This window comes from Streptomyces sp. NPDC050856 (assembly GCF_040653855.1).
Taxonomy (GTDB): Bacteria; Actinomycetota; Actinomycetes; order Streptomycetales; family Streptomycetaceae; genus Streptomyces.
On record NZ_JBFAGV010000001.1, the window covers coordinates 1 to 227,172 of the forward strand.

Sequence of the window (227,172 nt, forward strand, 5' to 3'; positions counted from 1 at the left end):
GGGCGGCCGCGCGCGCGTGCGGGGGGGGTGTGCCGGCGGGCCTGTCGCGGGCGGGGGGGGGCGCGCCCGGTCCGGGGCGCCCCGCCCCACTGGCGTACGTGGGTGCGGGGCGACGGCTACCAGGCGGGCTTCGCGGCCTTCTCCGACGGCAGGAGCAGCCACAGCGCCACGTAGAGCAGGAACTGCGGTCCCGGCAGCAGGCAGGAGACCAGGAAGATCACCCGCATCGTCGTGGCCGAGGTGCCGAAGCGCCGTGCCAGCGCTGCGCACACTCCGCCGATCATCCGTCCGTCGCGGGGGCGGGTCAGTGCGGCCATGGTGGGCTCCTTAGTCGGGCGGTGCCGAGGGAGCCGCGGTGTCGGGCTCCCGATGACTCCATAGTCACCCCTGGGGCCCGGACAAAACGTCGGACTACGGGGCGATACCGACCCTGGGAATCGTCGGGGTCGCACCCTGAGGCGTGTCCTCCCGCAGCAGGGCACCGCCCCGTCCGCGGCTCCCTGACAAGGCGGACCCCCGGTCCCTGCGGCGCAGCCGGGCCCGCCAGGCGGGCACCACGGCCAGATGGGCGAGCGCCACCCCCAGGGTGTTGAGCAGCAGGGCGTCGACGTCCACCACCCGGCCCGGCACCGCGGTCTGCAGCAGCTCGATGCCCAGCGACACCAGGGCGCCGGCGGCCGCCGTACGGACCAGGGAGGCCCAGGGGGCGACGTCCAGGCGGCCGTCCGCCATGGGCAGCAGCACCCCCAGGGGGGCCAGCAGCAGCAGTCCCTCACCGATCCGCCGGACCGCCTCGGCCCAGCCCAGCGCCAGGTCCGCCCTGATACCGGCGAACGGCTCCAGATTGGCCGCCGTCACCCACATCACGTCCAGTGGCCGGAGCGTCAGCCATCCCACGAGCACCAGATGGATGAGGAGGAGGACGAGCCCCGCCGCACGGAAGTGGAGAGCGGCACTGCCGCCGGAACCTTGACGCTGCACGCCCCCCAAGACGCGGCCCGCGGCGGGATCGGTTCCGTCTCCCCGGCACCGGCCGGGACGGGCGGTCAGGGCGACCGGGTCGGCACGGCCGACTCCGGACGCTCCCGGATCCCGGCGCTGCACTGGTAGTGGCGCACCGGATAGTCGCCGGGCCCGCCCAGCACCACGGTCCCGCCGGTCACCGCCGTGCCGTGCGTGGTGCCGTTCTCCGCGTAGGTGCAGACGATCTGCGACAGCGCGGCCGGCGGCAGGTCCTCCGGCTGGCGGCTGAGCCGCAGGGCCCCCGCCGGGTCACCGTCCCGGCTGCCCGACACGGTCAGCGGCGGCCGCACGTACGTCGTGAAGCCCGCCTCCCGCTCGGACCGGGAGGGCTCCGCCCGCAACTGGCCGAGCAGCGCGCGGGCCGCCGCGACACGGGCGTCCGCGCCCCTGCCGTCCGGTGCCGGAACCTGCCGGTCCACCGCCTCCAGACCCGACGCGCACATCAGGTACACCCGCACGGACACGCCCGGCCCGGGCGTCCGGCTCCCGCCGCCCTCGCCGGAGACGCTGCACGGCAGCCGGGAGGGGGCGGCGCCCCCGTCGACCGGCACCGTGGTGGTCCTGATGCCGCACCCGGTCACCAGGGCCGCGGCCAGCACGCCACCCACCAGGACGCCCGCCCCCCGCCGTCGGTACACCCTCACCGCGCGCCGCCCTCCTGGTCCTTGCCGTGTTCCTTGCCCTGGTCGCTGCTGGTCTGCAAACAGCGGGCGATGCCCGAGGCGTCGCGCGGCAGCCGCAGGACGAACACCGCGCCGTCGCCGTCCGGCGAGTTGGCCGCGGTGATGTCGCCGCCGTGGATGTGGGCGTTCTCCATGGCGATCGACAGGCCGAGACCGCTGCCCTCGGAGCGCGGGCGCGACGCGCTCGCCTTGTAGAACCGGTCGAAGACATGGGGCAGGACGTCCTCGGGGATGCCGGGGCCGTGGTCGCGCACCTCGATGATCAGGTCCTCGTCCCCGGTGCGCACCGAGACCCGCACCGGGGAGCCGCCGTGCTTGAGCGCGTTGCCGATGAGGTTCGCCAGGATCACGTCGAGGCGGCGCGGGTCCAGCCGCGCCATGATGCCGCGCTCCGCGTCCAGCTCGACCGCGTCCAGCCAGGCGCGCGCGTCCACACAGGCGGTGACCTGGTCGACGACGTCGACGTCGTCCAGGACGAGCCGGGCCGTGCCCGCGTCGAAGCGGGTGACCTCCATCAGGTTCTCCACCAGGGTGTTGAGCCGGCGGGTCTCGCTGACGACCAGCTCGACGGCGGGGGCGATCATCGGGTCGAGCGTGTCCCGCTCCTCCTCCAGCACCTCCGTCACGGCGGTCAGCGCGGTCAGCGGGGTGCGCAGCTCGTGCGACATGTCCGCGACGAAGCGGCGGCTGGACTCCTCCCGGGCGCTCATGTCGGCGACCTGCTTCTGCAGGCTCCGCGCGGCGTCGTTGAAGGTCCTGGCCAGCTCGGCCAGCTCGTCCGTGCCGGACACCCGCAGCCGGGTGTCCAGCTTGCCCTCGCCGAGCCGGCGCGCCGCCTCGCCCAGCCGGTGCACCGGACGCAGCACGGTGGTGGCCGCCGCCTGCGCCAGCAGCGCGGAGCCGATCAGGGCCAGCGCGGTGGCGATGGCCAGCGACCAGGCCAGCGAGCTGAGGTCCTGCCGCTCCGGCTCCAGCGACTTGTACATGTAGCCGGTCGGACCGCCGCCCACGATCCGCGTACCGCCCACCAGGTAGGGCGAGTTGCCCCGGGTCGTGCGCTGCCAGAAGAGGTGGTACGGGTAGGGGTTGGCGGAGTCGACGTCCTGCCGCTTGTTCACCGCGGCCCGCAGCGAGGCCGGTACGTCGTCCAGCGTGAACCGGTCCGGATCGGACACCCCGACGATCGGCTTGCCCTTGTCCCGCTCGCCCAGCAGCACCACGCCGTACCCCACGCCGCCGGAGGACATCTCCTCGGCGGTGCGCTGGAGCTCCTCCGGGGTCGGCCGCGGCGGCAGGGCGGCGGCCCGGTTCTGCATCTCCTGCCGGAAGTCGTTGAGCGCCGCTTCCTGGGTGCGGGTGAGCACCGCCTCGCGGTTGAGCCAGTAAGCGATGCCGGACGCCGAGACGGCGGCGAGCAGCGCGACGAGGGCGAAGACGACGACGAGCCGCAGCCTCAGGCTGGTCCACCGGACCCCCGCGCCCGGCGACTTCCTGGGTCCGTCGGTCACGAAGGTACGTCCAGCCGGTATCCGACGCCCCGCACCGTGCGGATCAGCGTCGGCGAGGACGGCACATCCTCCACCTTCGCCCGCAGGCGCTGCACACACGCGTCCACCAGACGCGAGTCGCCCAGGTAGTCGTGCTCCCACACCAGCCGCAGCAGCTGCTGCCGCGACAGCGCCTGGCCGGGCCTGCGGCTCAGCTCCAGCAGCAGCCGCAGCTCGGTGGGCGTGAGCTGGAGGTCGTCGCCGTTCTTGGTGACCGTCATGGCCGACCGGTCGATGACCAGCGAGCCGAACGTCGCCGAGTCCGTCGACTCCCGCTCGCCGCGCCGCAGCACCGCCCTGATCCGGGCGTCCAGGACCCGGCCCTGCACCGGCTTGACGACGTAGTCGTCCGCCCCGGACTCCAGGCCGACCACCACGTCGATGTCGTCGCTGCGCGCGGTCAGCAGGATGATCGGCAACTGGTCGGTGCGCCGGATGCGGCGGCACACCTCGAAGCCGTCGATGCCGGGCAGCATCACGTCCAGCACGATCAGGTCGGGCCGCTGCTCGCGCAGCAGTTTCAGGCCGTCCTCGCCCGTCGCCGCGGTGGCCACTCGGTGGCCCTGGCGTGACAGCGAGAGTTCGAGGGCCGTGCGGATGGCGTCGTCGTCCTCGATCAGCAACAGGAAAGGCACAGCGACATTCTGTCCCATGGTGGAGGGGGAGTTCGCCGGCCCGGAGCATTCCCACCTCTCCGGGAGGCCTGTGACACGCCTGTGACAGTCGGCGGACACCGCTATGAAGTGCCCCCGCCAAGCTGATGAGCACACGGACCGACCAACACTCCGACCGATGGGGGGCGCGAGATGAACGCACTGCACAGCACCACCTCAAGCGCAGTTGTCACGCGTCTCCACGACGTCGTGCGGAGCACCGGGAAGTCCGGCGCGGAAGGCGGCACCTCCCTGCTCGAGCGGAACAGGGAGCTCGGGGGAGGGCGGGGGTGTGTCCGCGGCGCCGGGCGTCAGCCCAAGGCGACCTGCATGGTCGCCGTCGCTGACGGGGGAGCGCCGTACGGGGAGGCAACGGGGGAGCGGACGAACCTCACGGAGGCGGAGTTCACCGCCTACGTGCGGGAACGCCGCGCCTCCCTGTACGCGACCGCCTACCACCTGACCGGTGACCGGTTCGAGGCCGAGGACCTGCTGCAGAGCGCGCTGTTCTCGACGTACCGGGCCTGGGAGCGGATCAGCGACAAGGCCGCGGTCGGCGGTTACCTGCGCCGCACCATGACCAACCTGCACATCAGCGCCTGGCGGCGCCGCAAGCTCAACGAGTACCCGACGGAGGAGCTGCCGGAGACGGCGGGCGACACCGACGCCATGCGCGGCACGGAACTGCGCGCGGTGCTCTGGCAGGCGCTGGCCCGGCTGCCCGAACTCCAGCGCACCATGCTGGTGCTGCGCTACTACGAGGGCCGTACGGATCCGGAGATCGCGGAGATCCTGGACATCAGTGTCGGCACGGTCAAGTCGAGCATCTGGCGTTCGCTGCGCCGGCTGCGCGAGGACGAGGTCCTCGGCTTCGGCCGTGACGAGGAGGAGTCCTTCGGCCAGTTGGTGGCCTGAGGACACGGGGGACGGCCGGGGCGGTGTCGGGGGACACCGGCGCGGCCGGCACGGGGGCAGGGCGCGGGGCCGGACAGGTCGGGGGGACTTGTCCGGCCCCGCGCTCCTGTGTGCGGCGGGCCCGCCCGTCAGGCGGCCTGCCGCACCGCCGGGGCACGGCAGCGCCCCGCCGCCGCGGCGGCCAGCCGGCCCAGGGCCTCGGCCTTGTCGCAGGGGTGGGCGCCCAGGGCGGCCTGGCGGGCCACGATGGAGCGTTCGGCGCGCATCAGGCGCCAGCCCCTGCGCAGCAGCAACGGCACCGACTTGCGGCCCTCGCGCAGGTCGCGCAGGAACCGGCGGCGGAAGGTGGTCGAGGGGCGGCCGCGCAGGCACAGGGCGTCCGCCAGCACCCCGTGCTCCTGGCACCGGGCCACGATGTCCGCCGCGAAGATGCCCTCGGCCACGAACAGCGGGGTGCGCTCCACGTCGAGCAGCTCGGTGCCCACGCGCGTGCTGGTGGCGATGTCGTACACCGGCACGGACGTGCGGCCGGTACGGCACAGCTCCACGATCGCGGCCACCGCCGCGTCCGCGTCCCAGGACGCGGGGGAGTCCCAGTCGGTGTCGGCGCTGCCCGGTACCACCGGGAGCGTCGGGTCGCCGTCCTCCTTGTAGAAGTCGTCGAGGCGCAGCACCGGCAGGCCGGTGCGGGCCGCGAGGGAGGACTTACCGGAACCGGAGGGGCCCGCGAGCAGCACGACGCGGGTCGGGAAGGGTTGGGGACTCACGGGACACCAGTCTGAACCATTCACCCGGTAGGGGGACCCCCTCCGGTACCCGTTGGTATCGAGCATCACATCTCCCATACGCTGCGTGCCCGACCCGTCACGTACGCGCAGGAGCTCTCATGGCACGTCACCCCTTGTTGCAGGCCGGGCTGACCGTATCCGCCCTCGGCGCGGTCCTCGGTGCCGCCGGAGGCACGGCGCACGCGCAGGACCTCGACACGGAGGCGGCCCTGCGGAGCACGGCGGGCGCGGTGCCGCACGCGGCGGCGCCCGTCAAGCAGCTCAAGGTCAACCCGCTCGCGCAGACCGGGGTCGACCCGCTCGACAACGGCGTGGGCACGCAGGTGGCCGACTTCAGGCCGGTCGACACCACGTCGGTCACCGGCTCGATGACCAGGCTCCCCGAACTGCCGGTGGCGGGCCCGCTGCTGGGCGGCGCGCTGCCCGGCTGAGCGGCATGCCCGGCGGAACGGCCGTACGGGAACGGCCCCGCTCCCCCCGGACGGAGGGGAAGCGGGGCCGTTCGTCACGGGCGGGTCCGCCGGTGGCGCGGGCCCGTCAGTAGGCGGAGCCGGAGGCGCCCAGGGAGCCCGTCGGATGCCAGACCGTCTTGGTCTCCAGGAACGCCGTCAGGCGGCGCGTGCCCGGGTCGGCGGCGAAGTCCTCGCCGTCCACGGCCTGGGGACGCAGCACGCGCTTGAGGTTGTCGGCGGCGGCGATCTCCAGCTCCCGGGCCAGCCCGGCGTCCGCGCCGGTCAGGTCGATGGCGTTGACGTCCTGGTGCGCGGCGAGGGACGGGGCGATCTCGGCCGCCCGGCCGGACAGGATGTTCACCACACCGCCCGGCAGGTCGGAGGTGGCCAGTACCTCGCCCAGGGACAGCGCGGGCAGCGGGGCCCGCCCGGAGGCGACCACGACCGCCGTGTTGCCGGTGGCGATCACCGGGGCGATCACCGAGACCAGACCCAGGAAGGAGGAGTCCTGGGGGGCGACGACGGCGACCACGCCCGTCGGCTCGGGGGTCGACAGGTTGAAGAACGGGCCCGCGACCGGGTTGGCCCCGCCGACGACCTGCCCGATCTTGTCCGTCCAGCCCGCGTACCAGACCCAGCGGTCGACGGCCGCCTCGACGACCTCGGCCGCCTTCGACTTGGACAGGCCCTCGGCGTGCGCCACCTCGTGCGCGAACTGGCTCCTGCGGCCCTCCAGCATCTCGGCGACGCGGTAGAGGATCTGGCCCCGGTTGTACGCGGTCGCGCCCGACCAGCCGCCGAACGCCTTGCGGGCCGCCACGACCGCGTCCCGCGCGTCCTTGCGGGAGGAGAGCGGCGCGTTGGCCAGCCACTTGCCCTTTGCGTCGGTCACTTCGTACACCCGGCCGCTCTCGCTGCGGGGGAACTTGCCCCCGACGTACAGCTTGTAGGTCTTGAGGACGCCCAAACGGTTGCCGTTGCTGTCAGACATCGAGGTACGCCTCCAGGCCGTGGCGGCCGCCCTCGCGGCCGAAGCCCGACTCCTTGTAGCCGCCGAAGGGCGAGGTCGGGTCGAACTTGTTGAACGTGTTGGCCCACACCACACCCGCGCGGAGCTTGCCCGCCACCGCCAGGATGCGGGAGCCCTTCTCCGTCCAGATGCCGGCGGACAGGCCGTACTGGCTGTTGTTGGCCTTGGCGACGGCCTCGTCGGGGGTGCGGAAGGACAGCACCGACAGGACCGGGCCGAAGATCTCGTCGCGGGCGATGGTGTGCGCCTGGGTGACGTTGGTGAACAGCGTCGGGGCGAACCAGTAGCCGGTGGAGGGCAGCTCGCAGGCGGGGGACCAGCGCTCGGCGCCCTCCGCCTCGCCGGTGTCGGCCAGCGCCTTGATGCGCGCCAGCTGCTGCGCGGAGTTGATCGCGCCGATGTCGGTGTTCTTGTCCAGCGGGTCGCCCAGGCGCAGCGTGGACAGCCGGCGCTTGAGGGCGTCCAGCAGCTCGTCCTGGATCGACTCCTGGACCAGCAGGCGGGAGCCCGCGCAGCAGACCTGGCCCTGGTTGAAGAAGATGCCGGTGACGACACCCTCGACGGCCTGGTCGATGGGCGCGTCGTCGAAGACGATGTTGGCGCCCTTGCCGCCCAGCTCCAGGGTGACCTTCTTGTCCGTTCCGGCGACCTGGCGCGCGATGGCCTTGCCGACGGCGGTGGAGCCGGTGAAGGCGACCTTGTTCACGTCGGGGTGCTCGACGAGTGCGGCGCCGGCGTCCCCGTAGCCGGGAAGGATGTTGACGACGCCCTTCGGCAGACCCGCCTGACGGCAGATGTCGGCGAAGAACAGCGCGGACAGCGGGGTCGTCTCGGCGGGCTTCAGCACGACGGTGTTGCCGGTGGCGAGCGCCGGGGCGATCTTCCACGCGAGCATCAGCAGGGGAAAGTTCCACGGGATGACCTGGCCGGCCACGCCCAGCGGGCGCGGGTTCGCGCCGTAGCCGGCGTGGTCGAGCTTGTCGGCCCAGCCCGCGTAGTAGAAGAAGTGCGCGGCGACCAGCGGGAGGTCCGCGTCGCGGGTCTCCTTGATCGGCTTGCCGTTGTCCAGGGTCTCCAGGACGGCCAGCTCACGGCTGCGCTCCTGGATGATCCGGGCGATCCGGAAGAGGTACTTGGCCCGCTCGGCGCCCGGCAGCGCCGACCACTTCTCGAAGGCCTTGCGGGCGGCCCGCACGGCCCGGTCCACGTCCTCGGGCCCGGCCTGGGCGACCTCGGAGAGGACCTCCTCCGACGAGGGGGAGACGGTCTTGAAGACCTTGCCGTCGGCCGCCTCGGTGAACTCGCCGTCGATGAACAGGCCGTAGGACGGCGCGATGTCGACGACCGAGCGGGACTCGGGTGCGGGTGCGTACTCGAACTTGTCCATGGTGATCAGTCCACCGTCACGTAGTCGGGACCGGAGTATCGTCCGGTGGCCAGCTTCTGACGCTGCATCAGCAGGTCGTTGAGCAGGCTCGACGCGCCGAACCGGAACCAGCGGTTGTCCAGCCAGTCCCCGCCGGCGGTCTCGTTGACCAGGACCAGGAACTTGACGGCGTCCTTGGTGGTGCGGATGCCGCCCGCGGGCTTCACCCCCACCTGTACCCCGGTCTGCGCGCGGAAGTCGCGCACGGCCTCCAGCATGAGCAGGGTGTTGGCGGGGGTGGCGTTGACCGCGACCTTGCCGGTCGAGGTCTTGATGAAGTCCGCCCCGGCCATCATGCCGAGCCAGGAGGCCCGGCGGATGTTGTCGTACGTGGAGAGCTCGCCGGTCTCGAAGATGACCTTCAGACGGGCGTCGCCGCAGGTCTCCTTCACGGCGCGGATCTCGTCGTGGACCTTCAGGTAGTCGCCCGCGAGGAACGCCCCGCGGTCGATCACCATGTCGATCTCGTCCGCCCCGGCGGCGACCGCGTCACGGACGTCCGCGAGCTTCACGTCGAGGGCGGCGCGGCCGGCCGGGAAGGCGGTGGCGACGGAGGCGACCTTCACGTCCGTGCCGGCCAGACCGGCCTTCGCGGTGGCCACCATGTCGGGGTAGACGCAGACGGCGGCGGTGCGCGGCGTGGTGCGGTCGGTCGGATCGGGATTGACGGCCTTGGCGGCGAGCGCCCGGACCTTGCCCGGGGTGTCCGCGCCTTCCAGCGTCGTCAGGTCGATCATCGAGATGGCCAGGTCGATGGCGTACGCCTTGGCCGAGGTCTTGATCGAACGGGTGCCGAGCGCCGCGGCGCGCGCTTCGAGGCCGACCGGATCCACGCCGGGCAGCCCGTGGAGGAAGCGGCGCAGCGTGCTGTCGGACGCCGTCACGTCAGCGAACGCGTGGGTGGGAGTGCCACCCTGCTCGAACGGAGTCGAGGGCTTGGGGGAGGTGGGCATGGTCACCAGAGGAGCATATCTACGCGCGTAGCGGCCTGTACAGCCCCGGATTCGGGCCACCCGCGAACCCGCTGGTGAGCGCCGGTACGAGGGGCTCCGGTGAGTCCGGTCACACGCCCGTGGCGGGACCGTCGGGACCCGCCACGGGGGCGGTGCGCCGCCCGCGCGACCGGGGGCGTCCGCTTCCCGCCGGGTCCGGTCCGCCGCCGTCCGCTTCCCGCCGGGTCAGGTCCGCCGCCGGGCGGGCCGGACCGGCCGGTACGACAAGGGGGCCCGTGCCGCCCAGTACGGCACCGGCCGGTGCCGTACTGCTCGGCCACCGCGGCACCGCCGACGGCCCCGCCGTCGCCGGGCCGGGCGCCGGGCCGGTGGCCGGTCCCGGACGGCGCCGCAGCCCAGCGCCGCGGTGGCCGCCGGGCGGGGGCGCCGTCTTCCGGGCGCGGCCGACACCGGCCGCCCGCCCCGGTCGGCGCGGCGGCCGGTCGGGCCGCCCGGTGGCGCCCGGCGGCCGGCGGCAGGACGGGCGGGAGACAGCCCGCCAGCCGGCAGGGGACACGTCGGCCCCGCCCGCCCCGTGCCATTGCCGGTGCCCCGCCGCGACGGGCCGGGCGGCGGGGACGGGGACCGGCACCGTCGTCCCGTACGCGGAGCTGATCGGCGGCTGAGGCACAATCTGCCCCATGACGACGCCTGAGCAGCCCGCCTACGCCGACCGCGCCTATCGCTCCCCCTTCGGGATGGTGGGCGGAGTGCTGTTGCTGGCCCTGGCCCTCTGGATCGGGATCGACGCGTTGATCCGGGGCGAGGGCCGTACGCCGTGGCTGGCTCTGGCCGGGCTGCTGCTGGTGGTGCCGCTGGTGGTGGCGTTCACCCTGCGGCCGGCGGTGCTGGCCGGGGAGGACCGGATCAGGGTGCGCAACCCCTTCCGTACGGTCGTCCTGCCCTGGGCGGTGGTCGCCGACGTGCGCGCCGGGTACTCCAGCGAGGTGATCACCAAGGACGGCGCCAAGTACCAGATGTGGGCCGTGCCCGTCTCACTGCGCGAGCGCAAGCGCGCCGCCCGCCGCCAGTCCCGGGCCGGCCGGGCCGCCCCCGGGGACGCGGGCGGGTTCCCCGGGGGCGCCGAGCCCGCCGTCCCGCTGGCCGTGGCCGACCAGGCCGTCGCCGAGCTGCGGGAACTGGCCGAGCGGTGCGCCTCCCGGCCGACCGCCCGGGGCGAGGTGAGCGTCCGCTGGGCCTACGAGCTCATCGCGCCCGCCCTCGCCGGGCTGGTCCTCGGCGTGGTCCTGCTGGCGGCCACCAACGGCTGACCCGACTCACGGGGGGCCGGGCCACACCAGCAGCATGTAACCGCCCAGCCAGGCCGACGAGGCCGTCGCCGCGCCCAGCACCAGCGCCGCGACCACTGGCCTGGCGCGGCACACCGCCACGGCGACCGGCAGCAGCAGCGGGAAGCCCGGCAGCAGGAAGCGGGCGCGCGGGAAGTAGACACCGCCGCTGCCCAGCACCACCAGCAGCAGCACCCCGCTGAACACCAGCAGCGCCGGCGGCTGCCGGTCGGCCAAGCAGACCACGAAGAGCGCCGCCGACGCCACCAGCACCACCGAGACGGCCACCAGGAACAGCTGGGGGTTCCTGTCGTACGCCAGGAGCCCGCGCAGCTCGCGCAGGGTCCCCGCGCCGCCGTCCCACTGGTTGCGCCACAGCCGCTGGACGGCGAAGTAGCCGTCCCAGCGCCCCACCCGGGCGCCCACCCACATGACGTACCCCAGCCAGCCCAGCGGAGCGGTCAGCGCCGCCACCAGGGCGGCCCGGTGTCGGTGGCGGACGGCCGCCAGCAGGCCGGTCACCGTCACCGCCGCCGCGACCGCGATCCCGGTGGGGCGGGTCAGGCCGGCCAGCACCGCGAGGCCGGCCGCCCACGGCCAGCGCCCGGTCAGCACCGCGTACAGCGCCCAGGCGGCGAGCGCCGTGAACAGCGACTCGGTGTAGGCCATCCACTGGACCACCGCGACCGGCGCCGCACCCCACAGGACGGTCAGCGCCGTCGCGGCGCGGCGCCCGTACAACCGGTCGCCGACCGCGAACACGCCCCACGCCGCGACCAGCGAGAAGCAGACCGCGAGGACCAGCCCCACCGAGGCGCGCGACCCCGGTGTGACCCCCGCGACGGCCTTCACCAGCAGCGGGTAGAGCGGGAAGAACGCCAGGTTGTTGGAGTCCGTCCGGGTGCCCAGGTCGTCCTGGTAGCCGTGGTCGGCGATGCCCAGGTACCAGTTGGAGTCCCAGGACCTGGCGAGGGTCGGCCAGACGCCGTGGTCCTTGAGGTGCGCCCAGCGGGCCAGCACCAGCAGCCCGGACAGCCGCACGGCCAGGTAGCCCACCAGGGCGGGCGCGGCGTACCGCAGCGAGCGGGCGGTGCGCCGCCGTACGCCGGAGCGCACCGGGGACGGCGGCCGCCGGGAGGCGGGGACGGTCGGGCGGTCGGTGATCACCGGCGGCACGGTGGCGGCTCCAGGGACTCGGCTGCGCGCTACCGGCTCACCCTGCTCGGCTCCCGGGTGAACGTACCGGGACCCTGCGTCAAGTGACCTACCGGATTCACCCGTACGGGAGAAGCCGAGGGCCCGTACGGCGAGTTCCCCGTACGGGCCCGGAACCGCGGCGGCGCGGTGGGGTGCGGCGCGGCACCGCGACCGGCGCGGTGCGGCGCGCTCAGATGCCGGCGGCGGCCGCCAGGTCCCGCTTGACCGCGGCCAGCACCTCGGCGCCCTTCGCGCGGGCACCGGCCAGCTCGGCGGCCCCGCCGACCGGGACCACGACCTCCAGGTAGCACTTGAGCTTGGGCTCGGTGCCGCTCGGGCGGACGATCACCCGCGCCTTGTAGTCGCCGTCCAGGTAGTACCGCAGGCCGTCGGTGGGCGGCAGCGTCTCCGTGCCGCGGGTCAGGTCCTCGGCCACCGTGACGGTCAGCCCGGCCAGCGCGGCCGGCGGCCGCTCGCGCAGCCGGCGCATCGCGTCCGCGATGACGCTCAGGTCCTCCACCCGGACGGAGAGCTGGTCGGTGGCGTGCAGCCCGTGCGCGACCGCCAGGTCGTCCAGCAGGTCGGAGAGGGTACGGCCCTCCTCCTTGAGCTCCGAGGCCAGCTCGGCGACGACCAGCGCCGCCGTCACGCCGTCCTTGTCGCGCACGCCCTCGGGGTCGACGCAGTAGCCCAGCGCCTCCTCGTAGCCGTACCGCAGGCCCGCCACGCGGGCGATCCACTTGAAACCGGTCAGCGTCTCCTCGTGGCCGAGCCCGGCCGCCCCGGCGATCCGGCCGAGCAGCGACGAGGACACGATCGACTCCGCGAACGTACCGGTGACCCCCCTGCGCACCAGGTGCGCGGCGAGCAGCGCGCCCACCTCGTCACCGCGCAGCATCCGCCAGTCGCCCTCGTGCGGGACCGCGACGGCGCAGCGGTCGGCGTCCGGGTCGTTGGCGATGACGATGTCCGGGCGGACCTCGCGGGCCTTGGCGAACGCCAGGTCCATCGCCCCCGGCTCCTCCGGGTTGGGGAACGCGACGGTCGGGAAGGCCGGGTCCGGCTCCGCCTGCTCCTCGACGAGGACGGGGGCGGGGAACCCGGCGCGGGCGAAGGCGGCCAGCACCACGTCCTTGCCGACGCCGTGCATGGCCGTGTAGACGACGTTCGCGGTGCGCGGCGACCCCTCGGTCAGGACGGCGTCGGTACGCTCCAGGTACGCCTCCAGGACCTCGTCGCCGAGCGTCTCCCAGCCCGCCTCGGCACGCGGTACGTCGTGCAGCGACCGTACGGCGGCGATCTCGGCGGCGATCTCCGCGTCGGCCGGCGGCACGATCTGCGAGCCGTCGCCCAGGTAGACCTTGTAGCCGTTGTCGCGCGGCGGGTTGTGGCTGGCGGTGACCTCGACGCCGGCCACCGCGCCCAGGTGCCTTATGGCGAACGCCAGCACCGGGGTCGGCAGCGGCCGCGGCAGCACGGCGGCGCGCAGGCCCGCGCCCACCATCACGGCGGCGGTGTCGCGGGCGAAGTCGGCCGACTTGTAGCGCGCGTCGTACCCGATGACGACCAGCCCGTCGCCCTGCCCCTTGCCCTTCAGGTACGCGGCGAGCCCGGCGGCGGCCCGGACGACCACCGCGCGGTTCATCCGCATGGGCCCGGCCCCCAGCTCACCGCGGAGCCCGGCCGTCCCGAACTGCAGGGTGCCGCTGAACCGCGCGGCCAGCTCGTCCAAGTCCTGCGCCTCGATGAGCTCGGCGAGCTCGTCGCGGGTCTCGCTGTCCGGGTCCTCGGCCAGCCACGCCTCGGCCTGCGCGATGAGGTTCTGCTGCACGGTGGTCTGCCTCTCTGGGAGTCGGGTGTGGGATGTCGGGTGCCGTACGGGTCCCCGTGCCCTTCGGCCACCCGGCCGGGCACCCGCCGGCCCGGGACCTCGGGCCCGGATGGCCTAACGCCCACCGGATGACCGGTGGGCGCCGGGCCGTGCCGGGGGCACGAGGGATCAGATGCGGTCCAGCACGCGGGTGAGGAGCTCGCCCATGCGCGCCGCCGAGTCGCGGCCCGCCTGGAGGACCTCCTCGTGGTTCAGCGGCTCGCCGGAGAGCCCCGCCGCCAGGTTGGTGACCAGGGAGATGCCCAGCACCTCGGCGCCCGCCTCACGGGCCGCGATGGCCTCCAGGACGGTGGACATGCCGACCAGGTCGCCACCGAGCACGCGGACCATGTTGATCTCGGCCGGGGTCTCGTAGTGCGGGCCGGGGAACTGGACGTACACGCCCTCCTCCAGCGTCTCGTCGACCTCCTTGCACAGCGCGCGCAGCCGCGGCGAGTACAGGTCGGTCAGGTCGACGAAGTTGGCGCCCACGATCGGCGAGGTGGCGGTGAGGTTGAGGTGGTCGCTGATCAGGACCGGCTGGCCGGGGCGCATGCCCTCGCGCAGGCCGCCGCAGCCGTTGGTCAGCACCACCGTCTTGCAGCCGGCGGCGACGGCGGTGCGCACACCGTGGGCGACGGCGGCGACGCCGCGGCCCTCGTAGTAGTGCGTACGGCCCAGGAAGACCAGCGCGCGCTTCTCGCCGATCGTGTACGAGCGGATCCTGCCCCCGTGGCCCTCGACGGCCGGCGGCGGGAAGCCGGGCAGCTCGGTGACCGGGAACTCGGCGTCGGGGGCGCCGAGCGCGTCGACGGCCGGCGCCCAGCCGGAGCCCATCACGAGGGCGACGTCGTGGGTCTCGGCGCCGGTCAGCTCGCGCAGGCGCGCGGCGGCGGCGTCGGCGGCGGCGTAGGGGTCGCCCTGGAGGTGGTCCGGGGTGGCAGTTGCGTTCACAGAGTCTCTCGCCTCGCGAAGGAACGTCGCCCCGGTCCGTTCGCTGCCCGGCCCGGGGGTCCGGGGGTGGGCCCCGGAAGGAAATTCGGTACGCGAAAGAGCGTAGCCGCAGATTGCCTACGCGCGTAGATGACGATGCTCACGGACCTGCGATCGTTGTCTTGTCGTTTCCGACGAAGCGCCCACGGCGGGGTGCCCGGCGCCTTCTCTAACAAGGGCGCTTGCGCAGTTCCATCACATAGTCGTGCGGCGCGCCCGCGGACTCGGCCGCGTCGGCGATCTCACCCAGGTAGCGGGCGGACGGCAGGCCGCCCTCATATCCGTTGAGCACGTACACCCAGGCGGGTTCCTCGCCGTCCAGGGTGTCCACCCGCACCCGCATCCGCCGGTAGATGTCCAGGCCGACACCCTCCCAGCGGTCCATGGAGTCCTCGTCCATCGGGGCGATGTCGTACAGGGCGACGAACACCTGGGAGCGCGGCGCCTCCACGATCGTGGCCAGGGCGCCCTCCCAGCCCATCTGCTCGCCGCCGAAGGTGAGCCGCCAGCCGTTGAGCCAGCCGGTGCCGCGCAGCGGGGAGTGCGGGGCGCGGCGCGTCATCAGCCGCGCGTCGAGGTTGCCGGCGTACGCGGCGTAGAGCGACATGGGATCGAGGGTACGGGAGGGTCGCGGGTGGACGCCGTTCCCCGATCGAGGGCCCCGGGGCGAACCTGGTTGAACGGTGCGGGACAATGGAGTACGTACTCCATCCATCGGGGGCAACCCCCGAACCCCCGGCCCACCCTGTCCTGGGGGTTGCCGTGACGAGAGCGCGAGGCGTGACCCCAGTGACCCGGATCGTGATCATCGGTGGCGGACCCGGCGGATACGAGGCGGCCCTGGTGGGCGCCCAGCTCGGCGCGGAGGTGACCGTCGTCGACTCCGACGGCCTCGGCGGAGCGTCCGTCCTGACCGACTGCGTGCCCTCGAAGACCCTCATCGCGACCGCGGAGGTGATGACCACCTTCGACTCGTCGTACGAGGAACTGGGCATCATCGTCGCCGACGACACGCCGCACATCGAGCAGGCCGCCCGAGTCGTCGGTGTGGACCTCGGCAAGGTCAACCGGCGCGTCAAGCGGCTCGCGCTCGCCCAGTCCCACGACATCACCGCCTCCGTCACCCGGGCCGGCGCCCGGGTGATGCGCGGCCGGGGCCGGCTCGACGGCCGCCAGGCCCAGGACGGCTCCCGCCAGGTGGTCGTCACCGCCGCCGACGGCACCGAGGAGACGCTCACCGCCGACGCCGTGCTGATCGCGACCGGCGGTCACCCCCGGGAGATCCCCGACGCCCAGCCCGACGGCGAGCGCATCCTGAACTGGACGCAGGTCTACGACCTCGACGAGCTCCCCGAGGAGCTCATCGTGGTCGGTTCCGGCGTCACCGGCGCCGAGTTCGCCGGCGCCTACCAGGCGCTCGGCTCGCGGGTCACCCTGGTGTCGTCCCGTGACCGGGTGCTGCCCGGCGAGGACCCGGACGCCGCCGCCGTCCTGGAGGAGGTCTTCCGGCGCCGCGGCATGAACGTCATGGCCCGCTCGCGCGCCCAGTCCGCCAAGCGGGTGGGCGACCGGGTCGAGGTCACCCTCGCCGACGGCCGGGTCATCTCCGGCTCGCACTGCCTGATGGCGGTCGGCGCCATCCCGAACACCGCCGGGATGGGCCTGGAGGAGGCGGGGGTCCGGCTCAGGGAGTCCGGCCACATCCGGACCGACAAGGTCTCGCGCACCTCCGCGCCGGGTGTGTACGCCGCCGGTGACGTCACCGGGGTCTTCGCGCTCGCCTCGGTCGCCGCCATGCAGGGGCGGATCGCGATGTACCACTTCCTCGGCGACTCGGTGACCCCGCTGAACCTGAAGACGGTCTCCTCGAACGTCTTCACCGACCCCGAGATCGCCACGGTGGGTTACACCCAGGCCGACGTCGACGCGGGCAAGATCGACGCCCGGGTGGTCAAGCTGCCGCTGCTGCGCAACCCGCGCGCCAAGATGCAGGGCATCAGGGACGGCTTCGTCAAGATCTTCTGCCGGCCCGGCACGGGCATCGTGGTCGGCGGCTGTGTCGTCGCGCCGAAGGCCAGCGAACTGATTCACCCGATCTCGATCGCGGTCGACAACAATCTGACGGTCGAACAGATCGCGAACGCCTTCACCGTGTACCCGTCGCTGTCGGGCTCGATCGCCGAGGTGGCGCGGCAGTTGCACACCCGGAAGACGACGGCCGAGGCGTAGGCGCCCGCCGGGGCGGGACAACCCCCGGCAAGCCCCGGCAAGTCGGGACAGCGACCGGTCAAAGAACGTTCCTGGACGGGGCCACCCATACCACTTGGGGGCCCCGTCTGTTCGCAACTTCTCTTAATGGGCGCATACCGCTGCAAAGAAACGGTCTGCCACGTTACTGTCAGTTTCGTGTTCGCTGCAGAACGTCGCCAATTGATCCTTGAAATGGTGCGCGCCAACGGAGCGGTGTCGCTCCGCGAGCTCGCCCGCGTCGTCCAGACCTCCGAAGTGACCGTACGGCGGGACGTGCGGGCGCTGGAGGCAGAAGGACTCCTCGACCGCCGGCACGGCGGTGCGGTGCTGCCGGGCGGATTCACGCGAGAGTCCGGCTTCCCGCAGAAATCCCATCTCGCCACCGCGGAGAAGACCGCCATCGCGGACATCGCCGCGGGACTCGTCGAAGAGGGCGAGGCCATCGTCGTCGGCGCGGGCACGACCACCCAGGAGCTGGCCCGCCGGCTCGCCCGGGTGCCCGGACTGACCGTGGTCACCAACTCCCTGCTGGTCGCCCAGGCACTCGCCCATGCCAACCGGGTCGAGGTCGTCATGACCGGCGGTACCCTGCGCGGCTCCAACTACGCGCTGGTCGGCAGCGGTGCCGAGCAGTCCCTCCAGGGGCTCCGGGTCTCCAGGGCGTTCCTGTCCGGCAGCGGCCTGACCGCCGAGCGGGGCCTGTCCACGTCCAACATGCTCTCCGCGAGCGTCGACCGGGCGCTGGTCCAGGCGGCCGGCGAGGTCGTGGTCCTCGCGGACCACACCAAGCTCGGCACGGACACCATGTTCCAGACCGTGCCGACGGACGTGATCACCCGCCTGGTCACCGACGACCCGCCCGCCCATGACGAGCGGGCGCTCACCGAGCTCCAGGCCCTGGCCGACCAGGGGGTCCAGATCACGGTGGCCGGGGCCACCGCCGTCCCGGGAGCCGACGGCGCCCCGCCGGGCCGGCAGCCCCGCCGGGAGGTGCCGCTGCCGGGCCAGCGCGGCCGCCACCCGGGCGCCCCGTTGCGCAGCGCCGCGCTGACGGGCGAGGCGCAGGCCCAGGAGCGGGGCGCGCGCGTGGCCGATCTGCGCCGTCGCTGAGCACCGCCGGATCCGTCCGGGCGCGGGGCGCCCCGGTCACCGGGGCGCCGGCCGTCAGGGCCGCGACGGTCACCGGCCGCCCGGCCCGGCGACCCGGCCGCCGTACCCCGCTCGCGAACCCGGCCCCCCGTGGACCCGGCCGCCGGCGACTCCCCGGGCGGCCGGGCACCGGGTGCCCGGGGAGTCGGGTGCCCGCATGTGCCCGCCCGGGTCCGGCCCGGCCGTGACCCGGCCGCCTGCACCGGGGGCCCGGGCGCTTCCACCGGCGGCCCGGCCGCCTCCCGCCGCGGCCCGGCCGTTCCGGCTCGTACGGCCGGGCCCCCGGGGAGGTCAGGCCTTCAGCCCGAGCAGCGTCAGCGTCAGCAGCCGGTCGGCCAGCTCCGGGTCGTCGGGGGACCGCTCCGCGGCCAGGGCGATGGCGTTCGTCAGCTGCAACAGGTCGTCGATGGACACGCCCGCCCGTACGGCGCCGCAGTCCACCGCCCGTTCCAGCAGCCGGGAACCGGCCTCGCGCATCGGCACACTGCACTGCGACAGCGCCGAGCTGCGGTCGTGGGACGCCGACATCAGCGCGCTCGCCAGGCCCCGGTATTCACCCGCGTGAGTGATGATGGCGCGCAGCCACTTCACCAGCGCCTCGCACGGCTGGTCCGTTTCGGTGAGCTGCCGAGAGCGCTCCAGCAGCGCCCCCAGTGCCTCCTGGAAGACCGCGTTCATCAGCGTGTGCCGGTTGGGGAAGTGCCGGTAGAGCGTGCCGATGCCCACCCCGGCGCGCCGGGCGATGTCCTCCAGTGAGGCATCCGTGCCGTGCTCCGCGAACGCGGCCCGGGCCTCCCCCAGCAGCCGTTCGTAGTTGCGGCGGGCGTCGGCCCGCATGGGACGCGGCACGTCCGGAGCCGTACCCGCTGCCGTACCGGTCACCATGGCCGCGTCCTCCCTGCCTCCGCCTCGATGACTCCAGAATGCCATCGCACAGGCGGCGGAACCCCGCGTGAGGACGCGGGAAGGGGCCCGCCGGTGATGCCCGGCAGGCCCCTTCCCGTACCGCGGGGGGCGCGTGGCGCCGCTTCCGGCGCGTCAGTCCTTGATGTCGCAGATGACGGCGCCGGAGGTGACCGAGGCGCCGACCTCGGCCGTCAGGCCCTTGACGGTGCCCGCGCGGTGGGCGTTGAGCGGCTGCTCCATCTTCATGGCCTCCAGGACGACGATGAGGTCGCCCTCCTTGACCTCCTGGCCCTCCTCGACGGCCACCTTGACGATGGTGCCCTGCATGGGGGAGGCCAGGGTGTCGCCGGAGGCGGCGGAGGCGGACTTCTTGGCGGCGCGGCGCTTGGGCCTGGCGCCGGCGGCCAGGCCGGTGCGGGCCAGGCTCATGCCCAGCGAGGACGGCAGGGACACCTCGAGGCGCTTGCCGCCGACCTCGACGACGACGGTCTCGCGACCGGTCTCCTCCTCGTCGGCCTCACCGGCGGCCGGAGCGGCGAAGGGCTTGATGTCGTTGACGAACTCGGTCTCGATCCACCGGGTGTGCACCTGGAACGGGTCTGAGGTGAACGCCGGGTCGGTGACCACCTTGCGGTGGAAGGGGATGGCGGTGGCCATGCCCTCGACCTGGAACTCGTTCAGGGCCCGGGAGGCCCGCTGGAGCGCCTGCTCACGGGTGGCGCCGGTGACGATCAGCTTGGCCAGCAGCGAGTCCCAGGCGGGACCGATCACGCTGCCGGACTCCACGCCCGCGTCCAGCCGGACACCGGGGCCGGAGGGCGGCGCGAACGCGGTGACCGTGCCGGGCGCGGGGAGGAAGTTGCGGCCGGGGTCCTCGCCGTTGATACGGAACTCGAAGGAGTGCCCGCGCACCGGCGGGTCGTCGTAGCCGAGCTCCTCGCCGTCGGCGATCCGGAACATCTCCCGCACCAGGTCCAGGCCGGTGACCTCCTCGGTGACCGGGTGCTCGACCTGGAGGCGGGTGTTGACCTCCAGGAAGGAGATGGTGCCGTCCAGGCCGACGAGGAACTCCACGGTGCCCGCGCCGACGTAGCCGGCCTCCTTGAGGATGGCCTTGGAGGCGCGGTAGAGCTGGGCGTTCTGCTCGTCGGACAGGAAGGGCGCCGGCGCCTCCTCGACGAGCTTCTGGTGGCGGCGCTGGAGCGAGCAGTCACGCGTGGAGACCACGACCACATTGCCGTGCTGGTCGGCCAGGCACTGGGTCTCGACGTGCCGGGGCTTGTCGAGGTAGCGCTCCACGAAGCACTCGCCGCGCCCGAAGGCGGCCACGGCCTCGCGGACGGCCGAGTCGTACAGCTCGGGGACCTCTTCGAGGGTGCGGGCCACCTTCAGGCCGCGCCCGCCACCGCCGAACGCGGCCTTGATGGCGATCGGCAGCCCGTTCTGCTCGGCGAAGGCGACGACCTCGTCGGCGCCGGAGACCGGATCCGGGGTGCCGGCCACCAGGGGCGCGCCGGCCCGCTGGGCGATGTGCCGGGCGGCGACCTTGTCACCCAGGTCGCGGATGGCCTGCGGGGGCGGGCCGATCCAGGTCAGCCCGGCGTCGATGACGGCCTGGGCGAACTCGGCGTTCTCGGAGAGGAAGCCGTACCCGGGATGGATGGCGTCCGCGCCGGAGTCCTTGGCGGCCTGGAGCACCTTGGCCATGTCCAGATAGCTGGCGGCCGGGGTGTCACCGCCCAGGGCGAACGCCTCGTCGGCCGCGCGGACGTGCAGCGCGTCCCGGTCCGGATCGGCGTAGACGGCTACGCTGGCGATCCCGGCGTCCCGGCAGGCACGGGCGACACGGACAGCGATTTCGCCACGGTTGGCGATGAGCACCTTGCGCACGATGGCTCCCTCCTTGAAACAAGCTGAGTTTAGGGACTGCCGACACGGCCTCACGACCCGTCCCCAGTGGTGAGCTTGCCCACACGGAGCGTGACGCGAGGCTCGCCCGGGCGGCAAAAACCCTTGTGGCACCACGGTACGCAGGGTTTCTTCACCGCACAGTAACCCCGGGGTGTGGCCAAGGTCTCTGTCTGCCCGGCCAGTGCGCCGTCCGGATTCTTTGTGGAGTCCCTACGAATGGGCGAATGATTCTTTGCGGTGGCGTCCGGACCCTTGTCCTCGCCGTTACCCGTTAGTAGCGTGCACGGCGTCGGCCGTACCGCAGGTAACAGGCAGGGGAGAACCCATGGTGGCCCGCAGAACGACAGGGCTGGTGGCCGGAATGGTGCTGCTCGTCGAGGCGGTCGGCTTCGTGGTGGTGCACGGGGTGCTCGCCACCGCCGTCGGCGGCCAGCGGATGTCCATGGCCGACCTGGATCCGGACGCCATGGTGGCCGGCACCTGGGCGATGGGCGGCGCCATGGGCCTCTTCCTCGCCCTGTGCGGTGTGGCGCTGCTGGTGGTGGCGGTGCGCGACCGCGCGCCGGGCCGCGCGGCCCGCGTCCTCCTCATCGCCTGCGCCGTCACCCACGGCGTGCTGGGCGCCCTGGCGGTGGGCCTGGTGGGCTGGGGGGCCTTCGCGTTCATGATGGTGGTGCTGGGGCTGGTGGTGCTGTCCCTGCTGGCCTACGCCCCGGACGTCATCGCCCGGGAGGCGGCGGAGCCCCGGCCGCCCGCGACCGGGCCGGCGCCGGTGTAGGGCGCGCCCTCGGCGGGGCTCACCGCCGTGGCCCGGCTCACGCCCACAGGTCGGTGATCGACACGTCCAGCCGTCCCAGCAGCCGCCGCAGCAGCGGCAGCGAGAGGCCGATGACATTGCCCGGGTCGCCGTCGATGCCGTCGATGAAGGGGGCGGAGCGGCCGTCCAGGGTGAAGGCGCCGGCCACGTGGAGGGGCTCGCCGCTGCCGACGTACGCGGCGATCTCCGTGTCCGTCGGGTGGCCGAAGCGGACCAGGGTGGAGGCGGTGGCGGAGGCGTACCGCTTGGTCGCCGTGTCGTGCACGCAGTGGCCGGTCTGCAGGACGCCCACCCGGCCGCGCATGGCCATCCAGCGGGCCGTGGCCTCCTCGGCGTCGGCCGGCTTGCCCAGCGCCCGGCCGTCCAGTTCGAGCACCGAGTCGCAGCCGATGACCAGCGCCCCGGACACCTCGGGGCGGGCGGCCACCACGGAGGCCTTCGCCTCGGCCAGGGCGAGCGCCAGCTCGGCCGGGGTCGGGGCGGTGACCTTGTCCTCGTCGAAGCCGCTGACGATCACCTCGGGGGCGAGCCCGGCCTGGCGCAGCAGGCCGAGGCGGGCTGGGGAGGCGGAGGCGAGGACCAGGCGGCGGCGCTGAGCAGTCATGGTCGTCATCGTACGGACAACGGGTCAGTGCAGCCCCGTCACGAACATCGCCAGCACCATCGCCAGCGCCAGCAGGATCCCCGCCCGGCGCAGCATGGCCTGCATGTCGCGCATCTCCTCGGGGGGTTCGTTCTCCGGGTCGGACCACAGCATCCTTCGATGGTGCGGGCCCGCCGGACGCGACGCCTGAGTATCCGTACTCATGCGTGGCAGTGCCAACGGACTACCCCCGCCCGCGCCCGGCGACCGCCCCCGGCGTCCCGCCCGCACGACGGCCGGCCGGCGCCCGGCGACCGCCCGCACGACGGCCCCCGCGCCGGCGGGGGCCGTCGTACCGCTTGCCGGGCCGGGCCGGTGGGCCTAGGCCGGCCAGAAGGAGCGCGTCCACGCCCGCGGCCCCGGCTGGGGACGGCGGGCACGGGCGATCCTGGCCGGGTCCGACCAGCCCTCCGGGAGGCGCGGCGCGCCGTCCGTGCCGGCCGCGGCGGCGGCCGCGGCGCGCGCCCGGACCACCGCCAGGGCGGCGGCCAGCTCCTCCGGGGTCGGGTTGCCCCGTACGACCTTGATCACCAGGACTCCTTAGAGGGGGATGTTGCCGTGCTTCTTCGGAGGCAGGTTTTCCCGCTTCGTACGGAGCTGACGCAGGCCCTTGACGATCTGCGCCCGGGTCTCCGACGGCATGATCACCGCGTCGACGTAACCCCGCTCGGCCGCCGTGTACGGGTTGAGCAGGGTGTCCTCGTACTCCTGGATCAGCCGGGCCCGGGTGGCTTCCTGGTCCTCGGCCTCCGCGATGGTGCGCCGGTGCAGGATGTTCACCGCGCCCTGCGCGCCCATCACCGCGATCTGCGCGGTCGGCCAGGCCAGGTTCAGGTCGGCGCCCAGGTGCTTGGAGCCCATCACGTCGTACGCGCCGCCGAACGCCTTGCGCGTGATCACCGTGATCAGCGGGACGGTGGCCTCCGCGTACGCGTAGATCAGCTTGGCGCCGCGCCGGATGATGCCGCCGTACTCCTGGTCCACGCCGGGCAGGAAGCCCGGTACGTCGACGAAGGTCAGCACCGGGATGTTGAACGCGTCGCAGGTGCGCACGAACCGGGCGGCCTTCTCCGAGGCGTTGATGTCCAGGCAGCCGGCGAACTGCATCGGCTGGTTGGCCACGACACCGACCGGGAAGCCCTCGACCCGTCCGAAGCCGGTGACGATGTTGGGCGCGAACAGCGCCTGGGTCTCCAGGAACTCGCCGTCGTCCAGCACGTGCTCCAGGACGGTGTGCATGTCGTACGGCTGGTTCGCCGAGTCCGGGATGAGGACGTCCAGCTCCCGGTCCTCGCCGGTGGGCTCCAGGTCCGCCTCCTCCGGGAAGGCCGGCGGCTCGGAGAGGTTGTTCGACGGCAGGTAGGACAGCAGCGACTTGACGTACTCGATGGCGTCCTTCTCGTCCCCCGCCATGTGGTGCGCCACGCCCGAGGTGGTGTTGTGGGTGCGGGCGCCGCCCAGCTCCTCGAAGCCGACGTCCTCACCCGTGACCGTCTTGATGACGTCGGGACCGGTGATGAACATGTGCGAGGTCTGGTCGACCATCACCGTGAAGTCGGTGATGGCGGGGGAGTAGACGGCGCCGCCCGCGCACGGGCCGACGACCAGCGAGATCTGCGGGATGACACCGGAGGCGTGGGTGTTGCGGCGGAAGATCTCGCCGTACATGCCGAGCGCCATCACCCCCTCCTGGATGCGCGCGCCGCCCGAGTCGTTGATGCCGATGACCGGGCAGCCCGTCTTCAGGGCGAAGTCCATGACCTTGACGATCTTCTGTCCGAAGACCTCGCCCAGGGCGCCGCCGAACACCGTGAAGTCCTGGGAGAAGACCGCGACCGGCCGGCCGTCGACCGTGCCGTACCCGGTGACGACCCCGTCGCCGTACGGACGGTTCCGCTCCAGGCCGAAATGGGTCGAACGGTGCCGGGCGAACTCGTCCAGTTCGACGAACGAGCCTTCGTCCAGCAGCAGGTCGACCCGCTCGCGGGCCGTCAGCTTGCCCTTGGCGTGCTGCTTCTCGACGGCACGCTGGGAGCCCGCGTGTGTCGCCTCCTCGATACGGCGCTGCAGGTCCGCGATCTTTCCCGCGGTGGTGTGGATGTCGGTCTTGTGGAGCTCTTCGGGCTCTTGGGGCTCTGCCGGCTCGGACATCGGGATGCGGCTCCCTGCCTGGTCACGGGTTCGTTGGCTACTGATCCGTAGCGTATCGGCGCCGATACCGTTCGGCAGTGCGGTGTTTACCACACCTACGCTGGCTTGCATGACGCCCACACATGGTTCAGGAAGCCGTTGGTCGGACCTGGAACGGCCCCCGCTCAACGCCGCCGCGCTCCGCCGCGGCCTGCTGGTCCCCGGGGGGCTGTGGACCTCGCTCGACATCGTCACGGCGACCGGCTCCACCAATTCCGACCTCGCCGCCCGCGCGGGCTCGTCGCCCGAGGGCGCGGTGCTGGTCGCGGAGGAGCAGACGGCGGGACGGGGGCGGCTCGACCGGGTGTGGTCGGCCCCCCCGCGTTCCGGACTGTTCTTCTCCGTCCTGCTCAAGCCGCGGGTACCCGCCCGGCGGCTGGCCTGGCTGCCGTTGCTGACCGGGGTGGCCGCCGCGGCCGGCCTGACCCGTGCCGCCGGAGTCGACATGTCGCTGAAATGGCCCAACGACCTGCTGGTGAAAGTGGCGGGCGAGGAACGCAAGGCCGGCGGGATCCTGGCCGAGCGGGCCGGCGAGGAGGGCGTCGTCGTCGGTGTCGGCCTCAACGTCACGCTCCGCGCCGACGAGCTGCCCGTCCCCACGGCCGGTTCGCTGGCGCTGGCCGACTCCGTCTCCACCGACCGCGACCCGCTGCTGCGCGCCGTCCTGCGCTCGCTGGAGCACTGGTACGGGAAGTGGACGGCTGCCGACGGGGACCCCGACGCCTCCGGAGTGCGGGAGGCCTACGAGGCGGGCTGCGCGACCCTGGGCCGCCGGGTCCGCGCCGAGCTGCCCGGCGACCGCGCGCTCGTGGGGGAGGCGGTGGCGGTGGACAGCGGCGGACACCTGGTGGTGGCCGCCCCGGACGGCGGCCGGGAGGCCGTGGGGGCGGGCGACATCGTCCATCTGCGCCCGGTGGCCTGAACGCGCTGGCCGGCCGGGACGTGAGCCAGGGCACACCTGCCGTATCGTTGAGGCGATCCAGCGACAGATCGGCAGGGCAGTGCGCAGGGAACGGGCAGGAGGCGGCCGGTGAGCGTCGACGACGCGAATGCGGGCGGGGCCGAATACCCGACCCCCCACCATGTCGTCGACCACACGGCGGAGCCGACCGACGACCCTCTGGCGATCCGCCTCGAACAGCTCATCCTGGGCGCCGAGCGGCGCTACACCCCCTTCCAGGCGGCCCGTACCGCCGGCGTCTCGATGGAACTGGCCTCCCGGTTCTGGCGGGCCATGGGCTTCGCCGACATCGGCCAGGCCAAGGCGCTGACCGAGGCCGACGTGCTGGCGCTGCGGCGGCTGGCCGGTCTGGTCGAGGCGGGCCTGCTCAGCGAGCCGATGGCGGTGCAGGTGGCGCGCTCCACCGGGCAGACCACCGCCCGGCTGGCCGAATGGCAGATCGACTCCTTCCTGGAGGGCCTGACCGAACCGCCCGAGCCCGGGATGACCCGCACCGAGGTCACCTATCCGCTGGTGGAACTGCTCCTGCCGGAGCTGGAGGAGTTCCTGGTGTACGTGTGGCGGCGCCAGCTCGCCGCCGCGACCGGCCGGGTGGTGCAGGCCGCCGACGACGAGGAGATGGTGGACCGGCGTCTGGCGGTCGGCTTCGCGGACCTGGTCGGCTTCACCCGGCTGACCAGGCGGCTGGAGGAGGAGGAGCTGGGGGAGCTGGTCGAGGCGTTCGAGACCACCTCCGCCGACCTGGTCGCCGCGCACGGCGGCCGGCTGATCAAGACGCTCGGCGACGAGGTCCTGTTCGCCGCTGACGACGCGGGCACGGCGGCCGAGATAGCGCTGCGCCTGATCGAGACGCTCCGGCACGACGACACCATGCCCGCGCTGCGGGTCGGCATCGCCTTCGGCACGGTCACCACGCGCATGGGCGATGTGTTCGGTACCACGGTGAACCTGGCCAGCCGGCTCACGTCGATAGCGCCCAAGGACACGGTCCTGGTCGACGGGGCGCTGGCCGAGGAGCTCTCCCGTACCGGCGAGGCACCGGCCTCCGAGACCCGGGCGGCGGAGGAGGCGGCCCGCGCGGAGAAGGAGGGCGAGGAGCCGCCCTCGTACCGCTTCGCGCTCCAGCCCATGTGGCAGCGGCCGGTGCGTGGCCTGGGAGTGATCGAACCCTGGCAGCTGAAGCGGCGGGAGCCTAGGATCACCGGATGACGATCGCTAACGCTCGTTAACCGGGAGGGTGTCACGCATGTCCGAGCAGCGCTTCGGGGAGTTCGTCGCCGTACGGCGCCATGAGCACGTGGCGGAGCTGGTCCTGGACCGGCCCAAGGCCATGAACGCCGTCTCCACCGGGATGGCCCGCTCCATCGCCGAGGCGTGCGACGCGCTCGGCGCCGACCCGTCGGTCCGGGTGACCGTGCTGACCTCCTCCAACGACCGGGCCTTCTGCGTGGGCGCCGATCTCAAGGAGCGCAACTCCCTCACCGACGCGGAGCTGGTGCGGCAGCGGCCGACCGCCCGCGCCGCCTACACCGGGGTCCTGGAGCTGCCGATGCCGGCCGTCGCCGCCGTGCACGGCTTCGCCCTGGGCGGCGGGTTCGAGCTGGCACTCGCCTGCGACCTGATCGTCGCCGACGACACGGCGGTGGTCGGGCTGCCCGAGGTGTCGGTCGGGGTCATCCCGGGCGGCGGCGGTACGCAGCTGCTGCCGCGCCGGGTGGGGGCGGCCCGGGCGGCGGAGCTGGTGTTCACCGCGCGGCGGCTGGCGGCCGGCGAGGCGGCGCGCCTGGGGCTGGTCGACGAGCTGGTGGCCGACGCCCGGGACGGGGCGCTGGAGCTGGCCGCCCGGATCGCGGCGAACTCGCCGGTCGGGCTGCGCGCCGCCAAGCGGGCCATGCGGCTCGGGCAGGGGCTGGACCTGCGGGCCGGGCTGGAGGTCGAGGACGCGGCGTGGCGGTCGGTGGCGTTCTCGGGGGACCGGGCCGAGGGCGTGGCGGCGTTCAACGAGAAGCGGAAGCCGCGGTGGCCCGGCGAGTGAGCGCCCCGGCGGCGGTCCGGACCGGGCCCGTCGCGGACCGGGGCGGTGCGGGCGGGGCCCGGGCGGGCCGGTCCGGTGGCGGCCCGCCGGGGTGCGACTGGGCGGGCGGGGACCGGGTATGCGCGAATCCGGGCCGTGCGACGGTCCGGCGGGTCAAAAGTTATGGATCGTCCCTAAGCTTGAGGAATGGGTGAGGATGTCCGGCTGCGTGCCGTAGTGGGGCTGGCGCAGGCGATGGCGGCGGCGCACACCCCGCGCGAGTCGTGGCGTGCGGCCGCGCTGGGCGCGCGGGACGCGCTCGGTGGCACGTTCGCCGCGCTCTCGGTCTGGGAGCGGGACCACGGCCGGCTGAGGGTGCTGGTCAACGCGGGTGACCGGGCGGCCGGGGAGGAGGAGTTCCCCGAGTCGGAGACGTACCCCGTCCACCAGTTCTCCGAGATCACCGAGTTCCTGCACGAGAAGTGGGCGGGTGGCGGGGAGCCCAACGCGTGGGTCGAGACGGCGGCGGGGCCGGGGCCGGGTGCCCACGGTTACTGCCAGCAGCGCGTCGCCGCGCTGCGGCGGCGGGGCCGGGGCTGCTGCGTGGTCGCGCCGATAGTGATGCACGGACGGGCCTGGGGAGAGCTGTACGTGGCCCGGCCGGCCGGGGCGCCGGTGTTCGACCGGGGCGACGCCGACTTCGCCACGGTCCTGGCGTCGGTGGTGGCGGCCGGGATCGCCCAGACCGAGCGGCTGGAGGAGGTGCGCAAGCTCGCCTTCACCGATCCGCTGACCGGCCTGGCCAACCGGCGGGCGGTGGACATGCGGCTGGACGAGGCGGTCGAGCGCTTCCTGGCGGACGGGGCGGTGGTCAGCCTGGTGGTGTGCGACCTGAACGGCCTCAAGCAGGTCAACGACACCCATGGCCACGCGGTGGGGGACCGGCTGCTGGAACGATTCGGCTCTGTGCTCTCGTACTGCGGGGCGATGCTGCCCGGGGCCCTGGCGGCGCGGCTGGGCGGCGACGAGTTCTGCCTGGTCTCGGAGGGGTCGGAGGCGGACGAGGTGGTCGCGGTGGCGGAGGAGCTGTGCGTACGGGCCGGGGAGCTGGAGCTGGGCGAGGGCGTGGCCTGCGGGGTGGCCTCCACCGGTGACCCGATCGGTCCGGTGGCCTCGGCGCGGCGGCTGTTCCGGCTGGCCGACGCGGCCCAGTACCGGGCCAAGGCGGCGCGTTCGCCGAAGCCGGTGGTGGCCGGGCGGGACGGCACCGTGATCCGGCTGGCGGACGCCCCGCCCACCGCGTCCCGGGACCGCCGGCGCTTCCGGGACGCGCACCCGGAGGCGTGAGGGCCGCCGGGCGGGGGCGCGTAAGGGGCTCCCGGGAGACTGGGTAGTGACATGCTGGGATTCAGTCCGTAGGGTGCTGAATATGGATATGCACACAGTCGTGGTGGGGACGTCCGGCACCACCGCACAGGACGTCATCGCCGTGGCCCGTGGCAACGCGCGGGTGGAGCTCTCGCCGGAGGCCCTCGCCGCGCTCGCCCGGGCCCGGGAGATCGTCGATGCCCTCGCCGCCAAGCCGGAGCCGGTCTACGGCGTGTCGACCGGGTTCGGCGCCCTCGCCTCCCGGCACATCAGCACCGAGCTGCGCGCCCAGCTTCAGCGCAACATCGTGCGCTCGCACGCCGCCGGCATGGGCGCGCCCGTGGAGCGGGAGGTGGTGCGGGCGCTGATGTTCCTCCGCCTCAAGACGGTCGCCTCCGGGCACACCGGCGTACGCCCCCAGGTGGCGCAGACCATGGCCGACGTGCTGAACGCGGGCATCACCCCCGTGGTGCACGAGTACGGTTCGCTGGGCTGCTCCGGGGACCTGGCGCCGCTCAGCCACTGTGCCCTGACGCTCATGGGGGAGGGCGACGCCGAGGGCCCCGACGGCATCGTCAGGCCCGCCGGGGAACTGCTCGCCGCGCACGGCATCGAGCCCGTGGAGCTGCGCGAGAAGGAGGGGCTCGCCCTCCTCAACGGCACCGACGGCATGCTCGGCATGCTGATCATGGCCCTGGCCGACCTGGACAAGCTCTACAAGTCCGCCGACATCACCGCCGCGCTGTCGCTGGAGGCGCTGCTCGGCACGGAGAAGGTGCTCGCCCCCGAGCTGCACGCCATCCGCCCCCACCCCGGTCAGGCCGCCGCCGCCGCCAACATGCTCGCCGTCCTCAAGGGCTCCGGACTCACCGGCCACTACCAGCAGGACGAGGCGCCGCGCGTCCAGGACGCCTACTCGGTGCGCTGCGCCCCGCAGGTCGCCGGCGCCGGCCGCGACACCATGGCCCACGCCCGCCTCGTCGCCGAGCGCGAACTCGCCTCGGCCGTCGACAACCCGGTGGTCCTGCCCGACGGCCGGGTCGAGTCCAACGGCAACTTCCACGGCGCGCCCGTCGCCTACGTACTGGACTTCCTCGCCATCGCCGCCGCCGACCTCGGCTCCATCGCCGAGCGCCGCACCGACCGGCTGCTGGACAAGAACCGCAGCCACGGCCTGCCGCCGTTCCTGGCCGACGACGCCGGCGTCGACTCGGGCCTCATGATCGCCCAGTACACGCAGGCCGCACTGGTCAGCGAGCTGAAGCGGCTGGCGGTCCCGGCCTCCGCCGACTCCATCCCGTCCTCCGCCATGCAGGAGGACCACGTCTCGATGGGCTGGTCGGCGGCCCGCAAGCTGCGCACCGCCGTCGGCAACCTCAACCGGATCATCGCGGTGGAGCTGTACGCGGCGACCCGCGCCATCGAGCTGCGCGAGGGCCTCACCCCGGCCCCCGCGTCCCGCGCCGCCATCGAGGCACTGCGCGCGGCCGGCGTCCAGGGCCCCGGGCCGGACCGCTTCCTCGCGCCCGACCTGGAGGCCACCGACGCCTTCGTGCGGGAGGGCGGGCTGCTGGCGGCCGTCGAGGCGGTCACCGGCCCGCTGGCCTGACCCGGCTCCCGGACCGGCCCCCGCCCGCTAGGACGCGGCGGGGGTCCCCCGGCGCACCGCGAAGCTCACCAGCCCCGCGCCGGCCGCCAGGAACGCCACGCCGCCCATCAGGTACGGGGTGGTGTCCACGCTGCCGGTGTCGGCGAGGACCAGCCCCTGCCGCGAACCGGAGGGGCCGGCCGGCAGGCCGGACCGCTCGGAGCCGGCCCCGGTGACCGCAGCTCCGGCGGTCGCGGTGCCGGCGTGGGTGGTGGCTCTCGTCCCCTGCTCCGCGGGCGGCTGCTCGACGGTGGCGTTGGCCGAGGGAACGAACCACAGGGCGGCCAGCAGGGTCCCGGCGGCGGTGGTGGTCAGCAGCGGTCGGCGTGCGACGGACACGGATTCAGATCCCCTTGCGGAACCGAGAATTGGTGGGTGCGCCGATGCTAATGAACTCAGCGGGTCGCGGGAAAGTCGCGTGCCCCGGGAGCCTACGCTCCGTCATATGAACCCTGTTGAGACATCACGTTATGTACGGCTTCGCGTCGACCTGGTGCTGGAGATCACCGACACCGCAGAGCTCACCGCTGCCGCTGTGGAGCGGATCGACGAGGACGAGTTCATGCCGGACGACGAGCGGGCGCACGCCCGGTCGGCGGTGCGGGAGGACGAAGCGGAAGCTCTCGCGTACCTCGTGGAACCGGTCGAGCTGGTCGGCGAGGTGCCCGGCGTGGAACTCGTCCAGGCGTCCTGGACCAGCGAGCAGGCCGCGTACGAGCCGGGGGCGGCGGAGGAGTGGGACATGGACGAGGACGATGAGGGGGATGATGGGGAGTACCCCGGCGGCGAGGACGACGGCGCCCGGCGGCCGTAGCGCGGAACCCTGACGCGGTTCCCCGCCCGGCCCCGGTCCGCCGCCCGTCAGGCGCGCGCCCGGGGCCGGCCCGTTGCCGGGAACCGCCGGCGGCCCCGCGTGCGTCGATCAGTGGTGTTCCCCACATCTCCGGGGCATGTGGAACCGGACGGGTCGGTATGGGTGTTGTTGGAACAGTGGGCAGGGAATCGGCGACGATGGAGAAGCGTGTGATGACGGACAGCAAGCGGCGCAAGGGCCTGGCGGCCGCGTCCGCACTGCTCGGCGGCGTGCTGGTGCTTACGGCCTGCAACGACGGTGAGGCCAAGGGCGGCGGCGCCGACAGCTCGAAGAAGTCACAGGCCCAGGTGGACGAAGCGGCGGCCAAGGACGTCTCGCAGGCCCGAATAGCGATCTCGCCCAAGAACGGCGCGGACAACGCGGGCATCAACGACGACGCCAAGGTGACCGTGAGCGACGGCACTCTCACCCAGGTGACGATGACCACCGCCGACGGCACGACCGTCAAGGGCGAGATGGCGGCGGACGGCAAGAGCTGGAAGCCCTCCGCGCAGCTGGAGCGGGCGACCACCTACAAGATCTCGGCCAGCGCCAAGGACGCCGAGGGCCGCGAGGCCCACGAGAACTCCTCCTTCACCACCGTCTCGCCGGACAACAGCTTCATCGGGAACTACACGCCCGAGGACGGCTCCACGGTCGGCGCCGGGATGCCGGTCTCGATCACCTTCAACAAGCCGATCACGGACAAGAAGGCCGTCCAGACCGGGATCAAGGTCTCCTCGACCAGCGGCCAGGAGATCGTCGGGCACTGGTTCAACTCGCAGCGCATCGACTTCCGGCCCGAGCAGTACTGGACCGCCGGCTCCACCGTCACGGTGAAGCTGAACCTCGACGGTGTCGAGGGCGCCAAGGGCGTCTTCGGCGTCCAGCAGAAGACCGTCACCTTCAAGATCGGCCGCAGCCAGGTCTCCACGGTCGACGTCGCCGCGAAGACCATGAAGGTCGTCCGGGACGGCAAGCCGCTCAAGACGATCCCGATCTCGGCCGGCTCCCCGGACAACCCCACGTACAACGGTCAGATGGTGATCTCCGAGAAGTTCAAGGAGACCCGGATGAACGGCGCGACGGTCGGGTTCACGGACGACGACGGCAAGGGCGAGTACGACATCAAGGACGTGCCGCACGCCATGCGGCTGTCCACGTCGGGCACCTTCATCCACGGCAACTACTGGGGCTCCGACTCGATCTTCGGCAGCGCCAACACCAGCCACGGCTGCGTGGGCCTGAACGACGCCAAGGGCGCGAACGACCCCAACCAGCCGGGTGCCTGGTTCTTCGACAACTCGATCGTCGGTGACGTGGTCGTCGTCAAGAACTCCAAGGACGAGACCATCAAGCCGGACAACGGCCTCAACGGCTGGAACATGAGCTGGTCGCAGTGGAAGGCCGGTTCGGCGGTCTGAACCCGCGCGTGACCGCGTGAGCGCGTGAGCGGGGAAGGCGGCGGCACCCCACCGGGGTGCCGCCGCCTTTCCGTACCGTCACAGGCCGTGGGTCCGCAGGTCCTTGCGCCGGGCGTACCGCAGCCCCGGCAGGTCGGCGCCGTACGGCTCGCCGTCGTCGTCCGCCATGGGGCGGCCGCCGGCGCGGAGGGCAGGAAGCGGGCCAGGGCCAGGTCGAGCACCACGGCGGGCACCCGGCGGCCCTCCTCGGCGGGCCCCGGTACCCGCCGCGCGGCGGTGTGCGGCGGCCACCCGTGGGTCTCCTGGCCATGGGGCGGCCGGCCGTGGCGGGGCGGTGGGTGGTCCGGCTGCCGGTACGGCGGCGGAACGGGCGCCGGGTGGTACGGCGGCGGTGCGGCGTGGGGCTGCCGCCCGTACGGCGCCGGCGCGTACGGCTGTCGTCCGTGCGGAGGTTGTCGGTGCGGTGGTCGTCCGGACGGCTGCTGCGGCGGCCACCGCTGCCGGGTCCCCCGTGGTGTGTCCAAGCGCGAGATCATGCCGCGCACCACCCACCGGGAGCCGGCCACCCGTGCGGTGACCGGCTGCGGGGCCTCGGCTCAGCCGTCGGCCTTCGCGACGCCGATCGGGCAGGACAGCCCCGTGCCGCCGATGCCGCAGTAGCCGCCCGGGTTCTTGTCCAGGTACTGCTGGTGGTACGCCTCCGCCGGGTGGAAGGGGCGGTCCCGCGCGGGGAGGATCTCGGTGGTGATCGTGCCGTGGCCGGCGGCCGTCAGGACCTTCTGGTAGGCGTCGCGGGACGACTCGGCCGCGGCGGCCTGGGCCGGGGAGTGGGTGTAGATCGCCGAGCGGTACTGGGTGCCCACGTCGTTGCCCTGGCGGAAGCCCTGGGTGGGGTCGTGGGACTCCCAGAAGAGCTTGAGCAGCGACGCGTACGGCACGACCGACGGGTCGAAGACCACGCGGACGGCCTCGGTGTGGCCGGTCAGGCCGGAGCAGACCTCCTCGTAGGAGGGGTTGGGCGTGTAGCCGCCCTGGTAGCCGACGAGGGTCGTCCAGACGCCCTCGGCCTGCCAGAACGCGCGCTCGGCGCCCCAGAAGCAGCCCAGGCCGAAGTCCGCGGTCTCCAGGCCGGCCGGGTAGGGGCCGAGGAGGGGGTTGCCGAGGACCGTGTGGCGCTCGGGCACGGTGAACTCCGGCTCGGGGCGGCCTTTCAGGGCTTCTTCGGGGCTGGGCAGGACGGGCGTACGGCCGAACAGCATGACGCGGACTCCTTCGCGGTGGCGCCGAGGGCGGCTTTCGGTCAACGTGCGAGCGCCGCCCGGAATTCCGGGCCGGCGGCGGGCCGGGTGACCCCGGCCCGGTCGGCCACGACGCGCGTCCCCGGCCCGGGTCATCCCGGCCCCGGGTCGTCCCGGCCCGGTCAGGACGGCCCGGTCAGGACGGCCGGGTCAGGACGGCCGGGTCAGGACGGCCGGGTCACCTCGGCAGGGTCGCCGGGCTGCCGCCGTTCGCCTCGTAGCCGGCCACCGCCAGCGCGCGGTACACCGCGTACTCCGCCGCCGGGTCCTCGCTCAGCGTCCACGGCAGGGCGCCGACGTGGCCGTCCACGTGGACGAGCTGGTGCATCGCCTCGGACCAGCGCTCCGCGCGGACCAGGAAGTGGACCAGCAGGTGCCGGACGTGCGCCAGCATCGGGTCGTCGGGCCGGGCCGAGTGCACCGCGTACAGCGCGCCCTCCATCGCCCTGGCGACCACCTCGGTGGCGTAGAAGTCCCGTACCAGCGCGATCTCCGGAAGGTGCTCGAAGACCGCGAACAGCGGCAGCGCGGCGAGCAGCGAGCCCTGCGGGGCGCGCGCGGCGGCGGCGGTCGCGAACTGGTCCGCGTCCTTGCGGGAGCCGTGCCACTTCTCGCACCAGTAGTGCAGGGCCGCCAGGTGCGCCCCCATGTGGTGCGGAGCGCGGTCGATGATCTTCGCCCACACCTGGTCGAACTGTTCCGGCGAGTACCCCAGGCCCCGGGCGACGGCGAGTTCGACGATGTACGGCACCGGGTCGCCGGGGGCGAGCAGCGCGGCCTCGCCGCACACCGTACGGGCCTCTTCGAGGATGATCCGGAAGTCGTCCGTGCCGGCCGACGACGAACGCCACGCCTGCTGCACCAGGAACTCCGCGTGCACGGCCGCCCCGCCCGCGTCCTTGGGCTGCTCCGCCCGCCAGGCCCGCAGCCACGCGCCCCCGGCGCCCGGCCGCTGCTGGAGCTCCAGCGACGCGGCGCCGGCGAAGGCCTGCACGCGCTGCCAGCGGACCTCGCCCTCCTTGCCGGTGCCCGCCAGGAGCTGCGACGCGGCCCGCCAGTCCTGCGTCCGCTGCACCACGTCCAGGACGTCCACCAGGTCCTGGTCGGGGCCGGGCATCCGGACGTCGAGCTGCTCCTGCCGTACGAAGCCGTACGCGCCGGGATCGGCGGCGTCCGGCGCGCCGGGCTCGGCCAGGCGGATACCGGCGCGGCGGCGCGTCAGCCACGGGACCACCACGACGGCGATCAGGCCGACCGCGAACAGGAACCAGAGAATCTCCATACGCACATTGTCCCGGACTCGATGGCCACGGTTGCCGCCCGGACTACGCTCGGACCTCATGAGCGACCACACTCACCAGAGTTTCGAGACCCGCGCCATCCACGCGGGCAATACCGCCGACCCGCTGACCGGCGCGGTCGTGCCGCCCATCTACCAGGTGTCCACCTACAAGCAGGACGGCGTGGGCGGCCTGCGCGGCGGCTACGAGTACAGCCGCAGCGCCAACCCGACCCGTACCGCCCTGGAGGAGAACCTCGCGGCCCTGGAGGGCGGCCGGCGCGCGCTGGCCTTCGCCTCCGGCCTGGCCGCCGAGGACTGCCTGCTGCGTACGCTGCTGGCGCCCGGTGACCACGTGGTCATCCCCAATGACGCCTACGGCGGAACCTTCCGGCTGTTCGCCAAGGTCGTCGCCCGGTGGGGCGTGGAGTGGTCGGTGGCCGACAGCTCCGACCCCGCCGCGCTGCGCGCCGCCGTCACCGACCGTACGAAGGCCATCTGGGTCGAGACCCCCTCGAACCCGCTGCTGGGCATCACGGACATCGAGGCCGCCGCGGACGTGGCGCGCACCGCCGGTGCCAAGCTGGTGGTCGACAACACCTTCGCCAGCTCCTACCTCCAGCAGCCGCTGGCGCTGGGCGCGGACGTCGTCGTGCACTCCCTGACCAAGTACATGGGCGGCCACTCGGACGTCGTCGGCGGGGCGCTGGTGACCAGCGACGAGACGCTGGGCGAGGAGCTGGCGTACCACCAGAACGCGATGGGCGCGGTGGCCGGGCCGTTCGACTCCTGGATCGTGCTGCGCGGCATCAAGACGCTCGCGGTGCGCATGGACCGGCACAGCGAGAACGCGGCGAAGGTCGCCGAGATGCTGGTCAAGCACCCCAAGGTGGCGCAGGTCTACTACCCGGGCCTGCCGGAGCACCCCGGCCACGACATCGCCGTCAAGCAGATGAGGGACTTCGGCGGCATGGTGTCGTTCCGCGTCGAGGGCGGCGAGGCGGCGGCGGTGGAGGTCTGCAACCGCGCGCGGCTGTTCACCCTGGGCGAGTCCCTGGGCGGTGTCGAGTCGCTGATCGAGCACCCGGGCCGGATGACGCACGCCAGCGCCGCCGGTTCGGCGCTGGAGGTTCCGGCGGACCTGGTGCGGCTGTCGGTCGGCATCGAGAACGTCGACGACCTGCTGGCGGACCTGCGCCAGGCACTGGGCTGAGCCCGCCCCCGCCGGCGGGGAACGGGGCCCGTGGGCCGGGCGCCCGACTTCCGGACGGTGGGCGGCGGGCCCGTGGGCCGCGCTTCCGGCACCGGGTCACCAGCCCTCGAAGGGCGGCGCGGTGTCGGACGGCGGCGGTCGCCACGGCTCGGCGACCACCGCCCAGCAGGTGAACGCGAGCGCGAGTGCGGTGAGCAGCGCCCAGAGCGCCCGGCGCAGCGCCCGCGCCCGGCGCCGGGCGCGGGCGCCCCGGGCGAGTGCCCGGCGCGGCAGGCCGGCGGGCAGCCGTGGGCACGGCCCCGCCTGAAGCAGACGCCGTACCTCGTCCTCCCCGCGCTCGGGCCGGCTCACCCGGGCGGCCCGGCGCGCACCGCGCCCTCGCCCGGTGCCGCCGGCGGGACCGGCACCGGTGGCGGGACCGGCACCGGGGCGTCGCGCAGGGCGCGGAGCGCCTGGCGACGCACCGTCCGGACCCGCTCCACCGGGAGGCCGAGCAGCGCCGCCGTCTGCTCGTCGGCGAGGCCCTCGTACAGACGCAGCACCAGGACCAGCCGGGCCCGGGGGGCGAGCCGGCCGAGCGGGTCGCCCCGGCCCCGCCGGCAGCGCCAGGCGGCGCGGGCGAACCGGGCCGCCAGCTCCTGCCGGGCACGGGCGTAGGGGTCCTCGCCGCGCAGCCCGTCCCAGTGGGCGTACGTGGCGGCCAGCGCGGCGACCAGCAGCGCCTGCGCGCGGGGGTTGCGGTCGGGCGGCTCGGCCGTCAGGAGCGTGGCGGCACGCAGCAGCCGGCCGCCCGCGCCCGCGACGAACGCCTCGAAGTCCCGGTCCGCGCCGTCCCCGTCTGAGGCCACGTCCTCATATGAGGGCAGGCGCGCCACGGGGTCAAGAGGGCTGCGCGGCCTCCGGGTCGGTGATGTGCAGATTGGCCTGGCGGACGGTGAGCGCCGAGTTGAAACGGGTGAGCAGCGTGCAGAACGACTCGCGCTCGGCCTCCGTCCAGCCCTTCGTCACCTGTGCCATCAGCTCGCGGCGCGAGGAGCGGACCTCCTCCAGCCGGGCCTGGCCGCGCGGCGACAGCTGGAGCACGACCGCGCGGCCGTCCTCCGGGTGGGAGGTCCTCTTGACCAGGCCGGTGTCGACCAGCGGCGCGACCTGGCGGGTCACGGTGGAGGAGTCGATGCCCATCCCCGCCGCCAGGGCCTTCACGCCCATCGGGCCTTCCTGGTCGAGCCGGTTGAGCAGCAGGTAGGCGGCGCGGTCCATGGAGTTGCGGAGCTGGCCGGTGCCGCCGAGGCGGGTCTGCTCGGCCCGCCGGGCGAAGACGGCCACCTGGTGCTGAAGGGCATCGAGGAGACCTTGGTCAAGATCAGTCGTCATGTCCTGAGATGTGGGCATGGCTGCGGGGCTCTCTCGTGCGGCGGTCGGTTGGTGGGGGACAGAGTACGCGGCCCGGTGCGCGTCCGTACCGGCGCTGCACAAACGTGATGAGCTGCCAGACTTGCGGTCATGAGCTTCCGTACGACTCGCTCCTCACACCCGGTCCTCCTCGACGACGTCCGCGGAGCCCAGAAGATGCTCTCGGGCGTGGCGAGGACGACCGCGATGGAGGGCAGCAGGCACCTGTCGCGCCTGGTGGGGGCGCCGGTGCACCTCAAGTGCGAGAACTTGCAGCGCACCGGCTCGTTCAAGCTGCGCGGCGCCTACGTACGGATCTCCTGCCTGCGGCCCGAGGAGCGGGCGGCCGGGGTCGTCGCCGCGTCCGCCGGCAACCACGCGCAGGGCGTCGCGCTGGCCTCCACGCTGCTCGGGGTGCGCTCCACGGTGTTCATGCCGGTGGGGGCCCCGCTGCCGAAGATCGCCGCGACCCGCGAGTACGGCGCCGACGTCCGGCTGCACGGACAGGTGGTGGACGAGACGCTGGCCGCCGCGGAGCGGTACGCGCACGAGACGGGCGCGGTCCTCATCCACCCCTTCGACCACCCGGACGTCATCGCAGGTCAGGGCACGGTCGGTCTGGAGATCCTCGAACAGTGCCCGGAGGTGCGGACGATCGTGGTCGGCGTGGGCGGTGGCGGGCTCGCGGCGGGCATCGCCGTCGCGGTGAAGGCGCTGCGGCCGGACGTCAGGATCGTCGGTGTCCAGGCGGAGGGCGCCGCCGCGTATCCGTCCTCGCTGCGGGCCGGCCGTCCGCTGTCGGTGCCGTGCGCCCCCACGATGGCCGACGGCATCAAGGTGGGCCGCCCCGGCGACGTGACGTTCCCGCTGGTCGCGGAGCTGGTCGACGAGGTGCGCACGGTCTCCGAGGACGCCCTGTCGTCCGCCCTGCTGCTCTGCCTGGAGCGGGCGAAGCTGGTGGTCGAGCCGGCCGGGGCGAGCCCGGTGGCGGCGCTGCTGACCTCGCCGGAGACCTTCCAGGGGCCGGTGGTCGCCGTGCTGTCGGGCGGCAACGTGGACCCGCTGCTGATGCAGCGCATCCTGCGGCACGGGATGGCGGCGGCCGGGCGGTACCTGAGTCTGCGGCTGCGGCTGACGGACCGGCCGGGGGCGCTGGCGACCCTGCTGGGAGTGCTGTCGCTGGCCGACGCCAACGTGCTCGACGTGGGACACGTGCGCACCGACCCCCGCCTCGGGCTCACCGAGGTGGAGGTGGAGCTGCACCTGGAGACCAAGGGCCCGGAGCACTGCGAGGAGGTCGCGGCGGCCCTGCGGGAGGCGGGGTACACCGTCCTGCCGTGACGCCGCCCTGCCGCCCCGCCGTGGCGCGATGACGCCGTGACGCCGTGACGCCGTTCGGGCCGGGTCGAGGGACGGGCCTCCGGAGAGACGCGACATATCCCGTTCTCTCCCGCTCCGGGCCGCCGGTGTCACTCGTTTGGCGGGCGGACCGCGCCCCGCGTCCCTAAGCTCGATTAGCGAATCGTCCCGAATATCCGATGTCACGCTCGCACCTGCCACTCATGGGAGATCCCACATGCCAGGCGCAATCCACGCCGAAGGTCTCGTCAAGACCTTCGGCGACGTCAGAGCTCTGGACGGCGTGGACCTCGACGTCCCCGAGGGGACGGTCCTGGGGCTGCTCGGCCCCAACGGCGCCGGCAAGACCACCGCCGTGCGCGTGCTGACCACCCTTCTGCGGCCGGACAGCGGCACGGCCCGGGTGGCCGGTGTGGACGTCCTCGAACACCCCGAAGAGGTCCGGCGGTCCATCGGCCTGTCGGGCCAGTTCGCCGCCGTGGACGAATACCTCACCGGCCGCGAGAACCTGCGGATGGTCGGGCAGCTCTACCAGATGACCGGCCGAGCCGCGAAGACACGCGCGGGCGAGCTGCTGGACCGCTTCCACCTCGCCGAGGCCGCCGACCGGCCGGCCAGGACGTACTCCGGCGGCATGCGCCGCCGCCTCGACCTCGCCGCCGCGCTCGTCGTCTCGCCGCCCGTGATGTTCATGGACGAGCCCACCACCGGCCTCGACCCGCGCAACCGGCAGCAGTTGTGGGAGGTCATCCAGGAGCTGGTCGCCGGCGGTACGACGCTGCTGCTCACCACGCAGTACCTGGAGGAGGCCGACCACCTCGCCCACGACATCTGCGTCGTCGACCACGGCAAGGTCATCGCCCGGGGCACATCCGACCAGCTCAAGGCCCGTACCGGCGGCGAGCGCGTGGAGGTGGTGGTCCACCGGCGCGAGGAGATCGAACCGGCCCGGGCCGTCCTCGCCGGGTTCGGCAAGGGCGACGTGGCCGTCGAGGAGCACACCCGCGAGCTCACCGCCCCGGTCACCGGCGGCGCCAAACTGCTCGCCGAGGTCATCCGCGAACTGGACGCCCGGGGCGTGGAGATCGACGACATCGGGCTGCGCCGCCCCACCCTGGACGACGTGTTCATCTCGCTGACCGGCCACGCCGCCGAGCGGGGGGCCGACGACGGCGACGACGGTGGCGGCGACCCCGACGGTGACGAGGGCGACGACGGCGAGCAGGGGGGCGGGGACGGGGGCCGCCGGGACGCCCGGGACGCCCGGGACTCCCGCCGGTCGAACCTCTCCCGCGGGTCCCGCCAACCCGGCTCGTCGCGTGAGGAGGCCGCGAAATGAGCACCGCGACCGGTATCGTCCGCCCCGCCGCACCCCGGCCGCGCGGCGGTATCGCCCGGTCGGTCCGCGACTCCCTGGTGATCGCCCGGCGAAACCTCATCCGGATGAGCCGGATCCCGGAAATGGTCGTCTTCGGACTCATCCAGCCGATCATGTTCGTCGTGCTGTTCAGCTATGTGTTCGGCGGTTCCATGAACATCGGCGGCACCACGGCACCGGGCGTCTACCGCGAGTTCCTGATGGCCGGCATCTTCGCCCAGACCGTCACCTTCGCCACGGCCGGCGCGGGCGCGGGCATCGCGGACGACATGCACAAGGGCCTCATCGACCGATTCCGGTCCCTGCCCATGGCCCGTGGGGCCGTGCTCACCGGGCGGACGCTCGCCGACCTGGTGCAGACCGCGCTCACCGTGGTCGTCCTCGCGGTCGTCGCGCTGCTGGTGGGCTGGCGCATCCACGAGGGCATCGCCAAGGCGCTCGGCGCCTTCGCGCTGCTGCTCTTCCTCGGGTACGCGTTCTCCTGGATCGGCGCGCTGATCGGCCTGTCCGTCCGCACCCCGGAGGCGGCCACCTCCGGCGGGCTGATCTGGCTCTTCCCGGTGACCTTCCTGTCGAACGCGTTCGTCGACGCGTCCCGGATGGCGTCCTGGCTCCAGCCCGTCGCCGAGTGGAACCCGTTCAGCGCCACCGTGCAGGCCTGCCGCGAGCTGTTCGGCAACCCCGGCGTCTCGGACTCCGGCGCCTGGCCCATGCAGCACCCGGTGTGGGCCTCGCTGATCTGGTCGGTGCTGATCATCGCGGTGTTCCGCACGCTGGCGGTGCGCAAGTACCGCTCCGCGGCGGTGTGAGCGGGCGCCGCCGTGCCGGCCCGGCCCCGGGCCGGCAGCCCGCCGGCGGCAGACGCGGACGGGCCGGCGACGGGACGGCACCACGGCCCGCCGGCACACGGCAGGGGCCGGACCGCGCGGCGCGGTCCGGCCCCTGCTCTCGTTCGTCGGGCAGCCCGGGCCGCCCCGGCGGCTCAGCCCTGGTACGGCTGGGCGTCGAGGATCCGCACGGACGCCTTCTTGCCGTTCGGCAGCTCGTACTCCGCGTCCTCACCGATCTTCTTGCCGTTGACGCCGGTGCCGAGCGGCGACTGCGGGGAGTACGTCTCGATGTCGGAGCTCGCGTACTCGCGGGAGGCCAGGAGGAACGTCACCGTGTCGTCCTCGTCCCCGTCGAACGCGATCGTCACGACCATGCCGGGAGCCACCACACCGCTCTCCGCGGGGGCCTCGCCGACCTTCGCGTGCTCCAGCAGCTGGGTCAGCTGGCGCACGCGCAGCTCCTGCTTGCCCTGCTCCTCCTTGGCCGCGTGGTACCCGCCGTTCTCACGCAGGTCGCCCTCCTCGCGCGCCGCCGCGATCTTGGCGGCGATCTCGGTTCGCGCGGGACCAGACAGGTACTCCAGCTCGGCCCTGAGCTGGTTGTACGCCTCCTGGGTGAGCCAGGTGACGTTTTCGCTGGTCTGGGTCACAGGTGCTCCTCGTCGGTACTGGGAATACAAAGCATCGCCCTACCCAGAAGGATTGTGCCTTCCTGGATGGGCGAAACCACGAGCCTAACAATTTCGCGGGGCCAAGGGGAGGACGAAAGTCACGGAATCGGCGTCACCGCAGGTCACAGCCGTGAGCGCGGTGCTCCTGCGGCCTGTCGCCCGGGCCGCCGGCCACCGGCCGGCGCGCTCGGGCCGCTACTCGGCGGTGCAGCCCAGCAGCTGGGCGCTGGTCGCCGGGGCGGTGGTCCGTACGGTGAAGACCTCGTCGATCCGGTCCCGCGCCTGGTCGAGACGGACGTCCCGGCGGCCCACCTCGGCGCCGCTGTCGGCGAGCGCCCGCAGCGTGCAGTAGCCCTTGGCGTCCCGGTCCTTGCGGACCTCCAGGTGCACCCGCACCCGGTCGGGGGCGGAGACGTCGAACTTGATCAGCTCGGCGCTGATCTTCTTCCCGGCGACGTGGTGGTAACCGAACCAGCCGATCAGAGCCAGCAGCGCGACGCCCAGCACGGCCCCGAGGATCTTCAGTCCGCGGTCGGCGCGCTGGTCCGCGGAGCGGCCGTAACGGCCCTCGGGGAGGTCACGCCCCTCACTGCCCGCGCTCATGACGTTCCTCTCGTCCCCGGGGCGTGCGCCGGACGAAGGAATTTTCCGGCCATCCGTTCCGTCACTATAGAAGCCCCTTCCTGCCGCCCGACCACTGCCCCGGACCGACGTCCCCACGGGACGGCTCCTACATTTCGCGACGAATCACTGAGGATCGAGTCTTGACTGAGCAGCTGCGACTGATGGCCGTTCACGCCCACCCCGACGACGAGTCGAGCAAGGGCGCGGCCACGATGGCCAAGTATGTGTCCGAGGGGGTGGACGTGCTGGTCGTGACCTGCACGGGGGGCGAGCGCGGCTCCATCCTCAATCCGAAGCTCCAGGGCGACGCGTACATCGAGGAGAACATCCACGAGGTGCGCCGCAAGGAGATGGACGAGGCGCGCGAGATCCTCGGCGTCAAGCAGGAGTGGCTCGGCTTCGTCGACTCCGGCCTGCCGGAGGGCGACCCGCTGCCGCCGCTGCCGCAGGGCTGCTTCGCCCTGGAGGACGTCGACAAGGCGGCCGGACGTCTGGTGCGCTCCATCCGCGCGTTCCGCCCGCAGGTCGTCACGACGTACGACGAGAACGGGGGCTACCCGCACCCCGACCACATCATGACCCACAAGATCACGATGGTGGCCTTCGACGGCGCGGCCGACGCGGAGAAGTACCCGGAGCCGGAGTTCGGCCCGGTCTGGCAGCCGTTGAAGCTCTACTACAACCAGGGCTTCAACCGGCCGCGCACGGTCGCGCTGCACGAGGCGATGCTGGCGCGCGGCCTGGAGTCGCCGTACGGGGAGTGGCTCAAGCGGTGGGAGGAGTTCCAGCGCGCCGAGCGGACCCTGACCACGCACGTTCCGTGTGCCGACTTCTTCGAGATCCGCGACAAGGCGCTGATCGCGCACCGGACGCAGATCGACCCGGACGGCGGCTGGTTCCGCGTGCCGATGGAGATCCAGAAGGAGGTCTGGCCGACGGAGGAGTACGAGCTGGCCAAGTCCCTGGTGGACACCTCCCTCCCCGAGGACGACCTCTTCGCGGGCATCCGGGACAATGCCTGACATGAGCGCACACCAGGCACTGACCCAGCTCGTCCCGCTCGCGGCCAAGGAGCTCGACGAGAACAAGGTGACCCCGGGCATCCTCGGCTTCCTCGTCTTCGCGGTGATGGCCGTGGGCGTATGGCTGCTGATGAAGTCGATGAACCGCCACATGGGCAAGGTCGACTTCGAGGAGGCCCCGGAGCCGGCCGCTCCGGCGAACCCGGACAAGGGCGCGGCCCGGAAGTAGGGCACGCGGGCCGTTCCCCGGCGAAGGGGCCCGCGCCCCGCTCCGACGCGACTCCATGGCCCCGCCCCGGCCGGCGCGGTCATGGAGCCCCGGCTGCCCGCCGGCCGGCTGCCCGCCCCGCAGGCCGGCGTGCCGGGCGGTGGCCGGACGCCCCTTGACACCGGTGGAGGTGGCGCGGGGCGCGCTGTGTGCTCACGCGCGGGCGGCCAGGCGGTGCGACGGGCCGGCAGCCGATCACCGACGGCCGGTACGACGCCGCCCACGGTGTTCGACCGTCCCCGCGACGTGTTCATCGCCCAAGGACGGAACCTCGTCCGGGACGCCGGCCGCCCCCCGCAGCCGTCTCATCGCTGCCACCGCGATGCTGTGGACCGCCATCGGCCTCGTCGTCGTATCGCGGTCGCGGGCGCCTCGCCGCCCGCCCCGGACCACCCGAGCATCTCAGCGGTTCTCCGCGTCCGCCTCGCCCAAGGCCGCCCAAGGCCGCCCAAGGCCGCCCAAGGCCGCCCAAGGCACAGCACCACCCACGTGGCTCATGCGCGGGGCTCAGCCAGCGGGGCTGTGCCTTGTGAGAGGCTGGGTCGTATGAACCGGTTGGCTGGTGTGACCTCGCCTTATCTGCTTCAGCATGCCGACAATCCCGTCGACTGGTGGCCCTGGACCCCGGAGGCGTTCGCGGAAGCGCGACGGCGGAATGTCCCCGTTCTGCTGTCGGTCGGCTACTCGGCGTGCCACTGGTGCCAGTAGATGAAGACAACCCGGTAGTCCCTACCTGGTTCTTTCACTACGAGTTACCGCGTGAGTACGAAGCCGGACCGCATCGACGCTGAAATCGCGGCCTGGGACGCAGACCAGCTTTCCGCCTCACCCGAGTGGAGCGCCAAGCGCTACGCAACGGTGCGGACGCACCCTGAGACCTCCGAGGCGTCGCTCAGCGAACACAGAACGCCCCCGGACGATGGCCGGGGGCGCTGTCGTGACTCCGAAAGTCGGCCTTGTTGTCGCCAGTGATATCGCGGCCCGGGGTGCTGACCGGTGCCGCTGCCGATGGTTCGGGATCTCCCCCGCACCCTCGAGATGAGTGCGGGGAAGAATCAGAGGTCACCCCTGCCGCTCAGATGATGCGGTAGGGCCCCCAGCTGGTGCCGACCTGGTAGCGGCTGGGGAAGGCGTCCATGCCGGTCTTTCCGGTGCCGGGGTAGACCCACAGCGTGCCGTCGGATGCCTGACGGGTCAGTACATCGGTGAGCCCGTCACTGTTGAAGTCCCCGGTGCGAGTGACGTCCTGGGTCTGCCAGCTTCTGCCGACCTGGTACCGGGTAGCGAAGGTCTCCATGCCGGTCTTCCCGGTGCCGGGGTAGACCCACAACGTGTCGTCGGACGCCTGACGGGACAACACATCAGTGCGCCCATCGTTGTTCATGTCGCCGGTGGTAATGACGTTCTGGCTCTTCCAGCTGGTGCCGACCTGGTAGCGGGTACCGAGGGCTTCCATGCCGGGCTTCCCGGTGCCGGGGTAGACCCACAACGTGCCGTCGGACGCCTGACGGGTCAGTACATCGGTGAGCCCGTCACCGTTGAAGTCCCCAGCGCGAGTTACGTCCTGGGACTGCCAGCTCCTGCCCACCTGATACCGGGTGCCGAGGGCTTCCATGCCGGGCTTCCCGGTGCCGGGGTAGACCCACAACGTGCCGTCGGACGCCTGACGGGACAGGAGGTCACCGATGCCATCGTTGTTGAGGTCTCCGATGGTGATGGCGTCCTGGCTCGTCCAGCTGGTGCCGGCCTGGAAGCGGGTTCCCAGGGTGCCCATGCCGGTCTTTCCGGTGCCTGGGTAGATCCACAGAATGCCGTCGCTCTTGACGGCCGCGAGGTCGGCCTTGCCGTCACCGGTGAGGTCGTCCGGATTGCGCGAGGTGGCGTTATCGACCCAGTCGCTGATGCCATCAACACGGGTGTCGATGGCACCAGTACGGGTTTCGGCGGGATCGATGCCCAAACATCCACCCTGCCAGGAGCGGGAGTTAACGGTGACGAGTTCCGTGGTGCCGTTGACAGTGCGCAGAGCGGGCCCGCCGGAGTCGCCCTTGCAGACGGTCGCGGTGTCGGAGCCGTTGAGGTTCACTGTCGTGTCCGTGGTGGAGGCGACGGTGAACGTGCCGGTGTGGAGCTTGTCGGGCACCCATTCGGTCTTGGTGCGTCCGAATCCGGCCTTCACCAGCTCCTCACCCGCAGCGGCGGGCGTGGTCGCCAACCGGACGGGCGTGATGCTCGGATCCGTGATCCTGGCGGCGAGTTTGACGAGCACCAGGTCCCGGTCGGCATGTGGGACGAGTCGAATGGCCGACAGGACACTGCCGCTGGGCTGGGTCAGGTCCGTTCGGCCGACAGTGACGGTGGTGGTGATGGCGGGTTTGCCTGCGGGGGGGTTGCCGTCCGCAGCGAAGCAGGTGGCCGAGGTCAGGACCCACTGCCGGTCGATGAGGGTGCCGGTGCAGGCGGTCTGTTCACCGACGTTGATTTTCGCGACGTAGTTGAGCTGTGCCGGGGCGTCGGCTCCGGTGAGTGCGGTGGCAGGGGCAGCGCTCAGCACGACGGGGGCCGCGAGCAGGGCAGCGGCCAGCGCGGAGAGACGGGGGCGTCTGGAGAGGTACATGAATGTGGCTTCCTGGGCACGAGGGCCGCGCGTCCTGTGGGCACCGGACCGCGGAGTGGTGAGCATGTCGATGTCGACCTGCGGTTACTTGGAGGACCTGATCTCGACGAGCAGGTGATCGCGGCCCTCGGGGTCCGCGGTTTCACCCACCGAGGTCCAGGCGTTCTTGCTGATGTCGAACGACTTCTCCTCGGTACCTACGGTCATGTCGACCGAGGTCGTGTAGTCGTTGCCCTTGACCGCGTAGACCGCGGGGATCTCTAGGGTCAGCCAGCCGGAGTCGCCCACCACCTTGAAGCAGATCTTGTCCGTCCTGTCACGGGCCAGGATCTCCAGGAGGCCGGTGCCGGCCGCACAGTCGGCCAGGGTGATGTGGCCGTCACCGCGCTTGAGGACGATGTTCTTCTCGGCCAGGATCTTGTCCGCGTGCGGGTAGGTGAAATCCTCCACCGTGTAACCGGGGGCGTCCCCCGCGACCAGTGCGGTGGGGCCCGTCTGCTGCGACGCCCCGCCGGGGATGCCCGTGGTCGCCGTGATCCAAGCCAGGGCGCCGACTGCGGCCGCGCCCAGTGCGCGCCGCGTAAGCCGCTTGCGCTGCGGCTTCACGGGCATTCTGCTGTATTCCTTCATTGCATCCCCAAGTTCGTCGCTGACGGCCGAATATTCATCATCGGGCTCGAAATCGGGTGCACAGGAATGCGATATCAACATCGCCCTGCCGGGCATGCTCCAACTCCTGCGGAAAGCAGTTCCCTTACCTCCCAAAACGAGAGGCCCCCTGTCCCGGCGATCATCATCCGCTTCGCCATACCAACATGAAGTGGCCCTCAGGGCGAGTGAAAAAACCCACGCACACCGGCACAATACCTACGCACGCTTTGTGATCTGCGTCACGCCTTGTAAAGGTTGTGCCGAAAGTTGTGAAGGACATGTAAATAAATACTGAGGGACGGTCAGAAACGGAGCGCGAGCGTCCGTTGGGAGATCGGTCTCTTCAATTGGCTCTTCCTGTATGAGAGGTTGATAAGGTCCGGCACTACAACGAGCTCCGCCAACACGCGACTTCGCATCCATGGGTATTTCATCCCGCGGGCACGTCGGAAACCGGCCTGCCAAGGAAATCCGACATGCCCTGCCCCCAGCTCACACGAGGACAACTCTTCTATGCAGACAACTTTCTGGAGCCGGCGCCGCGTGCTTGGTGCGCTCGCCGCCACCACGGCCGTAGCCTCCACGCCCTCGGTGCTCCTCGCCCCGGTCGCCGCCGCGGTGGAGGGCGCTGCGCCGGATCCCGTCCCCCTGCCGGCCACCGAGCGGGCGAAGGTGGTCAAGGCCTGGATATCGGGCGGAAGAGGCGTCAAGTCCGCAGCCGCCCGAGCCCTGGTCGGCTCCGACAGCGAGATCCAGACCTTCTTGGCCGAAACGCTGCCGAACCAAACCGTGCAGGACAACCGCGTCGCCATCGTCAGCAGCCTGGACCGCGCGGGCAAGGGCCTGCGTCGTGAGGCGGTCGCCGCCCTCGACAACGGTGACGCCGCCATCGCCGACTTCCTGAGAGGTGGCTTCAAACCCGCCATCCTCGAGGACCTCCAGGTGGCCACAACCATCGTGTCGGGCACCGGCGACAGAGCGGTCCGGCGAGCCGCCACCGCCGCCCTGACCGCCGGCACCGAGCAGTCCCTGATCGCGTTCCTCACCGACACCCAGTACGACGCACGCCTGGAGGACGCCCGCGTCCAGGTCGCCACCATGCTGACGCAGGCCGGCCCGGAGGTGCAGAAGTACGCCGACCGCGCCCTCAGCGGCAGCGCGTCCGACGTGGAGTGGTTCATCGAGACCGGGCAGCACATCGCCCGTGCCCGGGACCAGGAGTCGGCGACGATCGAGGAACTCGTCGCCGTCGTCCAGCGGGAGGGCAAGCGCGCCGAGCGCGAGACGAACCTTGCCGTTGAGGCCTCCGCACGCGCCCAGACCGCCGCCGACAAGGCGAAGGAGGCGGCGGAGAAGGCCGCCGCCGAAGCAGCGGCTGCCCAGCAGGATGTACAGAAGTCCGGGGCGGCGGCCCGCAAGGCGGCAGGCGCCGCGAAGGGCGCGGCGGATGCCGCTCGTAACGCCATCAACGCCTCGAACGCCGCTGTGTCGGCGTCCCGTCGCGCCTCCTGGGCCGCCACCGGCGCCGCCCAGGCCGCCGCGAACGCCGGTAGCGCCGCGGCCCGCGCCTTCCATGCCGCGATCGGTGCCTCCAAGGATGCCGGCAAGGCCGAGGCCGCCAAGAACGCGGCGGTCGCCGCCCGCAACGCCGCGGCCAAGGCGCGTACCGCGGCCAAGGCGGCCGACCAGGCCGCCGTCGCCGGAACCAAGGCCGCCGCCGCCGGTTCCGCCGCTGCCTCCGCCGCACGCAACGCGGCCGCCGCCGCGAACGCCGCCGCCCAGGCCGGTGCCGCCGCCGGTGCCGCACAGTCGGAGGCCGCGGAGGCCAAGCGCCAGGCCGCGATCGCGTCCAGCGCCGCGAACCGGGCCACCAATGCCGCCTCCGCCGCACATACCCTCGCCACCACCGCGGCCGCGGCCGCCCGCACCGCCCGGGACGCCGCCAACGCCGCGGCGGACCACGCCGACAAGGCGGCGGCCGCCGCCGAGGAGGCCGTGAAGTACGCGGGTCAGGCCGTCGACTACGCCAACAGGTCCACCGCTCACGCGGCGGCGGCCGTGCTGGCCGCCAACACGGCTACCAAGGCCGTCTCGGACGCCCTCCTGGTGGAGCAGAACGCGCGGAAGGCCGAGGCGGAAACCCTTGAGCAGGACAAACTGCAGGCCATCGAGGAGGTCAGGCTGCTCGCTGAGATCGAGACGAAGGAGGTGACTGCCTATCAGAACAAGGTCGCCCAGGCGCAACAGACCGATCAGGCGACCAAGGACCTGATCGCCAAGGCCGAGCAGGCGCTGACGGTGAACGACATGGAGCTCGCGGCGGTCCAGGGGCGCAAGGCGGCCATCGCCCTGCTCAACTCCCGGGGTGCTTGGACCAGGCAGGCGGCCCAGTACGCTCTTTCCGGCACGGACGACGACGTGTATGCCTGGATCGCCCTCGACCGGCACCTGGCCCAGGTTCAGGACGACCGGGAGACCACGCTCCACGTGGCCACGATCGCCGGCCCCAGGATCGCCGAAGCGGCCCAGGCCGCCCTGGAGAGCTCTGATTCCAAGGCGGTCGGCGACTTTCTCACCGGCGGCATGAAGAGGGCCTCCGACGAGGACAACCGGGTGGCGATCACTCGCATCCTGGACTCGAAGCCCGGCAAGGCCGTCACCGAGGCGGCGAACAAGGCACTCGACCTCAACACCACCGAATCGCTGCAGAACTTCTTCGACCACGAGTACCCCAGGGCGATACGGGAGGACGACGCGGTCCTCACCCTCACGCTGATGAACACCGGGGGTGCCTTCACCCAGGCGTACGCCGAGGTGGCCATGGAGGGGCCCACCTGGATGCGCCGCAACTTCGTCTCCCTGGTGCAGTACCGGACGGCCCAGCTCGACCACGACACCGCCACCCATGTTGCCGCCATCCGGGGCGCCATCGCGGCTGCGGCGAAGATCGCCGAGAAGGCGCAGGAGAACGCCGCCTTGGCATCCAAGGTCGCCGCCGAAGCCCGGAGTGCCGCCGGCGAGGCCAAGGCGTGGGCGGACAAGGCACTTGACTCCGCGGCCAAGGCCGAGGACTACGCCGACGAGGCCAGGCGGAACGCGGACGCGGCCGACAAGTCCGCGGCCGATGCCAAGGCGTCTGCGGCCAAGGCGAGCGCGGCGGCGTCGACCGCCCGTAGTGCCGCCCGCTCCGCGAACTACTCGGCGAACAAGGCGATGGACTCCGCCCGTTCCGCCCTCAAATCGTCGTACAGCGCCCAGGCTTCCGCCGCCAACGCCCGCGCTTCCTCAATCGCCGCGGGCAAGGACGCGGCGACGGCGGCGGCCGCGGCCACCGAGGCCAGGCGGATCGCTGCGGCCAAGCGTGAGGCCGAGGTCAAGGCCGCTGCCAAGGCCGCTGCCGAGAAGGCCCGCCGTGAGCGGGAGGCCAAGATCGACCCGGCCGACAAGGACACCAACGACCAGATCAACCCCAACGGCACCAGCACGGACGCCGACGAGTGGTGGAACGACGCCAGCTTCTACGCCGACGCGTTCAACGCGATCAGCGTCGGCGCCGGATTCCTGGCCGCGGGCTGCGCCCTCGCCGCCCTCGTGTTCCCCCCGGCCGCCGCAGCCGCCGGCTTCTTCGCCGCGGTCTCGATGGGCGCCAGCGGCCTTGGTACCCTCTTCACCGGCATTGAACATGGCTTTACCAGTGGCGAGTTCATCGATTCCGCCATCGGCACCGGCCTGAGCCTGGTCACCTTCGGCCAGTCCAAGTGGATCGGTGCCGCGGACAAGGCTCTCGGCGGCAAGCTCATCAAGCCCGTCGTCGGCAAGATCGCCGACGTCGGCGAGGACGTCGTGTCGGGGGCCACCAAGGTCCTGTCGTCCATCTTCTGACCTGCGCCGCAGCGCTCGGTGCTCGGGCCGACCCGAACGGCCTCGGCCCGAGCCCGGACGAACCCGGCGCCGACGAGCCCGGTGGCCCGGCCGGTCCCCACCGCACGTGAGCGACTCCCACGCGGGCGAACTGCTGACCGTGCCGGTCCGGGTCAGCTCGATGTCCGGCAGTTGTCCGCTGTCCGAGGGGCACCGCTGTGCCGGTGCCCCTCATTGCCCCTTACCGAAGCCGTCGGGGCACCCACGCCAACAAGAGAGGTATGACGAGCATGCATGAGATACGACATGGTCGGCCCGGACGGAGACGTGCCCGGTCGACCGTACTGGCCCTGGTGACGGTGTTGACGGTGGGGCTCACCACGACCGGCATGAGCTCGGCGCAGCAGGGGGCCGAAGAGAAGCCCCAGCGGGTGAGCAGGCTCGACTCGGCGGAGCTGCCGACCGCCGCGCCCCTCACCGGAACCGGCAGGTTCGCGGCCGGCTCCGGTGAGAGATGCACCGCCACCGCGCCGGGCTCCAAGGAGCGCCGCGCGGGTGCCGTCGAGTCCTGTGTGACGGTCACCCCACCCCCTGCGCCCGCGAAGGCGAAGACCCGAACCCGTGTCGCCGCCACCGCCTCCACCGCCTCGCCCACCGGCAGTTGCGCCATCACCAACCCCGGTAACTACCGTTACGAACGCTTCTCGTACTGCGTGACCGGCATCAACGTCACCTACATCCTCCGCGACAGCAGGGGTCTGGAGATCGGACGCGGCATCCTGGAGGTCTCAACCGGAGCTGACCTGTCCCCGACCGCCACGACCTGGAGCGAGCAGGTCACCGTCAAGATGACGGCCGCCTCCGGCGATGTAACCTCCCTGGACGTCAAGTTCAAGGCATCGTGCGACGCCGGTTGCTCGGCCACCAAGACCATGCCCTGGTACGTCGGCGCCATCACCATCGGCAAGCCCCTGACCGGAACCGTCACCTACTCCTCGCCCCAGACGACGGGTTCCTCCGCCTCGTTCTACACGTCCTACGCGATGTACGTGACGTCCCCAGGGGCGAAGGCGACCGACCCGAACGCGTCGTGGAGGAACGCGCGTCAGATCAGGTGCGACCACGCGGTCGGCGGCACCTCGGTAGCGGGATGTGCCGTCCCCTCCGTCATGGCCGTCGTGCCGATGAGCGCGCAGGCTTCGGACCCGGGTGGCGTGGTGGCCGCCTATCAGTGGGCACAGCAGAACCTCAACGACGCCTGGGGCAAGGGTAAGCCGCTGACCCGCTCGACGAGCGGCGTGGCCGGTCGTACCGCCAGCACATGCGGCGGCTTCGTGGCGCAGACTGACCTCGTCGCCAGCGACTCCTGCGGCGACTTCCCCTTCGGCGAGGCGAAGGAAGGCGGTGTCGCCGGCGACCGGTGCGTTGAGGTGATCCCCAACCTCGGCAACGGCGAATGGGACACCTACGTCCTGAATGACGCCAACGTCCTGGACCGTACCTCTCCCTGCGTGCAGGCCCATGTCACGCCCGCCGAGAAGCAGTTCGCCGACATCCAGCTTGCCGACGGCTTCAAGAATCAGCGGGTGATTGACGCCGACCAGTTCGAGCTGACGTTCTCGTTGCCGGACACCGGTCCGCAGGCCAGTTGCCTGAACGACCCCCCGCCGATCAACCACCTTCCCAACGGCGACGGCTGGTTCTACAACACCACCGAGGCGGTTCCTCTCGTCAACCAGAGCGACTCGGCGGGCGGCTCCGGTAAGCGGCCGGCCCAGGCGCAGGCCTGCTTGGGACGCAATGTCGGCGGGGGGACCGGAACCAGCGATCCCGTCACCGGCTGGAAGGACGCGGTGGCGTTCAAGGCGGCGAACAACGTCACCTACGGTCTGGCCCGGTGCCATCTCATCGCGAACATCCTCGGCGGACAGGGCACGAGTGAGCTCACCCGTTCCAACCTCGTCCCCTGCTGGCAGTCCGGGATGAACACGGGCACGCCCAGCATGCGGACATTCGAGTCCAAGGCGCAGAGCCTCATCAAGGGCCCCATCGCCAACTTCGGGCCAAACGACGCGGTCTTCTACCAGGTGACGCCCGTCTACAAGGACGCGAACAGTACCATTCCGGTGGGCGTCACGATGAACGCGACCATCCAACGGGCGAACGGGACAACCGAGGAACTGTTCCCTAACGTCTACGTCACCAACACCCAGGGAAACACCGGGTTGCTCAACCTCGGTAACTGATCCACCAGTTCACGCCAACGGGAGCCGGCATGAGTTTCACCACCCCACCGCGGCCGTTCGACATAACCGCGCTGTTCCCTCGACTGGCCCCGCTGGCGCGCACGGCGACCCGGCTGCACCCGCGGCCGGGCTCGCCGACCGTTCACGACAGCTCCGTCGGCGGACCGCTCCTGTGGCCCGCCGACGAGCCGTGGCCGTATTGCGAAGAGCAGCACGACAGCCGCGTGGAACCGGTGGTCCACTCCCCGGACGACATCCGGATCCTGCGCCGCGACCAGGCCGCGGCGGAGGAACGGCTGCGCCTCGACCCCCGGGCGCCCGCGGCCACCCCCGAGGAACGGGAGAACTGGGAGCGGATCAAAGTCGGCCGCCCGTGGTCCGACGACCCGGTCCCCCTCCTGCCCGTCGCCCAGCTCTACGCCCGCGACGTCCCCTTCCCGCGCCCGTCCGGCGCGGACCTCCTCCAGATCCTGTGGTGCCCCTTCGACCACGAGACGCCCCACCCGAAGACCGCACTCTTCTGGCGTTCCGCCGCCACCATCACCGACGTACTCGACGCACCGCCCGAACCGCCGGTCGTCCAGTCCGTGTACTACCTGCCGGAGCCGTGCCTGTTCTCGCCGGAGCAGGTCACCGAATTCCCGCACTTCAGGGAGCTGGACAAGGAGCTCAGGGACCAGCTCGACGACACGAGCAACTGGGAGACGATCGACCCCGCGCGGTACCAGGCGTACGCCTATGATCCGGGCGAGCTCTACCGCAACAACCTCTCCACCGCCCCCGGCTGGAAGACCGGCGGCTGGACCCGCTGGGACCCCACCGACCCCGTTGACCGCTCCTGCCCCGAGTGCGGCACCGAGGCGGTCCCGCTCCTCACCATCGCCTCATCGGAATGGGACGGCGGCAGCGGGACCTGGATCGCCGAGGAGGAACCGGCGAACCCGTCCCCGCCTCCCCTGGGCGCCCAGAACGGCAACTTCACCTTGATCGACATCGTCGGCGGCTACAACCTCCAGCTCCACGTCTGCCCGGCCAACCCGTCCCACCCCCATATCGAGCTGGTCCAGTAAGCAAGCCCGGCGCCCAAGTACACCGAGACGCCACGAGCGCGCTTCGCGTACCTCGGAAACTGGGCTCTGTCGGCGGGCCGCTGCTGTGGCCCGCCGACGAGCCCCTGGCCGCACCGCGAAGGACCGGACCAGCAACACGTAATTTCGGGCGCATCACACTAGGCTCCACATGCCTGCATGTGCATCTTCTTGGCGGAGACGGTAGTCGTGCAACTGTGGGCCTCGACTCTGCGCCCGCAACAGAGATGGGCCGCAAGCGGAGAGGCCTTGCCTGGTAGCTACTTTTAGCCCTCAGACGGCTACCGCCTGCGACAGCGTCGCCACGAACCTGCTCCAAGGGCTTGTGAGCCGCTCCGGAGCCGAGGAGTGCAGGCGTCTGCCGCTGTCGCGACACATGAACGACGGTTCCGCAGAATGGCACGGTGTGTGTTCTGGCCTCGTCATGACGGAGCCTGCGGTGGGCCGCGCTGCGGCGAGGGCGCCCGCGTATGTCCGGATTCGTACGAGGGTGCTAGTAGGGTAATGTGACTGCCCGTGATAAGCTCCAATGACCTCACTGCTGCTTCTCAGCGCCGAGGAGGCGATGTGGGGTCCTCCGAGACCCGCCGGAGAAAGGGCATACGTCGGTCGCGCCGGTGGATGCTCCCCGCGCTGATCGCCATCGCGTACATAGTTCTCCAGCTCATCGGCAGGCCGACCCTGGCGCCGGCCAATGACGCCTACCGTTACAATCAGGCTGCGCTGCAGTTCCTCGGTAACTCGCCGGAGCAGGCGCACCGGACCGCGTTGAAGGCGTACTGCCACGACAAGGTGCGACGGGAGACCCGCTCTCACGGGCTGAAGCCGGAGAACCTGCGCGATGACGCTGCTCCGTACCCCACACCGGGAAAAGGGTTCTCCGCCTGCATGGCAGAGTCGGCTGACGGGTTGAAACCACTCAGCCCTCGCTATGAGCGCATATTCGATGTCCGGCCGGGGTTCCCGGTGCTGGCCGCGCCGTTTGTCGCCGTGTTCGGCGCGGGTTCGGGACTGCTCGTCACCTCGGTCCTGTTCACCGTTGTCGGCGGCCTCTTTGCCTACCTGCTGCTGCGCGCCGTAGGGGCACCTGCAAGGTTCGCCCTAATCGGACAGGCCTTCTTCTACGCCTGTCCGATCGGCTGGTGGGGTGGATACCCCCTCACAGAGGGCCCCGTCCTCGCTCTTACCATGAGTGCCTTGCTCGGTGCGTGGTGGCTGTTCAATCGTCGCCTTACCGCAGGAACGATCCTGCTCACCGGGTCCATGGTGGTGGGCACAGCCGTCAAGTACTCGACCTTCCTGCTCATTGCGGGGGCATTGGCGGCCGCTGCGATGGTGTGCCTGGCACTGGTGGCCGGCACGAGGCATCGGGGCACGTATCTCATGGCTGCCCTGAATGCGGCCGTGGTTCTTGGGATCGGTGCGCTCAGCATCCACTACAACCTGCCGGGCAGTACCGAGACGTTGCAGGACACTTTCACTGATCACTTTGCCCAGCCCGATGTCGCCGCCCCGTGGCCCATGCTGGTCGAGCTGAACGGCAACTACTGGACCCACTGGATTCAGGAGCAGGTCCGCAGCCCCTGGCTTATCGCTGCTGTCGGCTTCGGCGCCTGGGGCCTGTTCCGGCACAGCCGTGCGCTCGGCTGGATCGTTCTGGCCGTCGGACTGACGGGCGTCGCGGCCGAGATCGCGCACCCCGTCGACAGCCAGGGCGACCGGCTCATGCTCAACGTGTGGGTTATCGCCGTCCTCGGTTTGCCGCTCCTGCTCCACCAGCTCATCCAGGGGCGTGTGAACCGTGAGGGGATTCCGCAGCTTCCTGTTGACGGCACCGCATCCGACAGCCGACCCGTGGCCCAGAGCGCTCACTGATTTGAGGTCCGTCCTGCAGGGCTCCGCAGGACGGACCTCAATTCAGCCGCGTCGCAGGAGCGCCTTGGCCCTGTGGCCAAGGCCCCAGGCAGTCACCCGCCACAGCGCCTCTGCCACGATTGCGCGGCTCATCTTGCTGTCGCCCCGCTCCCGCTCGACGAAGGTGATCGGCACCTCGACGACATGGAAACCGGACTTCACGGTCCGCCATGCCAGGTCAACCTGGAAGCAGTACCCCTGGGAGGCGACCTCGGCGATACCCAGGCCTTCCAGCGTCTCTTTCCGGAACGCCCGGAAGCCGCCGGTCACATCGCGGATGGGCACTCCCAGCATCAGACGGGAGTAGAGGCTGCCGCCTCGCGACAGGAACTCCCGGGACTTGGGCCAATTCACTACGCTCCCGCCGGGAACCCAACGGGACCCGAGCACCAGATCCGCACCGGGCAGCGCCACAAGCAGGCGGGGCAGTTCCTCGGGGCGGTGAGAGCCATCGGCGTCCATCTCGACCAGGACGCCGTAATCGTTCTCGATGCCCCAGCCGAACCCGGCCAGATACGCCGCGCCGAGGCCTTCTTTGCCCTTCCGGTGCAAAACGTGCATATGGTTGTCGTCGGCTGCGAGCTCGTCCGCGATCTTGCCGGTGCCGTCCGGACTGTTGTCGTCGACCACAAGAATGTGCGCATGGGGCACGGAAGTACGGACTCGAGAGGTAATCGATCGGATGTTCTCGGCCTCGTTGTAGGTCGGTATGATCACCAACACCGTGCCGAGCGGGCCTGTGGTCCGCTGACCGCCTTCACTCACTGTGTATCCACCTCGTGTGCTTGCCAGCACGGTACAGAGGCCCGGCTGGTCCCCGTGAGCATACGGACCCGAACGCGAACGGCCGTGCGGGGGGGGGTAAGACCGTGTCCTATGTGGTGAGGCGGACGAGGCGTTTGTGGCAGCAGAGGGCTGCGGCAAGGCCGAGAAAGGCCAGGTAGTTGCGGGGTTGGCGTTCGTAGCGGTGGTTGAGCCGGCGGTAACCGGTCAATCGTTCGCTGGACTCGACGCCTTTGCGGGCAATGCGGACGCCGATCCGCTTGCCACGGAGCCATTTGCGCAGGTGAGGGACGTCGTAGGCCTTGTCGGCGTGCAGGGCGTTAGGGTTAGAAGTGGCGGCCGCGGTGGGGGTGGTGTCTCGTTTGGTGACCGGCGACCATGGGCTTCAGTCCTTCGCTGTCGTGGGTGTTGGCTGCCGAGACGCCGACGAGGAGGGGCAGTCCGTTCGCGTCCGACAGGACGTGCATCTTGGAACCCGGCTTACCCCGGTCCACGGGGCTCGGACCGGTGAGTTCGCCCCCTTTTTAGCGCGAACGTGCGCGGTGTCGAGGACGACGCGGGTGACGTCGATGAGGCCGGCGTCGTCGAGCCGGTGCAGGACCGCTTCGTGCAGCCGACCCCAGACTCCAGCCCGGGACCAGATCAAAAACCGGCGGTGGGCCGTCGACTTCGATATCCCGAAGCGGGGCGGCAGTGCCCGCCAGGCGCACCCGCTGACCAGCACGTAGATGATGGCCGCGAACAGCGTCTCATCAGGCGTGTCCTGCGTTCCGCCGCCCTGCGGCCGCACCTTCGACGGCGGGATCAGCGGCTTCGCGATCTCCCACAGTCCGTCCGGAACAATCCAACTCCACGTACCCCGCCCCATACCGACGTCAATCGCCTCACCACATAGGACACGGTCTAAGAAGCCATCTCAATTGGCTGGTATGTCTCCGCGAGGGAGAAGTCAGTTGCTGTTCGGTTCGCTTGATCGTGATGTGAGACTTGCGGCATGGACATGGGACGTGAGTCGCGATGGGAGAAGGACACGATGACGGTGGAGATCGTTTTCGCTGTGGTGACTGCCGTCGCGCTGGCTGCGGCAGTCTTTGCCGTAGCTCTGGTTCCCGCCCTGGCTCTCGGGGTCTCCAGTCCAGCGGGAGAGGCCACGCTGACAGGGGGCGCCCTGCTTGGAGCGGTGGCCGGAGTGTGGCGTTTGGTTCGGGCACTGCTCCGCTTCGACGCGGAGCGCCGTAAGGGACGCTGACTGCGGGCCCCCTTTGGTCGGTAGCCTGCCGACGTGGGGATTGTTAAGCGGCTGTGCCTGACGAGTTGTGGGAGCTGTTCCAGCGGGTGGTGGCGGAGGCCCCTTCGCGGCCTCAGGGTGGTGGCGGACGCTGGCACGGTGATCGGGAAGTGCTGGCGTCGATCGTGTTCGCCACGTCAGGCTGTACATGGCAGCAGCTGCCCGCCGCGTCGTTTGGGCCTTCCGGGGCCACGGCCCATCGCCGGTTCACCGAGTGGACGAAGGCCCGCGTGTGGGCCAAGCTCTATCGCCTCATCCTGGACGAGCTCGGCTCCCGGGGAGAGCTCGACTGGTCGCGCTGCGCGATCGACTCGGTGAACATGCGGGCGATGAAAAGGTGCCTCTATGGTCTTCGTCAAGCCGTAGCCGGTGTGGATGGCTGTTGCCTGCATGGGAAATGGGCCTGTCGGCCCCGGGGCCGGTACTCGGCGGGCAGATCGCTGGGCTGAGGGGCCCAGCCTGGCCGGCCGTGGGCGGAATCCGCCCGCCCACACCGTGCGCGGAGCAGTAGCGCGGCCGTCCTCCTCGTGGCTCCCGGTGCTGGTGCCAGGTGACGGAGCAGTGCTGCGGGTAGCGTCCCAGGCGAGCAATTGTCAAAAGCTGTCGATCAAGCTTGTATCGCGGCGGGCTTGGGAGAGCCGGTCTCACCGAAAAGCGCCTCCAGGTGCTCCTGATTTCCGATTTCCTTTGTGCTCAGTCACGGAGAAGCCATCTTTTTGGCGCTGTTAGATGGCTCCCAGGTCGACAGTGACAGGGAAGGGCGCGGCAGCCTTGATCGCACCGGTGAACATGTCGCCGTCCCTGTAGGCCTTGGTAGCGGGGTCGAGAACGTAGGTGTAGATGATCGGGACACCGGTGGCGGCCTGTTCGACCCGCCAGTAGAAGGGGATGCCGGCCTTGGCGTACTGGTCCACCTTTACGATCCGGTCGGTGGTTTCCGAGCCGGGCGACACGACCTCGACGACCAGGAGTACATGTTCGGGGCGGGTGGGCGTGAGATCGATGGTCTCCGCCCGGTAGACGACGACGTCGGGACGGCGGTTGGTGAGGGGAACGTCCTGCAGGCGGACGTCGAAGTCCGTGTCGGCGTTCCAGTCCGGGCCTGCGGCGGCGTCCAGGGCGTTGGCCAGGATTCGGGCCAGCCGGTTGTGCCGCTTGGACGCGCTCGGGCTCACCAGCACCATTCCGTCCACGATCTCGATGCCGGCGCACTGCTCCTCGGACCAGGAGTCGTACTGCTCTGCGCTGATCTGCGTACGCATCCACGCCGGCGCCACCATCTCGGCGGTCACGATGTACCTCCTTGGAGGAGCCTCGACAGTTCCAGCGCTGCTGGGCTCAGCCTACTGTCCTGTGAGGCCGGGGCGCCCGATGCGCAGGAGCGCCAGGAGATGTTCGATATCGACCCGTTCCGCTTGCCGTGGCGGTCGCCGCAGGCGACCCCGTCCCGAAGCCGCTGTCCGGCGTCTCGCGGGCAGGCTCCCCCAGGCGGTGCGACGGGCCGGCAGCCGATCACCGACGGCCGGTACGACGCCGCCCACGGTGTTCGACCGTCCCCGCGACGTGTTCATCGTCCAGGGGCGGAACCTCGTCCGGGACGCCGGCCGTCCCCCGCAGCCGTCTCATCGCTGCCACCGCGATGCTGTGGACCGCCATCGGCCTCGTCGTCGTATCGCGGTCGCGGGCGCCTCGCCGCCCGCCCCGGACCACCCGAGCATCTCAGCGGTTCTCCGCGTCCGCCTCGCCCAAGGCCGCCCAAGGCCGCCCAAGGCCGCCCAAGGCACAGCACCACCCACATGGCTCATGCGCGGGGCTCAGCCAGCGGGGCTGTGCCTTGTGAGAGGCTGGGTCGTATGAACCGGTTGGCTGGTGTGACCTCGCCTTATCTGCTTCAGCATGCCGACAATCCCGTCGACTGGTGGCCCTGGACCCCGGAGGCGTTCGCGGAAGCGCGACGGCGGAATGTCCCCGTTCTGTTGTCGGTCGGCTACTCGGCGTGCCACTGGTGTCATGTCATGGCCCACGAGTCGTTCGAGGACGCGACGACCGCCGCGTACCTCAATGAGCGCTTCGTGCCCGTCAAGGTCGACCGTGAGGAGCGGCCCGACGTCGACGCCGTCTACATGGAGGCCGTGCAGGCCGCCACCGGTCACGGCGGCTGGCCCATGACGGTCTTCCTGACGCCCGACGCGGAGCCGTTCTACTTCGGCACGTACTTCCCGCCGGAGCCCCGCCACGGCATGCCGTCCTTCCTCCAGGTCCTCCAGGGCGTCTCGCAGGCCTGGACCGACCGGCGGGACGAGGTCGGCGAGGTCGCCGGGAACATCGTGCGCGAGCTGTCCGGCCGCTCCCTGGCCTTCGGCGGCGACGGCGCCCCCGGTCCGCAGGAGCTCGCCCAGGCGCTGCTGGGCCTGACCCGGGAGTACGACGAGCGGTACGGGGGCTTCGGCGGGGCGCCCAAGTTCCCGCCGTCCATGACGGTCGAGTTCCTGCTGCGCCACCACGCCCGCACCAAGGCCGAGGGCGCGCTGCAGATGGCCGCCGACACCTGCGAGGCGATGGCCCGCGGCGGGATCTACGACCAGCTCGGCGGCGGGTTCGCCCGCTACTCGGTGGACCGCGAGTGGATCGTGCCCCACTTCGAGAAGATGCTCTACGACAACGCCCTGCTCTGCCGGGTCTACGCCCACCTGTGGCGGGCCACCGGCAGCGACCTGGCCCGGCGGGTCGCCCTGGAGACGGCCGACTTCATGGTGCGGGAACTGCGCACCGCCGAGGGCGGCTTCGCCTCGGCCCTGGACGCGGACTCCGACGACGGCACCGGCAAGCACGTCGAGGGCGCCTTCTACGTCTGGACGCCCGGGCAACTGCGCTCGGTGCTGGGCGAGGAGGACGCGGCGTACGCGGCGCAGCACTTCGGCGTCACCGAGGAGGGCACCTTCGAGGAGGGCGCCTCCGTCCTGCGGCTCCCGCAGGACGCGGGGGTCGCCGACGCCGAGCGGGTGGAGCGGATCCGGCGGCGGCTGTTCGAGGCCCGTGAGGAGCGCCCGCGCCCGGGCCGTGACGACAAGGTCGTCGCCGCCTGGAACGGGCTGGCGATCGCCGCGCTCGCCGAGACCGGTGCCTACTTCGACCGCCCCGACCTGGTGGAACGCGCCACGGAGGCGGCCGACCTGCTGGTCCGGCTGCACATGGACACCGGGGCGCGGCTCGCCCGTACCTCCCGGGACGGCCACGTCGGCCCCAACGCCGGGGTGCTGGAGGACTACGCCGATGTCGCCGAGGGGTTCCTGGCACTCGCCGGGGTGACCGGCGAGGGCGTGTGGCTGGAGTTCGCCGGGTTCCTGCTGGACATCGTCCTGGACCGGTTCACCGGCGAGGCCGGGGCCCTGTACGACACGGCCCACGACTCCGAGCAGTTGATCCGGCGTCCCCAGGACCCCACCGACAACGCCGCGCCCTCCGGCTGGAGCGCCGCCGCCGGTGCCCTGCTGTCGTACGCCGCGCACACCGGTTCCGAGGCCCACCGGACCGCCGCCGAGGGCGCCCTCGGTGTGGTCAAGGCCCTGGGGCCCCGGGCCCCCCGGTTCATCGGCTGGGGCCTGGCCGTCGCCGAGGCGCTGCTGGACGGGCCGCGCGAGGTGGCCGTGGTCGGGGCTCCCGACGACCCGGCCGCCCGGGAGCTGCACCGGACGGCGCTGCTGGGCACGGCGCCCGGCGCGGTGGTGGCGTTCGGCCGGCCGCGCACCGCCGACCCGCGCACCGCCGGGGCCGGTGCCGGTGCGCCGGGAGCGGCCGAGCCGGACCCGGGTGACGAGGAGTTCCCGCTGCTCAGGGACCGGCCGCTGGTCGGCGGCCGGCCGGCCGCGTACGTCTGCCACCACTTCACCTGCGACGCGCCCACCACGGACCCGGCGGAGCTCGCCCGGAAGCTCGCCGACTGACGGGCCGTGACCGGATGCGCGTGTCCCGCCGGTGTTCCCCGCGCGGTGAGGGGCGACGGCCGGGGCCGTTCCGGCCGGCCGGCGGGCCACGACCAGGAGCGGTGACCGTTACAGGGTCAGCCCGCCCTTGAGGGTGTCGAAGGTGCGGTTGACGAGCGCGACCAGGTCGTCCTTCCGGTCGCGCTCGGCCCAGTGGATCGTCACCTCGCGCAGCGCGCCCATCACGGCCGCGGTGAAGACCCGTACCTCCAGGTCGTCCGCCGCCCGGCCGGTGCGGTCGGCCAGGGCGCGGGCCAGCGACTGGGAGGTCTCGGCCATCGTCTCGGTCATCCGGGCCCGGACGGCCGGGACCTCGACCATCAGCCTGGTCCGCTGCCGCACCAGTTCGGGGTCGCTGTCCAGGACGGCGCTCACCGCTCCGGTCACGATGCGGCGCAGCGACTCCAGCGGCTCCTCGCCCGCGGGCCGGGCGCGCAGGGCCGCCTCCATGAGCGGGTCGTACTCGTCGGTGAGGACGATGTCCTCCTTGGCCGGGAAGTACCTGAAGACGGTGCTGGGCGAGACCTCGGCGGCCTCCGCGATCTGCTCGACGGTGGTCGCCTCGTAGCCCTGTTCCGCGATCAGCCGGTAGGTGGCCCGGCGGATCGCCGCGCGGGTCTTGAGCTTCTTGCGCTCGCGCAGCCCCAGGGGCGGCTGCGCCCCGGCGGGGCCGGGGGGCGTGTCGGCGGCCATGCGGCTCATTCTCCCGCTCAGGCCCGCTGGTAGGCCACCAGCGAGATCCCCACGTAGTGAACGGTGAACGCCGCGAGCGTCAGGGAGTGGAAGACCTCGTGGAAACCGAACCAGCGGGGGGAGGGGTTCGGCCGCTTCAACCCGTACACCACTCCGCCCACGCTGTAGAGCAGCCCGCCGGTGACCACCAGCACCAGCACGGCGACACCGCCCCGGTGCAGGAAGTCCGGCAGGAAGAACACCGCCGCCCAGCCCATCGCGATGTAGCAGGGGGTGTAGAGCCAGCGGGGGGCGCCGACCCAGAACACCCGGAACGCGATCCCGGCCAGCGCGGCGCCCCACACCGCCCACAGCAGCACCCGCCCGGTGGAGTCGGGGAGCAGGAGCAGCGTCAGCGGGGTATAGGTTCCCGCGATGATCAGGAAGATATTCGCGTGGTCCAGCCGGCGCAGCACGGCCGTGGCGCGCGGTCCCCAGTTCCCCCGGTGGTAGAGGGCGCTCACTCCGAAGAGCAGGCACGCGGTGAGGGCGTAGACACCGCAGGCGACCTTGGCGCGGGTGGAGTCGGCGAGCACCGTGAGCACGGTGCCGGCCACCAGGGCGGCGGGGAACATGCCCGCGTGCAGCCATCCGCGCAGTCTCGGTTTCACCGGCGGGGGGTCGATCTCGGTCACGTCGGAACCGGCTGCAGTCATGGTCGGCATGGTATCGAGGCACCCGTTTTGGCCGGTCGGCGAGTGGTGATGCTCACGTGAGAGGCCCTCTGGACATATGCGCACAGGGCATCGATGATCAGATGAGTGCGGTCGGCACCGGATGAGCGCCTACGAAGCGTCCGGGTCGCAGCCCCCACGGGGCAGACAACCTCAAACCCCTCAACAAGGAGCAATCGTGGCGCGCGGTAATGCGGCTCCCACCACCGTCCCGACCCAGCACCAGGAACTGATCGCCTGGGTCGACGAGATCGCGGCAATCACGCAGCCTGACAGTGTCGTCTGGTGTGACGGCTCCGAGGCCGAGTACGAGCGCCTGTGCGGGGAGCTCGTCGCCAAGGGCACGTTCCGCAAGCTCGACCCCACCTCGCGCCCGAACTCGTACTACGCCGCGTCCGACCCGTCCGACGTGGCGCGGGTCGAGGACCGCACCTTCATCTGCTCCGAGAAGGAGGAGGACGCGGGACCGACCAACCACTGGAAGGCCCCCGCCGAGATGCGGGACGTCTTCACCGGGGACAAGGGCATCTTCCGCGGCTCGATGAAGGGCCGCACGATGTACGTCGTGCCGTTCTGCATGGGCCCGGTCGGCTCGCCGCTGTCCGCCATCGGTGTGGAGATCACCGACTCCGCGTACGTCGCCGTCTCGATGCGCACGATGACCCGGATGGGGCAGGCCGTCCTCGACGAGCTCGGCCCGGACGGCTTCTTCGTCAAGGCCGTCCACACCCTCGGCGCCCCCCTGGAGGAGGGCCAGCAGGACGTGCCCTGGCCCTGCAACTCCACCAAGTACATCTCCCACTTCCCCGAGAGCCGTGAGATCTGGTCCTACGGCTCCGGCTACGGCGGCAACGCCCTCCTCGGCAAGAAGTGCTACGCCCTGCGCATCGCGTCCGTCATGGCCCGCGACGAGGGCTGGCTCGCCGAGCACATGCTGATCCTCAAGCTCACGCCCCCGCACGGCGAGTCGGAAACCCCCAAGTACATCGCCGCCGCCTTCCCGTCCGCCTGCGGCAAGACCAACCTGGCCATGCTGGAGCCCACCATCTCCGGCTGGACGGTCGAGACGGTCGGCGACGACATCGCCTGGATGCGGTTCGGCGAGGACGGCCGGCTGTACGCGATCAACCCCGAGGCCGGCTTCTTCGGCGTCGCGCCCGGCACCGGCGAGCACACCAACGCCAACGCCATGAAGACCCTGTGGGGCAACGCCGTCTTCACCAACGTCGCGCTCACCGACGACAACGACGTGTGGTGGGAGGGCATGACCGAGGAGACGCCGAAGCACCTCACGGACTGGAAGGGCAACGACTGGACGCCGGACTCCGGCACCCCGGCCGCCCACCCCAACGCCCGCTTCACCGTCCCCGCCTCGCAGTGCCCGATCATCGCGCCCGAGTGGGAGGACCCCCAGGGCGTGCCGATCTCGGCGATCCTCTTCGGTGGCCGCCGCGCCTCGGCCGTCCCGCTGGTGACCGAGTCCTTCGACTGGCAGCACGGTGTCTTCCTCGGCGCCAACGTGGCGTCCGAGAAGACCGCCGCCGCCGAGGGCAAGGTCGGCGAGCTGCGCCGCGACCCGTTCGCCATGCTGCCGTTCTGCGGCTACAACATGGGCGACTACATGGCCCACTGGATCAAGGTCGGCAAGGCCGCCGTCTCGCGCGGGGACGAGGCCAAGCTCCCGAAGATCTACTACGTCAACTGGTTCCGCAAGAACGACGCCGGCAAGTTCGTCTGGCCGGGCTTCGGCGAGAACAGCCGGGTCCTGAAGTGGATCGTGGAGCGCCTGGAGGGCAGGGCCGAGGGCGTCGAGACCCCCATCGGCGTCCTGCCGACCAAGGAGGCCCTGGACACCGAAGGGCTGGAGCTGCCCGACGAGGACCTGGAGTACCTGCTGAAGGTCGACGCCGACGTGTGGCGCGAGGAGGCCGCCCTGATCCCCGAGCACCTCAACACCTTCGGTGACCACACCCCGCGGGAACTGTGGGACGAGTACCACGCGCTGGTCGCCCGGCTGGGCTGACCTCGCCGACCTCGCGGCGGGTCAGGCCGACTTCCGCCCTGACCTGTGGGGTCCTTCCTGACCCGCCGCGTGCGGACCGGCCCCCGAAGCCCTCGTGGCTTCGGGGGCCGAGTGCCTTTCCGGGGATGAGTGGCGCCCGGCCCGCGCCCTGATACGGGCGCGGACCGGGGCCGTTCAGGGGGCGCCGACCGGACGGAGCGCGGCCAGGGCGGCGGTGTGGGCGTCCATGCGCTCGGCGGCCAGGATCGCGGCGGCGGTGTCGGCCCGGGAGGCGGCGACGACCAGGGCGCGGCCCGCCAGGGCGTGGGCGCGGCGGTGCAGCCCGGCCGGATCGGTGCCGGACAGGCCCGCGTGCCGGGCGGGCGGCGCGCCGCGCAGCCGGGCGACCTGCTGGGCGATCCGCTCGGCCGCGGCCTCGTCCCGCAGCTCGTCGGTGACGGCGAGCAGCGCGGCGAGGTGGCCGGCGAGCTGGATGTCCAGTTCCTCCTCGCGGGACCGGTGCGGGAACCGGCCTTCGTGGTCGTCGGCCATCCGGTGGACCGACTTGGTGCGGATCGGTTCGTACATGGTGGACGGCCTCCTGCTCTCACAACAGGAGACCATCCTAGCTTGGATTCTGTCTAAAGTTGAGCTGACTTCAAGTGAGCGGGTCAGGGCTGGCTGTAGCCGTCCAGGAAGGTGCCGATCCTGGTCACCGCGTCCGCCAGGTCCTTGGCGTTCGGGAGCGTCACGATCCGGAAGTGGTCCGGCTCGTGCCAGTTGAAGCCGGTGCCGTGCACCACCATGATCTTCTCGGCCCGCAGCAGGTCCAGCACCATCTGGCGGTCGTCCTTGATCTTGTAGACGGCCGGGTCGAGACGGGGGAACAGGTACAGCGCCCCCTTGGGCTTCACACACGTCACGCCGGGGATCCGGAGCAGCAGCTCATGGGCGACGTCCCGCTGCTCCAGCAGCCGCCCGCCCGGCTGCACCAGTGCCTCTATCGACTGCCGGCCCTGGAGCGCGGCGGCGATCGCGTGCTGCGCCGGCATGTTGGCGCACAGGCGCATGTTGGCCAGGATCGTCAGCCCCTCGATGTACGAGGAGGCGTGCGCCTTGGGGCCGCACACCGCCAGCCAGCCGCTGCGGTAGCCCGCCACCCGGTAGTTCTTCGACATCCCGTTGAAGGTCAGCACCAGCAGGTCGGGAGCGATGGCGGCGGTCGGGGTGTGCGTGACACCGTCGTAGAGGATCTTGTCGTAGATCTCGTCCGAACAGACGACCAGGTTGTGGCGGCGGGCGATCTCGGTCAGCCCCCGCAGCATCTCGTCGTCGTACACCGCGCCCGTCGGATTGTTCGGGTTGATGATGACGATGGCCTTGGTCCGGTCGGTGATCCGGCGCTCGATGTCGGCCAGGTCCGGCATCCAGTCGGCCTGCTCGTCGCAGCGGTAGTGCACCGCGGTGCCGCCCGCCAGCGACACCGACGCCGTCCACAGCGGATAGTCCGGAGCCGGTACCAGGACCTCGTCGCCGTCGTCGAGCAGCGCCTGCATCGACATCTGGATCAGTTCCGAGACGCCGTTGCCCAGGTAGATGTCCTCGACGGAGAGCGGGATGCCCTTGGTCTCGTAGTGGCTCATCACCGCGCGCCGCGCCGACAGGAGGCCCTTGGCGTCCCCGTACCCGTGGGCGTCGCCGAGGTTGCGGAGCACGTCCTCGAGGATCGCCGGCGGGCACTCGAAACCGAAGGCGGCGGGGTTGCCGGTGTTCAGCTTGAGGATGCGGTGGCCCGCGGCCTCCAGCCGCATCGCCTCCTCGAGCACCGGCCCCCGGATCTCGTAGCAGACGTTGGCGAGCTTCGTTGACTGGATGACCTGCATGTCCGCGAGCTTACGGCCGCCCCGCCCGGGGCGCCTCGTGTTATCCGCCACGTCACCCGGTCCGCACCGGCCCTCTGGCGCCCCGCGGCCGGCGCGGACATGATCGCCGCATGACGGCTTTACGGCGCTTCGACGGCTACGGCGTGATGATCACGGGCGCGGCGCGCGGCATCGGCGCGGCCACCGCCCGCCGGCTCGCCGCCGAGGGGGCGCGGGTGCTGGTCGCGGACATCGACGAGGAGCGGGCACTGCGGACGGCCGCGGCCACGCCGGGCGCGGTCGGGTACGGCTGCGACGTGGCCGACCGGGCCTCGGTGGAGGCGGCGGTGGCGCACGCGGTGTCGGTCTTCGGCGGCCTCGACGTGCTGGTCAACAACGCGTTCGCCGGCTCGCCCGAGGAGCCGCGCTTCGAGGACCAGACCGACGGGGCCTGGCAGCGGAATCTGGACATCACGCTGCTCGGCGCGTTCCGCTGCGCGCGGGCGGCCCTGCCGCACCTGGCCGTCTCGGGGCGGGGCGCGGTCGTCAACATCGGGTCGGTCAACGGCCGGCAGGACCTGGGCGGCCACGCCTACAGCGCGGCCAAGGCGGGCCTGGCCTCGCTGACCCGGACGCTCGCGGGCGACGCCGCGGGGCGCGGGGTGCGGGTGAACCAGATCGATCCGGGGACCGTCCGTACGCGTGCCTGGGCCGGCCGGGAGCGGCAGCTCGAGGCGCTGGCCGAGCGGGTCTACCCGCTGGGCCGGGTGGGCGAGCCGGAGGACATCGCGGCGGCGGTGGCGTTCCTGGCCTCGGCGGACGCGGCGTGGATCACGGGCACCACGCTGCGGGTGGACGGCGGCCTGCTGGCGGTCAACACCGGCTTCGCCCGCGCGCTGGCCGGCGATGCCGCGCCGGACGCCCCGGTGGCCACCCCGATGGGCGGTCGGGCGGACGCCGCGGTGGGCGGTCCGGTCGACGACGTGGCGGACGAAGCGGCGGCCGGGCCCGCGGGCGGTCCGGTGAGTGGCCGGGACGGCCGTCCGCCGGAGCGAGCAGAGCGGCCTTTGTGACCGGAGCGGCCTCGGTGGCCCGAGTGACCGCAGGGTCGGCTGAGTGGCCGGAAACCACTTCTTGTCCCGCTTCCCGGGGCCCCCAACAATGCGCATGACAAAGTCAGCCGCAAGAGGGGACCCCCCACCCATGAGAAAGCCGCTCGCCGGAGCGCTGCTCGCCCTCGCCCTGTTCACCGCCGGCGCCGCCCCGGCGGCCGCCGCCACCGGCCCCACCGCCGCTCCCGGCGCGACGCCCGGCACGGTGGCCCCCGCCACCGCCCCTGCCGCCCCCGCCGCACCGGCGCTCCAGGCGGTCGACTTCGCCGGCACCGTGGCCCTGAGCAACTGCTCCGGCTCCGTGGTGCGGGTGCCGGACTCCCAGCCCGACGACCCCGCCCTCGTCCTGTCCAACGGGCACTGTCTCGAGTCCGGCATGCCCGGGCCCGGCGCGGTCGTGGTGGACAAGCCCTCCAGCCGGACCTTCAGCCTGCTGAACTCCGCCGGCGGCAAGGTCGCCACCCTGCGCGCCGCCAAGATCTCGTACGCGACGATGACCGACACCGACGTCTCGCTGTACGAGCTCACCAGCACCTACGCCCAGATACAGAGCCGCTACAACATCAAGGCCCTGGAGCTGAACACCGCCCGCCCGGCACAGGGCAGCGCCATCAAGGTGGTCTCGGGTTACTGGAAGCGCATCTACAGCTGCGCGGTCGACGGGTTCGCCTACCGCCTGAAGGAAGCCAACTGGACCTTCAAGGACTCCGTCCGCTACACCGCGGCCTGCGACATCATCGGCGGCACATCGGGCTCCCCGGTGGTCGACAGCACCACCGGCAAGGTCGTCGCCGTCAACAACACCCGCAACGAGGCCGGCCAGCGCTGCACCATGAACAACCCCTGCGAGGTCGACCAGAGCGGCAATGTGACGGTGCGATCCGGCATCGGTTACGGGCAGCAGACGTACACGATCGTGCCCTGCGTCGGCATCGGCAACAAGATCGACCTCGGCCGGCCGGGGTGCGTACTGCCCAAGCCGTAGCGGGCCCCGTCCGACCCGCCCGATAGGTTGGCGGGTCATGTGGGCATGGAGCGCTGTCGGGTACCGCCATCTGGGCACGGCCGGGTCGGTCGCCGCCGCGGCGGGCGGCTGGGCCGCCGGGACGCTGCCGGCCCGCGACCCGTGGGGGATCTGGGTCCCCCACGGGTCCGCGGTGACGGTGGCGGCGGCCGTCCTGGCCCACCTGGGGCTCACCCTGCTCGTCGTCGCCTGGTGGCGCCGGCGGACCCTGCGCACCGACGTGCGCGAGAGCCTGCTCACGCTCGCCTGCTGGACGGCCCCGCTGCTCCTGGCCCCGCCGCTGTACAGCGCCGACGTCTACAGCTACATCGCCCAGGGCGCGATGGTCCTCGAAGGGCACGACGTGTACGCCGCCGGGCCCGCCGTCCTGGACCCGCACGGCCTCGGCGGCGCCGCCGCCGCGAGCGTCGGCGGTCACTGGACGGACACGCCCGCTCCCTACGGTCCGGTCTTCCTGCTCCTCGCCCAGGCCGTGACCTGGGCGACCGGCGGGACGATCGTGCCCGCCGTGCTCGGTATGCGGCTCATCGGGCTCGCCGCCCTCGCGCTCACCGTGTGGGCGCTGCGGCACCTGGCCCGGGCCAGGGGCGCGAGCGAGAGCGGGGCGCTGTGGCTGGGGGCGCTCAATCCGCTCCTGCTGGCGCACGTGATCGGCGGCGCGCACAACGACGGGCTGATGGCCGGCCTGCTGCTGGCGGGCCTGGTGCTCGCCGAGCGCGGCCGGTGGACGGCGGGCAGCGCGCTCGTCGGGCTCGCCATGATGGTCAAGTCACCGGCGGCGGTGGCGCTGCTGTTCATCGGCGTGATCGTCGCCCGGGCGGCCACCGGCCCGCTCCCCCGGCGCGTGGCCAAGGGGCTGCTCGGCCCGGGCCTGGTCGCCGGGACGGTCGCCGTCGCCGCCACGCTGCTCACGGGCACCGGCTTCGGCTGGCTCAGGACCCAGGGCGTCGCGGGCACCATCCACACCGCCCTGTCGGTCACCAGCGACCTGGGCCTCGTCCTGGGGGAGCTGGCCCACCTGCTGGCCGGCACCGATCCGGCCCAGGTCAAGGGCGCGGCGCAGGGCCTGGGGCTCGCGGCGGCGCTGGCGCTCATCGGGTACCTGGCCCTGCGCGCCCTGCGGGGGCGCGTGGATCCCGCGCACGCCCTGGGCCTGGCGCTGGTCGCGCTGGTGGCCCTCTCGCCGATGGTGCAGCCCTGGTACCTGCTGTGGGGCACGGCGGTGGTGGCCGCCACCGCCCCGGACGGGCGCGCCGGGCAGGTGCTGGCGGTGCTGTCGGCCGCGCTGGTCTACGAGACCCAGCCCTCGGGCCACACCCCCGCGTACGGCTTCGCCCTCGCGGGGGTGGCGGCCGTGCTGGGCACGTGGGCACTGCGCCGGGAGACGGCGGGCGCGGCGCCGGTGGCCGCCCCGCTGCCGGGCCCCCGGCGCGCGCGGCGCGAGACGTCGCCCAGGTGACCCGGCGGCCGGGTCAGGTCACCGGGGTGCGGCGGACCGACCGGCCCGCCAGGACGTCGGTGCGCCGTCCGTCCGCCATCACGAACCGGCCGTCGATGAGCACGTACGGGATGCCCGTCGGCAGGGTGCGCGGCGCGTCGAAGGTGGCCCCGGCCGCCACCGTGTCCGGGTCGAAGAGCACCAGGTCGGCGCGGTACCCCTCGCGGACCAGGCCCCGGTCGGGCAGGCGCAGCCGGGCGGCCGGCCGGGAGGTGAGGTGCGCGACGGCCTCCTCCAGGGTGAGCACGCCCAGCTCGCGCGTGTACCTGCCGAGGTAGTGCGGGAAGGTGCCGTACGCCCGGGGGTGCGGCTTGGCGCCCTGGAGGATGCCGTCGGAGCCCCCGGTGTGCGCCCGGTGGCGCATGATCGCCCGGACGTTCTCCTCGTGGCCGACGTGCTGGAGGACGGTGGTGCCCAGCCGGTCCTCGATCAGCAGGCGGCGGGCGGTCGCCCAGGGCGGCTCGCCGCGCAGGGCGGCCGTCCGCCGGACCGTCCGGCCGACGTGGCAGGCGAGCCGCGGGTGACCGACGCCGGATATCTCCACGGTGTCCCAGTCGACCGGCACGCCGTGGCAGCCGTCCGAGCCCACCTCTTCGAGGTGGTGGCGGATCCGCTCCGCCGTCCGCTCGTCCCGCAGCCGGGCCAGGACCGCTTCCGGCCCTCCCTCACCGGCCCAACTGGGCAGCAGCGCCACCAGCGTGGTGCAGCCGGGCGTGTAGGGGTAGCTGTCCAGCGAGACGTCCACACCCTCCGCCAGGGCCGTGTCGAGCAGCGCCAGCAGTTCCGGCGCGCGGCCCCGGTTGACGCCGAAGTTCATGGTGGCGTGGGCCAGGTGCAGGGCACAGCCCGTCTCCCGGGCCAGGCCGACCATCTCCTCGTAGGCGGCCAGGGCGCCCGCGCCGTAGGAGCGGTGGTGCGGGCAGTGGTAGCCGCCGTAGCGGGCGACGACCCGGCACAGCTCGGCGAGCTCGGAGCCGCTGGCGTACATCCCCGGGGTGTACGTCAGGCCCGACGACATGCCGACGGCGCCCTGCTCCAGGCCCTCGGCCACCAGCCGGCGCATCAGAGCCAGCTCGGCGGCGGTGGCGGGCCGGTCGTCCCAGCCCACCGCGTACATCCGCACCGTGCCCTGCGGCACCAGGTAGGCGGCGTTGACGGCGATGCCCCGCCCGCCGAAGTTCCGGTCGAGACGGTCCAGGTACCCGCCCACGCCGCGCCAGTCGAAGTCCACGTCCGAGCCGTCGCCGTTCCAGCCGGCGACGGCCGTGCGGACCTCGCCGAGGGTGCGGTCGTCGACCGGCGCGTACGACAGGCCGTCCTGGCCCAGCACTTCCAGGGTCACGCCCTGCGCGGCCTTCGCCTCGTGCGCCGGGTCGCGCAGCAGGGCCAGGTCGCTGTGGGCGTGCATGTCGATGAAGCCGGGGGACAGGGCCAGGCCGTGGGCGTCCAGGACACGCGAGCCGGACAGGGCCGGGTCGCCCTCCCGGCGCACACCGGTGATCCGCCCGCCGGTGACGCCCACGTCGGCGCGGTAGGAGGCGCCACCGGAGCCGTCCACCACCCGGACGCCGCGGATGACGAGGTCCATGACGGGCCCGCCCTCAGAAGAACGTACGGATGTAGTCGCTCACCGTGCCGTCCGCCTCGACCAGCGGGATGAGCTGCCACTTGTCGAACGAGGTGCACGGGTGCGACAGGCCCAGGCCGACCCAGTCGCCGACCTCCAGTCCGGCCCCGTCGGCGGTCTCCAGCCAGGCGTGCTGGTCCGAGAGCCGGGTGACCGTGATCCCGGTGGCCGGGCGCACCGAGCCGTCGCGCGCCGAGCGGACGGCCTGCGCCTCGGGCAGGTGCAGGTCGTACGCCGCGTCCCGCTTGCCCGCGTTGACGAACGCCTGCCCGGGCGCGGGCCGCGAGACCACCTGGGCCCACAGCCGGAAGGCGGGCCGCAGGGCGCCCTCCTGGGGCACCCGGTTGAACGGCGTCAGGTCGCGGTACTGGCCGTCGTCGTGCGACACGTACGCGCCCGAGCGCAGCAGCTTGAGCACCGGTCGGGACAGGGCGGGCAGCAGCGCGAAGACCTCGGCCACCGTGTCGAACCAGGCGCTGCCGCCCGCGCTGACCACGATCTCGTCCAGGTCCGGCGCGAACCGGCCGGCCCGGTCGAACTCCACGGCCAGCGCGGTCAGCCGGCGCAGCCACGCGCCGACGCGCTCGGGCGTGGCGTCCGGCACCTCCCCCTCGTACCCGGCGACGCCCACCAGCCGCAGGGTGGCGGTCGCCGACACGGCGTCGGCGACCGCCGCGCAGTCCGCCTCCGTCCGCGCCCCGGTGCGGGCCCCCTCGCCCGCGCCCAGCTCCACCACCACGTCCACCGGGCGGCCGGCCAGGCCGGCCAGCGCCCGGTCCATCAGCTCCACGCCCCGTACCGAGTCGACGTAGCAGACGAACCGGAACTCCGGGTCCCGCGCCAGCTCGGCGGCCAGCCAGCGCAGCGCCACCGCGTCGACCAGCTCGTTGGCCAGGAAGATCCGCCGGACGCCGTACGCCCGGTAGACCCGCGCCTGGTGCGGCACCGCGGCCGTGATGCCCCACGCGCCGTGGTCCAGCTGGCGGTCGAAGAGCTGCGGCGCCATGGAGGTCTTGCCGTGCGGGGCGAAGGCCAGGCCGTGGCGCTCGGCGTAGGTCTTGAGCAGGCGCAGGTTGTGGTCGACCGACTCGGCGGACAGCGCGAGGACCGGGGTGGTGAAGCCGCCGGTGAACAGGTTGCGGCGCTCGGCGGCCAGCTCACCGACGGTCAGGCCCTCGGCATCCGGCGGGAGCGCCTTGAAACGGTGGTCGACGCGTTCCTCCGCGAGGCGGGCGGAGGGCGGATCGGCGGCCATGGGCGCTCCTCGGGGAATCACGTTGCGTTCACTGCAACGACCGTTGCGTATATCGCTCGTGGCTGTCTAACATCCGGGCCAGCGCCGGGTCAATGGATCCGGACCGCCCGTGAGGAGCCCCGTGTGACCACCGCGACCGCAGCGGACCACGACGCGGTGGACGTCGTCTGTGTCGGTGAGTCCATGATCACCTTCCTGCCCACCCGGCCCGGACCTCTCGCCGACGTCCCCTCCTTCACCCGGGCCATCGGCGGCGCCGAGTCCAATGTCGCCTGCGCGCTCGCCGCGGCCGGGTACCGCGCCAAGTGGGTCAGCCGCGTCGGTGCCGACGGCTTCGGCGACCATCTGCTGCGGGCGGTCGCGGGCTACGGCGTCGACGTCAGCGCCGTACCCCGCGACCCGCGCCGCCCGACCGGTGTGTACTTCCGCACCGCCACCGACCGCTCCACCGACGCCCACCACGAGGTCCTCTACTACCGGGCCGGGTCCGCCGCGTCCGCCATGTCACCGGGCACCGTCCCGCACCGCGACCTGTGGTGCGGGCGGATCCTGCACCTGTCGGGCATCACCGCCGCGCTCTCCGGCGGCTGCCTCGCGCTGGCCCGGGAGCTCACCGCCCGCCGGCCGGGCCGGCCCCTGGTCTCCTTCGACGTCAACCACCGCCCCGGTCTGTGGCGCGACGCCCCGGGGCCGGCGGTGCTGCTGGACCTCGCTCGGGGCGCCGACCTCGTCTTCGTCGGCGCCGACGAGGCGGAGGAGGCGTGGGGTGTGCGCGGGCCGGCCGCGATCCGCCAGGCCCTGCCCGAGCCGGACGTGCTGGTGGTCAAACAGGGCGCGCGGGGAGCGACGGTGTACGCCCGTGGCGCGCCGACCGCGCCGGGGGCGGCGCCGACCGGCCCCCGCGCCGGGGCGGCCGGGCCGGTGCCCGGGACCGCCCGCGACCCCGGCGCGGTGGTCTTCGTGCCCGCCCCGCGGGTCGACGTGGTCGCGCCGGTGGGCGCCGGGGACGCGTTCGCCGCCGGGTTCCTCTCCGCGACCCTGCGGGGACTGGACGTGGTGCGGCGCGCCCGGCACGGCCACCTCATGGCCGCCGCCGCCCTCACCGTCGACGGCGACCTCGGCCGGCCGGCCGGCACGGCGCACGCCGACCGCCTCGCCGCCCTGGACGGCGACGCCTGGGGGACACTGCACCTCGGCCCCGGGTGGACGGGGCCGGACCAGGAGGTACGCACCCCATGAGCCAGACCGTCGACCGAGCCCTGAGCATCCTGCCGCTGCTCGCGGAGGGCCCCGCCGACCTCGGGCAGGTCGCCGGCCGGCTCGGCGTCCACAAGTCCACCGCCCTGCGCCTGCTGCGCACCCTGCACCAGCACGGCCTGGTCCACCGCCAGCAGGACCAGCGCTACCGGCTGGGCGCCCGCCTCTTCGCGCTCGCCCAGGAGGCCTTCGAGAACCTCGACGTGCGCGAGATCGCCCACCCCCACCTGGTCCGGCTCAACGAGCGCACCGGCCACACCGTGCACCTCGCGGTGCACGAGGAGGGCGAGGTGCTCTACATCGACAAGGTGGACAGCCGCTACCCCGTGCGGATGTACTCGCGGATCGGCAAGCCCGTCGCGATCACCGTGGCCGCCGTCGCCAAACTGCTCCTGGCCGACCTGCCGGAGGCCGAGCGCCGCGCGCTGGTCGAGCGGCTGGACTACCCCGCGTACACGCCCCGGTCGACGCCGAACGCCGCCGCCTTCCTGGCGGAGCTGGCGACCGTACGCGAACAGGGCTGGGCCACCGATCTGGGCGGCCACGAGGAGTCCATCAACTGCGTCGCCGCCCCGGTGCGCGGCGTGGACGGCCGGGTGGTCGCCGCCATGTCGGTCTCCGCGCCGAACGTCGTCGTCACCGCCGAGGAACTGCTCGCCCTGCTCCCGCTGGTCCGCCGCACCGCCGACGCCATCAGCCGGGACTACTCCGGATCCACTCCGGCGAAGGACACACCATGACGGAGGAGACACCGATGACGAAGGACACGCCATGACGGAGAACACCGGGCGGACGCCGGCCGCGAAGACCGCGATCAGCCCCGCCACCCACGCCGCCCCGCCCGCCCGGTTCTCGCACGGTGTGCGGAAGGGCGACATCCTCCAGGTCGCCGGCCAGGTGGGCTTCCTCCCCGCCGTGGCGGGGGAGCCCCCGGCCGTCGCCGGGCCCACCCTGCGCGAACAGACCCTCCAGACCCTGGCCAACGTCGAGGCGGTCCTCACGGCGGGCGGCGCGAGCTGGGACGACGTGCTGATGCTGCGCGTCTACCTCACCGACACCGGTCACTTCGCCGAGCTGAACGAGATCTACGACGACTACTTCAAGGACCTGACGGTGCCGCCCGCCGCCCGCACCACGGTCTACGTCGGCCTGCCCGAGGGCCTGCTGGTCGAGATCGACGCCCTGGCGGTCCTGGACTGACGGCCGGGCGGACCGCGGGGCGGGGAGCGGGGCGGAGGGCGCCCGCAGCCGGGCGCCCTCCGCCGTGCCGTGCGCCGCCCGGCTCAGCCGGTGGCGCAGTACTGCTGTTCCTTGCCGATCGACCGGTACATGCAGTCCGCGTTCTCGATCAACTGGAGCACCGCGTCCCGGTTGCGGCTGGTCTCCCGCTCGATGACCTCGTCGGGCGGGTAGAAGCCGCCGCCCCCGGCACCGCTCGGGTACATCTCGAAGGTGTAGCCGAAGATCTTCTGAGCCCCCCACAGCCAGTCGTCGATCGACCCGTCGGTGATGTAGAGGTCGCTCGACTGCTCGGGGGTGTAGCCGTTGCTCGCGGCCATCTTGCGGCCGACCGCGGCGAAGGCGTCACGGTCGTCCTGGGTCATCCCGGGAGCCGTGTCGGAGTAGGTGTAGCCGAACGGCCACAGGACCAGCTCGCTGTAGGTGTGGAAGTCGATGCCCGCCCGGATCTGCTGCTTGCCGCCGACCACCCGGGAGCGCACGAAGTCGGCGACGACCTTCACCTCGGGGGCGGACTCGGGGGCGGAGCCCCGGTAGGTCTCCGAGCCGAACGAGCCGGAGGAGCCGCCGCAGCAGCCCCACTTGAAGTTCCAGTTGCGGTTCATGTCCGTGCCGACGGACGACGAACCGGAGTTGGGCTGGCGGTTCTTGCGCCAGCTGCGGTACGAGCCGGAGGCGATGTCGTACTCGCCGCCGTCGGGGTTGAGGTCCGGCACGATCCAGATCTCACGGTTGTTGACGGCGTTGGTGATCCGCGGGTCGGAGCCGTAGCCGGCGCCCAGCTCCCGCAGCAGGTACAGCGCCATCTCGACGGTGAGGTGCTCGCGGGCGTGCTGGTGGTGGGTGAAGAGGATCTCGGGTTCGTTCTCGTCGGTGGCCACGTTGTCGCTGACCTTGATGGCGACGATGTCCCGGCCCTGGTACGTCTTTCCGATGACGCGCCGGCTCATGAGGTGCGGGTACTGCTGGAGTCGCTGGCCGATCTCCGCGTTCATCTCGGCGTAGTTGTGGTAGCGGGCGTCGGCGGAGGGGAAGTCCATGGGGCCGGCGGCCTTGCCGCCGCTCCGGTCGGGCGGGGCGGGCAGGGCCTCCAGCTTGTGACCGAGGGCGCGCAGTTTGCGCGCCTGCTCGGCGTTGGCGCTCACCACGACCGAGTGGGAGTCGGCCTCGTCGATCGAGACGCCGGTGGCGGCGACGGCGGTACGGGCGGCGGGGGTGGCCGGCCCGTGGATCTCGTACTGCCGGACGACCTCGTCGGAGGCCGCGGCGGGGGCCGAGGCGGGGGAGACCGCGGCCGGTGCGCCGGGGGATGTCGCGGTGGCGGTGAGCGGCGCGGCGACGGCGAGGGCCAGCAGGGCCGTGAGGGTGGCGGACCGGCTGCCGGGTATACCGCGTATGCGTAGTCGCATGCTCTCTCCTGGGTGGGGGGTACCGTGCGAGGCATCCTGCGGTCCTGACATGGACCCGTCAAGGGGTGGCGTTCGGCCACCGCCGTGCCCGCACGTCCCCTTGCGCGATCACCCGCCCACCCGATTACGTGACGTCACGTCACGTGAGCTCGAGGGAAGGCGGCCGGATCATGGCAGGCACGGCACAGGACGAGGCGACGGGGAGCGGGACCGCGCCCCGCAAGGCCAGTTGGCGCCACATCGGACCCGGCATCGTCGTCGCGGCGACCGGTGTCGGCGCGGGCGACCTGGTCGCCACGCTCATCGCGGGCAGCAAGTTCGGCTACACCCTTCTGTGGGCCGCCGTCGTCGGCTGCCTGGTGAAGATCTCGCTCGCCGAGGCCGCCGGCCGCTGGCACCTGTCCACCGGCCGCACCCTCTTCGACGGCTGGCGCAGCCTGGGCACGTGGACGACCGTCTACTTCGTCGGGTACGTCGTCGTCTGGGGCTTCGTGTACGGCGCCGCCGCCATGTCCTCCAGCGCCCTGCCGCTGGCCGCCCTGTTCCCCGGCGTGATGGACCTGAAGTGGTGGGCCGTGGCCTGCGGCCTGGTGGGGCTGCTGTTCGTCTGGTACAACCGGTACGCCGTCTTCGAGAAGGTCATGACAGTCCTGGTCGGTGTGATGTTCGTGGTCACCCTCTACCTCGCCGTCCGGGTCACCCCGCACCTCGGCGACGCCGTCGCCGGCCTGGCGCCGGTGCTGCCGGACGGCTCCCTCATCTACACGCTCGGCCTGATCGGCGGCGTCGGCGGCACCATCACCCTGGCCGCCTACGGCTACTGGGTCAACGCCAAGGGCTGGACCGACACCGGCTGGATGAAGGTCATGCGACTGGACAACCGCGTCGCCTACATCACCACCGGCGTCTTCGTCGTCGCGATGCTCTTCGTCGGCGCCGAGCTGCTGCACTCCTCGGGCGTGGCCCTGGCCAAGGGCGACAAGGGGCTGCTCGACCTCTCCGGTGTCCTGGAGGACCGGTACGGGACGTTCACCAGCAAGCTGTTCCTGATCGGGTTCTTCGCGACCTCGTTCACCTCACTCATCGGCGTGTGGCACGGGGTCAGCCTGATGTTCGCGGACTTCGTCTCGCACTTCCGCCGGCGCGGTGCCGCGTCCGGCGCGGACCGGGCCTCCGGCGCGGACCGGGCGTCGGGCGCGGACCGGGCGTCCGGTGCGGACCGGGCGTCCGGTGCGGACCGGGCGTCCGGCGCCGAGGTCGCGTCCGGCGCCCGGGAGAGGTCGCTGCCGTTCCGGGCGTACCTGCTGTGGCTGACCTTCCCGCCCATCAGCCTGCTCTTCCTGGACCAGCCGTTCGGGCTGGTGATCGTCTACGGCGTGATCGGGGCCTTCTTCATGCCCTTCCTGGCGCTGACCCTGGTGTGGCTGCTCAACTCCTCCCGCACCCCGGCCGAGTGGCGCAACGGCCCGCTGAGCAACGGGGTGCTGGGCGCGGCCGGGCTGCTGTTCGTCGTGCTGTGCGTCCAGCAGGTGCGCGAACTGCCCTGGTAGGCGTCGGCCGTACGGGGCCCCCGGGCCGGTGGTCCGGGGCTCGTCGCCCACGACCGCCGCGCCGCGGTCGTGGGCGGCGCGACGGGTGCGAGCCCGCAGGCGGGCGGCCACTCCGGGGACTTCCCGTCGGCCGCCGCCGGGACCGTCCACCACGCCCCGGCGCCCCACGGCGCGGGTGGCCGTGGCGCACCAGGAGCGGGCCGCTGTACGAGTGCCGGGTGACCGCGTGCCGGAGGGCCCGGCTCCACCAGTGGCCGGTGGAACCGGGCCCCGTCCCGTACTTCTGTCTGACGGGCCGCCCGCCGGCGTCATGGGGGACAGCCGGCGGACGGCCCGGGTACCGGGGCCCTACGGCAGGTTGTGCACGTGCGGGCCGACCGCGTTGGACCAGGCGTTGCCGGCCGTCGCGTCCCAGTTCGTCGACCAGGTCATCGCCCCGCGCAGCGCCGGGTAGGTCTTCGACGGCTTGAAGGTGCCGCAGCCGGTGGCCCGGGTCAGGCAGTCCAGCGCGTTCTTCACCACCGACGGGTCGACGTATCCGCTGCCCGCCCCGCGCGGCGACGCGGGCACGCCCAGGCCGACCTGGGAGGCGTCCAGGCCGCCCTCCAGCTGGATGCAGGCGAGCGCCGTGAGGAAGTCGACGGACCCCTGCGAGTAGACCTTGCCGTCGCAGCCCAGCATCGACCCGCTGTTGTAGTACTGCATGTTGACGACCGTGAGGATGTCCTTCACGGCCAGGGCCGTCTTGAAGTACTCGGTCCCGGTCGACTGCATGTCGATGGTCTGCGGCGCCATCGTCAGCACCATGGACGGCCCGGCCTTCGCCGAGAGCTGGCGCAGCGCCCTGGTCAGGTAGGTGGAGTTGATGCCGTGCTCCAGGTCGATGTCGACCCCGCTGAAGCCGTACTCCTGCATCAGGGCGTACGCGCTGTTCGCGAAGGCGGTCGCCGACGCGTCGCTGTTGATGGTGACGTTGCCCTTCTCGCCGCCCACCGAGATGATCACCGACTTGCCGGCGGCCTTCTTCGCGGCGATGTCGGCCTTGAAGTCGGCGACCGAGGCGTAGCCGACGGCCGGGTCGAGGTTGAAGACGATCTGGCCGGGCGTGGTGGTGGAGTCGGCGAACGACACGGCGACGATGTCGTACTGCGCCGGTACGTCCCGCAGCTTCTGCACGGCGGCGCCGTTGTTGAAGTTCTGCCAGTAGCCGGTCACGGCGTGCCTGGGCACCGAGGGGCCGGGGCCGGGCGTGGTGCTCGTCCGCGCGGTCACGGCCGCCGACCTGGCGGACTCACCGGCCGCGTTGGCGGCGCTGACCTGGAAGCTGTACGAGGTGTTCGCCGCCAGCCCGGTCACGGTCGCCGAGGTGCCGCTCACCGTCTGGACCCTCGCCCCGTCCCGGTGGACGTGGTACGAGGTCGCGCCGGAGACCCCGTTCCAGTTCAGCGTGACCGACGACGCCGTCACCGTCCCGGCCGTGAGCCCGGCGGGGGTCGCGGGCACCACCGGGTCCGGGTCGCCGCCCCCGCCGCCGTCCGGCCCGAAGACCGAGACGTCGTCCGCGTGGTAGGCGGCCTGCCCGTACCAGCCGTGCGTGTAGACCGTGACCGAGGTGGTGTTCGCCCCGGTGGTGAAGCGGGTGGTCAGCTGCTTCCAGTCGGAGGAGCCGGGGGACCAGGTGGACACGTCCGTGGTCCCGGTACCGCTCGCGCCGAGGTAGGCGTACCCGCCCTGCGTCCAGGCGCTCAGCGTGTACGTCGCGTTGGGCTTGACGGCCACGGTCTGGGCGCATCTGGCGGTGTCCTGCCCGCCGGGCGCGGCCCTCAGCGCGGCGGTCCCGCCGTGCACCGGGGAGGAGACCGTGCCGGCGCCGCCGGTGCAGGTCCAGTTGGCGAGCCCGGACTCGAAACCGGCGTTCTTGGCGACGTTGACGTCGGCCGCCGCCCGGGCGGTGCCCGCGCCGCCGGTCAGCGTGAGGCCGATGCCGAGGGCGAGGGCGAGGGTCAGGGCCCCGGCCGGACCGCCGCGTCGGCGGGCGCCGGATTGCCTGGTGGTGCGGTCCACTTGCTGCCTCCGGTGGGGGAGTGGGGAGGAGGTGCTTCGAACGGGTGGCCACCGTTGTCCCGTGAGGCTGGTCCAGACCAATGGACTTGTCAAGACCTCTGCTGCGAAACGGGAGTTAACTCCTGACTCGTTCATCCCTTTTGGGCGGCGCGTGTCCGCCGGGCGCGACAGCAAGGGGTCCGAAAGCTGTTCTCTGCCTCCTGAGACGTGGATAAAGTGCGAGTGCACGAGTGAGCGCGAGGAGTAGCCAGCAGCAGTGTCTGCGGTTCGCCGGAATCCCGGCGGCCGGAGCCGAACGGGGAACCAGCGTGCCGACCGCGATTGCCGTCACCAGCGCCGATCTGGTGCTGCCGCCCACCGACCACCAGACGCCCGCCGCCGCCCTGCTGCCGTCGCCCGAAGCGCAGTCCCTGGACGCCGCGCTGGCCGCCACGCAGCTCCTGATCGAGCGGCACGGCCATGTGGTCGCGGTGTACCCGAGCTCCCTGCCCACCGCCCACGAGCGCCGGCTGCACACCGTCAGGGCCGCCCTGGAGAGCGACCGCATCGCGCTGCTCGGGGTGGACCTGCCGCCGCTCGGCGTCGCGGTGCTCGTCCGCCAGTTACGGCAGCTCTCGGTCTGCGACTTCAGTGCCGGCGTCGTCGCGTCGGCGGCCCGGCTGCTGTCCCACTACATCCACGCGGGCGCCCTGCTCAACACGGTCGCCCGGCTCGACCGGGTGCCGGTCGGCCTCAGGTCCCACGCCAAGTCCTGGGTGCCGGGCTCGCAGTTCGCCGTGCTGGCCAACCCCGAGCCGCGACTGGTCGCACTGGGCGGCGACCAGCCGCCCCCGGCGGGCCCGGAGTTCGGTACGCGGCTGCTGGTCGCCCGGGGCCAGTCGCAGTCCGACTGGGTCACCGGGACCCTGGGGCCCGCCTGGCGGGTCCAGTCGACGGAGGAAACGGCGCTGCCGGCCGACTCCCCGAAATGGTGGGGGACGCCCAAGATGGTGGAGTTCGCCGCCTTCCTGCCCGACATCTCCATCCTCTACCAGCTGGTCGCGTCCGTGCGGCGGGAGGTCTGCTCCTGGTGCGGCGTGGACCTGATAGGCGACCGTTGCGGATTCTGCTCGGCCCCGTTCGTCCCACCCGGCCGGCCCGTGCCGGGCCAGGGGATCCCCGGCACCGCGCACCCGGGTACACCGGCGCCCCACGGGCCGTGAACACCACCGCCGGGCACCCCGCCCCCCATGTCGGCCCACGTCACCCCATGAGGTTGCCCCGGTCATGAACTCACGCCAGCGCCGCGGTGTCGTCCTGCTGCTCCTGTCGGTCCTGTGCGCCGTCGGCGCGTTCGCCGGCGTGGTCTCCGTGATCAGCGAGGTGAACTCCAAGGTGGGCCCGGAGGTCGACGCGTATCGCGTGCGAACGGACGTGGCCGCCTACACCGCCCTGCAGCCCGGCCAGTTCGAGAAGATCAGAATGCCGGAGCGCTGGCTGTCCGGGAACGCCGTGACCGACCTCGCCGTGGTCAAGGACAAGATCGCCGTCACGGAGCTCAAGAAGGGCTCGCTGCTCCAGGTCGACATGGTCGCCGACCGGCCGGCCCTGGAGGCCGGACAGCAGGAGATCGCCATCATGATCGACGCGGCGACCGGAGTCGCCGGCAAGATCACCGCCGGCTCCCTGGTCAACATCTTCGCCACCTTCGGCGACGAGGGGCGCGGCAAGAACGCGGTCGCCGAGTCCCGGATCATCGTGGCCAACGCCCGGGTCATGGACGTCGGCAAGCTCACCCCGCTCGACGCCAAGAGGGACGACAGGAGAGGCGTCGGCGTCAGGGAGGCCGTACCGATCACCTTCGCGCTCAGCACCACCGACGCCCAGCGCCTGGCCTACGCCGAATCGTTCGCCGAGCACGTACGGCTCGCCCTGCTGCCCAAGAACAGCCCCACCGTGCTGCGCCCCGGGGAAGGCAGCTACACGCTCGACGAGGACAAGACCAAGTGAGGGCCGGATGACCACACGTATCCTCCCGGCCGTCGGGGATCCCGACGCCGCCCGCTCCGTCACCACCCTGCTCGGCCAGCTCCCCGACGCGGAACCGGCCGGGCCGGTCGGTGACTCGACCTCGCTGATCGACACCCTCGCGCGGCTCGCCGCCGAGTCCCTGGAGGAACTGCCCGAGGTCGTCCTGGTCCACGAACGGATCGGCCCGGTACCGGCGCTCGAACTCATCCGGGAGGTCGCCCTGCGCTTCCCGTCGGTCGGCGTCGTCCTCCTCACCGCCGACATCGGCCCCGCCCTGTACTCGGCCGCGATGGACTCCGGCGCGCGCGGCCTGGTCGGGCTGCCGCTGTCCTACGAGGAGCTGGCCCAGCGCGTCCAGTCGGCCGCCGCCTGGTCCGCCGGCGTCCGGCGCCACCTGGGCCAGGGCGGCGACGTCCTCACCGGCCCGGGCGGCCGGGTCGTCACCGTCAGCGGGGCCAAGGGCGGTGTCGGCGCCACGGTCACCGCCGTACAGCTCGCCCTCGCCGCCCGGGCGTCCGGCCTGACCGTGGCGCTCGCCGACCTCGACCTCCAGGCCGGGGACGTCGCCTCCTACCTGGACGTGCAGTTCCGGCGCTCGATCGTGGACCTCGCCGCCATCCAGGACATATCGCCCCGCGTCCTCCAGGACGCCCTGTACGCCCACCACACCGGCATCGGCCTCCTCCTCGCCCCCGGCGAGGGCGAGCGGGGTGAGGACGTCACCGACCGCTCCGTACGGCAGATCGTCAGCGCCCTGCGCAACCGCTACGAGGTCGTCGTCATCGACTGCGGCACCCAGATGAACAGCGCCAACGCCGCGGCCGTCGAGATGGCCGACACCACGCTGCTGGTCCTCACGCCCGACGTGGTCGCCGTCCGCGCCGCCAAACGCATGGTCAGGCTCTGGGACCGGCTCCAGATCCGCAAGGCGGAGGAGACGGTCACGGTGGTCAACCGGCACAACCGCAATACGGAGATCCAGCCGACGGTCGTCGAGAAGATCACCGGCACCCGGGTCGCGCGGACCTCCGTGCCCGCGAACTTCAAGGAGCTCCAGTCCGTGGTCGACGCCGGCCGGCTGCAGGACCTGGAGGCCAAGTCGGCCGTCAAACAGGCGCTGTGGGCGCTGGCCGGCGAGCTCGGCCTGGTCAGGGCGGCCACGGGCGCCGACAAGCAGGGCAGGCCGCGCGGCGACCGGGGCTCGGTCGGTCCGCGCCGCGCACGCCACAGGTAACGGGAACCCGGCAGCGAGGGGGCACGGTGCGTCATGCGACACCACAGCGGAGGAAGGACACGCCGCGCGAGCGGCCGATGGGGTGACCGGGGGCAGGCCGCCGTCGAGTTCACCGGCATGGTGCCGGTCGTCCTCGGCACCTGCGTCCTGCTGTGGCAGGCCGCGCTCGTGGGCTACACCTACTCCCTCGCGGGCAACGCCGCCGACGAGGCGGCACGGGTGGGCGCGGTGTCCGGGGCCGGTGCCTGCCAGGCCGCCGCGCAGCAGCACCTGCCGGCCGCCTGGACGGCGCAGACGTCGTGCGCCGACGGCGGGGCCGACCTGTACCGGGCGGAGGTCTCCCTGCCCGTACCGGTCCTGTTCCCCGGCTTCGACATCCCCGTGCCCGTGACCGGCGAGGCGTCGGCCGCGAGGGAGGACTGATGACTCCGCACGCGAGGCGGAGGGGCCGCGACCAGAGCGGCCAGTCGGCCGTGGAGTTCGTCGGCTGGGTCGCCCTGCTGCTGTTCGTCGCCCTCGCGGCGATCCAGCTCGGCATCGTCGCGTACGCCGCGCAGCAGGCGGGCACGGCGGCGCGGGCGGGTGCCCGGGTGGCGTCGCGGGGCGGCGACGGCGAAGCCGCCGCCTACGCCGCGATGAGCGGCTGGCTGGCCGGCCAGGCGGACGTGGAAGCCGAAGCCGGCGGTGAGTCGGCGTTCGCCCGGGTGAGCGTGGACATCCCCACGGTGCTGCCGGCGCTCGACATCGGCACCGCCGAGCGGACCGCCACCATGCCCGTCACCGACCCGCCGGACGACTGAGCCGCCGGCCCGCGCCCCGCCACCCCGGGCCCGGTCCGCGCCACCCGGTCCGGCCCGGTCCCCGCCACCCGGTCCGGCCCGGAACCGCCGGACCGCCCGGCCCGACCGCGTCACCCCGGTCCGGCCCCGAAGCGCCGAACCGCCCGACCCGAACCCGAACCGCCCGACCCGAACCCGAACCGCCGAACGGCACCACGCTCGATGGGGAGATGACGACATGAGCCTGCGGGCCCGCCTCAACAGTCCCGAGCCGGTCAACGGCGAGGGCGAGGACAACCACCTCGTCGGCGTCTACCGCGTCAAGCTCCTGGCGGAGATCGACCTCGCGGAGATGTCCGCGCTGGCCGCCGCCGAGCGCCGCGCCCGCCTCGAACGGGTCCTCGGCCACATCATCAGCCGCGAAGGGCCGGTGCTGTCGTCGGCGGAGCGTTCCCAGCTCATCCGCCGAGTGGTGGACGAGGCCCTGGGCCTGGGCATCCTCGAACCGCTCCTGGAGGACGCCTCCATCAGCGAGATCATGGTCAACGGGCCCGAACAGGTCTTCGTGGAACGCCGGGGTCGGCTGGAGCGGCTGCCCATGCGGTTCTCCTCCACCGAGCAGCTGATGCAGACCATCGAACGCATCGTCTCCACCGTCAACCGCCGGGTGGACGAGTCGAACCCGATGGTCGACGCCCGGCTGCCCTCCGGGGAGCGCGTCAACGTCATCATCCCGCCGCTCTCCCTCAGCGGGCCCGTCCTCACCATCCGCCGCTTCCCCCGCGCCTTCACCCTCCAGGAGATGGTCGCCCTGGGCTCCCTGGACGAGCACATGGTGCTGCTGCTGGCCGGTCTGGTGCGCGCCAAGTTCAACGTGATCGTCTCCGGTGCCACCGGCACCGGCAAGACCACCCTGCTCAACGCCCTGTCCGGGCTGATCCCCGACGGCGAGCGCATCGTCACCATCGAGGACTCTGCCGAGCTCCAGCTCCAGCAGTCGCACGTCATCACCCTGGAGTCGCGCCCGCCCAACGTCGAGGGCAAGGGCCGGGTCACCATCCGCGACCTGGTCCGCAACTCGCTGCGCATGCGGCCCGACCGGATCATCGTCGGCGAGGTGCGGGGCGGCGAGACGCTCGACATGCTCCAGGCCATGTCCACCGGCCACGACGGCTCACTGGCCACCGTCCACGCCAACAGCGCCGAGGACGCGCTGATGCGGCTGCAGACCCTGGGCTCCATGTCGGAGGTGGAGGTCCCGTTCGCGGCGATCAAGGACCAGATCAACAGCGCGGTCGACGTGATCGTCCAGCTCACCCGGCACGCCGACGGCAGCCGCCGGATCACCGAGATCGCCGTCGTGGACTCGCACGGCCGTGAGGAGTACCGGATCGTCACCGTCTGCCGCTTCCTCGCCGAGCCGATGACCGCCGACGGCCGGGTGTACGGGCACTTCGCCCACCACCCGCTGCCGCGCCGGGTCGCCGAACGGCTGTACATGAAGGGGGAGGCGGTACCCGCCGCGTTCGGCGTCGCCGGGTCCGACGAACAGCTCGCCGTGCGCCTGGGAACCACCGCCCCGCCCCTGCGCCTGCCCGCCGGCGCGGAACCGACATGGAAGTGACCCCGTGAACCTCCCGCTCCTGACGCTCGGCGTCACCCTGCTCGCCTGCGCCCTCGGCGTCGCCGGTGTGCACAGCTACGCCGCCGGCCGGGCGCAGCGGCAGGCCCTGGTCGCCCGGATGACCCAGACCGGACGGACCGGCCCGGACGGCAGGCGGCGCCGGTTCGTCCGGCTGGACCGGCGGCTGCGCGACACCGGTCCCGGCCGCCGGATCAAGCGCAAGATCGCCGCCACCGGCCTCGACCTCAGCCCCGGGGAGTACGCGGTGTACGCGCTGGCCGCGCTGCTCGGCGTGTACCTCGCCGTCGGCGCGCTCTTCGCCCCCTTCTTCGGTGTCCTGGCCGCCCTCACCGGCGTGTGGGGAGCCAACGCCTTCCTCAACTGGCAGCGCCGCAAGCGCACCGAGGCCTTCATCAACCAGCTCCCCGAGCTCACCCGGGTCCTCGCCAACGCCACCCAGGCGGGCCTCGCCCTGCGCACCGCCATCGCCATGGCCGCCGAGGAACTCGACGACCCGGCCGGCGAGGAACTGCGCAAGGTCGCCGACCAGCTGGCCGTGGGACACAGCCTGGACGACGCCCTCGGTGACCTGGCCGGCCGGCTCCCCTCCCGGGAACTCGTCGTCCTGGTCTCCACCCTGGTGCTCTCCAACCGGGCCGGCGGCCAGGTCGTCACCTCCCTGCGCAACCTCACCGGCACCCTGGACGAGCGCAAGGAGACCCGGCGCGAGGTCACCACACTGCTCTCCCAGGTCAAGGTCACGGCCCTCGCCCTGCCGCTGCTGGGGCTCGGCTTCCTGCTCATGATCAACGGCATGTCGCCCGGCGCCCTGGACCGGATGACCGGCTCGGCCGTCGGCCAGATCGGCTCGGTCATCGCCTTCGGCCTGTACGCCGCCGGCTTCGTACTCATCCGCCGCCTGTCCCGCGTCCGCGTCTGAGGAGGCGACACCCATGGGACTGATCTACGCCGCCGTCATCGGACTGGGCGTGTACGGGGCCTTCCACGGCATCCGCATGTACCGGGCCGACGCCCGGCTGCCCGGCGACCTGGCGCTCGCCCTGGAAGTCGGGGCCACCCGCACCACCGCCGTCGGCTCCGGCATCGACCGGCTCGGAATGCGCCACGCCCCGGCCGTACTGCGCATGATGGGTGCGAAACGGGTCGACGCGCTGCGCCGCCGCCTCGACATGGCCGGCAACCCCGGCGGTATGACCGTCGACCGGTACGCCGCCCGGCGCGCCGTCTACGGCTTCCTCGGCGTGGCCGCCGCCCTCGCCATGCTGCTGCGCGGCCAGCCGGTCGTCGCCGCCGTCATCCTGCTGTACGGGCTGACCTGGACCGACGTACTGCTGCGCCTCGCCATCCGCAGGCGCAGGGAGGACATCGAACGCACCCTGCCCGACTTCCTCGACGTCCTCGCCGTCGTCGTCTCCGCCGGCCTGGGCTTCCGCCAGGCCCTGGAGCGGGTCGCGGAGAAGTACTCCGGCCCCTGGGCCGACGAACTGCGCATCACGCTCCGCCAGATGGACATGGGCGTCAGCCGCCGTGAGGCCTTCGACCAGCTGCGCAAGCGCAACGCCTCCGAGCAGGTGTCGATGTTCGTCACCGCCCTCCAGCAGGGCGAGGAGCTGGGCGCGCCGATCGTCGACACCCTCATCCAGATCGCCAACGACATGCGTCGCACCGACGCGCAGACCGCCCGGCGCAACGCCGCCAAGGCGGTGCCCAAGACCACGCTCGTCGTCACCATGGTGATGCTCCCCGCGACCATGATCCTCATCGCGCTCAGCTTCTACTACGGCTCCGGCGTCGACCTCGCGGACATCCTCGGCGGCTAGGCAGGGAGGTGACCCGATGAGCCCCGGACGCCCCGTCCTCACCGGCGGTGCCGGCGGAGAACCCGCCGAGCCCGCCTCGCTGACGCTCCAGATCAACGCCCTCCAGGCGCTCGGCCGGCAGGTCTTCGGCTTCCGCCTGGCCATGACCGTGCTCGCCTCGCCGTTCGCCCTGAACGGCGCCGCCCCCGGCCTGGGCACCTGGCTGGTCGGCGCGGCCGTCCTGGTCACCTTCATGGTCAGCTACGTCCTGCTGCGCGACTGGGAGCGCTTCGGCCGTGTCCTGCTGCGTCACCCGGCCGTACTGGCCGCCGACATGCTGTTCGGCGCGCTGCTGCTGGTCACCGCCTCCCCCGAGTCCACCCTCGCCTACGTCACCATCTGCACACCCCTGCTCGCCGGGCTCCTCTACGGCTGGCGCGGCGCCGCCTTCTTCGCCGTACTGCAGTCGCTGCTGCTGCTCCTGTCGTACGGGGTGAGCACCAAGGTCCAGGTCGAGCCGGCGTCGCTGCTCTTCCCCGGCCTGTGCGTGATCGCCGGAGCGGTCGGCTCCACCCTGCGCAAGCTGATCATCGGCTTCGGCGCGGCCGGCCAGGCCCTCACCGAGGCCCGCGCCCGCCTCGCCGTCACCGGCGCCGTCGAACGGGAACGCGCCCGCCTGGCGCGGGAGATGCACGACTCGGTGGCCAAGACCCTGCACGGGCTCGCCCTCGCCGCCGACGGCCTGGCCGCAACGGCCGACCGCACGGACCCGCTCACCGTCAAGCACCGCGCCGAACTGGTCGCCCGCTCCGCCCGCCGCGCGGCGGCCGAGTCCCGCGAGCTCCTCGCCGACCTGCGCCGGGACTCCGGACTGGACGGCGGCGTCGACGTACCGGCCGAACTGGCCGCCCGCACCGCCGACTTCGCCCGCCGCCAGGGCGTGCCGGCCACCTACCGGACCACCGGCGCCGCGCCCCCCGCGCTGCCGCACCCGGTCGCCCGCCACCTGCTGTCCATCGCCTCGGAAGCCATGGACAACGCCCACCGCCACGCCCGCGCCACCCGCGTCGAGGTGTCGTCGGGCGTGGTCGGTGACGTGCTGCGGATCAGCGTGTACGACGACGGGCGCGGCCTGCCCGACGGCACCACCCTGGACGAACTGCGCCGCACCGGCCACTTCGGCCTGGTCGGCATGGTCGAGCGGGCCGCGTCGATCGGCGCCCGCATCCGCATCGGCCGGGGCCCGGCGACCAGGGGCACGGAGGTCCGGCTCGAACTGCCGGTACGGGCCCTGGACCCCCCGCCCGACCTGCTCCCCGGGATACCGCAGCAGCCAAAGGAGGCCCGACCATGCCGCACACCCCACCCGACGGCGCCCGGCGACACGGCGCCCCGCGACACCGCGGGGCCCCGCACACCCCCGCCCGCCCGGGCCTGAGGGTGGTGGTCGCCGACGACAACCCCGTCGTCCGCGCCGGCCTCAGCGCGCTGCTGTCCGGCCGCCAGGACATCGAGGTCGTCGCCGAGGCCTGCGACGGACGCCAGGCCTACGAGGAGGCGGTACGCCACCGCCCCGACGTCATCCTGCTGGACGTCCGCATGCCCGGCGTCGACGGCCTCACGGCCCTGCCCCACCTGGTGCGCCTGGCCCCGGTGCTGATGACCACCTACAGCCGGGAGAACGAGACCGTCCACGAAGCCCTCCGCCTGGGCGCGGGCGGCTACCTGGTCCATGGCGAATTCACAGCGGACCAACTGGTCACGGCGGTCCACGACGTCAAGCTGGGCCGCGCCCACTTCACCCCCACGGCGTCCAGCGCGCTCCTGGCCTCCCTGCGAGACCAGCACGCGTCTGCACCCGCACACGGACCGACCGACACCACGGCGTTCCCTCCACCAACAGCCGCCAGGTTCCCGGCCAGTAGCCCCTCCGACCCGCCGGACGGATGTGCTCAAAGGCCTTCGCGTACGCAAGTCGGTGTGGCACATTCCTTACTGAGCCAACGGGAGGTGGAGGTGATGGACCTGATCGCGTCGGGCATGACCAACCAGCAGATCGCCGCCACGTGCTTCATCAGCCAGAAGACTGTCAAGAACCACATCAACCGCATCTTCGCCAAGCTGAACACCGAAAGCCGGGGCCAGGCCATCGCCCTCTGGCACAGCCTGTCCCAGGGAGGACCGAGGCCCCATGGCTGACACCCGCCACACCCGCGATTGGGCCCGCGGTTGGGCCCTGGGACCCATGCCGCGACGACCCGCCCCGGCGTACGTTCCTGCTGTCGCCGGCCAGACCGGCCCGACCGGCCGCCCCCCGCAGGCGCAGGCCGGTCCCGCCGACGGCGCCACAGACCCGTACGCGTCCGGAGGAGACCGCCATGCCGAACAACCCGCTGAGGGCCGCGACCCAGGCCAAGGTGTACGTGGGTACGTGGGCGAAGACGACCGCGGCCGCGCTGAGGCGGCGCGGGGACCGGGGGCAGGGGGCCGTCGAGTACGTGGGGATCATCATCCTGGTCGGGGTGATCATCGCGGCGGTGGTGGGTTCGGGCGTGGGGGACACGATCGCGGCGGGCCTGCTGGCCCGGGTCAGCGAGATCGTAGGCGGCTGACAGCGGACAATCGCACGGCACGTGAGTCGGGGCAGGCTTCGCCACTGTATGTCTTCATGGTGGCGAGCCTGCTCTTTCTCGCTCTCGCGTTCTTCGCGGTGGGCCAAGCCGGGGCGGCCCGTAACGGTGCTCAGACGGCGGCGGATGCGGCAGCACTGGCTGCGGCCCGGGAGTCCAGGGATCGTCTCCCGCTGAGCAGCTACCTCGATATGGACAGTCTGACCGACCTCTTCGGTGGAGAACTCATAGGTCCGGACGGCTGCACGGCGGGGAACTATTACGCCGAGCAGAACGACGCCGGAATGCAGAGCTGTGTCCGGCACTTCGACCGGTGGGCCTACACCGTGACGGTCGAGTCGCGGAACCCGGTCGGAGACACCGTGCTTCCCGGGACGGAGTCAGGGCACGCCGTCGCCACGGCGACGGCGGTCGTCGAACCACGATGCACTTTCGAGGCCCCGGACGACGGAGATTCGCCGACGCCTGGGTCTCTGAGCTGTGATGGTGACGTCCTGGAACTGGACCCCACCGATCTCCCGGACCCGTCCCATCTCTTCGACGTCCGGCTGGCCGAGGACTGACCGCGAAGGAACGCAAAGGAATGGCACTCATGAATCGGTATGGATTGGTGGCCCGCAGAGCTGCCGCTGGAGTGACGGTTACGGCGCTGGCAGCACTGCTCGTGGCTTGCGGCGGCGACGGCGGCAATGTTGATGAAGGGAAGCGGCCGGATAAGGCCGGGAGCTCTTCGTCAGTACCGCCCGACCCGGGCAAGCCCGTGGACATCGGGCCCACAGTGCCGGACACCAGCCAAACGCTGGCGACGATCAACGGCAGCACCGGCTTCCAGATCGTCATCCACGCCGCTGTACGTGATCAAGGTGGATTTCTGACGGTGACAGGCACACTGAAGAACACCTCCGGCAAGATGCTGATCGCCCCTCCACAATGGAGTGGCCAGGAAATCAACGTAAAGCAGACCGGTCCGTCGTTCGCCGGGATGACGTTGTTGGACAAGACGGAGAAGAAGCGCTACTACGTACTGCGTGACACCGATGGATTCCCATTGACGACGACCGGCATCACCACGGTGAAGGCCGGTGAAAACATCTCGATGTTCGCCCAGTTCCCGGCGCCGCCCGCCGCGACCACGCAGGTCGATGTGCAAATCCCGCAGATGCCGGTCGCGACGATCGAGCTCTCCTGATGCGCACCACCGCGCCCTGCGACGAGCGCAGGACCCCCGTACGGCGCCCCGCCGTGACCGCCCTGGCCGCGGCTGTTCTCCTCGCGGGCCTTCAGCTCACCGGTGCCACCGGTGCACGTGCCGATGAGACACCGCCGGGTACGCCGCCGGGCACCGAGTCGACACTGCCGCCGCCGGAAGTGGACGCGAACTCCCCCGGGCTCAGGATGCGCGACGGCGCCACGCTCGCGGCGGCGAAGGTGCTGCCGCTGATTTCCATCGTGGAGTCCGAGGGCGGTGAGGAACGCCGGGAGGAGACCGGACAGAACCTGAAGTTCGCGCTCCAGGCGGAAGTCCTCTTCGGCAAGGACAGTGCCAGGCTGACCTCCCAGGCCAATGCCCGCATCGCCACGATCGCCGAGGAGATCAAGAAGCAGAACGCCACCAAGGTCCGCGTCTTCGGCTTCACCGACAACCTCGGTTCGGCCGCCCACGGTGACGTGCTGTCCAAGCAGCGTGCCGACGCCGTGCACCGGGTGCTGTCCGGACTGCTGGCCTCGGCCGGTGTCATGTACGAGATCCGTGGCTACGGCGAGCAGTACCCGATCGCGGACAACAGCACGGAGGAAGGCCGCAAGAAGAATCGCCGGGTGGAGGTCTCCTTCCCACGCGGCTGAGCCCACCGGCCACCGGCCGGCCCCGGTTGGGCCCTGGGGCCCAAGACCCGGGGCCCGGTCGCCGCCTAGCGTCATGGCATGTCACCAACAGGGGTGCACGGCCCAGGCGTTGACGCGGACCGGCGGTCGGTGCCGAGGGCGCTTCAGGCCGTACTGGTCCTGGTGCGGGCCGTCTTCGGCGTCACGGTGCTCGGCGCCGCCGGGGTGCTCCTGCTCGCCGCGTCGCTCGACGGTGTGGACGGGGAGCTCCTCGCCTGGGTGCTGTACGGGGCGGCGCCCGGCACGGCGGGTTTCCTGCTCGCCCGCCGGCTGCGGACCGGTGGCGTGCGGGTACGGCGGTCGCTGCTCGCCACGCAGGGCTGGTTCATCGCCGGCGCCCTGGGGACGCTGGCCGACGGCGGCGACCGGGGCGTCCCCCAGTCGGTGGTCCCGGTCCTGGTGGTCGTGCTGCTGTGTCGGCGTTCGTCGCGCGAGTGGTTTCTGCTGCCGGGCGAGCGGCGAGCCGGGCACCGGCCGTTCCGGCTCGCGCGGATGACCAGGTGGCGGACGCAGGGCGGGCAGACGACCACGGAGTACGTGGGCCTCGTGCTGCTCGTCGCCGCCCTCATCGGGGCGTTGGTCGTGTCCGGTGTGGGCGGGCAGGTGGTCGGCGGGCTCCGGGCGGCCGTGTGTGCCGTCGTGGGTGCCGGCTGCCAGACGGCGGGTAGCGGCGGTGACCACGGCTCGGACACCGAGGCGGGCGGTGGCGTCCAGCCGGGGGAGGGCCCGGCAGGTACGGAGACGGGCCCGCAGGCCCCGGCCCCTGACGCCCCGGCTCCTGCCGTCCCGGCTCCCGACGCCCCGGCCGGCGACGACGCCCAGCGGGCACCGAGCGACGGCGGCGATGACGGCGGCGGTGATGGCGACGGCGGTGATGGCGACGGCGGTGGCGGGGGAGGCGAGGGCTGCACCTCCGGTGTCGGTGCTTTCCTCTCCTGCGGTGCCCGGCAGGTCGGCGGGTTCTTCGAGGGCGTGCTCAAGGACGGCCTCTGGGGTGACATCACCGGGACGTTCGAGACGGTCCTCAACCCCGGCAAGGCATGGGAGGGGATCAAGGAGTACGGCAAGGGCCTGGGCGGGCAGTGGCTCGGGGACGCCGCCGGTGCCGCCGGGAAGTGGGCCGACGGCGACTACCTCGGCGCGGTCCGGGACTGGGGCGAGGCATCCGTGCACACGGGCGTCACCGTCCTGGACGACGTCCTCCTCGGCGACGACGTCCGCGACATGTGGGACCGCGGTGACGAGGGCCAGGCCGTCGGAGCGGTCCTCTGGAACGTCGGGTCCCTGTTCATCCCCGGTTACGGCGAGGCCAGGCTGGCCGGGAAACTCGGAAAGCTCGGCAAGCTCGGCCGACTCGAGAAGTCGGGGGAGCTCGGCGAACTCGCCCGGAAGGCGTCCGAAGCGGCGGCCAGGGCCCGCAGGGCCGCAGACGCCGGTGACGTCCCCACCGCCGAGAAGGCCGCCGCACAGGCGCGGCGGCATGCCGACGAGGCGGCCCGGAAGGCCGGCCTGGCGGGCTGCGTGCTCGGCTCGGGGGTCCGCCGGCCCACCCCGAACACCCCAGACCCGGGCCCGGGCAGCGGTTTCGCCGTCCCGGGTACCGGCACCGGCGTCCTGGCGGCGCCGTCCGCCTCCGTCCCCGTCCGGCTGCTCACCGGGAAGTGCGAGGGCGACGACCCGGACAGCGCGCAGGCCGCCGAAGAGGCGGACCGCGAGGCGGACGCCGCCGAGCGCGCCGTCGCGGACGCCAGGAAGAAGCGCGACGGAGCCACGCAGTGGCCGCCGCCCAGGCCCGGCGACGGTGACGACCCCCGCAACTACACCCCGCCCGAGTGGGCCGGGGAGCTCAAGGACCCCGTCCTCGGGGACGCCGACAAGGGCGGTGGACAGTGGGCGTCCCGCGACCGCAACGCCGAGCCGACCTGGCGCAACGAGGCGTGGCTGCGCTACCAGGAGCAGATCAGTGGCGTCGTCCGTGGCAGGGAGTACGTCGTTCCGCATCCCGAGCCGGGGAGGCGGGCGGTCGAGTTCGACGGCTGGGACGCCGACCGGCGGACGTTCCTGGAGGCCAAGCTCGGCTACGACAGCCACCTGGTCAGACAGGACGGGCGGCCGGTGCCGGAGCTGACCGAGTCGGGCAAGGCCAGGTTCCTGGCCGAGGCGCGCGGCCAGGTGGCCGCCGCGCGGGGCGCGGCGATCGAATGGCACTTCTCCGACCCGCGGGTGGCCCGGGCGGCCCGGCTGGCGTTCCTCGACGCGGACCTGCCCGTCAAGGTGGTCCACACGCCGCAGAAGCTGCCGCTCTCCGGCCCGAGGAAGCCGGGTGCCTAGGATGCCCACGGACCGCTCGGACCGCTCGGACCGCTCGGACCGCTCGGACCGCTCGGACCGCTCGGACCGCTCGGGCCACGGACCGGAGGGCCCTCGGGCGGCCGGAGCGAGGAGCGACCGCACGGGCCCGCACGGAGCACGGACACACCGGCCCGGCCGGACGGAGGAGACGTCATGAGGCGAGTCGTACGGGGCTTCTGGGGGCCCAGGCGGGAGTCGGAGCGGGAGCTCGCCGTCCGCTGGAGCGCCCTTCTGGCGAGGCTCCGGGACATCGACGCGACCGTCTTCGGCACCTGGCAGGGGGTGCCGGGCACCGGCACGGACACCGGCCGGGACACCCCCGTGCGGATCGAGCACGGCGCCCTGGCCGGTTACCTGCTGAAGGACGGCGCCGGTGACGACTGGTCGGATCAGAAGGGCCTGGCCCTGGCGCTGTCCACGCCGGCCGGGTGCCCGGCCCGGGTCGGCGTCAACGGCACCGGGGGAGGGGTGTCGGACCACCTGCCGATGAGCGTGGTGTTGACCATCACCGTGCCGGACGGCGGCCCCGCGCTCCCGTACGCCGACATTCTGCGCGCCGTCGCCGAGACCTGGGACGTGGACTGGGGCGAGGTCACCGGAACCGAGCTGCAACTCGCCCTGGAGGACGATGGCCGTGTCCCCGGGCAGCCCTGTGCCGGCTGGGCCGGTTACCTCTCCGCGCGCCGTGCCGCCCTGCTGGCCGCCGCTGACCTCCCGCTGCCCATGACGGCGCACCCAACGGACCACGGCGGCGTGTTGCTGGACCTCTCCGCCGCCGGGGTCCAGGAGGTCGTCGAGGCGAACCGGCACCTGCGAGCGACCGGCGCCCTGGAACCGCTGCCCCGCCCCATGGACCGGCCCAAACTGTGAAACCGCCGGGACGGCCGGCGCCATAATCGACCGCATGTCCCGGCAGCCCGACCACCGACCCCGCGCCCACGCGCCGACGGACGCGGCAGCCACGCCGACGGACGCGACCGCCACGGCGAGGGACGCGGCAGCGGTGCTGAGGGACGCGGCAGCCGCGCTGAGGGACGCCGCCCCCGCGCTCTGGGGCTACGCGGCGGTGCGGGTGGTGGGCATGGCGGTCTTCGCGGTGGCCGCCGCCGTGGCCGGGGAGGACGGGCCGCACCGGCTCAAGGGCCGTTGGGACGCCGTCTGGTACGCCCGGATCGCCGAGCACGGGTACGGCCACGAGGTCCGCCTCCCCGGTGGCGGCGTCCACTCCGACCTGGCGTTCTTCCCGCTGCTGCCGGCACTGGAGCGCGGCGGGTCCGAGCTGCTGGGCGTCGACGCCGCGACCGCCGGGCTGCTGGTGGCCTGGGTCTCCTCGCTCGCCGCCGCGTGGGGCATCCACGCCGTCGGCGCCCAGGTGGCGGGGCGGCGGGCCGGGATCGTGCTGGCGGTGCTGTGGGGCGTCCACCCCACGGCGTTCGTGCAGTCGATGGCGTACACGGAGGCCCTCTTCACCGCGCTCGCCGCCTGGTCGCTGTACGCCGTGCTGCGCGGCCGGTGGGTCTGGGCCGGTGCCCTGTGCGTCCTGGCGGGACTCACCCGGCCGTCGGCCGCCGCGCTCGTCGCCGCGCTCGGCGTCACGGCGGTGGTGGCGGTGGTACGGGAACGCCGGGTGCCCGCGCGCCTGGCCGCCGGTGTGCTGCTCGCGCCGCTGGGCTGGCTGGGGTACGTGGTGTTCGTGGCCGTGCGCGAAGGCGGCGCCACCGCGTACTTCGACGTACAGGCCGGCTGGGGCAACAGTGTCGACGGCGGTGCGGCGCTGGCCCGGTTCGTGGCGGAGCAGCTCACCGGGCCGAACCCGGCGGCCGGGCTGGGCCTGTGCGCGCTGCTCGCGCTGCTCGGCTGGGTGGTGTGGCTGTGCGTCAGGCAGCGCCAGCCGCTGCCCGTGCTCGGGTACTGCCTGGCCGTCGTCGTCGTCTCCCTGGTCGGTGCCGCCTACTTCGGTTCCCGGCCGCGCCTGCTGATGCCCGCCTTCCCGCTCCTGCTCCCGGCGGCGGTGGCCCTGGCGCGGCTGCGGAACCGCGCGCTGGCCGGGGTGCTGGCCGCGCTGGCGCTGGCCTCGGGGGCGTACGGGGCGTTCACCCTGCTGGGGTCGGGTCCGCCGTGATCCCGAGACACACGCCCGGCCGCACGCCCCAGTCCGCCGCCGCGCCCGCCGCCGCCTCCAGCACATGTCGGGCGCGCGGCCGGGGCATACCGAGCCGGCCCGGTGGCATCGTCACCACGTCCAGCACCCGCAGCCGGCGGTCCAGGTACGCCACGTCGATGGCGAACCGCATCCGGAAGGTGTGCACGCTGTTGCACGGGCTCAGGAGCAGCGCGCCGTCGAGGCCGTCCCGCCCCAGCAGCCCCCGCCGGCGGGTGCCGTAGGAGGCGGCGATCTCCAGCCGCACCGGCACGTCCAGCGCGGGGACGGCCAGCAGACCGGTGCCGTCGCGCCATCTCCGCCTGACCCCCATGGACGTCTCCCCTCCCGGGCGACGACCGTAGCGCGCGGGGCGCCGCCGTGGGCCCGGACCGGGTGGAAGTGGGCCCCTGGGCCCATGACGGGGGCGCCGCACCGTCCTAGGGTCGGCGGCGTGTACGCCACGCTGATCGCCGCCGCCGCCCTGTGGGGCGCCGTCACCGGGCTGCTCGTGCCGCGCCCCGCGTACCGGTTGACCGTCGAGCCCGAACAGGCGTGGCGGAGCACCTGCTCCGGAGGGCACCCGCTCACTGGCCCCGCGCGCGGCTGGCTGGGCGCCGCCCGCTGCCGGCCCTGCGCGGGTGCCCCACGGGGTGCCCACGCCACGACACCGGACGGCACGGCTTCCGCGTCCCCCACCCGCGGGGACACCGTGCCGCCGCCCACCCGCGGGGACACCGTGCCGCCGCCCACCCGCGGGGACACCGTGCCGCCGCCCACCCGCGGGGACACCGTGCCGCCAGCGCCCACCCGCGGGGACACCGCACCTTCGGCGCCTCCCCGCGCGTCCGCCGCGCCCCCGAAGCCCTCCCGGCGGAGCGCCGCGCCGCCGCCCGCCGTCCACCTCCTCCCCTCCCGGGCCGTCCCGGCCGTGACCGCCCTGGCCTGTGCCGGGCTCGCCCTCGCCACCGGGCCGCGCCCGGAGCTCGCGGTGTGGCTGCTGCTCACACCGTTCGCGGTCCTGCTGGCCCTGGTCGACCTGGGTGTCCACCGGTTGCCCGACCAGGTGACGCTGCCGCTGGCCGGTGCCGCGGCCGGTCTTCTGGGGGTGGCCGCGCTGCTGCCCGGACACGCGGGAACCTGGCCGTCGGCACTGCTGGGCGGGCTGACGCTCGGGGCCGGATACTTCGCGCTGTTCCTCGTCAACCCCAGCGGCCTGGGCTTCGGTGATGTGAAGCTCGCCCTCTCCCTGGGCGTCGTGCTCGGCTGGTACGGCTGGCGGACCCTGCTGGCGGGCGCTTTCGCGGGCTTCCTGTTCGGGGCGGTGTACGGGGTGGGGCTGATCCTCTCGGGCCGGGCGAACCGCAGGAGCGCGATCCCGTTCGGACCGTTCATGATCGGCGGAGCGCTGGCCGGGGTGCTGCTCGGCGCTGCGGCGGCCCGAGCGTGAGCCGGACCGACAGCACCACGGGCCGCCACCTCAGCCGGGGCCGGTCGTTGGCGCCCTAGCATGCGGGCACATGCGGACATTTGCTGACAATGAGGATCAAGGGGGGCGGGTGGCCCTGCCCGCCTCCACCCAGGCCCCGCACCCCGCCGGCACCACCACCGCCCCACCCGGAGACCGGGCATCCGGCGACCCGACATCCGACCCCCGGACACCCGCCCTGCGCCTGCGAGGAGCGCTCGGCTTCGGCGCGGTGCTCCGCCCGCCCACCGCCCTCCTCCCCTGGGGGTGGGCCGCGGCGCTCTTCGCGCTGTACGCGACGGTCGCCGTGCGCCGCCATCTGCTGATGCGCACCACCGGTTACGACCTGGGCATCTTCGACCAGGCGGTACGCGCCTACGCCGAACTGCGCGCCCCCGTGGTCCCGTTGCGCGGCGAGGGCTTCCATCTGCTCGGTGACCACTTCCATCCGCTCCTCGCGGCCCTGGCTCCCCTCTACCGGCTCTGGCCGTCCCCGCTGTGCCTGCTCACCGCCCAGTCGGCGCTGCTCGCCGTCGCCGTCGTCCCACTGGCCCGCTGGGCCGCCCGCGCGCTCGGCCCCCGCTCCGCGCACGCCGTCGCCGCCGGGTACGGGCTGAGCTGGGGCATCGCGTCCGCCGCCGCCTTCGACTTCCACGAAGTGGCCCTGGCCGTACCGCTGCTCGCCTTCGCCCTCGAAGCCCTGGCCCACCGGCGCTGGCGCCCCGCCGTGGCCTGGGCCGCTCCCCTGCTGCTCGTCAAGGAGGACCTGGGCCTGACCCTGGCCGCCGTCGGCGCGTACATCGCCCTCAAGGGCCCGCGCCGGCTCGGCGCCGCCACCGCCGTCGCCGGGGTCGCCGGGTCGTTGATCGAGGTCAGGCTGCTGCTGCCGGCGTTCCACCCCGGCGGGGCGTACGCGCACGGCGACAACCTCACCGGCGGCCACGGTTCCCTGCTGGCCACCCTCGCCCACGCCCCGCTGGACGCGCTGCGGCCCGACATCAAGGCCATGACCCTGGTCCTGGTCTTCGCCCCGTCCGCGCTGCTCGCGCTGCGTTCACCGCTCTCCCTGATCGCCGTGCCCACACTCGCCTGGCGGATGCTGTCGGAGAACTCCTTCCACTGGGGTACGGCCTTCCACTACAGCGCCGTGCTGATGCCGGTCGTCTCCGCCGGACTGATCGACGCCCTCACCGTCTGGCGGCGCCACGACCACGCGCTCGGCGCCCGCCACGTCCGCGCCTCACTCGCCACCGTGCTCGCCGTGACGCTGGTGATGCTGCCGTCCTTCCCGCTCGCGCAGGTGGCCCAGCGGGCCACCTGGCGCACCACCGGGCACATCCAGGCGGCCCGCGCCCTGCTCGCCCGGATCCCGGACGGCGCGACCGTCGCCGCGTCCAACCGCCTGGTCCCGCAGCTGACCTCCCGCTGCACGGTCGTCGTGTTCCCGACCTTCCCGGTGGCCGGGAAGCTGTACGAGTACGACAACAAGCGCCTGCCCCGGCCCACCGCCGAGTGGATCGTCCACGACCGCCACCCACCCGAGGCGTGGCCGTACCGGACCGGCCACTGGCCCTACCCCGGCCGCCAGCAGGAAGCCGAGCTGGCCGCCGCGCAGCGGCTCCACGGCTACCGGAAGGTCGCCCAGCGCGACGGCATCACCCTGCTCCGGCTCGCCCGCCCCGCCCGCCGCTGACCACGCCCCGCCCGCCGCCGGCCACGCCCCCCGTACCCGGGTCCCGGTCGCCGTGCCCGGCCCCGTACCCCGCCCGGCCTGCCGTACTGTCGATCCGGCAAGTGTTGTCGGGGTGGGAGGAGTTGGCCGGTGGCCAAGGACAAGACGTCGTACACCTGCGGTCTCGACGCGGCCGTGGACGTGGTCGGCGGCAAGTGGAAGCCGTTCATCATCTGGGAGCTGCACGTCCACGGCACGCTGCGGTTCGGGGAGCTGCGGCGGCGGGTGCCGGGGGTGAGCGAGAAGATGCTCGTCCAGCAGCTGCGCGAGCTGGCGACCGACGGGGTGGTGCACCGCGAGGTGTACCGGGAGGTCCCGCCGCGCGTCGAGTACTCGCTGACCGGCCTCGGCCGGGCGCTGAACGCCGCGCTGCTGCCGCTGGGCGAGTGGGGCGACAGCTACATGGAGCAGATCGTGTCCCGCGAACGGACCACGCCGGTGTGAGCGTCAACCCGGCGACACCGGGCCGGGGTCCCTCTTCGGGGGTACGGCTGGGGTGCGGGGGCGGCCGGCCGGAGCGGCGCGACCGCTTGCCCGCACCCCGCCCAGGTGCGGCGACGTGCCCCGATCCGGCGTTCCCGGCGCGGCCCGGGACTCCCGGAAGGTATCGGAGCGTGGTCGCGGCCTGTCGTGGCACGCGGCAGCACTTACGAAGGGTTATGGTGGAAACCCCCCCTCGGGCCGGTCCGTATCCCCCCCACGGACCGGCCCGTTTTCTCTGCCCGCCGCGCCCGGTCAGCTCCGCGCGGCCCAGATGTTGGTGCCGGCGGTGTCCACCGCGTAGGAGTCGATCTCCGTCAGCTCCTCGTCCGTCAGCGGCGCCCCGGCGAGGGCCGCGAGGTTCTCCTCCAGCTGGCGCACACTGGACGCGCCGATCAGCGCGGAGGTCATCCGCTCGTCGCGCAGCACCCAGGTCAGCGCCAGCTGCGCCAGGGACTGCCCGCGCCGCTCGGCGATGCCGGCCAGGCCGTTCAGCCGGCGCACCACGTCCTCGGAGAGCAGGTCCGGGTCGAGGGACTTGCCCTGGGTGGCCCGCGAGCCCTCCGGGACGCCCTTGAGGTACTTGTTGGTCAGCAGGCCCTGGGCCAGCGGCGCGAAGGCGATGCACCCCATGCCGGCCGTCTCCAGGGTGTCCAGGAGCGCGTCCTCCTCGGTCCACCGGTTGATCATCGAGTACGACGGCTGGTGGATCAGGGCCGGTACGCCCATCTCCCTGAGCAGCCCGGCCGCCTCGGCGGTCTGCTCGCTGCTGTAGGAGGAGACCCCCACGTACAGCGCCTTGCCCTGCTGCACGGCGGAGGCCAGGGCCCCCATCGTCTCCTCCAGCGGGGTGTTCCGGTCGAAGCGGTGCGAGTAGAAGATGTCGACGTAATCCAGGCCCGTCCGCTTCAGCGAGGCGTCGAGCGAGGACAGCAGGTACTTGCGGGAACCCCACTCGCCGTACGGGCCGGGATGCATCAGGTAACCCGCTTTGGTGGAGATGACCAGCTCGTCCCGGTACGGCGTGAAGTCCTGGGCGAAGATCTTGCCGAAGTTCAGCTCCGCCGACCCCGGGGGCGGACCGTAGTTGTTCGCCAGGTCGAAGTGGGTCACGCCGAGATCGAAGGCGCGGCGCAGGATCTCCCGCTGGGACGTGAGGGTGCGGTCGTCGCCGAAGTTGTGCCACAGGCCCAGCGAGACGGCGGGCAGCTTCAGGCCGCTGCGGCCGGTGCGGCGGTACTCCATGGAGTCGTAGCGGTCGTCTGCCGCGCGGTACAGGGGGGAATCAGTCACGCCTCCCTCCCTATCACGTACTTGTGACGGGCCGGGTTGGGCCGCCGTGACCCCCGCGCAGTAATGTGGCGGCTTCGGGGACCGCGCGGCGCCCGACGGGTCGGGCCGCGCCGCAGCCCCAGGGCCGACGCCGTACCCCTGCTTCCCGGGACGTGCGAGCCCGTACGGAATCGAGAGGTGAGATCGGTGAACTTGCGCGACCTGGTGTACCGGCTCTACGCACGCCGGGTGGAGGGCCGCCTCGATCACGCCCAGGTGCCCAAGCACATCGGCGTCATCCTCGACGGCAACCGGCGCTGGGCCAAGGCGTCCGGCGGCACTCCCGAGCAGGGCCACAAGGCGGGCGCGAGCAAGATCCAGGAGCTGCTGGGCTGGTGCGCCGAGACGGACGTCGAGGTGGTCACCCTCTGGATGCTGTCCACCGACAACCTCAACCGGCCCGAGGAGCAGCTGGTGCCGCTGCTCGGCATCATCGAGGGCGCGGTCCGCGCCCTGGCCGCCGACGGGCGCTGGCGGGTCCACCACGTCGGCACGCTGGACCTGCTGCCCGCCCGCACCCAGGCGGTGCTGAAGGAGGCCGAGCAGGCCACCGCCGACAACACCGGGATACTGGTCAACGTCGCCGTCGGCTACGGCGGCCGGCAGGAGATCGCCGACGCCGTCCGCTCACTGCTCCTGGAGCACGCCAAGAAGGGCACGAGCTTCGAGGAGCTCGCCGAGATCGTGGACGTCGAACACATCTCCGAGCACCTGTACACGCGCGGCCAGCCCGACCCGGACCTGGTGATCCGCACCAGTGGCGAACAGCGCCTGTCCGGCTTCATGCTCTGGCAGAGCGCCCACTCGGAGTACTACTTCTGCGAGGTCCACTGGCCGGCCTTCCGCAAGGTCGACTTCCTGCGCGCCCTGCGCGACTACGCGGCCCGCCACCGCCGCTACGGAACCTGACGGCGCCTCCCGCCAGCAGGCCCCGGCGGGTCACGGGTGGGCCCTCCGGACCCGTCACCCGCTGTTCACCGACGCGTCGTCATATGCCATGGCATGGTCGCGCGTCTTCGCGGGCATACCCCCTGCAGAGTGAGCGGCGCGTCAGTCCGCTCGCCCGGGAGGCCCTTTGCACCCAGGAAGACCGTGCAGGACGTGTACGGACGACGCGGAGGGCCGGCGTCCGGCCCGCGCATCGTGGCCAGGTCCCGGCCCCATCCCCCGCGACGCCGTCGCAGTCGCGCCCCGATACACGAGGGGGTTCGTCCTTCCGTGGTGAACAGCACTAAGCGCCGCCTCAACGACAGGCGCACCTACGTCCTCGACACCAGCGTCCTGCTGGCCGACCCGAGCGCCATGGCCCGTTTCGAGGAACACGAAGTCGTGCTCCCGGTGGTCGTGGTCACGGAACTGGAGGCCAAGAGGCACCACCCGGAGCTCGGTTACTTCGCCCGCCAGGCGCTGCGCCTGCTGGACGACTTCCGTCTCCGCTACGGCCGCCTCGACGCCCCGCTGCCCATCGGGGAGCTCGGCGGGACCCTGCGTGTGGAGCTCAACCACTCGGATCCCGGCGTGCTGCCGGCCGGCTACCGCCTCGGGGACAACGACTCGCGGATCCTCGCGGTCGCGCGCAACCTCCAGGCCGAGGGGTACGACGTCACCGTCGTGTCCAAGGACCTGCCCCTGCGGATCAAGGCGTCCTCCGTCGGCCTGCTGGCCGAGGAGTACCGCGCCGAGCTGGCCATCACCGACTCCGGCTGGACCGGCATGTCGGAGATGAGCCTTACCGCCGAGCAGGTGGACCTGCTGTACGAGCAGGAGACGCTGTACGTCCCGGAGGCCGCCGGACTGCCCGTCCACACCGGCCTCGTGCTCCATTCCGAGCGGGGCAAGGCGCTCGGCCGGGTGACCGCCGAAGGTGATGTGCGGCTGGTGCGCGGCGACCGGGAGGCGTTCGGCATCCGGGGCCGCAGCGCCGAGCAGCGCATCGCGCTCGAACTGCTGCTCGACCCGGAGGTCGGCATCGTCTCGATGGGCGGCCGGGCGGGCACCGGCAAGTCCGCGCTGGCCCTGTGCGCGGGCCTGGAGGCGGTCCTGGAGCGCAGACAGCACAAGAAGGTGATGGTCTTCCGGCCGCTGTACGCGGTGGGCGGTCAGGAGCTCGGCTACCTGCCCGGCACCGAGGCCGAGAAGATGAGCCCCTGGGCGCAGGCGGTCTTCGACACGCTGTCGGCGGTGGCGAGCCGCGAGGTCATCGAGGAGGTGCTCGGCCGCGGCATGCTGGAGGTGCTGCCGCTCACCCACATCCGGGGCCGCTCGCTGCACGACGCGTTCGTCATCGTGGACGAGGCCCAGTCCCTGGAACGCAATGTGCTGCTGACCGTGTTGTCCCGTATCGGGTCGAATTCCAGGGTGGTGCTGACCCATGACGTCGCCCAGCGCGACAACCTGCGGGTCGGTCGGTACGACGGAGTCGTCGCCGTCGTCGAGAAACTGAAGGGGCATCCGCTGTTCGCGCATGTCACCCTCACCCGCTCCGAGCGCTCCCGGATCGCCGCGCTCGTGACCGAAATGCTGGAGGACGGGCAGATCTGACGGATCTCACTCACCAAGTCCGACATGGGGGTTGGCGCCGCCCGGCGAAGCGCGAGAGCGTAGCCGGGCGGCGCCGCGCTGTCCGCCCCTTTCCCCAAAACTCCCGGGACGCAAGGGGTGTGAGCTTTCACACGCAACGAATAATTGCCTTGCGGCGTCCGGTTCCGGCAGAGTCTTGCTTCCGTCAGGCCCCGCATACGGCACACCCGCATCCTCAGGGGTGCGGCACCACACAACTCAAGACCTGTCCGCCGTATGCCGCCCGAGCACCACGCGGCGCTCCCGTACGGGAGTCGCCCACCGGGCCCGTGTTCCCCGTGACCCAGCTGTGGGGGGACCAGTGTCAGGGGCACGATCGCGCCCGCGAGGTCACCTGTGCGGGCGATGCTGGAAGGAAACCGTGTGAGCCGGATCTCGGTCCGGGGATTCGCGGTGGCGTCGGCCACCGCGGTCACCACTGTCGGCGCCGTCGTCGGTGTCGCCTCGGGCAACACCCAGACCTCGAACGACAACTTCGAGGCGACCGCCGCCGACACCACGCTCCTGGCGGACATCCCCATGGGCCAGCAGGCCCAGGTGCAGGTCTCGTCGTTGACGCAGCAGGCCGAGGCGCAGGCCGCGGCCGCCGACTCGGCCGCGCAGAAGTCCGCCGAGGAGGCCGCCCGCATCCAGGCCGCCAAGGACGCCCAGGCCAAGAAGGAAGCCGCCGAGGAGAAGGCCGAGCGCGAGCGCGCGGCGGCGGCCGAGAAGAAGAAGGCCGAGGAGGCCGAGAAGGCCGAGGAGCGCGCCAGCCGGTCCGCCGTGCGCGACGCCTCCAGCTTCGCGGCGAAGGGCTCCTACAGCGTCGCCGAGGTCCAGGCGATGGCCCGTCAGATGGTGCCGGGCGACCAGTTCCAGTGCTTCAGCAACATCGTGGACCACGAGTCCACCTGGAACTACCGCGCGACGAACCCCTCCTCCGGCGCGTACGGCCTCGTCCAGGCGCTCCCGGGCTCCAAGATGGCCTCCGCCGGCGCCGACTGGCAGACCAACCCGGCCACCCAGATCAAGTGGGGCCTGAACTACATGAACGACCGCTACGGCAGCCCCTGTGGCGCCTGGTCGTTCTGGCAGGCCAACCACTGGTACTAGGAACCGGCCGGCCACGGCCGCCCGCTTCAGCCCTCCGGAGCCCCGCACCGTCCTACGGTGCGGGGCTCCGGCCGTGTACCGTCGGGGGTCCGTGGCTCCCGGGGGAGTGGTGGGGGAAGAGGGAAGAGCATGTCGAAAGCGCCAGAGTGGCTGGGACGGCTGGGTACCGGTCTGACCAGGATGGGACAGCGGCTGGACGAGCGCCGCCGCGCGGAGGAGGGAGAGTCCGGGGACGCCGACGGCGTGCCGGGCTACTCGGCCGAACCGGAGAGCGTGCCCGCGCCCCCCAGCTACGCCCCTGCGGTCGCCGCCCGGCCCGAACCCGCCGCGGCCATCCCCTGGGGCATGCGCGTCGCGGCCGAGGCGGGCTGGCGGCTGCTGGTCCTGGCCGGCACGCTCTGGGTGCTGATGAAGGTCATCAGCGCCGTGCAGCTGGTGGTGCTCGCCTTCGTCGCCGCCCTGCTGATCACCGCGCTGCTCCAGCCCACCGTCGCCCGGCTGGTGCGGCTCGGCCTGCCGCGCGGACTGGCCACCGCCGTCACCGCCGTCCTCGGCTTCGTCGTCATCGGACTGGTCGGCTGGTTCGTCGTCTGGCAGGTGATGGACAACCTCGGCAACCTCTCCGACCGGATCCGGGACGGCATCGAGGAGCTCAAGCACTGGCTGCTCAACAGCCCGTTCCATGTGACCGAGCAGCAGATCAACGACATCGCCAAGAACCTCAGCGACACCATCGGCACCAACACCGAGCAGATCACCTCCGCCGGCCTCCAGGGCGTCACCGTCATGGCCGAGGTGATGACCGGGATACTGCTGGCGATGTTCTCGACGCTCTTCCTGCTGTACGACGGCAAGAAGGTCTGGAACTGGGTGCTGCGGCTGGTGCCCGCCCAGGCCCGCACCGGTGTCGCGGGCGCCGGTCCGCGCGCCTGGCGCACCCTGACGGCCTATGTGCGCGGCACGGTGATCGTGGCCATGATCGACGCCATCTTCATCGGCCTGGGCGTCTACTTCCTCGATGTGCCGCTCGCCGTGCCGCTGGGCGTCTTCATCTTCCTCTTCTCCTTCATCCCCCTGGTCGGCGCGGTCGTCTCCGGCGCGCTCGCGGTGATCGTCGCCCTGGTCACCCAGGGCGTGTTCACCGCGCTGATGGTGCTGCTCGTCGTGCTCGCCGTCCAGCAGCTCGAGGGACATGTCCTCCAGCCCTTCATCCTGGGCCGGGCGGTGCGCGTGCACCCGCTCGCGGTCGTCCTCGCCGTCGCGGCCGGCGGCCTGGTGGCCGGAATCGGCGGCGCGGTGGTGGCGGTACCGCTGGTGGCGGTCACCAACACGGTCGTCGGCTACCTCAAGCGGTTCAGCGAGGAGCAGGCGCTGCGCCGGACGCCGCCGCCGCACGGCGCGACCGCCGTCGAGGTGGCGCCCACCCCGGCCCCCGGGCAGCCGCCCGAGGAGTGACCCCGCGGGGCGGCGGCGGACGCCCCCCAGGACACGCGAAGGGGCCCACCGGCAGCCAGTGCCGGTGGGCCCCTTCATGCGGTCGCGCGTCCGCGGCCGACCTACTCGGCGGCCAGGACCGCCTCCGCGTCCAGCGTCGCGCCGACGGCCTGGATCACCGCGGCGATCTTGAACGCCTCCTGGACCGTGTCGCGGTCCACGCCGGCCTTGCGGAGCACCTGCTCGTGCGAGTCCAGGCACATCCCGCAGCCGTTGATCGCGGAGACGGCGAGCGACCACAGCTCGAAGTCGACCTTCTCCACGCCCGGGTTGCCGATGACGTTCATCCGCAGACCGGCGCGCATCGTCCCGTACTCCGGGTCGGAGATCAGGTGACGCGTGCGGTAGAAGACGTTGTTCATCGCCATGATGGCGGCGGCCGACTTGGCGGCCGTGTACGCCTCGGGCTTCAGGTTCGCCCTGGCCTCGGGCTCCAGCTCCCTGAGCACCCGCGGCGAGCGCGAGGCGATCGCGCAGGCCAGCACGGTGCCCCAGAGCTGCTGCTGCGGCAGGTCGCTGTTGCCGATGACCGAGCCGAGGTTCAGCTTCAGGTCCTTGGCGTAGTCCGGTATCGCGGCCTTCAGTTCATCGAGAGCCATGACGGATCACTCGCCCGACAGGAGCGCGACCGGGTCGAGGGTGTCCTCGCCCTTGGTCCAGTTGCAGGGGCACAGCTCGTCGGTCTGCAGGGCGTCGAGCACCCGCAGGACCTCCTTGGGGTTACGGCCGACGGAGCCGGCGGTCACCATGGCGAACTGGATCTCGTTGTTCTGGTCGACGATGAAGACGGCGCGCTGGGCGAAGCCGTCCTCGCCCTCGACGCCGCAGTCGCGCATCAGCTCGTGCTTGGAGTCGGCGAGCATCGGGAAGGGCAGGTCACGCAGGTCGGCGTGGTCCTTGCGCCAGGCGTGGTGCACGAACTCCGAGTCGCCGGAGACGCCGAGGATCTGGGCGTCGCGGTCCGCGAACTCGTCGTTCAGCTTGCCGAACGCGGCGATCTCGGTGGGGCAGACGAAGGTGAAGTCCTTCGGCCAGAAGAACACCACGCGCCACTTGCCCTCGTAGGACTTGTGGTTGATCTGCTCGAATTCCTTGCCGCTCTCCAGCGACACACAGGCGGTCAGGTCGTACGCGGGGAACTGGTCACCGACAGTGAGCACGCGCTCTCCTTGCAGCTGGGAAATCCCTTTTGGGGCTTTCCGTGGGGGTTGGACGGGGGCCAGCATGGCACGGAGTGTATTGATCGGTGAAATAGCTAGACTGGGTCGGGTTGATCGAAGGTGGTTATCAGTGGTGTCCGTATATAAGGGTAAGCAGCCCAGTCTGGCCCAGCTGCGCGCGTTCGTGGCGGTGGCCGAACATCTGCACTTCCGGGACGCGGCCGCCGCCATCGGGATGAGCCAGCCCGCCCTGTCCGGCGCGGTCTCGGCGCTCGAAGAGGCACTGGGTGTCCAGCTGCTGGAGCGCACGACGCGCAAGGTGCTGCTCTCGCGGTCCGGCGAACGGCTGGCGGCCCGGGCCAGGGCGGTGCTGGACGCGGTGGGTGAGCTCATGGAGGAGGCCGAGGCGGCCCGGGCGCCGTTCACCGGGGCCCTGCGGCTCGGGGTCATCCCGACCGTCGCGCCCTACCTCCTGCCCACGGTCCTGCACCTGGCGCGCGACCGCTATCCCGAGCTCGACCTCCAGGTCCACGAGGAGCAGACCTTCTCGCTGCTGGAGGGGCTCTCGGTGGGCCGGCTGGACCTGCTGCTGCTCGCCGTGCCGCTGGGCATGCCCGGCTTCACCGAGCTGCCCCTGTTCGACGAGGACTTCGTCCTGGTCACCCCCGAGGACCACTGGCTGGGCGGACGGGAGGACATCCCGCGTGAGGCGCTGCGCGAGCTGAACCTGCTGCTCCTGGACGAGGGGCACTGCCTGCGCGACCAGGCCCTGGACATCTGCCGGGAGGCCGGCCGGACGGACGGCGCGGCGGTCACCACCACCGCGGCGGGCCTGTCCACGCTGGTCCAGCTGGTCGCCGGCGGCCTCGGGGTGACCCTGCTGCCGCGCACCGCGGTCCCCGTGGAGACCGGGCGCAACGAGCGCCTGAGCACCGGCTGGTTCGCCGACCCGGCCCCCTCGCGCCGGATCGCGCTGGTGATGCGCGCCGGCGCGGCGCGGCAGGCCGAGTTCGAGGAGCTGGCCGGGGCGCTGCGCGAGGCGATGAAGGTCCTCCCGGTGCGGGTGGTGGACCCGGTGGCCTGACCCGGTGCCGGTCGCTCGACCCTCGGGGCGAGGGGTCACTCCGTACGCGGGCCGGCCGGCCGCCGGCACCGTCGCGTCGGCGGTGCCCGCGGCCGGCCGGACGGGTGCCGGCCGGGCAGCGCGGTAGCGTGCGACACGTCAGGTACGGCTGGCGGGCCGCGCCATGCCACGGCCTCCGGCCACGCGCCACGGGGCTCCCGGCCGCCCCGCTCACTCCGCCGGCGGCGGGGCCGGCGGTGCCTTCGGGGGGCGTCCCCGGCGGGGCGGCGGGCCGGGGTCGGCCGGCAGCCGGCCCGCCTCGGACAGGGCCCTGCGCAGCACGAACTCGATCTGCGAGTTGGCGCTGCGCAGCTCGTCCGCCGCCCAGCGCGCCAGCGCCTCGTGGACCACCGGGTCCAGGCGCAGGAGCACCTGCTTGCGCTGCCGGCGCTCGGTCACTGGTACAGGGTGCCGGTGTTCAGGACGGGCTGTGCCGCGCGGTCCCCGCACAGCACCACCATCAGGTTGGAGACCATCGCCGCCTTGCGCTCCGAGTCCAGCTCCACGATGTCGCGCTCGGTGAGGCGGTCCAGCGCCGCCTCGACCATGCCCACCGCGCCGTCCACGATCTCCCGGCGCGCCGCCACCACCGCGCCGGCCTGCTGGCGCTGGAGCATGGCGGAGGCGATCTCGGGAGCGTACGCGAGGTGGGTGAACCGGGACTCGATGATGCGGACGCCCGCCGCCTCGACCCGGGCGTGCAGCTCGGCCGCCAGCTTCTCGGTGATCTCCTCGGCGTTGCCGCGCAGCGACAGCCCGCCCTCGTCGTGGGCGTCGTAGGGGTACTCGATCGCGATGTGCCGCACCGCGGCCTCGGTCTGCGTGGAGACGAACTCCAGGAAGTCGTCCACCTCGAACATGGCCTGGGCGGTGTCCTCCACCTTCCACACCACCACGGCGGCCAGCTCGATCGGGTTGCCGTACGCGTCGTTGACCTTCAGCACGGCCGTCTCGTGGTTCCTCACCCGCGTCGAGATCTTGACCCGGGAGGTCAGCGGGTTGACCCAGCGCAGCCCGTCCGTGCGCACCGTGCCCCGGTACCGGCCGAAGAGCTGCACCACCCGCGCCTCGCCCGGCGCCACCATGTTGAGCCCGCACATCGCGAACAGGGCGGCGAAGCCGGTCAGGATGCCGGCCACCACCAGCGCCACCTTGACCGCCGCGGCCCCCGCCGCCGCGCCCGCCACCACCAGGCCGGCGCCCGTGGCCAGCCCCAGCAGGCCGAGCAGCAGGGCCAGCCCACCGCCGACGCTGCGCGCGGCGAACTCCCTGACCCCCGGTTCCGGCATGTCGGGCACGTCGGCCGCTTCCGGTGTGCCGCTCACGGTGTTCTTGCTGGCCATGGACATGACTGTTCCCCGTCCCCTCGGTGCCGTGCGTGCCGCAGGGCGCTGCGGCGGTCTAGCAAAGTGATATCACTTTTTCGTGTCCGGCAACCCTCCGCGCCTCCCATGAGTCAGTTCCCGTGGTAGTGGGTGCTGATTGTCACGTTGGGAAAAGCCCTGATTCATAGGGCTTTGTCAACACCACTGGTGTTAGTTTGCTGAGCTGATCTGCCTGTGACCGAGGAAGCGAAGAGCGGAGCGACGAAGCGATGGGCCGAGCGGAAGGCCGACGGACCCGGCAGCGCGGAGCGCGCCGGGACAAGAGCGGGAGCGCGGGCATACGACGCTTCTTCACCTGGAAGAAGCTGCTGGGCACCTTCGTCGTCTGCTGCCTGCTGACCCTGGGCGCGCTCTACGCGCTCTACCAGCTCGTCCCGGTACCGGAGGCCAACGCCGCCGCGGAGATGCAGAGCAACGTCTACAAGTACCGCGACGGCAAGATCCTGGCCCGTACCGGCAAGGTCAACCGCGAGATCGTCGAGCTCGACCAGATCCCCGACGACGTGGAGAAGACGTTCGTCGCCGCCGAGAACAAGACCTTCTACACGGACGCCGGCATCGACCTCAGGGGCACCGCCCGCGGCGTCTTCAACACCGTCACCGGCAAGGGCAAGCAGGGTGGTTCGACCATCACCCAGCAGTACGTCAAGAACTACTACCTGAACCAGGACCAGACGGTCACCCGCAAGCTCAAGGAGCTGGTGATCGCGCTCAAGGTCGACCGGCGCACGACCAAGGACGAGATCCTCGCCGGGTACATCAACACCAGCTACTACGGCCGCAACGCCTACGGAATCCAGGCCGCCGCCCAGGCCTACTACGGCGTGGACGCCGGCAAGCTCGACGTCGCCCAGGGCGCCTACCTCGCCGCCCTGCTCCAGGCGCCCAACCAGTACGACTGGACCCTGGCCTCCGACACCGGCAGGAAGCTGGTGACCGAACGCTGGAACTACGTCCTGGACAACATGGTCGAGGAGCACTGGCTCGACCCGGCCGAGCGGGCCACCCTGACGTTCCCCAAGCCCCACGAGCCGAAGGCCGAACCCGGCATGGAGGGGCAGACCGGCTACCTCGTGGACGCCGCCAACCGGGAGCTGATGGACCAGGGCGTCAGCGAGTCGGAGATCAAGGCCGGCGGCTGGACCATCACGCTCAACATCGACAAGGAGCGCCAGCGGGAGCTGACCGAGGCCGTCGGCGAGCAGCTCGAGTCGAAGCTGGACCGCAAGGACGAGGCCGACGCGACCGTCCAGGCCGGCGCCACCTCCGTCGACCCGAAGACCGGGGAGGTCGTCGCCCTGTACGGCGGTGTCGGCGCCACCAGGCACTGGATGTCCAACGCCACCCGCCGCGACTTCCAGCCCGCCTCCACCTTCAAGCCGGTCGTCCTGGCCTCCGCCCTGGAGAACGGCTCGGAGACGCAGGACGGCCGGGAGATAGGCCTCGGCACCGTCTACGACGGCACCAGCAAGCGTCCCGTCGAGGGCGGTGACACGCCCTTCGCGCCCGAGAACGAGGACGACCGCAGCTACGGCCCGGTCACCGTGCAGAAGGCGACCAACAGCTCGATCAACTCCGTCTACGCCCAGATGATCGTGGACGTCGGTCCCGGCAAGGTGAAGAAGACCGCCCTCGACCTCGGCATGAAGGACGGCCCCGGCTGGCCGGAGCAGCCGGCGATGTCGCTCGGCACGATGGGCGCCTCCACCTGGGACATGGCCGGGGTGTACGCCACCCTCGACAACCACGGCAAGAGGGTCACCCCGACGATCGTGAAGTCCGCCGAGCACAAGGACCGCACGGTGGAGCTCCGGGAGCCCATCGGCTCCCAGGTCATCGGCCGGGAGGCGGCGGACACCGTGACCAAGGCCATGACGGGCGTGGTGGCCAGCGGTTCCGGGGTGAACGCGGCCGGTGACTACCAGGCGGCCGGCAAGACCGGTACGTCGGAGAACAACCAGTCGGCCTGGTTCGTCGGCTACACGCCCGAGCTGGTCACGGCCGTCGGGCTGTTCGGTGAGAAGCCGGACGGTACGGGACACGTCACCCTGACCGACACCGTCAACCCGGGCCGTATCAACGGCGGTGGTGTCCCGGCCAGGATCTGGCGGGAGTACACCACCGACGCCCTCGACGGCGGCTCGGACGCCCAGTTCGACCTGGAGGCCGCCGAGACGGTGATCCGCGAGCCGGCCGCGCCGGCGCCGACGGTCTCCGAGCAGCCCAGCCCGACCAGGTCGGAGCCCTCCGAGGAGCCGGAGAAGACGGCGAGCCCCACGCGGACGACGCCCACGCCGACCCGCACGTCCGCCACCCCGACCCGCCCCACGCCCACCAGGCCCACCAAATCGGTCACCCCGACCGGCACGCCGAGCGGTTCACCGAGCGACGGTGACACCGGCGGTGACACCGGCGAACCGGGCGGCGGCGGCACCGGGGGCGGCACCGGGGACCCCGGTGGCGACAGCAAGCCCCCGAAGCAGTGACGGCCGGTGGCCGGGTCCTCAGGGCCCGGCCACCGCGCGTATGCCTCCAGCACCGGACGGGCGGCGCCGGGGACGGCCGGCGAGTGAGCCGAAGGGGCCCGGCGGTGCCGGGAGGCGGAACGCGGGGGCCGTGAGGAACGGACGGTCGAGCACGTCCGGCCGCCGGCACCTGCTGAAGGCGTCCCGGAGGCGGACCGAGCCCCGAAAGGGGGCTGGGCGAACCGCGCCCTAGGAAACGCGCGCCGGCAGCTCGAACCAGACGACCTTGCCCGTCGACAGCCGCGTCGCCCCCCACCGCCTGGCCAGCCGGTTCACCAGGAACAGTCCGCGCCCGCCCTCGTCGGTGTCGCGGGCCCTTCGCTGGCGCGGTAGCTGCGGCGAGTCGTCACCGACCTCGCAGCGCAGGACGTCCGTCCGCAGCAGCCGTAGCGTCACCGGCCGCTCCGCGTACCGCACCGCGTTGGTCACCACCTCGCTGACCAGCAGTTCGACGCTGTCCGACAGCTCCTCCAGGTCCCAGCGGGCCAGCGCCCGGCGGGCCAGGCGGCGGGCCCGGCCGGGCGCCTGCTCCTCGGGGTCCAGGAACCAGTAGGCGACATCGCTCGGCGCGATCCCGTCGAAGCGGGCGGCGAGCAGCGCGATGTCGTCGTCGCGGTCGCCGGGGCCGAGCATGTCCAGGACGTCGTCGCAGAGCGCCTCGAGCGGAGGCGAGTGGTCCGGGCCGGTGAGCTGGGCGGTGGCGGCGAGCCGTTCGCGCAGTTGCTCTATCCCGGTCCAGACGTCCCGCAGCCGGGACTCCACCAGTCCGTCGGTGTACAGCAGCAGCGTGGCGCCCGCCGGGGCGTCCAGCTCCACCGCCTCGAAGTCCACGCCGCCGACGCCGATCGGCGCGCCGGGCGGCACTCGCAGCACCTCGGCGCGACCGCCGAGGTGCAGGAGTATCGGTGGCGGGTGGCCCGCGTTGGCGATCGTGATCCGGTGCGCGACCGGGTCGTACACCGCGTACAGGCAGGTCGCCATGCGGTTCTCGCCGAGCCGCTGGGCCTGCTCGTCGAGGTGGTGCAGTACCTCCTGCGGCGGCAGGTCGAGCCCGGCCAGGGTCTGCGCGGTGGTCCGCAGCTGGCCCATGATCGCGGCGGAGGTCATGGAGTGGCCCATCACGTCGCCCACGACCAGCGCGACGCGGCTGCCGGGCAGCGGGATGGCGTCGTACCAGTCGCCGCCGACCCTGGCCGTCTCGGCGGCCGGCAGGTAGCGGGAGGCGAGCCGCACACCGGTGGGCTGCGGCAGGTTCTCCGGCAGCATGGTGCGCTGCAACTCGTCCGCGATGTAGGCCTCGCGTCCGTACAGCACCGCCTTGTCGATGCCGAGCGCGGTGTGCGTCGCCAGCTGCGCCGCCACCAGCAGGTCGTTCGGCTCGAACGGCGGCCGGTCGGGGCGGCGCAGGAGGACGGCGGCACCGATGACCCGGCGCCGCCCGCGCAGCGGCGCCAGGATGGCCCGGTGCCCGGACGGCACGGTCCGGCCGTCGCCGAGGAGTTCGGGAAGCGCCGCGCGGGCGGCGGCCGAGTCGCCGAAGACCGGGCGCACGCCGCGCAGCACCTCGGCGAGCGCGCCGCCGGCGCTGACCTCGCAGAGCTCGGCGGCGGGGCCGCCCTCGGTGTCGGGCCCGGTGACGGGGAGCGCGGTGGGCAGGCCCAGCTCGGAGTCGTCGTCGCTTAAACGCAGCCGGTCGGTACGGCGCAGCCGCAGCACGAACGGGTCGACGGGGCGCTCGTCGCCGACCGGGAGCGGGTCGCGCAGGTAGACGAGGATCGCGTCGGAGAACGTCGGTACGGTGGCCCGGCACAGGCCCAGCACGATCTCGTCCAGGTCTATGCCGCGGGCGATGCGCCGGGTCGCGGCGCCCACGAACCGCAGCCGGTCGCCCTCGCGGCGCGCGGTGCCGACGGGTTCCTGCGGTGGCCCGGCCGGCGCGGGCACGGCCGGAGCCGCCGGTCCGTCCCCGGTACCGCCGGCGGGCCGCCCGGCGGCGCCGGACGGCGCGGCACCGCTGCCCGCGCCGGCCGTACCACCGGCCCCGCCCCCGGCACCGGACCGAGCCCCGGCACCGGGCCGCGCCGGCTGTCCGGCCCCGGGGCCGTCCCCGGCCGCCGCCCCGGTCACGTCCCCGGCTCCCGCGCCGGGCCCGGGGTCCGCTCCCGCCCCGGTCCCGGCGCCGGCCATGGCGGCCCCGGGCCCGGCGCACGCCACCGGGCCGTTGCCCGGCTGTCCCTGGTCCTGCCCCTGGCCGGGTCCGTAGGCGGAGGCGGGCGCGGGCGGGGGCGACGTGGCGGGCGCGGGCGACGCGGCGGGCGCCGGGGGCGCTTCCCGCCGTGGCCGGGTGCGTTCCTGCGGCCGGGCAGCGCGGGGCTGCCGGCCTTCGTGGGAGGTGGGATGCTCCGTCACGCGTGGGATTCCGTCCGTCCGGGCCGGTTGTGCGATGCAAGCGCTCTGTCAGGCGCTATACCCGCTCTGAGGGCGGCGTCGACAAGGGGTGACGGATCCGGGCACACATCGGGCACGGTTCCACCCCCTCACTGATGACTTACGGTCAGTTCCTGCTCGGTGCTCAGTTGTTCTTGCCTCGCGGACTTGCGGATGACGATCCTACGTTTCTCCCCCAGGGGCGCATCAAGGGTCTCATGGCGCCGTGCGCGCCGGGGTGCGATCCCAGTCCCCGGGCAGCTCCGGCACCGTCCAGCGGGGGTCCGGGCGCCAGTCCTCCCAGCCGTCCGCGAACGGCCGCCCCCAGGCGCGGATCACGTCGACCGCGGCCTGCCCGGCCTCCCGTACCCGGCGGGCCTGGGCGGGGTCCATCAGGCCGATGCGCTGGGCCTGCGCGAACTCGTCCTCGTCCCGCCACAGCCAGGTGCGGTCCGGGTAGACGGAGATGTCCAGGAAGTGGTCCTCGGAGTCGACGCCGCCCGCCCACCGGGTGCGCGGCTCCTCCAGGTTCACGTACCAGCTGCGGAACCGCCAGCCGCGCTCCCAGAACAGCCAGACCGACCACGGCTCGTCCGGCCGGGCCAGCTTCAGCACGCCGGTACCGGCCCACCGCGTCCGGACGGTGGTGCGCGGCGCGGTGTACCGGGTGGCCAGCGGCTCCTCGTGCACGGGCGTCCCGTCGGCGAGGACCGGCTTGACGCACTCGGTGCCGGGCGCCATCCAGACGGCGAGCAGGTCGTCGGTGTCGCGCACGACGGTCACCGGCCGGCAGATGTGGACATGGCCTCCGCCGTTGTCGCGGTACCGCCACAGGATGTGCGAACCCGGCGCCCAGCGGGCGCCGTCGGCGCCCGTCTCCCTGCTCCCTGTCGTCTCGGCTGTCATGCGCAGATCTTAGGGCGCCGTTCCGGCCACCGTCGTGGCGGGGATCACTCCCGGCGGCGGCCGGAACGGGCGTTTCCCCAGGTCAGGGGCGGGTCATCCGCAGAACGTCAAGGGCCTCGTCCAGCTGCTGGAGAGTCAGGTCCCCGCGCTCCACGTACCCGGACTCCAGGACGACCTCCCGGATCGTCCGGCGTTCGGCCAAGGACTTCTTGGCGACCTTCGCGGCCTCCTCGTACCCGATGTACTTGTTGAGCGGTGTCACCACGGAGGGGGAGGACTCGGCGTACTCGCGTGCCCGCTCGGCGTTTGCGGTGATGCCGTCGACGGTCCGGTCCGCCAGCAGCCGCGCCGCGTTGGCCAGTAGCCGCACCGACTCCAGCAGGTTCTTGGCCATGACCGGGAGCATCACGTTCAGTTCGAAGTTGCCGGCCGCGCCCGCCACCGCCACCGTGGTGTCGTTCCCGGTCACCTGGGCGGCGACCATCAGGACGGCCTCCGGGATCACCGGGTTGACCTTGCCCGGCATGATCGAGGAGCCGGGCTGGAGGTCCGGGAGGTTGATCTCGGCCAGGCCGGTACGGGGTCCGGAGGCCATCCAGCGCAGATCGTTCGAGATCTTGGTGAGGCCGACCGCGATCGTCCGGAGCTGTCCGGACGTCTCGACGAGCCCGTCCCGTGCGCCCTGCGCCTCGAAGTGGTCGCGGGCCTCGGTCAGCGGCAGTCCGGTCGCCCGCGCCACCTCGGCGATGACGGCGGCGGAGAAACCGGGCGGAGTGTTGATGCCGGTGCCGACCGCCGTACCGCCCAGCGGCAGTTCGGCCAGGCGCGGCAGCGAGGCGCGCAGCCGTTCGACGCCGTACCGCACCTGTGCGGCGTAACCGCCGAACTCCTGACCCAGCGTCACCGGGGTGGCGTCCATCAGGTGCGTACGCCCGGACTTCACCACCTCCGCGAATTCGGCCGATTTCCGCTCCAGCGCCGCCGCCAGGTGCTCCAGGGCCGGGATCAGGTCGCCGGTGACGGCGGCCGTGGCGGCGATGTGGATGGAGGAGGGGAAGACGTCGTTGGACGACTGGGAGGCGTTGACGTGGTCGTTGGGGTGGACCTCCCGGCCCAGCCGCTCACCGGCCAGGGTGGCCAGTACCTCATTGGTGTTCATGTTGGACGAGGTGCCGGACCCGGTCTGGAAGACATCGACCGGGAAGTGGTCGTCCCAGCGCCCCTCCGCCACCTCGGCGGCGGCCTGCTGGACGGCCAGGGCGACGTCCTCGTCCAGTACGCCCAGCTCGGCGTTGACCTTGGCGGCGGCGGCCTTGATCCGGGCCAGGGCCTCGATGTGGGCCCGCTCCAGGCGCTGGCCGGAGATGGGGAAGTTCTCCACCGCCCGCTGGGTCTGGGCCCGCCACTTGGCGTGGGCGGGGACCCGGACCTCGCCCATGGAGTCGTGCTCGGTCCGGTACGCGGCGGTGCCGTCGTCGCTGATCTGGTCGCTCATGTGTCGCCAACCTCCAGAAAAAGTTGAGCAGTTGTCTGGTTCTGCGTATTCCCAAGCTGTCTACCGGCCAGTAAAAACCGTGGGTAACCCCACTTCCAGGAGGCGCAATGACGCGCACCAGTCCCAGGCTGCGAGCCATCGTCGCAGCCGCGGCGGCGCTCGCCGCCGCACTCGCCGGGACGGCGGCCGCCACGTCACCCGCGAACGCCGCCGTCGGCACCCCGCGTACCACCGCGAGCGGCACCGCATCCGTGCCCCTGCCGCCCGAACTGGAGCGGATCCGCGCGGCCGAGGCCACCACCCTGTACGGCAGCCCCGCCGAACGCCCGCTCGCCGACCGGAAGACCGGCCTGATCTCGCTCGGCGACAGCGAGATCTCGGGCGAGGGGGTGGGTACGTACGAGCCGGGCACCAACGGCCCCGACAACTGGTGCCACCGCTCGCCCGGCGCCGCCGTCCACCGCACCGGGATACCGGCCGACGTCACCTACAACGTCTCCTGCTCCGGCGCGTCCAGCGGCAACATCCGGATCGGCGGGACGAAACAGTACGCCGACGAACTGGTCCAGAGCGACAATCTCGCCATCAAGGCGCGCAACACCCGGATCAAGATGGTCCTGCTGGTGGCCGGCGCCAACGACGACCTGCAGTTCGGCCCGGTCATGACGGACTGCGTCACCCGCTACCTGACCCTCCAGGGCCCGTGCGAGCCCAAGTACGCCCCGGGCTGGCAGGCCCGTGTCGACGCCCTGGTCCCCAAGGTCGAGCAGACCATCCGCGACCTGCGCACCGTGATGCGCGACGCCGGCTACACCGACAGCGCCTACAAACTGGTCGTCATGGGGTACCCGAGCCCCATCGGCCCGGACTTCCGGGACAACCCCGGCTTCCCCGGGAAGCTCGCCTGCGGCGGCCTCGGCCACGACTCCGACACCGTCTGGGGCCGCAACACCGCCGTCCCCGCCTTCGAACGCGGCATGCGCAGGGCGGCGGCCACCACCGGAGCCGTCTACCTCGACAACTCCCGCCTCTTCCACGGGCACGAGGTGTGCATGGAGGACGCCTGGGCGCGCGGCCTCTACATCGACCTCTCCAAGCCGGGCCTGCCGGACGAGAACTCCGTACGGCAGTCCTTCCACCCGAACGCGGCCGGCCACGCCGCCTTCGCCTCCTGCCTCACCCAGCTCTACGACTCCGGCCGGCGTGAGGGGGGCTGCGCCGACCCGGCGTCCACCGGCAAGCCGGTCCTGCTGCCCACCGCCTGGGACGACGTGTTCAGGCCGCTGCGGAACGCGGCGACCGGCACCTGCCTGGACGTGGCCGGTTCGGTCACCGCCAACGGCACCGCGGTCGGCGGCTGGGACTGCCACACCGGACGGAACCAGAACTGGTGGTACGACGCCGAACGCCAGTCCCTCCACACCGAACTGACCCACGACCGCTGCCTGGACGTCCCCGGAGCCAGGTACCAGGCGGGCACCGCCCTGGTCGTGTGGAACTGCTCGGGCGTCACCAACCAGCGGTTCGTCCGCCAGGCCGGCACCATCCGCCCCGCCGCGGCGACCGGCCTGTGCCTGACGCTGGGCGCGGCCAAGGACCCGCTCCGCCTCCAGCCCTGCGACGGGTCGGCCGGGCAGCGCTTCGCCTGACCCCCGGGCTGTGACACGGAGGGGGCCGGTCACCACCGCGGTGGCCGGCCCCCCTGTGTCGCCCGTGCGTTGGTGCGCCCGTGCGCCCGTGCGCCCGTGCGCCCGTGCGGGCCCGCTGCGCCCGTGTGACGCGGCCGGCCCGCGTTACGCGAGCCCCGGGCCCCGCACCGGGATCGAGGTGAACGTCGGCGCGGGCGCCGGCTCGGTGAAGAAGTCGTTGCCCTTGTCGTCCACCACGATGAACGCCGGGAAGTCCTCGACCTCGATCCGCCAGACCGCCTCCATGCCGAGTTCCTCGTACTCGACGACCTCCACCTTCTTGATGCAGTCCTGCGCCAGCCGCGCCGCCGGGCCGCCGATCGACCCCAGGTAGAAGCCGCCGTGCGCCGCGCAGGCGTCGGTGACCTGCTTGCTGCGGTTGCCCTTGGCGAGCATCACCTTGGAGCCGCCCGCCGCCTGGAACTGTTCGACGTAGCTGTCCATCCGCCCGGCCGTGGTCGGGCCGAACGAACCGGAGGCGTACCCCTCGGGCGTCTTGGCCGGGCCGGCGTAGTAGACCGGGTGGTCCTTGAGGTACTGGGGCATCTCCTCGCCCGCGTCCAGCCGCTCCTTGATCTTGGCGTGCGCGATGTCACGCGCCACGACCAAGGGGCCGGTCAGCGACAGTCGGGTCTTGACCGGGTGCCTGGTGAGCTCGGCGAGGATGTCGTCCATCGGCTGGTTCAGGTCGATCCTGACCACGTCGCCGTCGGCGTCGAGGTGCTCGTCCGTCGTCTCGGGCAGGAAGCGCGCCGGGTCGGTCTCCAGCTGTTCCAGGAACACCCCCTCCGCGGTGATCTTGGCGACGGCCTGGCGGTCCGCCGAGCAGGACACCGCGATGGCCACCGGCAGGGAGGCGCCGTGGCGCGGCAGCCGGACCACGCGCACGTCGTGGCAGAAGTACTTGCCGCCGAACTGCGCGCCGATACCGATCTTCTGGGTCAGCTCGAAGACCTTCTCCTCCAGCTCCCGGTCCCGGAAACCGTGGCCGAGCGGCGAGCCCTCGGCGGGCAGCTCGTCCAGGTAGTGCGCGGAGGCGTACTTGGCGGTCTTCAGGGCGAACTCGGCCGACGTGCCGCCCGCGACGATCGCCAGGTGGTACGGCGGGCACGCGGCCGTGCCGAGCGAACGGATCTTCTCCTCCAGGAACCTCATCATGGAGGTCTCGTTCAGGACCGCCTTGGTCTCCTGGTAGAGGAAGGACTTGTTGGCGGAGCCGCCGCCCTTGGCCATGAACAGGAACTTGTACGCGCCGCCGTCCGTCGCGTACAGCTCGATCTGGGCCGGGAGGTTGGAGCCGGTGTTCTTCTCCTCCCACATGGTCAGCGGCGCCATCTGCGAGTAGCGCAGGTTCAGCCCGGTGTACGCGTCGTGGATGCCGTGCGAGAGGGCCTTCTCGTCCTCGCCCTCGGTGAGGACGTTCTGCCCGCGCTTGCCCATGACGATGGCGGTACCGGTGTCCTGGCACATCGGGAGCACCCCGGCGGCCGCGATGTTGGCGTTCTTGAGCAGGTCGAGCGCCACGAACTTGTCGTTGCCCGACGCCTCCGGGTCGTCGATGATCCGGCGCAGCTGTGCCAGGTGCGCGGGCCGCAGGTAGTGCTGGATGTCGTGGATCGCCTCGGCGGCCAGCTTGCGCAGCGCCTCCGGCTCGACCTTGAGGAACGTACGGCCGCCGGCCTCGAAGGTGGACACACCCTCGGACGTCACCAGGCGGTAGGGCGTGGTGTCCTCTCCCAGGGGGAGCAGTTCGGAGTACGCGAACGCAGGGCTGGGAGGGGGGGAGACTGGGGGCATTACGGCCATTCCTCACTCGGCGGACAGCGGCGCCGCCTCCATTGGCGGCGCGCTCCCCAGCGTAGAACGCCGGGCCCCGCCCGCTTCTGTGAGGTAAGGCTCAGTTGCCCTCCCCTCCCCGGCGGGCCCGGCCCGTCCGGCTCCCACCACGCGCCGCGCCCCCTGGTCGCGATCTATCGCGTTTCGCTACGCTGAGGCCGTGGACCTCGAAAAGCAGCCTCAATCGACGGGATCGCTCCGGGCATCCGACGCCGACCGGGACCGGGTCGCGGACATCCTCAGGGACGCCTTGGCCGAGGGCCGGATCGACGCCGAGGAGCACGCGGAGCGCATCGACGCGGTCTACCGCGCCAAGACCGTCGGCGAGCTCGAACCGCTCGTCCGGGACCTGCCCGCCCCCCGCGCCGGCGCCGAGCCCTCGCCCGCCTACACCTACGGCCCCGAGGAACCGGCCGGCCCCGCCGAGAAGCTGATCGCCGTCTTCTCCGGCTCCACCCGCAAGGGGCGCTGGCGCGTCGGTCCCCGCACGCACGCCTTCTCGCTGTTCGGCAGCGTCGAGATCGACCTCACCGAGGCGATCTTCGCGCAGCGGCTGACCACCATCAACGCCACCTCCGTCTTCGGCAGCGTCGAGGTCCGCGTTCCGGAGAACATCACCCTGCGCGGCAACGGCACCGGTGTCTTCGGCAGCTTCGAGGTGGTCAACCTGGAGGCCGCCGACCCGCAGGCGCCGGTGGTCCTGGTCAACGGCTACGCGGTTTTCGGCAGCATCGAGGCCAAACCCAGGCGCGGCAAGCGCATCACCGACCTCCACGGCAGGCTGCGCAAGCACCTGGGCGGCTGACCCGCGCCCGGGTGACGGGTTTCGGCCGACCCCCGGTCCACCCATCGGACCCACGCGCCACGCAGTGCATAGGCGTGCGCACAGCGGGTAGGCCTTGCTGCATCGTCTCTCGCTCGCGAAGCCGTCGTCAGGAGTAGACCGTGCTGCAACTGCCGCATCAGCCCCTCCAGGTCGCCGCCGTACCCTCCCAGCGGGCTCCCGCGCGAGAGGACCAGGCCGGGCCCTGGCACTCGGAGGCGGTGTGCCGCCGGGACGAGGCGGGCCTGTTCTTCGCACCCTCCAAGGAACCCACGGCCGCCCGGCTGGCACGGGAGGAGGCCGCCAAGCGGGTCTGCGCCCGCTGTCCGGTGATGGTCGAGTGCCGGGAGCACGCGCTGCTCCAGCCCGAGCCGTACGGCGTGTGGGGCGGTCTGACCGCGGCCGAACGCCGTGTCGTGCTGGCCAGGCGCCGGCGCCGCGAGGTGGAGCTCAGGAAGGCGGCCACGACGGGCCAGCGGATCGCCGCCGCCGGCTGACGCGTCCCTCCGCAGCCGGCCGGCCCGTACGGGAAGGGGCGCCCCCACCGCACATGGGGGCGCCCCTCTTCGTTTCCCTGCGGTCCGGCGCTACTTGGCCCGGTCGAAGTCGATCTGGCTGTACGCGCGCAGCTTGGACAACCGGTGCGTGGAGTCGATCTGGCGGATGGTGCCGGACTTCGACCGCATCACCAGCGACGACGTCGTGGCCGTCTCGGCCCGGTAGCGCACCCCGCGCAGCAGCTCGCCGTCCGTGATGCCGGTCGCCACGAAGAACACGTTGTCCCCGCTGACCAGGTCGTTCGTCGAGAGGACCCGGTCCAGGTCGTGGCCCGCGTCCAGCGCGCGCTGCCGCTCCTCGTCGTCCTTGGGCCACAGCTTGCCCTGGATGACCCCGCCCAGGCACTTGATCGCGCAGGCGCTGATGATGCCCTCGGGCGTACCGCCGATGCCCATCAGCAGGTCCACGCCGGTGCCCTCGCGGACCGCCATGATGGAACCGGCCACATCGCCGTCCGAGATGAACTTGATCCGCGCGCCGGTCTCGCGGATCTCCTTGATGATGCCCTCGTGGCGCGGGCGGTCCAGGATGACGACGGTGACGTCCTCGGGCGAGGAGTTCTTCGCCTTGGCGACCCGGCGGATGTTCACGGCCACCGGGGCGTCGATGTCCACGAAGTCGGCGGCCTCGGGGCCGGTGACGAGCTTGTCCATGTAGAAGACCGCGGACGGGTCGAACATGGTGCCGCGGTCGGCGGCGGCCAGCACGGCGATGGCGTTGGGCATGCCCTTGGCGGTGAGCGTGGTGCCGTCGATCGGGTCCACGGCGATGTCGCACTCGGCGCCGGTGCCATCGCCGATCCGCTCCCCGTTGAACAGCATCGGGGCTTCGTCCTTCTCACCCTCGCCGATGACGACGACGCCGTTCATCGACACGGTGGAGACGAGGGTGCGCATGGCTCGCACCGCCGCGCCGTCGGCGCCGTTCTTGTCGCCGCGGCCCACCCAGCGGCCGGCGGCCATGGCGGCCGCCTCCGTGACCCGGACCAGCTCCAGGGCGAGGTTGCGGTCGGGGGCCTCGGGAGAGACCTCGAGCTCGGACGGCAGATGATTGTCGGTCATCGGGACGCACCTTTCTGTACGGCGACGGCCGGGAGTGAAGAGGGTGGTGCGACTCTATCGGTACGTCGACAAATTGAGCAGAGGGGCCCACGTATGAGCACGCCGGCCTGATGCGACCATAGGGGGCGTGGCAGGTATGCGAGGCAAGCAGACAGTGCGGGGAATGTTCCAGTCGATGGCGGTCATCGGTGTCGCCGCGGCCGTGATGTACCTCTTCGTTCCGCACGACGACACGGCGGACCCGATCAAGCCGGTCGACTACCGCGTCGAGCTGCTCACGGCGCAGCGGGCGGCTCCCTACCCCGTCCTGGCGCCCGAGGGGCTGCCCAAGGGCTGGACGGCGACCTCGGTCTCGTACCAGCGCCAGGAGGAGAACGCCTGGCACCTGGGCTTCCTCTCGCCGGAGCGCGAGTACGTGGCGGTCGAGCAGTCCACGGCGGCGCCGGAGAAGTACATCGCCGACGTCAGCCACCGGGCCGAGGACACCGGCCGGACCCAGAAGGTGGCGGGCCGGCCGTGGCAGCGCTGGGAGGGCCCGAAGTACGACGCGCTGGTCCTGCGGGACAAGGGCGTGACGACCGTGGTGACGGGCACGGCGTCCTACGAGCGGCTGGCGGAGATGGCCGCCACGCTGAAGCCGAAGAAGGGCTGACCGGACGGTCTCGCGCCCGGCCGGGCGGTCGGCCGGGAGTCCGTCGGTCGCGGGCCACCGGCCGCCGCCCGCCGCGCGGTCAGGGCTGGCCCGGCAGGTACGGGCGGGTGGCCTCGGGCGGGACGGTGCCGTGCAGCATCAGCCCGAGGATCTGGAACCGCGCCGGGGGAGCGGTGCCGACGATCCAGCCGTCGCCGGGGCCCAGGCCGACGACCTGGTACCAGGTGCGTTCCGGGAGCTGGAAGCAGTCGCGGTCCGTCCGGTCGTGGATGGACCAGACGACCGCGTACCCGGACAGGAAGAAGTAGAAGGGCAGTGGGTGCGGCAGCGCCGTCCCGTGACGTTCGGCGCCGTTCGGTGTCGATCCGAGGCGTGCCGGGTCGTTCTGCGCCGGCCGGGGCGGCGGCAGCGGAACGCCCCGCCGTCCGCGCGGCGTCCGGGACAGCTTCTGCAGATGTTTCACCTGCGGCCAGCGGGTGCGCCACTCGGCCCTGATCCGCTGCTGCCGGTGCGGCGGGTCCCCGACGGTGAGGAGCTGCACGATCCGCAGGGTGACGTCCACCGAGGGCAGTCGCTTGCCGTTCAGCGCCTCGCTGATGGTCGACTTCGACAGCGCTCTGCCCGGCGGCACCTTGGACAGGTCGACCAGGGTCTGCAACGAGGGCGCGCCGCGCGCGCTGTGCAACTCGTTCAGGTCCGTGGCGAACTGCTTGAGCGCGACGGCGTAGGCCTCCGCATCGCTCATGTGCTCCGTCCTTCACGCAGAAACGGCAAACGGCAGTGAAGGGCATCGTAGACGCGAAGTGACGGCGCCATCACCCTGCGCACGTGGGAGTGCGGGGGGGAGCGCGGAGCGCGGTCACGCGCCCGCGCCCCGCCGGCCGTTCCGTCGTGTACGGCGGAGGACGCCGGTGATCGGCACCGGACGGGTTCGTGTGCTCAGTGGCGGCGTCCGGCGGCCGGTTGGGTGTGCTGGGAGCATGGACAGCGACAACATCCCGTTCAAGCGCGCGCCCCGGCCCCGTCGCCCGCCGGGCCCCGTCGAGCTGCTGCTGGGCCTGGCCCTGCTGCTCGGCGTGGTGGTCGCGGTCCACCTGGCCACGGGAAACCCGAACGTCGCCCTCGTGGTCGCCTCCGTCACCGGCCTGTACGGGTTGTGGCACATCCGCCGCTGAGCGCGCCGGCGGCCCCGGACACCTCGTGTCCGGGGCCGCGGGGCTCGCGTCAGACGGTGGTGACGACCTCGTCGAACGCCAGACGGGGCGAGCGGGGGAACCACGCGTTCTCGCCCGGCTTGCCGATGTTGACGATCATCAGCGGGGTGTGGTCGTCGTCCAGGAACTCCTTCTGGACCCCGGCGAAGTCGAAGCCGGTCATCGGGCCGGCGGCGAGGCCGGCGGCGCGGACGCCGACGATGAAGTACCCGGCCTGGAGCGCGGCGTTGAGGCCGGCGGCCTGCTCGCGGGCGGCGCGCTCGGAGAAGAACATGTCCTTGGCCTGCGGGAAGTGCGGCAGCAGGGCGGGCAATTCCTCGTGGAACTCGTTGTCGGCGGCGAGTATCGCGACGAGCGGGGCGGAGGCGGTCTTGGCCTGGTTGCCCTCCGCCATGAGCGGTACGAGGCGGGCGCGGGCCTCGGCGGAGCGGACCAGCACGATGCGCAGCGGCGTCTGGTTGAACGCGGTCGGGCCGTACTTGACCAGGTCGTAGATGGCCTGGACCTGCTCCTCGGTCACCGGCTCGTCGGTGAAGCTGTTCGCGGTGCGGGCCTCGCGGAAGAGAAGGTCCTGGGCGGCGGGGTCAAGAACGAGGGACATGCTGCGTGCCTTTCGCCTGGGCGGTCGTGGATGAAGCGGTGGCCCCACCGTACGACCGACTTAGGTTAACTTTCAACTAAATCGGCGATCCGGTGAGTCACCTCACAGGCCCTCAGCGTTTTCCGGCGCCCAGGTGTTCCCGGCGGCGCTACGCGTCGCGACCGGCCGTGTCCCCGGAGTCCGCCAGAGCCGCGTCCAGACGGGCCCGCGCGCCCTCCAGCCAGCGCCGGCACACCTTCGCCAGCTCCTCGCCGCGTTCCCACAGGGCCAGCGACTCCTCCAGCGTCGTACCGCCCGCCTCCAGCCGGCGCACGACCTCGATCAGCTCGTCGCGCGCCTGCTCGTATCCGATCGCCGTCTGGTCGGCCGTCGCCGTGTCCGTCGTGTTGGCTGCCATGCGCTCCACCCTAAGGGCGGGGGGCGGCGGTGCCGCCGTCCACGCGATCACCGGCCGCCGGCCCGCCGTCCACCCGAACCGCGAACTCGCCCTCCGCCACCCGGGCGCGCAGTTCCTCGTCCCGCGCCACCTCGCCGGGCGAACGGACCACCGTGCCGTCCGCCCGCTGGAGCACCGCGTACCCCCGCTCCAGGGTCGCCGCCGGGGAGAGCGCCACCACGCGCGCGCGGGTGTGCGACAGCTCGGAGTCCGCCCGGTCCAGCAGGTGGCCCAGCACCCGGCGGCTCCGCGCCGCCAGCGCGTCCACCTCCGCGCGCCGCTCGTCGACCATGCGCTGCGGGTGCTCCATCACCGGCCGGCCCAGCGCGTGCGCCAGGCCGCGCTCCTCCCGGTCCAGCAGCCCCCGCACGGTACGCAGCGCCCGGTCGCGCAGCGCGCGCACCCGCTCCAGCTCCTCGCCCACGTCCGGTACGACCTTCTTGGCCGCGTCCGTCGGCGTGGACGCCCGCAGGTCCGCCACCAGGTCCAGCAGCGGGGCGTCGGGTTCGTGCCCGATGGCGGACACCACCGGCGTACGGCAGGCGGCGACCGCCCGTACGAGCTGTTCGTCCGAGAACGGCAGCAGGTCCTCCACGCTGCCGCCGCCGCGCGCCACGATGATCACGTCCACGTCCGGCAGCCCGTCCAGTTCCTCGACCGCCCGTACCACCTGCGGCACCGCGTGGACGCCCTGCACCGCGACGTTGCGCACCTCGAACCGGACGGCCGGCCACCGCCGCCGCGCGTTCTCCAACACGTCCCGTTCGGCGGCCGACGCGCGGCCGCAGACCAGCCCGACCAACTGCGGCAGGAACGGCACCGGCTTCTTCCGGTCCGGCGCGAAGAGCCCCTCGGCCGCCAGGGACCGCTTCAACTGCTCCAGCCGGGCCAGCAGTTCCCCGATGCCCACCGGCCTCATCTCCGCCGCCCGCAGCGAGAGCTGGCCGCGCGGCGCGTACCACTCGGGCTTGGCGTGCACCACGACCCGCGCGCCCTCGGAGACGACATCGGCGACCGCGTCGAACACCTGCCGGTAGCAGGTGACGCTCACCGAGATGTCGTACGACGGGTCGCGCAGCGTCAGGAAGACGACCCCGGCACCCGGCCGCCGCGACAGCTGGGTGATCTGCCCCTCCACCCAGACGGCGCCCAGCCGGTCGATCCAGCCCCCGATGAGCCGCGACACCTCACCGACGGGCAGGGGAGCTTCGGCAGACGTATTGAGACCCATGGAGCGAGCGTACGCGCCGCCCACGACAACGCTCCCGCCCCGCGTCCCCGGCGGCCCGCCCCGGCCGCTCGCCCCGGCGCCGGCCACTCCACCGGGCCGCCCGCCGCCGGAGGCCCGGGCGGGCTACCCCACCGGCCGTCCCGGCGCCCGGCGGCCACCCCGTACCCGCTGCGCCAGCAGCACCACCAGCCCCACTCCCAGCCACACCGCGCCCACCACCAGTGCCGAGGCGGCGGCCGACACGATCACCGCGACCAGGACCGCCGCCCCCACCACGGGCAGCACCACGTGCTTCAGCCAGTGCGGCGGCGCCCCCGGGCCACGCCGTACCGCGAACCACCCCACCACGCTCGCGTGCAGCAGGACGAACGCCGACAGCGCCCCGACGTCCACCACCGACACCAGGTGGTCCATCCCGTCGTCGCGCCGCGCCGCCCACACGGCCGCCACCAGGGTGACCCCCGCCGCCAGCAGCAGCGCCACCCGGGGCACCCCGCCGTCCGTACGCGCCAGCGGCCGCGGCAGCCGCCGGTCGCGGGCCATCGCGAACAGCAGTCGTGCCGCCGCCGCCTGTCCCGCCAGCGCGGCGAACGCCGCACCGATCGCCTTGCTCACCGCCACCAGGTCGTGCAGCCAGCCGCCCACCGACGCGTTCACCGCGTCGTAGAACGCCGACCCCCGCCGCCCGGGGTCCGCCGCCAGCCGGGCCGACGACACCGGCTCCAGCAGCGCCACCAGGTACGTCTGCGCCACGAACAGCACCCCAGCCGTCGCCAGACAGCACAGCACCGCACGCGCGACCCTCGCCGAACCGCCCGTCACCTCCTCCGCGAACGAGGCGACGGCGTCGAACCCCAGGTACGACAGCACGGCCACGGACACCGCGCCCAGGACCGCCGCCATCGAGAAGCCGGCGTCCCCGGTCAGCGGCGACAGCCAGTCGCGCCCCGTCCCGCACCAGCACCACCGTCGCCGCCACCACGAACACCAGCAGCACGGCGATCTCCATCGCCAGCACCGCGAAGCCGACCCGCGCGGCCGTCCGTACGCCGCGCAGGTTGAGCAGCGTGGTGACCACCACCGCGGCCGCCGTCCACACCCACCGGTTCACCGACGGCACCAGCGCCTCCATCGCGATGCCCGCGAACAGGTACGCGACGGCCGGGATCAGCACGTAGTCCAGCACCGCCATCCACCCCGCGATGAAGCCGGGCCCCTCCCCCAGCCCCTTGCGCGCGTAGGTGAAGACGGACCCGGCCCGCGGGGCCACACGCACCATCTGGGCGTAGCTGAACGCGGTGAACGCCATGGCGAGGGTCGCCACCAGATAGACCAGGGCGACCGCCCCGTGCGACCTGGCGTCCAGGGTGCCGAACACGCCGACCGGTGCCATCGGGGCGATGAAGAGCAGCCCGTACACGACGAGGTCGCGGAAACCCAGGGTCCGCCGCAGCCCGCCCGGCCGCTCCGTCCCCCGGGTCGCTCTGGTGGTGGCCATGCCCCTCAGTGTCGGCCACCCGGCGGATCATGCGCCGCTCACACGCGCCCTTACGATGGGAGCATGACTTCTGCGCCTGCCCGCCCGTCGACCGAAAAGCGCGTCCTCCTCGCCGCTCCCCGCGGCTACTGCGCGGGCGTGGACCGCGCGGTCATCGCCGTGGAGAAGGCGCTGGAGCAGTACGGTGCCCCGATCTACGTCCGGCACGAGATCGTCCACAACAAGTACGTCGTGCAGACCCTGGAGAAGAAGGGCGCCGTCTTCGTCGACGAGACGGCGCAGGTCCCCGAGGGCTCCATCGTGATGTTCTCCGCGCACGGTGTGGCGCCGACCGTCCACCAGGAGGCCGCCCAGCGCAAGCTGGCCACCATCGACGCGACCTGCCCCCTGGTCACCAAGGTCCACAAGGAGGCGGTCCGGTTCGCCAACGAGGACTACGACATCCTCCTCATCGGCCACGAGGGCCACGAGGAGGTCATCGGCACCTCCGGCGAGGCCCCGGACCACATCACGCTGGTCGACGGCCCGGACGACGTGGAGAACGTCACCGTACGGGACGAGTCCAAGGTCGTCTGGCTGTCCCAGACCACGCTGTCGGTGGACGAGACCATGGAGACGGTCGACAAGCTGAAGGACAAGTTCCCGCGGCTGATCTCCCCGCCCAGCGACGACATCTGCTACGCCACGCAGAACCGCCAGACCGCCGTCAAGCAGATGGGGTCCGAGGCGGACCTGGTCATCGTGGTCGGCTCCAAGAACTCCTCCAACTCCGTGCGCCTGGTCGAGGTCGCCCTCGGGGCCGGCGCGAAGGACGCCCACCTGGTGGACTTCGCGGACGAGATCGACGAGGCGTGGCTGGACGGCGTGACGACGGTCGGCGTCACCTCCGGCGCGTCCGTCCCCGAGGTGCTGGTCGAAGGCGTCCTGGAGTGGCTGGCGCGGCGCGGCTTCGAGGACGTGGAGATCGTCAAGGCGGCCGAGGAGTCGATCACCTTCTCGCTGCCCAAGGAGCTCCGCCGCGACCTGCGCGCCGAGGCGGCCGCCCTCTCCGAGCAGGGGTGACCCCTCGAAGAGCGGGGGTGACCGCCGGCGCCGCCCCGTAACGTTGAGTCCATGAACGTTTTTGGAGTGGACATCGGCGGGTCGGGGATCAAAGGCGCTCCCGTGGATCTGGAACGCGGTGATCTGGCCGAGCCCCGCCACAAGGTACTGACCCCGCACCCCGCGACACCCGACGGTGTCGCGGGGTGCGTCGCTGAGGTCGTGGCCCACTTCGGCTGGTCGGGCCCGGTCGGCGTCACCTTTCCCGGTGTCGTCACCGGCTCCACCATCCGTACGGCCGCGAACGTCGACAAGAACTGGATCGGCGTCGACGCCGCCAGCCTGCTCGGCGGCCGGCTGGACGGCGCCCCCGTCACCGTCCTGAACGACGCCGACGCCGCCGGCTTCGCCGAGATGACCTTCGGCGCCGGGCGCGGCCGCAAGGGCACCGTGATCATGCTGACCTTCGGTACGGGCATCGGCAGCGCGCTCTTCGTCGACGGCCGGCTGGTGCCCAACACGGAACTCGGCCACCTGGAGCTGGACGGCCACGAGGCCGAGAAGCGCGCCTCGACGAAGGCCAAGGAGGACAAGGACCTGAGCTGGGAGGACTGGGCGCGGCGGGTGCGCGCGTACCTGGCGCACCTGGAGATGCTGTTCTCGCCGGAGCTGTTCATCATCGGCGGCGGCGTCAGCCGCAAGGCGGAGAAGTTCCTGCCGCTCCTCACCGGCATCCGGGCCGAGATCGTCCCGGCGCAGCTCCAGAACAACGCGGGGATCGTGGGCGCGGCGATGGCCGCCGCGGCCCGCGCCGACGCCGGCGCCTGACGGCCACGGCACCGCCGGGCAGCGGGTTTCCGGGGTGCCGGTCCCGAGGGGCCGGTCCCGGGGGGGCGGTGGTGAGGAGTGGCCCGAGTGGTCCCCCGGAGGGCGCCCCGGGGGACCGCCCTAGGGAGTCGTACGCCGTTGGGCGACCCGGGCGGCGGCAGCGGCCCGCTGCCGCCGCCCCATCAGCCGCACCTTCCGCACGGAGGTGATCACACCGGCGATCAGGGTCCCGCCGTAGAGCCAGCCGGCGTGCACGGCGAGCGCGGTCACCACGGCCATGATCCGGCCACCGAGACCACCGGTGCCACCGGCGATCGGTACGACTCCGACGGCGAACGCGATGGGTACGCTGATCGGCGCCGTGACCAGGTCGGCACCGCGTACCCACAGCGCGGTCAGCGCGCTGACCGGCAGGAACAGCAGGCCGTACACCAGCGGTGAGCCGTCGAACAGCAGCCAGTCCAGACAGCCGATCACGAACATCGCGGCGGCGGCGAACAGCCCGCCGCCGAGCCCGGTCAGCCGGGCGCCCGGCAGCCGGCGCAGGGTGAGCACCACGGGCGGCACGGACCGCCGCCGGGGCCCGCCCGGCCGCCCGGGCCGTGGACCCGGCCCGCCAGACGGCCGGCCTGCCGGCCGTCCCGGCCGGGTCCCGACCGGGACGGCCGCGCCCTCGACGAGCGTGCCCTGGGGCAGGACCGGGGGCTGCGGTCGCCGCCGGCGCTGCGGGGGAGTGTTCCTCTGCTGCTCCACCCTGACAACGTAGGTCGCCGGGACCCGGGAATCGGGCATGGGACACGCCTTTGGGGCCACCTTGGCGTGGAGTTCGTCTCCCGGCCTCCGGCGGTACCCCGTCCGGCTGCCGTCGTCGCCCGCGGCGACACGCCCGTAAACTGGGGGATCGGCCCACCATCCACACTTCTAGGGAAGTCGCCAACGTGTCGCTCACGATCGGAATCGTCGGCCTGCCGAATGTCGGCAAGTCGACCCTGTTCAACGCCCTGACCAAGAACGACGTGCTGGCGGCCAACTACCCGTTCGCCACCATCGAACCCAACGTGGGCGTCGTCGGCGTCCCCGACGCCCGCCTCACCAAGCTGGCCGAGATCTTCAGCTCGCAGCGGGTGCTGCCGGCGACGGTCGACTTCGTCGACATCGCGGGCATCGTGCGCGGCGCCTCCGAGGGTGAGGGCCTGGGCAACAAGTTCCTGGCGAACATCCGCGAGTCCGACGCGATCTGCCAGGTCATCCGCGCCTTCAAGGACGAGAACGTCGTCCATGTCGACGGCAAGGTCTCGCCCAAGGACGACATCGAGACGATCAACACCGAGCTGATCCTCGCCGACCTCCAGACGATCGAGAAGGTCCTGCCGCGCCTCCAGAAGGAGTCGCGGATCAAGAAGGACATCGGGCCGAAGGTCGCGGCCGTCGAGGCGGCCCAGGCGATCCTGGAGCGCGGGGACACCCTGTTCTCGCAGGGCATCCTCCAGGGCAGCGAGAAGGCGGAGCTCCTGCACGACCTCCACCTGCTCACCACCAAGCCGTTCCTGTACGTCTTCAACGTCGACGAGGACGAGCTGACCGACGAGACGTTCAAGGACGAGCAGCGTGCCCTGGTCGCCCCGGCCGAGGCCATCTTCCTCAACGCCAAGCTCGAGGCGGACCTCGCCGAGCTGGACGAGGAGGACGCCCTCGAACTCCTCCAGTCCGTCGGCGCCGAGGAGCCCGGCCTGGCCACCCTGGCCCGCGTGGGCTTCGACACCCTGGGCCTCCAGACCTACCTGACGGCCGGCCCCAAGGAGTCCCGCGCCTGGACCATCAAGAAGGGCGCCACGGCCCCCGAGGCGGCCGGTGTGATCCACACCGACTTCCAGAAGGGCTTCATCAAGGCCGAGGTCATCTCCTTCGACGACCTGGTCGCCACCGGCTCGGTCGCCGAGGCCCGCGCGGCGGGCAAGGCCCGCATGGAGGGCAAGGACTACGTGATGCAGGACGGCGACGTGGTGGAGTTCCGCTTCAACGTCTGATGCTATGTCAATACCTGTGCCCGACCCTCCTGTTGGTGGGTCGGGCACAGCTGTGTGTCCGCAGTGGGTCCCCGATCCCGCGATGCGGTCTCAGACCTTGACGACCTCCACGGAGGGGCCGCACAGGAGCGTCAGGTCATCGGGGTCGGAGGTGAGGACGGTGACCGGTTGGGGCGCATCGCGGGCGATGGCGGCGAGAGCGGCATCGATGGCGTACTTGTGGCCGTGAAGGTGATGGGTGCGAAGGAGGACTGCGGCCCGGTCGGTGATCTCCTTGGTGACGTCGTGGACGTCGACGCGGGAGAGGATCCACTTGATGCGGGCCGGGTGAATGCGCTCGTAGTCGGCCTCGAGCGTGGTCATGGCGCTGGTGGCGACTCGGACGCCCTCCTCCGCCGCCGCCTGGACCAGGGCCACCACGGTGCGGTCCTTGCGGTAGAGCTTCGAGAGTCCTTCGCTGTCGAGCAGGAGGGTGCCGGGCATCAGGCGGCGGCCCCTCCGGCCTGCCGGTGGTCGTGGCGCAGCAGCGCCCGGGCGGCCTCGACCTCCTCGCGGGTGAGGGCTTCGTTGTCGGTCTCGAAGTCGGCGACGATCTCCCGCAGCTTGTCCATGGCGACCCTCTGTTCGAGGGCCTCGGCGACGTAGGCGGAGAAACCGCCGGGCCCGACATGGGCGCGTACGGCCTCGGCGAGATCCTCGGGCAGGCTGATCGAATACTTCCTACTACCGCTCATGGTTCCGATCCTACCGGTGGTCGTAAGTCTGGGGGTGTGCATGACTGCCCCGAGGTTCGATCGATCGGCAGGGAGCTGCGAATGCCCGTCGAGACCCCGTGTGGGCGGTGGAAAGATGCGGGGAGGGTCGGAGAGGGGCGGGAAGCGTGGGGCGTGGCGAGCGGGACACAGTCGCAGGGGGAACGCGACTGTACGAGGCGGCGCAGGCAGTGGTCGGTGACCATGGAAGGGCAGTGGAGGCGGTACGGGCGGCACTGAAGCCGATCCATGATGCGGCGGTGAAGCGGGAGCTCGACGCCATACCCGTCACTCGGCTGCAGGACGTCACCGAAGGGCGGCTGCGGCTGGGGAGCGTCGAGAAGAGCGGACTGCGCACCGTGGGCAGTGTTCTCGAAGCGGGCCCCTACCGGCTGCGGCAGATTCCCGGTGTAGGGCAGCGCACCGTCGACCAGATGCTCGCCGCCGCCCGCCGGCTCTCCGAGGCCGTGCACGAGACCGTGGCCGTCCACATCGACGTGGACCGGCCGGAACCGCGCACCACCGCGCTCGTCGTGGCCCTGCACGTCCTGGTGGAGGCAGGCCCGGACGCCCGGCGTGCGGTCGACAAGGCCACCGTCCTGGCGGAACGGCTCGGTCCGCTGCTGGCCGACGCCAGGCCCGCCGCCGGAAGGGTCCGGATACTGCTGGCCGGCCGGGAGAAGAAGGCTCGCGCGTGGGCGGCGGTCGCCGAGACCCGGTCGCTGGTGGACGAGGCGGAGCAGGCCGGCCTGCCCGAGCTGCTCGCCCAGGCGTCGGTGGACCTGCTCCGGGGGCTCTCGTCCGACGTCGCGGCCTGGGTGGACTTCGAACTCCGCTCCGCCGAGTACTACAGCCTGCTCGCCGAGATCTCCGGGCGGCTGCCGGACGCGGCTGCCGCAGAGGGCTTTCTGCCGGACGAGATTGCGGAGCGGGTACGGACCCAGCACCTCGACGACACGCACCGGCGGGTCTCCTTGCGCGGTTACCAGTCGTTCGGCGCACGGTTCGCGCTTGCGCAGCGCAAGGTGGTACTCGGCGACGAGATGGGCCTCGGGAAGACCATCCAGGCGATCGCCGTCCTCGCCCACCTGGCTGCCGAGGGGCAGAGCCACTTCATGGTCGTCTGCCCGGCGAGCGTCCTCGTGAACTGGACTCGGGAGATCGAGGCCCGCAGCGCCCTGCGCGTCATGGTGCTCCACGGCCCCGACCGGCACGACGCGTTCGCCGACTGGAAGGGGCGGGGTGGGGTGGGGGTGACCACATTCGACGCACTGCGCGGATTTCCGGCGCCGGGCGGTGGGGAGGTCGGACTCCTCGTCGTTGACGAAGCGCACTCCGTGAAGAACCCGAAGACCAAGCGGTCTCAGTCGGTCGCCCTGTGGACGGAGCGCTGTGAGCGCAGCCTCTTCATGACCGGGACCCCGATGGAGAACCGGGTCGTGGAGTTCCGCAACCTGGTCCGGATGCTCGACGGCGACGTCGCGGACTCCCTCGGTGAACGGGACGCGCTGGCCGGATCGGTCGCCTTCCGCAAGGCTGTGGCCCCGGTCTACCTGCGGCGCAACCAGGAGGACGTGCTGACGGAACTCCCGAGCCTTCAGCAGACCGACGAGTGGGAGGAGCTGAGCGCTTCGGACGAGCAGGCATACCGCGAAGCCGTGCGCGCGGGCAACTTCATGGCCATGCGCAGGGCCGCGTACATGCGCCCCGAGAAGTCGGCCAAGCTGGACCGGCTCCGGGAGATCGTTCGGGAGGCCGGCGAGAACGGGCAGAAGACGGTGGTCTTCTCCAACTTCAAGGACGTCCTGGGCGTGGTGAAGGAGGCCCTCACGGCCGGAACCGCCAGGGCCACTCCGGTGTTCGGTCCGCTGACCGGCGGCGTCCCGGCCCAGCGTCGCCAGGAGATCGTCGACGACTTCGCCGGTGTCCAGGGCCCGGCGGTGCTCCTAGGGCAGATCCAGGCAGCGGGCGTCGGCCTCAACATGCAGGCCGCCTCCGTCGTCGTCATCTGCGAACCCCAGATCAAGCCGACCGTCGAACATCAGGCGGTGGCCCGGGCCCACCGTATGGGCCAGGTCAGGCCGGTTCGCGTGCACCGTCTCCTCGCCACCGGGGGCGTGGACGAACGCATGGTGAAGATGCTGGAAGCCAAGACGCGCCTGTTCGATGCCTACGCCCGCCGCAGCGTCGTGGCCGAAGCCACCCCGGACGCGGTCGACGTGTCGGACACCGAGCTGGCACGTCGGATCGTCGAGGAGGAACAGGCACGTCTGGGTATGACGGACGAGAGGCTCATGTCGGCCGAGTGAGGGTGTCCTCCGGTCCGCAGGCAGTCCGCAGGACACCCGTGAACGGCCGTCGGAAGCCAACGCATGCCAACCAGAAAACCCCAGGTCAGAGCCCTGGACGGGGCTCCGCCGCAGGTCAGGATCGGACCGCAGGCATTCCGCTTCAACGTGTAGTCATCTCGATACCGCTCGCGAGATCTTCGGTCACCATGCGGCTCAGGAGAGGCCGGGCTCCGGCGAGTCCGGCCTCTTCCACGTTCAGGTGCTGACCTGGTGCTGATTCTTCAGCCGCTCCGGGGAGGCGTGAGCTTGTCGAGATCGATACTGATCTCGAAGGGCACCGGGCGCTGGAGGGCGTCCCGGAAGATGCCGGCGGGCGCGTAGGCGCCCGTTGGTTCGTCGAGCTCGTACACATGGACGACGGGTGCGCCGTCCTCGTCCTCGATGCACCAGTAGTGCGGGATGCCGGCCTCCGCGTATTTGCGGAGCTTGACCGTGCGGTCGCGGTGGGCGGACTCGGGGGAGACGACTTCCACGACGAGGCTCACGTCATCGGGGGCGTACCAAGTGCGGTCGGGATCGTAGGGCAGGTCCGTCAGCAAGAGGTCCGGCTCGGGGCGGTTGCGGGCATCGAGGCGGATCGTCATCTCGCGCTCGACCTCGACGCCGGCCGGCGCCTGCGCCATGAGCGTGGTGGTCAGGGCAGTGACGAGGCGGCCGTGCCAGGACCGCTGGGGCGACATCATGAATACGAGGGCTCCGTCGATCAGCTCCGTGTGGCGCGGTGCCTCGGGGAGGTGATCCAGGTCCTCCGCGAACCAGCCTTCCGCGCGGGGCGGGCGCATCCAGTCGGGTAGTGCGGTCATGGCTTCACGGTAGCGGCTGCGGCGGCGGCGAGCCGGGTGCTCCTCCGGAGCCTCCGATCCACGCCTCGCCACGGCCGCGAGTGCCTATGGCGTGGGGACGATGCCTCCGTCCAGCGCGTCATGACGGATGCGTTGCGTCAGGGCGAGCTGTTCGCGCAGCAGGCGCTCGTGTTCGTCCAGCCGCTGCATCGTGTCGGCGATCGCCTGCTGGGTGGCGAGGCCGGGCAGTACCACGGGCAGCTCACGGAGCACGTCGAGGGAGATGGTCTTCATCTTCATGCTCCCCGTGGAGTGGGCCTCCAGCCACGTACGTGCCTCGGGACCCCGCAGGTACGCGGCGAAGTAGTCGGCGTCGAGCCCGACGGGGGGACGCAGCAGGAAGCACCCTGTGCCGCATACCCAGCCATTCTGTTCCTCACGGACGACGGCGGCTCGTCCCAGCTCTCCCCGGCGCGCCAGGACGACATCGCCGGGGCGGAGGTGGAAGCGCTCCAGCCCCATGGCCTGTCGCTCGCTGATGCACCGGATGCTCGCAGTGCTGAAGCCACTTCCGGTCAGGTCTTTGGGCATCACCACGGGGACGCCGCCGACGTCGACGTAGTCGTCGGCGCGGATCAGACTTCCCGACGGTCCCGCGATCAGCAGGCCCGGGGCGTCGAGCAGCCCTCCCGCGGTGCCCTCCACCAGGCGCCGGAGCGGCACACGCGGGGCTTCCGTCTCGCCGCGCGCCACCCGCTCGCTCCGATCGAAGCTCTTGCAGAGGCGGACCGTCGCGCCGACTGTCGATTCGGCGCGATCCACCAGCTCGTCGAGCAGGCGGCGTGTGTCCAGCGCTGCGGTTGGCTGCTCCCGGGCAGGCGCCACGTACAGCCGGGGGTCAAGGGGGCAGCCGTCGTTCTCCAGGATCTCGTCGTACGGGACCGAGCAGGAGAATCCGGGTTCGTCGGGGGTCGCGCGGGGAGACCGCAGCCAGGCGTGGAACCGGCCGCTGATGCGGTCCCTGTCCGCCGGGCCGAGTTCACACGCTCGGCGCGGAGCCTGCGTGCCGAGTTGGCTCGCGTCGATGAAGAGGACGGACTCGGTTTCACCGACGGGGGCGTGGCGGGATTTGTCACGGGCGAGCAGCCAGAGGTGCACAGGGACCGTCGTGTGGGAGAAGAGGCCGGCCGGTAGTGCGACAACGGCGAGAAGCGCGCCTGCGGCCAGTATCGCCTTGCGGATCTCCGCTGCGCGACCGCGTGCGGAGGCGGCGCCCGACGGCATGATCAGGGCCGCCTTCCCCTTCTCGCTGAGTCTGGTCCACGCGAGCTGGATCCAGGCGAAGTTCGCGTTCGACTCGGGGGGCGGACCGAAGGGCCAGTCGAGGTGTTCCAGGCCCTGGACGCGCTGGTTGAACGGTGGGTTGCACAGCACGAGTTCGGCCATGCCGTTGCCCGGACTCCGGAAGAGCGACCCGGGATCGGAGGCACGCACCAGGGGCCGTTCGATCCCGTGCAGGGCCAGGTTCATCATGGCCAGGTGGGGGTTGCGGTGATCCATGGCGTAACCCTCGAACGAGGCACCGCCAACGTGGCCCCGCTGTGCGATGTGCCGCGCGGCGGCGGCCAGGACCCCCCCGGTGCCGCACGCGGGGTCGAGTACACGATCGCCGGGCTGGGGGGACAGGGATTCCGCGAGCAGTCGCGTGAGTGTGCGCGGCGTGTGGTACTCGCCCGTCTGAGCGGTGCTCTCCGCGACGTACCGTTCCAGGAGCAGGTCGGCGACCTCTTCGAGTCCGGCCTCGGCGGCTGTGGGGGGCTGTTGGAGCGCGGCGAGGAAGGCCGCCACCCATGGCAGGTCCTCCGCCTCGCCCTTGCCGGCGAACACATTCTCCGGATTCCAGGGTGCGAGCACGGGAAAGCGGTCGTGCCTGGAGGCGAGGAAGAGCGCGTCATTCAGGTCCCTCAGCGGTGGATACCCGGTCTGTGCCTCCGCAACGGCCCTGGACCACCGTTTGACCAGTTCGTCACCCGGGTCGTTCGTGGAGTCGATGAACCTCGCGAGCAGCAGGACGGCGAGCATCGCGGTGAGGTCGCGGTCCGTGCTCCGGCCCCGCTGAAAGGGTGCATACGCCCGCCACAGTCGGTCGACGACCTCTGCGGCGGGGCCGTGCGCATCCGTGCTCTCCACTGGGAACTCCTCGCTCGGGTGTCTCACTTCGGCCGGCTGAACGTGTACGTGGCTGTCGGCACCAGCATGAGGTGGCTACGCGCAGTGCTGCTGCGCAGCCTGGCGTAGTCTGTTGCCGCGTGCATCCTCCGGCGTCCTCTACTGTCGGGGCGTCATAAACCTAGCAGCGCGCACGGGTTGAAGCGGGGCACTAACGGGGGCCGTCGCCGCACGAGTGACCAGTGCGCAGTCAGGCTGCGCGCCCTAGCTGTTGCGTTTTTGCTGCTGGAGCGGACCGGAGACGAGTCGCGGTGCGGGGGAGGTGGCCGCCCGGAAGCTCGAGGGAGTGACCCACGTCACCATCGCCTTGGCGTGCCGACCCTGTAGGGCGTGGCATCCGACGCCGGCGCCTTCGGGACGCGGCCGCCCGTCGCCCTCGCCGTGCGCCGGTGCCACGTGCTGCGGAGCGCCTCCGGCGGGGCCGGGAGAAGAGGGCCGGGGCGGGTGGCGCGTGGCGAGCGGGACACGGTCGCGAGGGGGGCGGCCGCACGAGGCCGGCTCGGTCAGTGCTCGGTGACCACGGCAGGGCGGTGCCCGGGAGTCCCCGGAGAGGCCGCAGGATGCTCGTACACACTCCTCGGAGGCCAACGCTGTAAAGCGGGAAAATTGCTGGTCACCGGCCCGAGAGGAGCTCCGCTGCAGGTCACGGCCATGTGGCAGGGATTCCGCTTCAGCGTCTGATCAGCTTCGGTGAGAGGCCGTCCGGCCCGCGATGGAGCGGGTTGGGCGGCCTTCGCGGTCCTGCGCGGGATTCACGGCGTGCTGGATGAGCCAGGCGCGGCGGGGGAGCGGCTGGGCCGGCTCGTGGACCTGGCGGGGCACCGGCGGACTGGTCCGCGTACGCCCTGCCGACCGCGGCCCGGGCGGCGCTCGGCGACCGTTCGCACGGACTCGCCGTGGTTGGCAGGCTGGCGCGGTGGCGCCGGAGGGCGTGGGACGGTGCCGGTGCCGGCCGGCCATGTGTGTCCGGGTGGGGCGGCTCGGCGGAGCGGGGGCGTTTCAGCGTCCGGCCCGGCGCGCCGCCTCGCGGGTGATGTCGGCGTACAGGCGGAAGAGGGTCGGCCGGGCCTCGCCGGGTTCCCGTTCGTGCAGGGCCGCCCAGCACCGGGCGACGAGCTCCCGGGCGTGGGTGCCGGGCCAGGGCTGGGGCAGGAGCTGCGGCGGCAGCAGCGGGTCGGGTTCCATGGCGCGGGTGAGTTCGGCGGCCAGCTCGACCGCGATGGTGAGGAGGGCGGCCCGGGACAGCCCGGCCGGGTCGGTGAGCCGGGCGAGACGGGGCCGGGCGATGCCGCTCAGGCGGTGGTAGCGCTCCGCGATCTCCTGGAGCGGCCACAGGAGGCGGGCGAGCTCGGCGGCCTCCCGGGCGTCGCCCTGGCGCAGGTCCGTCGTGGTGAGGAGGGTCAGCGACCCATGGGCGCCGAGGCGGTGGGCCGCTTCCTCGACGTACGGTTCCCAGGCGTTGGCGCAGACGTACAGTCCGCCCTGGAGCTGGGCGCCGCCGAGGTGGACGAGCGTCTCGCGCAGGGCGTCCCGGGCCGTGCGCGCCGATTCGGGCAACGCGAAGGCGGCCAGGTGCCAGACGCCGTCCCAGGGCGCGAGCCCGCCGTCCTGCTGGAACGCGTACCGGAGGAAGTCCGCGTTGGGGGCCAGGGCGAGCGTGGTGTCCTCGGTCGCGTGCAGCTCCGCCTTGCGGCCACGACCCCGGTGGATGAACCGGCCCTCGGCCACCAGGCGTTTGACGCACAGCCGTACCTGCTGGTCGCTCATCCCCAGGGTGTTGGCCACGGTGTACAGCTCGTCCGCGCGGACGGTGCCGTCCTCGCGGATCAGCGCGTGCACGAGCACGCGGGTGGGGACCTCGACGTGGTCCGTCTCGCCGCTCATCGTTCGCTCGTCCCTCTCGTCCCTCTCAGCTTTCCCGTCCCGCTCGTCCTTCCCGTTCCGACCGCGCGACGCATGGTGGTCACCGCGCCGAAGCCCAGCAGCCCGCGCAGGAAGGGCGTGCGCTCGGTCCGCCCGGCCGTGAAGCCGCGCCGCTCGTACAGTGCCCTGGCGCGAGGGTTGGTGTCGACCACGTCCAGTCTGATCTCCCGGCAGCCCTGCTCCGCCGCGACGACGGCCACTTCCTCGATGAGCAGACTCCCGATGCCACGGCCGCGCACGTCCGGGTCCACGGCGATGCCGTCCATGGCGAGTTGGCCGGGGGCGGGGTGGCGTTCGAACAGGGCGAGGAGCAGGAGCCGGTGCAGTCCTCGCAGGTGCCCGTACGCGCGCAGCACGCTGGAAGCCGAGCCTCCGGTGAGCGCCCGGCCGCCGAGCTGGTAGCCGGCGAGGCCGACGAGCTGCCCGTCGAGGAGCGCGTACACCGCGCGATCGGCGTTCAGGTGCGCGGCGATGAAGGGCACCGCTTTGTCCGGCGGGTTCAGCGCGGGGCCGAGTTTGCGGCCGAAGGCCTCCCAGTACAGCTCGGCCACCCGCCGCTCGGCTCCGGTCGGAACCCCCCGCCGGACGCTCACCTGTCCCGCGCCGGCCTCCGTCGCGTCCACCGCCATGCCGTCCACCCCTCCTCGTCGGAACCTCCCCCAAAACTATCATCCTGGCCACGGTCGTTTGGTGAATGATAGTTTTCGGAGCCCGTTCGAGCAGAGGCGGTTCCGATCCATGTGCCCGAAGGTCCAGTCCCGCCGGCGCGGGCTCCGCGTGACCGTGTGGTCCCTCGTCGCCGTCCTGACCGTGGCCGTCGGTGCCACGGGTGTGGTGCTGGGCCAGAACTCCTACGACATGGACGAGCAACGGGTGTCGATCCGCCACGGCGGCCACACCCTCAACGGCGTCCTGACCACTCCCGAGACCGGGCGCAAGCATCATGGCGTGGTCGTGTACGTCCACGGCGACGGCCCGGTCGACGCCACGCACGACGGCGGTTACCGGCCCATCTGGGAAGCGAACGCCAAGGCCGGCTACGCCTCCCTGTCCTGGGACAAACCCGGCGTCGCGGGCGCGCCCGGCGACTGGCTCGGCCAGTCCATGGACGACCGGGCCGACGAGGCGGTCGCCGCCATCGCCTGGGCGCGCGCCCGGCCGGACGTCGACGCCGACCAAATCGGGCTCTGGGGCGCCAGCCAGGCGGGCTGGGTCCTGCCCAAGGTCGCCGCCAGGACGCCCGTGAGTTTCGTCATCGCCGTCTCACCGGCGATCAACTGGCTCCGGCAGGGCCGCTTCAACCTCCTGGCCGAGCTGCGCGCCGAGGGCGCGTCGGCGGCCCGCACCAGGGCGGAGATCGCCAGGAGCGACGCCGTCCGCCGGCTGCTGGCCCGCCGCGCGACCTACGACGAGTACGTCGAGGCCATGGGCGGCGAGGACGGCATGACCGCCGGCCGCTGGCGCTTCATCTCCCGGAACCACACCGCGGACGCCACCCGGGACCTCCGCGCCCTGCGCGGCGTACCGGTGCTGCTGTCCCTCGCGGGCCACGACATCAACGTGGACACCGCCGACACGGAGCGGGTCTACCGCGAGGTGCTGGGCGCGGGGGTTTCGTTGACGGTCGAGCGCTACCCGGACGCGAGCCACGCGATGGTCAAGTGGTCCATCGAGCAGTCGGACCTCAGGACCGCGCTCACCGCGCTCTTCTCCCCCCGCTCGCTCTTCGCGGCCGGATTCCTGGACGACCAGCGGCGGTTCCTCGCGGCCCTCGGCCGTGGCGGCCGGGCAGGATGACCGGCCGGCCGGACGGCCCGTGGCACGACTCGGGGCACGACCCATGACAGGCTCGCGCGTGACCGACGACGAGCCGGCGAGCGGGACGGCCGACGGATCGCCCGCCCGGTCCGTCCCCCGACCGTGAGGAGCTGTACATGTCGTATCCGGAGCCGCGCCACCACGGTGAGCGGGGCGAGATCAGCGCGGCGTTCCGGCCCGCCGGCACCCCGCCCGACTTCGTCTCGCCCGGTGGGACCCGTACGCACTACCTGGCCACCACCGCCTCCACCGGCGGCGAGTTCGGCCTCTACCGGGTCGACATGCCACCCGGCGCCGGCGGCCCGCGCACCCACTTCCACCGGACGATCTCGGAGAGCTTCTTCATTCTGGACGGGACGGTCCGGCTGTACGACGGTGCCCAGTGGACCGACGCGCGGAAGGGCGACTTCCTGCACGTACCGCCCGGGGGCCTGCACGCGTTCGGCAACGAGTCGGACGAACCCGCCTCCATGCTGCTGCTGTTCGCCCCGGGGGCGCCCCGGGAGGAGTACTTCGAGAAGGTCTCGACCGTGGCCGGGATGACGGACGAGGAACGCGCGGAGTTCTTCCTGCGGCACGACACCTTCTGGACGGACTGAGCCTCCGGGACGGACCGAGCCCCGCGGACGGATTGAGCCTCCGGGACGGACTGACCCCTGCGGCCGGACGGGTCCTCGGGGGCGGACTGACCCCTGCGGCCGGACTGAGCGGTGCGGCTCGCGGGGGCCGGCCCCCGTCCGCGAGCCGGCCGGCCCGCCGTTCAGCCCGGACCCGCCCTCACCCGGCCCCCGTCTTCAGGCCGGTGCCGCACAGCGGTACCACGGCGGTGCCCTCCTGGGGGCGGTGCCGACCGCCGCCCAGCAGGCCGCGCCCGTGGCCTCGACGCACAGGCCGCGAGCCGCCAGGTCGCGCCGCTGGGCGGTGCGAATCTGGTCCTCCGTCACGGTCAAGAACGTGCCGCCCGTCTCGCGCACGGCGGCCAGGACCTGGCGGGCACGTGGCGGGTTCGGGACGGCGATGCCCTCGGCGAGCGTGGGCACGGCGGGAGCCGGCGAGAGCAGGTCGGCTGTCGGCGATCACCCGGCGCGGCGCCAGCCGGCGGGCGAGCTCGGCGAGCAGCACGGCGCCGCGGTCCTTGAACGACAGGGTCGGCATCAGGAAGTCGAGTTCGGCCGGAACCGTGCCGTGAGCGCCACCAGTGGCGTGCGGCCCTCTCCGAGGGAGACGGGCGGGCCGGTCAGCGGCAGCGCCTCGGCGCACCGCCACAGGGAGCCGACCCGGCCCGCGAGCGAGGCGAGCGGTACCGGGGCCGGCGCGAAATCCAGGTCCCAGGGACCGCGGCACGTGGGACAGCACCAGGTCAGTCCGGAAACGGAGGAGCGCACGCCGCATTGCGGACACACATGGGCGGGCCCGTTCGTCATGAACGCCAGCATGGCAGTTGTGCGACCCACGCGTTACGGCAGTGTCGGGACCCTTGTGGGATTCCTATGGATCGGTCAACCTTTCGACGGCAGTCAGGTACGGGCGACACCGCGTACCCAGCGGTGTGGTTTGTCATGCACCTGACGCCAATCCCCCACAGCAACGCACCACCCGATGAGGAGGATCCCTCACATGTCAGTGATGCGTACCTCGCGGCGAAGACTGGCCATCGCCAGCGCCACCGCCGTCGCCGCCCTCGCTCTCGGCGCCACCTCCGCACTGCCCGCCTCCGCCACCGAGGCCGCCCCGGAGGGCGTCATCCAGAACGCCGGAGCCCCCGGAGCCGTCCCCGGCAGCTACATCGTCACCCTGGACGAGTCGGCCGCCGACGCGGGGACCAAGCAGGGCAAGGCGGTCGCGGCCCGGTATGGCGCCAAGATCGAGAGGACCTACACCTCGGCGCTCAACGGTTACGCCGTCGCCCTGTCCGAGGCCCAGGCGAAGAAGCTGGCCGCCGACCCGGCCGTCGACTCCGTCGTCCAGAACCGCGTCTTCACGGTCAACGGCACCCAGCCCTCCCCGCCCTCCTGGGGCCTGGACCGCCTCGACCAGCGCGCCCTGCCGCTCAACCAGAGCTACACCTACCCCGACAAGGCGGGGGAGGGTGTCACCGCCTACGTCATCGACACCGGCGTACGCATCACGCACAGCGACTTCGGCGGCCGGGCCTCCTACGGCTACGACGCCATCGACAACGACAACACCGCGCAGGACGGCCACGGCCACGGCACCCATGTGGCCGGCACCGTCGGCGGCAACGCCTACGGCGTGGCCAAGAAAGCCAAGATCGTCGGCGTCCGGGTGCTCAACAACTCCGGCTCCGGCACCACCGCGCAGGTCGTCGCCGGCATCGACTGGGTGACGCGCAACGCGGTCAAGCCGGCCGTGGCCAACATGAGCCTGGGCGGCGGCGTCGACTCCGCGCTCGACACCGCCGTACGCAACTCCATAGCGTCCGGCATCACCTACGCCATCGCCGCGGGCAACGACGGACGCGACGCCTCCAACTCCTCGCCGGCCCGGGTCGCCGAGGCCATCACGGTCGGCTCGACCACCAGCACCGACGCCCGCTCCAGCTTCTCCAACTACGGCAGCCTGGTGGACATCTTCGCGCCCGGGTCCTCCATCACCTCGGCGTGGAACAGCGGTGACAGCGCGACGAACACCATCTCCGGCACGTCGATGGCGACCCCGCACGTCGCGGGCGCCGTCGCGCTCCACCTGGCGGACAACCCGACGGCCACCCCCGCGCAGGTGGCGTCCGCGCTGTCCGCGGCCGCGACCCCGGGCGTGGTCACCAACCCCGGCACCGGATCCCCCAACCGCCTGCTGTACGTGGGCGGGGGCTCCACCCAGCCGCCCGGCAAGCGCTTCGAGAACACCACCGACTACGCGATCGCCGACAACGCCACCGTCGAGTCGCCGGTCAGCGTCACCGGTGTCACGGGTAACGCCCCCTCAGCACTCCAGGTGCCTGTGAACATCGTTCACACCTACATCGGTGACCTGCAAGTGCAGTTGATCGCGCCGGACGGCACCGCGTACACGCTGAAGGCGTACGGCACGGGCGGCAGCGCGGACAACATCAACACCACGTACACCGTCAACGCCTCCTCCGAGGTGGCGAACGGCACGTGGAAGCTGCGGGTCAGCGACAACGCCAACGCCGACACGGGCCGGATCGACTCCTGGGCCCTGCAGTTCTGAGCACCTGAGGCCGGCCCGAGAGGGAAGGGCGCCCGCCGTACGACGGCGGGCGCCCTGTCACGTCTGCGGGCCCCTGTCACATCGGCGGGTGCGTCCTTCGGCCACTGCTCCCCGTCCCGCGTACCGGTCCCTCCCGCCCACCGCGTACGATGCGCGCGCCATTCGTACCTGCGTTCAATTCGCCACGACAGGAGCGCCGTCCACCGTGGAACCGTACCCCCAGGGGCCCCCGCCGGCCTATGGCCCGCCCCTGCCGCCGCAGGCACCCCCGGCCGTCAACGGGCCGGCCATCGCCTCGCTCGTCACCGGTGTCGTGTGCTGCCTGCCGCCGCTCGGCCTCGTCCTGGGCGCGGTCGCGCTGGCCGGGATCAGGAAGAGGGGGGAACGGGGCAGGGGCCTGGCCCTCGCTGGCATGGCCCTCTCGGTGGTCAGCACCCTGCTGGTGGCGGCAGGCTTCGCCACCGGCCTGTTCCACGACGCCTACGACGGCTTCCGGGACGCCGCCGACAGGGCGTCCCACTCCCGCTCCACCCTGGACCTGCGCAAGGGGCAGTGCTTCAACGTGCCGGGCGGCGCCGTGATGACGGAGACGGCCGACGTCGCGATCGTGAAGTGCTCCGCGCCGCACGACGCCGAGGTCACCGGCGGCTTCAAGCTCACCGGGTTCGGCAAGTGGCCCGGCGACAAGCCGATCGAGCCGATCGCGAATGACCGCTGCGACGCGATCAACTCCGCGTACGCGCTGGACACCTGGGCCGTGCCGGACAGCGCGTAGACGTACTACTACCAGCCGAGCGAGCAGAGTTGGCGGCTCGGTGACCGCACGGTGACCTGCGCGTTCGCCGCCCAGAACGGCAAGCTCACCGGATCGCTGCGCAACGACGCCCTGACCCTCGACGAGCACCAAGTGGCGTTCCTGAAGCCGGTCAACACGATCGAGACCGTCCTGGCGGAGCAGCCGGACGAGGACGCCGACGAGGACCTGGAGGCCAACCGGAAGTGGGCCGCGCGTCTCTCCGTGACGCTCAGGGCGGCGGTGGCCCGGCTGCGGGCGCACCAGTGGCCCGCCGCCACCGGCGAGTCCGTCGACGGCCTCGTGGCGGAGCTGGAGGCGGCGCGCGAGCACTGGGCGCGAGCGGCGGTCGCCGGGGACGCCGACGCGTTCTGGGAGCACTACGACCCCGGGTTCGACGCTCTGACGCCGGACCTGGGTGCGAAGGCGCGCGGCGCGCTCGGCCTGCGGGACGCCCGGCCGGGGAAACAGGGAGGCCCGTCGGTCGGTGGCGCGACGCCGACCGCGACCGCGACCGCGACATCGACCGCGGTGGTGCCGTCGACGGGGAGCGGGACGGCGGCCTGACCGCGGGCGCCCGTCGGGCGGGTGCGGGTCGGCGCGGTCGTTCACGTCCGGCGGCCGGCACCGGTTGACGCCCGTCCCGCGCACGGCCGGGGGGGCAGCTGTCCGGGGACGGGGGAGTGCCGGAGGGCGACGGCCGGAGTGCGGGCCCTGTCCGGCGCCCCCGGCCGGGGGCGCCGGACAGGGCGCCGGGCGGCGGCGAACCGCACCCCGTACCCCTGGTGAGCGGTCGCACAAACTGCTGTCATCACTTCGGGTGAAACGTTGGCCCATGCTTGCGACGCAGCACCGACAGTTGCCAGTCTGTAGCTGTCTGTCAAGCTGAGGGAGTGACCCGTGACATTCGGTGAGCAGCCCGCCTATCTGCGCGTCGCGAGCGATCTCCGGCAGAAGATCGTCAACGGTTCGCTGCCGCCGCACACCCGGCTCCCCTCCCAGGCCCGCATCCGCGAGGAGTACGGGGTCTCCGACACCGTCGCCCTGGAGGCCCGCAAGGTGCTGATGGCCGAGGGGCTGGTCGAGGGGCGTTCGGGTTCGGGCACGTATGTGAGGGAGCGGCCGGTGCCGCGCCGGATCGCCCGCTCCGGGTACCGGGTGCCGGCCGGCGCGAACCCCTTCCGCCAGGAGCAGGCGGCCGACAGCGCGCGCGGTACCTGGGAGTCCAGCAGCGAGCAGGAACGGGCAGGCGAGGACGTCGCCGGGCGGCTGGGCATCGAGCCGGGGGAGCCGGTGATGCGTACGCGCTACCTCTTCCGTGACGCGGGTGAGCCGATGATGCTCTCCACGTCCTGGGAGCCGCTCACCGTCACCGGGCGCACGCCGGTCATGCTGCCCGAGGAGGGGCCGTTGGGCGGCTGCGGGGTCGTCGAGCGGATGGCGGCGATCGAGGTCGTCGTGGACAACGTGGTGGAGGAGGTCGGCGCGCGGCCGGGGCTGGCGGAGGAGCTCCTGGCGCTCGGCGGCGTGCCGGGTCATGTGGTGATGGTGGTGGAGCGTACGTACTTCGCGTCCGGACGGGCGGTGGAGACGGCCGACGTGGTGGTGCCGGCCGACCGCTACCGGCTCGCCTACCACCTGCCCGTGCGCTGAGGCGGAAGCCGGGCGGGCCGGCGCGCGTCGTCAGCCGGCGCGCCGCACAAGAGGAGCAGGCCCCCGTTCGCCGACCCCGGGGCACCCGCCGGCCGACCGCAGCCGCGGCTCCCCGGGCACCCCACGGGGGCGCCGCGATGGGCCGGTGGCCGGTGGGGCAGTCGGCGGCGGAGGTGGCCGCCGGGAACCGGTCAAGGGGGCGCACTCGTCGAGTGCGCCCCCTTGGCGCACCGGGTTCCTGGCCGGATGTGTACCTCGTTGTGAAAACTCGTATTCGCAGCGTAAAGGTCAGGCGTAGGCTCAGGCATATGCGGAGAGCGGTTTCCCGATATTCCTCAGCGATGTACGGGTCGATGGAGGGTGAGGCGGAATGAGCGACAGTGGCGCGGCCCTCCCCTGGCTGGTGATCCGCCAGGACGACAACGGCAACCAGTACCGGGTCGGCAGGTACGCCACCAGGGACGAGGCGCAGAAGATCGCCGACAGCCTCGATCTCCATGGACACAACCAGCTCTACTGGGTGGAGCGCGTCGGTCAGCCCGCGAGCTGACCGGGGGGCCCCGCGGCGCCGAGGACCGGCCCGCGCGGGTTACGCTCCGGCGCATGACGGATCGTGTGGTGGTGGCCGGAGCCCTGTTCGACCGGGGGCGGTTGCTCGCCGCGCGCCGCAGTGCCCCGCCCGAGCTCGCCGGCCGCTGGGAGCTGCCCGGCGGCAAGCTGGAACCGGGTGAGAGCGCGCCGGGGGCGCTGGTACGCGAACTGCGCGAAGAGCTGGGCATCGAGACGGAGCCGGGCGAGCGGGTCCCCGGTGAGTGGCCGCTCGCGCCCGGATACGTACTCCAGGTGTGGACGGCGCGGCTGGTGTCGGGCGAACCGCGACCTCTGCAGGACCACGACGAACTGCGCTGGCTTCACCGCCATGAACTGGACACGGTGGATTGGCTGGATCAGGACCGTCCAGCCGTCGCCGAAGTGGCGCACCGCCTGCCGTCGGCCGGCTCGCGCGGCGCCGGCGCCACCGACACATCCGCCGGCCCCGCCGGCTCCGCTTCCCCGCCCGGCGCCCCCGTCGCGCCGGCCGACGGACGGCCGGGCCACCCTGGTTGACCGGCCCGGCGGAGCCTCGGCGCGGCGCGGCGGTCCGGGTGGACCGAACGGCTGCAGGGCGCCGGGCTCACGAGCGGTGGCGCGCGGCGGGGTGGCGGGCGCGCGGAACGGCCGGGGCAGGGAACGGCCGGGCCGAGGAGCGGCCGGGCCACCCGGCCGGGCGGCGGCCCGATGCCCGACCGCCGCGTGGGCGGCGTGCCGCCGACGGCGGCCGGAGCGTGCGTTCCGATTCGTACGCCGTTCGTGCCACGATGCGCCCGCCTCCGGGATAGCCGCCCCCAGATACCGGGTATGTCCTGATTAACCCACCAAAAATGGACGCGGTTCAGTCGCTGGTCTGGGGAAGTGGTCGGCGTGATCGACACCGAAGGCGAGTGCGCCGAGTGGACCTTCCCGGGCGAGCTCAACACCGTCCGCACCGCCCGTCACGCCGTCCGCGACACCCTGCGCTCCTGGCGCCTGGAGAGCGCGGTCTGCGATCTCGCCGTGCTCCTGGTGAGCGAGCTGGTGACCAATTCCTTGCGGTACGCCCCCGGGCCCGTCGGGGTCCGGCTCGTCCGTCTCCAGCCCGGCGACGACCCCTTCGCCCCCTACGCCGCGCTCCTCGTGGAGGTCTCCGATCCGCTTCCGGATCCGCCCAGGGAGCGGGTCGCCGGGCCCGACGACGAGGGTGGCCGGGGGCTGCAGCTCGTCGCCTGCTCCGCCCGCCGCTGGGGGACTCGAAAGGGCAGGTCGGGCAAGACCGTGTGGTTCGAGCTGCCCCTGCCTGGTTAGAAGAGTGAAGGGACAGCGATCACTTCTTCCGGGCCCGGCTCAAAACGAACGAGACCACCCTGTGATCGTGAACGGCGTACCGCCGGGGGCCGTAGTGCTGAATACTGCGGGGATGGCCGGTCCGGTGCGGTGAGCTGGAGGGGACGGTCGCGTGAGCGAGATACCTGAGACGGCGAGCGGCGTCATGTGGCAGAGCAGCCCACCTGGCTCGATCTATGACTACATCAGAGTCGCCTCCTTCTCGATAGGCCCCGACGGGCTGGTCGATCAGTGGAGTCTGCGTGCCGCGGACCTGTTCGGCATCGCCGCCGAGGAGGTCAGGGGCCAGGACCCGGTCGAGGTGTTCATGCCGCCCGAGCTGCGCCCCGGCGGCCACCGCAAGGTCGCCGATATCCTCGACGGCAAGGAGTGGACGGGGCTCGTCCCCTTCCGCGTCCCGGGGGAACGGCGGGTGCGCGGGATCGCCGAGGTCTACGTCATGCCGAGCGAGACCCGGGACGGTGAGCGTGCCGCGCTCTGCATCGTCGTCGACGTCCGCGCGCTCCGGCGGATAGAGACCGACCTTGCCGCTTCGGAGGCGATTTTCGGTCAATCTCCTTTTGGGTTTCTCCTGTTCGGTACCGATCTCACCGTGCAGCGCACCAACCAGCGCTTCGCCACGGTCTTCGGCGGCTCCGCCGAGGACCACCGGGGCCGTACGGTCCACGACTACCTCCCCCGGTCCGAGTCGGACCGGATGACCGCCGCGCTCCGCCGGGTGCTGGAGACCGGCGAGTCCGTCACCGACCTCCAGATCATCGGCGCCGTACCCGGCGGCAGCGAGCGGCGGCACTGGTCCGTCAACCTGTACCGGGTACACAACGGTTCCGGCAGGCCGGTCGGTGTGGCCGGCCTCGGCACCGATGTCACCCGCCGCCAGATCGCCGCCCGTGAGGCCGCCAGCGCCCGCCGCAACCTGGCGCTCCTCAATGAGGCGAGCGCCCGCATCGGCAACTCCCTCGACCTGGAGACCACCGCCCGCGAGCTCCTCGACGTCGCCGTGCCCGGCTTCTGCGACCTCGCCTCCGTCGACCTCTACCAGGGGCTGCTGACCGGCGACGAGGCACCGCCCGGGCGGTGGGGTTCCTCCCGCGCCGCCGACTACGGCGGCGGCAGCGCCGAGCTGCGCCGCGTCGCCTTCGCCAGCGCGGTCTCCGACACCCCGCTGCTGAACCCGCCCTCCGCCCCGGCCTGTTGCGAGGCGGGACCGGTCGACGTCGGCGCCGTGCACCGCTATCCGTTCCACTCGCAGTGCGCCAGGGCGCTGCGCACCGGCAGGCCGCAGACGCTGCCGGGCGCCGACGGCGACCTGGTGCAGTCCACGCTCGCGGTGCCGATGGTGGCCCATGACACCGTCGTCGGCCTGGTCCAGTTCTCCCGTACGAAGGGCAGCGAGCCCTTCGGCGAACGGGACCGGGCCCTCGCCGTGGAGCTGGCCGCCCGCGCCGCCGTGTGCATCGACAACGCCCGCCTCTACCGACGTGAGCACGAACGGGCCCTGATCCTCCAGCGCAGCCTGCTGCCGCCCGGCGACCCGGAGGCGGCCGGACTGGACATCGCCTGCCGCTATCTGCCCGGCAACACCGCGACCGAGGTGGGCGGCGACTGGTTCGACGTCATCCAGCTCCCCGGCCACCGCACCGCCCTGATCGTGGGCGACGTCATGGGGCGCGGCCTGCGGGCCGCCGTGGCCATGGGCGAACTGCGGACCGCCGTCCGCACCCTGGCGCAGCTCGACCTCGAACCCGCCGAGGTGCTCTCCCACCTCGACGAGATCGCCCGCGGCCTGGGCACCACCGGCGGCGCCCAGCAGGCCTCGCGCGCCGCCCACAAGCCCCGCGGCCCCGAACTGTCCGAGGTCTACCTCGCGACCTGCGTCTACGCGGTGTACGACTCCGTCACCCGCCGCTGTACGTTCGCCAACGCCGGGCACCTGCCGCCGGTGCTGGTGGCACCGGGCGAGGAGGCACTCCTGCTGGAGGTGCCGCCCGGAATGCCGCTCGGTGTCGGCGGCGAGCCGTTCGAGGAGGTGGAGGTCGAACTGCCCGAGGGCGCGCTGCTCGCCCTCTACACCGACGGCCTGGTGGAATCCCGCGACCACCCGCTGGACGAGGGGCTGCAGGCGTTCCGCAGCGTGCTGACCGACCCCGGGCGGCCACTGGAGGACGTCTGCGACCACATCCTCAACACCCTCGACACCCGGCACGGCGAGGACGACATCGCGCTGCTGATGGCCCGTATCCAGGGGCTGCCGGCGGAGGCGGTCGGCGACTGGCGGCTGCCGCGCGAGCCCCGTTCGGTGGGCCGGGCCCGCGAGCTCGCCCGCGCCCAGCTGACCGCCTGGGACCTCGAACCGCTGGTCGACACGGTCGAGCTGCTGGTCAGCGAGCTCGTCACCAACGCCCTGCGCTACGGGGAGGGTGAGATCCGTCTGCGGTTGCTGCGCGACCGCACCCTGGTGTGCGAGGTCTGGGACGCCGGGCTCGTCCAGCCGAGGCGGCGCCGGGCCCGGGACACCGACGAGGGCGGCCGGGGCCTCCAGCTCGTCGGCCTGCTCAGCGCCGGCTGGGGTTCGCGCCGCACACCGCGCGGCAAGACGGTCTGGTTCGAACTCGCCCTCCCCGGCGGCGAGGCGGCGGCGGAGCCGACCGTGGACCAGCTCCTGAGCATGTTCTGACCCCCGGCCCGCCGGTGCCGCCGGGCGCGCTCGTCCCCTCCGGCGGCCGGGCCGCGCGGTGGCTCCTGCTCACGGTCAGTGGTCGCCGCCGGTGTGGGACCCGTCCGGTACTGCTGACGGGGGGAGCGTACGCGGACGTCCGAGCGCGTCCGGCGCGCCCGCGGACGGGCGGGCGGTGGTCACGAGCCCAGCGGGAGCACCGGTACGGCGGCGCGGACCGCGCCACCCGCCGCTTTCCCGGGCCGGACGCGCCACCCGCGCTTCCCGGGCGGGCGCTTCCGTCCCGCTGGACACCCCGCGCGGGTGGGCACCCCGCAGGTGACCGCGCCGCTCAAGCGGCCCGGTGGCCGGCTGCGGGCGGTGTCAGTCCCCGCGGCGGCCGATCTTGTTCCCCAGCCACACCAGCGGGGCGTACTTGCGGTCCACCGCGCGCTCCTTGAGCGGGATCAGCGCGTTGTCGGTGATCTTGATGCCCTCGGGGCACACCTCCGTGCAGCACTTGGTGATGTTGCAGTAACCCAGCCCGTGCTCGTCCTGGGCGGTGCGCTTGCGGTCCAGGCCCGCCTCGGCGGCGGCGTCCAGGGGGTGCATGTCGAGTTCGGCGATCCGCATCAGGAAGCGGGGGCCGGCGAACGCGGTCTTGTTCTCCTCGTGGTCCCGCACCACATGGCAGGTGTCCTGGCACAGGAAGCACTCGATGCACTTGCGGAACTCCTGCGGACGCTCCACGTCCATCTGCTGCATCCGGTACTCACCCGGCGCGAGGCCCGGCGGCGGGACGAACGCCGGCACCTCCCGTGCCTTCTCGTAGTTGAAGGAGACATCCGTGACCAGGTCGCGCACCACCGGGAAGGCCCGCAGCGGCGTCACCGTGATGACCTCGTCCTGCGAGAACACCGACATCCGCGTCATGCACATCAGCCGTGGCCGGCCGTTGATCTCCGCGCTGCACGAACCGCACTTGCCCGCCTTGCAGTTCCAGCGCACCGCAAGGTCCGGTGTCCGGGTGGCCTGGAGCCGGTGGATGATGTCCAGGACGACCTCGCCGTCGTTCACCTGGACGGTGAAGTCCCGCAGGTCTCCGCCCGCCGAGTCGCCCCGCCAGATCCGGAAGGTCGCGTCGTACGTGCTCACTCGTAGAGCTCCTCTTCGGCGAGGTACTTGACCAGCTCCTCCTTGTCGAACAGGGCGAGCAGGTCGGTGCGGATGGGATCGGTCGTCGAGCGTTCGAGGGTGATCTGCCCGTGCGCCGGGTCGGTGCGGGCCAGCCGGCACAGCAGGTTCACCCGACGCCACTCGCGTGCCATGCCGGGGAAGTCCTCCCGGGTGTGCCCGCCCCGGCTCTCGGTGCGCTCCAGCGCCGCCCGGGCGACGCACTCGCTGACCAGCAGCATGTTGCGCAGGTCCAGCGCCAGGTGCCAGCCGGGGTTGAACTGGCGGTGTCCCTCGACACCGGCCCGCGCCGCCCGCTGCCGCAGCTCGGCCAGCTTCCGCAGGGCCTGCCGCATCTCCTCCTCGCGCCGGATGATGCCGACCAGGTCGTTCATCGCCTGCTGGAGCTCCTGGTGCAGGGTGTACGGGTTCTCCGGGCGCTCGCCCGCCACCGCGTCGCCGGCCGCGCCGAACGGCCCCAGTGCCTCGGCCGCCGCCGCTTCGATCCCGGCCTCGTCCGCCAGGGGCCGGACGGACTGCCCGGCCGCGTACTGGGCGGCGTGCAGCCCGGCCCTGCGCCCGAAGACCAGCAGGTCGGACAGGGAGTTGCCGCCCAGCCGGTTGGAGCCGTGCATCCCGCCGGCCACCTCACCGGCCGCGAACAGGCCGGGCACGCCGACAGCCGCGGCGGAGTCCGCGTCGACGGCGACCCCACCCATCACGTAGTGACAGGTCGGGCCGACCTCCATCGCCTCCGCCGTGATGTCGACGTCCGCCAGCTCCTTGAACTGGTGGTACATCGACGGCAGCCGGCGCCGGATCCTCTCGGCCGGCATCCGGGTCGACACATCGAGGAACACCCCGCCGTGCGGCGAGCCGCGACCGGCCTTCACCTCGGCGTTGATCGCGCGGGCGACCTCGTCGCGGGGCAGCAGCTCGGGCGGGCGCCGGTTGTTGTCCGGGTCCTCGTACCAGCGGTCGCCCTCCTCCTCCGACTCCGCGTACTTGTCCTTGAACACGTCCGGGACGTAGTCGAACATGAACCGCTTGTCCTCGGAGTTCCGCAGCACCCCGCCGTCGCCGCGCACCGACTCGGTGACCAGGATCCCCTTCACCGACGGCGGCCAGACCATCCCGGTCGGGTGGAACTGCACGAACTCCATGTTCACCAGCGGTGCCCCGGCCAGCAGCGCCAGCGCGTGCCCGTCACCGGTGTACTCCCACGAGTTGGACGTCACCTTGAACGACTTGCCGATGCCGCCGGTCGCCAGGATGACCGACGGCGCCTCCAGCACGAAGAAGCGCCCGGTCTCGCGTTCGTAGCAGAACGTCCCGGCGACCCGGCCGTCGCCGTCCTTGAGCACCCGGGTGACCGTGCACTCCTGGAAGACCCTCAGCCGGGCCCCGTGGTCACCGAAGCACTCCTCGTCCTCCTGCTGGAGGGCCACGATCTTCTGCTGGAGCGTACGGATCAGCTCCAGGCCGGTGCGGTCCCCGACATGCGCGAGGCGCGGGTACTCGTGCCCGCCGAAGTTGCGCTGCGAGATCCGCCCATCCTTCGTCCGGTCGAACAGGGCGCCCCAGGTCTCCAGCTCCCAGACCCGGTCGGGGGCCTCGCGCGCGTGCAGCTCGGCCATCCGCCACTGGTTGAGGAACTTCCCGCCCCGCATGGTGTCGCGGAAGTGCACCTGCCAGTTGTCACCGGCGTTGGCGTTCCCCATGGCGGCGGCGATGCCGCCCTCGGCCATGACCGTGTGGGCCTTGCCGAACAGCGACTTGCACACCACGGCGGTGCGGGCGCCCCGCTCGCGCGCCTCGATGGCGGCCCGCAGCCCCGCGCCACCCGCGCCGACCACGACGACGTCCCACTGCTGCCGTTCCACTCGTGCCATCGGACACCTTCCTTGTCAGAACAGCCGCGGATCGTCGAAGGCCCCGATGGCCAGCAGATAGACGTAGAGGTCGGCGAGCGCGACGCTCAGCAGCGAGGCCCAGGCGAGCTGCATGTGCCGGGCGTTCAGCCGGCCCACCCAGGTCCAGAGCCGGTAGCGGACGGGGTGCTGGGAGAAGTGCTTGAGCCGGCCGCCGACGATGTGCCGGCAGGAGTGGCAGGAGAGGGTGTACGCCCAGATCAGCGCGATGTTGACGAGGAGGACCAGGGTGCCGAGCCCCATGTGTCCCCAGGCGTAGGACGCGTCGCGGAAGGCGAGCACGGTGTCGTAGGTGAGGATGCCCGCGACCGGCAGGGCGGCGTAGAAGAAGTACCGGTGGAGGTTCTGCAGGACCAGCGGGAAGCGGGTCTCCCCGGTGTACGCGCGGTGCGGCTCGGCGACCGCGCAGGCCGGTGGCGACGCCCAGAAGCCCCGGTAGTAGGCCTTGCGGTAGTAGTAGCAGGTCAGCCGGAAGCCCAGCGGGAAGACCAGGACCAGCAGCGCGGGGGACAGGCCCCACCAGCCGCCGAACACCTCCCAGTTGGGCCCGCCCTTCATCGGTACGCAGTTCTCGGCGAGGCACGGCGAGTAGAAGGGTGAGACGTAGGGCGCGGCGTAGTAGTCCGCGTTCGCGAAGGCCCGCCAGGTGGAGTAGACGACGAACGCCAGCAGCCCGGCGGCGGTGGCGGCGGGCGCCAGCCACCAGCGGTCGGTGCGCAGGTGGCGGGGTGCGATGGCGGCGCGTGTCGCGCTGTGCACCCCGGCGCGGCCGGGCCGGCCGGTGTCGGGTGGTCGGGTGCCTGTGGCCAAGGGGGTCTCCTAGCGGTTCCGGGGGGCGCGGTCCCGGCCGGGGCCGCGCCTTGGAGTGGATACGGGCGCCCAGCGGTCCACCGGCGCGGTGCGCGGGCCGGGGCCCTGCCCGTCCCGCCACCGCGGGCCGCCGCGCCCGGGGGCGGGACGAGCCCGCGCCCCGGGGCGGTGACGAGCGGCAGGAGCGACGGGCCGGCGGCCGGGCGGGGCTCCGGGCCGGTGCGGGGGCGGCACGGGCGGTCCGGAACGCCTCGCCGCCGCCGCCGGCGTCCGCAGCCGGCCGCGCCCCGCTCCCGCCGGCCCGCGCCGGCGCGCCCGCGCGGCCCGGTCCGGGACACCCGCGCGGCCCGGTCCGGGACGCCCGCGCCGGCGCACCCGCTCGGAAAGCCGGGCCGGCGGCGCCCCCGCCGGGCCTCCCGGCCGCGGGCCTCCCCGGCCGGGGACGAGGCACCGGTGGGCGGCGGTCAGGGCGCGCGACGGTCGCGGGCGCCCAGGCCCTCGTCGTCGGAGTCCGTCCACAGGGAGGTGTCGTACGGCGTGTCGGGGATGCTCACCAGGCCGTCGGACCGCCCGGCCGTCATCGCGGCGGGCTTCTCCCTCCGCTGCTGCGCCAGGCTCCGCTCCAGTTGTCCGACCGAGCGGACCAAGTCGTCCAGGCAACGCTTGACCGCTGTCAAATCGTCCTGAAGTGACATCGATTGCCCTCACTTCCGCGATAGCGGGTGGCAAACACGCGCCTGAGAGTGTCGCGCGTCACATCCCTCGCTGTGAAGGCGTATGCACGGATTCCACCCGTCCGGGCCCCCCGGCGGGGTCCGGGGCCGGGCGGGCGTCGCGGGCGGGCGCGGGGCGGGCCGTTGGGCCGCACGGGTGGGGTTGGCCGGGCGTACCGCCGTGTCGCCGACGCGGGGCCCTTCCGGTCGTTTTCAGTGGATGGGCAATAGGTGTGATGATCTCCAAATTCCTCAAAACAGGACGAAGAGGTACAAGACATGTCCCACGTCGGCGCCCCTCGCGGGAGGACATGCTCCCGGAGCCCCCGCTCGCGCACCCTCCGGTCCGTCGCACTCTTCACCACCGGTCTGATCGGCGTCTCCGTCCTCGCCGGCTGCGGCTCCCCCGACGAGGAGAACGACGCCAAGCCCGTGCCCCAGGACATCGCGTCCACCTCCCGTGTCCAGGTCGCCGACGGTGGCACGCTGCGCTGGGCCGTCGACGCGATGCCCGGCACCCTGAACGCCTTCCAGGCCGACGCCGACGCCACCACCGGCCGTATCACCGGAGCCGTGCTCCCGGCCCTGTTCACCCTCGACCAGCGGGGCCGCCCGCAGCGCAACCCGGACTACCTGGAGTCCGCGGAGATCATCGAGCGCGAGCCCAAGCAGGTGGTGCTCTACAAGCTCAACCAGCAGGCGGTGTGGAGCGACGGCCGCGAGCTGGGGGCGGCCGACTTCGCCGCCCAGTGGCAGGCCCTCAACGGCCGCAACACCGCCTACTGGACCGCCCGCAACGCCGGGTACGAGCGCGTCGAGAAGGTCGAGCGCGGGGCCAGCGACCTGGAGGTCCGGGTCACCTTCAACAAGCCGTACGCGGACTGGCGCGCCCTCTTCACGCCGCTGTACCCCAAGGACGTGATGGGTTCGCCCACCGCCTTCAACGACGGTGCCCGCGCGAAGCTGCCCACCACGGCGGGGCCGTTCCAGCTCAAGGGCATCGACCCCGCGAGCGGTACGGCGACGCTGGTGCGCGACCCGCACTGGTGGGGCCGGCCGGCCAAGCTGGACTCGATCGTCCTGCGCGCCGTTCCGCGTACCGGGCGGGCCGGCGCGCTCACCGCGAACACGGTCGACCTCGCCGAGATCGACCGCGCCACCGCCGAGCGGATCGCGCTCGCTGGGCGGGAGGGCGGCGGCGCCCACGGCAAGCCCCCGGCCCACGGCCCCGGCGCGGCGCTCGCCCCGTCGGACGCGCTCAGGTCGTGGGCGTTGGCGTACGGCTCCGACCCGAGTCTGGCCGCCGCGCACCAGGTGGCGCGCGCGAAGAACCGGCAGGCCGTCGCGGTCTACGCGGCCGAGCAGAAGGCGCTGCGCGGCTTCGTGGTCCGCAAGTCGCTGGAACCCGCCTACACCCAGCTCGCGCTGAACGGCGAGTCCGGCCCGCTCTCCGACGAGCGGGTACGGCGCGCGGTGGCCCGCGCGCTGGACCGCGAGGAGCTCGCGGAGGCGGTCCTGAAGCCGCTCGGGCTGCCCGCCGAACCGGTCGGCAGCCACCTCGCGCTGGCCGGACAGTGGGCCTACGCCGACAGCAGCGGCGCGCTGGGCGGCCAGGACACCGAGGAGGCGCGGGCCCTGCTGGCCGACGCGGGCTGGACCCCGGGCGGAGCGGCCCGCAGACCCGCCGCCGCCAAGGACGGGACGAAGGCGGGCAGCGAACCCTCCACGGGCCCTTCCGCCGTCCCCTCCGCCGCCGTCCCCTCCGTGCCCGCCCGCCCCGGCCCGGCCGGTACCGGTCCCGCCGCCCCGGGCGCCCCCGCGGCGGGCGCCGACCAGGACCGCCCGTCCGACGAGGGCCTCTACATCGTCGGTGACGACAAGCCCGGCCTGGGCCGCGGCCCGGAGCGGGGCACGAACGTGCTGGCCCCCGCCCGGAGCGCGGCCGTCCAGGGCCTCGCCGTCCTCCACCAGGCCGCCGCCCTCCAGCGGGCCGGCGAGGACGGCGGCCGGGACGGCGACAAGGGCCGCGAGGCCGACCGGGGACAGGACGCCGACCGGCCCGAGGCCAAGGGCGGGGTACCCGGTGCCTACGCCCCGCGCGGCACCGCCGCCCCGGCCCAGGCGCCCGCGCCCCCGTCCGCGCCCGCCCGGCACACCGGCGTGGCCGGCCCGCTGGGCAAGGACGGCCAGGCTCTCACCCTGCGCTTCGTGCTCCCGTCCGGTCCCGGCTCCGAGCAGCTGCGCACCGTCGGCGAGAAGATCTCCCGGATGCTCGGCCGCGTCGGCATCCGCACCGAGATCACCAAGGTCGCCGACGACAGCTACTTCAAGGACCACGTGGCCGCCGGCGACTACGACCTCGCCCTGTACTCCTGGCCCGCCACCGCCTACCCCGCCACCGACTGGCGGCCGATCTTCGCCAAGCCGGTACCGGCCACCGACGGGTCGCTGCTGGTCGAGCAGAACTACACCCGGGTCGGTACCGACCACATCGACCAGCTCTTCGACCAGGCGGCCGGCGAACTCGACGAGAAGGCCGCGCGTGACCTGGTGCAGCAGGCCGACGCCCGGATCTGGGCCGCCGCCGGGTCCATTCCGCTGTACCAGCGGCCGCAACTGGTGGCGGCCGGGCACAACGTCGTCAACGCCGGCGCCTTCGGCTTCGCGACCCCGCGCTACGAGAACATCGGTTTCCGGGGCGCCGGCAAGACCGAGGACTGAGGACGGCCGGCCTGCCCGCCCCCGGGGCGCCTCCGGCGGTCCGCGACAGTCCGGCGGGTCCTCCGCCCACCCCGGCGGCCCGCGCGAACAATCCGGGAACCCGCGCGGAACAGCCCGGGAATCCGCGCGGAACCAACCTCTGAATCGGCTCAAGTCGCTTGCCCACCGGAGCGCCGGTGGGCAAGCTCACGTGCGGACCTCGACCCGGGCCCACCACCCGATCCCCGCTGTCCGAGAACGGGCCGGGAAGCCCCGCGCGCGCCAGGCCCGTACCATGGGACACAGCCGTGGCGCGTCCGCCCGGCGGGCGTAGACGAAAACGAGACGCCGCACCCACGATCGAGAGAAGCGCACGCCACTCATGCCCACGCGCCACGACATCCGTAACGTCGCCATCGTCGCCCACGTCGACCACGGCAAGACCACCCTGGTCGACGCCATGCTGAAGCAGGCCGGAGCCTTCGCCGCCCACCAGCACCTCGACGACCGGATGATGGACTCGAACGACCTGGAGCGTGAGAAGGGCATCACGATCCTGGCCAAGAACACCGCCGTCAAGTACCACCCCAAGGACGGCGGCGAGGTGATCACGATCAACATCATCGACACCCCCGGCCACGCCGACTTCGGTGGTGAGGTCGAGCGCGGCCTGTCGATGGTGGACGCGGTCGTCCTCCTGGTCGACGCCTCCGAGGGTCCGCTCCCGCAGACCCGCTTCGTGCTCCGCAAGGCCCTGCAGGCCCGGATGCCGGTCATCCTCTGCATCAACAAGACCGACCGCCCGGACTCCCGGATCGACGAGGTCGTCAACGAGACGTACGACCTCTTCCTGGACCTGGACGCGGACGAGGACCAGATCGAGTTCCCGATCGTCTACGCCTGCGCCCGTGACGGCGTGGCCTCGCTGACCAAGCCCGAGGACGGCACCGTCCCGGCCGACAGCGACAGCCTGGAGCCGTTCTTCACCACCCTGCTGGAGACCGTCCCGGCCCCGGAGTACGACGAGTCCGCGCCGCTCCAGGCCCACGTGACCAACCTGGACGCCGACAACTTCCTCGGCCGTATCGCGCTGCTGCGCGTCGAGCAGGGCGAGCTGCGCAAGGGCCAGACCGTCGCGTGGATCAAGCGGGACGGCACCATCGCCAATGTGCGCATCAGCGAGCTGATGATGACCGAGGCGCTCACCCGCAAGCCGGCCGAGAAGGCCGGTCCGGGTGACATCTGCGCGGTCGCCGGTATCCCGGACATCATGATCGGCGAGACCTTGGCCGACCCGGAGAACCCGATCGCGCTGCCGCTGATCACGGTGGACGAGCCGGCGATCTCCATGGTCATCGGTACCAACACCTCGCCGCTGGTCGGCCGGGGCGGCACCGGCAAGGGCGCGGAGAACAAGGCCGCGGTCAAGGACCGCAAGGTCACCGCCCGCCAGGTCAAGGACCGCCTGGACCGTGAGCTGATCGGTAACGTCTCGCTGCGCGTCCTGGACACCGAGCGTCCCGACGCCTGGGAGGTGCAGGGCCGCGGCGAGCTGGCGCTGGCCATCCTGGTGGAGCAGATGCGCCGCGAGGGCTTCGAGCTGACCATCGGCAAGCCGCAGGTGGTCACCAAGGAGATCGACGGCAAGGTCCACGAGCCGGTCGAGCGCATCACCATCGACGTGCCCGAGGAGCACATGGGCGCGGTCACGCAGCTCATGGGCACCCGCAAGGGCCGGATGGACAACATGTCCAACCACGGCTCGGGCTGGGTCCGCATGGAGTTCGTGGTGCCGTCCCGCGGCCTGATCGGCTTCCGCACGGAGTTCCTGACCAACACCCGCGGTACCGGTATCGCCCACTCCATCCACGAGGGCCACGAGCCCTGGTTCGGCCCGCTCCAGACCCGCAACAACGGCTCCCTGGTCGCCGACCGCTCCGGCACGGTCACCGCTTTCGCGATGACCAACCTCCAGGAGCGCGGCGTGCTCTTCGTCGACCCGGGCACCGAGGTGTACGAGGGCATGATCGTCGGTGAGAACTCGCGCTCCGACGACATGGACGTGAACATCACCAAGGAGAAGAAGCTGACGAACATGCGGTCGTCCTCGGCCGACTCGTTCGAGGCGATCGTCCCGCCGCGCAAGCTCTCCCTGGAGCAGTCGCTGGAGTTCTGCCGCGACGACGAGTGCGTCGAGGTGACCCCGGAGGCCGTCCGCATCCGCAAGGTGAACCTGGACGCGCGTGAGCGCGCCCGCGCCGCCTCGCGCGCCAAGCACGGCTGACCCGGCCCGGCGCCCGCCCGGCGTCCGGCGCGGGCCCGGCCCGCGCCTCCGCAACGGCCCGGCCGGCCCCCCGTTCCGCACGGGGGCCGGCCGGGCCGTTCGCGTGCGCGGACGGGGCCCGGAGGCCAAGGTGGCCGGTTACAGTCGCCGGTCGGATGTCAAGTGCTTTGCGCCCTGATTCGTTCGGCTATCGGACGTCGCACACCGGATCCCGCAGCAACAGTCCGTTTCGCGGGCGTCTGTCTGTGCTCGTTTTGTCCGGATTTCGGGCTTCGGGCTCTTGGTGATGTTGCCAAAACGAGACCCTTTAAGTGTGGTTTACGGCCCGGTCGTACTTAATAGTTGGCTCCATTGAGCTCGGGTCAATGGGTCACGCGCTGTGGGGAGTGCGCCGACTCGCGAGCACAGTGGGGTACTTGGGCTTCTCGTCGTCAGGGGTGTCGGCGGGCTGTCGCGTATCCCTCTTGCAGTAACAAGTGAACTCATGAGGAGGACCCCATGCGTGGTGCCATAAGCGCCAAACGGGTCGTGTGTGCGGTAGTGATCCCCGTGGGGGCGGCGCGACCGTGACTAGTCCAGCGAAGACCGAGGGGCCGGAAGCGTCCGCCGTCCTGGAAGTGGTGGCCGCGCCGCAGGGTGAGGCCCCCGTGGCCAAGGACCCGGCCGGCCTCTCTCCCGGGCAACTGATGTGGCGTCGATTCAAGCGTGATCGCACCGGAGTCGTCTCCGCGGTGATCATCGTCTTCTTCTTCGCCGTCGCTCTCCTGGCCCCGTTGATTGCGAAGGTGTACGGCAAAGACCCGTACACCCTCTACGGGCAGGAGAATGTCGGGCTCCTCGATGAGTTCAGCATCCCGACCGGCACCTTCGGCGGTGTCTCCGGCGAGTACTGGTTCGGTCTCGAACCGGAGCTCGGCCGCGACGTGTTCACGCAGCTGCTCTACGGCATGCGGACGTCCATCTACACCGCCCTGGCGGCGACGATCGTCATGGTCGCCGTGGGTGTGCTGATCGGCCTGGTCGGCGGCTACTACGGCGGGAAGGTGGACTTCTGGCTCGGCCGGTTCACCGACTTCCTGCTGGGGTTCCCCAGCCAGCTGTTCTTCATCGCCTCGATGCCCGTGGTCGTGGCGGCGTTCGTCAGCCCCGAGGAGGAGACGCCCACGGCGCTGCGAGCAGCGGCGATCATCGTGGTCCTGTCCTTCCTGGGGTGGATGGGCCTGTCCCGGCTGATCCGGGCGGCGACGCTCTCCCTGCGTGAGCGGGAGTTCGTCGAGGCCGCGAAGATCGCGGGTGCCTCTCCCTGGCGCATCATCCGCAAGGAGCTGCTGCCCAACCTCGTCACACCGATTCTCGTGCAGGCCACGCTGATGCTGCCCTCCACGATTCTCTCGGTCGCCTTCCTCTCCTTCGTGGGTGTCGGCTTCGTCGAACCCACGCCGGACTGGGGCCGGATGTTCGCCACGGGTGCGGGCATCTACGAGCAGGACCCGGCCTACATGTTCTTCCCGGGTGTCGCCATGGTCGTCTTCGTCGTGGCCTTCAACCTGCTCGGCGACTCGGTGCGCGACGCGTTCGACCCGAAGTCCGGTCGCTGACGTCACAACCAGCGGAACTGCTGTCACCTCGCCGCCTGGAAGCGGCGTGCCGGACAGCACAGTTGGATCACTACTGACAGATAGGTACTCATCACCATGAGCATCTTTGGCACGCGCACGGCACGTGCTGCCGTTGTCGCCCTGGCGGCCGGCTCGTTGGCACTGACGGGTTGCAGCAGCAATGGCAACAAGGGCACCGAGCACAAGGGGCAGAGCCAGGAGGACGCGGCCAAGCAGGCCGAGGCGGTCTCCTTCGGTGACGCCAAGGCCTCGGCCGGCCCGGCCGCCGAGGTCCCGGGCGCCAAGCCGGGTGGCACGATCGCCGTCTACCAGACGGACGACTTCTCCCACCTCGACCCCGCCCAGAGCTACGTCAGCGACGCCCGTCTCCTGGGCCGCCTCATCCACCGGGGCCTGACGCAGTACCAGGAGGACGAGAAGGGCAAGCTCACCGTCGTCGGTGACATCGCCACCGACTCCGGCAAGACCACTGACGGCGGCAAGACCTGGACCTACACGCTGAAGAGCGGGATCAAGGACCAGAACGGCAACGAGATCACCTCGGCCGACGTCCGCCACACCGTCGAGCGCCTGTACGCGCCGTTCGTCACCGACGGCCCGATCTACCTCCAGAACTGGCTCTCGGGCGAGGGCACCACGTACCGCAAGGCGCTGCCCGACGGTCCGTACAAGGGCAAGCACCTGCCGGACACCGTGCTGGAGACGCCGGACGCGAAGACGGTCGTCTTCAAGTTCAAGGAGCCGCAGGCCGACCTCCCGCAGGCGCTGGCCATGGTCGGCTACGCCATCGTGCCGCAGAAGGCGGACACCAAGGAGAAGTACGACACCGCTCCGACCGCCCTCGGCCCGTACAAGATCGCGGCCTTCAAGCCGGGCAAGTCGATGAAGCTCGTCAAGAACACGCACTGGGACCCCAAGACGGACTCGGTCCGCCACCAGTACGTCGACGGCTTCAACATCGCCTTCAACCAGGACGACGAGGCCCAGACCAAGGCGATCCTGGCCAACCGCGGAGAGGCCCAGAACGGCATCCAGCTGACCGGTACGGTGGCCACCACCCAGGTCCGCAACGTCATCTCCAACAACGAGGCCAAGAAGCGCACCATCCAGGGCTACCAGCCCTACGTCTGGATGCTGAACTTCAACCTCGACCGGGTCAAGGACAAGCGCATCCGCGACGCCATCGCCCTCGCGATGCCGAACGCGAACGTCTTCCAGCCGGACGGCGGCGCGTACGGCGGCGAGATCGCCACCGGTCTGATGGGCCCGACCGTCCCCGGCTTCGAGAAGGGCTACGACCCCTTCGGCAAGCTGAAGAAGCCGCTGGGTGACGTCGAGAAGGCCAAGAAGCTCATCAAGGAGGCGGGCGCCGAGGGCAAGAAGCTCGTCTACGCCTACGCCAACACGCCGAAGCGCCAGAAGCAGGCCGTCGTCATCGAGAACGCCCTCACCAAGATCGGTCTCGACGTCCAGAAGAAGGAGATCGACGGCGCCACCTGGTACGAGCAGGTCGGCAAGGTCAACAACGGTCTCGACCTCTACATGACCGGCTGGGGCCAGGACTGGCCGTCCGCCTCCACCGTCATCCCGCCGCTCTTCGACGGCAAGCAGCTCCAGGACGGCTCGTCGGTGTACTCGCACATCAACGACCCGAAGGTCAACGCCGAGATCGCTCGCATCAAGAAGATCACGGACCCGGCCGAGGCCCAGAAGGCGTGGACCGCTCTGCACCACGACATCGTGGAGCGGATCAACCCGGCGGCGCCGCTGTACTTCACCAAGTCGCTGCAGATCCAGGGCTCCAACGTGGGCGGCGCGCGCTACTCGACCGAGATGAGCGCCATCGACGTCACGCGCCTGTACCTGAAGAAGTAACGACAGCTCAGGCAGGCCGGCTTCCGGGGGCGCGCGCACGGCGGAGTGCGCGCCCCCGGAACGCCGGTCCTCAAGCCCGACCCCTCACAGCCGCCGTCCTGAGAGCAGCGACCAGCCATGTTTCAATTCCTTCTGCGCCGGACGCTCGGCGCAGTCCTGATTCTTTTCTTGATCAGCGCCTTCACCTTCTTCATGTTCTTCGCCGTCCCGCAGGACCCGGCCCTGCTGGCGTGCGGCAAGAACTGCACCCCGGACGCGCTGGCGGTCATCCACAAGAACCTCGGCCTCGACCAGCCGGTGGTGGTGCAGTTCTGGAACTACATGGTCGGCATCTTCGCCGGGCGTGACTTCTCGGTCGGCCACTGTGACGCCCCCTGCTTCGGTGTCTCGTTCAACAACCAGCAGATGGTCTGGGACACGATCATCGACCGGCTCCCGCTCACCATCTCGCTCTCGCTCGGCGGCCTGATCGTCTTCCTGATCGTCGGTCTCGGCGCGGGCATGATCGCGGCCTGGCGCAGGGGCACGGCCGTCGACAAGATCTTCAGCGGCGGCTCGCTGGTGCTGTCCTCGATGCAGATCTACTTCCTCGGCCCGGTCGTCCTCGGCATCTTCGTCTACAGCACCGGCTGGCTCGACAAGCCGAAGGACGTGCCGATCACCGAGAGCCTGAGCGGCTGGTTCATGGGTCTGCTGATCCCATGGCTGGTGATGTCGGTCATCTTCACGGCCAACTACACCCGCATGGCCCGCTCCACCATGATCGAGCAGCTCCAGGAGGAGCACGTCCGCGCCGCCCGCGCCAAGGGCATGAGCGGCCGGTACGTCTTCTTCCGCTACGCCTGGCGAGGCTCGCTCATCCCGATCGTCACCATCCTCGGCATGGACCTGGGCGCGCTGTTCGGCGGTGCCATGGTCACCGAGATCACCTTCGGCCTGGCAGGCATCGGCCGGCTGGCGCAGCAGTCGGTACTCGACAAGGACCTGCCGCTGACCATGGGCGTCATGGTCTTCAGCGCCGCCCTCATCCTGCTGTTCAACATCATCGTGGACGCGCTGTACGCCATCATCGACCCGCGCGTGCGTCTGTCCTAGGAGAACGACCGTGACCACACTCACCAAGACCGAGGACGCCCCGGCCCCGACCGAGTCGGACGCGTTCCTGTCGGTGCGCGACCTGCGTGTCCAGTTCTCCACCGAGGACGGCATCGTCAAGGCCGTGGACGGGCTCTCCTTCGACCTCCAGCGCGGCAAGACCCTGGGCATCGTCGGCGAGTCCGGCTCCGGCAAGTCGGTGACCAACCTCAGCATCCTGGGTCTGCACAACCCGCGGTCCACGAAGATCACCGGCTCGATCGAGCTGGACGGCGAGGAGCTCGTCGACGCTTCGACCAAGCGGCTGGAGACGCTGCGCGGCAACAAGATGGCGATGATCTTCCAGGACGCGCTGACCGCCCTGTCGCCGTACTACACGATCGGCCGGCAGATCTCCGAGCCGTTCCGCAAGCACACCGGGGCCAGCAAGAAGGAGGCGCGGGACCGGGCCGTGGAGATGCTCGGCAAGGTCGGCATCCCCTCGCCGCAGACCCGGGTCGACGACTACCCGCACCAGTTCTCCGGCGGTATGCGCCAGCGCGCGATGATCGCCATGTCGCTGGTCTGCAACCCCGAGCTGCTGATCGCCGACGAGCCGACCACCGCGCTGGACGTGACCGTGCAGGCGCAGATCCTGGACCTGCTCAAGGACCTCCAGCAGGAGTTCGGCTCCGCGATCATCCTGATCACCCACGACCTGGGCGTCGTGGCCAACACGGCCGACGACCTGCTGGTGATGTACGCCGGCCGGGCGGTCGAGCGCGGCTCGGTGCGCGAGGTCCTCAAGGCGCCGCAGCACCCCTACACCTGGGGCCTGCTCGGCTCGATGCCGCAGCTCTCCTCGGACGTGTCCGAGCCGCTGCGCCCCATCCCCGGCTCCCCGCCCAGCCTGCTGAACCCGCCCGCCGGCTGCCCGTTCAACCCGCGGTGCGAGTACCGCGACCTGGTCGAGGGCGACCGCTGTGTGACCGAGCGCCCGCTGCTGCCCGCCGGCCGTGGCGCGGCGTGCCACCTGTCCGCCGAGCGCAAGCAGCAGGTTTTCATCGAGAACATTCAGCCCCGGCTGGGCTGACGACCGGCAACTGGGGCTATCACCATGAGCGAGAACAACACCACCAAGGCCGCCGCCGACGCGGTTCCGGCGCAGCGCGGCGCCGCAGCGGCCCAGCCGCTGCTCGAAGTGAAGGGACTGACCAAGCACTTCCCGATCATGGGGGGCTTCCCCATCAAGCGGAAGGTCGGCGCGGTCCAGGCCGTCGACGGCGTGGACCTCAGCGTCTACCCGGGCGAGAGCCTGGGGCTCGTGGGGGAGTCGGGCTGCGGCAAGTCGACCACCGGCAGGCTGCTCACCAGGCTGCTGGAGCCGACCGGCGGCACGATCTCCTACCGCGGCCAGGACATCACGCACGCCAACCGCAAGCAGTTGGCGCCGGTCCGGTCCGAGATCCAGATGATCTTCCAGGACCCGTACGCGTCGCTGAACCCGCGTCAGACGGTCGGCACCATCATCTCCGGCCCGATGGAGATCAACGGCATCAACCCGCCCGGTGGCCGGGAGAAGCGGGTGCGCGAGCTGCTGGAGACGGTGGGGCTCAACCCCGAACACTACAACCGCTTCCCGCACGAGTTCTCCGGCGGCCAGCGGCAGCGCATCGGCGTGGCGCGGGCACTGGCGCTGGAGCCGAAGCTGATCGTCGCCGACGAGCCGGTCTCCGCGCTGGACGTCTCCATCCAGGCGCAGGTCGTCAACCTGCTCCAGGAGCTCCAGCGCGACATGGGCATCGCGTTCGTGTTCATCGCGCACGACCTGGCGATCGTCCGGCACTTCTCGGAGCGCGTCGCCGTGATGTACCTCGGCAAGATCGTGGAGGTGGCCGACCGCGACTCGCTGTACAACCGTCCGCGCCACCCCTACACGCACGCCCTGCTGTCGGCGGTGCCCGAGGCGGACCTGGACATCGAGCGCAAGGAGCGCATCCGGCTCTTCGGTGACGTCCCGTCGCCGATCAGCCCGCCGTCGGGCTGCCGCTTCCGTACGCGGTGCTGGAAGGCCCAGGACGTCTGCGCCACCGAGGAGCCGCCGCTGGTGCAGATCGCGGGCAACCGCGAGGGCCACCTCACGGCCTGCCACTTCCCGGAGGAGCCGTCCACCGAGAAGCGCGGCGAGGACATCGTCCTGGACCCGGCGCTGGCCTCGCTGGAGCAGGTCCCCGGCGCGGCCACCGCGCCGGACACCACCCCGGGTACCGCGAAGGACGCCCCGGACGCGTCCTGACGTCTCCTGAGTCTCCCGCCGTCTCCCGGTACGCCGGAGGGCCCCGCACCGCGCGACACGCGGTGCGGGGCCCTCCGGCGTACCACGTGCCCGATGCCACCCTCGTGGACGCGGTGGGCGTGCGGTTCGTACCGCTATGGGGTGATATGTGGGCCTAGGGGAGACCCAGGCCGACAGGAGGCACTCCATGCGCGGAGCCACGCACCCCCGGTGGTCCCAGGCCCGGTGGGCCGTCTGCGCGGTGGCCGTGGCGCTCGCGGCGACCGCCTGCGGCGGAGGGGGCCGGGCCGGCGGTGCCGACGGGATCGTGAGCTCCTCCTGGGGCGACCCGCAGAACCCCCTGGAGCCCGCCAACACCAACGAGGTGCAGGGCGGCAAGGTCCTCGACATGCTCTTCCGCGGCCTCAAGCGGTACGACCCGAGGACCGGCGAGGCCAGGGACATGGTCGCCGAGCGGATCGAGACCACCGACTCCAGGAATTTCACCGTCACCCTGAAGGACGGCTGGACCTTCAGCAACGGTGAGAAGGTCACGGCCAGGTCCTTCACCGACGCCTGGAACTACGCCGCGCACGTCGACAACAAGCAGAACAACGCCCCCTTCTTCAGCGACATCGTCGGGTACGACGAGGTCCACCCGGCCGCCGGCAAGGCCACCGCGCGGACCATGAGGGGCCTGGTGGTCAAGGACGAGCGGACCTTCACCGTCGCCCTCAAGGACCGGTTCTCCACCTGGCCCGAGACGCTCGGCTACCAGGCGTTCATGCCCCTGCCGCGGGCGTTCTTCACCGCGCACGACGCCTGGCTGGACAAGCCCGTCGGCAACGGCCCGTACGCCATCGCCTCGTACACCAGGGGCAGCGGCATGAAGCTGCGCCGGTGGGACGGGTATCCCGGAGCGGACAAGGCGCGGAACGGCGGCGTGGACCTGGTCGTCTACACCGACAACAACACCGCCTACACCGACCTGATGGCCGGCAACCTCGACCTCGTGGACGACGTCCCCGCCCAGCAGCTCAAGAACGTCGCCGACGACCTGGGCGACCGCTACATCAACCAGCCCGCCCTGATCGTCCAGACGCTGGTCTTCCCGATGTACGAGCCGGCCTGGGCCAGGGCCGGGATGGAGAAGGTCCGCCGCGGCCTGTCCATGGCGATCAACCGTGAGGAGATCACCAAGCAGATCTTCCAGGGCACCCGCACCCCCGCCAAGGACTGGACCTCCGTGGCCCTCGGCGACAACGGGGGCTTCCAGGACCTGTGCGGCGACGCCTGCGCGTACGACCCCGCGCGGGCCAGGCGGCTGGTCGAGGAGGGCGGCGGCCTGCCCGGCGGCCGGGTCGCGCTCACCTCCAACGTGGACACCGGCTCGCACCGCGCCTGGATGGACGCCGTCTGCAACAGCGTCAACAACGCGCTGGGCAAGGGCGCGGTGTGCACCGTCAACCCCGTGGGCACCTTCGCCGACTTCCGCAACCAGCAGACCGCGTACAAGCTGAAGGGGCCGTTCCGCTCCGGCTGGCAGGCCGACTACCCGCTCATCCAGAACTTCCTGGAACCGCTGTACTACACCGGCGGTTCCTCCAACTACGGCAGGTTCAGCGACAAGCGCTTCGACGCCCTCGTCGACAAGGCCAACAGCGAGACCGACCAGGCCGAAGCCGTCGAGGACTTCCGGGACGCGGAACGGATCCTCGCCGAGCAGATGCCCGCCATCCCCCTCTGGTACCAGAACGGCAGCGCCGGCTACTCCGAGCGGCTCTCCGAGGTGACCCTCAACCAGTTCAGTGTCCCGGTCTACGACCGGATCAAGGTCAGTTGACGCCCCCTCCCTCCGATCCGGAGCTCCCATGGGACGCTATGTGATCCGGCGGCTGCTCCAGATGGTCCCGGTCTTCATCGGCAGCACGTTCCTGATCTTCTTCATGGTGTACGCGCTCGGTGACCCGGTCGCGGCGCTCTTCGGCGACAAGGCGCCCGACCCCGCCACCGCCGCCCGTATCCGCCGGGACCTGTACCTCGACCAGCCGCTGTGGAAGCAGTACCTGCACTACATGGGCCAGATCTTCCAGGGCGACTTCGGCACCGCCTTCAACGGCCAGCGGGTCACCGAGCTGATGGCGTCGGCGTTCCCGGTCACCCTGCGGCTCACCCTGGTGGCGATCGCCATCGAAATCGTCGTCGGCGTCACCTTCGGGGTCGTCAGCGGCCTCAAGCGGGGGCGGCCCCTGGACACCTCGCTGCTGGTCCTCACCCTGGTGGTCATCTCGGTGCCCACCTTCGTCTCCGGCTACCTGCTCCAGTTCCTCTTCGGGGTGAAGTGGGGCTGGGTACGCCCCTCCGTCTCGCCCGACGCCCGCGTGGACGAGCTGATCCTGCCCGGTGTCGTGCTGGCGCTGGTCTCGCTCGCCTACGTCACCCGGCTCAGCCGTACCTCCATCGCCGAGAACGTCCGCGCCGACTACGTCCGCACCGCCGTCGCCAAGGGCCTGCCGCGCCACCGGGTCATCACCCACCACCTGCTGCGCAACTCGCTCATCCCGGTGGTCACCTTCATCGGCGCCGACATCGGCTCGCTGATGGGCGGCGCCATCGTCACCGAGCGGATCTTCAACATCCACGGCGTCGGCTACCAGCTCTACCAGGGCATCCTGCGCAACAACGCGCCCACCGTCGTCGGCTTCGTGACGATCCTGGTGATCGTCTTCCTCCTGGCGAACCTGTTCGTCGACCTGCTCTACGCGGTCCTGGACCCGAGGATCCGATATGCCTGAGCCGTTCGAGAAGCCGTTCGAGAAGCCGCCCGGACCGCCGCCCGGGCAGCCGTACGAGCCGTTCGGCAGGCCGCGCGAGGCGGTCGCGCCGACCGGCGCGGGCGGCGCCATGGACCTGGCCATGAGCGAGGCCGAGACCCTGGAGCGCCCCGACACCGGCAGGCCGCGCAGCCTGTGGACCGACGCCTCGCACCAGCTCCGCCGCAACCCCGTCTTCCTCGTCTCCGCGCTGCTGATCGTCTTCCTGGTCCTGATCGCCCTCTGGCCGGGCGTCCTGACCGCCGGCGACCCGCTCCACTGCGACCTGTCCAAGTCGCAGGCCGGCCCGGCGCCGGGCCACCCCTTCGGGTACGACACCCAGGGCTGCGACGTCTACACCCGCACGGTGCACGGCGCCCGTGCCTCCATCACCGTCGGCGTCTGCGCCACCGTCGGCGCCGCCCTGCTGGGCAGCCTGCTGGGCGGGCTCGCCGGGTTCTTCGGCGGCTGGTGGGACGCCCTGCTGTCGCGGACCGCCGACGTCTTCTTCGGCATCCCCGTGGTGCTGGGCGGACTGGTCTTCCTGTCGGTCGTCACCAGCTCCACGGTGTGGCCGGTGGTCGGCTTCATCGTGCTGCTCGGCTGGCCGCAGGTGGCCCGGATCGCCCGGGGCGCGGTCATCACCGCCACACAGCACGACTACGTGCAGGCGGCGCGGGCGCTCGGCGCCGGCAGCGGGCGCACCCTGCTGCGCCACGTCGCCCCCAACGCCGTCGCCCCGGTGATCGTCGTGGCTACCATCGCGCTCGGCACCTACATCGCCCTGGAGGCCACCCTGTCCTTCCTGGGCGTGGGCCTGCGGCCGCCCACCGTCTCCTGGGGCATCGACATCTCCAACGCCGCCCCGCAGATCCGCAACGCGCCGCACATGCTGCTGTGGCCGGCCGGGGCACTGAGCGTCACCGTGCTGGCCTTCATCATGCTCGGCGACGCGGTGCGCGACGCCCTCGACCCCAAACTGCGCTGAGGAGGGCCGCCGACATGTCCGACACCCTGCTGGAGGTACGCGACCTGTACGTGGAGTTCCGTACCCGCGACGGGATCGCCAAGGCCGTCAACGGCGTGAGCTACCACGTCGCCGCGGGGGAGACGCTCGCCGTGCTCGGCGAGTCCGGCTCCGGCAAGTCCGTCACCGCGCAGGCCGTCATGGGCATCCTCGACAGCCCGCCCGGCCGGATCACCGGCGGTGAGATCCTCTTCCAGGGCCAGGACCTGCTGACCCTCAAGGAGGACGCCCGGCGCCCCATCCGCGGGGCCGGGATGGCGATGGTCTTCCAGGACGCGCTGTCCGCCCTCAACCCCGTCCTCACCGTGGGCGACCAGCTCGGCGAGATGTTCACCGTCCACCGCGGCATGTCGCGCAAGGACGCCCGGGCCAGGGCGGTCGAACTGATGGACCGGGTCCGGATCCCGGCCGCCAAGGAGCGCGTCCGTCAGTACCCGCACCAGTTCAGCGGGGGCATGCGCCAGCGGATCATGATCGCGATGGCCATGGCGCTGGAGCCCGCGCTGATCATCGCGGACGAGCCGACCACCGCCCTGGACGTGACCGTCCAGGCCCAGGTCATGGACCTGCTGACGGAGCTGCGGCGGGAACTGGGCATGGGCCTGGTCCTGATCACCCACGACCTGGGGGTGGTCGCCGACGTCGCCGACCGGATCGTCGTGATGTACGCCGGGCGGATCATCGAGAGCGCGCCCGTCCACGAGATCTACCGGGCCCCGGCCCACCCGTACACGGTCGGCCTGCTGCGGTCCGTCCCGCGCCTGGACCACAAGGGCCGGGAGCTGTACGCCATCAAGGGCCTGCCGCCCAACCTGACGGACATCCCACCCGGCTGCCCCTTCCACCCGCGCTGCCCGCGCGCCCGGGACGTATGCCGCGCCGACGTACCGCCCCTCCTGGAGGTCTCCCAGGACCGGGGCAGCGCCTGCCACTTCTGGGAGGAGACCCTCGATGCCGCAGCACGGTGAGCCGCTCCTCCAGGTGCGGGAGCTGGTCAAGCACTACCCGCTGACCCGGGGCGCGGTGTTCCGGAAGCAGGTCGGCGCGGTGAGGGCGGTCGACGGCGTCTCCTTCGGCCTGCGCGCCGGCGAGACGCTGGGCGTCGTCGGTGAGTCCGGCTGCGGCAAGTCCACGGTCGCCCGGATGCTGGTCGGCCTGGAGCGGCCCACGGCCGGGCGGATCCTCTACAAGGGCGAGGACCTCGCCGGGCTGTCGGGCCGCGCCCTGAAGGCGGTCCGGCGCAACATCCAGATGGTCTTCCAGGACCCGTACACCTCGCTCAACCCGCGCATGACGGTCGGGGACATCATCGGGGAGCCGTACGAGATCCATCCCGAGGTGGCGCCCAAGGGCGACCGGCGCCGCAGGGTACGGGAGCTGCTGGACGTCGTCGGCCTCAACCCCGAGTACATCAACCGCTATCCGCACCAGTTCTCCGGCGGCCAGCGCCAGCGCATCGGGATCGCCCGCGGCCTGGCCCTGCGGCCCGAGATCATCGTCACCGACGAGCCCGTCTCGGCGCTCGACGTCTCCGTACAGGCCCAGGTGATCAACCTGCTGGAGCGGCTCCAGGGCGAGTTCGGGCTGAGCTACGTCTTCATCGCGCACGACCTGTCGATCGTCCGGCACATCTCCGACCGGGTGGCGGTGATGTACCTCGGCAGGATCGTCGAGACCGGTACGGACGCCGAGATCTACGACCATCCCACCCACCCGTACACCCAGGCCCTGCTGTCGGCGGTTCCGGTCCCCGACCCCGGGGCCCGCGAGCGCCGGGACCGGATCCTGCTCGCCGGTGACGTGCCCTCGCCGGCCGACCCGCCCTCCGGCTGCCGCTTCCGCACCCGCTGCTGGAAGGCCCGCGAGAAGTGCGCCGTCCAGGTGCCGCCGCTGGCGGTCCCCGCCCACCTGGCGCTCGGGGACACCCCGGCGGGGCACGACTCGGCGTGCCACTACGCCGAGGAACGGCACGTCGTCCCGGCCCAGGAGGAGTCGGCCCGGCCGGCATGACGGGTGATGGCCCGCCACATTGATTGACCCGCCCGCAACTCGGCCGACCCCGCACCGATATGCGGACACGGCACGCTGGACGCCGTACGGCCGTGCGGGTGCCGTGGACCGGCCGGGGCGACCACGGGGCGCCCCGGCCGGTCGTGCGTCACGCCAGGCCCAGCGAGCGCTTCAGGAAGTCCACCTGGAGCAGCAGCAGGTTCTCCGCGACCTGCTCCTGCGGCGTCATATGGGTCACCCCGCTCAGCGGCAGCACCTCGTGGGGACGGCCCGCCGCCAGCAGCGCCGAGGACAGGCGCAGGGTGTGGGCCATCACCACGTTGTCGTCCGCCAGCCCATGGATGATCATCATGGGCCGGGCCGGCTCCTCCGGCGGCACCAGACCGTCGTCGGTGACCAGCGAGTTCGCCGTGTACACCTCCGGCACCTCGGCCGGGTCACCCAGGTACCGCTCGGTGTAGTGCGTGTCGTACAGCCGCTGGTCGGTCACCGGGGCGCCCACCACCGCCGCGTGGAAGACGTCCGGCCGCCGCAGGACCGCCATCGCGGCCAGGTAACCCCCGTACGACCAGCCCCGGACGGCCACCCTGCCCAGGTCCAGCGGGTACCGGTCCGCCAGCCCGTGCAACGCCTCCACCTGGTCGTCCAGCGTCAGCGTCAGCCGGTGCTTGACCGCCTTCTCCCAGGCGGGCGAGCGACCCGGCGCGCCCCGTCCGTCCGCCACGACGACCGCGAAGCCCTGGTCGGCGAACCACTGGGAGGTGAGGTACGGGTTGTGCGCGGCCACCACCCGCTGGCCGTGCGGCCCGCCGTACGGGTCCAGCAGCACCGGCAGCGGCCCGTCGCCCTCCCGGTGGCCGCGCGGCAGCAGTACCGCGCACGGGATCCGGTGCGGGCCCGACTCGGTCAGCTCCAGCCGGGGCGAGAACGCCGGCTCCTCCGCGTAGGAGGCGATCTCGGCCACCGGCTCACCGTCGCGCAGCACCCGTACGCGGGTACCGGGCCGGTCCGGCCGCGCCGACGCCAGCACCGTCACCGGGCCGCCGCGCACCGCCGAGTGGACGCCCGGGCCCTCCGAGAGCCGTTCCACACCCAGCTCGTTGACCCGGTAGACGTGGATCTCGCCGATCTCCGGCGCGGCGGCCTCCTCACCCGCCGACGCCGACACCAGGACGTCGTTGTCACCGACGTCCAGCACCGCCCGGAGCTGCGTCGGCGCCCCGGTCAACGTCCGGTCGCCCACCGCCAGCACCCGGGCCCCGCCCTCGTCCGCGACCCGCACCAGCCGCCCGTCCGGGGCCCACGCCGGCGCCCCGGCGATCAGTTCCAGCCAGTCCGGGTCCTCGTCCACGTGCACCGTGCGCGTCGCCCCGGATCCGGTGTCCACCGCCAGGTACCGCTGGGTGCGCTGGTCCCTCGCCTGCACCAGCAGCAGCGGCGCCCCGGCGGACGACCAGTGCACCCGGGCCAGATAGGGGAAGCGCGTCCGGTCCCACGTCACTTCCGTGCGGGTGCCGTCCAGGCCGATCAGACACAGCCGTACGTCGGCGTTGGCCGTACCGGCCGCCGGATAGGCCACCCGCGCCGGCTCCCGGTCCGGGTGCGCCGGATCGGAGATCCACCACCGCTGTACGGCGCTGTCGTCGACCCGTGCCACCAGCAGCCGGTCCGACTCCGGCGACCACCAGAAACCGCGCGAGCGGGCCATCTCCTCGGCCGCCACGAACTCCGCCAGCCCGTAGGTGACGTGCTCGCCGTCCGGCTCCGCCAGCGCCCGGTCGCCGTCCCCCTCCGCGCCGGTCACCCGCAGGACGCCGTGGGACACATAGGCGATGTGGCACCCGTCGGGCGACGGGCGCGGATCGATCACCGGTCCCCGGGCGGGCAGTTCACGCGCCGTCCCGGCGCGCAGCTCGGCGGTGAACAGCCGCCCCGACAGCGTGAAGGCGGCCAACTCCACGGCGGCGTCCACCGCGTAGCCCACGATGCCGCCCGCGCCCTCCCGGCTGCGTTCGCGGCGGGCCCGCTCCTCGGGCGACAACTCCTCCCGGGCGCCGCCCAGCAGAGCCCCGGGATCGGCGGCCACGCGCTCGCGCGCCTCGTCCCCGAGGTCGAGCACCCACAGCTGGTGGGAGCGTTCCGTCCCGGAGGGCGACCGCAGGAAGACCACCCGCGATCCGTCCGGTGACACGGTGAACGCGCGTGGTGCGCCCAGTGAGAAGCGCTGGGTCCTGGCGTACTGGCGTGGAAACGAGAGCTGTTGCCTGGAGGTCATGTGGCCGAACCTATCGGCCGTGCGCCCCCCGTGCTGCCGTGCACCGATCAATGCGTGGGGACGGATAGTTATGATCCGTAGCGCCGGGTGGGTATGTACCGACCGGCACATGCGCGTGGCCCGGTCCCGACCGAATATTTATGGAGGTGAACCGCCGTGGCACTCTCGATTTCGGCGGTGGTGCTGCTGGCGATCGTCGTCTTCCTGTTGATCCGGAAATCCGGCCTCAAGGCCGGACACGCGGCGGTCTGCATGCTGCTCGGCTTCTACCTGGCGAGTTCCTCCATCGCCCCCACCATCAGCGAGCTGACGACCAACGTGGCGGGGATGATCGGCGGCATCAAGTTCTGACCCGGACGTTTTCGGTCCGGTTGCTCTTAGAGTGTCCGTATGACGGATCTTCCCGCCCGTCGTCTGCTGTTGGTGCACGCGCACCCCGACGACGAGTCGATCAACAACGGCGCCACCATGGCCAGGTACGCGGCCGAGGGTGCCCACGTCACCCTGGTGACGTGTACACGCGGCGAGGAGGGCGAGGTGATCCCGCCCGGCCTCGCCCATCTGGCACCCGACCGCGAGGACCGGCTGGGCCCGTATCGCACCGGTGAGCTGACCGCCGCGATGAAGGAGCTGGGGGTCACCGACCACCGCTTCCTGGGCGGGCCCGGCCGGTTCCGCGACTCGGGGATGATGGGTACCGAGCAGAACCACCGCGAGGGCGCCTTCTGGCGCGCCGACGTGGACGAGGCCGCGCCGTTCCTCGTGGAGGTGATCCGCGAGGTCCGTCCGCAGGTCCTCGTCACCTACGACCCGGACGGCGGATACGGCCACCCCGACCACATCCAGGCCCACCGGGTGGCCATGCGCGCCGCCGAGCTCGCCGCCGACCCCGGCTACCGCGCGGACCTGGGCGCCCCGCACGCCATCGACAAGATCTACTGGAACCGGGTGCCGCGCGCGGTCGCCGAGGAGGGCTTCGCCCGGCTGCGGATGACCGCGTCCTTCCCCGAGGTGGGCGCCGTCGGGGACCTGCCCGGTGTGGTCGAGGACGACCGGATCACCGCCGAGATCGACGGCACCGCCCATGTGGCGCAGAAGGCGGCGGCGATGCGTGCCCACGCCACCCAGATCGCCGTGCGGGAGCCCTTCTTCTCGCTCTCCAACAAGATGGGCCAGCCCATCTTCCCGACCGAGTACTACGAGTTGGTCCAGGGCCGCTGCGGTGCGCCGGCCGGCGAGCGGGAGCACGACCTGTTCGCCGGCCTGGCGGGAGCGGCGGCCGAGGCGGAGGTGACGCCATGACCGGCACCGGGATGTGGCGACCGCCGCGCCCGAGCCCCGGGCGGATCGCCGTCTGTCTGGGCCTGGCGGTCCTCGGCGCGGTGGTGGGCCTGGCGGGCTCGCTGGTCCAAGCGGGCTGGTTCCCGGGCGGGTTGCTGCTGGCCCTGGCCGGCACCGCGGCCCTCTTCTACGGCGGGTTGTGGGCCACCGGCACCCAGGCGGGTGTGGCGGCGCCGGGCGCGGGCTGGCTGGTCACCGTCGTGGTGCTCAGTTTCGGCCGTCCCGAGGGCGACGGCGTCTTCGGGGGCGAGGTCGCGGACCTGGTGTATCTGCTGGGCGGCATGGCCGTCGCTGTGATGTGCGCCACGCTGACCCGGATGCCGCAACGGACCGGCCCGGCCGGACGACTTGGCGTGTGACGTGCCCGGACTTCGGGCGGAATGACCGTTCTTGTTCGCCCGGTCGCGGGATGCGTGTCCGTGGTGGCCAGTATGGTGGTGCGCGCCGCCGAGCGCCCGCGGGTGTGAGAGCGGGCGGCGGAGCCAACCGGGAGAACCTGCTTTGAGTCGTGAAACTGACAGTTCGTCCTCCGGCCCCCAGGGGCGTGGCGGAGCCGCGTACCCCTCGGGGACACCGCCGTACGGATCCGGCCAGTATCCGTCGCCGCACCCGACGCAGGACGCTCCGGAGGAAGCCGATCGGGCCGCCGCCGCGGAGCCGGACGAGCCGAGGACCGAAACCACACTGACCACCCGCATCCGGATCAACATCCCCGGGTCGCGGCCGATCCCACCGGTCGTCATGCGCAAGCCGGTGGGCGAGGCGGACGCGGCGGCGGGGACGGGCCCGGCCGGCCGGGACGCCGGGCGGACGGGCAGCACGCCGCGTCCGGCGGCCCAGGAGGCGGCCACGCGGCCCGCGTCGCCCGCGCAGCCCGCACGGGCCGCCGGGGAGCCGTCGGCCGAGGAGACGGCGACCAGCGACTGGTTCGCCCCCCGCAAGCCGCCCACGCCCACGCCGCCGCCCGCTCCGGGTGCCGCCGCGCCCGGTGCCGCCGCCCCGGCCGGGCCGGCGCAGGCCGGGCAGGCCCAGGGCGCCGCCCCGCTCGGCGTGCCCGCGCCCGGCGGCCCCCGTGGCTCCGGCGGGCACGACGCGCCCGGCCGCGGTGCCGGCTCGCCGTACTTCTCCGACGCGCCCGGCGGGCCCGGCGCCACCGGCGCGCCAGGTGGCCCGTCCCGTCCCGGGGCGCCCGATGCCGGCGGCTCCCTCCAGGACGACCCCGCCTCGGGCGCCGACACGCCCGCCCGCCCCAGCGGCCCCACCACCGGGCCGGTCACCGGGAGCAGCCCCCTGGGCGCGCCGCCGGCGGGTGCCGGGCCCCGGATGTCCGACGACACCGCTGTACCGACCCCGCAGCCGTCCGCGCCCGGACCCGTCCGGCCCCCGGCCGGCGGCCAGGTCTCCGGTGACACCCTGACCAGCGGCCTTCCCGTGGTCCCCGCGGACCACGCCGCGCCGTCGCCGTTCCCGATGTCCGGACCCGCCCAGGTCGCCACCGGCCAGGCCGGCCCGGCCGACTACACGGGCCACGACGGGTACGGCGGCTACGACAGCCGTGACGGCTACGACAGCCGTGACGGCCAGGACGGCCGTGACGGCTACGACGGCTACGACGACCGCGCCGGGCAGGGCGGCCACCGCGCCCCCGAGCCGCCCGCTCCGGCGCCCGCAGCGCCCGCGCCCGCCGCCCGTGCGACGCAGCCCAAGAAGAAGGGCCGCTCCAAGCTGGTCCTCCTGGGCGCCGCCGTGCTCGGCCTGGCCGGCGTGGCGTACGGCGCCGGGTTGCTGCTCAACCACTCCGAGGTGCCCAAGGGCACCACGGTCCTCGGTGTCGACATCGGCGGCGGCACCAAGGAGGAGGGCGTCCTCAAGCTCCAGTCCGCCCTGGGCAAGCGCGCCTCGGCGCCGCTCCAGCTCTCCGTGGGCGGAAAGAAGGAGGAGTTGGCCCCGGACAAGGCCGGTTTGTCCCTGGACAGCCAGGAGACCGTCCGGGCCGCGGCGGGCAGTGACTACAACCCGGTCTCGGTGATCGGCTCCCTCTTCGGCGCCGAGCGAGTCGCCCAGCCGGTGATCCCGGTGGACGAGGAGAAGCTGGGCGTCGCGCTGACCGACCTGGCGGGAGTCTCCGGCTCGGCCACCGAGGGCACGATCAAGTTCGAGCCGGGCAAGGCCGTCGCCGTACCGGGCAAGGCGGGCAAGGCCCTGGACGTGCGGCGTTCGATGATCTCGGTACGGGACGCCTACCGTGCCCAGGTCGAGACCGGCCGGGCCAATGTGGTGGAACTGCCCGTCGTCGCCAAGGAACCGACGATCACCAAGGCCGAACTGGACCGGGCGATGAAGCAGTTCGCCGAGCCCGCGATGTCCGATCTGGTGACCATCAAGGCCGGCGGCCGGCAGATCCAGTTCGGCCCGGGCAGGTCACTGCCGAAGATCCTGTCCATGAAGCCGGTCGACGGCCGGCTGGTCGAGGTCTACGACAAGCAGGCGATCAACACGCTGCTGGACGGCGTGTTCGACGGCGTCATGATCACCAAGGGGGACGGCAAGAAGCACCAGGTCTCCGCCGACGACGTGGCGCACGCCCTCCAGACGGCGCTGCTCGGCAAGACCCCCGCCGAGCGCACCGAGACGATCGAGCTCGACCCCAAGGGCTGACACGCCCCGCCCGACGCCCCTGCGTCGGCACCGGCACCGGCCCCAGGAGCCCCCGCCCCGATTCGGAGCGGGGGCTCCGGCGCGCCTGCGACCCGCTTGGCTCCGAGCCCGTCAGCCGGGGGTGTACGGCGTGCCCCCCGTCGGGCGTGAGGGGCGGAACACGCATCGGCGCGGCCCTCCGCGAAGGCCGTGACCGCGGGAAGGCCGCGGCCGCCGTGGGGGCGCGCCTCCCGCTCCCGCCGCCCGCTCCGATAGGCCGGATCGAGCCCGCCTCCGGCTGCCGGTCCCGGGCCCCTCGGGTCTGCCCGGGGCGGCGCACCGCCCGCACTCGCAGGGCGGGTAGCGCACCCCGGAGGGGATCGGGACGACCCCGCGTTCCGGGCGGTGGGCGGTCGTGGGGCCCCAGGTGCGGCCGTCGTCGCGGGAGACGCGGAGCGTCATCACCACGGCCTCCGTACCGCCGCTGCTTCCGCTGGAGCCAGTGCTGGATCTCCTCGGTCCCGGTGGGGGAGGCGGGACGGAGGTCCTGTACGCGGACGGTGGCGACGAAGTGGACGAACCGGACCCGCCGCCACTCGCCCTCCTCGTGGCGACGCCTGGAGGTCGGCGACGGCCGCGCCGCCTGCGTCCCCGTGCGGGACAGCAAGGCCCCGCACGGCTCCGCCGTGGTCTTCGGCCCCGGAGCCCGGAGCTCCTTCGTGGGCGCCGTCAAGGGTGGGCGGGTCCTTCGGCTCCGCTTCCCGCCGGTACAGTCGGCAGGCCGACCAGTCGACCGGCCAGGAGATCACGTCATGACCGTGCGGGAACAGGAGTGCTCAGCGGCGGGGCCGAGCCAGCGGATACGCCGCCGTCTGGAGCGGTTGATCGGTATCGCCGCCACCGAGGGCAACGCCCTGGTGGCACTGCGCAACGGCGACGAGATCTTCGGCGCGATGCTGGAGAGCATCCGCTCCGCCCGGCACACCGTGGACATGATGACCTTCGTCTACTGGCGGGGCGACATCGCGCGCGAGTTCGCCGAGGCGCTGGCCGAGCGGGCCCGTGCCGGGGTGCGGGTGCGGCTGCTGCTCGACGGCTTCGGCAGCCGGCTGATCGAGAAGCGACTGCTGCGCTCCATGGACGAGGCGGGCGTGACGATCGCGTGGTTCCGCAAGCCGCTGTACCTCTCGCCGCTCAAGCAGAACCACCGCTGCCACCGCAAGGTGCTGGTCGTGGACGAGCGGGAGGCGTTCACCGGCGGGGTCGGCATCGCCCAGGAGTGGTGTGGCAACGCCCGTAACGAGAACGAGTGGCGCGACACGCACGTCAAGGTGAGCGGGCCGGCGGTGGACGGGATCGCCGCCGCGTTCGCCCAGAACTGGGCGGAATGCCATGACGAGCTGTTCGACGAACGGGATCGTTTCATCGAGCACGAGGCGCGCGGCGACGCCGTCGTCCAGGTGGTGCGGGGGTCGGCGAGTTTCGGCTGGCAGGACATGCAGACGCTGTTGCGTGTCGTCCTGGAGTCCGCCGAGCGGCGTGTGCGGCTGGCCACCGCCTACTTCGCCCCCGACGAGTACTTCATCGAGCTGATATGCGCGACCGCGCGCCGCGGGGTGGAGGTCGAGATCCTGCTGCCGGGCCCGCACACGGACAAGCGCGTCTGCCAGCTCGCCGGCCAGCACTACTACGAGGCGCTGACCGGGAGCGGGGTGCGCATCTACCAGTACCAGCCGACGATGATGCACGCCAAGGTGGTCACCGTGGACGGTGTGGCCGCGCTCATCGGCTCCACCAACCTGAACCGCCGCTCCCTCGACCACGACGAGGAAGTGATGCTGGCCGTGCTGGACACCGCCTTCACCGCGACGCTCGACCAGCACTACGACGAGGACCTGGAACACAGCGTCCTGATCGAGGAGGGCCGCTGGAAGAGACGCCCGGTCGCCCAGCGGGTGCGGGAGGCCGCCATCCTGCCGATCCGGCGCTTCCTCTGACCTCCGCGCCCCCGGCTCGCCGGTCGGGTGACTCCGCGGCGGGCCGGCACGTCCGGCGCGGCCCGGGGGCACGCGTGCCGACATGAACGCTCGGACACCGGCCCTGCGTCTCGGTGCCGCCCCCGCCGTGTGCGCCGTGACCGGCTCCGGTGTGCGGGTCACCGCGTGCGGTATCGACCGTGAGCCGCACCACGGCCGACCGGGACCGACCGTGACGGCGACCACGGCTGGGGGGACCGGCCGTGACGGTGACCGTGTGCCGCGACGGCACCCGCCCGCGCCTGGCCGTGTCGGCCCGGCGTGCCGACACCGGCCGCCCCCCGCACCGGTCAGTTCAGCATCGCGCGCGCCGCCCGGGCCAGCTCGCGGACCTTCTCGGCGGCCACCGGCTCCACCGCGTCGACCACCTCGGCATAGGCGTCCATCTCCGCCGCGCCCGTCAGGAAGTCGCCGCGCTGGATCAGCAGCTCGGCCCGTTCGTAGCGCAGCCGGGCCGAGTGGGAGGGCAGCAGCAAGGACAGCTCCACCGCCCACAGGGCGACGTCCGTGCGCTCGGGGCGGGCCGCCGCCCAGACGCGGATGTTGTTCAGGACGCGCAGCACGATGTCGAGCGGGTCGGCGGGCAGCAGCATCGACGCATCCAGCCTCTCCCCGGTGGCGCCCACCACCAGCAGCTCGGCGTCCGCCCCGGTCAGCGGCCGGCCCCCGGCGAACGGGTCGGCCAGCACCTGCTCGCCCGGGTCGCCGAAGCCGACCACGAAGTGGCCGGGCAGCGCGACCCCGTACACCGGCGCACCCGCCCGCCGCGCCACCTCCATCCAGACCACGGACAGCAGGATGGGCAGGCCCCTGCGGCGGCGCAGCACCTCGTGCAGCAGCGAGGACTCCAGGCGCTCGTAGTCACCGGGGGTGCCGTGGAAGCCGCAGCGCTCGCCGAGCAGGCCGGCGAGCGCGGCCACCCAGGCGTGCGGATCCTTCGCCCCGAAGGGCAGCATTCCGGCCAGCCGGTCCAGCTCGATCTCGGCGGCGTCCAGCCCGGCCTGGTCCAGCTCCGGGTCCGCCTCCGTGCCCATGAGCAGGCAGAGGGTCGCCAGGTCGGGCCGCTCCTCGCGGGCCTCGGCGGCGAAGCGGTGCCGCCATTCGGTGGTGCGCATGTGCCTCACGTACCCGGATGGGGGGATCGGAAGTGGTGGTAGTGGTGATGGAGGGCGAAGCCCATCCCGTCGTACAGGCCGCGTGCCCCGTCGTTGTCCGTCTCCACCTGGAGCCAGGCCGCCGACGCGCCCTCGTCCAGCGCCGTACGGGCCAGCGCCGCCATCACGGCCGTGGCCAGGCCCCGGCGGCGGTGCTCCGGGTCCACCTCGACCGCCATGAAGCCGGCCCACCGCCCGTCGACCACACACCGTCCGATGGCGGCGGGCACGTCGCCCTCGCCCGGCACGGTGGCGAACCACACGGACGGCCCACTGCCCAGGACCTTCAGCACATGTGGTCCGGGCACACCGGACCGCTGGTAACGGTGGAGCCACGCTTCGTCCACGGACCGGGACAGCCGTACGCCCTCGGTGGCGAGGTCCGCGATCGGCGCCAGCGCCCCGATCCGCACCTCCGCCGTCACCTCGCGCCGCCAGCCCCGCTCCTCCAGCGCCGCGCACAGCCGCTCCTGGGTGCCCTCCGCCCCGGTGGCCGCCTGGACGTACGCGGGCAGGCCCCGCTCCGCGTACCAGGCGTCCACCCGGGCGAGGGCCCCGTCCAGGGGCAGGCCCGGATCACCGAGCGGCAGCACCGAGTTGGCCCGCCGGGTGAACCCGCCGGCCGCCCGCAGCGTCCAGTCGCCGAGCGGCTCGCTCTCCACCGGTTGCCAGGCCCGTGCCGCCACGCGCGCCAGCTCCGGGAAGCCCGCCGCCGGGCCCCTCCGGCGGGCCGGTGCGGCGGGCACCACCTTTCCCGCCACCACCGCCGACTCCGGGATACGGACGCTCTCACCGGTCCGCCGTGTGATCAGCAACACACCGTTGTCCCATGATGTGAGAACGCCGACCGTGTCGGTGAACGCCTCCCGCTGCGCACCCGGGTCGCCCAACCGGCGGACGGAGACGCGTTTGCCCACGTCGGAAGGGCTGATCCGGACCTCCAGCCGTCCGCCCGCAGTGAATTCCACAGCTCTGTCCGCCCCTCCTGTTCGGTTAGTCCCCAAGAACGGAGATACTAGGTGCGGGCATCGACGACGCCGCGCTCCCGCGCAGACCAGCCCTACCGAGGAGGAACGACAGCGTGACCTACGTCATCGCGCAGCCTTGTGTCGACGTCAAGGACAAGGCGTGCATCGAGGAGTGCCCCGTCGACTGCATCTACGAGGGCTCCCGGTCCTTGTACATCCACCCGGACGAATGCGTCGACTGCGGGGCCTGTGAGCCGGTCTGCCCGGTCGAGGCGATCTTCTACGAGGACGACACTCCGGAGGAGTGGAAGGACTACTACAAGGCGAACGTCGAGTTCTTCGACGAGCTCGGTTCGCCCGGTGGTGCCTCCAAGCTCGGCCTGATCGAGCGCGACCACCCCTTCATCGCCGCTCTGCCGCCGCAGAACGCCTGATCGCGCACCCTCGGTCCCGTACGGCCCCGCCGCTGTACGGGGCCGAGGTGTCTGCCCCTCCGCAGCAGAAAGAGAGCCCCGCGCCGTGTCCCCCGTCTCCGCACGTCTCCCCGTCTTCCCCTGGGACAAGCTCGAGCCCTACAAGAAGACGGCCGCGGCCCACCCGGACGGCATCGTCGACCTGTCCGTCGGCACGCCGGTGGACCCGGTGCCCGAGCTGATCCGGCGGGCGCTGGTCGCCGCGGCCGACTCGCCGGGCTATCCGACGGTGTGGGGCACCGCCGAGCTGCGCGACGCGCTCACCGGCTGGTGCGAGCGGCGGCTGGGCGCGCGCGGCTTCGCGCACACCAACGTGCTGCCGGTGGTCGGCTCGAAGGAGCTGGTCGCCTGGCTGCCCACCCAGCTCGGCCTGGGCGCGGGCGACAGGGTCGCGTACCCCCGGCTCGCCTACCCGACGTACGAGGTCGGCGCGCGGCTGTGCGGCGCGGAGCCGGTGGTCTACGACGACCCCACCGAGCTCGACCCGGCCGGGCTGCGGCTGCTCTGGCTGAACTCGCCGTCCAACCCCACCGGCAAGGTCCTCGCCAAGGAGGAGCTGATCCGGATCGTCGCCTGGGCGCGCCGGCACGGCGTCCTGCTCTTCAGCGACGAGTGCTACCTGGAGCTGGGGTGGGAGGCCGACCCCGTCTCGGTACTGCACCCGGACGTGTGCGGCGGTTCGTACGAGGGGATCGTCGCCGTCCACTCGCTGTCCAAGCGCTCCAACCTGGCCGGCTACCGCGCCGCGTTCATCGCGGGAGACCCGGACGTCCTCGGCGAGCTGCTGCGGATCCGCAAGCACGGCGGCATGATGACGCCCGCCCCGGTGCAGGCCGCCACGGTCGCCGCGCTGGGCGACGACGCCCATGTGGCCGAGCAGCGGGCGCGGTACGCCGGCCGGCGGGCGGCGCTGCGCGGGGCGCTGGAGTCGCACGGGTTCCGCATCGAGCACAGCGAGGCCAGCCTCTACCTGTGGGCCACCCGCGACGAGCCCTGCTGGGACACCGTGGCGCACCTGGCTGAGCTGGGCGTCCTGGTGGCACCGGGCGACTTCTACGGCGAGGCGGGCCGGCGGTTCGTCCGGGTGGCCTTCACCGCCACCGACGAGCGGGTCGGGGCCGCGGTCAAGCGGCTGGGTTGACCGCCGGCGCGGCGGAACACGACGGGAGGGCCCGGGGGCGTGTGCTCCCCGGGCCCTCCCGTCGTGGCGTGCCGGCGGTCAGCCCAGCGGGCTCTTCACCGGGAGCTCGCCGGTCGCGGGCAGTCCGCCGCCCAGGGCTCCGGTGGCGCCGGCCCCGGCCGCCGCGCCGGCCGTCCGGCCGACGACCTCGCCGGCGCCGCCCGCCACGTCACCGGCGGCCCTCCCGGCCGCGGGGGCCGTGGCCTCCCCCACCTTGTTCACGACCGGGGCGGCCTTGTCGAGCGCCGTGCCGGTGCGGGCGCCGGCGGCGGTGTGCGAGGCGCTGTCGACGGCGCCGCCGAGGACGGCGGTGTCGGGGGCGGTCAGGGTGCCACCGAGGTCGGGGCTCTTGGGCAGGTCCACGGCGCTCGCGGAGCCGGCCGCACCGACCACAGGGGCTGCGCCCGCTGCGAGCAGCAGCGCGGCACGGGCGATCCGACGGCTCAGGGGGAGGGACATGATGCTCCTTCGACGGGATTCGACCACGTCCGCCCAGGCGCGGCGGAGGAGGTCGTCGACTGTGGTGCCTGTCCGACGATCGGACGCTGTGACAACCGGTCGAAGGGCGGGGGAGGTTGCGGTGAGCCGAGGTAAAGAGTAGGCAATGCGTCGCATTATCGGCCTGCCGCAAATCCGGGCAAACAAACCGGCCCGGCATCGGCTGGGGAACCGTCACTGCCCAGGGGCCGCAAGGGGCGTGGGAAAGGAGCGCGAAGCCCCGCGGGGCGCTGTCGCGGCGTTCCGCGCGGGACGCACCGGCCCCCCGGGAGGGTGAACCGCCGTACGGCTGCCCGGTTACGGCGCGACGCGCATCCGGACCGCCCCGGTGTCCGTCCCGCCGCCCGGCCGCCAGCCGTCCTCCGACGCGTCGGCGCGCCACACGCGACCGGCGTACGACACCTCGGCGATCCCCAGGCCGTCCGCCCGCGCCACCGCCCACTGCGCCAGCTCCCAGCCGCGCCGCGGAGCGCCGCCCGCGCTCCCGGGTCCGGCCGTCTCCACGGCCGCCGGTACCGGTACGGACAGCCGCCCGGCCCCGGCGGGGGCCCCGGCGGCCGCCGGGGCCCCCGGCAGCACACCCTGGCCGAACGAGCGCACCAGTTCGGCACGCACCTTCGCCGGGTCGCCGGCCCGCCGCGGCGCGTTCCCGGTGACGCAGGTCAGCGAGGCGGGCGCGCGGCCGGTGAGGGCGGCGGCGAGCAGTGAGGCGTCCGGCTCGTGCTTGGCGTACGCCTGCGGGAAGCCGCTGCGCTGGACGCGCTGCGCGGCGACGGTCAGCGGCAGGCGCGAGTAGCCGGGCACCTGCGCCAGGTGCTCGTAGAAGCGGCTCGCCGAGAAGACCGGGTCCATGATCTGCGCCTCGGTGCCCCAGCCCTGCGAGGGGCGCTGCTGGAACAGCCCGAGCGAGTCCCGGTCGCCGTGCGCGATGTTGCGCAGCGCGGACTCCTGCAGGGCGGTCGCCAGGGCGATGGTGACGGCACGCTCCGGCATGCCGCGCGTGGTGCCGACGGCGGAGATCGTCGCCGCGTTCGCGGCCTGCTCGGGGGACAGCTCGTACCGTGCGCTCCCGCTGCCCACGGTGCAGCGCGGGACGTGGCCGCCCGTCACGTACTGCACCGCCACATACGCGATCAACGCCAGGAGCACGGCGAAGGCGGCCGCGATCCTGACGCGGCGGCCGCGACGGAGGGGGGTGGCGGGTTCGGACACGGGGCCAACCGTACTGGAGGCCCGCGTTAGGCTCGGGACCATGTCCGACACCACGCTCGACAGCACGCCGCAGCCCGCGCTGGACCTCAGCCAGGACGCCCCCTCGCTCACCGCCGCCCTGGTGGACTTCCCGTCCGTCAGCGGCACCGAGAAGCCTCTCGCGGACGCGATCGAGCAGGCGCTGCGCACCCTCCCGCACCTCAGGGTGGACCGGCACGGCAACAACGTGGTGGCCCGCACCGAACTGGGCCGGGCCGAGCGGGTGGTCCTGGCCGGCCACATCGACACCGTGCCGATCGCCGACAACGTGCCCTCCCGGCTGGACGGCGACGGCGTGCTGTGGGGCTGCGGCACGTCGGACATGAAGTCGGGCGTCGCCGTCCAGTTGCGCATCGCCGCCACCGTGCCCGAGCCCAACCGGGACCTCACCTTCGTGTTCTACGACAACGAAGAGGTCGCCGCACACCTCAACGGTCTCGGGCATGTGGCCGACGCACACCCCGACTGGCTGGCCGGCGACTTCGCCGTCCTCCTCGAACCGTCCGACGCCGAGGTCGAGGGCGGCTGCCAGGGCACGCTGCGGGTCCACCTCCGGCTGGAGGGGGAGCGGGCCCACTCGGCGCGGAGCTGGATGGGGTCCAACGCCATCCACGCCGCCGCGCCGGTGCTGGCCCGGCTGGCCGCCTACGAGCCGCGCCGGCCGGTGATCGACGGGCTGGAGTACCACGAGGGGCTGAACGCCGTCGGCATCGAGGGCGGCGTCGCCACCAACGTCATCCCCGACGAGTGCACCGTGGTCGTCAACTACCGCTACGCGCCCGACCGCTCCATGGCCGAGGCCGAGGCGCACGTCCGCGAGGTGTTCGCGGACTGCGGCGTGGCCGAGTTCGTGGTGGCCGACCACACCGGAGGGGCGCTGCCCGGCCTCTCCCACCCGGCCGCGGCGGCCTTCATGGCGGCGGTCGGCGGCAGGGCCCGGCCCAAGTTCGGCTGGACGGACGTGTCCCGGTTCAGCGCGCTGGGCGTGCCGGCCGTCAACTACGGACCGGGTGACCCGCTGGTCGCGCACAAGCGGGACGAGCGGGTGGCCGTGGAGAGGATCACCCACTGCGAGCGGCGACTGTACGACTGGCTCACTGCCTGACCACCGTAATTTCGCCATTCGTCATGTCCGGCGACCTACCCTGAGCGGGAAACGATGTTCAGCGGAGGGAGCAGGTCATGGGCAACCCCGAGGCCGAGGCCGAAGGACTGCGAGCGCTGGCCGAGCAGCGGCTGGGGCCGGTACTGCGCCGCAGGGAGCAGGTACAGCCCGGTACCACCGATCAGCGGCTGCTGGACACCGCGGGCGACTCCGAGTGGGTGCACACCGACCCCTGGCGGGTCATGCGCATCCAGTCGGAGTTCGTGGAGGGGTTCGGCGCGCTGGCCGAACTGCCCAGCGCCATCAGCGTCTTCGGCTCGGCCCGCACCAAGGCGGGCACGCCGGAGTACGAGGCGGGTGTACGCATCGGCAAGGCCCTGGTCGAGGCCGGCTTCGCGGTGATCACGGGCGGCGGCCCGGGCGCCATGGAGGCCGCCAACAAGGGCGCGCGGGAGGCCAAGGGCGTCTCGGTCGGGCTGGGCATCGAGCTCCCCTTCGAGCAGGGCCTGAACCCGCACGTCGACATCGGCGTGAACTTCCGCTACTTCTTCGTGCGCAAGACGATGTTCGTGAAGTACGCGCAGGGGTTCGTGGTCCTGCCGGGCGGACTGGGGACCCTGGACGAGCTGTTCGAGGCGCTCACCCTGGTGCAGACCCAGAAGGTCACCCGCTTCCCGATCGTGCTGTTCGGCACGGAGTACTGGAGGGGCCTGGTCGACTGGCTGCGCGGCACGGTGGTCGCGCAGGGCAAGGCGTCGGACCGGGACCTGCTGCTCTTCCACGTCACGGACGACGTCGAGGAAGCGGTGGCCCTGGTCACCAAGGAAACCGGCCACTGAGCCACGCCGGGGCCGGGCGGCGGGCCCGGCCCCGGCCGAAGGCACTCCGGTCCGGGCCGGGACGGCCCGCCCCGCCGCCCCCGGGACCGGCGGACGTCCCGGCCCGGCGGACCGCCCCGGCGCTCACGCCAGGCCCCGGCGGGCGACCGACGGGGGGCGGTGGCCGGCGATGGACGCGACCATGTCCAGGACCTGCCGGGTCTCGGCCACCTCGTGGACGCGGTAGACCCGCGCGCCCAGCCACGCCGACACCGCCGTCGTCGCCAGGGTGCCCAGCACCCGTTCCTTCACCGGCTTGTCGAGGGTCTCGCCGACGAAGTCCTTGTTGGACAGGGACACCAGCACCGGCCAGCCCGTCGCCGTCATCTCGCCCAGCCTGCGGGTGGCTTCCAGGCTGTGCCGGGTGTTCTTGCCGAAGTCGTGACCCGGGTCGATCATGATTCCGTCGCGGCGCACCCCCAGCTCCACGGCCCGCTCGGCCAGCCCCACCGTCACCCGCAGGATGTCGGCCACGACGTCCTCGTACGCCACCCGGTGCGGGCGGGTGCGCGGCTCCGCGCCGCCCGCGTGCGTGCACACCAGCCCCGCCCCGTAGCGCGCGGCGACCTCCGCCAGCCTCGGGTCGACCCCGCCCCACGCGTCGTTGAGCAGGTCCGCGCCCGCCTCGCAGACCGCCTCGCCGACCTCGTGCCGCCAGGTGTCGACACTGATCACCACGTCCGGGTGCCGCCGGCGGACCTCGGCGACGAAACCGACCGTGCGGCGTGCCTCCTCCTCGGCCGTCACCTCCTCCCCGGGACCGGCCTTGACCCCGCCGACGTCGATGATGGCGGCGCCCTCCGCCACCGCCTGCTCGACACGGGCGAGCGCCGGCTCGTCGCGGAACGTGGCGCCCTGGTCGTAGAAGGAGTCCGGGGTCCGGTTCACGATCGCCATGATCACCGGCTCGTGCGCGTCGAATTCACGCCGTCCCAAGCGCAGCATCCCTTATGTCCTCCTCGCGTTCGTCGCCTGCGACCTTAACCGCCGACGGCTCATGGCACGATCGGCAGCGGACGTTTTCCGCTCCCGGGAGAGGCACGCTGTGTTCTGGTTCTTGCTGATCGCGATGGTCGTGGTGGTCGCCGCGGTCACCCTCGCGGTGGTCGGCGGCGGGGAGAGCGACGTACTCCCCGAGGCGGCACCCGAGGAGCTGGTGGACCCGCTGCCGCCGACCCGGCCCGTGGGCCGCGCCGACATCGAGGCGCTGCGGCTGCCGCTGGCCCCCCGGGGCTACCGGATGGCGGACGTGGACGACGTACTGAGCAGGCTGGGCGCCGAGCTCGCCGAGCGCGACGCGCGGATCGCGGAGCTGGAGGCCGCCCTGGCCGGCGCGCAGGCGACGGCGGTCGGCGGGGCCGACCTGTTCGACAAGCCGGCCGGCCGCCGGGGCGACGACCGCCAGGACGAGGAGCCCGGGCAGTGACGGCCCCGGTGCCCGGCGGGCCGGTGCCCGAACCCGTGCCGGGGGCGGCCGTGCCCGGCCCGGACGGCCGGCCGCGCTGCCCGTGGGGCCTGTCCACCGAGGACTACGTGCGCTACCACGACGAGGAGTGGGGCCGCCCGGTCCACGGCGACGACGCCCTGTTCGAACGCCTCTGCCTGGAGGCGTTCCAGTCGGGCCTGTCCTGGCTCACCGTCCTGCGCCGCCGGGAGGGCTTCCGCCGGGCCTTCGCGGGCTTCCGGATCGACGCGGTCGCCGCGTTCACCGACGCCGACCGGGAACGGCTCCTGGCCGACGCCGGGATCATCCGCAACCGCGCCAAGATCGAGGCGTGCCTGGCCAACGCGCGGATGGTGGCCGGCTGGGCCCCCGGTGAGCTGGACGCGCTGATCTGGTCGTACGCCCCCGACCCCGCCGCCCGGCCGGCCCCCCGCACGGTCGCCGAGGTACCGGCGGTCACCGACGAGTCGGCGGCCCTGGCGAAGGAGCTGCGCCGCCGCGGCCTGCGGTTCGTCGGCCCCACCACCGCCTACGCGCTGATGCAGGCCTGTGGCCTTGTCGACGACCACCTGGCGGACTGCGTGGCGCGCGGCGGCCGGCTCGGTCAGCGCCCCACGTAGCGGGGCTTCTCCTTGGCGAGGAACGCCTCGACCGCGATCGCGTGGTCCTGCGACGCGCCCGCCCTGGTCTGGAGCTCGTCCTCCTTCTCCAGCGCCTCGTCCAGGGTGTGGCCGGCGCCGTACGCCAGGGACTCCTTCAGCGCCGCGTACGCCAGCGTCGGCCCCGCCGCCAGGGCACGGGCCACCGCCGCCGCCTCGGCGGCCAGCTCCCCCGCCGGCACCAGCTTGTTCGCGATGCCCAGCTCGTACGCCTCCCGCGCGGGGATCGAGCGGGGGAAGAACAGCAGGTCGGCGGCGCGGCCCGGACCGACCACCCGGGGCAGCGTCCAGGAGACGCCCGAGTCGGCGGTCAGCGCCACCCCGGCGAAGGAGGTGTTGAACGCGGCGGTGTCCGCGACGACCCGGTAGTCGGCCGCCAGCGCGAAGCCGAAGCCGGCGCCCGCCGCCACACCGTTCACCCCGGCCACCACCGGCTTGGGCATCCCGGTGATCGTCCGGAGGATCGGGTTGTAGTGCTCACGCACGGTGGTCATGGTCCGGCCCGTGCCCGCCTCCCGGTCAGCGGCCAGTGAGGAGACGTGTTCCTTGAGATCCTGGCCGACGCAGAAGGCACGCCCGATCGCGGTCAGCAGCACGGCCCGTACGGCGGTGTCGTCGCCCGCCGCGCGCAGCGCGTCCCGCAGGGCCTCCTTCGCCTCGGTGTTCATCGCGTTCATGGCCTCGGGACGGTTGATCGTGATCGTCGCGAGCCCGTCGCTCACCTCGTACAACACGGTGTCGGCCATGGGCAGGTCCCTTCAGGGCTCCGGGGATGGTGTCCCGCCCAGCATGGCGGAGATCGCCGGACGGGGACATGTGACCTGCGTCAAAGAATCCGGGGCCGCGCGGGCACCTGCGGCGGCGAAGTATCGCAGGCGGATCGCCGAAATAGACGGTTTTGCGGAAGCGCGTTGCACAAGCGATGCAGCCTGATGTTGGTCATCGGCTCATGCCATGCGGGATAATGACCTCGAAGCGATGTGTTCGATGCCGGTGACGTGTGCCCATCCAGAGGGCCGTCGGCTGACGATGAGCTGGTTTCAGGAAGGGGAACGAGCATGGCGGCCATGAAGCCGCGGACGGGCGACGGCCCGCTCGAGGTGACCAAGGAGGGGCGGGGCATTGTCATGCGGGTTCCGCTCGAAGGCGGCGGTCGGCTTGTCGTCGAGCTGACCCCGGACGAGGCCGACGCGCTCGGCGACGCGCTGAAGAAGGTCGTCGGCTGACGCGGCACTGCCCACAGTTTTTCCCTGCGAGGGCCCCGGCCCGGTCTCACGACCGGGCCGGGGCCCTTCGCCTTCCGCGCGGCGAACCCGCCGAGCGGGGAGTGACAAGCCGGTGGCGCGAGCCGCGAGAGGGGGCCGGTGGCGGGCGGCCCGGTGCGGGTCTCGCCTCAGGCGCCGCGCCGCACGGCGCACAGCAGCCCGTCGCCCACCGGCAGCAGCGACGGCAGCAGCTCCTCGCTCTCGCGCACCGTCCGCAGCAGCTCCCGCAGGCGCAGCACCTCGGGCGGCTGGGCCGCCGAGTCGACGGTGCGGCCGTCGGCGAAGACGCCCTCGAAGCAGACCAGCCCGCCGGGCCGCAGAAGACGCAACGATTCGGCGAGGTACTCCAGGGACTCGGTGCGGTCCCCGTCGCAGAAGACCAGGTCGTACCCGCCGTCCGCGAGGCGGGGCAGGACGTCCAGGGCGCGGCCGGGGATGAAGCGCGCCCGGTTGCCCGCGAAGCCCGCCGCCCGGAAGGCCTGCCGGGCGAACTGCTGGCGCTCCGGCTCGGTGTCCACCGTGGTCAGCACGCCGTCGGGCCGCATCCCGTGCAGCAAATAGATGCCCGACACGCCCGTGCCGGTACCGATCTCGGCCACCGCTTTCGCGTCCGCCGTGGCCGCCAGCAGTCGCAGCGCGGCGCCGGTACCTGGCGACACCGAGGGCAGCCCTGCCTCCCGGGCCCGATCCCTGGCCCAGCGCAGCGCTTCGTCCTCGGCGACAAAGGCGTCGGCGAACGCCCAGCTCGTCTGCCGGTTGGCGGTAATGACCCTCTCCTGTCCCCGTAGTTGGCGCAACGGTGACTGTATCCGCTCGGAGTCGGGAACCCGCAGATGGGACCGGGCGTTATGAAGGGGCAGGGGGAGTACATGGATCAAGACCGGAAGCCGGTCCCAAATTCGCGTAAAGATTCTTATCCGGAGCTAACGGGCGAGGTGGCTATGGTAGGGGCTCCACTGGACACCACCAGAGCCAACAGGGGAGGTGCGGCTGCGCCTGTGGATCGGGGAGGAGTGCTGCGGCGCCTTCTCAGGTCGGCGGGTGAGCCGAAATCCGTGACCGACACCGCTGACAGTTCTCGCGCCGCCGACTTCGCACCCACCACCGCGACCTTCGCCCCGGATGCGGATTCGCAGGCGTGGACTCCGCCCAGCTGGGAGGAGATCGTCAGCACGCACAGTGGCCGGGTCTACCGCCTCGCGTACCGCCTGACCGGCAACCAGCACGACGCCGAGGACCTCACCCAGGAGGTCTTCGTCCGCGTCTTCCGCTCCCTGTCGACCTACACGCCCGGGACGTTCGAGGGCTGGCTCCACCGCATCACCACCAACCTCTTCCTGGACATGGTCCGCCGCAAGCAGCGCATCCGGTTCGACGCGCTCGGCGACGACGCGGCGGAGCGGCTGCCCAGCCGCGAGCCCTCCCCGCAGCAGGCCTTCCACGACACCCACTTCGACGCCGACGTCCAGCAGGCGCTGGACACCCTCGCGCCCGAGTTCCGGGCGGCGGTGGTGCTGTGCGACATCGAAGGGCTCTCGTACGAGGAGATCGCCGCGACCCTCGGCGTCAAGCTGGGCACCGTCCGCAGCCGTATCCACCGGGGCCGCTCCCACCTGCGCAAGGCCCTCAAGCACCGATCGCCCGAGGCCCGGGCCGAGCAGCGCGTGTTCGTGGCCGTGGGCGGGGAGGGCGGGCCCGCGTGACTGGCACAGGTCCGACCCCCGCGGAACAGCACCTGGGGGACCGTCTCGCTGCCCTGGTGGACGGCGAGCTCGGCCATGACGCCCGTGAGCGGGTCCTCGCCCACCTGGCGACCTGCGCCAAGTGCAAGGCCGAGGCCGACGCCCAGCGGCGGCTGAAGAACGTCTTCGCCCAGGCCGCTCCGCCTCCGCCGTCCGAGGGGTTCCTCGCCCGTCTCCAGGGGCTGCCCGGGGGCGCGGCGACGGGAGCCGACGACGACCGGGCAGGCCCCTTCGGCCCCGGTGGCCCCGGAGCCGGGCGGTTCGGCCCCGGGCGGTCCGGACCGCAGCGGCCGGCCGGCGGCGTGTTCGCGGTGACGTCCGGTGCGTACGGGCCGGTGCCGCCCGCCGGTGCCGGCGGCCCGGTGCTGCCCGGCGGCCGGGGCGCGGGCTTCCGGATCCACGAGGTGACGCGGCAGGGAGCCGAGCGCTCGGCATGGCGCGGGCGGCGGTTCGCGTTCGCCGCCGCCAGCGCGGTCTCGTTCGCCGCCATCGCGCTGGGCGGTGCCCTGCCGACGGTCGCCACGGTCGACGCCCGGGGCGAGGGCAGCGGCAGCAACGTCACCCCGCTGCGCGCCCCCGGCCAGGCACCGTCCGCCACGGACGGCAGCCGCCGCCGCGGCTCGGGCGGCGGTCCGGTCCGCTCCGGCGAGAGACCGGCCGCCGCGCCGCTCTCCGGCATGCCGGTCCACCTGCGGCAGTCGGCCGCCCACCCCTTCCTGCCCGCGTCGCCGCTGAGCGCGCTCGGCGCGCTGAACGCCCGCGGCGCCCACCACGGCGCGACCGCCCCGTACGCCGTGGGCACGCCCGGCGGGCTCGGCGGCGCGGCGCACACACCGCTGATACGCCCCACGGGACCGGCCCTGCGCTTCGCCACCGCCTCGGGGCCCGCCCCGGTCGGCGGGCTGTCGCCGACGCACCTGGCCGTCCCGACCGCGAGCACCCTGCCGCTCAGCGCCCGGCGCTGACGAGGCCCCCTGCGCCGGGTCGCCGGACCTGGTTGAATCCTCGGGCAGGGGCGCCCCGCGGGGGCGCGGACCGGCGAGTTGCGGGGAGAGCATGAACGACGGGAAGCCCACCGGCCCGAAGCCCAAGTGGTGGAGCCGGCCCACGCGCCCGGACGCGGCACCGGAGGCCCCGGCCCCGGACCCCGGCCCGGCCCGCGGGCCCGCCGCTCCCCAGGCGCCCGCCGAGCCGCCGGGCACCGCCCCCGCGCCCCGGCGGCCGTTGCACGAGCCCGACGAGTACAGCACCCCGCCGTACGGTGAGCCCGGGCCCTGGGCCCCCGCCCCACCCGTGCAGCGACCGGTGCCCCAGGCCGCCACCCCGCCGCACGGCACCACCGCCCCGGCCGACGGGTACGGCACCACCGCCCCGGCCGCTCCGCCGGCCCTTGCCACCCCGCCGCACGGCACCGCGGCCCCGGGGGTACCGGCCGGCGGGTACGGCACCGCCCCGGCCGAGGGGTACGGCACCGCCCGCCCGCCCGTGCCCGTGCCCGCGCCCGCCGCCCCACCGCGCGTCAGCGCCCCGGCGCCGGCGGCCGAGCAGTCCCCTCCCGCGCCCGCCCACGGCTCGCCCACCGGTCCGGTCCCGCCGCCACCAGCGCCGCGGCTCCCGGCGGCCGCGCCGGCTTCCCAGTGGCTCCAGTACGACCCGTGGCGCGGCCCGGGCGTCCAGCAGCCGCTGAGCCACCCCGGGGAGCCCCTCGACGCGGGCCGTACCGTCGCGAGGCGGCGACGGCGCGGGCTGGGGCTCGTCGGGGCACTGGTGTTCGCGCTGCTCACCGGGGTACTGGGCGGCGGCGTCGGCGCCTACATCGAGCGCAACGGGGGTCTGACCACCGTCGAGCTGCCGCAGGCCGGCCGGGAGGACACCGCCCGCGCCCCCGACAGCGTCGCCGGGATCGCCGCCAGCGCGCTGCCCAGCGTGGTGACCATCCATGTCAGCGGCGGTGGCGAGCAGGGCACCGGCACCGGCTTCGTCCTCGACCGGCGCGGGCACATCCTCACCAACCACCATGTGGTCGACCCGGCGGGCAGCTCCGGGGCCATCACCGTCACCTTCAGCGGCGGCGAGACGGCCCGCGCCGAGCTCGTCGGCAAGGACAGCGGCTACGACCTCGCGGTCGTCCGGGTGAGTGGCGTGTCCAACCTGAGGCCGCTGCCGCTGGGCAACTCCGACAACGTCCGTGTCGGGGACCCCGTCGTGGCCATCGGGGCGCCCTTCGACCTCCAGAACACCGTCACCTCCGGGATCATCAGCGCCAAGGAGCGGCCCATCACGGCCGGGGGCGACAAGGAGGACGGCAGCGACATCAGCTATGTCGACGCCCTGCAGACCGACGCACCGATAAACCCCGGCAACTCGGGCGGCCCGCTGGTCGACTCCAGGGCACGCGCCATCGGCATCAACAGCGCCATCCGCGCCGCCGGCGGCGGCACCGGGCCGGAGGGCGGCCAGGCGGGCTCCATAGGGCTCGGTTTCGCGATCCCCATCAACCAGGGCAAGCGGGTCGCCGAGGAGCTCATCAACACCGGCCGGGCGACCCACCCCGTCATCGGGGTCAGCCTCGACATGAAGTACCCCGGCGACGGGGCGAAGGTCGGCGACAAGGCCCAGGACGGCAGCGCCTCGGTCATCCCCGGCGGTCCGGCGGCCAAGGCCGGTGTCCGGCCCGGTGACGTCATCGTCAAGGTCGACGGGCAGCGGGTGCACAGTGGCGAGGAGTTGATCGTCAAGATCCGCGCCCACCGCCCCGGCGACCGGCTGCGGCTGACCCTGGAGCGCGGCGGCAGGGAGCAGACCAGGACCCTGACCCTCGGCTCCTCCGCGCGTGGCTGAACGGCGCCGCCGAACGGCCGGGGGCCCACCCGGAGGTTCACCGCGAGGTACCGTCCCGACAGCTCGGACGGGTACCGTGGAGCGGGCCCCGGGCCCTGGAACGGAACCGGACCCTGTGAAGGAGCGGCAAGGTGTTCAATGACATAGGCGCACTCGAGCTGGTGACGCTCGTCATCCTCGCCGTGCTCATCTTCGGTCCCGACAAGCTGCCGAAGGTCATCCAGGACGCCGCCGGCTTCATCCGCAAGATCCGGGACTTCTCGGAGAGCGCGAAGCACGACATCCGCAGCGAGCTGGGCCCCGAGTTCAAGGACTTCGACTTCGAGGACCTGAACCCCAAGACGTTCATCCGCAAGCAGCTCTCGGAGAACGAGGACCTGAGGGAACTGCGCACCAGCTTCGATCTCAAGAAGGAGATCCACGAGGTCGCGGACGCCGTCAACGACCGGGCGTCCGACGCGTCCGTCCCGGCCGCCGTCGGCGGTGGGACGGCCGGTTCGGCGGGCACCCCGGACCTGCTGAAGAAGCCCGAGCGGCCCGACCCGGGCGAGCGCCCGCCGTTCGACGCCGACGCCACCTGAGCGACGGCCTTCCCGAAGAGCCGGGCCCGGGTGGCTATCCTCTCCATCTGTCCGGTTGCGAGGACGCCCGCAGGGGCGGACCGCGCCGGACTCCAGGGATCGAGGAGGCGGCCGGGCAGATGGAGACGACGAGTCGGGTGGGGACGCAGGGGGCGCCCCGCACCACAGCCACGTCCGAGGGGGTGCCAGCGGCACGCCGTACGGTCGAGGGCTATCTGCGCGCCCCGTTCCCCTGGTACGGACTGGACGAGGCGTTCGGTGGACGGCGCTGGCTGATGCAGGTCGGCGTCTCGGCCGACGGCACGGTCCAGCACGGTTCCACCGGCCACGGCGACGAGCCGGCCATAGGGCCGGAGCGGCCCGAGACGCCCGGAGCCGAGCGGGAGCGCAAGGAGCGGTTCGCGGTGGTGGTCACGGTCGCCGCCAGCCCGGTGCGCCGCACCGGTGACGGTACGGGCGTCCTGGACGCCACCACGGTCTCGTCCGCCGCCTGGTTGGCCGGCTCCGGCCTGCTGGCCCACACCTGGCCGCCGCAGCTCGACCACGCGCTGCGCGACGACTGGCTGGACCAGCAGACCGAGACCGCCTTCGCGCTGGCCGACGACCTGGACGGGCCGGCCTGGTCGTCGCTGTCCCTGCCGGTCGACGGTGTGCCCATGCCGTTCCACTACCGGGAGTCCGAGTTCGGCTGGGTGCTGGCCGGCACCACGCCCACCGGGGTGCACCTGGGCGCGTACGGGCGCGGGATGAGCGCCTACGGCCTGGGCTTCGCGGTGATCGGGGACATCACGACGTACGCGTGACGGCGGCGCGGGGCGACGGCGTACGCACCGCGCGACGAGGGCGGCCCCGGTTGACCGGGGCCGCCCTCGTCGTACGCGCGCGGGGAATCAGAACTTGTTGCGCGGGGTGATCCCCAGCGACATGCCGGACAGGCCGCGCTGCCGCCCGCCCAGCTTGCCCGCGATGGCGCGCAGCGCCGCACCCGCCGGGGACCCGGGGTCGGTCAGCACGACCGGCCTGCCCTCGTCGCCGCCCTCGCGCAGCCGTACGTCGATGGGGATCTGGCCCAGCACCGGCACGGTGGCGCCGGTCGTCCTGGTCAGTCCGTCCGCGACCTTCTGGCCGCCGCCCGAACCGAAGACGTCGACCATCTCGTCGCAGTGCGGACAGGGCAGGCCGGACATGTTCTCCACGACGCCCACGATCTTCTGGTGCGTCTGCACGGCGATGGAACCGGCCCGCTCGGCGACCTCGGCCGCCGCCTGCTGCGGCGTGGTGACGACCAGGATCTCGGCGTTCGGCACCAACTGCGCCACCGAGATCGCGATGTCACCGGTGCCCGGCGGCAGGTCGAGCAGCAGCACGTCCAGATCGCCCCAGTACACATCGGCGAGGAACTGCTGGAGCGCGCGGTGCAGCATCGGGCCGCGCCACACCACCGGCGCGTTGCCCGGCGTGAACATGCCGATGGAGATGACCTTCACGCCGTGCGCCGAAGGCGGCATGATCATGTTCTCGACCTGGGTAGGGCGGCCGTCCGCGCCCAGCATGCGCGGCACGCTGTGCCCGTAGATGTCGGCGTCCACGACGCCCACCTTCAGCCCGTCGGCGGCCATCGCCGCCGCCAGGTTCACGGTCACGGAGGACTTGCCCACGCCGCCCTTGCCGGAGGCCACCGCGTACACCCGGGTCAGCGAACCGGGCTTGGCGAACGGCACCTCCCGCTCGGCGGTGGTGCCGCGCAGCGCGGCGGCGAGCTCCTTGCGCTGCTCGTCGCTCATCACGTCCAGCGACACGTCGACGCGGGTGACACCTGCGACACCGGAGACCGCCTCACGCACGTTGGCCGTGATCGTCTCGCGCATCGGGCAGCCGGAAACCGTGAGGTAGACGGTGACGGCGACCGCCCCGTCCGCACCGATCTCGACTGATTTGACCATGCCGAGCTCAGTGATCGGCCGGTGGATCTCGGGGTCGTTCACCGTCGCCAGTGCTTCGCGCACCGCGTCTTCCGTAACCATACGGAGATGGTACGGCTCGGTACCCCGACCCCGGAAAGCGTCTCAGCGGTCGGCTTCGTCACTCCGGTGCGCCGCCCCGCGCGGGAATACCTGCCGCCGCTCGTCCAGCTCCTTGATCACGTCCTCCAGTTCGGAGCGGATCCAGTCACGGGTGGCGACCTCGCCCAGGCCGATGCGCAGGGCGGCGATCTCCCGCGTCAGGTACTCGGTGTCGGCGATGGACCGCTCGTTCTGCTTGCGGTCCTGCTCATGGGTGACCCGGTCGCGGTCGGCCTGCCGGTTCTGCGCGAGCAGGATCAGCGGGGCGGCGTAGGAGGCCTGGAGCGAGAGCATCAGGGTCAGGAAGATGAAGGGGTACTCGTCGAACCGCAGCGCGGCGGGGGCCGAGACGTTCCACACCACCCAGGTGATGATGACGAACGTCATCCACACCAGGAAGCGCCCGGTGCCCAGGAAGCGGGCGATCCGCTCCGACAGCCGCCCGAACGCGTCGGGGTCGTACTCCGGCAGCAGCCTCGGCCGCCGCACCCGCGGCTGGTCCAGCCGGATGCGGGAGGGCGGCGGCCACTCCGGTGTGCGGTCAGGACCCATGCCCGGCCCCCTGCCCCTCCGGGTCGAACTCCGTCTCGCGCCAGTCCTCGGGCAGCAGGTGGTCCAGTACGTCGTCCACGGTGACCGCGCCCAGCAGCGATCCGCTCTCGTCCACCACCGGGGCGGCGACCAGGTTGTACGCGGCGAGGTGACTGGTCACGTCGGGCAGCGGGGTGCCGGGGGAGAGCGGCTCCAGGTCGCTGTCCACGATCGCCGAGACCAGCGTGAACGGCGGATCGCGCAGCAGCCGCTGGAAGTGCACGGTGCCCAGGAACTTGCCGGTCGGTGTCTCGTCCGGCGGCCGGCACACGTACACCTGCGCGGCCAGCGCGGGGGACAGGTCCCGTTGGCGCACCCGGGCGAGCGCGTCGGCGACCGTCGCGTCCGGGCGCAGCACGATCGGTTCGGTGGTCATCAGACCGCCCGCGGTCCGCTCCTCGTACGACATCAGGCGCCGCACATCGGCGGCGTCGTCCGGCCGCATCAGCGTCAGGAGCCGCTCCTTGTCCTCCTCGGGCAGCTCGGACAGCAGGTCGGCGGCGTCGTCCGGGTCCATCGCCTCCAGGACGTCGGCGGCCCGCTCCTCCTTCAGCTTGCCGAGGATCTCGACCTGGTCGTCCTCCGGCAGCTCCTCCAGCACGTCGGCCAGCCGGTCGTCGTCCAGGGCGGCGGCCACTTCCGAGCGCCGCTTCGGGGACAGGTGGTGCAGCACGTTGGCGAGGTCGGCCGGCCGCATCCGCTCGAAGGTGGCGACCAGGCTCTCGGCGCCCTGCCCCTCCTCCTCCAGCGAGAAGCCGGTGACCGCCGACCAGTCCACGGTCAGCGTCTCGCCCTTGCGGCGCAGCGCACCGCCGCCGCCCCGGCGTACGAAGACCCGGTCGATCTCCCAGTCGCGGCGGGCCGGCAGCTGGTGTACGGCGACGTCCAGGACGGTCACCTCCTCGTCCCCCTCGACCAGCCGGACCCGCCGGTCGAGCAGCTCGCCCAGGACCAGCCGTTCGGTGGGGCGCTGCTCGAAGCGCCGCACATTGACCACGCCGGTGGTGATGACCTGGCCCGACTCGATCCCGGTGACACGGGTCATGGGCAGGAAGATCCGGCGCCGGCCGATCACCTCCACGACCAGGCCCAGCAGCCGGGGAGGGCGGCGGCCGACCCTCAGCATCGCGACCAGGTCGCGCACCCGCCCCACCTGGTCGCCGCTCGGGTCGAAGACGGGGACGCCGGCCAGGTGCGAGACGAAGATCCGGGGGGCGCCTGCCGCCATGCCGCGCGCCTCCTCGTGTGATCAGGAACAGTCCGTTCCTGATCAGGCTAGCCCGTCCTGTTGCCGGATGCCCCGGCGGAGCCTCCGGAAGGCTCTCTTCCGATCAGCCTGGACGGCACGGGTACGCTGCGGTCTGCCACCCACAGCACCCCACAGGTAGACGAGAGGCAGTGTGCAGGTGACCGCTCTCCCCCCGGCCTCGCGCGCCCGCCGGGCCGCCCTCCCCGTCGCGTTCTGCGCCGGGCTCACCGCGGTGCTCACCGCCTGCGGCGACGCGAAGGAGGACCCGGACGCGGGCACCAACGGCGTCGGCAAGCTGTCCGCCACCGAGATCGAGTCCAAGGCGCGCACGTCGGCGGACGCGGCGCGGGCGGTGCGGCTGGCCGGGACGCTGGTCAGCAAGGGCGGCACGTACAAGCTGGACATGCGGCTGAAGCAGACCGGCGCCACCGGCTCGGTGGTGTCCCGCAACACCACCTTCGAGCTGCTGCGGGTCGGGGACGCGCTGTACCTGAAGGCGGACGCGGCCTTCTGGAGCCACGCCGAACGGGACGAGGGCGAGGGCGGTACGGCGGCGCCGGGCGAGTCCGACTCGCAGGCGGCGGACAAGCTGGACGACAAGTACGTCAAGGTGCCCAGGGACGACCCGTCGTACAAGCAACTGCGCGGCTTCACCGAGATGAACGTGCTGCTCGACGGCCTGCTGGAGCTGCACGGCGAGGTCGTCAAGGGGGACCGCGACCGGATCGGCGGCACCCGCACGATCAAGGTGAAGGGCGGTGGCCGGGGCGAGGGCGGAACCCTGGACGTCTCGCTGGAGGGCAGGCCGTACCCGCTCCAGTTCGCCCGGGGCGGCGGCGCGGGTGTGGTGGTGCTGACGGACTGGAACGTGGACTTCCCGCTGACCGCGCCGGCGGCCGATGACACCGTCGACTACGGCCGCCAGCTTCCCCGCACCAGCGACTGACCCGGTCACCGCCGTTCCCGGCCCGCCAGGCCCGGGAACGGCCCGCCGGGCCGCCGGGAACGGTCGCCCGCGCCGCCCGCGCCCGCCCCTGCCCGCGAACGGGCTGCCGGACCGCCCCGCCGGCGCGGGGGCGGCGCGGGGAGCGTGCGGCGCGGGCGGTCAGCGCTTCTTGCGCTTCAGGAGCAGGCGCGGCAGGCCCGCCGGGATCGCGTGGCGGGTCGTCGCGGGCGTCGGCAGCGGGGTCGCGGCCAAGGAGCCGTGCGGATGGTCGGTGGTCGATCCGCGCGGGGTCAGCCGCAGCACCCGGCACTCGCGGGCCCAGCGCTCCGTCATCGTCTCGGCGTCCGGGGCGTTCAGCCGCTTGCCCTTCAGCTCGCCGACCGCCGACTCCCACGCCTCGGAACCCGGCACCAGCTCGCTGACCGCGGCCGTCCAGGCGACCACCCGGCCGCCCTTGTCCTTGCTGCGCACGGTCACCTCGGCCGTGGCCCCCTCGACCAGCCCGGCCGGCAGCGGCTGCTCGCCCGGCCCGTCACCGACGACATGGGCCGCGCCCTCGTGCCAGACGTGCCACAGCGCCCGGGCGGCGCCGTCGCCCCGTACCCAGACGAGGCCGGACTTCTTGGTGGCCTCCTCGACGAGGGCGTGGCCGAGCAGGGTGTCGTCAGTCATGTGCCGCAGCTTAGCCAGCGGCCGCGGGCCCGACCTAGAGCCATCCGTTGCGCTTGAGCGAGCGGTGGATGGCGAAGCAGATCACCGAGATCCCCACCAGAACCATCGGGTAGCCGAACTTCCACCGCAGCTCGGGCATGTGGTCGAAGTTCATGCCGTACACCCCGCACACCGCCGTCGGTACGGCGATGATCGCCGCCCAGGAGGTGATCTTGCGCATGTCCTCGTTCTGCGCGACGGTCGCCTGCGCCAGGTTGGCCTGGAGGATGGAGTTCAGCAGCTCGTCGAAACCGATGACCTGCTCCTGCACCCGGGCGAGGTGGTCGGCGACGTCCCGGAAGTACTTCTGGATGTCGGGGTCCACCAGCCGCATCGGCCGCTCGCTGAGCAACTGCATCGGCCGCAGCAGCGGCGACACGGCGCGCTTGAACTCCAGCACCTCCCGCTTGAGCTGGTAGATCCGCCCGGTGTCGGTGCCGCGGGTGCTCCCCTTGGCGGGGGGCGAGAAGACGTCGATCTCGATCTGGTCGATGTCGATCTGCACCGCGTCGGCGACCGCGATGTAACCGTCCACCACATGGTCGGCGATGGCGTGCAGCACCGCCGAGGGGCCCTTCTCCAGCAGCTCCGGCTCACCCTCCATGCGATGGCGCAGGTTGCGCAGGGAGCCCTGCCCGCCGTGCCGCACGGTGATGACGAAGTCCCGGCCGGTGAAGCACATCACCTCGCCGGTCTCGACCACCTCGCTGGTGGCGGTGAGTTCGGTGTGCTCGACGTAGTGGATCGTCTTGAAGACGGTGAAGAGGGTGTCGTCGTACCGCTCCAGCTTGGGCCGCTGGTGCGCGTGCACCGCGTCCTCCACGGCCAGTGGGTGCAGCCCGAACTCCGCGGCGATGACCGCGAATTCGGCCTCGGTCGGCTCGTGCAGCCCGATCCAGGCGAAGCCGCCGGCCTCGCGCACCTGCCGCATCGCCTCACGCGGGGTGAGGGCGGAGACGTCCCTCACCCGGCGGCCCTCCCGGTAGACGGCGCAGTCGACCACCGCGGTGGACGAGGACGGGTCGCGGGTCGTGTCGTAGGAGTTGTACGTGTTGTACGCGGCGCTGCTCTTGCGCAGGGAGGGGCGAATGGTCGCGCGCAGGTCACGGATCATCGACATGGCGGGCTCCTATGGAGAGGCCGTCGGCGAGGCGTGGCACAGCCCGGAATGAGGACGTGGCGTTGCTTACGTCCGCAAAGCGGGCGGCACTGCGGGGTCGCGGTGACGGCGTTCGCTACAGACAGGCAAAAACGTTGTGCTCTTCCGTCGTGCGCGTAGCCATGTACCCGGGGGAAGGAGGCTCAGATCACCGGGAAAGCCCGTGGGCGGAAGAGCGGTTGGTACTGCACGGTCGACTTCGATCCACCGCAGCACCACCTCCTCCGGCCGGTCCCCCGTGGGGGATGACGTGTCGTCGGGACTGGAAAGCATCGCTCGGCGTGCTGTCCCGACCAGCGGCCAAGACTATCAGCCGACTGAGGGTCAATCCCTTTCTTTGCCCGTTCCATACGCGCTTTATGCTCCCTGCATGGGAGAAGTTCTTGCTCTGGTCGAGGCCAGGCTGCTCACGGCGCTGGGCGAACCGGACGCGCGAGCCGCGGTGACCTTTCTGGGCACCGACCGCATCGAGGTGCTGAGGTTCACCGACGGCGACCTGGTGAGATACGCCACGCTCGGCATGTCCGCCCAGCCGATGGCCGACCCCACGGCCACCCTCGCCGATCCGGTGAGGGGCCCGCGCGCGGAACTGGTGCTGTCGGTGCGGCGCGGCACCGCCGACACCGACAAGGTGCTGCGCCCGCTCGCCGTCCTGGCCGCCTCGCCCCAGGTGGAGGGTGTGGTGGTGGCGCCGGGCGCCTCCCTGGACCTGGGCGAGGCCCTGTGGCCCGGCGCGCCGTTCAGCTCGGTGCTGGTGGCGGAGCCGGGCGGACTGGTCGAGGACCTGGAGCTGGACGAGCCGCTGGACCCGGTGCGCTTCCTGCCGCTGCTGCCGATGACGCACAACGAGGCGGCCTGGAAACGGGTGCACGGTGCCCAGGCCCTCCAGGAGCGGTGGCTGGCGGCCGGAACGGACCTGCGCGATCCGCTGCGCGGGTCCGTGGCCCTCGCCTAGTCCGCCCACGGGTCCGTCGGTCCGTGCCGGTCCGCCGGCCGGGGTGACCCGACGCGGACCGGTCACCCCGGCCGGCGGGCCGCGGAGAGCACCGCGAGGACGACCACCGGCGCCGGGCCGGCGAGCGGCGTGCGGCGCCGCCGACGCGGCTGGGGGACGAAGCCGGAGAGCGGCATCGCCAGCGCGGTGATCAGGACGCACGAGGTGAACAGGAGCGAGACCTCGCTGGCGTGGCGTGCGGGCCCTGCGCGATGGACGGCGGGGTCGGCCGACCAGGCCGATCACATGAAGGCGGCGACGGACGCGCCCGCGGTGGCCCGGACGGCCCCGGGCCGGCGGAGGACGCCTCCCGCACCCTCGCCGAGCGGGTCGCGCGCCGTCGGTGTGCGGTCCTCTCCCGGCATGCCGGCCCCTCGCCCGAGATGGTGCTGCATACACGCGATCGGTCGGCGGGGCCATCAGGTGCATCTGCCACCTACTTTTTCCGCCGGGTCGGCGCACCGGACGGGTGATCGTCCTTGACGCGGCGACGGCCGGGGAGGACCGTTGAACCCTATGAGGGGCGAACCCAGTTGCCCGAAGTGCGGAGGCCGGGTCCGGGCGCCCGGCCTGTTCTCCGACTCCTGGCAGTGCGATGTGCACGGGGCCGTGTATCCGCTGCAGCCCGTGCTCCCGCCCAGCGTCGAAGCGCTCGGTGTGGTGGTCAATCGCGCGCAGGTGCCCGTCTGGATGCCCTGGCCGCTGCCCATCGGCTGGCTCTTCACCGGTGTCGCCCACGCGGGCGACGAGCGCAGCGGCGGCCGTGCCACCGCCGTCGCCTGTACCGGCCCCGGCCCGCTCGGCGGCATGGGCGAGCTGCTGCTGGTCGCGGAGGAGCTGGGCGTCGGGCTGGGCGCCCGGTACGCGGGGACGGACGGCCCCGACCCCGGCCCGCACCTCTGCCTGGACAAGCCCGCCCAGACCAAGGTCCTGGCGGGCGGGCGGCCCACGCCGCTCTGGCACGTCGGCGGCGCCCCCGAGGACCGCGCGGTCTTCGCGGGCGAGGCGCGCGGGCTGTGGCTGTGGGCGATCGTCTGGCCCGAGCAGTCGGGCCTGCTGATGTACGACGAACTGATCCTGACCGACCTGCGCGACGCGGGAGCCGAGGCGGAACTGCTGCCGTGCGGCGCCCTGACCCCCCGGCTGCTGGCCTGACGCCACGGCCGGGGCGGGGGTGGGCGCGGTGGGCGGCCGGGCGCGGACGCGGCGTCGTGGAGGCGGGCGGATCGCCGTTATCCTTGAGCGTCCCCCGTTCCGTCCCCGAGCCCCGGAGTTCGCGTCGTGCGCATCGACCTGCACACCCACTCCACGGCCTCCGACGGTACGGACACCCCCGCCGAGCTCGTCCTGGCCGCCGCCGCGGCCGGTCTGGACGTCGTCGCGCTGACCGACCACGACACCACCCGCGGCCACGCCGAGGCGATCGCCGCCCTGGCGCGGCTCGACCGGGAGCTCACCCTGGTCACCGGCGCGGAGCTCTCCTGCCGTGTCGACGGTGTCGGGCTGCACATGCTGGCGTACCTCTTCGACCCGGACGAGCCCGAGCTGGCCCGCGAGCGCGAGCTGGTGCGCGACGACCGGGTGCCGCGCGCCCGGGCGATGGTGGGCCGGCTCCAGGAGCTCGGCGTGGCGGTCACCTGGGAGCGGGTCGCGGCCATCGCCGGCGACGGCTCGATAGGCCGCCCGCACATCGCCGAGGCGCTCGTCGAGCTCGGCGTCGTACCCACCGTGTCCGACGCCTTCACGCCCGAGTGGCTGGCCGACGGCGGACGGGCGTACGCCCAGAAGCACGAGCTCGACCCGTTCACCGCGATCCGCCTCGTCAAGGCGGCCGGCGGGGTCACCGTCCTGGCGCACCCGCTGGCCGTCAAGCGCGGCCGCACCGTGCCCGAGGCCGCCATCGCCGAGCTCGCCGCGTGCGGTCTGGACGGGATGGAGGTCGACCACATGGACCACGACGAGCCGACGCGCGCCCGGCTGCGCGGGCTCGCCGGGGAGCTCGGGCTGCTGACCACCGGCTCCAGCGACTACCACGGCACCCGCAAGACCTGCCGGCTCGGCGAGTACACCACCGACCCGGAGATCTACGGCGAGATCACCCGGCGCGCCACCGGCGCGTTCCCGGTGCCGGGCGCGGGCGGACGCCCGTAACGCCCGTAACACCCGTAACGTCCGCGACGCCGGCCATCCCCCGCGCACCCCTCCGTACGACCCCTCTCCCCGCAAGGCACCACTGTGTTCGACGCTGCCGTCTTCGGCTCCCTGTTCCTCACCCTGTTCGTCATCATGGATCCCCCCGGGATCACTCCGATCTTCCTCGCCCTGACCTCCGGCCGGGCCACCAAGGTGCAGCGCCGGATGGCGTGGCAGGCGGTCGCGGTGGCCTTCGGCGTGATCACCGTGTTCGGCATCCTGGGCCAGCAGATCCTGGCCTACCTGCATGTCTCGGTCCCCGCGCTGATGATCGCGGGCGGGCTGCTCCTGCTGCTGATCGCGCTGGACCTGCTGACCGGCAAGACCGACGAACCCAAGCAGACCAAGGACGTCAACGTCGCCCTGGTACCACTGGGCATGCCGCTGCTGGCCGGGCCGGGCGCGATCGTGTCGGTGATCCTGGCGGTGCAGCACGCCAACGGCGTCAGCCAGCAGATCTCGGTGTGGGCGGCCATCGTCGCCATGCACGTGGTGCTGTGGCTCACCATGCGCTACTCGCTGCTGATCATCCGCGTGATCAAGGACGGCGGTGTGGTGCTGGTGACCCGGCTCGCCGGCATGATGCTGTCCGCCATCGCCGTTCAGCAGATCATCAACGGCGTGACCCAGACCATCCAGGGCGCCTAGGGGTGTCTCCCTGATCCGGCCGGAACAGGATCAGGGAGACACCCCCTGGGGCCGGCGGACATCACTGCGCCCCCGTACGGATTCCGGATCGTCCGGAGTCCGCGCGGGGGCGCGGTGCGTGTGCGGCGTCAGGCGTTACGAAGCCGTGGTGGCGGCCGGGCGGATGTAGATGCGCTGGCCCACCGAGGCGGCCTGCTGCACGATCCGGTTGACGGAGGCGGCGTCCACGACGGTGCTGTCCACGGCCGCGCCGTCGACGTCGTCGAGTCGCATGATTTCGAAGCGCACGGGCTTCTCCCTTCGTCGGGTGAGTTGATCCTCCTGGAGGAGAACTGCGTTACCTACGGGTGCAACGGTGTGCCCGTTACAAACATTCCCTACGCTAACTAAATTTTTTGATTGTCTAACTACTCATGGGTAGACAATGGGTCGATGGAGCAGATGAGGGCGGTATGAACGACACGGACACCACCCCGGCCGACCGGCTGAGCGAGCTCGGCGCCCGCCTGGAGCGCACCAATGAGCTCCTGCAGCGGATGCTGGTCGAGGTGGCGAAGACCCCCTCGACACACGCCATCTTCGTCGACGCGGGTTACGTCTATGCTTCGGCCGGGTTGCTGGTGGCGGGCACCGAGGACCGGCGCTCCTTCGACCTGGACGCGGAGGGGCTGATCGAGGCCTTCATCGACAAGGCCCGCCTCATCTTCGCCGACAGCCGGCTGCTGCGGGTGTACTGGTACGACGGCGCCAGGCGCCGTATCCACACCCCGGAGCAGCAGGCCATCGCGGAACTGCCCGACGTCAAGGTCCGCCTCGGCAACCTCAACGCCAACAACCAGCAGAAGGGCGTCGACTCACTGATCCGCTCCGACCTGGAGTCGCTGGCCCGCCACCGCGCCATCAGCGACGCCGCGCTGGTCGGCGGCGACGAGGACCTGGTCTCGGCGGTCGAGGCGGCGCAGGGGTTCGGCGCCCGGGTCCACCTGTGGGGCATCGAGGCTGCGGAGGGACGCAACCAGGCCGAGCCACTGCTCTGGGAGGTCGACAGCCAGCGCACCTTCGACCTGGAGTTCTGCCGGCCCTACCTCACCCGGCGGTCCGTGACGACGTACGAGAACGAGGGCGAGCCGCCCCCGTCCCGCGACGAGGTGCGCTTCGTGGGCGCGCGGATCGCGGCGACGTGGCTGGCCGAGCGGGGGCGGGAGGCGATGGCCGAGCTGCTGCCCGGCCACCCCTACCTGCCGGGGCCGGTCGACCAGGACCTCCTGATGGAGGCGGAGCGGCTGCTGAGCCGGTCCCTGCGCGGGCACGCGGTGCTGCGGCGGTCGCTCAGGGACGGCTTCTGGCAGCACCTTCAGGCGCGGTTCTGACCGCCGTGCCCGTCCCAGAACGCCGCCACGGCCGCGGCGGTCTCGGCCGGGCGGTCGGTGTTCGGTGAGTGCTCGGCCCCCTCGACCAGGGTGCGGCGGGCGCCCAGACGGGCCGCCATCGCGTCGAGCAGGGCTACCGCCCAGGTGTCGTCCCGCACGCCGGAGACCACGTGCACCGGCAGCACCGGACGCAGGGCGGCCAGTTCGCGGACCCGGTCCGGTTCGCTGGTCAGCGCGCGGCCGGTGGCCAGGAGCTGGGCGGGGTTGTGGCGCAGCCAGCGGCGCCGGAGGTCCTCGCGTTCCTCACGGTCGCCACGCGCGTCGTCGGCGTCCTCCGGCGGGTCCATGGCCCGCATGGCGGCCCACACCTGGCCCATGTCCATCACCTTGAGCGCGTCGCCCAGCATCCGGATCTTCTCCTGCTGGGCGGGGCAGACCTCGGCAGGGCCGGACGACAGGAGGGTGAGCGTGACGAAGCGGGAGGCGTCCAGGAGTACCGCGGCCCGTGCGATCTGCCCGCCCAGTGAGTGCCCCAGCAGGTGGACCGGAGTGCCGAGGGCCCGCGCCTGGGCGAGCACATCACGGGCCAACTCTTCCTGCTCGTACGCCTGTTCGTCGGCGGGTCCCTCGGTCTCGTACTGCCCGCGGCCGTCGACGGCGACCGTACGGTAACCCGCGTCGGCCAGCGGCTGGAGCATCGCGATGAAGTCCTCCTTGCTGCCGGTGTACCCGGGCAGCAGGAGGGCGGTGCCCTTGAGCGGCACCCCGTCGGTGGGCGCCGCGTCGAGCACGGCGAAGGACCCGCGCTCGGTGCGGAGCGGGTAGGCGCGGGCGCAGGAGGGCGGGATGAACGTGGGCGGCCGACTCATGGGACGAGGCTAGCCGGATGGCCCCGTCCCCTCTGCGGGGGGACGGGGCCATCCAGTGGTGCCGCGGCTCGCCTCAGCTCTCCGGCTGCGCCGCGGCGACCTTGACCGCCCGGCGCCGGCGGGGCTTGGCCTCGGCCGCGGGGGCCTCGGTCACTGCCTCGGCCGGTTCGGCGGCCTTGCGGGTGCGGCGGCGGGGCTTGGCCTCGGTGGCTTCCGGGGCTTCCGGGGCTTCGGCGGGCTGCGCGGCCTTGCGGGTGCGGCGGCGCGGCTTGGCCTCGGTGGCCTCCGGGGCTTCGGCGGGCGCCTCGGCCGTGGGGGCCTCGGTGACCGTCTCGGCCGGTTCGGCGGCCTTGCGGGTGCGGCGGCGGGGCTTGGTCTCGGCGGCCTCCGGAGCGGACTGCGGAGCGGCCTCCGGCTCGGCGACCGGAGTGGCGGCCGGGGCCTCGGTCACCGTGGCGGCGGCCTCACTCACCGTGGCCTCCGCCGGGATACCGGCACCGGCACCGGCACCGGCACGGGTGCGGCGACGACGGCGGGGCGCACGGGGCGCGGTGACCTCGGCGGGCGCCTCGGCCACGGCGGCCCCGGCGGTCGCCGGAGTCTCGGCGGGCGCGGTCGTCGCGGAGGTTTCCGGCGTCCCGTCCACCGGGGCGCCGGCCCGCAGCCGGCGACGCTGGCGGGGCGTGCGGGTGCGCTCGGGGCGCTCCTCGGTACGCTCCGGACGGCCGGAACGGTCCGGGCGCTTGCCGCGCGAACCGCGGCCGCCCGTCTCGCCCAGGTCCTCCAGCTCCTCCGCGCCCAGACCCGCGCGGGTCCGCTCGGCACGGGGCAGGACGCCCTTGGTGCCGGCCGGGATGTCCAGCTCCTCGAACAGGTGCGGAGAGGTGGAGTACGTCTCCGGCGGGTCCGGGAAGCCCAGGTCCAGCGCCTTGTTGATCAACTGCCAGCGCGGGATGTCGTCCCAGTCGACCAGGGTCACGGCCGTACCCGACGCGCCCGCGCGGCCGGTGCGGCCGATGCGGTGCAGGTAGGTCTTCTCGTCCTCGGGCGACTGGTAGTTGATGACGTGCGTGACACCCTCGACGTCGATGCCGCGCGCCGCGACATCGGTGCAGACGAGGACGTCGACCTTGCCGTTGCGGAAGGCGCGCAGCGCCTGCTCGCGGGCGCCCTGCCCCAGGTCGCCGTGGACCGCGCCCGACGCGAAGCCGCGCTGGGCGAGCTGGTCGGCGATGTCGGCGGCCGTCCGCTTGGTGCGGCAGAAGATCATCGCGAGCCCGCGGCCGTTGGCCTGCAGGATCCGGGCGACCAACTCGGGCTTGTCCATCGAGTGCGCGCGGTAGACGCGCTGCGTGGTGTTCGCGACGGTCGCGCCCGCGTCGTCGGGGGAGGTGGCGCTGATGTGCGTGGGCTGTGACATGTAGCGACGGGCCAGCCCGATGACCGCGCCCGGCATGGTGGCCGAGAACAGCATGGTCTGGCGCTTCGCCGGAAGCATGTTGATGATCTTCTCGACGTCGGGCAGGAAGCCCAGGTCGAGCATCTCGTCGGCCTCGTCGAGGACGAGGGCGCGCACGTGGGAGAGGTCCAGCTTGCGCTGGCCGGCCAGGTCGAGCAGGCGGCCCGGGGTGCCGACGATGACGTCGACGCCCTTCTTGAGCGCCTCGACCTGCGGCTCGTACGCCCGGCCGCCGTAGATGGCCAGCACGCGCACATTGCGGACCTTGCCGGCGGTGAGCAGGTCGTTGGTGACCTGGGTGCACAGCTCGCGCGTCGGGACGACCACCAGCGCCTGCGGGGCGTCGGTGAGCTGGTCGGGCCTGGCCCGGCCCGCCTCGACGTCGGCGGGCACGGTGACCCGCTCCAGCAGCGGCAGGCCGAAACCGAGCGTCTTGCCGGTGCCGGTCTTGGCCTGGCCGATGACGTCGGTGCCGGAGAGCGCGACCGGAAGGGTCATCTCCTGGATGGGGAACGGGGCGACGATGCCGACGGCTTCGAGCGCCTCGGCGGTCTCGGGAAGGATTCCGAGCTCTCGGAAAGTCGTAGTCAGGGTGCTGCCTCTTCTGTGAGACGCGGTACGAGGCGAACGCTGGGGGTCCTACCGTGCCGGTGACTGTCCGGCCGCGGGCCACTGGGATCGCGGGATCGCAGCCGGGTGGCACGGGACCACTGCCGTCGCTCGAGCGTCATACCGCTGAGGGCCCCTCATGTGCGGCACTTGCGCACGGAGGGCTGTCGGGTCGGAGCCGATCGGGCCACCGACCGGGCATCCTCTTCATGAGATGGCCCGCCGAGCCGCCCCAGGAACAGGACCGAGCACTCAACAGGCGCAATACCACTGTACCCCGGATCCGCGCAGGTTTGTGGGGCTGATTCACAAGGAGGGGGACGTCACACTGACTGGCCAGGCCCGTCCGGGACACCGGCGGCGGGCTATTGTGCGCTTCATGGAGACGTCTGACAACGCCACTGCCGCCGAAGAACCGACCGGGATCGCCGCCCAGGACTGGGCCGGTGCCTCCGCCGACCCGCAGTACCGCGCGGCCGTCGTGGACCTGCTCGGCGCGCTCGCCTACGGGGAGCTGGCGGCCTTCGAGCGGCTCGCCGAGGACGCGAAGCTGGCGCCCACGCTGGACGACAAGGCGGAACTGGCGAAGATGGCGTCCGCCGAATTCCATCATTTCGAGCGCCTTCGTGACCGGCTGGCCGCGATCGACGTGGCGCCGACGGCCGCGATGGAGCCGTTCGCCAAGGCCCTGGACGACTTCCACCGCCAGACGGCGCCGTCCGACTGGCTGGAGGGCCTGGTCAAGGCGTACGTCGGCGACTCGATCGCCAGCGACTTCTACCGCGAGGTCGCCGTCCGGCTGGACTCCGACACCCGCGCGCTGGTGCTGACGGTGCTGGACGACACCGGGCACGGGAACTTCGCCGTCGAGAAGGTGCGCGCCGCGATCGAGGCCGACCCCCGGGTGGGCGGCCGCCTCGCGCTGTGGGCGCGCCGGCTGATGGGCGAGGCGCTGTCGCAGGCCCAGCGGGTGGTCGCGGAGCGCGACGCGCTGTCGACGATGCTGGTGGGCGGGGTCGCGGACGGCTTCGACCTGGCGGCGGTGGGGGAGATGTTCTCCCGTATCACCAAGGCGCACACCAAGCGCATGGCCGCGCTGGGTCTCGCCGCCTGAGGGCCGGCGGGCCGAATGGGCCGGGAACGGGCCGGGGGCGCGGCGGCGGTTACGCCGCCGCCGATCGGCGCAGACGGCGGGGTGCGGGCCTCAGCAGCAGCGAGAGCAGTACGGCTCCGACCGCGGCCGCGCCGAGCAGGGTGCCCAGTACGTGTCCGGGGCCGAGCGCCGCATGGGTCAGCAGGGCGCCGAACAGGGCGCCGAGCACACCGGTGACGAAGACCGTGCGGCTCGACGGAAGCCGGTCGGCCAGTCGGTGGACGGCTCCCCAGGACAGTACGAGTCCCAGTACGACGGAGCCGAGAGCTTCCCAGAACACTGCTGATCACCTCGCGGACGGCGGGGCGGGCAAAACGGTCGTAGCCCGTACTACCCGGAGCACGCGGGGGGCAACCATCGCGCCACCCGGCGGCCGGTTCGCGGACCCGGACGTGGGCACGTACGCCGCACGCCCGTACACCGGTCCGTACCGCCCGACGCCCGGTGGCCACCCGGGTGCCACCCGCGTGCCCGCCGGGTCGCCGCCCCGGCCGGACCGGGGTAAGGAAAGGGCCCGGCGGGGTCGTTCCCCCGCCGGGCCCTCACGCCGTACTGCTCAGAGCGCGCCGAATCCCACGCGGCGGGCCGTCGGCTCGCCGATCTCCACGTAGGCGATCCGGTCGGCCGGCACCAGGACCTTGCGGCCCTTGTCGTCCGTGAGGCTGAGCAGCTGCGCCTTGCCGGCCAGCGCGTCGGCAACCGAGCGCTCGACTTCCTCGGCGGACAGCCCGCTCTCCAGAACGATCTCCCGGGGCGCGTGCTGCACGCCGATCTTGACCTCCACGGCTATGTCCCTCCGAACGGTCAGCGTTGCGCGGTCAGCCGCGCCGTACCCAGCACACATTAGCCCGGAGAGGGGACGGGGCACGGCCCGCCCGTGCACGCCAGGAGCGAACAACCGGTGTCCGCCTCCGGCTCACTCCGGCTCAGTGGCCCTCGGTGGCGTGCAGCGGGAACCCCGCGATGCCGCGCCAGGCCAGTGAGGTCAGGAGCTGCACCGCCGTGTCGCGCGGGATGGACGACCCGCTGGACAGCCAGTACCGGGCGACCACCTGCGAGACCCCGCCCAGGCCCACGGCCAGCAGCATCGACTCGTCCTTGGACAGCCCGGTGTCCTCGGCGATCACCTCGGAGATGGCCTCGGCGCACTGGAGCGACACCCGGTCGACCCGCTCGCGCACCGCGGGCTCATTGGTGAGGTCGGACTCGAAGACGAGGCGGAAGGCGCCGCCCTCGTCCTCCACGTACGCGAAATAGGCGTCCATGGTGGCCGCCACGCGCTGCTTGTTGTCCGTGGTGGACGCCAGCGCGGTGCGCACCGCCTGGAGCAGCGACTCGCAGTGCTGGTCCAGCAGAGCCAGGTACAGCTCCAGCTTGCCGGGGAAGTGCTGGTAGAGCACCGGCTTGCTGACACCGGCCCGTTCCGCGATGTCGTCCATCGCGGCCGCGTGGTACCCCTGTGCGACGAAGACTTCCTGGGCCGCGCCGAGAAGCTGATGGCGTCGGGCTCGGCGCGGCAGGCGGGTGCCCCGCGGGCGCGCCGCCTCTGTCTGCTCGATGGCTGTCACGCCGCCTCCCAAAATCGATCCATGTGCGGTGTCGCGCCGCGCCCGCCATCGTACTTTTGGGTAACCCGGACGTGCGCGGTGCGAGCGCAGAATTTCACGTACCGGACGGCCGGGGCAGCCGGAGGTTCACCGGTAAAACCGGTCAAATCAGCGGTAGTCGTCCTCATCGAGCTCGACCACCCGGGCCTGCTCCGCGGCGTCCGCCTCGTTCGCCACGTCCGGATCGATCCGGGTGAGCGGGTCGTCCCCGCGCTGCCGCAGCTCCGTGTGCTGTTCGGCCGCGTCGGCCTCCGGGGTCTCCTCGGTGAGGTCGACGGTCGGCTCCCGGTCCTCGGGATCGAAGTTCTCCGCAGCGGTCGCGTCGATGGTCATGGGCTCCCTTTCACATGGACGGGCGGGGGCACGCCCTCAGTACGAGCGTATGAGGTACCCCTCCTGGACGCCATGCCATCCTGTGACGGCGAACACATCATTGGTCACGTGATCATCTCGTAACATTGCCGCATGTCTTCGACCGATCTGCCGGACGCTCTGGCCGCGGCCGCGGCCGGGCCACGGGTGGGCACCGTACGGGTCGCGGACGGGGAGCGGCTGCGCACCGTCGCGCTGCCCGGGGTCACCCTCAGTGTGCGCTTCCGGCCGTCCGACCGCACGGGCCTGCCGCCCGCGCTCTACGTGCACGGGCTCGGCGGTTCGTCGCAGAACTGGTCGGACCTGATGCCGCTGCTCGAGGACGTCGTGGACGGCGAGGCCATCGACCTGCCGGGCTTCGGGGACTCCCCGCCGCCCGACGACGGCGACTACTCGCTGGCCGGCCACACCCGCGCGGTCGTCCGGTACCTGGACGCGGGCGGACGCGGCCCCGTGCACCTCATAGGCAACTCGCTGGGCGGCTCGATCGCGACCCGGATCGCCGCCAAGCGCCCCGACCTCGTCCGCACCCTCACCCTGGTCTCACCCGCGCTGCCCGAGCTGCGCGCCCAGCGCGGCGCATGGCCCACCGGACTGCTCGCGGTGCCCGGTGTCGCCACGCTCTTCTCCCGGCTCACCCGCGACTGGACGGCCGAGCAGCGGGTGCGCGGAGTGATGGCACTCTGTTACGGGGATCCGGGCCGGGTCACCGACGAGGGGCTGCGCAACGCCGTGGAGGAGATGGAGCGGCGCCTCCGGCTGCCGTACTTCTGGGACGCGATGGCGCGTTCCGCGCGCGGCATCGTGGACGCGTACACACTGGGGGGTCAGCACGGGCTGTGGCGGCAGGCGGAGCGGGTGCTCGCGCCGACGCTGCTCGTGTACGGGGGGCGTGACCAGCTCGTCTCGTTCCGGATGGCGCGCAGGGCGGCGGCCGCCTTCCGGGACTCCCGGCTCCTGACGCTTCCGGACGCCGGGCACGTCGCGATGATGGAGTACCCGCAGACGGTCGCCAGGGCCGTACGGGAACTGATGGACGACAACGGCGGGAGCTGATTCGGGGCGTGGGACGGCACAGTCGCAGGGGCCCCGCGCCTCAGGGCTCCGAACGGAGCCCGGAGAACGGCACCGCCCCTGACCCGGTGGCCAGGACCGGTGGCGAGGGGCAGCCGGCCGCCAGGCCCGCGGAGCGGCCGGGCACCGGGCGCCGCCGCAGGACCGCCGCCACCGGCTTCGAGCAGCACCGCACGCCGCCGGACCAGGCGCAGCCGCAGCGGCCGGCTCCGTACGGCACGTCGTTCGGCGACGCCCAGGAGGTGCGCGGCGGGCACCCCGAGCCGCAGCCGCAGCCCCCGCGCGCCCAGCAGCCGCGACCGGGTGGGTACGGCGACCGGCAGTACGGCGACCGGCCCGGAGCGCCGAGGACCGGCCTGGCACACCCGGCGTCGGCAGGGACGGCTGCCGGTGCGGCGGCCGGGACGCGGATACCGGGCCCGCGCCGGGAGTTCCTCGACGCGTTCGACCGGGCCCCGGGGCGTCCGGCGGCCGAACCGGAGCCCGGAGCGCCGGGGCGTGGACCGGCCGCCGGCCGCGCCGGCTCCGGGCAGGGCGGCGCCGGCGACGGAACCGTCAGGAGCGCTCCCGGCGCCGGCCGGCCCGTCGAGGGCGTCCCGGTCAAGAGCGGTACCGGCGGGCCCGGCAAGGGCCGCACCCTCACCGGTGTGGCCGCCGCGGCCGTCACCACCGTCCTCGCCGTCGTCGTGGCCGGCCAGGTCGGCGGCACCGGGCAGGACCGCGACACCGCCCGGCCGCCGGTCCGGGCCGCCGAACGGGCCGCCGGACACGACCCGGCGTCCCGTTCCGACGCATACGGGCGCTCGGCGCCCTCCCGCGCCGTGCCGAAGCCGCCCGCGCCCGCCACCTACGACCAGTTGATGACGCGGCGGTTCCCGCTCGACCCCCGGCTGCGCGCGACCGGCGTCTTCCAGGCCGTACCGGGCCTCGACAAGGCCCCCGGCCAGGGGCGCAAGGTGCGGTACCGGGTCGATGTCGAGAAGGGGCTCGCGCTCGACGCCGGGCTGTTCGCCCGGGCGGTCCACCAGACCCTGAACGACGAGCGGAGCTGGGCGCACGGTGGGGCCATGACGTTCGAGCGGGTCTCCACCGGCGCGGCGGACTTCGTGGTCACGCTGGCGAGTCCAGGGACCACCGCGGTCTGGTGTGCCAAGTCCGGTCTGGACACCACCATCGACAACGTCTCCTGCGACTCCGCGGCCACCGAGCGCGTGATGGTCAACGCCTACCGGTGGGCCCAGGGTTCGCCCACGTACGGCGTCAACGCGATGCACCCCTACCGGCAGATGCTGATCAACCACGAGGTCGGGCACCGGCTGGGACACAACCACGTCAGCTGCCGCACCCCGGGGGCGCTCGCGCCCGTGATGCAGCAGCAGACCAAGTCGCTGGAGATCGACGGCGTCAAGTGCCGCCCCAACCCCTGGGTGTTCCCCGGCGGCTGACGGTGCCCGCCGCGCCCGGTCCGGGCCCGCCGCCCCGGGCGCGGCGGGCCGCCCCGCCCCCGGCCCAGCGCGACGGAACGCGGACGGCGCGGGAAAGTCACGTGCATTCACCCCTTCCGGTGGCGCGATGGACAACCGTCCGTCGCGCGGCCGGTATCTCCGCTTACGTTCGTCCCGCTGCGAGTCGCCGGAACAACGGCGGCCGCACACAAGGGAGATCGGGGGTGTACTCGTGCGGATCGGACTGATCACCAACGGTGATCACCCGTATGCCACGGGTGAGTCCAGGCTCTGGTGCGACCGGCTCGTCAGCGGGCTCGCACAGCACGCGTTCGACATCCACGCGCTGGGCGGCGCGCCGGGCGGCGGCCCCGGTGCCGGGGCGTGGTGGAGCGGCCCGGCGCGCCGGGCGAGCCCGGGCACGCCCCGGGGGGCAGCCGGTGGCGGCGGTCGCCCCGGGCGCGGTCGAGGCGGCCGTCCGGGCCGGCGCGACCGGCGGCGCTTCGCCGGGCACCTGGCGCTGCTGACGTCCGCCGTCTGCGGGACGGGGGACGCCGCCGGCTTCGCCGAAGGGCTGTACGGACTGGCCGACCTGGCCCGGGAACGCGGCGGTCTGGGCACCGCGCTCCGGTCCGAGGCCGTCGTGCGCGCCGTGGAGTCCGCCTGCCGCGCCCCGGGTGCCCGCCGGGACGTCCACGACGCCTCGCTGCCCGACCACCTCGCCTTCGCCGGTGAGCTGGAGCGCGCCCTGCGCCCGCTGTCGCTCGACTGGTACGACGGCCCGGACGGCCTCGGCGCGGTCGACGTCTGCCATGCCGCCTCCGGTGGCACCACGGCCCTGCCCGGCCTGCTGGCCAAACGCTTCTTCGGGGTACCACTGGTGGTCACCGAGTACGGCGCACACCTGCGCGCGCACTACCTCGCGACCATCGACGCGCCGCTGAGCACTCCCGTACGGGCCCTGCTCGCCGCCTTCCACCGCCTCCTGGCCGCCGAGGTGTACCGCCAGGCCGCCGTCATCACCCCCGGCAACGCGCACACCCGCCGCTGGCAGGAGAAGTGCGGCGCCGACCGGGCCAGGCTGCGCGTCGTCCACCCGGGTATCGACGCCGACCGGTTCGCGGCGGTCGGCGAGGGGGGCGACCCGGGCGAGCCGCGCACCCTGGTGTGGGTCGGCCGGATCGCACCGGCCAAGGACCTCGTCGGCCTCCTGCACGCCTTCGCCGAGGTGCGCAAGGCGGAACCCGGGACGCGGCTGAGAATCATCGCCACGCCCGCCACGCCCGCCGCATCCGCCACGCCCGCCGCATCCGCCACGTGCGCGTGCCGGGCCACGCCCGCCACCCCCGCCGACCGGGCCGCACCCGCCGCACCCGCCACGCTGCTGAGCCGGACCACGTCCGTCGCCCCTGCCGCGCCCGCCGGGCCGGCGGCCCCCGCGCCGCTCCGCCACACGCCGGAGGCCGCCTCCTACCTGGCCCACTGCCAGGCCCTGGCGGCACAGCTCTTCCCCGACGAGGCCACCGGCGCGCACGCCGTGGGTGACAACCCGGTCTCCTTCGAGGAGCTGGGCGGCCCGTGCGCCCCCGACCTCCCCGCGGCGTACGGCGCGGGGACCCTGGTCGTCCTCTCCAGCGTCGTCGAGGGCTTCCCGACCACCCTGGCCGAGGCCATGCTCTGCGGCCGGGCCACCGTCTCCACGGACGCCGGTGCCGTGGTGGAGGTCATCGGCGGTACGGGGCTGGTCGTGCCTCCGCGCAATCCGCGGGCACTCGCCGACGCCTGCCTCGCGCTGTTGCGCGACCCGGAGCGCCGGGACCGACTGGGCGCCGCCGCCCGCGCCCGCGCGCTGGAGCTGTTCTCCGTCGAGCAGAACCTCGCGGCCTTCCAGGAGATCTACCTGGAACTCGTCGCCCGCTCCCCGGTGCGCCGGGACGCGGAGGGTGTGGACGCCGACGGCGAACCACTGCCGTTCGCGCACCCGGCCGAGGCGTACCTGCCGGGCCACTGGACGAGCCGGGACCACGGCCGCCCGCCCGGACCCGGCCACCGCCCCGTCCCGTCGTGGGCCGGGCAGCCGGTCGGCGCGGGCAGCGGAACGGGAGGCGGCGATGGCTGAGGGAGCCCTCGAACCGGCCGGCCGGCGCGGCCCGGCCGACCCCGTCAAAGCCCTGCACCTCCACCGGGACCTGTGCGAACGGGCCGTCGACCCCCTGGAGATCGCCGCCGGACTGGAGGCGCACGGGCTCACCGACCGCACCGCGGCCCGCTTCCGGCACCGGGACGTCTTCGGCCTCGCCGAGGAGCTGTACGCGCGCGTCCCGCGCGGCGGTACCGGCCACCCGCGCACCGCCGCGGACCCGGACACCGCCGCGGACCCGGACGCCGCCGGCCCGGTGGGCGCGGCGGTACGGGCGGCCGGCCGGGCGCTGCTCCCGCTGCTGCCCGGCGCCGTCTGCGCCCTCACCCTGGGCGGCCTCGCGGCGGCCGAAGGGCGCGCGCGGCTCGCGGTCGGCGCGCTGGGCGCGGTCGTGTGCGCGGTGGCGCTCGTGACCGCGCTGCGGCGGGGCCCGCTGCGCGCCACCGGACGCCCGGTGCCGGGCACGGGCGCGTGCGCCGGCTGGCTGCTGGCGTACGCCGCCTTCGGGGACGGCCTGCTGATCAGGCTCCTGACCGGCGGGCCGGACGGGCCCCGGCCCCCCGACCCGGGCGCGCTGCTCGGGCTGGCCCTCGCGGTGGCACCCGCCGTCTGGTGCGCGAGCCTGTTCGCGAAAGGCGCCCGCCGAGGGCTGGCGGGCAGCCGCGGCCTGCGGGACTTCACCGCCCGGACCCGGTCGCTCCTGCTGGGGGTCGTCGCGCTGTACCTCACGGCGCTGGCCGGGGCGCTGGTGTCGGCCCGGCTGGTGGCGGCCGTGCTGGCGCCGGCCCCGGACCCGGGCGCGGGCTCCGCCGGGGTGCCGGAGGCGGGCGCGGACCCGGGCGCGGCCGGGCCGGGGGCCGCTCCGTTCGTCGCCGTCGCCGCCCTCGGCGCCCTGCTCTTCCTGGCCCGCCTGCTGTCCGCGCACGGCCGGCCGGATGCCGCTGCCACGGTCCTGCTCACCGCCTGCGCCGCCGAGGCGCTGGCCCTCGCCTCGGTCCTGGCCGCCCGGCTGCCCGGCTGCGACGTGCTGGCCCGGCCGGTCGGGGCGGTGACCGGGGCGGGCGGAGCCGCCGCGGTGCCCGCCCTGGTCTGCGGGGTGGCCGCGCTCGCCCTGCTGGCCCGGGCCACGGCCGTGCTCACCCGCGCCTCCACGCACGCCGCCGTCCGGCCCACCGGGTGACGCGACCGCGCCCCACCCGGCGGCGGCCCGCCACCCCCCTGTCGGCCCGACCCGTGCCGGCACGTCATACGTCCGTAGGTCACCCGGCCACGCGCCGCCCATCCAAGGAGACGACCAAGATGACCACCCAACCCCCAGCAACGGCCGGCCGGCACGAAGGGGCTGCGCGATGAGGGTGCTCCTGCTCGGTGCCAATGGATTCATCGGCCGCTTCGTCGCCGAGCGGCTGCTCGCCGACCCGGCCGTGCACCTCACCGCCCTCGGGCGCGGCGACGACGCCGACGTGCGGTTCGACCTGGCCGGTGGCAGCCCCGGCGCCCTCACCCGGTTCCTGGACGCCGTCCACCCCGGTGTCGTCATCAACTGCGCCGGGACCACCCGGGGCGGCGCCCGGGACCTGACCCGGCACAACACCGTCGCCGTCGCCACCGTCTGCGAGGCGCTGCGGCGCAGCGGCTGCGGGGCGCGCCTGGTCCAGGTCGGCTGCGCCTCCGAGTACGGGCCCTCGCAGCCCGGCTCGTCCACCGCCGAGGACGCGGTGCCCCGTCCGGGCGGCCCGTACGGCGTGTCCAAGCTGGCCGCCACCGAACTGGTCCTCGGCTCCGGTCTGGACGCCGTGGTGCTGCGGGTGTTCTCACCGGTCGGCCCCGGCACCCCGGCCGGTTCACCGCTGGGGCGGCTCGCCGAGGCGATGCGCCGGGCGATGCAGTCCGGTGACGGCGAGCTGAAGCTCAGCGGGCTGGGGGCGCAGCGCGACTTCGTCGACGTACGGGACGTGGCGCGCGCCGTGCACGCCGCGTCCCTCTCGGCGGCGCAGGGCGTCGTCAACATCGGCACCGGCCGCGCGGTCCGGCTGCGGGACGCGGCGGCCGTGCTGGCCAGGGTCGCCGGCTACCCGGGCGCCCTGCACGAACTGGACGGCCCCGTCCGCCCCCCGATCGGCGTCCAGCGGGGCGAGTCGCTGATGGACCATCAGCCGGGCGGGCCGCACCCGTACCCCGACGGCTGCGGGAGCTGGCAGCAGGCGGACGTCCGGACGGCGCGCGACCGGCTCGGCTGGCGGCCCCGGATCAACCTGGAGGAGTCCCTGGCCGACATCTGGATGGAGGCGGCGTGCCGCATCTGATCCGCCGGGGCGCCGGGCGGCCCGCACCCCCGGTACGGTGCGCCGGCCGGACCGGACAGAACCGGCCATACGCGGCGCTGCCCGGCTACTGGGACGAACCTGTCTCGCAGCTTGGACCGGGTGTCTCGGAATGAGAAGGGCCGTGGCAGTGTTACGGGGAGAACAACCGTACTGACATCCGACCAACGGAGACCCCGTGTCGCTGCCACCCCTGGTTGAGCCGGCTGCCGAGCTCACCGTAGACGAGGTTCGCAGGTACTCCCGCCACCTGATCATCCCGGACGT

204 protein-coding genes and 7 pseudogenes (1 of these 211 only partly in view) are annotated in these 227,172 nt (G+C 72.5%); 123 read left to right on the plus strand and 88 right to left on the minus strand.

Features of this window, described 5'->3' with window-relative positions; genetic code table 11:
* Positions 1-116 precede the first annotated feature (116 nt).
* The 5 genes from AB0H53_RS00005 to afsQ1 form a co-directional block, all read right to left on the minus strand.
* The gene (locus AB0H53_RS00005; protein WP_362104610.1) at positions 117-317 is read right to left on the minus strand and encodes a PspC domain-containing protein; all 201 of its coding nucleotides are present in this window, start codon (positions 315-317) and stop codon (positions 117-119) included.
* 94 nt (positions 318-411) lie between these two features.
* Positions 412-981: a VanZ family protein gene (locus AB0H53_RS00010; RefSeq protein ID WP_362104613.1), complete on the minus strand. Its 570-nt coding sequence runs from the start codon at positions 979-981 to the stop codon at positions 412-414.
* A 65-nt stretch (positions 982-1,046) separates the two neighbouring features.
* The gene (locus AB0H53_RS00015) at positions 1,047-1,667 is read right to left on the minus strand and encodes a hypothetical protein (protein WP_362104616.1); all 621 of its coding nucleotides are present in this window, start codon (positions 1,665-1,667) and stop codon (positions 1,047-1,049) included.
* Complete coding sequence (locus tag AB0H53_RS00020) at positions 1,664-3,214, minus strand: HAMP domain-containing sensor histidine kinase (RefSeq protein WP_362104618.1); 1,551 nt, start codon at positions 3,212-3,214, stop codon at positions 1,664-1,666. The genes AB0H53_RS00015 and AB0H53_RS00020 overlap by 4 nt, the downstream gene beginning before the upstream one ends.
* On the minus strand, positions 3,211-3,888 hold the full coding sequence (gene afsQ1, locus AB0H53_RS00025; protein WP_362104620.1) for a two-component system response regulator AfsQ1: 678 nt from the start codon (positions 3,886-3,888) through the stop codon (positions 3,211-3,213). Before afsQ1 ends, AB0H53_RS00020 begins: the two co-directional genes overlap by 4 nt.
* 171 nt (positions 3,889-4,059) lie before the next feature.
* Here afsQ1 and AB0H53_RS00030 point away from each other — a divergent pair, with 171 nt between their 5' ends.
* Positions 4,060-4,821: a SigE family RNA polymerase sigma factor gene (locus AB0H53_RS00030; RefSeq protein ID WP_362104623.1), complete on the plus strand. Its 762-nt coding sequence runs from the start codon at positions 4,060-4,062 to the stop codon at positions 4,819-4,821.
* 128 nt (positions 4,822-4,949) lie between these two features.
* On the opposite strand, the gene AB0H53_RS00035 is transcribed toward AB0H53_RS00030, so the two are convergent.
* Complete coding sequence (locus tag AB0H53_RS00035; RefSeq protein ID WP_362104626.1) at positions 4,950-5,654, minus strand: uridine kinase; 705 nt, start codon at positions 5,652-5,654, stop codon at positions 4,950-4,952.
* A 53-nt stretch (positions 5,655-5,707) separates the two neighbouring features.
* Between AB0H53_RS00035 and AB0H53_RS00040 the strand changes: the two genes are divergently transcribed.
* The gene (locus tag AB0H53_RS00040) at positions 5,708-6,040 is read left to right on the plus strand and encodes a hypothetical protein (RefSeq protein WP_362104628.1); all 333 of its coding nucleotides are present in this window, start codon (positions 5,708-5,710) and stop codon (positions 6,038-6,040) included.
* Positions 6,041-6,146: 106 nt separating this feature from the next.
* Here AB0H53_RS00040 and AB0H53_RS00045 read toward each other — a convergent pair whose 3' ends face one another.
* The 3 genes from AB0H53_RS00045 to deoC are packed head-to-tail and all read right to left on the minus strand — an operon-like array spanning position 6,147 to position 9,470.
* Positions 6,147-7,052, minus strand: coding sequence for an aldehyde dehydrogenase family protein (locus tag AB0H53_RS00045; protein WP_362104631.1), 906 nt, complete (start codon positions 7,050-7,052; stop codon positions 6,147-6,149).
* A complete protein-coding gene (locus tag AB0H53_RS00050; protein WP_362104634.1) occupies positions 7,045-8,478 on the minus strand; it encodes an aldehyde dehydrogenase family protein in 1,434 nt (477 codons plus the stop codon). Before AB0H53_RS00050 ends, AB0H53_RS00045 begins: the two co-directional genes overlap by 8 nt.
* Positions 8,479-8,483: 5 nt before the next feature.
* Positions 8,484-9,470, minus strand: a complete 987-nt coding sequence (deoC, locus tag AB0H53_RS00055) for a deoxyribose-phosphate aldolase (protein WP_362105608.1) — start codon at positions 9,468-9,470, stop codon at positions 8,484-8,486.
* 680 nt (positions 9,471-10,150) lie between these two features.
* Between deoC and AB0H53_RS00060 the strand changes: the two genes are divergently transcribed.
* Positions 10,151-10,780 carry a PH domain-containing protein gene (locus AB0H53_RS00060; RefSeq protein WP_362104637.1) on the plus strand — a complete coding sequence of 210 codons (630 nt, stop codon included), beginning with the start codon at positions 10,151-10,153 and terminating at the stop codon, positions 10,778-10,780.
* Between the two features lie 6 nt (positions 10,781-10,786).
* Here AB0H53_RS00060 and AB0H53_RS00065 read toward each other — a convergent pair whose 3' ends face one another.
* The 4 genes from AB0H53_RS00065 to AB0H53_RS00080 form a co-directional block, all read right to left on the minus strand.
* A complete protein-coding gene (locus AB0H53_RS00065) occupies positions 10,787-11,914 on the minus strand; it encodes a hypothetical protein (RefSeq protein WP_362105611.1) in 1,128 nt (375 codons plus the stop codon).
* Between the two features lie 271 nt (positions 11,915-12,185).
* Positions 12,186-13,826, minus strand: a complete 1,641-nt coding sequence (locus AB0H53_RS00070; RefSeq protein ID WP_362104640.1) for a phospho-sugar mutase — start codon at positions 13,824-13,826, stop codon at positions 12,186-12,188.
* Positions 13,827-13,994: 168 nt separating this feature from the next.
* Positions 13,995-14,819 carry a purine-nucleoside phosphorylase gene (locus AB0H53_RS00075; RefSeq protein ID WP_362104642.1) on the minus strand — a complete coding sequence of 275 codons (825 nt, stop codon included), beginning with the start codon at positions 14,817-14,819 and terminating at the stop codon, positions 13,995-13,997.
* A 208-nt stretch (positions 14,820-15,027) separates the two neighbouring features.
* Complete coding sequence (locus AB0H53_RS00080) at positions 15,028-15,465, minus strand: gamma-glutamylcyclotransferase (RefSeq protein WP_329876342.1); 438 nt, start codon at positions 15,463-15,465, stop codon at positions 15,028-15,030.
* A gap of 86 nt (positions 15,466-15,551) precedes the next feature.
* On the opposite strand from AB0H53_RS00080, the gene AB0H53_RS00085 reads away from it, so the two are divergent.
* Positions 15,552-17,087 carry an NAD(P)H-quinone dehydrogenase gene (locus AB0H53_RS00085; protein WP_362104646.1) on the plus strand — a complete coding sequence of 512 codons (1,536 nt, stop codon included), beginning with the start codon at positions 15,552-15,554 and terminating at the stop codon, positions 17,085-17,087.
* Positions 17,088-17,264: 177 nt separating this feature from the next.
* Positions 17,265-18,218 (plus strand): DeoR/GlpR family DNA-binding transcription regulator, encoded by a 954-nt coding sequence (locus tag AB0H53_RS00090; RefSeq protein ID WP_362104649.1) that lies wholly within the window; start codon positions 17,265-17,267, stop codon positions 18,216-18,218.
* A gap of 330 nt (positions 18,219-18,548) precedes the next feature.
* On the opposite strand, the gene AB0H53_RS00095 is transcribed toward AB0H53_RS00090, so the two are convergent.
* Together AB0H53_RS00095 and AB0H53_RS00100 are read right to left on the minus strand one after the other, a co-directional pair.
* The gene (locus AB0H53_RS00095; RefSeq protein ID WP_362104652.1) at positions 18,549-19,142 is read right to left on the minus strand and encodes a helix-turn-helix domain-containing protein; all 594 of its coding nucleotides are present in this window, start codon (positions 19,140-19,142) and stop codon (positions 18,549-18,551) included.
* 153 nt (positions 19,143-19,295) lie between these two features.
* The gene (locus tag AB0H53_RS00100; RefSeq protein WP_362104655.1) at positions 19,296-21,053 is read right to left on the minus strand and encodes a biotin carboxylase N-terminal domain-containing protein; all 1,758 of its coding nucleotides are present in this window, start codon (positions 21,051-21,053) and stop codon (positions 19,296-19,298) included.
* A 346-nt stretch (positions 21,054-21,399) separates the two neighbouring features.
* Here AB0H53_RS00100 and AB0H53_RS00105 point away from each other — a divergent pair, with 346 nt between their 5' ends.
* Positions 21,400-21,852 carry a hypothetical protein gene (locus AB0H53_RS00105; protein WP_362104657.1) on the plus strand — a complete coding sequence of 151 codons (453 nt, stop codon included), beginning with the start codon at positions 21,400-21,402 and terminating at the stop codon, positions 21,850-21,852.
* 37 nt (positions 21,853-21,889) lie between these two features.
* Here the strand turns inward: AB0H53_RS00105 and AB0H53_RS00110 are convergent, their stop codons facing one another.
* The 4 genes from AB0H53_RS00110 to AB0H53_RS00125 all read right to left on the minus strand — a co-directional run bounded on the left by AB0H53_RS00110 (position 21,890) and on the right by AB0H53_RS00125 (position 24,685).
* Positions 21,890-22,495, minus strand: a complete 606-nt coding sequence (locus AB0H53_RS00110; RefSeq protein WP_362104660.1) for a nucleoside triphosphate pyrophosphatase — start codon at positions 22,493-22,495, stop codon at positions 21,890-21,892.
* A gap of 24 nt (positions 22,496-22,519) precedes the next feature.
* A complete protein-coding gene (locus AB0H53_RS00115) occupies positions 22,520-22,648 on the minus strand; it encodes a hypothetical protein (protein WP_362104663.1) in 129 nt (42 codons plus the stop codon).
* Between the two features lie 207 nt (positions 22,649-22,855).
* Positions 22,856-23,065, minus strand: coding sequence for an acyl-CoA carboxylase epsilon subunit (locus tag AB0H53_RS00120; protein WP_362104666.1), 210 nt, complete (start codon positions 23,063-23,065; stop codon positions 22,856-22,858).
* 9 nt (positions 23,066-23,074) lie between these two features.
* Entirely contained in the window at positions 23,075-24,685 is a 1,611-nt protein-coding gene (locus AB0H53_RS00125; protein WP_362104669.1) for an acyl-CoA carboxylase subunit beta, read from the minus strand.
* A 109-nt stretch (positions 24,686-24,794) separates the two neighbouring features.
* On the opposite strand from AB0H53_RS00125, the gene AB0H53_RS00130 reads away from it, so the two are divergent.
* The 5 genes from AB0H53_RS00130 (at position 24,795) to hutH (ending at position 30,676) form a co-directional block, all read left to right on the plus strand.
* The gene (locus AB0H53_RS00130) at positions 24,795-25,646 is read left to right on the plus strand and encodes a biotin--[acetyl-CoA-carboxylase] ligase (RefSeq protein ID WP_362104672.1); all 852 of its coding nucleotides are present in this window, start codon (positions 24,795-24,797) and stop codon (positions 25,644-25,646) included.
* 108 nt (positions 25,647-25,754) lie between these two features.
* Positions 25,755-26,894, plus strand: a complete 1,140-nt coding sequence (locus AB0H53_RS00135) for an adenylate/guanylate cyclase domain-containing protein (RefSeq protein ID WP_362104675.1) — start codon at positions 25,755-25,757, stop codon at positions 26,892-26,894.
* 28 nt (positions 26,895-26,922) lie between these two features.
* Positions 26,923-27,720, plus strand: coding sequence for an enoyl-CoA hydratase-related protein (locus AB0H53_RS00140; protein ID WP_362104678.1), 798 nt, complete (start codon positions 26,923-26,925; stop codon positions 27,718-27,720).
* A 186-nt stretch (positions 27,721-27,906) separates the two neighbouring features.
* A complete protein-coding gene (locus AB0H53_RS00145) occupies positions 27,907-29,046 on the plus strand; it encodes a sensor domain-containing diguanylate cyclase (protein ID WP_362104681.1) in 1,140 nt (379 codons plus the stop codon).
* An 88-nt stretch (positions 29,047-29,134) separates the two neighbouring features.
* Complete coding sequence (hutH, locus tag AB0H53_RS00150; RefSeq protein WP_362105614.1) at positions 29,135-30,676, plus strand: histidine ammonia-lyase; 1,542 nt, start codon at positions 29,135-29,137, stop codon at positions 30,674-30,676.
* A gap of 27 nt (positions 30,677-30,703) precedes the next feature.
* On the opposite strand, the gene AB0H53_RS00155 is transcribed toward hutH, so the two are convergent.
* Positions 30,704-31,054, minus strand: a complete 351-nt coding sequence (locus AB0H53_RS00155) for a hypothetical protein (RefSeq protein ID WP_362104684.1) — start codon at positions 31,052-31,054, stop codon at positions 30,704-30,706.
* A 106-nt stretch (positions 31,055-31,160) separates the two neighbouring features.
* On the opposite strand from AB0H53_RS00155, the gene AB0H53_RS00160 reads away from it, so the two are divergent.
* A complete protein-coding gene (locus AB0H53_RS00160; RefSeq protein WP_362104687.1) occupies positions 31,161-31,529 on the plus strand; it encodes a hypothetical protein in 369 nt (122 codons plus the stop codon).
* Positions 31,530-31,726: 197 nt separating this feature from the next.
* Positions 31,727-32,992, plus strand: a complete 1,266-nt coding sequence (locus tag AB0H53_RS00165) for an Ig-like domain-containing protein (protein ID WP_362104690.1) — start codon at positions 31,727-31,729, stop codon at positions 32,990-32,992.
* A 596-nt stretch (positions 32,993-33,588) separates the two neighbouring features.
* Here the strand turns inward: AB0H53_RS00165 and msrA are convergent.
* Both msrA and AB0H53_RS00175 read right to left on the minus strand, forming a co-directional pair.
* Positions 33,589-34,251: a peptide-methionine (S)-S-oxide reductase MsrA gene (gene msrA, locus AB0H53_RS00170; RefSeq protein WP_362104693.1), complete on the minus strand. Its 663-nt coding sequence runs from the start codon at positions 34,249-34,251 to the stop codon at positions 33,589-33,591.
* 217 nt (positions 34,252-34,468) lie between these two features.
* The gene (locus AB0H53_RS00175) at positions 34,469-35,572 is read right to left on the minus strand and encodes a hypothetical protein (protein ID WP_362104696.1); all 1,104 of its coding nucleotides are present in this window, start codon (positions 35,570-35,572) and stop codon (positions 34,469-34,471) included.
* Positions 35,573-35,630: 58 nt separating this feature from the next.
* Between AB0H53_RS00175 and AB0H53_RS00180 the strand changes: the two genes are divergently transcribed.
* Positions 35,631-36,782, plus strand: a complete 1,152-nt coding sequence (locus AB0H53_RS00180; protein WP_362104698.1) for a cystathionine gamma-synthase — start codon at positions 35,631-35,633, stop codon at positions 36,780-36,782.
* A gap of 96 nt (positions 36,783-36,878) precedes the next feature.
* Here the strand turns inward: AB0H53_RS00180 and AB0H53_RS00185 are convergent, their stop codons facing one another.
* The 3 genes from AB0H53_RS00185 to AB0H53_RS00195 are packed head-to-tail and all read right to left on the minus strand — an operon-like array spanning position 36,879 to position 38,174.
* Positions 36,879-37,133, minus strand: coding sequence for a hypothetical protein (locus AB0H53_RS00185; protein ID WP_362104701.1), 255 nt, complete (start codon positions 37,131-37,133; stop codon positions 36,879-36,881).
* The gene (locus AB0H53_RS00190) at positions 37,130-37,630 is read right to left on the minus strand and encodes a sigma factor-like helix-turn-helix DNA-binding protein (RefSeq protein WP_362104704.1); all 501 of its coding nucleotides are present in this window, start codon (positions 37,628-37,630) and stop codon (positions 37,130-37,132) included. Before AB0H53_RS00190 ends, AB0H53_RS00185 begins: the two co-directional genes overlap by 4 nt.
* A gap of 31 nt (positions 37,631-37,661) precedes the next feature.
* Positions 37,662-38,174: a MarR family transcriptional regulator gene (locus AB0H53_RS00195; protein WP_362104707.1), complete on the minus strand. Its 513-nt coding sequence runs from the start codon at positions 38,172-38,174 to the stop codon at positions 37,662-37,664.
* A gap of 111 nt (positions 38,175-38,285) precedes the next feature.
* Here AB0H53_RS00195 and ilvA point away from each other — a divergent pair, with 111 nt between their 5' ends.
* From ilvA to AB0H53_RS00210, 3 genes are all read left to right on the plus strand, one after another.
* Positions 38,286-39,515: a threonine ammonia-lyase gene (ilvA, locus tag AB0H53_RS00200; RefSeq protein WP_362104710.1), complete on the plus strand. Its 1,230-nt coding sequence runs from the start codon at positions 38,286-38,288 to the stop codon at positions 39,513-39,515.
* 235 nt (positions 39,516-39,750) lie between these two features.
* Positions 39,751-40,872 (plus strand): ATP-binding cassette domain-containing protein, encoded by a 1,122-nt coding sequence (locus AB0H53_RS00205; RefSeq protein WP_362104713.1) that lies wholly within the window; start codon positions 39,751-39,753, stop codon positions 40,870-40,872.
* Positions 40,869-41,720: an ABC transporter permease gene (locus AB0H53_RS00210; RefSeq protein WP_362104715.1), complete on the plus strand. Its 852-nt coding sequence runs from the start codon at positions 40,869-40,871 to the stop codon at positions 41,718-41,720. The genes AB0H53_RS00205 and AB0H53_RS00210 overlap by 4 nt, the downstream gene beginning before the upstream one ends.
* Before the next feature lie 173 nt (positions 41,721-41,893).
* On the opposite strand, the gene greA is transcribed toward AB0H53_RS00210, so the two are convergent.
* A complete protein-coding gene (greA, locus tag AB0H53_RS00215) occupies positions 41,894-42,391 on the minus strand; it encodes a transcription elongation factor GreA (protein ID WP_362104718.1) in 498 nt (165 codons plus the stop codon).
* Positions 42,392-42,607: 216 nt separating this feature from the next.
* Entirely contained in the window at positions 42,608-43,015 is a 408-nt protein-coding gene (locus AB0H53_RS00220) for a DUF4307 domain-containing protein (RefSeq protein ID WP_362104721.1), read from the minus strand.
* A gap of 161 nt (positions 43,016-43,176) precedes the next feature.
* Between AB0H53_RS00220 and mca the strand changes: the two genes are divergently transcribed.
* From mca to AB0H53_RS00235, 3 genes and pseudogenes are all read left to right on the plus strand, one after another.
* Entirely contained in the window at positions 43,177-44,058 is an 882-nt protein-coding gene (gene mca, locus AB0H53_RS00225) for a mycothiol conjugate amidase Mca (protein ID WP_362104724.1), read from the plus strand.
* On the plus strand, positions 44,051-44,287 hold the full coding sequence (locus AB0H53_RS00230; protein WP_362104727.1) for a hypothetical protein: 237 nt from the start codon (positions 44,051-44,053) through the stop codon (positions 44,285-44,287). The genes mca and AB0H53_RS00230 overlap by 8 nt, the downstream gene beginning before the upstream one ends.
* 585 nt (positions 44,288-44,872) lie before the next feature.
* A pseudogene (locus AB0H53_RS00235) lies at positions 44,873-45,028 on the plus strand (DUF255 domain-containing protein); the annotation flags it as partial.
* Between the two features lie 373 nt (positions 45,029-45,401).
* Here AB0H53_RS00235 and AB0H53_RS00240 read toward each other — a convergent pair.
* Both AB0H53_RS00240 and AB0H53_RS00245 read right to left on the minus strand, forming a co-directional pair.
* Complete coding sequence (locus AB0H53_RS00240) at positions 45,402-46,943, minus strand: FG-GAP-like repeat-containing protein (protein WP_362104730.1); 1,542 nt, start codon at positions 46,941-46,943, stop codon at positions 45,402-45,404.
* A gap of 84 nt (positions 46,944-47,027) precedes the next feature.
* A complete protein-coding gene (locus AB0H53_RS00245; protein WP_362104733.1) occupies positions 47,028-47,555 on the minus strand; it encodes a hypothetical protein in 528 nt (175 codons plus the stop codon).
* A 582-nt stretch (positions 47,556-48,137) separates the two neighbouring features.
* Here AB0H53_RS00245 and AB0H53_RS00250 point away from each other — a divergent pair.
* The 4 genes from AB0H53_RS00250 to AB0H53_RS00265 all read left to right on the plus strand — a co-directional run bounded on the left by AB0H53_RS00250 (position 48,138) and on the right by AB0H53_RS00265 (position 56,664).
* Entirely contained in the window at positions 48,138-51,476 is a 3,339-nt protein-coding gene (locus tag AB0H53_RS00250; RefSeq protein WP_362104736.1) for an ALF repeat-containing protein, read from the plus strand.
* A gap of 332 nt (positions 51,477-51,808) precedes the next feature.
* Positions 51,809-53,701: a DNA/RNA non-specific endonuclease gene (locus AB0H53_RS00255; protein WP_362104739.1), complete on the plus strand. Its 1,893-nt coding sequence runs from the start codon at positions 51,809-51,811 to the stop codon at positions 53,699-53,701.
* Positions 53,702-53,730: 29 nt separating this feature from the next.
* Positions 53,731-54,771: a hypothetical protein gene (locus AB0H53_RS00260; protein ID WP_362104742.1), complete on the plus strand. Its 1,041-nt coding sequence runs from the start codon at positions 53,731-53,733 to the stop codon at positions 54,769-54,771.
* A gap of 639 nt (positions 54,772-55,410) precedes the next feature.
* Positions 55,411-56,664 carry a hypothetical protein gene (locus AB0H53_RS00265; RefSeq protein WP_362104745.1) on the plus strand — a complete coding sequence of 418 codons (1,254 nt, stop codon included), beginning with the start codon at positions 55,411-55,413 and terminating at the stop codon, positions 56,662-56,664.
* A 42-nt stretch (positions 56,665-56,706) separates the two neighbouring features.
* On the opposite strand, the gene AB0H53_RS00270 is transcribed toward AB0H53_RS00265, so the two are convergent.
* Both AB0H53_RS00270 and AB0H53_RS00275 read right to left on the minus strand, forming a co-directional pair.
* Positions 56,707-57,468: a polyprenol monophosphomannose synthase gene (locus AB0H53_RS00270; protein WP_362104748.1), complete on the minus strand. Its 762-nt coding sequence runs from the start codon at positions 57,466-57,468 to the stop codon at positions 56,707-56,709.
* Between the two features lie 109 nt (positions 57,469-57,577).
* A pseudogene (locus tag AB0H53_RS00275) lies at positions 57,578-58,354 on the minus strand (IS5 family transposase).
* 126 nt (positions 58,355-58,480) lie between these two features.
* On the opposite strand from AB0H53_RS00275, the gene AB0H53_RS00280 reads away from it, so the two are divergent.
* Positions 58,481-58,735 (plus strand): DUF6332 family protein, encoded by a 255-nt coding sequence (locus tag AB0H53_RS00280; protein ID WP_362104750.1) that lies wholly within the window; start codon positions 58,481-58,483, stop codon positions 58,733-58,735.
* Between the two features lie 53 nt (positions 58,736-58,788).
* Positions 58,789-59,109 (plus strand): annotated as a pseudogene (locus AB0H53_RS00285) (transposase); the annotation flags it as partial.
* 390 nt (positions 59,110-59,499) lie between these two features.
* Here the strand turns inward: AB0H53_RS00285 and AB0H53_RS00290 are convergent.
* Positions 59,500-60,066 carry a Uma2 family endonuclease gene (locus AB0H53_RS00290; protein WP_362104753.1) on the minus strand — a complete coding sequence of 189 codons (567 nt, stop codon included), beginning with the start codon at positions 60,064-60,066 and terminating at the stop codon, positions 59,500-59,502.
* 561 nt (positions 60,067-60,627) lie between these two features.
* On the opposite strand from AB0H53_RS00290, the gene AB0H53_RS00295 reads away from it, so the two are divergent.
* Entirely contained in the window at positions 60,628-62,718 is a 2,091-nt protein-coding gene (locus AB0H53_RS00295; protein ID WP_362104756.1) for a thioredoxin domain-containing protein, read from the plus strand.
* Positions 62,719-62,826: 108 nt separating this feature from the next.
* On the opposite strand, the gene AB0H53_RS00300 is transcribed toward AB0H53_RS00295, so the two are convergent.
* Entirely contained in the window at positions 62,827-63,450 is a 624-nt protein-coding gene (locus AB0H53_RS00300) for a TetR family transcriptional regulator (RefSeq protein ID WP_362104759.1), read from the minus strand.
* A 17-nt stretch (positions 63,451-63,467) separates the two neighbouring features.
* Positions 63,468-64,145: a hemolysin III family protein gene (locus AB0H53_RS00305; RefSeq protein ID WP_362104761.1), complete on the minus strand. Its 678-nt coding sequence runs from the start codon at positions 64,143-64,145 to the stop codon at positions 63,468-63,470.
* Between the two features lie 196 nt (positions 64,146-64,341).
* Between AB0H53_RS00305 and AB0H53_RS00310 the strand changes: the two genes are divergently transcribed.
* The gene (locus tag AB0H53_RS00310; protein ID WP_362104764.1) at positions 64,342-66,186 is read left to right on the plus strand and encodes a phosphoenolpyruvate carboxykinase (GTP); all 1,845 of its coding nucleotides are present in this window, start codon (positions 64,342-64,344) and stop codon (positions 66,184-66,186) included.
* 174 nt (positions 66,187-66,360) lie between these two features.
* Here the strand turns inward: AB0H53_RS00310 and AB0H53_RS00315 are convergent, their stop codons facing one another.
* Together AB0H53_RS00315 and AB0H53_RS00320 are read right to left on the minus strand one after the other, a co-directional pair.
* Entirely contained in the window at positions 66,361-66,753 is a 393-nt protein-coding gene (locus tag AB0H53_RS00315; RefSeq protein ID WP_362104767.1) for a hypothetical protein, read from the minus strand.
* An 83-nt stretch (positions 66,754-66,836) separates the two neighbouring features.
* Entirely contained in the window at positions 66,837-68,048 is a 1,212-nt protein-coding gene (locus tag AB0H53_RS00320) for a pyridoxal phosphate-dependent aminotransferase (protein WP_362104770.1), read from the minus strand.
* A gap of 110 nt (positions 68,049-68,158) precedes the next feature.
* Here AB0H53_RS00320 and AB0H53_RS00325 point away from each other — a divergent pair.
* From AB0H53_RS00325 to mptB, 3 genes and pseudogenes are all read left to right on the plus strand, one after another.
* A pseudogene (locus tag AB0H53_RS00325) lies at positions 68,159-68,929 on the plus strand (SDR family oxidoreductase); the annotation flags it as partial.
* 301 nt (positions 68,930-69,230) lie between these two features.
* A complete protein-coding gene (locus AB0H53_RS00330) occupies positions 69,231-70,124 on the plus strand; it encodes a serine protease (protein WP_362104773.1) in 894 nt (297 codons plus the stop codon).
* Positions 70,125-70,161: 37 nt separating this feature from the next.
* Positions 70,162-71,622, plus strand: a complete 1,461-nt coding sequence (gene mptB / locus AB0H53_RS00335; RefSeq protein ID WP_362104776.1) for a polyprenol phosphomannose-dependent alpha 1,6 mannosyltransferase MptB — start codon at positions 70,162-70,164, stop codon at positions 71,620-71,622.
* Positions 71,623-71,635: 13 nt separating this feature from the next.
* On the opposite strand, the gene AB0H53_RS00340 is transcribed toward mptB, so the two are convergent.
* Together AB0H53_RS00340 and AB0H53_RS00345 are read right to left on the minus strand one after the other, a co-directional pair.
* A complete protein-coding gene (locus AB0H53_RS00340) occupies positions 71,636-73,249 on the minus strand; it encodes a D-aminoacylase (RefSeq protein ID WP_362104779.1) in 1,614 nt (537 codons plus the stop codon).
* A 13-nt stretch (positions 73,250-73,262) separates the two neighbouring features.
* Positions 73,263-74,543, minus strand: coding sequence for an alanine racemase (locus AB0H53_RS00345; RefSeq protein ID WP_362104782.1), 1,281 nt, complete (start codon positions 74,541-74,543; stop codon positions 73,263-73,265).
* A 123-nt stretch (positions 74,544-74,666) separates the two neighbouring features.
* Here AB0H53_RS00345 and AB0H53_RS00350 point away from each other — a divergent pair, with 123 nt between their 5' ends.
* Genes AB0H53_RS00350 through AB0H53_RS00360 form a run of 3 tightly spaced genes read left to right on the plus strand, consistent with a single transcriptional unit; the run spans position 74,667 to position 77,000 of the window.
* A complete protein-coding gene (locus tag AB0H53_RS00350; protein ID WP_362104785.1) occupies positions 74,667-75,782 on the plus strand; it encodes a sugar kinase in 1,116 nt (371 codons plus the stop codon).
* Positions 75,779-76,540: an IclR family transcriptional regulator gene (locus AB0H53_RS00355; RefSeq protein WP_362104788.1), complete on the plus strand. Its 762-nt coding sequence runs from the start codon at positions 75,779-75,781 to the stop codon at positions 76,538-76,540. The genes AB0H53_RS00350 and AB0H53_RS00355 overlap by 4 nt, the downstream gene beginning before the upstream one ends.
* 31 nt (positions 76,541-76,571) lie before the next feature.
* Positions 76,572-77,000: a RidA family protein gene (locus AB0H53_RS00360; RefSeq protein WP_362104791.1), complete on the plus strand. Its 429-nt coding sequence runs from the start codon at positions 76,572-76,574 to the stop codon at positions 76,998-77,000.
* Between the two features lie 83 nt (positions 77,001-77,083).
* Here AB0H53_RS00360 and AB0H53_RS00365 read toward each other — a convergent pair whose 3' ends face one another.
* Complete coding sequence (locus AB0H53_RS00365) at positions 77,084-78,448, minus strand: M14 family metallopeptidase (RefSeq protein WP_362104793.1); 1,365 nt, start codon at positions 78,446-78,448, stop codon at positions 77,084-77,086.
* 170 nt (positions 78,449-78,618) lie between these two features.
* Here AB0H53_RS00365 and AB0H53_RS00370 point away from each other — a divergent pair, with 170 nt between their 5' ends.
* Positions 78,619-79,998 carry an Nramp family divalent metal transporter gene (locus AB0H53_RS00370; protein WP_362104796.1) on the plus strand — a complete coding sequence of 460 codons (1,380 nt, stop codon included), beginning with the start codon at positions 78,619-78,621 and terminating at the stop codon, positions 79,996-79,998.
* A gap of 348 nt (positions 79,999-80,346) precedes the next feature.
* Here the strand turns inward: AB0H53_RS00370 and AB0H53_RS00375 are convergent, their stop codons facing one another.
* Positions 80,347-82,062 (minus strand): glycoside hydrolase family 18 protein, encoded by a 1,716-nt coding sequence (locus tag AB0H53_RS00375; RefSeq protein ID WP_362104799.1) that lies wholly within the window; start codon positions 82,060-82,062, stop codon positions 80,347-80,349.
* Positions 82,063-82,370: 308 nt separating this feature from the next.
* Here AB0H53_RS00375 and AB0H53_RS00380 point away from each other — a divergent pair, with 308 nt between their 5' ends.
* From AB0H53_RS00380 to AB0H53_RS00460, 17 genes are all read left to right on the plus strand, one after another.
* The gene (locus AB0H53_RS00380) at positions 82,371-83,264 is read left to right on the plus strand and encodes a hypothetical protein (protein ID WP_362104801.1); all 894 of its coding nucleotides are present in this window, start codon (positions 82,371-82,373) and stop codon (positions 83,262-83,264) included.
* A gap of 64 nt (positions 83,265-83,328) precedes the next feature.
* Positions 83,329-84,051 carry a Flp pilus assembly protein CpaB gene (gene cpaB, locus AB0H53_RS00385; protein WP_362104804.1) on the plus strand — a complete coding sequence of 241 codons (723 nt, stop codon included), beginning with the start codon at positions 83,329-83,331 and terminating at the stop codon, positions 84,049-84,051.
* A gap of 7 nt (positions 84,052-84,058) precedes the next feature.
* Positions 84,059-85,306, plus strand: a complete 1,248-nt coding sequence (locus AB0H53_RS00390; protein ID WP_362104807.1) for an AAA family ATPase — start codon at positions 84,059-84,061, stop codon at positions 85,304-85,306.
* 33 nt (positions 85,307-85,339) lie between these two features.
* Positions 85,340-85,729: a TadE family protein gene (locus tag AB0H53_RS00395; RefSeq protein ID WP_362104809.1), complete on the plus strand. Its 390-nt coding sequence runs from the start codon at positions 85,340-85,342 to the stop codon at positions 85,727-85,729.
* A complete protein-coding gene (locus tag AB0H53_RS00400; protein ID WP_362104812.1) occupies positions 85,729-86,106 on the plus strand; it encodes a TadE/TadG family type IV pilus assembly protein in 378 nt (125 codons plus the stop codon). The genes AB0H53_RS00395 and AB0H53_RS00400 overlap by 1 nt, the downstream gene beginning before the upstream one ends.
* 217 nt (positions 86,107-86,323) lie before the next feature.
* On the plus strand, positions 86,324-87,709 hold the full coding sequence (locus AB0H53_RS00405) for a CpaF family protein (protein ID WP_362104814.1): 1,386 nt from the start codon (positions 86,324-86,326) through the stop codon (positions 87,707-87,709).
* Positions 87,710-87,713: 4 nt separating this feature from the next.
* Positions 87,714-88,649 carry a type II secretion system F family protein gene (locus AB0H53_RS00410; RefSeq protein WP_362104817.1) on the plus strand — a complete coding sequence of 312 codons (936 nt, stop codon included), beginning with the start codon at positions 87,714-87,716 and terminating at the stop codon, positions 88,647-88,649.
* A gap of 13 nt (positions 88,650-88,662) precedes the next feature.
* Positions 88,663-89,550, plus strand: a complete 888-nt coding sequence (locus AB0H53_RS00415) for a DUF5936 domain-containing protein (RefSeq protein ID WP_362104820.1) — start codon at positions 88,663-88,665, stop codon at positions 89,548-89,550.
* Positions 89,551-89,566: 16 nt separating this feature from the next.
* Complete coding sequence (locus AB0H53_RS00420; RefSeq protein ID WP_362104822.1) at positions 89,567-90,967, plus strand: histidine kinase; 1,401 nt, start codon at positions 89,567-89,569, stop codon at positions 90,965-90,967.
* On the plus strand, positions 90,880-91,728 hold the full coding sequence (locus AB0H53_RS00425; protein ID WP_362104825.1) for a response regulator transcription factor: 849 nt from the start codon (positions 90,880-90,882) through the stop codon (positions 91,726-91,728). The genes AB0H53_RS00420 and AB0H53_RS00425 overlap by 88 nt, the downstream gene beginning before the upstream one ends.
* A 179-nt stretch (positions 91,729-91,907) precedes the next feature.
* Positions 91,908-92,141, plus strand: a complete 234-nt coding sequence (locus tag AB0H53_RS00430; protein WP_362104828.1) for a hypothetical protein — start codon at positions 91,908-91,910, stop codon at positions 92,139-92,141.
* The gene (locus tag AB0H53_RS00435) at positions 92,138-92,722 is read left to right on the plus strand and encodes a pilus assembly protein TadG-related protein (RefSeq protein WP_362105617.1); all 585 of its coding nucleotides are present in this window, start codon (positions 92,138-92,140) and stop codon (positions 92,720-92,722) included. Before AB0H53_RS00430 ends, AB0H53_RS00435 begins: the two co-directional genes overlap by 4 nt.
* A gap of 20 nt (positions 92,723-92,742) precedes the next feature.
* Positions 92,743-93,348 (plus strand): hypothetical protein, encoded by a 606-nt coding sequence (locus AB0H53_RS00440; protein WP_362104831.1) that lies wholly within the window; start codon positions 92,743-92,745, stop codon positions 93,346-93,348.
* Positions 93,348-94,004 (plus strand): OmpA family protein, encoded by a 657-nt coding sequence (locus tag AB0H53_RS00445; RefSeq protein ID WP_362104834.1) that lies wholly within the window; start codon positions 93,348-93,350, stop codon positions 94,002-94,004. The genes AB0H53_RS00440 and AB0H53_RS00445 overlap by 1 nt, the downstream gene beginning before the upstream one ends.
* 129 nt (positions 94,005-94,133) lie before the next feature.
* Positions 94,134-96,374 carry a Tox-REase-5 domain-containing protein gene (locus tag AB0H53_RS00450; RefSeq protein ID WP_362104837.1) on the plus strand — a complete coding sequence of 747 codons (2,241 nt, stop codon included), beginning with the start codon at positions 94,134-94,136 and terminating at the stop codon, positions 96,372-96,374.
* A gap of 174 nt (positions 96,375-96,548) precedes the next feature.
* Positions 96,549-97,265 carry an Imm52 family immunity protein gene (locus AB0H53_RS00455; protein WP_362104840.1) on the plus strand — a complete coding sequence of 239 codons (717 nt, stop codon included), beginning with the start codon at positions 96,549-96,551 and terminating at the stop codon, positions 97,263-97,265.
* Positions 97,266-97,299: 34 nt separating this feature from the next.
* Positions 97,300-98,517: a hypothetical protein gene (locus tag AB0H53_RS00460; RefSeq protein WP_362104843.1), complete on the plus strand. Its 1,218-nt coding sequence runs from the start codon at positions 97,300-97,302 to the stop codon at positions 98,515-98,517.
* On the opposite strand, the gene AB0H53_RS00465 is transcribed toward AB0H53_RS00460, so the two are convergent.
* Complete coding sequence (locus AB0H53_RS00465) at positions 98,489-98,869, minus strand: DUF192 domain-containing protein (RefSeq protein WP_362104846.1); 381 nt, start codon at positions 98,867-98,869, stop codon at positions 98,489-98,491. The two genes, AB0H53_RS00460 and AB0H53_RS00465, sit on opposite strands and share 29 nt — an antisense overlap.
* Positions 98,870-98,989: 120 nt before the next feature.
* Between AB0H53_RS00465 and AB0H53_RS00470 the strand changes: the two genes are divergently transcribed.
* The 3 genes from AB0H53_RS00470 (at position 98,990) to AB0H53_RS00480 (ending at position 102,179) form a co-directional block, all read left to right on the plus strand.
* Positions 98,990-99,985, plus strand: a complete 996-nt coding sequence (locus AB0H53_RS00470) for a prepilin peptidase (RefSeq protein WP_362104849.1) — start codon at positions 98,990-98,992, stop codon at positions 99,983-99,985.
* A 70-nt stretch (positions 99,986-100,055) separates the two neighbouring features.
* Positions 100,056-101,696, plus strand: coding sequence for a DUF2079 domain-containing protein (locus tag AB0H53_RS00475; protein ID WP_362104852.1), 1,641 nt, complete (start codon positions 100,056-100,058; stop codon positions 101,694-101,696).
* Between the two features lie 129 nt (positions 101,697-101,825).
* Complete coding sequence (locus tag AB0H53_RS00480; protein WP_362104855.1) at positions 101,826-102,179, plus strand: helix-turn-helix domain-containing protein; 354 nt, start codon at positions 101,826-101,828, stop codon at positions 102,177-102,179.
* Between the two features lie 291 nt (positions 102,180-102,470).
* On the opposite strand, the gene mgrA is transcribed toward AB0H53_RS00480, so the two are convergent.
* Entirely contained in the window at positions 102,471-103,508 is a 1,038-nt protein-coding gene (gene mgrA, locus AB0H53_RS00485; RefSeq protein ID WP_362104858.1) for an L-glyceraldehyde 3-phosphate reductase, read from the minus strand.
* A 186-nt stretch (positions 103,509-103,694) separates the two neighbouring features.
* Between mgrA and AB0H53_RS00490 the strand changes: the two genes are divergently transcribed.
* From AB0H53_RS00490 to AB0H53_RS00505, 4 genes are all read left to right on the plus strand, one after another.
* The gene (locus AB0H53_RS00490) at positions 103,695-104,456 is read left to right on the plus strand and encodes an isoprenyl transferase (protein WP_362104861.1); all 762 of its coding nucleotides are present in this window, start codon (positions 103,695-103,697) and stop codon (positions 104,454-104,456) included.
* A 309-nt stretch (positions 104,457-104,765) separates the two neighbouring features.
* On the plus strand, positions 104,766-106,088 hold the full coding sequence (locus AB0H53_RS00495) for a PhoH family protein (RefSeq protein ID WP_362104864.1): 1,323 nt from the start codon (positions 104,766-104,768) through the stop codon (positions 106,086-106,088).
* Positions 106,089-106,490: 402 nt separating this feature from the next.
* Positions 106,491-107,219, plus strand: coding sequence for a transglycosylase SLT domain-containing protein (locus AB0H53_RS00500; protein ID WP_362104867.1), 729 nt, complete (start codon positions 106,491-106,493; stop codon positions 107,217-107,219).
* A gap of 129 nt (positions 107,220-107,348) precedes the next feature.
* On the plus strand, positions 107,349-108,674 hold the full coding sequence (locus AB0H53_RS00505) for an AI-2E family transporter (protein WP_362104870.1): 1,326 nt from the start codon (positions 107,349-107,351) through the stop codon (positions 108,672-108,674).
* Positions 108,675-108,775: 101 nt separating this feature from the next.
* Here the strand turns inward: AB0H53_RS00505 and AB0H53_RS00510 are convergent, their stop codons facing one another.
* Positions 108,776-109,312, minus strand: a complete 537-nt coding sequence (locus tag AB0H53_RS00510; RefSeq protein ID WP_362104873.1) for an alkyl hydroperoxide reductase — start codon at positions 109,310-109,312, stop codon at positions 108,776-108,778.
* 6 nt (positions 109,313-109,318) lie between these two features.
* The gene (locus AB0H53_RS00515; protein WP_362104876.1) at positions 109,319-109,873 is read right to left on the minus strand and encodes a peroxiredoxin; all 555 of its coding nucleotides are present in this window, start codon (positions 109,871-109,873) and stop codon (positions 109,319-109,321) included.
* A gap of 130 nt (positions 109,874-110,003) precedes the next feature.
* Between AB0H53_RS00515 and AB0H53_RS00520 the strand changes: the two genes are divergently transcribed.
* Entirely contained in the window at positions 110,004-110,957 is a 954-nt protein-coding gene (locus tag AB0H53_RS00520; protein ID WP_362104879.1) for a LysR substrate-binding domain-containing protein, read from the plus strand.
* Between the two features lie 210 nt (positions 110,958-111,167).
* Here the strand turns inward: AB0H53_RS00520 and AB0H53_RS00525 are convergent, their stop codons facing one another.
* Both AB0H53_RS00525 and AB0H53_RS00530 read right to left on the minus strand, forming a co-directional pair.
* On the minus strand, positions 111,168-111,395 hold the full coding sequence (locus AB0H53_RS00525) for a hypothetical protein (protein WP_362104882.1): 228 nt from the start codon (positions 111,393-111,395) through the stop codon (positions 111,168-111,170).
* Positions 111,392-112,345 carry an SPFH domain-containing protein gene (locus AB0H53_RS00530; RefSeq protein WP_362104885.1) on the minus strand — a complete coding sequence of 318 codons (954 nt, stop codon included), beginning with the start codon at positions 112,343-112,345 and terminating at the stop codon, positions 111,392-111,394. The genes AB0H53_RS00525 and AB0H53_RS00530 overlap by 4 nt, the downstream gene beginning before the upstream one ends.
* Before the next feature lie 245 nt (positions 112,346-112,590).
* Between AB0H53_RS00530 and AB0H53_RS00535 the strand changes: the two genes are divergently transcribed.
* Positions 112,591-114,867 (plus strand): transglycosylase domain-containing protein, encoded by a 2,277-nt coding sequence (locus AB0H53_RS00535; RefSeq protein WP_362104888.1) that lies wholly within the window; start codon positions 112,591-112,593, stop codon positions 114,865-114,867.
* A gap of 228 nt (positions 114,868-115,095) precedes the next feature.
* Here AB0H53_RS00535 and AB0H53_RS00540 read toward each other — a convergent pair whose 3' ends face one another.
* The 3 genes from AB0H53_RS00540 to AB0H53_RS00550 form a co-directional block, all read right to left on the minus strand.
* Entirely contained in the window at positions 115,096-117,315 is a 2,220-nt protein-coding gene (locus tag AB0H53_RS00540; protein ID WP_362104890.1) for a SpoIIE family protein phosphatase, read from the minus strand.
* Positions 117,316-117,549: 234 nt separating this feature from the next.
* Positions 117,550-118,239: a DUF402 domain-containing protein gene (locus tag AB0H53_RS00545; protein ID WP_362104893.1), complete on the minus strand. Its 690-nt coding sequence runs from the start codon at positions 118,237-118,239 to the stop codon at positions 117,550-117,552.
* Between the two features lie 82 nt (positions 118,240-118,321).
* Complete coding sequence (locus tag AB0H53_RS00550; protein WP_362104896.1) at positions 118,322-119,734, minus strand: class II fumarate hydratase; 1,413 nt, start codon at positions 119,732-119,734, stop codon at positions 118,322-118,324.
* A gap of 107 nt (positions 119,735-119,841) precedes the next feature.
* Between AB0H53_RS00550 and AB0H53_RS00555 the strand changes: the two genes are divergently transcribed.
* A complete protein-coding gene (locus tag AB0H53_RS00555) occupies positions 119,842-121,383 on the plus strand; it encodes a ricin-type beta-trefoil lectin domain protein (protein ID WP_362104898.1) in 1,542 nt (513 codons plus the stop codon).
* Between the two features lie 144 nt (positions 121,384-121,527).
* Here AB0H53_RS00555 and AB0H53_RS00560 read toward each other — a convergent pair whose 3' ends face one another.
* Positions 121,528-123,219, minus strand: coding sequence for a fumarate hydratase (locus tag AB0H53_RS00560; RefSeq protein ID WP_362104901.1), 1,692 nt, complete (start codon positions 123,217-123,219; stop codon positions 121,528-121,530).
* 199 nt (positions 123,220-123,418) lie between these two features.
* Here AB0H53_RS00560 and AB0H53_RS00565 point away from each other — a divergent pair, with 199 nt between their 5' ends.
* Together AB0H53_RS00565 and AB0H53_RS00570 are read left to right on the plus strand one after the other, a co-directional pair.
* The gene (locus tag AB0H53_RS00565; protein WP_362104904.1) at positions 123,419-124,063 is read left to right on the plus strand and encodes a DUF1707 domain-containing protein; all 645 of its coding nucleotides are present in this window, start codon (positions 123,419-123,421) and stop codon (positions 124,061-124,063) included.
* Between the two features lie 140 nt (positions 124,064-124,203).
* Positions 124,204-124,578 carry a WhiB family transcriptional regulator gene (locus tag AB0H53_RS00570; protein ID WP_362104907.1) on the plus strand — a complete coding sequence of 125 codons (375 nt, stop codon included), beginning with the start codon at positions 124,204-124,206 and terminating at the stop codon, positions 124,576-124,578.
* Positions 124,579-124,668: 90 nt separating this feature from the next.
* On the opposite strand, the gene glpX is transcribed toward AB0H53_RS00570, so the two are convergent.
* Positions 124,669-125,700, minus strand: coding sequence for a class II fructose-bisphosphatase (gene glpX / locus AB0H53_RS00575; protein ID WP_362104910.1), 1,032 nt, complete (start codon positions 125,698-125,700; stop codon positions 124,669-124,671).
* A gap of 127 nt (positions 125,701-125,827) precedes the next feature.
* Between glpX and AB0H53_RS00580 the strand changes: the two genes are divergently transcribed.
* Positions 125,828-126,352 carry a DUF4245 domain-containing protein gene (locus tag AB0H53_RS00580; protein ID WP_362104913.1) on the plus strand — a complete coding sequence of 175 codons (525 nt, stop codon included), beginning with the start codon at positions 125,828-125,830 and terminating at the stop codon, positions 126,350-126,352.
* A 79-nt stretch (positions 126,353-126,431) separates the two neighbouring features.
* Here the strand turns inward: AB0H53_RS00580 and AB0H53_RS00585 are convergent, their stop codons facing one another.
* Positions 126,432-127,097: a hypothetical protein gene (locus AB0H53_RS00585; protein WP_362104916.1), complete on the minus strand. Its 666-nt coding sequence runs from the start codon at positions 127,095-127,097 to the stop codon at positions 126,432-126,434.
* A 235-nt stretch (positions 127,098-127,332) separates the two neighbouring features.
* On the opposite strand from AB0H53_RS00585, the gene AB0H53_RS00590 reads away from it, so the two are divergent.
* The gene (locus AB0H53_RS00590) at positions 127,333-127,527 is read left to right on the plus strand and encodes a hypothetical protein (protein WP_362104919.1); all 195 of its coding nucleotides are present in this window, start codon (positions 127,333-127,335) and stop codon (positions 127,525-127,527) included.
* Between the two features lie 49 nt (positions 127,528-127,576).
* Here AB0H53_RS00590 and AB0H53_RS00595 read toward each other — a convergent pair whose 3' ends face one another.
* The 4 genes and pseudogenes from AB0H53_RS00595 to AB0H53_RS00610 form a co-directional block, all read right to left on the minus strand.
* The gene (locus AB0H53_RS00595) at positions 127,577-128,167 is read right to left on the minus strand and encodes a malonic semialdehyde reductase (RefSeq protein WP_362104921.1); all 591 of its coding nucleotides are present in this window, start codon (positions 128,165-128,167) and stop codon (positions 127,577-127,579) included.
* 148 nt (positions 128,168-128,315) lie between these two features.
* The gene (locus AB0H53_RS00600; RefSeq protein WP_362104924.1) at positions 128,316-128,564 is read right to left on the minus strand and encodes an exodeoxyribonuclease VII small subunit; all 249 of its coding nucleotides are present in this window, start codon (positions 128,562-128,564) and stop codon (positions 128,316-128,318) included.
* A 10-nt stretch (positions 128,565-128,574) separates the two neighbouring features.
* Positions 128,575-129,834, minus strand: a complete 1,260-nt coding sequence (gene xseA / locus AB0H53_RS00605; RefSeq protein ID WP_362104927.1) for an exodeoxyribonuclease VII large subunit — start codon at positions 129,832-129,834, stop codon at positions 128,575-128,577.
* 123 nt (positions 129,835-129,957) lie between these two features.
* Positions 129,958-131,332 (minus strand): annotated as a pseudogene (locus AB0H53_RS00610) (APC family permease).
* A gap of 63 nt (positions 131,333-131,395) precedes the next feature.
* Between AB0H53_RS00610 and AB0H53_RS00615 the strand changes: the two are divergent.
* Positions 131,396-132,394, plus strand: coding sequence for a 4-hydroxy-3-methylbut-2-enyl diphosphate reductase (locus tag AB0H53_RS00615; protein WP_362104930.1), 999 nt, complete (start codon positions 131,396-131,398; stop codon positions 132,392-132,394).
* 51 nt (positions 132,395-132,445) lie between these two features.
* The gene (gene ppgK, locus AB0H53_RS00620; protein WP_362104933.1) at positions 132,446-133,201 is read left to right on the plus strand and encodes a polyphosphate--glucose phosphotransferase; all 756 of its coding nucleotides are present in this window, start codon (positions 132,446-132,448) and stop codon (positions 133,199-133,201) included.
* 120 nt (positions 133,202-133,321) lie between these two features.
* On the opposite strand, the gene AB0H53_RS00625 is transcribed toward ppgK, so the two are convergent.
* Entirely contained in the window at positions 133,322-133,954 is a 633-nt protein-coding gene (locus AB0H53_RS00625) for a DUF6542 domain-containing protein (RefSeq protein WP_362104936.1), read from the minus strand.
* A 185-nt stretch (positions 133,955-134,139) separates the two neighbouring features.
* Between AB0H53_RS00625 and ychF the strand changes: the two genes are divergently transcribed.
* Positions 134,140-135,228 carry a redox-regulated ATPase YchF gene (gene ychF, locus AB0H53_RS00630; RefSeq protein ID WP_362104939.1) on the plus strand — a complete coding sequence of 363 codons (1,089 nt, stop codon included), beginning with the start codon at positions 134,140-134,142 and terminating at the stop codon, positions 135,226-135,228.
* Positions 135,229-135,318: 90 nt separating this feature from the next.
* On the opposite strand, the gene AB0H53_RS00635 is transcribed toward ychF, so the two are convergent.
* Both AB0H53_RS00635 and AB0H53_RS00640 read right to left on the minus strand, forming a co-directional pair.
* Entirely contained in the window at positions 135,319-135,711 is a 393-nt protein-coding gene (locus tag AB0H53_RS00635; RefSeq protein WP_362104942.1) for a DNA-binding protein, read from the minus strand.
* The gene (locus tag AB0H53_RS00640) at positions 135,711-135,962 is read right to left on the minus strand and encodes a hypothetical protein (RefSeq protein WP_018845686.1); all 252 of its coding nucleotides are present in this window, start codon (positions 135,960-135,962) and stop codon (positions 135,711-135,713) included. The genes AB0H53_RS00635 and AB0H53_RS00640 overlap by 1 nt, the downstream gene beginning before the upstream one ends.
* A gap of 146 nt (positions 135,963-136,108) precedes the next feature.
* Here AB0H53_RS00640 and AB0H53_RS00645 point away from each other — a divergent pair, with 146 nt between their 5' ends.
* Entirely contained in the window at positions 136,109-138,289 is a 2,181-nt protein-coding gene (locus AB0H53_RS00645; RefSeq protein WP_362104945.1) for a DEAD/DEAH box helicase, read from the plus strand.
* 263 nt (positions 138,290-138,552) lie between these two features.
* Here AB0H53_RS00645 and AB0H53_RS00650 read toward each other — a convergent pair whose 3' ends face one another.
* The 4 genes from AB0H53_RS00650 to AB0H53_RS00665 all read right to left on the minus strand — a co-directional run bounded on the left by AB0H53_RS00650 (position 138,553) and on the right by AB0H53_RS00665 (position 143,894).
* Entirely contained in the window at positions 138,553-139,134 is a 582-nt protein-coding gene (locus AB0H53_RS00650) for a Uma2 family endonuclease (protein WP_362104948.1), read from the minus strand.
* 84 nt (positions 139,135-139,218) lie between these two features.
* Complete coding sequence (locus AB0H53_RS00655; RefSeq protein ID WP_362104950.1) at positions 139,219-141,303, minus strand: N-6 DNA methylase; 2,085 nt, start codon at positions 141,301-141,303, stop codon at positions 139,219-139,221.
* Positions 141,304-142,341: 1,038 nt separating this feature from the next.
* A complete protein-coding gene (locus AB0H53_RS00660) occupies positions 142,342-143,226 on the minus strand; it encodes a PaaX family transcriptional regulator C-terminal domain-containing protein (protein ID WP_362104953.1) in 885 nt (294 codons plus the stop codon).
* Positions 143,223-143,894 carry a GNAT family N-acetyltransferase gene (locus AB0H53_RS00665; RefSeq protein ID WP_362104956.1) on the minus strand — a complete coding sequence of 224 codons (672 nt, stop codon included), beginning with the start codon at positions 143,892-143,894 and terminating at the stop codon, positions 143,223-143,225. Before AB0H53_RS00665 ends, AB0H53_RS00660 begins: the two co-directional genes overlap by 4 nt.
* A gap of 109 nt (positions 143,895-144,003) precedes the next feature.
* On the opposite strand from AB0H53_RS00665, the gene AB0H53_RS00670 reads away from it, so the two are divergent.
* The gene (locus tag AB0H53_RS00670) at positions 144,004-145,062 is read left to right on the plus strand and encodes an alpha/beta hydrolase (protein WP_362104958.1); all 1,059 of its coding nucleotides are present in this window, start codon (positions 144,004-144,006) and stop codon (positions 145,060-145,062) included.
* A 137-nt stretch (positions 145,063-145,199) separates the two neighbouring features.
* Positions 145,200-145,682 (plus strand): cupin domain-containing protein, encoded by a 483-nt coding sequence (locus AB0H53_RS00675; RefSeq protein WP_362104961.1) that lies wholly within the window; start codon positions 145,200-145,202, stop codon positions 145,680-145,682.
* Between the two features lie 178 nt (positions 145,683-145,860).
* On the opposite strand, the pseudogene AB0H53_RS00680 reads toward AB0H53_RS00675, so the two are convergent.
* Positions 145,861-146,507, minus strand: a pseudogene (locus AB0H53_RS00680) (hypothetical protein).
* Positions 146,508-146,700: 193 nt separating this feature from the next.
* Here AB0H53_RS00680 and AB0H53_RS00685 point away from each other — a divergent pair.
* The 8 genes from AB0H53_RS00685 to AB0H53_RS00720 all read left to right on the plus strand — a co-directional run bounded on the left by AB0H53_RS00685 (position 146,701) and on the right by AB0H53_RS00720 (position 155,318).
* Complete coding sequence (locus tag AB0H53_RS00685; protein ID WP_362104964.1) at positions 146,701-148,275, plus strand: S8 family peptidase; 1,575 nt, start codon at positions 146,701-146,703, stop codon at positions 148,273-148,275.
* A 205-nt stretch (positions 148,276-148,480) separates the two neighbouring features.
* Positions 148,481-149,050 carry a DUF4190 domain-containing protein gene (locus AB0H53_RS00690; RefSeq protein WP_362104967.1) on the plus strand — a complete coding sequence of 190 codons (570 nt, stop codon included), beginning with the start codon at positions 148,481-148,483 and terminating at the stop codon, positions 149,048-149,050.
* Between the two features lie 51 nt (positions 149,051-149,101).
* The gene (locus AB0H53_RS00695; protein WP_362104969.1) at positions 149,102-149,635 is read left to right on the plus strand and encodes a hypothetical protein; all 534 of its coding nucleotides are present in this window, start codon (positions 149,102-149,104) and stop codon (positions 149,633-149,635) included.
* Between the two features lie 333 nt (positions 149,636-149,968).
* Positions 149,969-150,721, plus strand: coding sequence for a GntR family transcriptional regulator (locus tag AB0H53_RS00700; protein ID WP_362104972.1), 753 nt, complete (start codon positions 149,969-149,971; stop codon positions 150,719-150,721).
* A gap of 370 nt (positions 150,722-151,091) precedes the next feature.
* Positions 151,092-151,271: an SPOR domain-containing protein gene (locus tag AB0H53_RS00705; RefSeq protein ID WP_362104975.1), complete on the plus strand. Its 180-nt coding sequence runs from the start codon at positions 151,092-151,094 to the stop codon at positions 151,269-151,271.
* 53 nt (positions 151,272-151,324) lie between these two features.
* A complete protein-coding gene (locus AB0H53_RS00710; protein WP_362104977.1) occupies positions 151,325-151,828 on the plus strand; it encodes a (deoxy)nucleoside triphosphate pyrophosphohydrolase in 504 nt (167 codons plus the stop codon).
* Positions 151,829-152,173: 345 nt separating this feature from the next.
* Entirely contained in the window at positions 152,174-152,602 is a 429-nt protein-coding gene (locus tag AB0H53_RS00715) for an ATP-binding protein (protein ID WP_362104980.1), read from the plus strand.
* A gap of 151 nt (positions 152,603-152,753) precedes the next feature.
* Positions 152,754-155,318, plus strand: coding sequence for a SpoIIE family protein phosphatase (locus AB0H53_RS00720; RefSeq protein ID WP_362104983.1), 2,565 nt, complete (start codon positions 152,754-152,756; stop codon positions 155,316-155,318).
* A gap of 363 nt (positions 155,319-155,681) precedes the next feature.
* Here AB0H53_RS00720 and AB0H53_RS00725 read toward each other — a convergent pair whose 3' ends face one another.
* The 4 genes from AB0H53_RS00725 to AB0H53_RS00740 all read right to left on the minus strand — a co-directional run bounded on the left by AB0H53_RS00725 (position 155,682) and on the right by AB0H53_RS00740 (position 159,906).
* The gene (locus tag AB0H53_RS00725; RefSeq protein ID WP_362104986.1) at positions 155,682-156,452 is read right to left on the minus strand and encodes a succinate dehydrogenase/fumarate reductase iron-sulfur subunit; all 771 of its coding nucleotides are present in this window, start codon (positions 156,450-156,452) and stop codon (positions 155,682-155,684) included.
* Positions 156,449-158,362 (minus strand): fumarate reductase/succinate dehydrogenase flavoprotein subunit, encoded by a 1,914-nt coding sequence (locus tag AB0H53_RS00730; RefSeq protein WP_362104989.1) that lies wholly within the window; start codon positions 158,360-158,362, stop codon positions 156,449-156,451. Before AB0H53_RS00730 ends, AB0H53_RS00725 begins: the two co-directional genes overlap by 4 nt.
* A 15-nt stretch (positions 158,363-158,377) precedes the next feature.
* Positions 158,378-159,211 (minus strand): hypothetical protein, encoded by an 834-nt coding sequence (locus AB0H53_RS00735; protein WP_362104992.1) that lies wholly within the window; start codon positions 159,209-159,211, stop codon positions 158,378-158,380.
* Positions 159,212-159,675: 464 nt separating this feature from the next.
* Positions 159,676-159,906 (minus strand): hypothetical protein, encoded by a 231-nt coding sequence (locus AB0H53_RS00740; protein ID WP_362104995.1) that lies wholly within the window; start codon positions 159,904-159,906, stop codon positions 159,676-159,678.
* Positions 159,907-160,203: 297 nt separating this feature from the next.
* Here AB0H53_RS00740 and AB0H53_RS00745 point away from each other — a divergent pair, with 297 nt between their 5' ends.
* From AB0H53_RS00745 to AB0H53_RS00800, 12 genes are all read left to right on the plus strand, one after another.
* Positions 160,204-162,645 (plus strand): ABC transporter family substrate-binding protein, encoded by a 2,442-nt coding sequence (locus AB0H53_RS00745; protein ID WP_362104998.1) that lies wholly within the window; start codon positions 160,204-160,206, stop codon positions 162,643-162,645.
* Positions 162,646-163,006: 361 nt separating this feature from the next.
* Positions 163,007-164,908 carry a translational GTPase TypA gene (gene typA, locus AB0H53_RS00750; protein ID WP_362105001.1) on the plus strand — a complete coding sequence of 634 codons (1,902 nt, stop codon included), beginning with the start codon at positions 163,007-163,009 and terminating at the stop codon, positions 164,906-164,908.
* Positions 164,909-165,474: 566 nt separating this feature from the next.
* Positions 165,475-166,506, plus strand: a complete 1,032-nt coding sequence (locus AB0H53_RS00755; RefSeq protein ID WP_362105004.1) for an ABC transporter permease — start codon at positions 165,475-165,477, stop codon at positions 166,504-166,506.
* Between the two features lie 96 nt (positions 166,507-166,602).
* Complete coding sequence (locus tag AB0H53_RS00760; protein WP_362105007.1) at positions 166,603-168,402, plus strand: ABC transporter substrate-binding protein; 1,800 nt, start codon at positions 166,603-166,605, stop codon at positions 168,400-168,402.
* 117 nt (positions 168,403-168,519) lie between these two features.
* On the plus strand, positions 168,520-169,497 hold the full coding sequence (locus tag AB0H53_RS00765; RefSeq protein ID WP_362105010.1) for an ABC transporter permease: 978 nt from the start codon (positions 168,520-168,522) through the stop codon (positions 169,495-169,497).
* A gap of 10 nt (positions 169,498-169,507) precedes the next feature.
* Positions 169,508-170,569 carry an ABC transporter ATP-binding protein gene (locus tag AB0H53_RS00770; protein ID WP_362105013.1) on the plus strand — a complete coding sequence of 354 codons (1,062 nt, stop codon included), beginning with the start codon at positions 169,508-169,510 and terminating at the stop codon, positions 170,567-170,569.
* 24 nt (positions 170,570-170,593) lie between these two features.
* Complete coding sequence (locus AB0H53_RS00775; protein WP_362105016.1) at positions 170,594-171,772, plus strand: dipeptide ABC transporter ATP-binding protein; 1,179 nt, start codon at positions 170,594-170,596, stop codon at positions 171,770-171,772.
* A 187-nt stretch (positions 171,773-171,959) separates the two neighbouring features.
* Positions 171,960-173,594, plus strand: a complete 1,635-nt coding sequence (locus AB0H53_RS00780; RefSeq protein WP_362105019.1) for an ABC transporter substrate-binding protein — start codon at positions 171,960-171,962, stop codon at positions 173,592-173,594.
* Positions 173,595-173,622: 28 nt separating this feature from the next.
* The gene (locus AB0H53_RS00785; RefSeq protein WP_362105022.1) at positions 173,623-174,546 is read left to right on the plus strand and encodes an ABC transporter permease; all 924 of its coding nucleotides are present in this window, start codon (positions 173,623-173,625) and stop codon (positions 174,544-174,546) included.
* Positions 174,539-175,552 (plus strand): ABC transporter permease, encoded by a 1,014-nt coding sequence (locus AB0H53_RS00790; protein WP_362105025.1) that lies wholly within the window; start codon positions 174,539-174,541, stop codon positions 175,550-175,552. The genes AB0H53_RS00785 and AB0H53_RS00790 overlap by 8 nt, the downstream gene beginning before the upstream one ends.
* Positions 175,553-175,566: 14 nt before the next feature.
* Positions 175,567-176,559, plus strand: coding sequence for an ABC transporter ATP-binding protein (locus AB0H53_RS00795; RefSeq protein ID WP_362105028.1), 993 nt, complete (start codon positions 175,567-175,569; stop codon positions 176,557-176,559).
* Positions 176,543-177,601, plus strand: coding sequence for a dipeptide ABC transporter ATP-binding protein (locus AB0H53_RS00800; protein ID WP_362105031.1), 1,059 nt, complete (start codon positions 176,543-176,545; stop codon positions 177,599-177,601). The genes AB0H53_RS00795 and AB0H53_RS00800 overlap by 17 nt, the downstream gene beginning before the upstream one ends.
* Positions 177,602-177,749: 148 nt before the next feature.
* Here AB0H53_RS00800 and AB0H53_RS00805 read toward each other — a convergent pair whose 3' ends face one another.
* A complete protein-coding gene (locus AB0H53_RS00805) occupies positions 177,750-179,876 on the minus strand; it encodes a prolyl oligopeptidase family serine peptidase (RefSeq protein ID WP_362105034.1) in 2,127 nt (708 codons plus the stop codon).
* Between the two features lie 156 nt (positions 179,877-180,032).
* Here AB0H53_RS00805 and AB0H53_RS00810 point away from each other — a divergent pair, with 156 nt between their 5' ends.
* The 6 genes and pseudogenes from AB0H53_RS00810 to AB0H53_RS00835 all read left to right on the plus strand — a co-directional run bounded on the left by AB0H53_RS00810 (position 180,033) and on the right by AB0H53_RS00835 (position 185,851).
* Entirely contained in the window at positions 180,033-180,227 is a 195-nt protein-coding gene (locus AB0H53_RS00810; protein WP_362105037.1) for a hypothetical protein, read from the plus strand.
* 39 nt (positions 180,228-180,266) lie between these two features.
* The gene (gene mshB / locus AB0H53_RS00815; RefSeq protein ID WP_362105040.1) at positions 180,267-181,178 is read left to right on the plus strand and encodes an N-acetyl-1-D-myo-inositol-2-amino-2-deoxy-alpha-D-glucopyranoside deacetylase; all 912 of its coding nucleotides are present in this window, start codon (positions 180,267-180,269) and stop codon (positions 181,176-181,178) included.
* Positions 181,175-181,576, plus strand: a complete 402-nt coding sequence (locus tag AB0H53_RS00820; RefSeq protein WP_362105043.1) for a DUF6113 family protein — start codon at positions 181,175-181,177, stop codon at positions 181,574-181,576. Before mshB ends, AB0H53_RS00820 begins: the two co-directional genes overlap by 4 nt.
* A gap of 142 nt (positions 181,577-181,718) precedes the next feature.
* On the plus strand, positions 181,719-183,875 hold the full coding sequence (locus tag AB0H53_RS00825) for a hypothetical protein (protein WP_362105046.1): 2,157 nt from the start codon (positions 181,719-181,721) through the stop codon (positions 183,873-183,875).
* 539 nt (positions 183,876-184,414) lie between these two features.
* Positions 184,415-184,576, plus strand: a pseudogene (locus tag AB0H53_RS00830) (DUF397 domain-containing protein); the annotation flags it as partial.
* Positions 184,577-184,666: 90 nt separating this feature from the next.
* Positions 184,667-185,851 (plus strand): phospholipase D-like domain-containing protein, encoded by a 1,185-nt coding sequence (locus AB0H53_RS00835; RefSeq protein ID WP_362105619.1) that lies wholly within the window; start codon positions 184,667-184,669, stop codon positions 185,849-185,851.
* A gap of 329 nt (positions 185,852-186,180) precedes the next feature.
* Here the strand turns inward: AB0H53_RS00835 and AB0H53_RS00840 are convergent, their stop codons facing one another.
* Both AB0H53_RS00840 and AB0H53_RS00845 read right to left on the minus strand, forming a co-directional pair.
* On the minus strand, positions 186,181-187,005 hold the full coding sequence (locus AB0H53_RS00840; RefSeq protein ID WP_362105048.1) for a transglutaminase-like domain-containing protein: 825 nt from the start codon (positions 187,003-187,005) through the stop codon (positions 186,181-186,183).
* Positions 187,006-187,010: 5 nt separating this feature from the next.
* On the minus strand, positions 187,011-188,012 hold the full coding sequence (locus tag AB0H53_RS00845) for a GNAT family N-acetyltransferase (RefSeq protein ID WP_362105051.1): 1,002 nt from the start codon (positions 188,010-188,012) through the stop codon (positions 187,011-187,013).
* A gap of 113 nt (positions 188,013-188,125) precedes the next feature.
* On the opposite strand from AB0H53_RS00845, the gene fdxA reads away from it, so the two are divergent.
* Positions 188,126-188,446, plus strand: coding sequence for a ferredoxin (gene fdxA, locus AB0H53_RS00850; protein WP_362105054.1), 321 nt, complete (start codon positions 188,126-188,128; stop codon positions 188,444-188,446).
* Between the two features lie 85 nt (positions 188,447-188,531).
* Positions 188,532-189,626 carry a bifunctional succinyldiaminopimelate transaminase/glutamate-prephenate aminotransferase gene (locus AB0H53_RS00855; RefSeq protein WP_362105057.1) on the plus strand — a complete coding sequence of 365 codons (1,095 nt, stop codon included), beginning with the start codon at positions 188,532-188,534 and terminating at the stop codon, positions 189,624-189,626.
* Positions 189,627-189,704: 78 nt separating this feature from the next.
* Here the strand turns inward: AB0H53_RS00855 and AB0H53_RS00860 are convergent, their stop codons facing one another.
* Both AB0H53_RS00860 and AB0H53_RS00865 read right to left on the minus strand, forming a co-directional pair.
* Positions 189,705-190,124 carry an ATP-binding protein gene (locus AB0H53_RS00860; protein WP_362105060.1) on the minus strand — a complete coding sequence of 140 codons (420 nt, stop codon included), beginning with the start codon at positions 190,122-190,124 and terminating at the stop codon, positions 189,705-189,707.
* A gap of 336 nt (positions 190,125-190,460) precedes the next feature.
* Positions 190,461-191,375: a hypothetical protein gene (locus tag AB0H53_RS00865; protein WP_362105062.1), complete on the minus strand. Its 915-nt coding sequence runs from the start codon at positions 191,373-191,375 to the stop codon at positions 190,461-190,463.
* 40 nt (positions 191,376-191,415) lie between these two features.
* On the opposite strand from AB0H53_RS00865, the gene dapE reads away from it, so the two are divergent.
* Together dapE and AB0H53_RS00875 are read left to right on the plus strand one after the other, a co-directional pair.
* Positions 191,416-192,519, plus strand: coding sequence for a succinyl-diaminopimelate desuccinylase (dapE, locus tag AB0H53_RS00870; RefSeq protein WP_362105065.1), 1,104 nt, complete (start codon positions 191,416-191,418; stop codon positions 192,517-192,519).
* A gap of 77 nt (positions 192,520-192,596) precedes the next feature.
* Positions 192,597-193,358, plus strand: a complete 762-nt coding sequence (locus AB0H53_RS00875) for a TIGR00730 family Rossman fold protein (protein WP_362105068.1) — start codon at positions 192,597-192,599, stop codon at positions 193,356-193,358.
* Positions 193,359-193,481: 123 nt separating this feature from the next.
* Here AB0H53_RS00875 and folP read toward each other — a convergent pair whose 3' ends face one another.
* On the minus strand, positions 193,482-194,342 hold the full coding sequence (gene folP / locus AB0H53_RS00880; protein ID WP_362105071.1) for a dihydropteroate synthase: 861 nt from the start codon (positions 194,340-194,342) through the stop codon (positions 193,482-193,484).
* 100 nt (positions 194,343-194,442) lie between these two features.
* Here folP and AB0H53_RS00885 point away from each other — a divergent pair, with 100 nt between their 5' ends.
* Positions 194,443-194,823 (plus strand): hypothetical protein, encoded by a 381-nt coding sequence (locus AB0H53_RS00885; RefSeq protein ID WP_362105074.1) that lies wholly within the window; start codon positions 194,443-194,445, stop codon positions 194,821-194,823.
* A gap of 35 nt (positions 194,824-194,858) precedes the next feature.
* A complete protein-coding gene (locus AB0H53_RS00890; RefSeq protein ID WP_362105622.1) occupies positions 194,859-195,461 on the plus strand; it encodes a DNA-3-methyladenine glycosylase I in 603 nt (200 codons plus the stop codon).
* Here AB0H53_RS00890 and AB0H53_RS00895 read toward each other — a convergent pair.
* Positions 195,446-196,246: an enoyl-CoA hydratase-related protein gene (locus AB0H53_RS00895; protein ID WP_362105076.1), complete on the minus strand. Its 801-nt coding sequence runs from the start codon at positions 196,244-196,246 to the stop codon at positions 195,446-195,448. The two genes, AB0H53_RS00890 and AB0H53_RS00895, sit on opposite strands and share 16 nt — an antisense overlap.
* A gap of 312 nt (positions 196,247-196,558) precedes the next feature.
* Here AB0H53_RS00895 and AB0H53_RS00900 point away from each other — a divergent pair, with 312 nt between their 5' ends.
* On the plus strand, positions 196,559-196,726 hold the full coding sequence (locus AB0H53_RS00900; protein ID WP_003966491.1) for a DUF3117 domain-containing protein: 168 nt from the start codon (positions 196,559-196,561) through the stop codon (positions 196,724-196,726).
* A 167-nt stretch (positions 196,727-196,893) separates the two neighbouring features.
* Here the strand turns inward: AB0H53_RS00900 and AB0H53_RS00905 are convergent, their stop codons facing one another.
* On the minus strand, positions 196,894-197,562 hold the full coding sequence (locus tag AB0H53_RS00905) for an O-methyltransferase (protein WP_362105079.1): 669 nt from the start codon (positions 197,560-197,562) through the stop codon (positions 196,894-196,896).
* 144 nt (positions 197,563-197,706) lie between these two features.
* Here AB0H53_RS00905 and sigE point away from each other — a divergent pair, with 144 nt between their 5' ends.
* From sigE to AB0H53_RS00930, 5 genes are all read left to right on the plus strand, one after another.
* A complete protein-coding gene (gene sigE / locus AB0H53_RS00910; RefSeq protein ID WP_362105082.1) occupies positions 197,707-198,468 on the plus strand; it encodes an RNA polymerase sigma factor SigE in 762 nt (253 codons plus the stop codon).
* Positions 198,465-199,472, plus strand: coding sequence for an anti-sigma factor (locus AB0H53_RS00915; protein WP_362105085.1), 1,008 nt, complete (start codon positions 198,465-198,467; stop codon positions 199,470-199,472). The genes sigE and AB0H53_RS00915 overlap by 4 nt, the downstream gene beginning before the upstream one ends.
* 91 nt (positions 199,473-199,563) lie before the next feature.
* Complete coding sequence (locus tag AB0H53_RS00920) at positions 199,564-201,348, plus strand: trypsin-like peptidase domain-containing protein (RefSeq protein ID WP_362105088.1); 1,785 nt, start codon at positions 199,564-199,566, stop codon at positions 201,346-201,348.
* 131 nt (positions 201,349-201,479) lie between these two features.
* Entirely contained in the window at positions 201,480-201,929 is a 450-nt protein-coding gene (locus AB0H53_RS00925; protein WP_362105091.1) for a sec-independent translocase, read from the plus strand.
* A 119-nt stretch (positions 201,930-202,048) separates the two neighbouring features.
* Positions 202,049-202,732, plus strand: coding sequence for a hypothetical protein (locus AB0H53_RS00930; RefSeq protein WP_362105094.1), 684 nt, complete (start codon positions 202,049-202,051; stop codon positions 202,730-202,732).
* Positions 202,733-202,819: 87 nt separating this feature from the next.
* On the opposite strand, the gene AB0H53_RS00935 is transcribed toward AB0H53_RS00930, so the two are convergent.
* From AB0H53_RS00935 to AB0H53_RS00945, 3 genes are read right to left on the minus strand one after another with little or no spacing between them, the layout of a single operon-like run.
* Positions 202,820-203,953: an Mrp/NBP35 family ATP-binding protein gene (locus AB0H53_RS00935; protein WP_362105097.1), complete on the minus strand. Its 1,134-nt coding sequence runs from the start codon at positions 203,951-203,953 to the stop codon at positions 202,820-202,822.
* A 42-nt stretch (positions 203,954-203,995) separates the two neighbouring features.
* Complete coding sequence (locus tag AB0H53_RS00940; protein WP_362105100.1) at positions 203,996-204,544, minus strand: DUF1003 domain-containing protein; 549 nt, start codon at positions 204,542-204,544, stop codon at positions 203,996-203,998.
* Complete coding sequence (locus AB0H53_RS00945) at positions 204,534-205,811, minus strand: CBS domain-containing protein (RefSeq protein ID WP_362105103.1); 1,278 nt, start codon at positions 205,809-205,811, stop codon at positions 204,534-204,536. The genes AB0H53_RS00940 and AB0H53_RS00945 overlap by 11 nt, the downstream gene beginning before the upstream one ends.
* Before the next feature lie 178 nt (positions 205,812-205,989).
* Between AB0H53_RS00945 and AB0H53_RS00950 the strand changes: the two genes are divergently transcribed.
* Positions 205,990-206,778: a hypothetical protein gene (locus AB0H53_RS00950; protein WP_362105106.1), complete on the plus strand. Its 789-nt coding sequence runs from the start codon at positions 205,990-205,992 to the stop codon at positions 206,776-206,778.
* Positions 206,779-206,937: 159 nt separating this feature from the next.
* Here the strand turns inward: AB0H53_RS00950 and AB0H53_RS00955 are convergent, their stop codons facing one another.
* Together AB0H53_RS00955 and AB0H53_RS00960 are read right to left on the minus strand one after the other, a co-directional pair.
* Positions 206,938-207,450, minus strand: coding sequence for a hypothetical protein (locus AB0H53_RS00955; RefSeq protein WP_362105108.1), 513 nt, complete (start codon positions 207,448-207,450; stop codon positions 206,938-206,940).
* 34 nt (positions 207,451-207,484) lie between these two features.
* A complete protein-coding gene (locus AB0H53_RS00960; protein ID WP_362105110.1) occupies positions 207,485-208,609 on the minus strand; it encodes a magnesium and cobalt transport protein CorA in 1,125 nt (374 codons plus the stop codon).
* Positions 208,610-209,018: 409 nt separating this feature from the next.
* Between AB0H53_RS00960 and AB0H53_RS00965 the strand changes: the two genes are divergently transcribed.
* The 4 genes from AB0H53_RS00965 (at position 209,019) to AB0H53_RS00980 (ending at position 212,483) form a co-directional block, all read left to right on the plus strand.
* A complete protein-coding gene (locus tag AB0H53_RS00965; protein ID WP_362105113.1) occupies positions 209,019-209,603 on the plus strand; it encodes a suppressor of fused domain protein in 585 nt (194 codons plus the stop codon).
* Between the two features lie 555 nt (positions 209,604-210,158).
* Positions 210,159-210,797 (plus strand): DUF6758 family protein, encoded by a 639-nt coding sequence (locus AB0H53_RS00970; RefSeq protein WP_362105116.1) that lies wholly within the window; start codon positions 210,159-210,161, stop codon positions 210,795-210,797.
* Positions 210,798-210,923: 126 nt separating this feature from the next.
* Complete coding sequence (locus AB0H53_RS00975; protein WP_362105119.1) at positions 210,924-211,793, plus strand: PHP domain-containing protein; 870 nt, start codon at positions 210,924-210,926, stop codon at positions 211,791-211,793.
* Positions 211,794-211,877: 84 nt separating this feature from the next.
* On the plus strand, positions 211,878-212,483 hold the full coding sequence (locus AB0H53_RS00980; RefSeq protein WP_362105121.1) for a MarC family protein: 606 nt from the start codon (positions 211,878-211,880) through the stop codon (positions 212,481-212,483).
* Between the two features lie 135 nt (positions 212,484-212,618).
* Here the strand turns inward: AB0H53_RS00980 and AB0H53_RS00985 are convergent, their stop codons facing one another.
* Positions 212,619-212,771, minus strand: coding sequence for a hypothetical protein (locus AB0H53_RS00985; protein WP_362105124.1), 153 nt, complete (start codon positions 212,769-212,771; stop codon positions 212,619-212,621).
* A 164-nt stretch (positions 212,772-212,935) separates the two neighbouring features.
* On the opposite strand from AB0H53_RS00985, the gene AB0H53_RS00990 reads away from it, so the two are divergent.
* Complete coding sequence (locus AB0H53_RS00990; RefSeq protein ID WP_362105127.1) at positions 212,936-213,853, plus strand: NYN domain-containing protein; 918 nt, start codon at positions 212,936-212,938, stop codon at positions 213,851-213,853.
* Here AB0H53_RS00990 and AB0H53_RS00995 read toward each other — a convergent pair.
* Positions 213,838-214,722, minus strand: a complete 885-nt coding sequence (locus AB0H53_RS00995) for an alpha/beta hydrolase (RefSeq protein WP_362105130.1) — start codon at positions 214,720-214,722, stop codon at positions 213,838-213,840. The genes AB0H53_RS00990 and AB0H53_RS00995 overlap by 16 nt on opposite strands.
* Positions 214,723-214,795: 73 nt before the next feature.
* Entirely contained in the window at positions 214,796-216,679 is a 1,884-nt protein-coding gene (locus AB0H53_RS01000) for a DEAD/DEAH box helicase (RefSeq protein ID WP_362105133.1), read from the minus strand.
* Positions 216,680-217,169: 490 nt separating this feature from the next.
* Between AB0H53_RS01000 and AB0H53_RS01005 the strand changes: the two genes are divergently transcribed.
* Positions 217,170-217,904, plus strand: a complete 735-nt coding sequence (locus AB0H53_RS01005; protein WP_362105136.1) for a ferritin-like fold-containing protein — start codon at positions 217,170-217,172, stop codon at positions 217,902-217,904.
* A 49-nt stretch (positions 217,905-217,953) separates the two neighbouring features.
* On the opposite strand, the gene AB0H53_RS01010 is transcribed toward AB0H53_RS01005, so the two are convergent.
* From AB0H53_RS01010 to AB0H53_RS01025, 4 genes are all read right to left on the minus strand, one after another.
* On the minus strand, positions 217,954-218,223 hold the full coding sequence (locus tag AB0H53_RS01010; RefSeq protein ID WP_362105138.1) for a hypothetical protein: 270 nt from the start codon (positions 218,221-218,223) through the stop codon (positions 217,954-217,956).
* Between the two features lie 276 nt (positions 218,224-218,499).
* A complete protein-coding gene (locus AB0H53_RS01015; RefSeq protein WP_362105141.1) occupies positions 218,500-218,727 on the minus strand; it encodes a DUF3107 domain-containing protein in 228 nt (75 codons plus the stop codon).
* 142 nt (positions 218,728-218,869) lie between these two features.
* Positions 218,870-219,511: a TetR/AcrR family transcriptional regulator gene (locus AB0H53_RS01020; RefSeq protein ID WP_362105144.1), complete on the minus strand. Its 642-nt coding sequence runs from the start codon at positions 219,509-219,511 to the stop codon at positions 218,870-218,872.
* Between the two features lie 147 nt (positions 219,512-219,658).
* A complete protein-coding gene (locus tag AB0H53_RS01025) occupies positions 219,659-219,883 on the minus strand; it encodes a hypothetical protein (protein ID WP_362105147.1) in 225 nt (74 codons plus the stop codon).
* A gap of 132 nt (positions 219,884-220,015) precedes the next feature.
* Between AB0H53_RS01025 and AB0H53_RS01030 the strand changes: the two genes are divergently transcribed.
* From AB0H53_RS01030 to moeZ, 6 genes are all read left to right on the plus strand, one after another.
* Positions 220,016-220,978, plus strand: a complete 963-nt coding sequence (locus tag AB0H53_RS01030; RefSeq protein ID WP_362105150.1) for an alpha/beta hydrolase — start codon at positions 220,016-220,018, stop codon at positions 220,976-220,978.
* Positions 220,979-220,986: 8 nt separating this feature from the next.
* Complete coding sequence (locus tag AB0H53_RS01035; protein ID WP_362105153.1) at positions 220,987-222,441, plus strand: DUF3152 domain-containing protein; 1,455 nt, start codon at positions 220,987-220,989, stop codon at positions 222,439-222,441.
* A 232-nt stretch (positions 222,442-222,673) separates the two neighbouring features.
* Complete coding sequence (locus AB0H53_RS01040; RefSeq protein ID WP_362105156.1) at positions 222,674-224,560, plus strand: glycosyltransferase; 1,887 nt, start codon at positions 222,674-222,676, stop codon at positions 224,558-224,560.
* On the plus strand, positions 224,553-225,761 hold the full coding sequence (locus tag AB0H53_RS01045; RefSeq protein WP_362105158.1) for a hypothetical protein: 1,209 nt from the start codon (positions 224,553-224,555) through the stop codon (positions 225,759-225,761). Before AB0H53_RS01040 ends, AB0H53_RS01045 begins: the two co-directional genes overlap by 8 nt.
* Positions 225,762-225,930: 169 nt before the next feature.
* The gene (locus tag AB0H53_RS01050; RefSeq protein WP_362105161.1) at positions 225,931-226,887 is read left to right on the plus strand and encodes an NAD-dependent epimerase/dehydratase family protein; all 957 of its coding nucleotides are present in this window, start codon (positions 225,931-225,933) and stop codon (positions 226,885-226,887) included.
* A gap of 196 nt (positions 226,888-227,083) precedes the next feature.
* Positions 227,084-227,172: the 5' end (the start) of an adenylyltransferase/sulfurtransferase MoeZ gene (gene moeZ / locus AB0H53_RS01055; RefSeq protein WP_362105164.1), read on the plus strand. Its footprint extends 1,090 nt past the window's final position; 89 of the gene's 1,179 nt are visible here — the first part of the coding sequence; the start codon lies at positions 227,084-227,086; the stop codon falls past the right edge of the window.

Excerpts from the sequence above, each read along its gene's own strand:
- AB0H53_RS00535 (WP_362104888.1), top strand. The coding sequence starts at position 112,591 with ATGGGCCGAGCGGAAGGCCGACGGACCCGGCAGCGCGGAGCGCGCCGG.
- AB0H53_RS00280 (WP_362104750.1), top strand. The coding sequence starts at position 58,481 with ATGGACATGGGACGTGAGTCGCGATGGGAGAAGGACACGATGACGGTG.
- AB0H53_RS00315 (WP_362104767.1), bottom strand. The coding sequence starts at position 66,753 with ATGTACGAACCGATCCGCACCAAGTCGGTCCACCGGATGGCCGACGAC.
- AB0H53_RS00050 (WP_362104634.1), bottom strand. The coding sequence starts at position 8,478 with ATGGACAAGTTCGAGTACGCACCCGCACCCGAGTCCCGCTCGGTCGTC.
- AB0H53_RS00060 (WP_362104637.1), top strand. The coding sequence starts at position 10,151 with ATGACGACGCCTGAGCAGCCCGCCTACGCCGACCGCGCCTATCGCTCC.
- AB0H53_RS00420 (WP_362104822.1), top strand. The coding sequence starts at position 89,567 with ATGAGCCCCGGACGCCCCGTCCTCACCGGCGGTGCCGGCGGAGAACCC.
- AB0H53_RS00125 (WP_362104669.1), bottom strand. The coding sequence starts at position 24,685 with ATGTCCGAGCCGGCAGAGCCCCAAGAGCCCGAAGAGCTCCACAAGACC.
- ilvA (WP_362104710.1), top strand. The coding sequence starts at position 38,286 with ATGAGCTTCCGTACGACTCGCTCCTCACACCCGGTCCTCCTCGACGAC.
- AB0H53_RS00935 (WP_362105097.1), bottom strand. The coding sequence starts at position 203,953 with ATGGTTACGGAAGACGCGGTGCGCGAAGCACTGGCGACGGTGAACGAC.
- AB0H53_RS00400 (WP_362104812.1), top strand. The coding sequence starts at position 85,729 with ATGACTCCGCACGCGAGGCGGAGGGGCCGCGACCAGAGCGGCCAGTCG.
- typA (WP_362105001.1), top strand. The coding sequence starts at position 163,007 with ATGCCCACGCGCCACGACATCCGTAACGTCGCCATCGTCGCCCACGTC.
- deoC (WP_362105608.1), bottom strand. The coding sequence starts at position 9,470 with ATGCCCACCTCCCCCAAGCCCTCGACTCCGTTCGAGCAGGGTGGCACT.
- AB0H53_RS00585 (WP_362104916.1), bottom strand. The coding sequence starts at position 127,097 with ATGAGCGATGCGGAGGCCTACGCCGTCGCGCTCAAGCAGTTCGCCACG.
- AB0H53_RS01025 (WP_362105147.1), bottom strand. The coding sequence starts at position 219,883 with ATGACCATCGACGCGACCGCTGCGGAGAACTTCGATCCCGAGGACCGG.
- msrA (WP_362104693.1), bottom strand. The coding sequence starts at position 34,251 with ATGCTGTTCGGCCGTACGCCCGTCCTGCCCAGCCCCGAAGAAGCCCTG.
- AB0H53_RS00465 (WP_362104846.1), bottom strand. The coding sequence starts at position 98,869 with ATGGGGGTCAGGCGGAGATGGCGCGACGGCACCGGTCTGCTGGCCGTC.
- AB0H53_RS00765 (WP_362105010.1), top strand. The coding sequence starts at position 168,520 with ATGTTTCAATTCCTTCTGCGCCGGACGCTCGGCGCAGTCCTGATTCTT.
- AB0H53_RS00840 (WP_362105048.1), bottom strand. The coding sequence starts at position 187,005 with ATGCGCACCACCGAATGGCGGCACCGCTTCGCCGCCGAGGCCCGCGAG.
- AB0H53_RS00005 (WP_362104610.1), bottom strand. The coding sequence starts at position 317 with ATGGCCGCACTGACCCGCCCCCGCGACGGACGGATGATCGGCGGAGTG.
- glpX (WP_362104910.1), bottom strand. The coding sequence starts at position 125,700 with ATGACCGACAATCATCTGCCGTCCGAGCTCGAGGTCTCTCCCGAGGCC.
- AB0H53_RS00710 (WP_362104977.1), top strand. The coding sequence starts at position 151,325 with ATGACGGATCGTGTGGTGGTGGCCGGAGCCCTGTTCGACCGGGGGCGG.
- AB0H53_RS00175 (WP_362104696.1), bottom strand. The coding sequence starts at position 35,572 with ATGGAGATTCTCTGGTTCCTGTTCGCGGTCGGCCTGATCGCCGTCGTG.
- AB0H53_RS00340 (WP_362104779.1), bottom strand. The coding sequence starts at position 73,249 with ATGGACCTCGTCATCCGCGGCGTCCGGGTGGTGGACGGCTCCGGTGGC.
- AB0H53_RS00730 (WP_362104989.1), bottom strand. The coding sequence starts at position 158,362 with ATGGCACGAGTGGAACGGCAGCAGTGGGACGTCGTCGTGGTCGGCGCG.
- AB0H53_RS00505 (WP_362104870.1), top strand. The coding sequence starts at position 107,349 with ATGTCGAAAGCGCCAGAGTGGCTGGGACGGCTGGGTACCGGTCTGACC.
- AB0H53_RS00265 (WP_362104745.1), top strand. The coding sequence starts at position 55,411 with ATGCTCCCCGCGCTGATCGCCATCGCGTACATAGTTCTCCAGCTCATC.
- AB0H53_RS00560 (WP_362104901.1), bottom strand. The coding sequence starts at position 123,219 with ATGCCCCCAGTCTCCCCCCCTCCCAGCCCTGCGTTCGCGTACTCCGAA.
- folP (WP_362105071.1), bottom strand. The coding sequence starts at position 194,342 with ATGCTGCGCTTGGGACGGCGTGAATTCGACGCGCACGAGCCGGTGATC.
- AB0H53_RS01050 (WP_362105161.1), top strand. The coding sequence starts at position 225,931 with ATGAGGGTGCTCCTGCTCGGTGCCAATGGATTCATCGGCCGCTTCGTC.
- AB0H53_RS00110 (WP_362104660.1), bottom strand. The coding sequence starts at position 22,495 with ATGACTGCTCAGCGCCGCCGCCTGGTCCTCGCCTCCGCCTCCCCAGCC.
- AB0H53_RS00780 (WP_362105019.1), top strand. The coding sequence starts at position 171,960 with ATGCGCGGAGCCACGCACCCCCGGTGGTCCCAGGCCCGGTGGGCCGTC.
- AB0H53_RS00650 (WP_362104948.1), bottom strand. The coding sequence starts at position 139,134 with ATGACCGCACTACCCGACTGGATGCGCCCGCCCCGCGCGGAAGGCTGG.
- AB0H53_RS00530 (WP_362104885.1), bottom strand. The coding sequence starts at position 112,345 with ATGTCCATGGCCAGCAAGAACACCGTGAGCGGCACACCGGAAGCGGCC.
- AB0H53_RS00220 (WP_362104721.1), bottom strand. The coding sequence starts at position 43,015 with ATGAGCGCGGGCAGTGAGGGGCGTGACCTCCCCGAGGGCCGTTACGGC.
- AB0H53_RS00345 (WP_362104782.1), bottom strand. The coding sequence starts at position 74,543 with ATGGCCGCCGATCCGCCCTCCGCCCGCCTCGCGGAGGAACGCGTCGAC.
- AB0H53_RS00945 (WP_362105103.1), bottom strand. The coding sequence starts at position 205,811 with ATGGCGGCAGGCGCCCCCCGGATCTTCGTCTCGCACCTGGCCGGCGTC.
- AB0H53_RS00105 (WP_362104657.1), top strand. The coding sequence starts at position 21,400 with ATGGTGGCCCGCAGAACGACAGGGCTGGTGGCCGGAATGGTGCTGCTC.
- AB0H53_RS00785 (WP_362105022.1), top strand. The coding sequence starts at position 173,623 with ATGGGACGCTATGTGATCCGGCGGCTGCTCCAGATGGTCCCGGTCTTC.
- AB0H53_RS00820 (WP_362105043.1), top strand. The coding sequence starts at position 181,175 with ATGACCGGCACCGGGATGTGGCGACCGCCGCGCCCGAGCCCCGGGCGG.
- cpaB (WP_362104804.1), top strand. The coding sequence starts at position 83,329 with ATGAACTCACGCCAGCGCCGCGGTGTCGTCCTGCTGCTCCTGTCGGTC.
- AB0H53_RS01045 (WP_362105158.1), top strand. The coding sequence starts at position 224,553 with ATGGCTGAGGGAGCCCTCGAACCGGCCGGCCGGCGCGGCCCGGCCGAC.
- AB0H53_RS00115 (WP_362104663.1), bottom strand. The coding sequence starts at position 22,648 with ATGCTGTGGTCCGACCCGGAGAACGAACCCCCCGAGGAGATGCGCGAC.
- AB0H53_RS00900 (WP_003966491.1), top strand. The coding sequence starts at position 196,559 with ATGGCGGCCATGAAGCCGCGGACGGGCGACGGCCCGCTCGAGGTGACC.
- AB0H53_RS00860 (WP_362105060.1), bottom strand. The coding sequence starts at position 190,124 with ATGTCCCTCCCCCTGAGCCGTCGGATCGCCCGTGCCGCGCTGCTGCTC.
- AB0H53_RS00395 (WP_362104809.1), top strand. The coding sequence starts at position 85,340 with ATGCGACACCACAGCGGAGGAAGGACACGCCGCGCGAGCGGCCGATGG.
- AB0H53_RS00440 (WP_362104831.1), top strand. The coding sequence starts at position 92,743 with ATGGCACTCATGAATCGGTATGGATTGGTGGCCCGCAGAGCTGCCGCT.
- AB0H53_RS00745 (WP_362104998.1), top strand. The coding sequence starts at position 160,204 with ATGTCCCACGTCGGCGCCCCTCGCGGGAGGACATGCTCCCGGAGCCCC.
- AB0H53_RS00475 (WP_362104852.1), top strand. The coding sequence starts at position 100,056 with ATGCGGACATTTGCTGACAATGAGGATCAAGGGGGGCGGGTGGCCCTG.
- AB0H53_RS00775 (WP_362105016.1), top strand. The coding sequence starts at position 170,594 with ATGAGCGAGAACAACACCACCAAGGCCGCCGCCGACGCGGTTCCGGCG.
- AB0H53_RS00955 (WP_362105108.1), bottom strand. The coding sequence starts at position 207,450 with ATGACTGACGACACCCTGCTCGGCCACGCCCTCGTCGAGGAGGCCACC.
- AB0H53_RS00940 (WP_362105100.1), bottom strand. The coding sequence starts at position 204,544 with ATGGGTCCTGACCGCACACCGGAGTGGCCGCCGCCCTCCCGCATCCGG.
- sigE (WP_362105082.1), top strand. The coding sequence starts at position 197,707 with ATGGTAGGGGCTCCACTGGACACCACCAGAGCCAACAGGGGAGGTGCG.
- AB0H53_RS00995 (WP_362105130.1), bottom strand. The coding sequence starts at position 214,722 with ATGAGTCGGCCGCCCACGTTCATCCCGCCCTCCTGCGCCCGCGCCTAC.
- AB0H53_RS00760 (WP_362105007.1), top strand. The coding sequence starts at position 166,603 with ATGAGCATCTTTGGCACGCGCACGGCACGTGCTGCCGTTGTCGCCCTG.
- AB0H53_RS00875 (WP_362105068.1), top strand. The coding sequence starts at position 192,597 with ATGGGCAACCCCGAGGCCGAGGCCGAAGGACTGCGAGCGCTGGCCGAG.
- mshB (WP_362105040.1), top strand. The coding sequence starts at position 180,267 with ATGACGGATCTTCCCGCCCGTCGTCTGCTGTTGGTGCACGCGCACCCC.
- AB0H53_RS00930 (WP_362105094.1), top strand. The coding sequence starts at position 202,049 with ATGGAGACGACGAGTCGGGTGGGGACGCAGGGGGCGCCCCGCACCACA.
- AB0H53_RS00360 (WP_362104791.1), top strand. The coding sequence starts at position 76,572 with ATGACGGAGAACACCGGGCGGACGCCGGCCGCGAAGACCGCGATCAGC.
- AB0H53_RS01030 (WP_362105150.1), top strand. The coding sequence starts at position 220,016 with ATGTCTTCGACCGATCTGCCGGACGCTCTGGCCGCGGCCGCGGCCGGG.
- AB0H53_RS00595 (WP_362104921.1), bottom strand. The coding sequence starts at position 128,167 with ATGTCCCTCGTTCTTGACCCCGCCGCCCAGGACCTTCTCTTCCGCGAG.
- AB0H53_RS00640 (WP_018845686.1), bottom strand. The coding sequence starts at position 135,962 with ATGAGCGGTAGTAGGAAGTATTCGATCAGCCTGCCCGAGGATCTCGCC.
- AB0H53_RS00040 (WP_362104628.1), top strand. The coding sequence starts at position 5,708 with ATGGCACGTCACCCCTTGTTGCAGGCCGGGCTGACCGTATCCGCCCTC.
- ppgK (WP_362104933.1), top strand. The coding sequence starts at position 132,446 with ATGAACGTTTTTGGAGTGGACATCGGCGGGTCGGGGATCAAAGGCGCT.
- AB0H53_RS00160 (WP_362104687.1), top strand. The coding sequence starts at position 31,161 with ATGAACCCTGTTGAGACATCACGTTATGTACGGCTTCGCGTCGACCTG.
- AB0H53_RS00685 (WP_362104964.1), top strand. The coding sequence starts at position 146,701 with ATGTCAGTGATGCGTACCTCGCGGCGAAGACTGGCCATCGCCAGCGCC.
- AB0H53_RS00665 (WP_362104956.1), bottom strand. The coding sequence starts at position 143,894 with ATGGCGGTGGACGCGACGGAGGCCGGCGCGGGACAGGTGAGCGTCCGG.
- AB0H53_RS00835 (WP_362105619.1), top strand. The coding sequence starts at position 184,667 with ATGACCGTGCGGGAACAGGAGTGCTCAGCGGCGGGGCCGAGCCAGCGG.
- AB0H53_RS00590 (WP_362104919.1), top strand. The coding sequence starts at position 127,333 with ATGGACAGCGACAACATCCCGTTCAAGCGCGCGCCCCGGCCCCGTCGC.
- AB0H53_RS00795 (WP_362105028.1), top strand. The coding sequence starts at position 175,567 with ATGTCCGACACCCTGCTGGAGGTACGCGACCTGTACGTGGAGTTCCGT.
- xseA (WP_362104927.1), bottom strand. The coding sequence starts at position 129,834 with ATGGGTCTCAATACGTCTGCCGAAGCTCCCCTGCCCGTCGGTGAGGTG.
- AB0H53_RS00365 (WP_362104793.1), bottom strand. The coding sequence starts at position 78,448 with ATGCGACTACGCATACGCGGTATACCCGGCAGCCGGTCCGCCACCCTC.
- AB0H53_RS00260 (WP_362104742.1), top strand. The coding sequence starts at position 53,731 with ATGAGTTTCACCACCCCACCGCGGCCGTTCGACATAACCGCGCTGTTC.
- AB0H53_RS00130 (WP_362104672.1), top strand. The coding sequence starts at position 24,795 with ATGACGCCCACACATGGTTCAGGAAGCCGTTGGTCGGACCTGGAACGG.
- AB0H53_RS00080 (WP_329876342.1), bottom strand. The coding sequence starts at position 15,465 with ATGTCGCTCTACGCCGCGTACGCCGGCAACCTCGACGCGCGGCTGATG.
- mptB (WP_362104776.1), top strand. The coding sequence starts at position 70,162 with ATGTGGGCATGGAGCGCTGTCGGGTACCGCCATCTGGGCACGGCCGGG.
- AB0H53_RS00960 (WP_362105110.1), bottom strand. The coding sequence starts at position 208,609 with ATGTCGATGATCCGTGACCTGCGCGCGACCATTCGCCCCTCCCTGCGC.
- AB0H53_RS00095 (WP_362104652.1), bottom strand. The coding sequence starts at position 19,142 with ATGGTGACCGGTACGGCAGCGGGTACGGCTCCGGACGTGCCGCGTCCC.
- AB0H53_RS00240 (WP_362104730.1), bottom strand. The coding sequence starts at position 46,943 with ATGTACCTCTCCAGACGCCCCCGTCTCTCCGCGCTGGCCGCTGCCCTG.
- hutH (WP_362105614.1), top strand. The coding sequence starts at position 29,135 with ATGCACACAGTCGTGGTGGGGACGTCCGGCACCACCGCACAGGACGTC.
- AB0H53_RS01000 (WP_362105133.1), bottom strand. The coding sequence starts at position 216,679 with ATGACCCTTCCGGTCGCGCTCTCCGGCACCGACGTCATCGGCCAGGCC.
- AB0H53_RS00740 (WP_362104995.1), bottom strand. The coding sequence starts at position 159,906 with ATGTCACTTCAGGACGATTTGACAGCGGTCAAGCGTTGCCTGGACGAC.
- AB0H53_RS00800 (WP_362105031.1), top strand. The coding sequence starts at position 176,543 with ATGCCGCAGCACGGTGAGCCGCTCCTCCAGGTGCGGGAGCTGGTCAAG.
- AB0H53_RS00675 (WP_362104961.1), top strand. The coding sequence starts at position 145,200 with ATGTCGTATCCGGAGCCGCGCCACCACGGTGAGCGGGGCGAGATCAGC.
- AB0H53_RS00320 (WP_362104770.1), bottom strand. The coding sequence starts at position 68,048 with ATGCAGGTCATCCAGTCAACGAAGCTCGCCAACGTCTGCTACGAGATC.
- AB0H53_RS00455 (WP_362104840.1), top strand. The coding sequence starts at position 96,549 with ATGAGGCGAGTCGTACGGGGCTTCTGGGGGCCCAGGCGGGAGTCGGAG.
- AB0H53_RS00460 (WP_362104843.1), top strand. The coding sequence starts at position 97,300 with ATGTCCCGGCAGCCCGACCACCGACCCCGCGCCCACGCGCCGACGGAC.
- AB0H53_RS00615 (WP_362104930.1), top strand. The coding sequence starts at position 131,396 with ATGACTTCTGCGCCTGCCCGCCCGTCGACCGAAAAGCGCGTCCTCCTC.
- AB0H53_RS01005 (WP_362105136.1), top strand. The coding sequence starts at position 217,170 with ATGGAGACGTCTGACAACGCCACTGCCGCCGAAGAACCGACCGGGATC.
- AB0H53_RS00305 (WP_362104761.1), bottom strand. The coding sequence starts at position 64,145 with ATGACTGCAGCCGGTTCCGACGTGACCGAGATCGACCCCCCGCCGGTG.
- AB0H53_RS00705 (WP_362104975.1), top strand. The coding sequence starts at position 151,092 with ATGAGCGACAGTGGCGCGGCCCTCCCCTGGCTGGTGATCCGCCAGGAC.
- AB0H53_RS00085 (WP_362104646.1), top strand. The coding sequence starts at position 15,552 with ATGGAGTACGTACTCCATCCATCGGGGGCAACCCCCGAACCCCCGGCC.
- AB0H53_RS00405 (WP_362104814.1), top strand. The coding sequence starts at position 86,324 with ATGAGCCTGCGGGCCCGCCTCAACAGTCCCGAGCCGGTCAACGGCGAG.
- AB0H53_RS00355 (WP_362104788.1), top strand. The coding sequence starts at position 75,779 with ATGAGCCAGACCGTCGACCGAGCCCTGAGCATCCTGCCGCTGCTCGCG.
- AB0H53_RS00895 (WP_362105076.1), bottom strand. The coding sequence starts at position 196,246 with ATGGCCGACACCGTGTTGTACGAGGTGAGCGACGGGCTCGCGACGATC.
- AB0H53_RS00330 (WP_362104773.1), top strand. The coding sequence starts at position 69,231 with ATGAGAAAGCCGCTCGCCGGAGCGCTGCTCGCCCTCGCCCTGTTCACC.
- AB0H53_RS00035 (WP_362104626.1), bottom strand. The coding sequence starts at position 5,654 with ATGCTCGATACCAACGGGTACCGGAGGGGGTCCCCCTACCGGGTGAAT.
- AB0H53_RS00445 (WP_362104834.1), top strand. The coding sequence starts at position 93,348 with ATGCGCACCACCGCGCCCTGCGACGAGCGCAGGACCCCCGTACGGCGC.
- AB0H53_RS00920 (WP_362105088.1), top strand. The coding sequence starts at position 199,564 with ATGAACGACGGGAAGCCCACCGGCCCGAAGCCCAAGTGGTGGAGCCGG.
- AB0H53_RS00370 (WP_362104796.1), top strand. The coding sequence starts at position 78,619 with ATGGCAGGCACGGCACAGGACGAGGCGACGGGGAGCGGGACCGCGCCC.
- AB0H53_RS00670 (WP_362104958.1), top strand. The coding sequence starts at position 144,004 with ATGTGCCCGAAGGTCCAGTCCCGCCGGCGCGGGCTCCGCGTGACCGTG.
- AB0H53_RS00510 (WP_362104873.1), bottom strand. The coding sequence starts at position 109,312 with ATGGCTCTCGATGAACTGAAGGCCGCGATACCGGACTACGCCAAGGAC.
- dapE (WP_362105065.1), top strand. The coding sequence starts at position 191,416 with ATGTCCGACACCACGCTCGACAGCACGCCGCAGCCCGCGCTGGACCTC.
- AB0H53_RS00295 (WP_362104756.1), top strand. The coding sequence starts at position 60,628 with ATGAACCGGTTGGCTGGTGTGACCTCGCCTTATCTGCTTCAGCATGCC.
- AB0H53_RS00230 (WP_362104727.1), top strand. The coding sequence starts at position 44,051 with ATGCCTGACATGAGCGCACACCAGGCACTGACCCAGCTCGTCCCGCTC.
- AB0H53_RS00195 (WP_362104707.1), bottom strand. The coding sequence starts at position 38,174 with ATGCCCACATCTCAGGACATGACGACTGATCTTGACCAAGGTCTCCTC.
- AB0H53_RS00425 (WP_362104825.1), top strand. The coding sequence starts at position 90,880 with ATGCCGCACACCCCACCCGACGGCGCCCGGCGACACGGCGCCCCGCGA.
- AB0H53_RS00165 (WP_362104690.1), top strand. The coding sequence starts at position 31,727 with ATGGAGAAGCGTGTGATGACGGACAGCAAGCGGCGCAAGGGCCTGGCG.
- AB0H53_RS00965 (WP_362105113.1), top strand. The coding sequence starts at position 209,019 with ATGGGAGAAGTTCTTGCTCTGGTCGAGGCCAGGCTGCTCACGGCGCTG.
- AB0H53_RS00030 (WP_362104623.1), top strand. The coding sequence starts at position 4,060 with ATGAACGCACTGCACAGCACCACCTCAAGCGCAGTTGTCACGCGTCTC.
- AB0H53_RS00635 (WP_362104942.1), bottom strand. The coding sequence starts at position 135,711 with ATGCCCGGCACCCTCCTGCTCGACAGCGAAGGACTCTCGAAGCTCTAC.
- AB0H53_RS00145 (WP_362104681.1), top strand. The coding sequence starts at position 27,907 with ATGGGTGAGGATGTCCGGCTGCGTGCCGTAGTGGGGCTGGCGCAGGCG.
- AB0H53_RS00300 (WP_362104759.1), bottom strand. The coding sequence starts at position 63,450 with ATGGCCGCCGACACGCCCCCCGGCCCCGCCGGGGCGCAGCCGCCCCTG.
- AB0H53_RS00970 (WP_362105116.1), top strand. The coding sequence starts at position 210,159 with ATGAGGGGCGAACCCAGTTGCCCGAAGTGCGGAGGCCGGGTCCGGGCG.
- AB0H53_RS00790 (WP_362105025.1), top strand. The coding sequence starts at position 174,539 with ATGCCTGAGCCGTTCGAGAAGCCGTTCGAGAAGCCGCCCGGACCGCCG.
- AB0H53_RS00045 (WP_362104631.1), bottom strand. The coding sequence starts at position 7,052 with ATGTCTGACAGCAACGGCAACCGTTTGGGCGTCCTCAAGACCTACAAG.
- AB0H53_RS00430 (WP_362104828.1), top strand. The coding sequence starts at position 91,908 with ATGCCGAACAACCCGCTGAGGGCCGCGACCCAGGCCAAGGTGTACGTG.
- AB0H53_RS00660 (WP_362104953.1), bottom strand. The coding sequence starts at position 143,226 with ATGAGCGGCGAGACGGACCACGTCGAGGTCCCCACCCGCGTGCTCGTG.
- AB0H53_RS00210 (WP_362104715.1), top strand. The coding sequence starts at position 40,869 with ATGAGCACCGCGACCGGTATCGTCCGCCCCGCCGCACCCCGGCCGCGC.
- AB0H53_RS00805 (WP_362105034.1), bottom strand. The coding sequence starts at position 179,876 with ATGACCTCCAGGCAACAGCTCTCGTTTCCACGCCAGTACGCCAGGACC.
- AB0H53_RS00545 (WP_362104893.1), bottom strand. The coding sequence starts at position 118,239 with ATGACAGCCGAGACGACAGGGAGCAGGGAGACGGGCGCCGACGGCGCC.
- AB0H53_RS00205 (WP_362104713.1), top strand. The coding sequence starts at position 39,751 with ATGCCAGGCGCAATCCACGCCGAAGGTCTCGTCAAGACCTTCGGCGAC.
- AB0H53_RS00550 (WP_362104896.1), bottom strand. The coding sequence starts at position 119,734 with ATGAGCGACCAGATCAGCGACGACGGCACCGCCGCGTACCGGACCGAG.
- AB0H53_RS00180 (WP_362104698.1), top strand. The coding sequence starts at position 35,631 with ATGAGCGACCACACTCACCAGAGTTTCGAGACCCGCGCCATCCACGCG.
- AB0H53_RS00245 (WP_362104733.1), bottom strand. The coding sequence starts at position 47,555 with ATGCCCGTGAAGCCGCAGCGCAAGCGGCTTACGCGGCGCGCACTGGGC.
- AB0H53_RS00390 (WP_362104807.1), top strand. The coding sequence starts at position 84,059 with ATGACCACACGTATCCTCCCGGCCGTCGGGGATCCCGACGCCGCCCGC.
- AB0H53_RS00415 (WP_362104820.1), top strand. The coding sequence starts at position 88,663 with ATGGGACTGATCTACGCCGCCGTCATCGGACTGGGCGTGTACGGGGCC.
- AB0H53_RS00600 (WP_362104924.1), bottom strand. The coding sequence starts at position 128,564 with ATGGCAGCCAACACGACGGACACGGCGACGGCCGACCAGACGGCGATC.
- AB0H53_RS00555 (WP_362104898.1), top strand. The coding sequence starts at position 119,842 with ATGACGCGCACCAGTCCCAGGCTGCGAGCCATCGTCGCAGCCGCGGCG.
- AB0H53_RS00990 (WP_362105127.1), top strand. The coding sequence starts at position 212,936 with ATGAACGACACGGACACCACCCCGGCCGACCGGCTGAGCGAGCTCGGC.